This window comes from Pseudomonas paraversuta (genome assembly GCF_904063065.1).
Taxonomy (GTDB): domain Bacteria; phylum Pseudomonadota; class Gammaproteobacteria; order Pseudomonadales; family Pseudomonadaceae; genus Aquipseudomonas; species Aquipseudomonas paraversuta.
Window position 1 is genome coordinate 1 of the sequence record NZ_CAJFCL010000004.1, and the last position, 230,686, is coordinate 230,686.

A 230,686-nucleotide genomic window follows, 5' to 3' on the forward strand; every position below is an offset into this window, starting at 1 on the left:
GATGCTGATAATCTTGTTGACTATCAGTCTGACTCCACAAGCACCCACACGAATTGCTTGATTCAGTTGTTAAAGAGCGGTTGGTTAAGCTTTCGCTCAACCGAGGCGCGCATTCTACAGCAGCCTCTGTTGCTGTCAAGCGGTTATTTTCAGATGTTTTCAAAGTTTCCTTTGCAACATCAACCACTTGCGCTTTCGATCTCTCGTTAGCGGGAGGCGAATTTTACAGCGTTACACGCTGCTGTCAACACCTCATTTCCTGCTTCGATGACTTGAAGCTGACACTGCCGAAGAACCATCCAACTCATTGAAACTCAAGGAGTTTTCCGTTTCGACTGCGCCGGAAGTGGGCGCATTATAGGCCGTTGGAATTCTGGGTCAAGGACTAATTTCACATTAGTGTCATATTGCCTTTAATGCCCCCAAAAGCAGAGGCCAGCCTGGCGGCTGGCCTCTCTTCATCTATATAGCGCTTTCGCGAGTCTTACAGACTCGGAAATGCAAACTGCGATGCCTCATGGCTAGCGCGTTGCGGCCAGCGCTGGGTGATTGCCTTGCGGCGCGTGTAAAAGCGCACACCATCCGGCCCGTACGCATGCAGGTCGCCAAACAGCGAACGTTTCCATCCGCCAAAGCTGTGGTAAGCCACCGGCACCGGCAGCGGAACGTTAACGCCCACCATCCCCACTTCAATCTCGTCGCAAAACAGACGCGCCGCTTCACCATCACGGGTGAAGATACACGTACCGTTGCCATATTCATGATCGTTGATCAGTTGCATTGCCGCTTCCAGGCTATTAACCCGCACGATGCAAAGTACCGGACCAAAAATCTCTTCTTTATAGATGCGCATCTCGGGTGTCACGCGGTCAAACAGGCAACCACCCAGGAAGAAGCCATCTTCGTGATCCTTGACGCTTAACCCGCGCCCATCAACCACCAGCTCAGCACCTGCCGTCACACCGTCCTGGACATAGCCGCTGACCTTGTCACGGGCCTGACCGGAAACCAGTGGGCCCATATCCAGACCGCACGAAGTACCTGCGCCAATTTTCAACGCCTTGATTTGCGGAACCAACTTGGCCACCAGTGCATCGGCCACCTGATCGCCTACACACACTGCAACCGAAATCGCCATGCAACGCTCGCCGCACGAACCATAGGCAGCGCCCATCAAAGCATTGACCGCGTTATCCAGATCGGCATCCGGCATCAATACCGCATGGTTCTTGGCACCGCCCAAAGCCTGAACGCGCTTGCCGCGCTTAGTGCCTTCGGCATAGATGTATTCGGCAATCGGCGTCGACCCGACAAAACTCAAGGCCTTCACTTCTGGCGCTTCGATCAATGCATCCACAGCGGTCTTGTCACCATGGACCACGTTCATTACGCCTTTAGGCAAACCGGCTTCCTGCAACAACTGGGCAATCAACAGCGTCGAGCTCGGGTCACGTTCCGACGGCTTCAGAATGAAACAGTTACCGCACACAATGGCCAGCGGATACATCCACAGCGGCACCATGGCCGGGAAGTTGAAAGGCGTAATCCCCGCCACCACACCCAATGGCTGGAAGTCCGACCAGGCATCAATGTTCGGTCCTACGTTACGGCTGTATTCGCCCTTCAGGATTTCAGGAGCAGAACAGGCGTACTCGACGTTCTCGATTCCACGCTTCAACTCACCGGCTGCGTCTTCCAGCGTCTTGCCATGCTCTTCACTGATCAACTGCGAGATGCGTGCTTCGTTCTGTTCCAGAAGTTGCTTGAAACGGAACATCACTTGAGCGCGTTTGGCCGCAGGCGTATTACGCCACACCGGGAATGCTGCTTTGGCGGCATCGATAGCTTGTTGAATAGTCTCGCGACTGGCCAGTGGCACCTGATGAATCACTTTACCGGTCGACGGGTTGTACACATCGGCAGTGCGGCCAGAATCACTTACCATCTCGCCATTGATCAAATGTTGAATCGTGCTCATTGGAGCTCCAAAAAGTTGTCCACAGGCGCGAACAGTGCGCGCCTGTCAAAATTCAAAAAAGTCCCTTCTATATAGATAGAAGAAATCAGTCGATCTGATTCAGCGCTTCGCCGACCGCATCGAACAGGCGATCCAGTTCCTGCGGCTTGCTATTGAAAGTCGGCCCGAATTGCAGAGTGTCACCGCCGTAACGCACGTAGAAGCCGGCCTTCCACAACTTCATCGCGGCATCGAACGGGCGCACAATCGCATCGCCATCGCGCGGAGCAATCTGAATCGCACCGGCCAGGCCGTAGTTGCGAATATCGATGACGTTCTTCACGCCCTTCAGACCATGCAACGCATTCTCGAAATGCGGTGCAACTTGCGCCACGCTCTGCACCAGGTTTTCTTTTTGCAAAAGATCCAGGGCCGCCAGACCCGCAGCACACGCCACCGGATGAGCCGAATAGGTATACCCGTGCGGGAATTCAACCGCGTACTCAGGCGTCGGTTGATTCATGAAGGTGTGATAGATCTCGCTGGTAGCAATCACTGCGCCCATAGGGATCGCACCGTTAGTGACCTGCTTGGCAATACACATCAAGTCTGGCGTCACACCGAAGCTGTCGGCACCGAACATCGAGCCTGTGCGACCAAACCCGGTAATCACCTCATCAAAGACCAGCAGGATGTTGTGCTGATCACAGATTTCACGCAGACGTTTCAGATAACCCTGTGGCGGCACCAGCACACCGGCAGAGCCTGCCATCGGCTCCACAAACACGGCCGCGATGTTCGAAGCGTCATGCAGTTCGATCAACTTGAGCAGTTCATCGGCCAATGCAATCCCGCCCAACTCGGGCATACCGCGAGAGAACGCGTTGCTGGCCAGCAGTGTGTGCGGCAGATGATCAACATCCATCATCGCCTGACCAAACATCTTACGGTTGCCGTTCACACCGCCCAGACTGGTACCCGCGATGTTCACCCCGTGATATCCACGAGCACGACCAATCATCTTGGTTTTGCTCGACTGGCCTTTCAAGCGCCAGTAAGCGCGGACCATTTTCACTGCGGTATCCGCGCACTCCGAACCCGAGTCAGTGAAGAACACGTGATTCAGGTTGCCCGGCGTCAGCTCAGTGATCTTCTCGGCCAGCTGGAACGACAGTGGATGCCCGTACTGGAACGCCGGCGAGTAATCGAGGGTGCCCAACTGCTTTGAAACAGCTTCCTGAATTTCTTTGCGGGTATGCCCTGCGCCACAGGTCCATAGACCTGACAGTGAATCGTAAATTTGCCGACCCTTATCGTCCGTCAAATAGCTCCCTTTGGCCCCCACGATAAAACGCGGGTCACGATGGAAGTTACGGTTAGCGGTGTAAGGCATCCAGTGGGCATCCAGCTTGAGCTGGCTAGTCACTGTTATTTCGGCGTTTTCAGGCATGTTCATGGGCAAAACCTCGCAGAGCAGAAAGCGGCGTGGGATTGAAAGCGTTGTTGCAGCTAAATTGCCATGGCTATAAAGTCGGTGAAATCCAACTCTTCTAACCTTTAGTCAGGCCTCCACTAAACTATGAGCAGCCGTCGTCCCGATGCACTGGCCCAAGTCAGCGATTTTGATATTCGATTGCTGCGTATTTTCCGCAGCGTGGTGGAATGCGGCGGGTTCTCGGCGGCAGAAACGGTGCTCGGCATTGGCCGCTCGGCCATCAGTCAGCAGATGAGTGACCTGGAACAACGACTGGGTTTACGCCTGTGTCAGCGTGGGCGGGCGGGATTTTCTCTGACAGAAGAAGGCCGCGAGGTTTATCAGTCATCACTCCAGTTGCTGGGGGCACTCGAAAGTTTTCGTACCGAGGTCAACGGCCTGCATCACCACCTGCGCGGTGAACTGACGATTGGGCTAACCGACAACCTGGTCACCCTGCCCCACATGCGTATCACCCATGCCCTGTCCCAACTCAAAGAGCGCGGGCCCGATGTACAAATTCACATTCGAATGATCGCCCCCAATGAAGTAGAGCAAGGGGTTCTCGACGGCCGCTTGCATGTAGGCGTCGTACCCCAGGCAAGTGCGCTGTCGGGTCTTGAGTACCAACCGTTGTACAGCGAGCGCTCACTGCTCTATTGCGCTGTGGGCCACCCGTTGTTTTATGTCGATGATCGGCAACTGGCCGACCAGCGTCTCAACGAACAGGATGCCATTGCCCCTACTTTCCGCCTGCCTTCCGAGATCCAGGCGCACTACCAGGCACTTAATTGCACCGCCAGCGCGTCAGATCGCGAAGGCATGGCTTTTCTGATTCTGACCGGGCGCTACATCGGCTACCTGCCCGATCATTACGCCAGCCTGTGGGTGCAACAAGGCCGCCTGCGGGCCTTGAAAGCCAAAACCCGCTTTTATGACTTGAGTCTGGCCTCGGTCACACGTAAAGGTCGACGTCCGCATCTGGTGCTGGAAAGTTTCCTTGAGAGCCTGGAAGCGACGCGCTAACGTGAAACTGCAGCGAAAGCTCCCACAAAGATTGCTCTGGAAAACCTATGACCTTTGAAATCCCCGCCCACGATGGCAAGCCGGCTGGCCGTATTCGTCAAAAGAACGAAGAGGTCATTCTCAAGGCCGCAGAGGATGAATTTGCCCGTCATGGGTTCAAAGGCACCAGCATGAACACCATCGCGCTCAAGGCCGGCCTGCCAAAAGCCAACCTGCACTACTACTTCACCAACAAGCTGGGGCTCTATATTGCGGTATTGAGCAATATCATCGAATTGTGGGACCGCACCTTCAATACCCTGACCGCCGCAGACGATCCGGCCCAGGCACTCAGCCGTTACATCCGCGCCAAGATGGAGTTCTCACGCCAACAGCCACAGGCCTCCCGTGTATTTGCAATGGAAATCATCAGCGGTGGCGCCTGTCTGACCGAATACTTCACCCAGGACTACCGCATTTGGTTCCAGGGCCGGGCGGCCGTGTTTCAAGCCTGGATAGATGCCGGAAAAATGGACCCGGTCGACCCGGTACACCTGATTTTCCTGTTATGGGGCAGCACCCAGCATTACGCTGACTTCGCGACCCAAATCTGCCGCGTATCGGGGCGCTCGCGTTTGACCAGGCAAGACATGCAAGACGCCAGCGACAACCTGATCCGTATCATCCTCAAAGGCTGCGGCCTGACGCCTACCGTCTAAGTCTGGAACCGACATGCCTTCGACCCTCCTGGGTCTTTGCGAATACCGCGAAGAAATCCGAAAAAGCCGCTTTATCACCCTCGCCGCGCCGATCACCAATGCTCAACAGGCACAGGACTTTATCGAGCAACATAGCGACCTGAATGCCTCGCACAATTGCTGGGCCTGGAAACACGGTGATCAATATCGCAGCAGTGACGACGGCGAACCCGGCGGCACCGCTGGCCGGCCGATACTGTCAGCTATCGAGGCCCAGGACTGCGATCAGGTCGTGGTACTGGTCATTCGCTGGTATGGCGGCATCCAGCTGGGAACCGGCGGGCTGGCACGGGCTTACGGCGGCGGCGCCAACAAATGCCTGCAGGGCGCAGAAAAGCTGAGGTTGATTAGCCGTGTTGCGCTGGACTGCTCGTGCAACTTCAGCGAACTGGCACTGATTAAACTGCGGGTGGCCGAATCAGGAGGTTTGCTGATCAATGAAACCTTCACCGCCAATGGCGTTGACCTGCAACTGGCACTGGCCGAAGAACAGATCGCCCCTCTACAGCAACAACTGGCCAGTATCAGTCGCGGCAGGATTTTGCTGCACCGGCGCGAGCTCGGCACAGAGGAGTAAATACGCCATATCCTTCCCCCGGACTTGCCCACAGTCACTGTGCACCCAACTGTGGATAACCTGAGTACACAAGGCTGCAGCCCTTGTGTCACGGGCATTGCACAGGTTTGTACGTTTTTTGACCTGCTTTCTTCAAAACAAAGAAAATCTATTTAAAAACAGTCATTTAGACAAGGTTATCGCGGTTAGAACAAAGCAGCCCGGTGCTTATACCCCTCAACCGAAGTTGCACACAGTTACTGTGGAACAACCTGTGGATAACCCGTGCAAATACCCCGCGAATTCAATCTGCGTAACGCCTGCTTATCTTTGTACGTTTTTTAACCAAAACGACATTTAAACAACCATAGCCTGACGCGCCCTGAAACTCTCTCCTACCTGAACAAAGGAACAGGCCCACACCTCAAAGCTGGGCACTCGCACAGCGATGGAGTAAAAACCTTTACGGTGAATTCCCTTTAGCTCTAGAAGGACGCTACTCATGACAGCAAAACATGCACTGATTATCGGAGCTTCACGCGGATTGGGACTGGGCCTGGTCAAAGAGTTACTCAAGGACGGCTGGCAAGTCACCGCGACTGTCCGCGATCCCAATAAAGCCGACGCCTTGAAATCACTGGGCCAAGTGAGCATTGAGCAACTGGACATCGACAACCACCAGGCCATCAAGGCATTGAGCAACAGGTTGAACAACCAGGTCTTCGACCTGCTGTTCATCAATGCCGGCATCAAAGGCCCGGATGATCAATGGTCGGGCAACGCAACCCTGGCTGAGGTTGGCCAGTTGTTTTATACCAACAGCGTGGCGCCAATTAATCTGGCGAAAGCGTTTGTCAGTAAAGTCCGAAAAGACAGCGGCGTACTGGCCTTCATGAGTTCGGTGCTGGGCAGCATCACTGTGCCGGACGCGCCTGAAATGGCGCTCTATAAAGCCAGCAAGGCTGCACTCAACTCCATGACCACGACCTTTGTGCATCAGGAACTGGGGGACAACAATCCCACCGTTCTCTCCATGCATCCGGGCTGGGTAAAAACCGACATGGGCGGCGAAGGTGCCGAGATCGATGTCGAAACCAGCACCCGGGGCCTCGTTGAACAAGTCAAAGCCTACGCAGGCAAAGGCGGCCATCACTTTATCGACTACAAAGGCCAGACAATTCCCTGGTAAGCAACCGCTGAGCCCGCTCCCGACGGACCGGGCTCAGCGGTGGTTAAAGCCCCAGCAACGACAGCATGATAAAAGTCGCAAACAGCACGAAGTGGGTCATGCCCTCGATGGCATTGGTTTCACCGTCATTGAGGTTGATGGCACAGACCACCAGGGTAATCAGCACCATCACTGTCTGCACCGGGGTCATGGCCATCTGAAACGGCTGACCGGTATACAGTGCCATTGCCTCCATCACCGGCACCGTCAGAATCACCGTGGACAATGAAGCGCCCAACGCCACATTAACCACCGACTGCATGCGATTGGCCAATGCGGCACGCAGGGCCGTGAGGATTTCCGGCGCGGCCGAAATTGCGGCCACCACAATGGCCGTGATCACCGGCGGTGCGCCCGTGCCCTCAAGACCAAGGTCCAGGGTTTTGGACATCACCTCTGCCAGCGCACCAATCACGATAACCCCCAGTGCCAGCACGGTTACCGACAGTTTGAGGTTCGCCGGCTCTTCTTTGTGCTCACCCTTGCGGCGTTTCTTGTCCGGGTAGCTGTAACTGAAGAAGTAACTGTGCGGCCCGACCTGCATCCGCAAAAACAGGGTGTAGAGCAATACCATCGCGCCGATGGTGAAGGCCGAGTAAATTTTCCAGTCAGCCTCGGGGATAAACTCCGGCACCACCATGGACACCCCCATGGCAGTAAGAATCATCACCGTGTAGGTGCGGGCCGAATCATCGTTGTAGGACTGCTCGCCATGTTTGATCCCGCCCATCAGTGCCGCCAGGCCGAGAATGCCATTGATGTCGAGCATGACCGCAGAGTAAATCGTGTCCCGTACCAGGGTCGGTGATGCTTCGTTGCTCATCATGATGGCCAGGATCACCACCTCGACCAAAACGGCGGACAAGGTAAGGATCATAGTGCCATAGGGATCGCCGACTTTTTCTGCCAGTACCTCGGCGTGATGGGCCACGCGCATCGAGGCACACACAATCGCCGCCACAAGCACAACCCCTGCTGCCAGGGCGGTAATCTGGCCGTTGCTCAGTAGCCAATGCTCCAGCGGGTAAGCCAGCGCCACCATCACGATCGCCAGCAACAGCAGTTTTTCGTCTTTCAATAGAGTCAGCATTGCGGGCCTTTTGCCAGTAAACAAACACAGGTTGATGGGTTACAGACTTCCACAACTTGCTAACGTTTCGTTACATGTTAGTTCACAGGCCCGCCCGTCCAGGTCTCTGTCACACCTGGCAACCGTCCGCTGCGACAAATAGCTTGGTCGGGTTTTACCAAATGTGTAGCAGCACGCCTGTAGAATGCTGGGATCTGCACCTGATTTAATGAGAATTTTTTATGTACGACTGGCTCAACGCCCTGCCAAAAGCTGAACTGCACATGCATCTTGAGGGATCCCTGGAACCCGAACTGCTGTTCGCTCTGGCTGAGCGCAACAAGATTGCCCTGCCCTGGAACGACGTTGAAACCTTGCGCAAAGCGTATGCCTTCAACAACCTGCAAGAGTTCCTCGACCTGTATTACAAGGGTGCAGACGTATTGCGTACGTCCCAGGATTTCTACGACCTGACCTGGGCCTACCTGCTGCGTTGCAAGGCGCAGAATGTGATTCACACTGAACCCTTCTTCGACCCGCAAACCCACACTGACCGCGGGATTCCCTTCGAAGTGGTGCTCAACGGCATCGCCAGCGCACTCAAGGACGGCGAGCAGCAACTGGGTATCACCAGCGGTCTGATCCTGAGTTTTCTGCGTCACTTGAGTGAAGAAGAAGCGGAAAAAACCCTCGACCAGGCACTGCCATTTCGCGAAGCATTTGTCGCCGTTGGCCTCGACAGCTCAGAAATGGGCCACCCGCCGAGCAAGTTCCAGCGCGTCTTCGATCGCGCCCGTCACGAAGGCTTTCTCACCGTCGCCCACGCCGGCGAAGAGGGCCCGCCGGAGTACATCTGGGAGGCGCTCGATCTGCTCAAAATCCAGCGCATCGACCACGGTGTACGGGCGATTGAAGACGAGCGTCTGATGCAGCGCATTATCGACGAGCAAATCCCGCTGACCGTGTGCCCGCTCTCGAATACCAAACTCTGCGTGTTTGATCACATGTCGCAGCACAACATTCTCGACATGCTCGAGCGCGGCGTGAAGGTGACCGTCAATTCCGATGACCCGGCCTATTTCGGTGGTTACATGACCGAAAACTTCCACGCCCTGTACACCGACCTGGGCATGACCCAGGATCAGGCCAAGCGTCTGGCGCAAAACAGCCTGGATGCACGCTTGATCAAGCCGTAAACCTGTTGTGGGAGCTGGCTGCCGGCTCCCACAGTCAGCCTTGACGGCCTCGGTCGCGGGCCAACCCCGCGCACCGCTCAACCAGCATGTCGTGTAGTAACCTCACCGGCTTGCTCAGTTGCGCACGATGGCCGCACAGCAGGTTCAACGGCGCCCGCTCACAGGTCAGCTCGGGCAACAGCACCTTGAGCCGGCCCGAAGTCACATCCCCCGCTACATCCAGCCAGGATTTGTAGGCAATCCCGGCCCCGGCCAACGCCCACAAGCGCACCACATCGGCATCGTCACTGAACCGGTCGCCACTGACCGTCAGCCCAAGCTCACGCTTGCCATCATTGAATTGCCAATAGTCGTGGACTCGCGTGCCGAGCATGTACAGCAGGCAATTGTGTTGCAACAGCTGTTCGAGCTGACGCGGCTCGCCCTTGCGCACCAGGTAGTCAGGGGACGCACACAGCACCCGGCGATTGTCTGCCGCCACCGGCAAGGCCACCAGGCTGGAGTCTTCAGGCTCACCGTAGCGCAAGGCGATATCTACCGGCTGACGGAACAGGTCGGCAATTCGGTCCCCCAGCAACAAACGCACCGTGAGCTTCGGGTGCTCACGCTGAAACTGATCCAGCCAGGGCAGCAGTAAATTACGCCCGAAGTCCGAGGGGGCCGACAGCTGCAGCACCCCACTGACCTGATCTTGCCCACGAGCCAGCAAGCGCCGTCCTTCATCCAGACTGCTTAATGCCGTACGCGCATATTCGAGAAAACCTTCACCTTCTGCAGTCAGCCGCAAACTCCGGGTGGATCGGGCCAGCAGCCGGGTATTCAGCTGCGCCTCGATGCGCTTGAGCGCCGCACTGGCCACCGCTGGCGACATGTCCATTACCCGTGCTGCTGCCGACAAACTGCCCAGGTCTGCGGCGCGAACAAACAGTTGCAGGTCATCGAAACGCAGCATTGAAAACACACCCGGGAATTATCAATAAAATATTGAAAGAGACTGCTGTTTTAGCCGGTTTTATCATTCCACGAAATAGCTAATCATGGTTCTACTTTCTTAATCTCCTTCAGGACTTGTCCCATGAAAGCTATCGCCTATTACCAGTCGCTACCGATTCAAGACCCCCAAGCCCTGCAAGACATCGAACTGCCAGAGCCGATTGCCGGCCCTCGCGACCTGCTGGTTGAAGTAAAAGCCATTTCCGTGAACCCGGTGGACACCAAAGTCCGGCAGAACGTACAACCGCAAGACGGCGAAGCCAAAGTGCTGGGATGGGACGTCGCCGGTGTGGTCAAGGCGGTTGGCAGTGAGGCGAGCCTGTTCAAGGTTGGCGACAAGGTGTTCTATGCAGGCTCCATCGCCCGCGCCGGCGCCAACAGCGAACGTCATGTGGTGGATGAGCGGATCGTCGGTCACATGCCCAAGAGCCTCGGTTTCGCCGAAGCCGCGGCGCTGCCACTGACCGCAATCACCGCCTGGGAACTGTTGTTTGAACGGCTTGGCATTAATGAGGGCAAGGTCGACCAGCAACAGAGCCTGTTGATTGTCGGCGCGGCCGGAGGTGTCGGCTCGATCCTGACTCAACTGGCCAGCCAGCTCACGGCACTCAAGGTAATTGGCAGCGCATCGCGCCCCGAGACCCAAGCCTGGGTACGGGAGTTGGGCGCAGACCTCATTGTCGATCACCGTCAGCCCCTGAGCGAAGCGCTCAAACACCAGGGCATCAACAGCGTTACCCACGTCGCCAGCCTGACCCAGACCGATCAGCACCTGGATCAACTGGTCGAAGCACTGGCTCCCCAGGGCAAACTGGCCCTGATCGACGACCCCAAGGCCCTCGACATTACCAAGCTCAAGCGCAAGAGCCTGTCGCTGCACTGGGAGTTCATGTACACCCGTTCGCTGTTCGAAACGCCGGACATGATCGAGCAACATCATCTGCTCAACCGGGTGGCCGAACTGATCGATGCCGGCACTTTGCGCACCACCGTTGGCGAGCACTTCGGCACCATCAACGCGGCCAACCTGCGCCGCGCCCATACGCTGCTGGAAAGCGGCAAGTCCAAAGGCAAGATTGTGCTAGAAGGGTTCTGATCTGGCATGACGCGAGGCTGAAAGCGCCAGTTTCAACCGTCAGTCAGAGACTTGATCCCTGACATATTTCACCGGGGATTCGGTAATACACTGGCCTCCTTTGCGAACCAAGGGAGGCCAGTAATGAAAATCCTGATAAAAGCGTTAGCAAGATCCCGTGACTGCCAATGGCAGGTTCAACTCGACCAGCAAGCCGTCAATTTTCGCAGCGAGGCCGAGGCTCGCGCCTTTGTGGACAAGCTGCAGTCCCGCCTGCAAGCCCCCCATGTACTGCCCGCACCTTTGGCGGGCTGATTCAGACCGGCTCTTGAGCGGCGATCCGGGCGCTATAGACACGCCGGGTCGCCATCCCGATAGCCACCGCCAGTACCCCGCACAAGGTGATCACCATCGCCATTGGCAGCGCCGTGCCATCGTGCAACACGCCGACCAATGAAGCTGCGGCTGCGGCCACACTGAACTGCAAACAGCCGAGCATGGCCGAAGCACTGCCGGCCCGCGCGCCCTGCCCGCTCATGGCGCAGGCAGAAGCGTTGGGGATGATGCAGCCCAGGCTGGCAATACAGATAAACAACGGGATCAGCAACGGCCACAGCTGCTCTGTGTGCAAGGCACTAATGCCCAGCAACACCAGACCGGCCGCCAGATAAACCCACACCGTACGCGCCAGCAAAAAGGCCGGCCCGCGTCTGGCCAGCAACCGGGCATTGACCTGCGCCACCAAAATAAAGCCTGCGGCATTGCTGCCAAACAGCCAGCCGTAATGCTCTGCCGGTACGCCGTAGAGTTTGATAAATACGAAAGGTGAACCCGCAATGTAGGCAAACATCCCGGCCATCGCGATCCCGCCGGTGAGTGCATGCCCCAGGAATTCACGGTCCTTGAGCAGGCGGCCATATTGACGCAAGGCCCCCGACAAAGGCTGGCGCGGCACATTGGCGGGCAGGCTTTCCGGCAGACCCAGCGCCACGGCCACGGCCGCCAGAGCACTGAACACCGTCAACACGATAAAGATCGACTGCCAGCCATGCAGATTGACCAGCAGACCACCGAGCATCGGCGCCAGAATCGGTGCCAGCCCCATTACCAGCATCAGTTGCGAAAACACCTTGGCCGAACCTACCGCGTCGCATTTATCACTGACAATCGCCCGCGATAGCACCATGCCCGCGCAACCGCCCAGCGCCTGAACGAATCGGGCACCAATCAACCATTCCAGGGTGGGGGCAAATGCACAGGCCAGGGAGGCCGCAGTGAACAGGCCGACACCCACCAGCAGCGGAATGCGTCGACCAAAACGGTCTGCGATCGGCCCATAGGCCAACTGGCCGATGGACAAGCCCAGGAAGTAAACTGCCAGCGTTAGCTGGATATGTTGTTCATCTGTTGCAAAAGCCTGTGCCATCGCCGGGAAGCCCGGCAGATAGAAGTCGATTGCCAAAGGACCGAAGGCGCTCAGGGCGCCTAAAATCAGGATTGTTCTAAAGTTCATCAGGTATCCAAATCGAGCTGCGGTTGGCGCAGCCCGATAGTCTAGCTGTGGTTACAGAACTTGAACATAACGATAGCCAGCTAGCTAATAAACCAGACTGACCCAAGCGCTGCAGGCGCCACTGCGCGCCAGCAGAGAGCCTGCATTAATGGGCGGTACGCGCCTCGAATCCGGCATTGGTAATGGCGTCGATGATTTCCAGTGACGGCAGCACGCTCTCGACTTTTACGGTCTTGGTCTCCAGATCGACCTCAACTTTCGAATTCGGATCGATCCGCTGAATGGCGTTGGTTACCCCACGCACACAGCCACCACAGGTCATTCCGTCTACTTTGAATGTTTGCAAGATAATTGCTCCTTGGTTTGAGAGGCCTGCAGCTTTCACCTTCCCACCATGGCAAGGTCAAGCCCCGTGTTGCTATCGCGCGCTGGCAATCTGTCCCCCGCTCGGCCAAGCTGCAGCCATGGGATTTAACACAGGATACTTAGCCATGCGCTGGTCCGCTTTGAGCCTAGTCAGCCTTTTGGGTCTTGTCAGTGTGCCGCTATGGGCACATGCCGATCAGGACTACGGGGTTTTGATCATCTCCCGTGAGCGCCTTGAAGTACCGACCAGCTGCGAAGTCGGGGTGTATATAGATGACCAGTTGGCAGGGCGTTTGTTTCAGGAACAAACCCTGGCGTTCAATCTGCCGCCAGCCACTGTGGGTATCCGCCTCAAGCTTTTACCGGGCCAGGCGCCGGGCTGCTTGCCGGGCATGCTGGTACCGCCGGCCCAGCAATTCTCTTTAAAAGCCGGGGATGTGCGCAAATACCGCATCGCCCTGGGCAAGGACGGCATGTACCTCAAGCCCGCCAGGCTGGAATACTGATTGCGGTGCACACCCGGGAATCTTGAGTAATGAGGCGAGCGTCATGAATATCGGCCAGGCCGCAAGGCACAGTGGCTTGAGTGCCAAGATGATTCGTTATTACGAGTCCATCGGGCTGCTCAAACCCGCGAACCGCAGCGATAGCGGATACCGTCTTTACAGCGACGATGACCTGCACACACTGGCGTTTATCAAACGCTCCCGTGATCTGGGCTTTTCACTGGATGAGGTCGGCAAACTGCTGGCCCTCTGGCAAGACCGCCAGCGCGCCAGCGGCGATGTTAAAGCCCTGGCCCGTCAGCACATTGATGAGTTGAATCAAAAAATCCGCGAGCTGACCAGCCTGCGCGACACCTTGCATGAGCTGGTCGAAAGCTGCCAGGGCGACCATCGCCCAGACTGCCCGATCCTCAAGGATCTGGAGTCGGGCGCCTGTTGTACTCACTGAAAACACGCCGCTGTAGCTCCCATTGCCAGTAATCCGGGCACCCAGATAGTACGGCTCAAAACACCGTCATCAGCACTTTGCCTATCATCATGACGCTGACCAGCGCGCAGAGCACTGCAAACCCTTGCTGCATCAGGCGCTCGGAGACCTTCGGCGCAATCATCCGTCCGGCGATCATCCCGCCAAGGGTCGCACCGATAAACAGAGCCGCATCCCCCGAAAGACTGAAGCCCTGATACAACAGATGCCCCACAGTGCCCAGCGACACCAGCGCCACGACCATCAGCGACGTAGCAACAATGCCGTGCATAGGTACATCACTGAATTTCCGGAAGGCCGGGACAATCAAAAAACCGCCGCCTACCCCCAGCAATCCGGTGAGCCAGCCCGACACCGCACCAATGGCGGCCAGGGTGGTGGAGCACTTTACATCCCACTCCAGTCGCCCGGTGGAAGGGTTCACCCGACAGTTCTTGTGAGGCGCAGCCTCAGCCACGTGGGCGCAATCCGTTCTGGCCTGCATGAACATGCGCCCACTGACGAATACCATTACACAACCAAACATCGCCATCAGTGCGGTGCCCGGCAACAGCTTGGCCAGGTGCAGTCCGAACGGGGACGCCAGCCAGCCGGCACTTGCCATCAGCCCGGCCGCCTTGTAACGCACCAGCCCCTTGCGCAGACCGTCCAGCGCGCCCACTGCCGCCGCAATACCCACGGCCAGCAGCGCCACCGGAGTCGCCTCGAGCAGAGACCAGCCCAGGCCCAGCGTCAGCGCCGGGATGGCCAGAATCCCCCCGCCTGCTCCCGTCAGCCCGAGCAACAAGCCCACCAGCACACCCAACACGATGATCAACATAATCTGGCTCAGTCCGCCTTGCAGTCAGTGAACCACTCGCGCCCCTTGAGCATGCCGTTCCAGTAGAACCAGGGGAGCAAGGTTGCCTTCAGCAACCAGGCCGACTTGCGGGCCACCGTCGGGTCCAGCGGGAACGTCGGCAGCAGTTTGCCGCCATAACCGAACTCGGCCAGAATCACTTTGCCTTTCTCCACCGTCAGCGGGCAGGAACCGTAGCCATCGTAGCGCTTGGGCAAGACGGCCCCATTGCGCAAGGCGATCAGGTTGTCAGCCACTACCACCACCTGTTTGCGGGCTGCTGCGGCAGTCTTGGCATTGGATGTGCCGCATACATCACCCAGGGCGAATATGTCTGGATAACGCGGATGCTGCAGGGTCGCAGGGTCGGTCTCAAACCAGCCGGCTTTATCCGCCAGCTCACTGCGCCGGATAACATCGGGGGGCTGTTGCGGTGGCACCACATGCAGCATGTCGAACTTCTTCTCGACCCGCGTCACGTTGCCGTCTGCGCCCGTCACATCAAACCAGGCGGTCCTGTTCGGGCCATCGACCTTGACCAGATTGGACTGAAAGGCCAATTGGGCGTTGTAGGCTTCAACGTATATCATCAGCGCCGGGACAAACGCCGGGACGCCGAACAGCGCTGCTCCCGCCAGATTGAATTGCACCTCGATCGAATCCAGCACCCCCTGTTTACGCCAATGATCACAGGACAGGTACATGGCTTTTTGCGGAGCACCGGCACACTTGATCGGCATGCCCGGCTGGGTAAACAGCGCTTTGCCGCCACGCAGGGTGCGCACCAGTTCCCAGGTGTAAGGCGCCAGATCGTGGCGATAATTGGAGGTGACCGCGTTTTTGCCCAAAGTCTCTTCCAGGCCCTCGATGTTCTCCCAGGCCAACTGCAACCCGGGGCACACGATCAATTGCTGATAGCCAAGCTCGGAGCCATCACTGAGCAACACCACCTTGCGTTGCGGGGCAAAAGCGCTCAGTGACGCTTTAATCCATACAACCTGTTTGGGCATCACTGTCGCGGTGGGGCGAACCGTGTCCTTGACCTCGTAGGCACCGCCGCCGACCAGTGTCCACGCAGGCTGATAATAGTGCTCGGTATTGGGCTCGATCACCGCGATGCGCAGGGACGAGTCGCGCTTCAACAGGCTTGCCGACACCGAGATGCCCGCCGAGCCACCGCCGACCACAACCACGTCGTACTGCTTGATTTCCGGGGTACCCAGAGTGGCCGCTTGATAGAGCTTCGAAGAGCGGTTACCGGTGCGACAGTAGGCCAGAACAGGGGTTGCCAGTTCGCCAAGCAGATGCTGCAACTGCTGCGCTTGCTCCGGTGTTGCGCCAGTGGTCTGTACCGGCAGGTAAACAAAGCTCAGGCCCAGGGCTTCGGCGGCTTGCTGCATCGAAGTGTGCCCGGGTTGTTCTGGCCCGCCTTCATGATCCGGCCGGTTGCAGATCACACTGCGAAACCCCAGCGCGGCTAAAGTATGGAGATCAGACTGCTCGATCTGACCCGTCACAGAAAATGACTCGTCGATTCGCTTGATGCTTTGCTCCATTGAGCACTCCAGGCACAACAAAAATGAATGGAATAGGCAGGTGAGTAACCGTCACTTTTTAAGCGCTTGCCCACAGTACAAGCCTGACAGGGTTTGCATCACCGAGACCACTTCGAAGCTGGCGAGCGAGTAGAAAATATACTTCCCCATGCGACGGGTATTGACCATGCCTTCATCACGCAACACCCCGAGTTGTTGCGACAGCGTTGGCTGCCTGATGCCCGTCAGCGCCTCAAGCTCGCCGACATTGCGTTCGCCCTGGGTCAATTGGCAAAGCAGCAGCAGCCGGTCTTCGTTGGCCAGGGCTTTGAGTAGCGTGCAGGCTTTGGACGCAGAGTCGCGCAGAAGTCCGATTTCTTCGCTGGTTAGCTGAGCAGACATGGAAAGCTCCGGGACGTGATGATCGACAGTCTACGACCCGATAATATATGTTTCAATATATTGAGTATTTACTGATCCATGGGAGGACCTTCATGCACACCGAAATTCAAGGTTTCTTCGACGCCGTAACGTCGACCGTGAGCTACGTGGTCTATGAGGCTGACGGTGGCGAGTGCGCAATCATTGACCCGGTACTCGACTACGATGCCGCTGCCGGGCGTATCAGCACGACAGGCGCCGACACGATCGCCGCCTTCGTCCAGGCCCATGACCTGAAGGTGCAGTGGTTGCTGGAGACTCACGCCCATGCCGATCATCTGTCTGCCAGCGCCTACCTCAAGCGTACCCTGGGAGGCCGGATCGGCATCGGCGCGCCGATCACCCAGGTCCAGAGTGTGTTCCGTGACATCTACAACCTTGAGCCGGCATTCAAACTGGACGGTTCGCAGTTCGACCATTTGTTCCAGCCCGATGAGGAGTTCCGCATTGGCCGCCTGCACGTACGGGCACTGCACGTGCCGGGGCACACCCCGGCCGACATGGCCTATCAGGTAGAACACAGCAACCTGTTTGTGGGCGACACCCTGTTCATGCCCGATGTCGGCACCGCCCGCTGCGACTTCCCCGGGGGCGATGCGCAACAGTTGTATCAATCGATCAGGAGGTTGCTGGCCCTGGCGCCAGAGACCCGACTATTCATGTGTCATGACTACCCGCCGGCAGGACGCGAAGCCACATGGTCAACCACCGTCGGCGAACAGCGCGCCAGCAATATCCATGTCAACGACAGCGTTGATCTGGCGGGTTTCGTCGACATGCGTACCGCCCGCGACGCCACGCTCGGGGTTCCGGCACTCTTGATTCCGGCCATTCAGATCAACATTCGGGCCGGTAACCTGCCGCCCGCCGATGACAGCGGTTTGTGCAGTCTGAAGATTCCCCTGAACCGGTTCTAAACCAGCCCGCCCCCTCATCCGCTCCGGCGGGGTTTGGGCCGCGCCCATAAAAAATCCGGCCTGGGCCGGATTTTTTATTCATCGAATTACTGCATCCAGGGTGGAGGCGGCTCTTCGGCTTTGCTCGGTGGCGCATCGTCCGCAGCACGTACGGCCTGACGGAACGCTTCGTCCAGACGCGCAGCTTCAATCTCGCGCATCACACCGCCAACATCGGCCAGCTCGTCCGGCTCGTCAAACTCACCGGTCAGCACGCTGCCCGGGTGCAACGTAGCCGCTTCGTAAAGCGCCCACATTTCCTTGGCGTACTTGGTGGTCTTGAGCTCCGGGGCAAAACGTCCGAAGTAGGAAGCCATGTTGCCCACGTCACGCTCCAGCATGCTGAACGCGTGGTTGTTGCCCGCAGCATCGACCGCTTGCGGCAGGTCGATGATCACCGGCCCGGTAGGCGTCAGCAATACGTTGAATTCCGACAAGTCACCGTGGACCAGACCGGTGCACAACATCAGCACTATCTGTTGAATCAGAAACCCGTGGAACTCGCGGGCCTGATCCGGCTCCAGCACCACGTCATTCAGACGCGGCGCAGCATCACCGTACTCATCGGCCACCAGCTCCATCAACAGCACGCCTTCCAGGAAGTCGTACGGCTTGGGAACCCGGACTCCGGCACCCGCCAAACGGAACAGTGCTGCCACTTCGGCATTCTGCCAGGCATCTTCGGTTTCTTTACGACCGAACTTCGAGCCCTTGGCCATCGCTCGGGCCTGACGGCTGTTGCGAACCTTGCGACCCTCCTGATATTCGGCGGCCTGGCGAAAACTACGTTTGTTAGCCTCCTTATAAACCTTGGCGCATCGCAGCTCATTGCCGCAGCGGACTACGTACACAGCTGCTTCTTTGCCACTCATGAGTGGGCGCAGCACCTCGTCGATCAGACCGTCTTCGATCAGGGGTTCTAAGCGTTTTGGAGTCTTCATCAGCTTTTATTGTGGGTCCTTTATTACCAAACACGCGAATGTCACTCGTTATACGGCAATCCACTCACCACGGGGAGAGGGGGGCCGTGTTAAGAGTCGCTTGTGTGCACTCCATGTGCCAACAAATCCGGAAAGTCGCTTCCTGCGCCAGCCGTCCCGAATGATAGACGAGCGCAAACTTTAGAGCATCGTCTAATCCAACCAGCGGTCATGCCGCCCCCGCCGGGAGCGCTTTTGTCCTTTGCAGGAGCGTCCCGCATAACGGGCGAATCAATGCCTGAACAACTCGCCCGGGGTAAAGCCGAACATTTTTTTGAATGCAGCAATAAAGGCCGACGTCGAGTCATAGCCACAGGACAACGCGGCGCCCGTCACACTGCCACCCTCCTCCAGCACCCTGAGCGAGGACAGCAAACGCATGCGCTGACGCCAACGGCGAAAACTCATCCCGGTTTCACGGGCAAACAAACGCATCAGGGTTTTCTGCGAAGTTCCCAGGCGCTCAGCCCACAGGCTCAGGCTGACCTCGGCATCCGGGCATGCGATCAGCTCATTGCACAGGCCCAGCAACCGCACATGCCGGGGCAATGGCAGCGAGAAGCCGACCTGATTCAAGGCCGCCAGTTGATCAAGCAACACCTGCACCAGGCGCTGCTCGGGGCTGCCGCCTTCGGGGTACTCCACCGGCAACTCGCAGAAGTGCTTGATCAACTCCCGGGCCAGCGGCGTTACCTCCAGGACCCGGCAATGCTCAGGCGCCCACAGGCAATCCTGCCGGCGTATATACAGACTGCGCATTTCAGCCCGGGTCGAGGTGACTACCTCATGCTCCAGCCCTGCCGGTATCCAGATCCCCCACTGCGGCGGGGCAAAGAAACTGCCTTCATCCGTGTGCACCCCCAGCACGCCACTGATCGCGTACGAAAACTGCACCCAGTCATGCCGGTGACGCGGCGTCCACGAACCTGCCCCCAGACTTTCGGCACGGGCATACAGCGGCCGCGGCAAAACATCGAGCACCGGAATGGCACGCTGGGCGCTAGCTTGTCCGTTTGGCGGCATTGGTTGGCCTTATATCGCAAGACGTCAGATAAATCCGACGTTAGGCTAAGTCATCATTTCTTACAATATCGCGGTGCCCGGAATGCCTGTGCTCAAACATCTCAAACGAATGTTCACCGACTGGTTTCTGTGCGGGATGCTGCTAGCGACATTTCTGGCCTATGTATTCCCCCATTTCGGCAGCACCGGCGGCGCCATGCATGCCGAGTGGGTGATCAATATCGGCGTGTTCCTGGTGTTTTTCCTGCACGGGGTCAATCTGTCCAGTGAACAGATCAGCCACGGCCTGAAAAACATTCGCCTGCACTTCATGGTGCAAGGCTTCACCTTTATTGCCTTTCCGCTGATCTGGGTGGTGGCCAACAAACTGTTGGGCGCCCATATCCCGCCCTTGCTGATGCTGGGGTTCTTCTACCTGTGCGCGTTGCCCTCGACCATTTCATCCTCCGTGGCACTCACCGGGAGCGCGGGCGGCAACGTGCCGGCAGCGATTCTCAATGCCAGCCTGTCCAGCGTTCTGGGGATATTCCTGACCCCGTTACTGGTCAGCTTTGTGGTCGGCAGCGGCGCCGGCGGGATCGATCTGGGCTCAACCTTGCTCGATCTGTGCGCCATGCTGTTATTGCCACTGGTATTGGGCCAACTACTGCGCCCGCTGATTGGACGCTTCTTCGCCCGCCACAAGCGCTATACCAACATCGCCGACAAAGTGGTGATTCTGCTGCTGGTGTACGCCGCGTTCTGCAACTCGATGGTCTCCGGCATGTGGCAACAACAGGGTACTTCGGTGATATTCAGCGCCCTGGCCGGCAGTGCGCTATTGCTCGCAGTTATCCTGTGGCTGACCACCCGCACCGCTCGGGCCCTGAAATTCAGCACTGCAGATGAAATTGCCGCCGTGTTCTGCGCCAGCAAAAAATCCCTGGCCGCCGGCGCCCCCATGGCAGCGCTGATCTTTGGAGCCAACCCGGGGCTGGGCCTGATTCTGCTGCCGATCATGATCTACCACCCGCTGCAACTGATCGTCTGCTCGGTGATGGCTGAAAGCTACGCCACCCGTAACCGAGAACAAGCCGCCGCTCAAAACCAGGCCATCGCGCCCGCCCGCTAACCTGCACAATGCTCCGGGAGCTGGCTTGCCAGCTCCACTGGGTTCGGCTCAGCGCTCAATAATTGCCGTCACCCCCTGGCCGCCTGCGGCGCAAATCGAGATCAGGCCCCGGCCTTTGCCGGCGGTGGCGAGCAGCTTGGACATGTTGGTGAGGATCCGTCCGCCCGTCGCGGCAAACGGATGCCCCGCTGCCAGTGAACTGCCCTTGACGTTGAGCTTGCTGCGATCAATAGAACCCAGCGGGGCATCAAGGCCAAGCCGGGTTTTGCAATAGTCTGCGTCTTCCCAGGCCTTCAGGGTACAGAGCACCTGTGCCGCAAAGGCCTCATGAATTTCGTAGTAGTCAAAGTCCTGCAATGTCAGACCATTGCGCGCCAGCAGTCGTGGGACGGCATACACCGGGGCCATCAGCAAACCCTCCGCGCCATGCACAAAATCCACCGCTGCCGTTTCGCCGTCGCGAAAATACGCCAGAATCGGCAGACCACGTGCCCGGGCCCACTCTTCACTGGCCAATAACACCACAGAAGCGCCGTCGGTCAGCGGTGTTGAGTTGCCGGCCGTCAGCGTGCCCTTGGCGCTTCGCTCGAATACCGGTTTAAGGGCCGCCAGCTTCTCCAGGGTCAGGTCCGGACGCAGATTGTTATCGCGGCTCAAGCCCAGAAACGGCGTAATCAAATCGTCTTCCCAGCCCGCGTGATAGGCCGCCGTCAATGCCTGGTGACTGTGCAGGGCCAGCTCATCCTGCTCGATGCGGGGGATGTTCCAGGTTTGCGCCATCAGCTCGCAGTGCTGGCCCATCGACAGCCCGGTACGCGGTTCACCGTTACGCGGAAACTCGGGCTTCAAAAAGTGCGGCCGTAATTGCAGCAAGGTTTTGAACTTGTCCACAGGTGCCTTGGTGCGATTGAACTGCAGCAGCCATTTACGCAGCCCGTCATTCAGGCCGATCGGCGCATCAGATGTGGTGTCGACGCCACCGGCAATCGCGCATTCGATCTGCCCCAAGGCAATTTTATTGGCCACCAGCAATGCAGCTTCAAGGCCCGTGCCGCAGGCCTGCTGTACGTCATAGGCCGGGGTTTGCGGCGACAGCCGGGAGCCCAGCACGCACTCGCGGGTCAGGCTGAAGTCGCGGGAATCCTTGAGCACCGCCCCGGCCACCACCTCCCCCATCCGTAGCCCGTGCAAGCTGTACCGCTCGATCAGACCTTCCAGAGCGGCGGTCAGCATGTCCTGATTACTGGCATTCGCATAAGGCCCATTGGAACGGGCAAACGGGATTCGGTTACCGCCAATAATGGCTACACGACGCAGACTCATACGATTCACCCTATTCTCTTACGGTCAATGTTCGTAACAAGCGTAGGTCTTATCGCTGATAACGAACGACCCACCCGTGTTTGTGGTCAACCCTTTGAACCCAATCTGTCGGAGAGTGTTCCATGTCAGACCGTTATATCGACTTCGTCAACTCATCCCTCGGCCAGCGTCTGGTCGGCGCGTTGGGGCTGCCGTCACCGGTGCGACTGGAACGCTGGCAGGCTGGACGGCTACGCCCCATCGAGGGGCCGCTCTTGATTGGCGGCGGTAGCCTGGCCGCAGAGGTCAACAGCTTTGCCGCCAAACTGACCGACGCTGTATTCAGTTACGGGCCTGAACCCCTGGTCGCCACACCCTGGATTCCAGGTACCGGCCCCAAACTCAAGGCGGTGGTGTTCGACGCCAGCGAGCTCTTGCACACCGACCAACTCAAACAGTTGCGCGAGTTCTTTCAGCCCTTGCTGCGCAGCCTTGAGCACAGTGCCCATCTGCTTATTTTGGGCCGGGCGCCTGAAACATTGAGCGATCCATTCGCTGCCAGTGCCCAGCGCGCCCTTGAAGGCTTCAGTCGCTCACTGGCCAAGGAGTTGCGCAACGGCGGCACCTTGCAGCTGCTGTATGTCGGCCAGGGTGCCGAAGACCAGCTTGAAGGCGCCCTGCGGTTCTTCCTGTCACCCAAAAGTGCTTATGTCAGCGGTCAGGTCATACGCCTTGGCACCTGCGCCACCCGGGTTCAGGACTGGACCCGGCCGCTGGCAGGACGCAAGGCACTGGTCACCGGCGCCGCCCGTGGCATTGGCGCGTCCATTGCCGAAACCCTGGCCAGGGACGGCGCCGAAGTGATCCTGCTGGATGTACCACCGGCCAAGACTGACCTCGACGCCTTGGCTGCACGCCTGGACGGACGCAGTATCACTCTGGATATATGTGCCGCTGACGCCGCCGCCCAACTTATCCAGCAGTTGCCGGACGGCATCGACATCGTGGTGCATAACGCCGGCATCACCCGTGACAAAACCCTGGCCAACATGACCCCCGAATTCTGGGACGCAGTGCTCGCGGTCAACCTCAACGCACCGCAAGTGCTGACCAAAGCCCTGCTCGACAGCGGCACCCTGCGCGATAACGGCCGGGTCATTTTGCTCGCCTCCATCAGCGGCATTGCCGGCAATCGCGGCCAAACCAACTACGCCGCCAGCAAAGCCGGGCTGATTGGCCTGGCGCAGGCCTGGGCGCCGCTGCTGAGTGAGCGCGGCATCAGCATCAATGCCGTGGCGCCGGGGTTTATCGAAACCCAAATGACCGCCCACATTCCGTTTGCCCTGCGCGAAGCAGGCCGGCGCATGAGCTCGCTGGGCCAGGGTGGCCTGCCCCAGGACGTTGCCGAAGCCGTAGCCTGGCTCAGCCAGCCGGGTTCGGGGGCCGTCAGCGGGCAAGCGCTGCGGGTATGCGGTCAAAGTATTCTGGGGGCATAAACCATGAGCGTGAATTGGCAGGATCTCGGTAACCCGCCGCATTTACCCGCGCTGTACGCCCATGCGGCGGCCAAACGTAAAATCATCGGCAACACCCTGCCAGAACAGGGTTTGCGCTGCTGGGTAGAGGTCCAGGCCAAACCGCTGGCCGCGTTCCGTGACGTCTGCGCACTGGCGCCAGGGCCGCTGCTGCCGCCGACCTATCCCCATGTTCTGGCGTTCGGTCTGCAAATGCAGTTGCTGACCGACAAGAGCTTTCCCTTCCCCCTGCTGGGCTTGATTCACCTGACCAATCGCATTCGCGTGTTGCGCCCGATGGGCGGGGTAACGCAATTGCGCATCGGGGTATTTGTCCACAACCTGCAAAAACACGCCAAGGGCGCCACCTTCGATGTGGTCACCCAGGTTGACGACTTGATCGGGCCATTGTGGGAGGCCGACAGCACCTTGCTGTGCAAAGGCGTCGAGCTGCCGGGCGACGTAGCTCAACCCGGTGCACAGCAGCCGGTGGCGATGAACGAGCTGACCCGCTGGTTCGCCCCGGCCAATATCGGCCGCCGCTATGCCAGGGTCTCGGGCGACTACAACCCCATTCACCTGAGTGCCGCCAGCGCCAGACTGTTCGGCCTTCCCAGTGCCATCGCCCATGGCTTGTGGCTCGAGGCCCGGGCCCTGGCGGCCCTCGACTCGCACCTGCCCAAGGCCAACGTCGAGATCAGCGTGGCCTTCAAAAAACCGGTACGTCTGCCCAGTGAGGTGATCCTGCTCAGTAGCGCGGCGGGCTCCAGCGGCGACTTCCAGCTCAACGGCCACGGCGATCTGCTGCACATGTCCGGCAACTGGCGGCCGATCAGCTAGCGCCCACAGGGTATAGCCACCGGCTAGTAGCGCCTTTCACTTGCGCCAACTTCTGTTCGGCCGCAAGCTTTGCGCCTTCTGGAGAGCACACCCTCGATGAACCTCGACGAACTGACCAAACGCCTGCACCGCATCCGCGATAACAATCACTGGAAACAGTTTCACAGCCCGAAAAACCTGGCCATGGCGGCCAGTGTTGAAATGGCCGAGCTGGTGGAAATTTTTCAGTGGCTGAGCGAAGACCAATCGCGCCAGCTCCCCGCCGACCAACTGGCCCACGCCGGGCAGGAGGTGGGGGACATCGTGCTGTACTTGCTGTTGCTGTGCAGCGAACTCGGACTGGACATGAACGAAGTGGTGCGCAACAAACTGGCCGACAGCGAAAGGCGTTTCAGCAAATGAGTGACCGTCACTTCGATCAACTGGCGACCCGCTTCGCCGAAAAAATCTACGGTGGCGCCAAGGGTGCCATTCGTCTGGCCGTACTTCAGGCCGACCTTACAGAGTCACTGCCCGCCCGCCCCCTGCGCGTGCTGGATATCGGCGCCGGGCTGGGCCATATGTCGCTATGGCTGGCCCAGCAGGGGCACGACGTAACCCTGGCCGAGCCGGCAGCGCCCATGCTCGAAGGTGCGCGCCAGCGCTTTGCCGACGCGGGCCAGAACGGCACGTTCATTCAGGCGCCGTGGCAAGAGCTGCTGGGCCAGCTGACCGAGCCTTACGACCTGGTGTTGTGTCATGCGGTGCTGGAATGGCTGGCCGAACCCCACGCCATTCTGCCCGTACTGCACCAGCTCACGGCCAGGGACGGCTGGCTGTCGCTGGCGTTCTACAACCGCGACGCACTGATCTATCGCAACCTGCTCAAAGGCCACTTCCGCAAAATGCGCAAGAACGATATGGCCGGCGAAAAACAAAGCCTAACCCCGCAACAACCCCTGGACCCACGGGAACTGGCCACTGCGCTCGAAGGCTTGTGGCAGGTCGAAACCCAAAGCGGTGTGCGGGTATTTCACGACTACATGCCCGTGGAGTTCCAGGCCCGCGCCGAGCTGCAAGCGCTGGTAGAAATGGAGCTGGCCCACCGTCGCCACCCAGCCTTTGCCGGGTTGGGACGTTATCTGCATTGGGTGTGCCGCCCGGTTTGAACCGCCCGTTCGGGAGAACAACATGTATCGCCGTTTCGCCTTAGTTGTCTTGAGCCTCGGGCTGGTGGCTTGCCAGAGCCCGAACCCTTATACCCCGAGTGCACTGCCGATGCCGCCCGCTCCGGCCCAGACAGCCAACACCCTGGACTTGAGCGCCTACCCTGCGCCGCCACGGGATTACGGGCGCTATCAAAGCTGGGCCTGGCTCAATGGCCGCCTGCCGGCCGGCACGGCCTGGGCTGACCCGGCACAAATCGCCGAGGCGGTGAATAATGCCCTCGACCAGCGCGGCTTGCGCCCTGCCCAGCCGGGTCGCCCGGCAGACTTGTGGGTGAGCGCTGATTTACATACAGAAAAACGTCTGCGTCAGGTGCAGGACGACTATGGTTATGGAGCCGGTTACGGCAACAGTTATGGCCGTTACGGCAATCAGTACGGGATGTACAACTCGTTCCCCGTGGTACGCACCTACGAAGTTGAAGTCATGGTGGTGCGACTCAATTTCTACGACGGCAAAACCGGTCAACCCGTATGGAGTTCAAGTGCAGAAACCAGCAGCAAAGGCAGCCTGAGCGAACGTAGTGACGCCCTGCGCGAATCACTGAAAAAGGCAGTGCAGGCTTACCCACCTCAGTAAGTTTGAATGTTGAAGCGGAGATATCATCATGCTACGTCGCATTGCACTATTGGGCCTGGCCCTGCTGCTCAGCGCCTGCGAGTCCATGCAGGTCACCAGCGACTACAACCCTTCTGTCGATTTTGCCAGGTTTCAGACCTGGGCCTGGAAAGACCCGGCGCTGCAATACCAGCCCAATAGCCTGATGCTAAAAAGCGACCTGACCGAGCAACGGATCATGCAGGCCGTGAGCAGTGGCCTCGACCAGCGTGGCCTGCGCCCTGTGACGGCGGGCAACAAGCCGGACCTGCTGGTGCAAACCTATCTGATCGTGGCCAACCGCCAGGAACAAATTGTCACCAACTACGGCTATGGCGGCCCATGGGGCGGACCTTGGGGCTATGCCGGTGGCCCGTGGGAAGGTTACTGGGGCGCACCGATGTACAACGAAACCCGTAATGTGGTTTATCAGGTGGGCACCCTGCAAATCGACTTGATCGATGCCAAAGACGGCAGACTGGTATGGCGTGGCAGCGCAGAAAAAATCGTCGACAACAGCCCGACCCCTGCCGAGCGCAGCGCTGCCATCCATGAAGCGGTGAATAAAATTCTCGGCAACTATCCGCCCAAGTAAGGTTTGAGGCGTATCATTAATAACTTGCTCGCGATGTATACAAGTAAGAATGGATTAATACTTTCGCGAGCAAGTTAGCTGCTACACGTTTTATCTCTTCAGATATCAATGACTTTTGCACAGTTGTTCACATCACTCATATAAAACTGGCAACTGGCCAGCGCTTCGTCGACTTTTTGGCTACACTCGGTAAACTTTGGAGAGTTAGCGCTGGACCATGTTCCAGTATCAGGAGTGCTCGATGTCTCCCCGTCTAAGTGGTATCCGTTTTTCTGGCCCCCGACAGCAGCGTGGCGCAATCGGCTTGATGGCCGTAGTCGTCCTCGGCATGGTGCTGATTTTCATGTTGTTGGTGGTCGACAGCGGACGGCTTTACCTGGAGCAACGCAAATTGCAACGGGTGGCGGACATGGCGGTGCTGGAGACAATCAGCCGGGGAGGCTCGTGCGTGACCGGTACCGCACTGACCTACGCCAAGGACAGTGCAACCCGCAACAGCTTCATACCCGGGGCTGTTCAGCAAGTAAGCACCACCTGCGGCACCCTGGTGACGGGAAGCGACAACCTGCGCACTTTCAAGGCAGACAACAGCCAAACCGAGGCCATCCGCGTTATCGCCACCACCACCGTCCCCACCAGTGTCGCCGGCGGGTTGTGGAGCATGTTTTCCACGGGCAAGTTTAATTTCGATACCCATTTAACTGCGAGTGCAGTGGGGGCTGCACCAAAGGGGTTACTGGCTCAACTTACGATTCGCAGCACTGCCGTTAACATTGACTCTGCAAAATCCCAGGTACTTAACGCACTATGGGGCGGGCTGCTGGGAGGCTCGCTCAATCTAAGCGCTGCGGGCTGGCAAGGTCTGGTCGACAGCAAGATCAACTTGCTGAGTTATCTGGATCAGTTAGCCATTGATTTAAACATCAATGCCGGCAGTTATACCGATGTCTTGAACACTAAAATACAACTCACAAAACTTATCGACACGGCCATTAAAGTGCTGACGCTTAATGGCAATACCACCAGTGTGGCCGTTGACGGGCTCCTCGGACTTAAAGCTGCGGTGGGCAGTATTCAGGTCAAACTGGCCGATATATTGAAACTGCAAACGGGTACAAGTGGCGCGGGGCTGGACACCAACTTGAATGTCTTCCAGTTAGTAGAGGCTTTTGTCCAGCTCGCCAACATCAATAATGGCGTAGTGGCTACCGTCCCGCTGAACGTTCCGGGCGTGATCAATGGCGTGGTGAAATTAAAAGTCATCGAGCCACCTCAGCTTTCAGCCATTGGTGATCCGGCAAAGGCCAAGGCCAACCCTACCGATCCTGCGTCCCGGATCTACGTGCGTACTGCACAACTGCGGGCGGGGGTAAGCATCAGCCTGCCAGTGCTCGATACCCCGGCAGTCGCGTTCGTTCTCAATAACCTGGTCGGCCCCCTGACCAATACGCTGAACAGTTTACTAAGCCTCAATCTGGCTGCCACCCTTGAGTCGGTCCTGTGCCTGGTGATACTTCCTTGCAAGCAAACCGACCTCAAAGTACTTCCTGCCTCCAAGATCGACATTATCCTTGAGCTCGCCAGCGCCAACTCCTATGTCACTGATTACTCATGCCCCAGTACGACCACAAAAAGCCTGACTGTCGCGAACAATGCAGCCCTGGTAAAGGTCAAGTTCGGAAGTATTGACATGACCAATGCCTTCTCTTCAACCGGCGATGTCACCATCAAGCCATTGCCCATCGTTGATATTGGTTCCGTCACCTGCTCGGGGCTGGTTCTATTCAAAGTATGCGACCCTAAAACCCGGGTACCTTTTTATGGTGGCGGGATTGGTCTAATGGTAGACACCAGTATTGGCAGCCTTACCGCTCCCTACCAGACCCATACTTACAATCAACCACCCGAAGTAAAACAGGAGCCGCTTTTTTTCACCGTAGAAGCAAAAGATCTGGTGGGTACGCTTAAAACCACGCTGCAAGGTATAAAGCTGGCGGTCTATAAACCCACAGGCACCAGCGCCCTGGGCAATCTGCTCGTGGGTATCGGCAATATATTGAACGGTTTAATTACGGCCATCAGTAATATCATCGGTACTTTGCTTAGCCCGATTGTCGACCCGCTTTTAAACAACATCCTTAATGTGCTGGGGATAACCATCGACAAGGTCGACATTGGCGCCAACCTCTCCTGCGGCCAGGGCGGACGCGCCCAACTGGTGCTCTGACCCGCAACACCTGTAGCCGCTACGGGAAACAAAGCTGCGATGGGCAACCAAGCCCATCACATCTTCTGTCACACCTCGTCAGCGGCGGCTGGCCTCTAGCCTTCTGACACCGGCAACTCCACGCAAAACCGGGCCCCGGTTGCGCTGTTGCTCACGCTCAACCGCCCGCCCATGTTGTCGATAATGCCGTAGCTCACCGACAAGCCCAGGCCAGTGCCAATGCCGACGGGCTTGGTGGTAAAGAACGGTTCGAAGATGCGCTCCAGCAAACGCGGGTCGATACCGTCGCCGTTATCCTGGACCCAAAGGCGTACATGGCTGCTGTCTGCTTCGGCGCTCAGGGTTATCAGGGGCTGGAAGTCGTGGTCCGTCTCGCGTTTGCTCAACAAGGCGTCACGCCCATTGACCAGCAGGTTGATCAGCACTTGCTCCAGCTGATCAGCGTGGCCGCGCACCTGCACGCTACACACCAGCTCTTCAGTGCGAACTTCGACCCCTTTGCTACGCAGGCCTTCGCCCAGCAGGGCCAAAGTGCCTTCCAGTGCCTGCACCGGGTTGAATACTTGCTGCTCGATTTCGGAGCGCCGGCCGAACACCCGCATATGGTCCACCACCCGCGCAGCACGCTGGATTTGCGAATCGATGCGGGTGAGTTTTTCCGTCAGGTAATCAATCTGCACATCGCCGTTACCCAGGCGCTTGAGCACGTTGACGATCGCCATGCGCATCACATTCAGCGGCTGATTGATCTCATGGGCCAGGCCGGTGGCCATTTCGCCGAGGGTGGCCATCTTCGCGCCATGGGTCAGTTGCTGTTGCGAGCGCCGTACTTCGGTGTTGTCGCGACCTACCGCCTGGATTTCGAGCAACTGGCCCTGGGCATCGAACACCCCGCGATCCGACCAGACCCACCACGCGTGTTCACGCCCGGGCAGTTGCAGGCTGATTTCAGCCGTGCTGACCGGAAACTCCGGGCTCAAGCTGGCAATCCGCCGGGCAAACAACTGACGCTGCTCCGATGAGAGCCAATCCCCCAGGCTGATCCCCGGCAATTGCTCCGGGGTGCATTCCAGATAAGTGGCCAGTGGCCGGTTGCCGAAAGTCAGGGTCAGGTCCGGCAAGTAGCGGCAAATCATCGCCGGGGAATCTTCGACCAGTATCCGGTAACGCTCCTCGCTGTGCTTGACCCGATCGGCCGCTTCGGTGGTCTCGGTGATATCCAGCCATAAACCCACCGCCTCGACGGGCAGCCCCAGGTCATCGCGTAATAGTTTGGCCTCATCCAGCAACCAGTGATACTCGCCACTGCGGTCGCGCAGGCGATAGCGGCTGCGGCTGCTGCCTTGGCGCAGCAGCTGGCGGGTACGTTCAAAATACTGCTCGCGGTCGTCGGGGTGAATCTTCTCGATCAAGGCGCCGCCTGCGCAGTCGTCCAGACTCCAGCCCAGCAAAGGCTGCAAGCTGTCGCTGAAGAAAGCGGGGAGCAAGGCGCCTTCGTCGTAGCGCTGTACGTAAATCACCGCGGGCGAACTGGCAATCAGGTTGTCCAGTCGCGCATGGGCGGCAGCGGCTTGCAGTTGCTGGTTTTTAATGTCGCTGATATCGAGCATGTAACCCACTATGCGCCGACCTGCGCCAGCCCCCAGCACCTGGCCCTGTATCCGGTACCACCGCGCAGGCTGCCCGCCCTGGGGTTGATGCACCCGCGCGCACAACAGCAATGCTTTGCCGTGCTCCAGCAGCGCATTGAAACCGCTGCTGATTTCATCCCGGTCCGCTGGGTGAAACAGCGCCAGCCACGCCTCGCGGGTCAATGCCGCAGGCTCCAGCTCGGGCAACAGACTGGCGCTCAATTGTGCTGCCAGCTGAATCTGCCGGGAAGGCTGCAACCACTCCCACCAGCCCGTACCCAGCAGTTCTTGCAACGCGACCATGCGCTCCTGTTGCGCAGTGTGCTGCTGATCGCGCAGACGGTCCTGCAAAGGCCCGGCCATCGCCGCACACACCAGCAACCAGTCGCTGTCGCTCATCAACCGGCGCTGCTGCGCCTCCGGGTAAAAACCCAGCAGCAACCAAACAGACTGCCCGCGTTGATCACGGTATGGCACCAACAAACCGTCGGCATTGCCAAACAGGCTGTTGAGCAAAGGGCTACGACTCCTCTCAAGATCCGCATTTATGTGCCGGGGCGCTGTTGCGTCAAGATCATCGAGAACCTCGCCAACGGTCTGCCCGGACGTCCACAACAGCGGCGCATCAAAAGCGTGGTAAGCACTGTAAAGACGCCAGCCGAGGGCGGTATCACTGCGCACGGCCAGCGCCACGCAGGGCACACGCCACTGCTGGGCCACACACCGCAGGGCTTCATGGATCACTTCAGGCAGGCGGGCAGCGCTGCACTGGCGCAGCTGCTGAGTGATGCTGAGGGCCAGTTGCATGCATTGTTCGCGGTTGCCGGCTTGCTGACTGTGGCGCCGTAAATCGCTGATATCCAGCAACTGCAACAGCCAGTGATCGCCCTGGGGCTGCACCCAGCCCCGGGTGCTCAGCACGTTCAGGCCCGGCCCTTGAAAGTCCAGATCAAGGCTGTGCCCGGCCCAGTCCGCCGGCACACCTTCAAGGGCCTGGGTGCTGCCCGGCACCAGATAGTCCAGCAACAGACGCGGCGTTCCTTCACCTGTAGCCAGCCCCAGGCCAAAGCGCTGCAGACCATGGGCGTCAATCACCCGCCCCTGCGGATCGAGCACCAGTTGTATGCCCGCATCGGTTCGCCACTGCAGGCCTGGGGATTCGGGCGCCTGCTCGCCGAAGCCGCCGAGCAGGCGCCCGAAGAATCGTTCACCGTGAATCAAAATTTCATACTCGATGTCACCGTCAAGGAGCTCGGCAGATCAGGTACGGTAATAGTTCCAAATTTAAGTACCGGCATGATGCTGCGCAACGCAACGGACGGCAGACTGACAGTCGCAGTCAGTACCCCTTTGGTGGCGTCATAAGTTGCAGTTTTGACCAGGCTCGTAGCCACGGTTTTAGGGACCCAGCTCAGTTTGTCGTTCAGCACGCTGGTGGCCAATGCCTCAACCGTGGATTTATAAGTCGCCGCCGTCAGCGAAGGATCGACCGCCACACTGCGGCGCACCGCCTCGGCGGTGGCGTTATTGAATGACTGCATCAGCAACAACGGCAAGCTGTAACTTAGTACGCCATAAAGCACCGCAAAAAAAACAACAAATACCAGCGCGAACTCAATGGCAGCGGCGCCTTTTTGTTTTTTAGGAAGGCCTGTTTTCATGACTGCGTCCACCCTGTCAATCTAAAGTAATATCATCATAGAATCATTGGTAAAAAGGGATGTTAATTACGTGATCCATTTATCCGTTGTGTTTGTTTGGTTCTTAGCCTGCGCCACCCAAGACCTTATCCAGCGCCAGATTGCCAATATCCTGACCTTTGGGGGTGCGGCGCTGGCGTTGTTGTATCTGCTCTGGACGGGTAGCACCTGGCTTGGCGCCAGCGCCGGTGAAGGCGGCTGGGCGCTATTGATCGCTTTGTTACTGACACTTCCCGGCTATGCCCTGAACAAGCTGGGCGCCGGTGATGTAAAGCTGCTGATTGCCCTGGCACTGGCAACCGATCGTCTGACAATTTTAGGCACCGTGATCGGCGCCAGTTTATGTACTGCCCTGTGGTGGCTGGTAGCGTCAAAAATTCTGCCTGTTGTGAATCAACGATTTAAGTCAGACGCCAATAACGACAAAACCGCACTGTCAAAAAAACTTCCGTACGCACCCTTCTTGTTAGGTGGTTTCACCCTGACAGTGATGTTACTGCCATCGTCAGTTTGAGGGATTAACACCTTGTACATAGTCGTAAAGTAGGTCTACGTTTAAACCAGACACCTCAAGCGGGTGCCCAAGATGTCGATGCAAGATGTCCATGATTGGTTTACCAGGATGGAGAACCGTGTGAAAACACCAACGTTCAAAATAAAAATACTCGTCGTCGATGATGAACCATTAATTATCGAAGAGCTATGCGAGTTCCTGGAAAGCAGCGGCTATGGTTGCGTACCTTGCCAATCCAGTCGTGATGCCATAAGTGCTTTCACCGCCGACTCGAATATCAACCTGGTGCTGTGCGACTTGCACATGCCCGACATGGATGGAATCGAACTCACTCAACACTTGCAAAAAGTTGCCGGAAAACAGCGCGCCTTTGAAAGCATTTTATTGACTGGTCGTTCAGATAAAAAAGACGTGATCAAAGCGCTGCGTATTGGCATCGCCGATTACTATCAAAAGCCCGTCGATCTAAGTGAGTTACTTGAAGGTATTCAGCGTCAGGAAGAAATTCTTCGCGAACAGCACAAGAGTTACCAGTTGGGGCATCTGAACCAGAAGTTGCAATATCTGGCCGAGTCCATCGACGACCTCTATCAAGATATGGCGGCAGCTCGCCGCCCCTCCCAAATAACCTCTTCATCTTCGGGCGACAGTTCCGGGCTTCAGATCCCCTCCATTTTCAAACAGCTGTCGCCACGCCAACTGGACGTTGCCAAGCTGGTGAGCAAAGGCCAGACCAACTACCAGATCGCCTGTGATCTGGGCATTACCGAAAACACCGTAAAACTCTACGTGTCGCAAGTGCTGCGCCTGACCCACATGAACAACCGCACCCAACTGGCCCTTGCCCTGTCCCCCAACTCCTCCGGCCAACACCATCGGCAGATGGTTGACGGCTGATCAGTTATCCAGGCTATGCCCCCTGTCCCGCACTGGATGGAACAGGGGCCTGAACCACATTGATCAATCCGACTTCCCGCTACCGCCCTCATCCTGTTTGTAGTACTCAGGAATAGGGTGGGTGTAGCTGTCCAGCCAGCGCTGCAGGCTGAGCTCACGCTCTTGCGGGGTGGCTGTCTGGGGGATCGGTGACTGGGCCCGGCCACTGACCTGAAGCTGCAGCCAGTTTTCGGTGTCCTGCTGGGCTCTGGACACAGGTCCCGGCCCGATGGCAAAGGCGCCAAGCGGCAGCACGGCCAACAACACACCGACTCGAATATAAAGACTCATGGCACACCTCCAACGCATTATTTGATCGCAGCCACTTGATTGCTGGCTGTCTTGGCTTGGGTTTTCAGGGCTTGCGCCCTGGCCTGGGCATCACCCACTTGCGCAGGGGTCAATTCGGCACGGTTCGCAAGTTCTGCGGCCTGGTTCCACTGATCCTGATAAATCAGCAAGGTCACCAGGTTCAGCGCCGCCAGCGAATCCGTCTGCTTGAGCTCCAGAGCAGTCAAAAACTCAAAGCGCGCTTCGTCTAGGCGCAGTTGATTGAGATACACCACCCCCAGATCGTTACGCACCTTGTCATCGGTCGGTGCCATGCGTGCCGCACGCTCCAGATAAGTGGTCGCCAGCGCGTTATCACCCCGCCCTGCTGCCAGCTGACCCAGGCCATGCTCACCTTCGGCGGCCAGACAGGAGCCCAGCAACCCGCGATACAAAGGTTCGGCTTCACTGCGACCCAGTTGCCGGTAGATTCTGGCCTTGCGCAGTTGCACCTGGGCGTAACGTTCCGGCAGACCTTGCAGGTTGGCCAGGCTGGCGTGCAGCTTGCCCTCCTTGGCCATGTCGTCGGCCAGGCTCATCGACAGTTCCTGATCATCACTCAACTTGGCGCAACTGCTGCCGGTCAGACTCGACCACGGCGAATTACCCTGCCCCCCTGTCGCACAACCGCCCAACATCAGCAGCGCACACGCGGCAATGACAGCTTTCATACTCATACTCCTGATCAAGAGGTAAAGGCCCTTGCGATAGCCATCAAACTCGGCCCGGCCAATACAATCATCAGCGCCGGAAACAGAAACACCATCATGACCACCGACATCTTGGCCGACATTTTCGAGATGTATTCCTCCAGACTCGTCATGCGCCGGTCATCGAGCAGCTCTTTAAGCGCCTGCAACGATTTCATCGCCCCGCCGCCCTGTTGAATCAATTGCTGCAGGATCACGCAGGTGTCGTTGAATTCGTCCACATCCAGCAAGGCTGCGGTTTTGTTGAGCTCCTGGCTCAACTCCAGGCCCGAGTCCACCCTGGCCAGCATCACCCGCAACTCTGCAGTAAGCACCGGCAGCAATTGCCGCCCCTCCAGGCTCAACACCCGCAGCGCCTGCTCGAGTGCCATGCCGGATTCAAACAGGATGCGCAGTAACGGAATGAAGGTTGAAACCTCCACCGCTACTTCTTGCTGCCGCTTTTTCGCCACGTAGGCCAACATTCGCTTGGGAATCAGATACCCCAGGGCAAGCGCAAACAGCAGTACAAGCATCAGATTTCCCGAACCGGGAAAGAACAATTCATGCCCCAGAAAGATCAGCCCGGCAAAGGCAACCGGAGTACCGATCTGGAACGCGGCAAACAATGACCGCTGGCTGGCGGTGCGCCAGCCCACGCGGTTGAGCAGGACCTGGGTTTCGCTGTCCATCGAAACCGAGCGCTGGCCAAATTTGCTGCTGCCCACTGCCCGCATCCACAGGCTGAGTTTGCCGGGACCGGTCCTGTCACCCTCCAGACGCTGCATCACCCGCTGCTGGCTCAGCCGCTCCTGGATCACATGGTTAATTACCAGCCCCAGAGCGCCGATCAATAAAATCAAACAAATCAGCAAGGCCATGTCATACGCTCCGCACCATGCGCCACAGTCCCAGGCTACCGATAGCCTGCATTGCAAAGGCGGTGAGCAGCATGTGCTGACCGCTCGGATCCTGCCACACCTTGGTCAGGTAACTGGGATTGGTGATCATGAAGTAGCCCCCCACCAACAGTGGCAACACCGCCAGAACCACTGCCGTGATGCGGGTTTCCCCGGTCAGGGCCTTGAGTTTACGGGCACCTTGTTCACGCTCACGAATCAGCACAATCAGGTTTTCCAGCAACTCGCTGGCGCTGCCGCCGTAGCGATGGTTGACCTTCAATCCGAGGGCAAACATACGAAATTCATTGCGTTCATACAGCTCGGCAAAATCCTCCACCGCATCGGGCAGACTCACCCCCAGGTGCACGTTGCGCGCCACCCGGCTGATGGCGCTTTTAAGCGGATCATTCGACGCCTCAATCGCGTGCAGCACCGCATCGGACAAGGTGCGGCCCGCCTTCAGGCTGCGCACACAGTGATCAAGTAACTGCGGCAATTGTTCGACCATGCGCCGCACCCGACGGTGGTATCGCCAGCTGACATAGAGTTTTAAAAGCAACGGCGGCAACAGCAGCAACAGGAGGAAAAAAACCCAGCCGCCCATCAGCCCGGCCAACACTGCGACAGCGCCCCATATCGCCAACCACAACCCCAGACGTTCCGAAGGACGGCCCATACCGGCCTGCAAAAAGGCCCGGTCCAGCCATGCCACACTCAGAGGTGTTTCCAGCGGTCGCGGCTGGCCCTCACCCAAGCGGTCCAGCACCCTGTTGGTTGCCGGGTCTCGCAATGCGCGGTAGACCAGCGTCAATGACATCACGAACATCAAAAAGCTGATCAGAAAAAGTATCAAGGCCGGGATCATGGGCGCGCCTCAGCCGTTTGCATTCAAAATGGGGTCACGACGCAACTTGTCACCTGCCGGGTTCAAGGCTTCGCGCATAAAGCCAAAACCGGTGCGTTTATCCAGCCGGAACAGGGTGTTGGTGACATAAACATCGTCACGTACCCCGACCACTTCCAGTACCTCACTGACGCAGCGCCGGCCATCCGGCATGCGGGTCAGTTGAATGATCACGTCCAGCGCGGCACAGATCATCTGACGCAAGGTTTTTTCCGCCACCGTACGCCCTGTGAGACCCACCAGGGTTTCCAGGCGCAGCAACGCATCTTGTGCGGTGTTGGCGTGCACAGTACTCATGGAACCGTCGTGGCCGGTGTTCATCGCGGTCAGTACGTCGAGCACTTCAACACCCCGGATTTCGCCAAGGATGATGCGGTCCGGGCGCATCCGCAGGGCGTTGCGGATCAGGTCGCTGGATTTGACCTCACCGTGGCCTTCAGCATTTGGCGGCCGGGTTTCAAGACGCACCACATGGGGATGGCCGAGCTGCAGTTCCGCCACGTCTTCGATGGTGACCAGACGTTCGTGGGGGTTGATCAACTGGCTCAGAATATTGAGCAGCGTGGTTTTACCGGTGCCGGTACCGCCGCTGATCAAGATGTTGCAGCGCTTGCCTACCGCTTCCTGGAAAAACTCGTAGATCGGCTGATCAATGGTCTGCATCGCCACCAGGTCGCTGCTTTTGAGCATGTCCTTGCGAAATTTCCGGATCGACAGGCAAGGACCGTCCAAAGCAATGGGCGGAATGATGGCGTTGACCCGGCTGCCGTCAGGCATGCGCGCATCGACCATCGGCGAGGACTCGTCAAGGCGCCGGCCCAGCGGCGCCAGAATGCGCTGCATCACCCGCTCGACGTGATGATCGTCGATAAAGCGCAGATCACTTTGACTGAGCAACCCCTCGCGTTCGACAAACACCCGGTGCGGTCCGTTGACCAGAATCTCGGTCACCGCCGGGTCGCGCAGCAGCACTTCCAGGGGACCGAAACCGGTCAGTTCGTCGACGATTTCTTCAGCCAGGCGTTCCATCTCGTAACGGGAAATGGCCAGATGCAGGCGCAACACGTATTCAGCGACCCGCTCGGTGACAAACTGCGACAGGACCTGGCGTGAATCTTCCAGCAGGTTCTTCCCGGTCTCCTCGATGGCATCAATGATATAGCGATGCAGTACCAGCTTCAGACCGTCATGGTCCGCACGCCCGTCCTTGTACAGGCCCGAGCCGAACAACTGTTCCCCGGTCATTTCGGCCCCCACAGGCGGTTGAGCCAACTAGCGGATTTGGCCGGTGACTTCCCCGGCAGTTGCGAACGCCTGGCCAGCCGCTCACCGAGTTTTTGCAGACCCTGGCTCAGGGCTTCCCGCGGGCCCAGCTCAAACAGAGTGATGCCCTGGTTTTTCGCATTGATCCGTAATTCGGGACTCGCCGGTAATGTAGCCAGTACTGGCAAGCCAAAGCTTTTGGCCAGTGCATCGGCATCGGGAGCCACGCCACGCATATAGCGGTCGACCAGTAACCCCGCGTGTTCGAGCTTCATGCCCTTGGTGCGCCAGACACCCAGTACCTCCAGGTTACGCCGGCAATCGAGTACGTTTTGATCGGTGTAAAACAGCAACTTGTCGCAATGGCTGACAAAGGTGCGCAGTGCTTCGCTATCAGGCTGGCCCGTCAGATTGACCACGATATGCTGGAAGTGCTGCCGCAAGGCACTGAGCAACATATACAACTCGGCGGCGCTGGTCTGCTCCAGAGGCTCGTCGTTGTCGCTGTGTACCAGGATTCGCAAGCCTTCCGGCGTTTTGGTAAATGCACTGTCGATCAAGGTGCTGTCCAGGCGGCGTAGATGACGCAGGGCATCCCCAAAGAAAAACGAGCTCTCAAGGCTCAACTGCGTCAGGCCATCGCCACGGGGCACCCCCAGATCGAGGAACAGGGTTTTTTGATCATGCTTTTGCACCACCAGCCCCAGGTGGCAGGCGAGCAATGCACCGTCGGCATTGCATTGGGCACTGAACAGTACGGTCAGCCCCCCAAGCTCCGTGTTCGGAGTGACTGGCGGCAAGCGCTTGCTCAAGCGCCGTACCAGCCCGGCCACTTCACTGGAGCGCGAACCGTAGGCAACAAAGTCCCGCGCCCCGGCACGCATGGCATTGAGCACCAGCTGGTTATCCATGCCATCGCCCAGGGCAACCACGGCCAGCATCGGCTTGGCTTCCAGCAGGCCCTCGATCAAGGCGCACTGAGACACGACTTTCTCGCGGTCCAGTCCTACAAAAACCAGGCCGGCGAAAGTGACATCAATCAATGCCAGCAACTCATCGAGACTGCTGGTGCCTGCGCCCACGACCTGGCCAAGTGGCGCCAGGGCGCCCTGCAGCCATTCAAGATCGGTATTGCTGCGCGTCAGCGCGAGAAAGGTCTGGCTCAGGCTTTGGCTCATTGTGACAACCCGCTACGGGTATTGAATTTACCGTTCTCAAGGAAATACAGGCGGTACCAGTTAGGGTCGTAGTTACGCAGTTTTTCGCCGGGCATGGCTGGCAATTGCGCATTCACGGCAAGCGGCTGGACCAGATGCGGGGTCACAATCATCAACAGTTCCTTTTCTTCACTGCTGGTGTTGGAGTCGCGGAAAAATGCACCCAGGATGGGGATATCCCCCAGCCCCGGGAATTTGTTCACCTGGGCACTGTTACGCGAACTGATCAGGCCGCTGATCACAAAGCTCTCGCCATCGGCCAGGGAAATACTGGTGTCGGTACGGCGAACGTTAAGACCCGGTACTAATGTGCCGGCGATATTCACCGCATTGGTGTAGTCCAGCTCACTCACTTCGGGTGCGACTTTGAGCATGATGCGGTCACGTCCGACCACGGTCGGGGTCAGCGTCAGGCGGATACCGAATTCCTTGTACTCAATCGACACGTTGTCGCTGCCGCTGCTCGGGACCGGGATAGGCACTTCGCCACCCGCGAGGAAGGTTGCACTCTGGCCGCTTAACGCCACCAGGCTCGGACGCGCCAGGGTGTAGGCAAAACCGCTGCCCTCCAGCGCGTTAATCATCGCCTTGACCCGGCCACCGCCGAAGCCGATGTTGAAATACTTGCCGTTAGCCACCGGGCCGCCGGTAATGATGTTTTCCGCACTGGAGATAAACGAACCGGGCGAGCCAAACAAAAAGTCTTTACCCATGCCAAAGATCTGGGTGCTGGCTTCCTGCATTTTGGTGCGATTGACTTCGACAAAGCGAATATCGGTCTGTACCTGGCTGGGCAGGGTCGGATCTGCCGAAGGCGGCAACGAAGCGCTGGTATAGCCGGTGGCGGCTTTGCCCTTGACGAACACCATGCTCTGACGCGGCGCCTTGGAGCAGGCGGTCCAGACCATCAGGCTGGTGGTTCCCGGCGCAACACCGGTGAGCAAAAAGGCGTTGCTGCCATTGGCGAGCACATCAGCCACGGCCGGGTCACCTACCGCAATACGGGTAATACTGACCGGCGAGTCCAGCGCTTGCTGGGCCCCCTGGGCCACTTCCAGTACCGAGGGTAACTGGCCGAGTGCAGCGCAATTATTTGAAGCAGCCAGTGCCATTTCAAATGGCAGGCTGCTTAAGATCAGCGTCCAGAAAGCTCGTTTGTACAGCGGAACGCAACGGTATCTCATGCTGGGCTTCCCTTGCAGATCATATTTTTATTGAGCGGGCCGTTGGGTGTTCTGACTGCCGCGAATGATTTCAATACCGCGCTCGCGCTGGGCCACGGGGTTACCTGCAACAGGTGCTCGCACCGGGCTGGCCATGGCTAACTGGTTAAACCGGTACAGGCTGCGCTTGGCGTTCTCAATATTGCTGGGCGACTCCTGCTGCCCTGCCCAGTACTTGCTCAAGCGCTTTTCCTCGGCGCTGCGTACGGCCAGACGCAAGGTACCTGCCTGAGTGGCAAGCATCAGTTGATTGATCAAGGGTTCTGGAACCGCCAGCACCGCGGTGCGCGCAGTGGCACGGCGTTGCGCTTGCTTGAGGGCTTCTTCGGCATTCAGCGGTGGACTGGCCAGTTGGCCATCGTTGGTCAGGCCCAACTCATCGCCCACGCTCAACACCCGTACGGCTGGCAGGACGATTTGCGCGGACTGTTGCGGATTGGCGGTGTCCTCACGCAAAAAAAGCAGGATATCGACGTAATCACCCGGGGTTAACTGCCCTCCCGCGCCGGTCACTTCATCAATGGCCACGGCCAGTGCACGCTCATCAGGGCGAATCATGCGAGCCAGGGGCCCGCCCACTTCAAAACTCTGCTTGCTCAACCAGGTGCCCGCAGCAAGCGCTCGCCACGGGGTAAGGCCCACAGCCTGATCGATAGACGTCAGGCTGCCAACGGGCGCAGTCTGAAGTTTTTCCAGGGTCAGATCTTCGGCCGTCAAGGCCACATGAGGGGGAACATCACGGGCTAACACCACCACTGGCTGGCGGGTTGTATCCTCAACTGCGGCAACCTTCTGCTCGACCAGCTGGGTCACCGGCACTTCGGCAACCGGCTGCTGACGAGTCAATACCAGCCCCCAATAACCGGCCGCGATGGCACCGATAAACAAAATGGCCGCCAATACCAGACTGCGTCGATTGTTCATTAATAAACTCCCTTTACAACTGCACACCGCAGGTCAAAAATAAATCATTCGCAATCAGGCAGCCGAACCCAATAACGCTGTTTGAACCATTTCGCTATTTGAACGTAGCGCAGGCAAAGCAAAATGCCATTACCGGCTTTAAAAATCTCTATTTAATTGCGAATAGTTTGATTTACCACACATTTTCAGCGTTCTCATTTGGATTAATACTTTATGATTAGTGCTTTTTTACAGTTGCTTGAAAGTTATTTATTGCCAATGCTGTACTGGCAGATGGAAATCACGCAACTTTGAAGTTAAGCGGTGCCCGACCGGTGCACTAAGGAGATATCAGATGTTTTTAAATACTGTTCTGAAAGTGTACGTGCCGACCCAACTTTTCGTGGCGCGCCAGGTCAAATTATTTGCCCAACGCACCGAGGGCGCTTCAGGTATTGAATACGCACTTATCGCGGGCATGGTCGCCGTGGCAATCATCACCTTCGTCACGCCTATCAAAACGGCAGTGACATCGATCTTCCAGGCTATCTCTACTGAACTGACTTCTGTCGCCGGCTAAAGAGTGTGAGTCTTTCTTCTTCCCGCCAACAGCTTCTCCTAGTGGATGACGAAGAAGATGCACTGCTGGAGTTGACCGAACTGCTAGAGGGCGAGGGCTTTTGTTGCTATACCGCAACATCAGTCAAACTCGCCCTTTTGCAGTTGACCCGACATCCGGACATTGCGCTGGTCATCACCGACCTGCGCATGCCGGAAGAGAGCGGTATTGAACTGATCAAACGTCTGCGTGAACACACTTCGCGCCAGCACTTACCGGTGATTGTCATTTCCGGACATGCAGACATGGACGACGTAAGCGACCTGTTACGTTTGCAGGTACTGGATCTGTTCCGTAAACCCATCTACCACGTGCGCCTGCTCGACACCCTCGACAACCTCTTCCCGAAGCTCTAGCCGGCTGCGGCCTGCTGTGGCTCCTTGCCCAAAAATCTGTGGTTGTCTGATTGGCCACGGTTTGTGTATGTCACTCATACCCTTTGCAGCACAGACAATGCAGCTCACTCTAGTGAGCTGCATTGCCCACTGGTCAGCGGGCATTTAATGTCCATGCACCTGGAACGCCTGGATTCGAAAGCGCTCTGCTCTGATGTCAGAGATACATTTCATTGATCCAGACATCACAACCCCACAGGATTTCATAAACAGTCTGTCACTTGGTATTAACGCCTTATATAACAAACTCCACAAAACCAAACACAGGCATGAAAACAAACAAGATATATAAAATAAAAAGCCCCGCGAACAGGGTTTCTCACTAAAGTTATTACACTATTTAATATACTTTAGCTTCTTCCAGGCATTCTCCCGAATCTTGTAACCTCGGGCGTTTTGCATAAACAGCCCCGCCGCCCCTCGTATTTCCCCCATAGCCGCAGCCCTTGTTGCTCGCATCACTGCACCACGCTGAACTCAACGCGCGCGGTTTGTCCGCTTTGGTCAAGCACGCTCAGCTCATAACGGCCCACGTGTTCAAGTGTGGTGTTGAGCGCCGCCTGATGCTCGCTGTCCCCCAAGGGTGCGCCATTGAGGAACCACCAGCGCCGACCGTCGCCACCCAGGGCAGAAACGCTGAGCCGCAGCGCAGCCTGACTTGCTGCCGGACGTCGCAGCCGGTCGCCATCGCGAACCCCTGCAATCGACAGCTCTGTCACCGAGCTCAAGGGCGGCGGCGGGCATTGCGTCGAGGCCATCGGCAGCCGTGCTTCACGCCGCTCAATGCGGGGCAACCAAGGCTCAAGCGGTGCTGGCCAGAGCGCCACTTCGCGCATCTGCGCGGTGCTGCATTGCGGGCCGACCCGCAAGCCCCGGGCATCGACCCAGATTTTCTCCCGCAACCCCACGCCCAACGGCTGATCGGCGGCGAGCAACGTCGGCGGCGTGGTGTGATCCAGGGTCCAGGCAAAGCGCTGACGCCGGCAATCGGGGTCCCTTTTGCTCAATGGCTGGCCCAGCGGCCAGCAAATAGCGGCCACTGCGACTGTATCCGGCACCGGCTCCACGGGGGTAACAATGCCGCGCTGGCTGTCGCGATTGCTCAGCACATCGTGGACTTGCAACATCAACGGCGCCGCCGACGCCAGGCCAAACTGTCCGGGCACCGGCGTGCCATCCGGGCGCCCGACCCATACCCCGATCAAGTAACGCGGCCCGACCCCAATGGCCAGCGCATCACGAAAGCCATAGCTGGTGCCGGTCTTCCAGGCCAGCGACGGACGCTGTACCAGTTCGGCATGGGGGTCGCGATCCGGTCGCGCTTGCCCGCTGAGAATGCGCCGGATGATCCACGCCGAACCGGGGGACAGCATGCGCCGCTCGCGCAGTTCATCCTGGGGCTGCAACCGCAGACGGGCGCTTTTGCCGCCACGGGCCAGTGCGCTATAGCCGCTCACCAGGTCCTCCAGGCGGCTCCCGGCGCCACCCAGAATCAGCGCCAGACTGGGCTCGGCCAACGCCGGCAGGCTCAGCGGCACGCCGCCGTTGCGCATGTCTGCGGCAAAGCGTTTGGGCCCATAGGCCTCAAGCAACTGCACCGCCGGCAGGTTCAGCGACAGGGCTAACGCCGAGCTGGCCGATACCGGGCCACTGAACCCCATGGAAAAGTTGCCCGGCCGGTAATCGCCATAACGCCGGGGTACATCCTGCAACAGAGACTCGGAGTGAATCAGCCCGGCGTCCATCGCCATGCCGTACAGGAACGGCTTGAGCGTGGAGCCTGGCGAGCGCATGGCGCTGATCATGTCGACATGGCCAAAGCGTCGCGCATCGTTGATATCGACCGAGCCCAGATAGGCCCGCACGGCCATGTTGCCGGTTTCGACAACCACAATGGCGGCCGAGGTGTGCTCGGGCAAACGGGCGCGCCAGCCCAGGAGCAAGTCTTCAAGGCGACGCTGCAAACTGGCGTCAATGGTGGTACGAATCAGCGGCGGGCTATGGGGCCGGTTTAGCCGTCGCGCCAGCAGCGGGGCCAGACTCGGTTCCAGCCGCGGGGCCAACAACAGAGGTTCTTCAAGCGCCTCGTTGACCGCCGACTGTGGCCACACCTGATACTCGGCCAGACGCCGCAGTACCTTGTCCCGCGCCACTTGCGCCCGCCCCGGGTGACGGTCGGGACGCAGCCTGCTGGGCGCCTGGGGCAGCACCGCCAGCAGCGCCGCCTCGGAGCGCGTGAGCTGCTGCGGCGATTTGCCAAGGTAAGCCCAACTGGCCGCGGCCACCCCTTGCAGCGTGCCGCCGAAGGGCGCGCGGTTGAGGTACAGATTGAGGATCTGATCCTTGGACAGATGCCATTCCAGCTGTGCCGTGCGCCACAACTGCCGAGACTTGCCAAGCAAGGTGCGCTCATGGGGATCGAGCAGGCGTGCCACTTGCATCGACAGAGTGCTGCCCCCCGACAACACCCGGCCACCGCTGAGGTTCTGCCAGACGGCGCGGCCCAGCGCCAGCGGATTGACCCCCGGATGCTGATAAAACCAGCGGTCTTCGTAGGTCAGCAACGCCTCGAGGTAATACGCCGACACCTCCCCCGTCTGCACCGGGTAACGCCACACCCCATCGGCGTCGGCAAAACGCCACAGGGGCGTGCCGTCTTCGGCCAGCACCACACGGGCCAGGCCATCTTCAGGCAAGGGCAACGGCCAGATCCGGTCTGCCAGCCACAGCAACGCGCACACCAGCACCACACTGGCGATGCTCCAGCCCAGTATTTTTCCAGTTCTAGAACCCACTAACATTCACTCGCTACGCAACTTTGCATCATGACTGGTTGCCCAATGGGTATCTCTGGCACAGTTGCCATCTTATTGATCGGGACATACCCATGCACGTCGAAAGCTTTGTTGGAAACCTGGGCCTGTGGCTAGGTACTTTTGTCCGCTTTATCGTAGAGAGCCTGAACGGCCTGTTCACTGCCATCACCCAGGCTGGCAGTAACTTCATCGACGGCATGGCCCGCGCGCTGGGCATGGACACATCGATCGTGAGCATTGCCGTGCTGGTGATCGGCCTGCTGTTTTTGTACAGCGCCGTACGCGCGTTCATGCGTGCCTCGATCATTGCCGGGGTGATCTGGTTACTGCTGGGGTTGTGGGTGCTGAGCTGGATTATCAGCTAACTACCCAACCGTTGTAGGAGCGTCGACTGGCTGCTCCTACAGGTCAGGTCAGGGTCAGCGGCCCTTGATCACCATCTCCCCCGGGGTCTCGCCCACGGCTTGCCAGTTGGGGCGATACATCGACTCCACTTGCGGCGGCGGTACCCGGTAGGTCCCCGGGGTCACGGCGCGGGCCAGGTACAACAGGTGCGTGGTGCCGGCACCTTCCAGCTTCAGCGCAGCCACGTAGCGATCATCCCGATACTCCTGATGTTGCACATTGGCGTTCTGCATCGACTCGCGCCATTGCTTGACCTGGGTACTGGCATTTTCAAGACTCGCGGCACTTTGCCCAAGGTTCTGGTTTTCCAGCTCCAGACCCGCAGGCAGCAAATCCACCACCAGCGCGTCCGGTACCTGCTGCCTGGCCGTCACCGCCAGATGCACCAGCACCAGATCGCCACTTGCCAGGCTGTCGATATTCAACGGCTCGCCATTCATGCCCAGGTAGTCGCGACGAATGCTCATGTTCTCGCCACCCGCCAGCGGCGCCTGCTGTGGATAACCGGAAATCGTCAGCTGTTGATAAACCGCTTCGCTACCTTCATTGCGCAGGGTCAGCGGCGTGTCCAGCAACGCCCCGTCCAGCTTGAGCCCCGGCTGGCTGTTGTTCAGCTCTCGAGTCTGGCTACCGCTGGCCAGCGTGGCCGTCCAGCTGGCTTCAGGTTTGCCCAGCAAATTACGTCCCGCCAGGAACAGGGAATTACTCTCCTGAGTCGACAACCATTGGCTGGCCGCCAGTTGATCTGACAAATCAAACAAGCGCTGTTCACGCTGGCCGCCGAGCAGATTGTTCTCTTCCAGCAGCGCCAGTATCAGCGCCTGATCACGCAGCGGACTGCCATAATCCCCCAGCCACTGATCGCCCTTACGGGTGGCCGCCAGACCGGCCAGCAACGCCTGATCGGCCCGCGGCTGATCGCCCATCTTCTGCAGGGCAATGGACAGTTGCACCAGCGGCAACCCGGATCGGGCATCGCTGCGCCGTTCAAAGATGCCGCGTAACGCCCCCAATGGCGCCTGTTGGCTGCGGGCCAGAACCAGCGCGGCATAGGCTTGCACCGCAAAGCGGGTGTGATCGAGGTTGTCGCTGTAATCCGCCTCGATCAGGTTGCGCTCCTGCACGTAACGCAGCAGGCGCTCGCTGGCTTTTTTCAAGGCTTCAGCCGGCACCGCGTAGCCCTGGTCCCGGGCACGCAGCAGGAAGTCGGTGACGTAAGCGCTCAGCCAGTACTCTTCTTCACCGTCAGCCCCCCATAAACCAAAACTGCCGTTAAAACGCTGCATCCCCAGCAGGCGCTCGATACCGAGTTCGATCTTGCGCTTGCGATCGGCATCCGGTTCGCCTTCAAGGCCCAGCCGCTTGAGCAACGCCGCATCCGCATACAGCGCAGGGTACAGGCCGCTGGTGGTTTGCTCCGAGCAGCCATACGGGTACGCCTTGAGTGCGCGGATTTGCTCACCCAGGTTCAGCGGCGGCCGGCTCGACAAACTCAGCAAGGCTTCACGCCCCGCCGGTTCAAAGGCTTGCAGCGCATCTTCCGGCAGGCTCCAGGGCTGATCCTTGAGTACCGCGCGGTAATGCTTGAGCATCGCCGGGTACGCCGGGCGTATACCCAGGGTCCATTCGCGGGTGAACGGCGCCAGTGTTTCCCCTGGCAGTTCGAGGCCATTGACCGTGACCTTGACCGCTCCGGTGCCGAAACCGCCCAGGGCCTTGACCGGGATCTGCAAGGTGCTGCGCTGGCCGGGGCTCAAGGTGACAGGTTGCGCGGCAGTGCCCGACAGGCTCAATTGGCCCCGGGTCTCGAGTTTGACCTCAAGTGTCTGCGGCTTGTCGGTGAGGTTGGACAGGTCCAGCGCTAACCGGGTCTCATCCCCCGGGGCCAGAAAGCGTGGCGCCGCCAGCTCTGCCACCAGGGGTGCGGCGACCACGGTTTTACCTTCGGCCATGCCGTAGCTGTCATCGCTCCAGACTTGCGCCATCAGGCGCAGTTCGCCGTTAAAGTCGGGAATATTGACGCTGACTTCACCTTCACCCTGCTCATTCAGGGTCACGGGTACGCTTTGCAACGCCACGATGTTCACGCTGGTGGCTGGCCGCTTGCCGCCTTTGGCCAGCGCCGCATCACCGCCGAACGCCAGGCTGGCCAGACGGCCCTGCCCGGCCTCGATCAGCTGCCCGTAAATATCCAGCTGATCCGCGCCGTAGGCCTTGCGCCCGAACAGGCTGGTGTAGGGATCAGGGGTCGGGTAGCCGGTGATATTCAGCACCCCCACGTCCACCGCTGCCAGCAGTACATGGGCCCGTTCGGGAATGCTGCCATCGGCGTTTCTGGCGGTAAATTTCACGCTCAACGGCTGCTTGGGACGCATTTTTTCGGGCGCATCAAGGGTCAGCGCCAACTTGCGCGCCGTGCGGTCGAGCGGCAGATGCAGCACGCCCACGGCCCGCTTGGGAGTGATATTGGTCTTGCGCTCGCCCGGGCGGATAACCAGCGCGCTCACGTACAGATCGTGACGGGCCCACTTCGGATCGAGTTTGATATCGAAGGTTTTGCCTTCGGCCGGCACCTCGATTTCTTCCCACCACAACGGGCCATCACTGCCTTCAAGCAGCAGGTAACCCTTACCGGCTGCGGGCGGCGTAACCGTTACCCTGGCGGTGTCACCATCGGCATAGGCGGCCTTGTCCAGCGCCAGCTTGACCTGATCGGGGCGCACGGCGCCGCCTTCGGCATTGTCCTGGGCGCGATAACCGGCCCAGAAACGCAAGCTGCTGATCAGCCCGGTTTGCGGGTCTTCAACTTCAACCCGGTATGGGCCCCACTCCACCGGGAAACTGACCTTAGCCGTTTCTCCGGCTTTAACGCTGACGGTTTCCTCGTTGAGATTGAGAAATTTCTCGTTGTAGTGATAGCTCCAGCCGTCGTTGTCCGAGTAGTTCCAGTAGTAATCGCGGCGCTCACGCACCAGCCTTACCTTGAGGTTTTCAGCGGCCAGTTTGTGCCCTTCGCTGTCAGCCACCAGTAACTCGAACTCCGCCGGGCCATCGCCATCGGTTTCAGTGCCGGCAAACAGACCGCGCACCCCCGGCAAGCGCTCGGCGGGCCACACGGGTTGCACCAGACGCCGGGTAATCGGGCGCCCGCCCGACTCCTGCAAACTGGCTTGCACTATCAACTGCAGCGGCGATTTGGCATCGCTCCACTGGCTTTCCAGGCTGATGGTTTCCTGGCCTTCAGCGTTCAGCACGCTTTCGTCCAGCTCCAGATCCTGGGTCAGTTCCGGCTCTGTCACTGAGCCGAACTGATAACCCGGCAAGGCACTGACCGCATCACGCAATGGACGCACATAAACCTGGCCGCTGAGGCGATTGCCTGACGCCGGGGCGCCGTACAAATAACGACCGCTGACTTGAATTTCTGCGGTCTGATCAGGGCGCAGCGGTGCGTCACTGCCCTTGAGTTCCAGCGCCAGGCGCTCGGGCAGGAAGTCTTCAACCTGAAAGTCATACCACAGCGGCTGGCCGTCCCCCAGATCAAAGATCAGTAGCCAGCGCCCGGTCGGCGCCTCCTCGGCCAGTTGCAACGGGTACTGATATAAACCGGAAGCATCGGGCGACCAGACAAACTTGCGGCTGACCTCATTACCCGGACGACGCACCTCGACACTCACCGGCTGCGGCTTGACCGGTCTGCCGTCGCGGTCGCGCAACAAGGCATTGAGCAGCACGGTTTCGCCGGGGCGATACAGATCACGCGGGCCAAACACAAAAAATTGCAGCGGGTGAGCCTGCGGACCGCCAATGTCGAATTCGGCCAGATCCAGCGCCGCGCTGTTTAAACGCAGCAAACTGGTCTGGTCGCCCTGACGCGCCACCAGCACTTCAGCGTCGGACGGCAACGCCAGTTCCGCGTGCCCTTGTTTATCTGTCTTGCCCTGGGCCAGCATCTTGCCCTTGCGGTCAAGCAACTCCAGATCCACATTGGCCAGTGCGCTGCCACCTTCCAGCGCCTGGGTGAACACATCCAGACGCTTCTGATAACGATGTACGGAAAGGCCGATATCGCTGAGGGTGAACAACGTTGCAGGTGTCGAATAGTTGTAACTGCCGGACGCCTTCATCACCGCCAGGTAAACCCCCGGCTGCTGCAAAGGCTTGACCCCGGAAATCGGCAGGATCAACGTCTCACGGGTATTGCGTGCCGGGTTCAGGTCAAAGCGAGCGCTGTAAACCAGATCGGCCATGCTCAGCAGATCCTTGGCGTCGTAGCTTTGCAGGCTGCTGTTGCCGCCCCAGCGGCTAAGAAAGTTCGGTAACGATTCGGGTTTGACCCGGAAGAACTCGACATCCACCTTGTCGACGTTCAACGCGATCACCGGCAAGCCTTCAGCCAGGCGGGTGGGTAACAGGTTGCCACGGCTGGCGAAGCCGACAGTGGGCTGCAAGTCACGGGTTTCCAGGCGGCTGACGTACTCGGCGGCGAGCCTGGTGTCGTTGACACCGCGCAGGCCGGGATCGACGGTAAGGATCAACTTGCGCTGCGGCTCCAGGTGCCGCAAACGCAGTTCCATCAGGTTGTCCGACAGCTCCCAGGCGCCATCGACCTTGCCGGATTTAGCGTCAACCAGATGCAATTTTTCGGCGAAGTTCTGCTCCGGGTCCAGAGGCACCGAAAAACTCACGGACAAGGTGCTGGCGCCGTCCAGTTGTACTTCGGAAACATCCACCACACTCAACTCGCGTCCGGCATAGCGCTCGGCCAGTACCTTGACGTCCGGTTTGGCCGCCTGGACGCTGACAGCCGGTGGCGCCCCGGGCTTGTCGGTTGACGATGAATCACAGGCGCTCAGCAGTGCCAGCGCACAAGCCAGGAACAGTCCTTTGTTAAGCATGGTGTACTCGTTGACTAGGCATTGAAGGGAATGACTATATATCAGCGCGCCATGAACAACTTACGCACCGGTCAGATTGACCGGTAAACGGGCGATTGGTTGCGCTGCCTCATGAGCAACACAAAAACGCTGGGAGCTGGCTCGCCAGCGATGCAGGCGCCCCGGTTTGCCGGGTGTTGATGCCATCGCCGGCAGCCGGCTCCCACGGTGGAACTGCCCTGAACTGAAACCCGGCTCCCACACAAATTCTGCGGCCCCGCTACAATGCACTCCCCCAAGGAGCCTGCATGTCTTCCCTATTAGCTGACTGGCGTGACCGTCCTACCCATCGCCGGGTGTGGGCGCTGGCAGCACCGATGATTTTGTCGAACATCTCGGTGCCGCTGGTGGCGCTGGTCGACAGCACTGTAATCGGCCATTTGCCCCACGCCCATCAACTGGGTGCCGTGGCCGTAGGCGCCAGCCTGTATATCTTTCTGGCCTGGATGATGGGCTTTTTGCGCATGGGCACCACCGGCTTCGCCGCGCAGGCCGCCGGGCGTGACGATGGCACCGCGCTGCGGCAAATCCTGGTGCAAGGCTTGCTGCTCAGTGTGCTGTTGTCGATGCTGCTGGGGGCGATAGCTGTCCCCTTCAGCGGCCTGGCCTTGAGCGTGATGCAACCGTCCGCCGAGTTGCATGCCCTGACCCTGGATTTCTTCCATACCCGTCTATTTGGCCTGCCCGCAGCTTTGGCAAGCTATGCGCTGGTGGGCTGGTTTCTGGGCACGCAAAACGCACGGGCGCCGCTGGCCATTCTGCTGACCACCAACCTGGTCAACATAGCCCTTAACCTGTGGTTTGTCCTCGGTCTGGACTGGGGCGTAGTCGGGTCGGCCCGGGCCTCGGTGATTGCCGAGTGGAGCGGCGCGCTACTCGGCCTGTGGCTGACCCGCGGCGCCCTGGGCAAATTCCCGGGCACGGTCATGTGGGCCGCCTTGCGGGTATGGCACAACTGGAAGCCGCTGCTGGGGGTCAACCGCGACATTTTCATTCGCAGCCTGATGCTGCAACTGGTGTTTTTTTCCATCACCTTGCAGGGCGCCCGGCTGGGGGATGCCACCGTGGCGGCCAATGCGCTGTTGCTCAATGGCTTGCTGCTGGCCGCCCATGCGCTGGATGGCCTGGCCCATGCCGTGGAGGCACTGTGCGGGCATGCCATCGGCGCCCGTGATCGCCTCGCGCTGCGCCGTTCGATGGTGGTTGCATGCGGCTGGTCATTGATGGCCAGTACCGCGTTTGCGCTGCTGTTCCTGTTTGGCGGGCATCTGTTTGTCGAGATGCAAACCGACATTGCCAGCGTGCGGGAAACCGCCTTCCAGTACTTGCCGTATCTGGCGCTGTTGCCGCTGATTGCGGTGTGGAGCTACTTGCTCGACGGGCTGTTTATCGGCGCCACCCGCGCCCGGGAAATGCGCAATGCGATGCTGATCAGCGTCGTTATCGCCTTCCCCGCAGCCTGGGCGCTGCACGGTTATGGCAACCATGGCCTGTGGATAAGTTTTCTGCTGTTTATGGTGCTGCGCAGCCTGACCCTGGGGGTGTATGCGTGGAAGATGCAGCGCAAGGATGAGTGGTTTACTCCAAGAGCGTGATCCGGATCAGTGATCACTGACGAACTCGCCAATGTTATCCAGCACCGGGGCCAACCAACGTAACGGACGTGAAAGCGCCGCCACCAGGGTTACGTGGCTGGTGCGCGTGAAATAGAGTTCCTGGACCGGCACCCCGGCGCCCCGCAACGCAGTCGCCAGCCCCCCGGTATTGCGCGTCGGGTTGACCAGCGTGTCCGTCCTGGCGGCCATCAACAAGGTCGGCGGCGCCTGGCGGCTCACGTGCCGCACAGGCTGCGACTCGGGTGGGGAGTCCGGGTAGAAAAATACTGGTCGCACCGCTTCGTCCTTGATCGGCAAAAAGTCATAGGGCCCGGCCAGGCCAATCCATCCGCGCAAACTGGCAGGACTCATGCCTACAGCCCGTAACCATTGCGGATCAAGGGCAAGCATTGCTGCGTTGTACGCCCCGGCGCTGTGGCCCATCAAAAACAGACGCTGCGGGTTGCCGCCATATTGTGCGATGTGTTGATAAGTCCAGCCTGTGGCCTGGGCGCTATCTTGCAGAAACTGCGGATAACGCACCTGTGGATAAAGTCGGTAATCGGCGATAACCGTGGTTATCCCCCGCGAAGCCAATGCTTCACCGACAAACAGGTAATCGCTGCGCGAGCCGCTGTTCCAGCTGCCGCCATAGAAAAAAATCACCACGGGGGCTCCGGGGGCGGGCTGCCTGGGGCGATAGATATCGAGGGCCTGCCGCGGGTCTGCGCCGTAGGCAATATCACGGGTCATGTCGAAGTTGGAGGTGGGGGTCAGGCCGTTGATGATGCGTACCGGCGAGCAGGCGCTGAGCACCCAGCCCATCAGCCCGGCGCAAGCCAGTCCTGCTGCCCCCTTGAAGCTGATCGACATGGGGTACGACCTCCGGGCAAAAAAAAACGCTGACCTGCACACATGGCACAGATCAGCGTAGTTCAGTCACCGGAGACCTGGTCGGGCTATCAGTGGCTCGACAGGTACGACGAACGGGTCAGGCCAAGACGCAGTGCATCGAGGTACTGGGTACGCTCTTTGGCACTGATGTTGGCGCTGGCCACTTTGTCGCGGTAGTGGTTCATCAACTCTTCCGGCGACAAGTGCACGTAGCGCAGCATGTCCTCGATAGTGTCGTGGGTCTCGATCCCGGCGTGGTACACGCTGCCGTCGTCGTTCTGGTAGATGTTCACCGAGTCGGTATCACCGAACAGGTTGTGCATGTCACCCAGGATTTCCTGGTAAGCGCCCACCAGGAAGATACCCAGCAAGTAATCCTCGCCTTCATTCAGCCCGTGAACCGGCAGGCTGGTTTCGATGCTCTGCTCGTCCACGTACTGCTTGATCTTGCCGTCGGAGTCGCAGGTCAGGTCTTGCAGTACGGCGCGGCGCAGCGGCTCTTCATCAAGACGGTGCAACGGCAGAATCGGCAGTACCTGGCCAATCGCCCAGGTGTCCGGCAGGCTCTGGAAAACCGAGAAGTTGCAGATGTACTTGTCGGCCAGCTTGTCGTTGAGTTCGTCGAGCACCTGGCGATGGGAACGCTGACGCGCTTTCAACGAGTTGTGCAAACGACGGCACACGGCGAAGTAGCACTGCTCGGCCAGGGCTTTTTCAGCCAGGGTGATTTTGCCGTCGGCGTACTGGGCAGCGATGTCGCTCATGTAGTGCGTGGCGCGCCAGTAGGTTTCGGTGACCATTTCAATATCGGTCGGGCCCAGCAGGTCCACCAGCCATTGCACGGTCTCGGGCAGGATGTCCTTGTTCTCGATTACCGGTACGTCGTCGTTGTGCTTCTCGACGTCGGTCACCTGCACCACCAGCATGGCGTGGTGCGCGGTCAGGGAACGGCCGCTTTCCGAGAAAATGTTCGGGTGCGGCAGGTTTTGCGCATCGCAGAACTCTTTGAGCATGCCTACGACAACGCCGGCATAGTCGTCCATGTCGTAGTTGATCGAGCTGGCGTTGCGCGAGTGCGTGCCGTCGTAATCCACCCCCAGACCGCCGCCCACGTCGATGTGGTCAACCGGCAGGCCGAGGTTGCGCAGTTCGCCGTAGTAGCGGATCGCTTCCTTGAAACCATGCTGGTAGTCCGCCAGGTTGGCGATCTGCGAGCCCATATGGAAGTGCAACAGACGGATGCCCTGATCCAGACCGGCCACCCGGAAGCGCTCAACCACCGACAGCAACTGCGCGGCAGACAAACCGAACTTGGATTTCTCACCGCCGGTGTCAGCCCACTTGCTCGATGCCAGGGACGACAGGCGCACGCGCAGGCCAACCTGTGGCTTGACCTTGAGCGAGGCCGCTTCTTCGATCACCAGGTCTACTTCGGATTCTTTCTCGATCACGATAAACACGTTGTGACCGAGCTTCTGCCCCATAAGCGCCAGACGAATGAACTCGCGGTCCTTGTAACCGTTGCAAACGATGGTGCCACCCTTGGGGGCCAGCGCCAGCACGGCCAGCAGCTCAGGCTTGGAACCTGCTTCAAGGCCGATCGACACGTCTTTGGTGGCGATGATGTTTTCGATCACGGCTTCTTGCTGGTTAACCTTGATCGGGTACAGCGCGGTGTACTTGCTCTGGTATTCCAGACGCTCGATGTTGGCATCGAAAGCGCCGGTCAGCTGACGTACACGGTCTTGCAAAATATCGGGAAAACGCACCAGCAATGGCAAGGACAAGCCACTTTTGCGCAGTTCGTCGACTTGCTCGTACAGATCGATGGGCGAGCTGTTCGGGCCGTTCGGACGTACTTCTACGCGACCGGCTTCATTGATCGCGAAATACCCGGCCCCCCAATGGCGAATCCCGTAAACACTGCGGCTGTCCGCAACTGTCCATTGGCTGCCATCGTCTTTGCGTGTGCGTCGTACGGACATCGAAGTCCCCTATAAAGAAGTCAAATAGCCCAACCTGAAGGCAGGCTGGCGCAGTCTAAAGAGTAAATATGAAGATTAGTCTGCGCAGGGGTAGACCCTGACAACAGCGCGGAGTTTAGAAACCGGTCAGAACAGGCTCTGTGAAAACCATGGCGAGCGACAAAAAGCACTTGGCGGTGGTCTTCACAGAAGCTGCTAGCCGCCGGACTTCTTGGCTTTGAACCCGTGCTTGAGCAGTTCGGCCAACAGCAATTCGACGTGATCGCCCTGGATCTCGATGATGCCGTCTTTCAACGCACCACCGGTGCCACAGCGTTTTTTCAACGTCGTCGCCAAATCCTTGAGCGCGTCTTCCGCCAGCGGCACTCCGGTCACAGTGGTGACTGTCTTGCCGCCACGGCCCTTGCTTTCGCGACGTACGCGAGCAATGCCATCGCCATCGGGGATACGGGTTTGTTTGCAGGTACAGGCGTCCACCGGCTGACGACAGTCCGGACAGTGACGACCTGCGTCGGTGGAAAATACCAGGCCACCAAGGGCGGCGAAGGATGCGGCTTTTTTGGCCACCGGCAATCCTCATATGGAGGACAAAAAATTGGCCGGTGCCTGACACTGTTGCGCCAAGGAGTACCGACCGCGAAGCCCCACTCTGGCAGGGGCAGCGCAACTCAGGCGGGAAAACCGCTTGAGTCTGAAAAAGGTCGCGCAGTGTAACGACAAATGCGCTGCTGCCCAATAGCCAATCGGCGGCAATTTATAAACCAGTCAACCGTAACTTTGCAGGAGCGAGCTTGCTCGCAAGCTTTTAACCTCACCCGCTCGCCCCTACGGCTTGATCTGCGCCAGATAGCGCTTGAGGGCTGCCAGCGAATCCGGGCAAAAAGGCTGTTGCTGACTCAGGCGCAATGCCTCGGCCACCGACATGAAGCAGGCCTGCTGCACCTCTTCAGGCTGCACCTGCAACGGGCCATCCCACACGGCGGAAAAAACGGCGCACCACAGGTGATTTTGTTCGCCTTCGAAGTAAAAGCGTTCATGGGCAGTCAGCGATACGCCGCTCACCCCCAGCTCTTCTGCAAGTTCACGGGCTGCCGACTCGGCGTAGCTCTCATCAACCCCCACCATGCCACCCGCCGCCACATCCCAGAACCCGGGATACAGCGCTTTGCTCAGGGTGCGCTGATGCACGCACAATTCACCGGCAGAGTTGAACAGCAAAATGAAAGTGCCGCGCCCGATCAAGCCCTGCTCACGCAATTGTTGTCGGGGCAAGCCGCCCAGCAGCCGGTCTTGAGGATCAACCCAGGCCACCATTTCGAGATCAGAGGCCGCACGGTGTGCGGCCTCCAGCGCAGAAATCGGCATCACTCAGCCCTGGGACAGCAATTGTCGAAGGTCCATGACCGCCGCGTTGGCGCGGGAAATATAGTTGGCCATGACCAGCGAGTGGTTGGCCAGAACGCCGTAGCCGCTGCCATTGAGGATCATCGGGCTCCAGACCGGCTCCTGGGCCGCCTCCAGTTCACGAATGATCTGACGCACACTGACCGTGGCATTCTTTTTCGCCAGCACGTCAGCGAAGTCGACTTCAATGGCCCGCAGCAGGTGCGACAGGGCCCATGCCTGGCCACGCGCCTCGTAGAACACGTTGTCGATTTGCATCCATGGGGTTTCTTCTATTTCTTCATCAACCACGGGTACCTGGCCGGGTTTCAGGCTTTCGGTCTTCAGTGCGCCATTGAGCTTGACCCGGCCGACGCTGGCCGACAAACGCTGCGACAGCGATCCCAGACGAGTACCCACATCGCCCAGCCAGTTGTTCAGGTTATCGGCGCGCGCATAGAACAGGGCGTTCTTCTGGTTGGGATCAGACAAGCGCGCCTGGTAGCGGCTCAGGGAATTGATCCCCTCCTGGTACTCCGACTCGCTGGACGGCAGCATCCAGCTCTTGTTGTCGAAGTTGAAACGCGGTTCGGCCTTGGCCAGATCGGCGTCTTCGGCCGACTGCGATTGCGAACGGGCAAAGTCTTTACGCAAGCCGCGGGTCAGGTCACGCACCTGTACCAGCACGCCATATTCCCAGCTCGGGATATTGTCCAGAAACACGCCCGGCGGAAAACGGTCATTGGACAGATAGCCGCCCGGTTTATTGAGCAGGGTGCCGGCCACGGTTTTAAGGGTTTCAACAGTGGTGAACCCCGGAACCATTTGCTTGCCATCCCTCTCGGCAGCCAGCTGGGCGTTTTGCTGCACCGGGAACAAGTCCGGTTCCTGGCTCCAGTACCAGCCCAGACCCAGGCACACCACGACGAAGATCCCCACCAGCACGGCGATTGAGCGGCTAAACAGAATGCTTGTGAAATAGCCACGCGACGGGGCACGGGTCTCCCTGACCGACTCACGGGCACTGCTGCCCTCACGTTTTTTCCAGTCCAGCATGGCTATATCCTTTCAAATTCCAGGTTCAATCGTTCGACCACAACCCTACCTCATAGTGCCTAGGGTCTGTTGGCGTTTCATTGGCTACAGGCTTTTTAATCACGTCCGGGCCGTGCAACTCGCAGGCGGGCCGGTCCGCCCGGCACTATAGAACAAGCACGGACGAGCCATGGTAAATATGGCTGCGCGGCTGTCAATTTCAAGCGGGACAGCCTGATTGGAAACCGGGAGACCGCCTCGGGCCGTGAATCCAGCAATCAAGGCAAATAGCCACTATTTATGCGGAATACCCCCGCCCCGTCACATCGATGTCATACAAACGCCATAACTTCAGGCGCTTCTTACTGCGTAGTAGGCAAAACCCCGCATGCGCCTGAAGCTGCTAACCAACTTGAACACCCTGTTACTGGTCGCCGTATGCCTGGCGCTGGGCGCCACTTTATGGTGGTCGCAGCGGGCGCTGGAGCGTCCGTTCCTGTTGATGGAGCGCTACCTGAGCCTGTCGCAGCTGTTTCAGAATCAAGTTTCGCGCAACATTGAAGACTACCTGGCCAGTGGCGATGCCGTGCGCCTGAGCGAGGCCAACAGCGCGCTGGACAGGCTCCAGACAGCGCTCGACTCACTGCCCCCTGCTCTGGCCCAGGCCTGGCGCCCCAGCCTTGAAGAGCTGAGCCACTTCAGCAACAACCAATTGCTGGCTGCCGGCAAACTGGCCGCAGACCCGCAAGCCCTGCTGCTGCAGGCTGAGCGCGAGCTGGCCGGCAACCTGGAACAGCTCAGCCAGTATGCCCGGCAGGCCAGCACCCCCGAAGCCCGCCTTTATTCTGCGCCGTTGCTGACTGGCGCCCTGCATCTGGCCAGACTGTCCCTGAGCCGGGACAAACTGGTGAGCAGCGCCCGCAGCGAGCTGGCAGGCGAGGTGGAACGCGAACTCGCCAGCATCCGGGCCCAGGCACAGCAGATCGACGCTATGCCCTTACTGGGAGTAAGCGCGCAAAATACTTCCGGCAACGACGATTTCGCCGCGCTGATGGGGCTGCAAACCGAACGCACGACACAGGCCGAAGATGCGGGGATCGGCCTCAAGCGAGAGCTGAACAACCTGCTGAACCGCTACCCCGCCGAACTCAAACGCACCCAGACCCAAATAGAACAACGGGCCCTGCTCGGCAACAGCACCCACCTGAAACTCAACGCCGTGCAACAGGCAATTGCCGCGCTGGAACCGCAAGTGCGCGCCGAGCACGGGCAGATCCAGAGCGAGGTGAGGCTGATCCAGGGTCTGATGATTGGTCTGATTCTGCTGATCGCACTGCTGATCGACACTCTGCAACGTAGGCTGGCCAAGGTCCTGACCCATTTGACCGGGTCGCTGTCGACCTGGGCCGACGGCGACTTCAGCCGCGACATCCAGCTGGGCAAGACCAATCGCGAGCTGCATGACATTGAGGCTTCGCTCAATCGCCTGCGCCAGTACCTGGTGAATCTGGTGGGCACCCTGCGCCTGAATGCCCAACAGGTCGCCGGCAGCAGCCAGACCCTGGCCGAACTCAGCAACGGCCTGCACGGCGGCGCCGAACGCCAGGCTGTTGATACGGCCCAGATCCGTGACGCACTGGGCGAACTGGAGGCCACCATCACCCAGGTCGCAGGGGATGCCAGCCATGCTGCCGATGCCAGTCGCAGCGCCGGCCTGGCTGTTGCCCAGGGGCAGCGCGTAATAGACCAGAGCCTGACCGGGTTGCGCGCGCTGGTCGGGGAAGTACAAGGCAATGCACAGAGCATCGAACGCCTGGCAGAAGAGTCTGCGACCATTGGCGGGGTCTTGACCGTGATCCGCTCCATCGCCGACCAGACCAACCTGCTGGCACTCAATGCGGCCATTGAGGCCGCCCGTGCTGGAGAAATGGGCCGCGGCTTTGCCGTGGTTGCCGAAGAAGTCCGCTCCCTTGCGCAACGGACCGCAGGCGCCACCAGCGAGATCCAGACCCTCATTGGCGGGCTGCAACTGGCCGCCCGGCAATCGGTTGAGGGCATGCGCGCACAAGTGGAACATGCCCGGGCCACCGCCGAAAAAGCCCAGGACGCTGAAGGCGCGCTGGATGAGATTGTCGATGCGATTACCACTATCTCCGGCACCGCAATGCGCATCGCCGACGTCACCGCACAACAAGGCACGGCTGTGGGGGAGATTCGCAACCACAGTGAGCGCATTCACCAATTGGGCGACGACAACCTGCAACGCATCGCTGTTGCTCGGGACCAGAGCCAGCAGTTGCTGGAGCTGGGCGGCAAATTGAACTCAGCCGTGCACAGTTTTCGCCTGTAGAAGCGAGCTTGCTCGCGAGCAAGCTCGCTGCTGCAGGGCATCTCAGCATTCACTCCGCTATCATGCGCCCACGTTTGATTTGCGAGATTCCTATGCGCCGCCTGTTCCTTGTTCTGTGTTTGCTGCTCGCCGTACCGGCCATGGCCGCCGGCCTGCTGGATAACCGGCCCAGCTCTACCCTGGGTGCAATCAATAACAGCAACGACTTTTTACCGGTGCGTGACGCGTTCAGGCTCAACCTGATCGACAGCACGCCCGAGACCATCAAGCTGCGTTTTGTCCCCACCGAAGGCTATTACCTGTATCGCCACAAGTTCGCCTTTAGCACCGAACCCGCCGATATCGCCCTGGCCACGCCACAGTTACCGCCCGGCGAGCAAAAGCACGATGAGTATTTCGGCGACGTCGAGGTCTATCACGGCATTCTTGATGTCGACATCCCGCGCCCGACCGATGATCAGCGTCCGTTCACCCTGGTGGTCACTTACCAGGGCTGCGCCGACAAGGGTTTGTGTTATCCACCGGAAACCGAACGCCTGAGCATCGGCGGCACCCCGGTTTCGACCGCGACCGGCGACAGTGCCGCACCAGCCATCAATAGCTGGACCTGGCGCGAGCTGGCGCTGTTCTTCCTCGCCGGCCTGGGCCTGACCTTTACCCCCTGCGTGCTGCCGATGCTGCCGATTTTGTCGGGCGTGGTATTGCGTGGCCAGGTGGGCGGGCTGCGCGGCTTTAGCCTGTCACTGGCCTACGTGCTGCCAATGGCCGCCTGCTTTGCACTGCTCGGCGCGCTGATGGGGATGTTCGGCGCACAGCTCAACCTTCAGGCACGCCTGCAATCGGTGTGGGTACTGGCGCCCTTTGCCCTGTTCTTCGCGATTTTTGCCCTGGCCATGTTCGGAGTGTTCGAACTGAAGTTGCCGCAAGCCATCAGCAACCGCCTTGATCGCGTAGCCAACCGCACCCAGGGCGGCTCGCTGTGGGGTGCTGCCGTGCTCGGCGTGGTGTCCAGCCTGCTGGTATCGCCCTGCGTCTCGGCCCCGCTGGCGGGAGCATTGCTCTATATCAGTGCCAGTGGTGATGCCCTGGGCGGCGGTTTGAAACTCTTTGCCCTGGGGCTGGGCATGGGCGCGCCCCTGCTGCTGGTCGCAACCGGCGGTGCGGCCTGGTTACCAAAAAGCGGGCCATGGCTGGTCAGCGTCAAAAACGCCATTGGCGTGCTGTTGCTCGGTTTGGCCATCGCCCTGCTCAGCCGCGTGCTGCCGGGCCCCGTTACCCTGCTGTTGATTGGTCTGCTGGCGGCCGGGGTGAGTCTGTTTCTCGGCACTCTGGAGTTCGGCTACAAAGCCCCGCGCCAACGTCTGGCGCAGTTGCTTGGGCTATTTCTGCTGGTTTACGCCCTGGCCTGCTGGTACGGCGCCCTCAGCGGTCAAAGCGACCCGTTCAGGCCGCTTGGACACTGGCAGCCTGCGGCATCCGCCGCCGGCCCGGCCCAAAGCAGCAGTGAATGGCAAACCGTCAGCACCGCAGAGGAGCTGGACAAGGTGTTGGCACAAGCCAGTGCCGCCGGCCAGCCGCTGTTGCTGGACTGGTACGCCGACTGGTGTATCAGCTGCAAGGTGATCGAGCACGAGGTCCTGAACAACCCGCAGGTGCTGGACCGGCTCAAAGGCTACCGGCTGGTACGGTTTGACATGACTGCCAGCAATGCCGGGCAGCGCGCCCTGCTCGACCGCTACCAATTGTTCGGCCCTCCGGCACTGATGTTCTTTGGCAAAAACGGCAGTGAAAAAAGTGACTTGCGGGTCATCGGCGAGATCAATGCAGCAGACTTCGCCGAACGTGTCGACAACGCAAATGACCGGATCTAGAGAGCTGGTCACAAACTTTTCGCGAACATCGGTCATCGTGCTGGCTATTGCAGTTAACTGGACAGCGAATCCGCTTTTCGGCATAGTCGCCCGGCATTGATAACTGCACACACATAACAAGGAACAGCAGATGGCGACTTTTCTGGTTCTGCACGGCCCCAACCTGAATTTGCTCGGCACCCGCGAGCCGGGCGTCTACGGCGCTACTACCCTGGCGCAAATCAATCAGGACCTGGAGCAGCGGGCCCGCGATGCCGGTCACCATTTGCTCTATCTGCAAAGTAATGCCGAGTATGAGTTGATCGACCGGATCCACGCTGCCCGCGATGAAGGCGTGGACTTTATCCTGATCAACCCGGCTGCTTTTACCCACACCAGCGTGGCATTACGTGACGCGCTGCTGGCGGTGAGCATCCCATTCATCGAAGTGCATTTATCAAACGTGCACAAACGCGAACCTTTCCGCCATCACTCCTACTTCTCCGACGTTGCGGTAGGTGTGATCTGCGGCCTTGGCGCCAGCGGTTATCGACTGGCCTTGGAGGCCGCCCTGGAACAGCTTGAACTACAAGCTAAACGCCCCTGACCGACCCATTGGGAGTTGACGATTCATGGATATCCGTAAAGTTAAGAAACTGATCGAACTGCTGGAAGAGTCCGGCATCGACGAGCTGGAAATCAAAGAAGGCGAAGAGTCCGTACGCATCAGCCGTCACAGCAAGACTCCTGCTCAACAGTTCTACGCACCAGCGCCAATGCAAGCTCCGGCTGCTGCTCCGGTTGCTGTTGCTCCGGTTGCCACCGTGACCGAAGCACCTGCTGCACCAAAACTGAACGGTTTTGTGGTCAAGTCGCCAATGGTCGGTACTTTCTACCGTACCCCGGCACCTACCTCGCCAGCCTTCGTTGAAGTCGGCCAGACCGTTAAGGTCGGCGACACCATTTGCATCGTTGAAGCGATGAAAATGATGAACCACATCACGGCCGAAAAAGCCGGTGTTATCGAATCCATCCTGGTAGAAAACGGTCAACCGGTTGAGTTCGATCAACCGCTGTTCACCATCGTTTGAACCACGGGGAGCCAACGATGTTGAAGCCTCAGAAGCTGGAAAAAGTCCTGATCGCCAACCGCGGTGAGATCGCCTTGCGCATCCTGCGGGCCTGTAAGGAACTGGGCATCAAGACCGTTGCGGTGTACTCCACCGCCGACAAGGAGCTGATGCACCTGGGCTTGGCAGACGAAACCGTCTGCATCGGTCCGGCACCTGCCAACCTGTCCTACCTGCACATCCCGGCCATCATCGCGGCAGCCGAAGTCACTGGCGCCACGGCGATCCACCCGGGCTACGGCTTTCTGGCTGAAAACGCCGATTTCGCCGAGCAAGTCGAGAAATCCGGCTTCGCCTTTATCGGCCCGAAAGCCGACACCATTCGCCTCATGGGCGACAAGGTATCGGCCAAGCACGCCATGATCGCTGCCGGCGTTCCGACTGTTCCGGGTTCTGACGGCCCGTTGCCGGAAGACGAAGCAACAGCCCTGCGCATCGGCCGCGAAGTCGGCTACCCGGTGATCATCAAAGCCGCTGGCGGCGGCGGTGGTCGCGGCATGCGTGTGGTGCACCGCGAAGAAGACCTGATCGAAGCAGCCAAGCAGACCCGCGAAGAAGCAGGCGCCTGGTTCAGCAACCCGATGGTCTACCTCGAAAAATACCTGACCAACCCGCGTCACGTGGAAGTTCAGGTCCTTTCCGATGGCCAGGGTCACGCGATCCACCTGGGCGACCGCGATTGCTCGCTGCAACGCCGTCACCAGAAAGTTCTGGAAGAAGCACCGGCACCGGGTATCGATGAAACTGCTCGTGCAGAGGTTCTGGCGCGCTGCGTCAAGGCCTGCATCGATATCAACTACCGTGGCGCAGGCACCTTCGAGTTCCTGTACGAGAATGGTCGCTTCTACTTCATCGAGATGAACACTCGTGTGCAAGTGGAGCACCCGGTTTCCGAAATGGTCACCGGCATCGACATCCTGAAAGAGATGTTGAGCATCGCGGCAGGCAACAAGCTGTCCTTCACCCAGGATGACGTGAAAATTCACGGTCACTCCCTGGAGTGCCGGATCAACGCTGAGGACCCGGCGACATTCATGCCGAGCCCTGGTCTGGTCAAGCATTTCCACGCACCGGGCGGCAATGGCGTTCGCGTCGATTCGCACCTGTACAGCGGCTACAAGGTTCCGTCCAACTACGACTCCCTGATCGGCAAGCTGATCACCTGGGGCTCGACCCGTGACGAAGCCATGGCCCGCATGCGCAATGCGCTGGACGAAATCGTGGTCGACGGGATTAAAACCAACATCCCGCTGCACCGCGACCTGGTGAATGACGAAGGCTTCTGCAAAGGCGGCGTCAACATTCACTACCTGGAACACAAACTGGCCAAGCAGTAAGTTTGATTCCAGATCAACCAGGCCGCCTTCGGGCGGCCTGGTCGTTTCTGCAACCTACCCACGCTTTGCGGGAGCTGGCTTGCCAGCGATTGTCCCGTCGCCAGCATCGCCGGCAAGCCAGCTCCCAGTGGCGATGTACGACGAGGGCTTTTCATCGTTTTTTGATTACCCGCACCGCCCTCGCTCGCGTAAACTGGCGCGCTTCTCGCAGCCCACCGGTTGCACACTCCTATTTTTCAAAGGTGCCCGCCATGCCTTGGCTGCAAGTACGCCTCGCCATCAGCCCGGAACAAGCCGAAACCTACGAAGACGCGTTCCTCGAAGTCGGCGCCGTATCGGTAACGTTCATGGATGCCGAAGATCAGCCGATCTTCGAACCTGAACTCAACACCACCCCGTTGTGGTCCCACACCCATTTGCTGGCACTGTTCGAAGGCGGCACCGAAGCCGACCTCGTTCTGTCCCATCTGGAACTGCTGACCGGCTCGCCCCTGCCCGAGCACCATGCCGAAGTCATCGAAGACCAGGACTGGGAACGCAGCTGGATGGACAACTTCCATCCGATGCGCTTCGGTCAGCGCCTGTGGATCGTCCCGAGCTGGCACGCCGCGCCGGAACCGGACGCCGTGAACCTGCTGCTGGATCCGGGCCTGGCCTTTGGTACCGGCACCCACCCGACTACCGCACTGTGCCTGGAATGGCTCGACGGTCAGGACCTGAAGGACTGCAGCGTGCTGGACTTCGGTTGCGGCTCGGGGATTCTGGCAATCGCCGCCCTGTTGCTGGGGGCCAGACAGGCCATCGGCACCGACATCGACGTACAGGCGCTGGAAGCCTCGCGCGATAACGCCGGGCGCAACAATGTCGCCGCAGAGCTGTTCCCGCTGTACCTGCCCGAAGACCTGCCACAGGTTCAGGCCGACGTGGTGGTTGCCAACATCCTGGCCGGCCCCCTGGTCTCCCTGGCCCCGCAGCTGTCGAGCCTGGTCAAACCGGGCGGTCGCCTGGCGCTGTCGGGCATACTCGCCGAACAGGGCGAAGAAGTCGCCGCAGCCTACGCCGCAGACTTTGATCTTGACCCGATCGCCAATCGCGATGGCTGGGTGCGCATCAGTGGCCGTCGCCGCTAGAGCCTGTTGACCTTTGGTTGCGGCCGCGACGCGGCTCGCAATCAAACGGGTACAGCCCCTACAATGCACGCCTGCCCAATCCGGATGGCCACATGAGCGATAGCTTCGTTACCCAGTGTCCACACTGCCAGACCAATTTTCGCGTCAACCACGCCCAACTGAGCGCGGCTCGCGGCGTTGTGCGCTGTGGCGCCTGCCTGCAAGTGTTCAATGCTGCACAGCAACTGCTGAACAAACGCACTGAAAATGAACAACTGCCGACAGTAACGACCCCTGATGTTGCAGAACCCGAGGTCATCGAGCCGCCTGCCGGCCCCAAGCCCGTCAGCCCGGAACACTGGCAAGCAGCCGAACTCGATCTCGACCATCTGGATCTGGATGAAGAACTGGCCCGGCTCGAAGAGCGTGAGATCCAGCCCAGCAAAAGCTTTGGCCAGCCCCACAAGGTAAAAGACAGCTCACTGAGTGCCCGGCGCGACAGCCCGGACGCCGAAGAAAGCCAATGGGCAGACAGCCTGTTCAGCGATTCGGCGGCCGAACGCGCCGAAACCTCAGCGCTCGCCAGCAAAGCCGCAGAGAAGCTCAGCGAACCCGCCTCAACGGGGCGCACCGAGCCGTCATTATCACTGGACCTCGACGAGCCGGATGAAACGCCGCCGCTCAAGCTTTCACTGGACGATGAGCTGGAGCCGGGACTGACCGGCGAACACCTGAGCGCGAGCGATGATGACGACGACGAGCCCCCTGAGCCGTTGCCCCTGAGCAAGCGCAGGCGCAACGAACCAAGAGTGCGTGAAGACGCACTGCTGGATCTGGTCGACGACCCGCTGCAGCTGGACTGGCAAAAACGCCGTACACCATGGGGCAAACGCCTGCTTTGGGTCTTGCTGATACTGCTGGCCGGCGCGGCACTGGCCGGACAATATATTGCCAATCATTTCGATGAACTGGCCCGACAGGATCAATACCGCCCGATCTTCCAGCAACTGTGCCCGCATCTCGGCTGCACAGTGCCGTCCAGGGTCGATATAGACCGAATCAAAAGCAGCAATCTGGTGGTACGCAGCCATCCCGAGTTCGCCGGAGCGCTGGTGGTAGACGCAATCCTCTACAACCGCGCGCCGTTCTCCCAGCCTTTCCCGCTGCTGGAGCTGCGGTTCGCCGACCTGCACGGCAAAATGATCGCCAGTCGCCGTTTCAAGCCCGGCGAATACCTGATCGGTGATCTGGCCAAGGCCGAAATGCCGCCACAGACACCTATCCACATTGCCCTGGACATTCTCGATCCAGGCCCGAAAGCCGTGAACTACAGCCTGAGCTTTCATTCCCCGGAATGAGCGCGCGGCGCTTTTAGCTGCAAGAGGCAAGTTAGAAGTGAAATGCTGATTTGCTGTGTATTGCAGCTTGTCGCTTGAGGCTTGTGGGCAGCCTTCGGCTCCAATTGTTCAAAATTCATCCAATTGCGTCTTTATCCGGTCATCGAGAGCGGGTATCATGCCAACCCTTTTTCGAACTCCCAAGATCCGGCCCCACAACAGGGAAGTCCTATGTCGGCGGTACGCATCGGCCCATATACATTGCACAACGGTTTGATCCTCGCCCCTATGGCGGGCGTCACCGATCAACCTTTTCGTCAGCTTTGCCGACGGATGGGCGCGGGACTGGTTGTCTCGGAAATGGTCACCAGCGACATGAGTCTCTGGAATAGCCGCAAGTCACGCTTGCGCATGATTCACGACGGTGATCCCGAGCCCCGCTCGGTACAGATTGCCGGCGGTGACGCGCAAATGCTGGCAGATGCCGCCAGGGCCAATGTGGAACTGGGCGCGCAGATTATTGATATCAACATGGGATGCCCGGCAAAAAAGGTCTGCAACAAGGCCGCGGGCTCCGCGCTACTGAAAGACGAAGCATTGGTGACCGAGATCCTGCAGGCCGTCGTGGCTGCGGTTGATGTGCCGGTCACCCTGAAGATCCGCACCGGCTGGGACCGGGACAACAAAAACGGCCTGACCGTGGCGAAAATTGCCGAACAGGCCGGAATTGCTGCTCTGGCGGTGCACGGCAGAACCCGCGCCGACCTGTACACCGGTGAAGCCGAATACGACACCATCGCCGCGATCAAGCAGGCGGTGTCGATACCGGTATTTGCCAACGGCGACATAGATTCACCCCACAAGGCCCGGCACGTGCTGCAAGCGACCGGCGCTGACGGACTGTTGATTGGCAGGGCGGCCCAAGGGCGGCCCTGGATTTTCCGCGAAGTTGATCACTTTCTGCGTACCGGGCAACTCCTGCCGGCACCACAGATGAGCGAAGTGGAACGTATTCTGCTAGAGCATTTGGCTGCACTGCACACCTTCTATGGGGAGGTATTGGGGGTACGTATTGCCCGCAAGCATGTCGGCTGGTATCTCGCAACCTTGCCGGGCGCCAAGGAGTTTCGCGCCCACTTCAATCGTTTAGAAGATACGGAAGCACAATGCGCCAACGTTCAGGCGTTTTTCGCCGAACGACACAAGAGCCTGGGGACAGGGGACGAAGGATGGGTGGCCGCATGACGATGATGACCGAGACATTAGTGAGTGGAACAACGCCCGTGAGCGACAACGTCAACCTGAAACAGCACCTCAATACACCGAGCGAAGAAGGTCAGACCCTTCGTGGCAGTGTCGAAAAGGCGCTGCACAATTACTTCGCCCACCTGGAGGGCGCTGAAGTCACGGACGTGTACAACCTGGTACTTTCCGAAGTCGAGGCCCCGCTGCTCGAGTGCGTCATGAACTACGTCAAGGGCAACCAGACCAAGGCCTCAGAGCTGCTGGGACTTAATCGCGGCACCTTGCGCAAAAAACTCAAGCAGTACGATCTGCTGTAAGCATTCAATCAAACCTGAAAGGCGTCCCGGTAAAACGGGTCGCCTTTTTTGCTGACTCCTTTGCTTTTGATGGAAATCGAGATGACCGATCAGACTACCCGCCTGCCGATCCGCCGCGCTTTAATCAGCGTTTCCGATAAAACCGGAATCCTTGATTTCGCCCGTGAACTGGAAGCCCTCGGCGTCGAGATCCTCTCCACCGGCGGTACGTTCAAGCTGCTCCAAGACAACGGCGTAGCCGCTGTCGAAGTTGCGGACTACACCGGCTTTGCGGAAATGATGGACGGGCGGGTGAAAACCCTGCACCCGAAAATCCACGGCGGCATCCTGGGCCGTCGCGGCATCGATGACGACATCATGAACGAGCACGGCATCAAGCCGATCGATCTGGTAGCCGTAAACCTCTACCCCTTCGAAGCAACCATCAACAAGCCAGGCTGCGACCTGCCGACCGCCATCGAGAACATCGATATCGGCGGCCCGACCATGGTCCGTTCGGCAGCAAAAAACCACAAAGACGTAGCGATCGTGGTCAATGCCAGCGATTACGCCAACGTGCTGGAAAACCTCAAGGCCGGTGGCCTGACCTACGCCCAGCGTTTCGACCTGATGCTCAAGGCGTTCGAACACACCGCCGCCTACGACGGAATGATCGCCAACTACCTGGGCACCGTTAATCAGACAGCCGAAACCCTGAGCACCGAAGGCCGCAGCCTGTTCCCGCGCACCTTCAACAGCCAGTTCATCAAGGCCCAGGAAATGCGCTACGGCGAGAACCCGCATCAAAGCGCGGCGTTCTACGTAGAAGCCAAGCCGGCCGAAGTCAGCATCGCAACCGCCACCCAGCTGCAAGGCAAAGAGCTGTCGTTCAACAACGTGGCCGACACCGATGCCGCGCTGGAATGCGTAAAAAGCTTTGTCAAACCGGCCTGCGTGATCGTCAAGCACGCCAACCCGTGCGGCGTCGCAGTCAGCCCGGACGCCGAAGGCGGCATCCGTCAGGCCTATGAGCTGGCTTACGCCACTGATACCGAGTCGGCATTCGGCGGCATCATCGCCTTCAACCGCGAGCTGGACGCCGAAACGGCCAAAGCCATCGTCGAGCGTCAGTTCGTTGAAGTGATCATCGCCCCGTCCGTGAGCGAAGAAGCCCGCGCCATCGTGGCCGCCAAAGCCAACGTACGCCTGCTGGCCTGCGGCGAGTGGAGCGCAGACCGCGCACCGGCCTGGGACTTCAAGCGGGTGAATGGCGGCTTGCTGGTACAAAGCCGCGACATCCAGATGATCGGCAGCGAAGACCTGAAAGTCGTCACCAAGCGCGCACCGACCGAACAAGAGATCCACGACCTGATCTTTGCCTGGAAAGTCGCCAAGTACGTCAAATCCAACGCCATCGTCTACGCCAAGAACCGTCAGACCATCGGTGTCGGCGCTGGCCAGATGAGCCGCGTAAACTCGGCCCGCATTGCCGCGATCAAGGCCGAGCACGCCGGTTTGCAAGTGCAGGGTTCGGTCATGGCATCCGACGCGTTCTTCCCGTTCCGTGACGGTCTGGACAATGCAGCCAAGGCCGGTATCACTGCGGTGATCCAGCCGGGCGGCTCGATGCGTGACAACGAAGTGATTGCTGCAGCCGACGAAGCCGGGATTGCCATGGTGTTCACCGGTATGCGCCACTTCCGTCACTAACTAGACGTCCCTTTCTGTAGGAGCGAGCTTGCTCGCGATCTTTTGACTGCTCGCGAGCAAGCTCGCTCCTACAGAGAAACAAAGCGTTTCCCAGAATTCAGCGTCATCCGAGGTTTTTGAAATGAATGTTTTGATCATTGGCAGCGGTGGCCGCGAACACGCACTGGCCTGGAAAGTAGCTCAGGACCCGCGTGTCGCCAAAGTATTCGTTGCCCCGGGCAACGCCGGCACCGCCATTGAAGCCAAGTGCGAGAACGTCGCCATCGACGTGCTGGCCCTTGAGCAACTTGCAGATTTCGCCGAGAAAAATGTCTCGCTGACCATCGTTGGCCCTGAAGTTCCACTGGTAGCCGGAGTGGTCGATCTGTTCCGCGCCCGCGGCCTGGATTGCTTCGGCCCGACTGCCGGCGCTGCCCAGCTCGAAGGCTCCAAGGCTTTCACCAAGGATTTCCTGGCACGCCACAAGATCCCGACCGCCGACTATCAGAACTTCACTGAAATCGAGCCGGCGCTGGCGTACCTGCAAAAAGTCGGCGCCCCTATCGTGATCAAGGCTGACGGCCTGGCAGCAGGCAAAGGCGTAATCGTCGCCATGACCCTGACTGAAGCCGAAGATGCCGTGCGCGACATGCTCGCGGGCAACGCATTCGGCGAAGCCGGTTCGCGCGTCGTTATCGAGGAGTTCCTCGATGGCGAAGAAGCCAGCTTCATCGTGATGGTCGACGGCAAGAACGTGTTGCCGATGGCCACCAGCCAGGACCACAAACGCGTCGGCGATGCCGATACCGGCCCCAACACCGGCGGTATGGGCGCTTACTCCCCGGCGCCAGTGGTCACTGCGCAAGTGCACCAGCGCGTGATGGATCTGGTTATCTGGCCAACCGTGCGCGGCATGGCCGAAGAAGGCAACGTCTACACCGGGTTCCTGTACGCAGGCCTGATGATCGACAAAGCCGGCAACCCTAAAGTCATCGAGTTCAACTGCCGCTTCGGCGATCCGGAAACCCAACCGGTGATGCTGCGCCTGCAATCGAGCCTGGTGTTGCTGGTAGAGGCTGCTCTGGCCCAGGCGCTGGACAAGGTAGAAGCACAATGGGACCCGCGCCCGAGCCTGGGCATCGTCCTGGCTGCAGGCGGCTACCCTGGCGACTACGCCAAGGGTGCAGTGATCCATGGTCTGGATGCTGCAGCCAAACTGGAAGGCAAGGTGTTCCACGCCGGCACCGCCCTCAATGCCGCTGGCGAAGTGGTGACGGCCGGTGGCCGTGTACTGTGCGCGACCGCCATGGGTGACACCGTTGCAGCAGCTCAAGAACAGGCTTATGCACTGGCCAAAACCATCGAATGGGATGGTTGCTTCTACCGCAACGACATTGGCTACCGGGCCATTGCACGCGAGCGCGGCGAAACCCAGGAATAGGTAACCCATATGGACAGGCAAGGGATCAAACCCTTGCCTAACTATTCCAGCGCCGCGCATAGTTACCATCAGGCTTCAATATACGAAGGGATTTCAGCGTGCGCTGGCTTAGGATCGCCATAGGTATTACCGTCAGTCTACTGACTGCTTTGCTCTATTTAACGCCGGTGCAGGCGGCCCAAGGCAACCTTTGGTCTGTTCTTCTGGACCATAGTGGCGACCTGCAACTGAGCGATGTCAGTTCCCCCCGCTTAAGCAATCAATTCAGCCCAATCGAGCTCGAAGAGCTGACCGCAGCCAACCCCGATGAGGCGTTATGGTTGCGATTCCGGCTGCAGCCCAACAAGCATGAACAGATTTTGCGAGTCTTCGCCCCGGATCTTGCACGTCTTGACCTGTACGTTCTCGACGGCAAAAAACTGATCAGCGAAACCAGCGCCGGCAGTACTTTGCCGACGTCCGACAAACCGCTGTCCAGCAGCGACTACCTGCTGCCCTTGCCCCAAAGCTCTCAAGAGCTGGATGTGTATCTGCGCCTGGTTTCGGAGCATCAGCTGCGCCCGCACATTACCCTCGATTCCGCCGTCATACTCGCCGCCAACCAGGGCATGACCCTGCTCTACGGGCTGTTGCTCGGCTGCCTGGCAATGCTGGTGCTGCACAACCTGATCCGCTTTGCTTTCACCCGCTCAGTCAGCAGCCTGTGGCTCGCTGCCTGCGAAGCCTTGCTCCTGATCAGCTCGGCGCTGTTCTTGAATCTGCTGGGTCCCTGGTTTCCCGAGTGGCACAGCGCCCACCCACCCGGGGCCTATCTGGCGCTGATACTGACGGCGCCTTGCGGGTTGATGTTCACCTACAGTTTCTTTGGCGCCCGCAGCGCCCACAGGTTGCAGAAACTGTTGCTGCTCAACACCCTGATTATCTGTATCGGCGGCCTGCTGGTGCTGTTCTTCGACACCCTGCCGTTAAACGTGATGACCTATGGCCTGGTCGGGCTTGCAAGCCTGAGCATCCTGCTGGTCTCGGTTCACCACTTGCAGCAAGGCTACCGCCCTGCCCGCCTGTTCGTGGTGGCCATGATTGTGTTCAACATCGGCACCCTGGTGATTCTCCCGACGCTCCTGGGCCTGACCCTGATCGCACCCCAGGAGCTGATCCTGGCCTTGATGGCGGTGGTCTGTATCTGCGGCCTGCTGATGAGCATCGCCCTGAGCGAACGCGCTCGCAGCATCGCCGAGGACCAATTCAGCATCAGCCGTGACCTGGCCGCCAGTAACGCCGAAGTGAATGCCAAAGCCGAATTCCTGGCCAAGATCAGCCATGAAATTCGCACCCCGATGAACGGTGTACTGGGCATGACTGAACTGCTGCTGGGGACACCACTGTCGGTCAAACAACGTGACTACGTACAGACCATCCACAGCGCCGGCAATGAACTGCTGACGCTCATTAATGAAATTCTCGATATTTCCAGGCTCGAGTCGGGCCAGATCGAACTGGACGATGTGCAGTTCGACCTCAATGCCCTGATCGAAGACTGCCTGAATATCTTCCGCACCAAAGCCGAACAGCAAAACGTCGAACTCATCAGTTTCATTCAGCCACAGGTCCCGAGGGTCATCAGCGGTGACCCCACCCGCCTGCGCCAGACCCTGCTGAGCCTGCTCGAAAGCGCGCTGAAGAAAACCGTCGAAGGCGAGATATTGATTGTCGTGGCACTGGAAGAGCGCACTCAGCCGCCACGGTTGCGCATCGCCATCCAGGACTCCGGCCAGCCGATGGATGAACAGGAGCGCGAAGCCCTGCTCAGTGCCGAACTGCACAGCAAGAACTTCCTCGCCGCTACCCGCCTGGGCGGTCACCTGGGGCTGGTCATCGCCCGCCAGCTAATCAGCTTGATGGGCGGTGAGTTCGGCATAAAGCCGGGGCAAACCAGGGGCAGCAATCTATGGCTGACCCTGCCCCTGGACCCGCAACACCTCGAGCACCCGACCTCCGACCTGGACAGCCCGCTCAAGGGTGCACGGGTACTGGTGGTCGATGACAACGACACCTGCCGCAAAGTGCTGGTACAGCAATGCTCGGCCTGGGGTTTGAGTGTCAGCGCGGCGGCCTCGGGCAAAGAAGCCCTGGCCCTGTTACGCACCAAGGCGCATCTGCGCGACTACTTCGACATTGTGCTGCTGGACCAGAACATGCCGGGCATGACGGGCATGCAACTGGCGGCCAAGATCAAAGAAGACCCGAGCCTGAACCACGACATCCTGCTGGTGATGCTGACCGGCATCAGCAACGCCCCGAGCAAGATCATTGCCCGCAACTGCGGGATCAAGCGCATTCTGGCCAAACCGGTGGCGGGCTATACCCTGAAAACCACCCTGGCCGATGAACTGACCCAGCGCAACAAAGGCCAGGTCTCTGCGCAGCTCCCGGCCAATGGCCCGCCAACAGCGGTGACGGTGCCTGGCGACTTCCGCATCCTGGTTGCCGAAGACAACAGTATTTCCACCAAGGTCATTCGCGGCATGCTGGGCAAGCTCAATTTGCAGCCCGACACGGCCTGTAACGGCGAAGAGGCCTTGAAGGCCATGAAAGCGCAGCGTTATGACCTGGTATTGATGGATTGCGAAATGCCGGTAATGGACGGCTTCTCGGCCACTGAGCAATTACGCGCCTGGGAAGTCAGCCATCAACGTATCCGCACCCCGGTGGTGGCGTTGACCGCACACATCCTGGAGGAGCACAAAGAACGGGCGCGCCAGGCCGGCATGGACGGACACATGGCCAAGCCGGTCGAGTTGTCGCAACTGCGCGAGCTGGTGGAATATTGGGTGGCGCAACGGGAGTTGCGTGAATCCCAGGCGCAGCATTCCTAGGGCCCAACGCTGGCCGACAGACTGCCGGCGGCCTGATAGACTTTCGTCGCCTTTCTTCGGTGTGAGCTCAGACCATGCTCCATGTATTGTTCAGTGTGTATTTGAAGATGCTGGTGCTCTACAGCCCGTTCTTCGTGCTCTCATGCTTTATCAGCCTGACCCGTGGCTACTCCAACAAAGAGCGCCGTCGTCTCGCCTGGAAAGTGGCGCTGGCCACCTTGATATCCAGCGTCTTGCTCTACCTGTTCGGGCGGGCGATCTTCAGTGTTTTCGGGATTACCGTCGACGCCTTCCGCATCGGCGCCGGCAGCGTGCTGTTCATCTCGGCACTGGGCATGGCCCAGGGCAAATCGGCCGTGCAAACCGACAACGTGCAGCAGGATGTCACCATAGTGCCGCTGACCATTCCGTTGACGGTCGGACCGGGCACCATCGGTGCCCTGCTGGTCATGGGGGTCAGCCAGCCGCACTGGGATGACAAGCTGATGGCGATAGTCAGCATTACCCTGGCCAGCCTGACCGTCGGCGTGGTGTTGTACCTGTCCAACAGGATCGAGCGGATTCTGGGTGACCAGGGCCTGCAGATCGTCAGCCGCCTGATGGGCCTGTTCGTTTGTGCGCTAGCGGCGCAGATCATCTTCACCGGAATCCGCGGGTATCTAGTGCCCTGACCTCCCGCGCCCCGTCAGCGATTACAGAGCATGGCCCCATTGCGGGGCCATGCTGCCCGTCAGGGCTTTTCGCCGTACCAGCGTGGCGTGTACACCCACTCTGTGCCGTCGGCACGCGGGAAGGTGCAGGTGGTAGACGATCCAATCAGCACCATGGTGCGCATATCCACCTGATCCGCAGTCAACGCGCCCAAAGTGATAGTCCGCAATGTCTGGCCCGGGCGGCCAATGTCGCGCCCCAGCACCACCGGCGTCTGTGGGCTGCGGTGCCGGGCCACGATTTCCAGCGCAACCCCCAGCTGCCAGGGCCGTGAGCGGGAAATCGGGTTGTAGAACGCCAGCGCCAGATCCGCCTCGCAGGCAAGGTCCAGACGCTTTTCGATGATGCTCCACGGCTTGAGGTTGTCCGACAGCGACATCACGCAGAAGTCATGCCCCAATGGCGCACCGGCCTGCGCGGCGGTAGCCAGCGATGCCGAAACCCCGGGCAGGATTTCCAGGTCGACGTTGTGCCACTGCGCATCACCAGACTCATGCAAGGCTTCAAGCACGGCGGCGGCCATGGCAAAAACCCCCGGATCACCCGAAGACACCACCACCACCGAGCGACCACTGGCCGCCAGTTCAAAGGCATGCCGCGCGCGCTGCATTTCTTCACGATTATCGGTGCAGTGCAGCACTTGATCGTCGCGAAACGGTCCGGCCATCCGCACATAGGTTTCGTAACCCAGCACGTCATTGGCCCGCGCCAGTTCGGCCTTGACCGCAGGCACCATCAATTCCGCAGCGCCGGGGCCAAGGCCGATGACTGCCAACCGCCCCCGGGCCCTGCCGATCTGTTGCGGGTCCAGAGGAACCGAAGCGACCCCCAGGGCCAAACCACTGCCCGACTCGTGCCAGGCCACAGGTAGCGCCTGCTCCTCGGCACTCACGAAGCGTAGCGGCACAGCCAGCTCAGCCGCCGCCTCACGCAGTTGCGGGCTCGCCATCAAGGTGTCGTCGGCAACGATGCAGGCCAGCGATTGCCAGGCCAGCTTCACTGCATGCAACGCCTCACGGATCCCCTGCGCTGCAACAACGGAGCTGACCCGGGCTACAACATTGCGCGGGTAGATCAGCAGTTCATTGGCCGCGGGTTCTCGCTCGGCACTGCTGACGCAGATCGCCAGCCGCGCCTGCGGGTTTTCAGGCAGTTGTGCACCGGCCAGCCAGGGCGCATCGCCTTCGATACGCACAGACTCGCCCGCGAGCAAATCCGAGACAAAGCGTTTGCCCACCTCCAGGTCGCCCAGGGCATAGCCCCTCGGCGGGTTCAGCAGGCAGGTGCCAAAACGCAATTCGCCGCTGGTGGTGATGGCCGGGGCAACCTGCAGACCGGCAGCGATTTCCCGCGCCATGTCATTCACCCCTCCCAGACCACCCAGCAGCGGAACCACCGCGCTGGCGTCTTCGGCCACGGCCAGCACCGGCGGCTCGGCGCCTTTCTCCAGCAGCAGCGGAGCCAGGGTGCGAATCACAATCCCGGCGGCGCACAGCGCAATAATCGGCGTGTCTTGCTGATACAGCTGGCGCAGGGTCGCGCCAAAATCGCTGTAGCTGCGGTCTGGCGCGTCAACCCGCCCGGCCAGGCCGTAAATCAACGCCTGAGGGTAAAGCTGCTGGATGCGCCGGGCCGTTGCCAGGCTGCCATTGCCCAGAATCACAATGGCCGGGGCCGGGCGACTCAACCTTGCCACCGTTCGCCGGGCACGATGATCAACGAGAAATAAGGCGACGACATCGGCTCCACTTCATTGAGCGGGACGATTTTCTGGTTGCTCATGGTCGCGCGCTCGACGTACAGCGCACGCTCGGCCAGCCCCAGCTCCCCCAGAACCTCGCGCACTTTATGAAAGTTGCGCCCCAGCTTCATGATCACGGCAGCGTCGGCATCGGCCAGACGCCGCTTGAGCTCATCGTGGGGCAGCACCCCCGACAGCACCGACAGGCTCTGATTGCGATACACCAGCGGCACGCCGAGCACCGAAGCGCCGCCCAGCATCGAGCACACCCCCGGCACCACTTGCGCTTCAAAGCGCTCGGCCAGACGGTCATGCAAGTACATGTAGGAGCCATAGAAGAACGGATCGCCTTCGCAGATCACCGCCACATCTCGGCCGGCCTGCAAATGCACGGCAACCTCTACGGCCGCCTGATCGTAGAAGTCGCTGATGATTTGTTCATACGACAGCGGTTCGGGCAACACCTCGGTGGTCACCGGGTACACCAGTGGCATCAAGGTTTGCGCGTCTTGCAGGTGCGCTTCGATGATGCCGAACGCGTTGCCTTTTTTGCCTTTGGCCACGAAGTACGCCACCACCGGCGATTCGCGCAGCAGGCGCAAGGCTTTAACGGTAATCAGCTCCGGATCGCCGGGACCGACGCCCAGACCGAGCAAACGTCCAGGTTGAGTCATCATTCGATCTCCGTGGCCAGTGCGTTGACCGCTGCCGCAGCCATCGCGCTACCGCCGCGGCGGCCCTGCATGATCACAAACGGCACGCCACGGCTGTCTGCCGCCAGCATCGCCTTGGATTCTGCAGCCCCGACAAAACCTACCGGGAAGCCCAGAATCAGGGCCGGTTTCGGTGCCCCGGCGTCAATCATCTCCAGCAGGTAAAACAGCGCGGTCGGTGCATTGCCAATCACCACCACGCTGCCTTCCAGATACGGGCGCCACAGTTCAAGGGCCACCGCCGAGCGGGTGTTGCCCTGCTCCAGCGCCATCTCGGCCACGCCTTCTTCCTTGAGCGTGCAAATCACCTGGTTATTGGCAGGTAAACGCGTACGCGTCACACCTTCAAGCACCATGCGTGCATCGCACAGAATCGGCGCGCCGGCGGCCAGCGCATCGCGCCCGGCCTTGCCCGCACCGGGGGAAAAACGCAGGTCTTCGATGGCGTCGACCATGCCGCAGGCGTGAATCACCCGCACTGCGAGTTTTTCCAGGTCTGCCGGGATGCTCTGGAGGTTGGCTTCGGCCCGGATAATGGCGAAGGAGTTGCGATAGATCTCTTGACCATCGCGGATGTAATCAATCATCGGTGTTGCTCCGTTGGCGGGCCTCAAGCCAGGCGCCTGCCGCTTCAATAGTAAGATTGCGCCCATGCAGAACACCGAAACCCGGCTGTTCTGGAGCACGTAAATAGAGGTCGTAATGACCGGGCGCCACGGCCAGCAGAGTGACCGGCGCAATATGGGCTGCCGCACATGAACGCCGGCAACCGGTCAGATGCACATTCAGCGGTTGGCGCAGACCCGCAGCGAGCTGGCGGGCATCCTGTTTGGTGTCCGCCAGGCCTTTCGCGCACGCCTCGGAGCCAGTGCAGGCCACCAGATGGGCCAGCGGCTGCGCCGCCTCACACAACAAACCCAGCGCCTCTAACTGGAGGGTCACAGCTGGTGCATCGCTGGTCTTGATCCCAGGCAGCAACACACTTTGCCAGGGGCTGAACCGCAGGGTGCCGTCACCAGATTCGTCAGCCAGTTGCGCCAGCCCCCGGAGCATGGCGGCATCCAGACGCCCCAGGCCGGGAACCGCGCCGATATACACCCGGCCCTGCTGGCGCTGGGCAAAAGTACCGATATGCCTCACCCCGGGCGCGACACCCCGTGGCCCAATGGCCAGCGGGATCAACCCTACGCTGAGCCGTTGCTGTAACTGCTCGATGAAGTGCTCGACGGCAACTTCCTCAAGCAGATGCCGCATTCTGGTTTGCTCAGGCCGGGCCAGATCGAGAAACAGCAACAGTACCGCCATCACCAGTTCATGGGCCTGTGCCAGCGGCACCGCAGCCAATGCCGGGTTGTGCGCCGGGCAGCCGGCCAGACCGAAGGCCATCACCAACTGACCGTCCAGCTCAATCACCGATAGCCACAGATCGTGCGGGTGCTCCAGCATCACCAGGGCTTCGCCAGCGTCCAGTTGCAGCGCGAACTTGGCTGACAACTCGGCCAGCCGCGGGGTGTTTTGCAGACTGGCAAGCAGCTCTGCGGCCAGCGGCCGGGTATCGATGCGCATCTGCGGGTCGATACCCGCAGCCGGGCTCAGCATCAGGTTGCGCACATCGTCACCCGCTGCCGTCGCAGGCCCCAGACCTGCCGCCAGCAAGGGTTCAACCAGAGCCCGATGTTGCGCCCCGACCCCGCGAATCTGCAGGTTGCCACGGTTGGTCGCTTCAATGACGCCACTGGCATAGCGCTGCGCCACATCCGCCACGGCACGGGCCTGCATCGAGGTGATGCAGCCACCATCGAGCTTGACCCGGCAAATCCCGCCGTCCAGCGCCTGCACGATACGCAGCAACCCCGGGCAAGCCGTAGGGCGCACGGGCGTCATGACAGGGAGTTGAGGTGGCAAGGTCAAAGGTCGATCCAGGCAGGCAATGGGCTGTTGCAGGTGGCGCATTATGCCTGCTTTGGGCGACCGCATGAAAAGCTTGCCGGACGGAATACCCGCTGCGGGCAACCTTAAGCAGCATTACCTGCAACAGAGCCCGCCCGCCCGCTTTATGGGCGAGGCGCCGAGAGCCCAAGGCGCGCTATCATGGGCGCCCTGCCGGCGCGTCTTGCAACAGTGCTGGCGGATGGAAAAATCAGCGTTTACCAAGAGGATCGGCATGTCGCCCTGGCTAACAATTGTGGGAATCGGTGAAGACGGCTTCAGCGGCCTGGGCAAAAACGCCCGGCGCGCCCTGCTCAGTGCCGGCAACGTGTTTGGCGGTCCGCGCCAGCTGGACTTGCTGCCCGCCTGCATCCGCGCCGAACGCCAGGCGTGGCCGAGCCCGTTCTCACTGGCACCGGTCCTGGCCTTGCGCGGTACACCGGTGTGCGTGCTGGCCAGCGGCGACCCCATGTGGTTCGGTGTGGGGGCCAGTCTTGCCCGGGTGGTAGCCAGCGATGAAATGCAGGTGCTGTCTGCCCCGTCATCTTTCTCGCTGGCCGCCGCCCGACTGGGCTGGGCCTTGCAGGATGTACTGACGCTGTCGGTGGTGGCGCGGCCTGTCGCCGCGCTCAATGCTCATCTGCACAGCGGCGTGCGCCTGCTGGTGCTGAGCAACGACGCCAGCAGCCCGGCGGCCGTTGCTGCCCTGCTGCGTGAACGCGGCTTTGGCCCGAGCCGCCTGAGGGTACTTGAGCACCTGGGCGGCCCGGCCGAGCGGCGAGTCGAGGCCAGTGCCGATGACTGGAGCGACCCGCCCGTGGCGGCGCTCAACCTGATCGCCATCGACTGCCTGGCCGATACCGACACCCGGCCGCTGTCACGAAGCGGCGGGCTGCCCGACAGCGCGTTCCGCCATGACGGCCAACTGACCAAACGCGATGTACGGGCCATTACCCTGGCCCGCCTGGCGCCGTTGCCGGGGCAGTTGTTGTGGGACGTGGGCGCCGGCAGCGGCTCGATCGGAATCGAATGGATGCGCACTTACCCCAGCTGCCGCACCCTGGCCATCGAAGCCGATGCCGGGCGCCAGCAATTGATCGAACACAACCGCGATGCTCTGGGCGTACCCGGCCTGCAACTGATCCGCGGCGAGGCTCCGCAAGCCCTTGAAGGGCTGGAGCGCCCGGACGCGGTCTTTATCGGCGGCGGCGTGACCCGCGAAGGGGTGCTCGACACCTGCTGGCAACAGCTCAAACCCGGCGGGCGCCTGGTGGCCAATGCCGTCACCCTGCAAAGCGAAATGCTGCTGATGAGCTGGCGCGAGCGTCACGGTGGCGAACTGACCCGAATCCATATCGCCCAGGCGCAACCGCTGGGGGAATTCGATACCTGGCGTCAGGCCTTGCCGATAACCCTCTTAGACGTGACCAAACCTCTCGATGCGTGACGAAACCGCCGAACAACCCGCGCCGCTGCGCAGCGGCCTGACCACCGGCAGCTGCGCCACAGCCACCAGCCTGGCCGCCGCGCGCCTGCTGCTCAGCGGGGTCAGCCATGACGCCGTCGCCATCACCTTGCCCAAAGGCAAGATCGTCACCATGCGCCTGGAGTTTTGCCGCCTGTGCGATCAGGGGGCCGAAGCCGGCACCATCAAGGATGCCGGGGATGACCCGGATGTAACCCACGGCGCGCTGCTTTACTCCCAAGTGAGTCTCAGGCCGGAACCGGGTATCGGCTTTGTCGCCGGTCTCGGAGTAGGCACCGTGACCCGCCCGGGTCTGGTACTGGCCGTGGGGGAACCGGCGATCAACCCGGTGCCGCGCAAAATGATCACCGAACACCTGCTGCTGCTGGCAGCCGAGCTGGGCTACAGCGGCGGCTTTACCGTCACCGTGAACGTCCAGGACGGCGCGGCCCTGGCGTTGAAAACCATGAATCCGCGACTGGGGATCCTGGGTGGTCTGTCGATATTGGGCACCAGCGGCATCGTCCGCCCGTTCTCCTGCGCGGCTTACATCGCCTCGATCCATCAAGGCATCGATGTGGCCAAGACCAACGGCTATCTGCACATCGCCGCCTGCACCGGCAATGCCAGCGAAGACACCATGCGCCGGGTCTACAACCTGCCGGAAATTGCCCTGATCGAAATGGGCGACTTTGTCGGTGCCGTACTCAAGCATCTGCGCAAAGTACCTGTGGATAAGTTGAGCCTCTGCGGCGGCTTCGGAAAAATCAGCAAGCTGGCGGCCGGGCATATGGATTTGCACAGCCGCCACTCCAGTATCGACCTGCCGCAGCTGGCCGAATGGGCCGCCGCCAGCGGTGCCGACTGCGAGCTGCAAGAGGCGATCCGCCAGGCCAATACCAGCCAGCAAGCCCTGGCAATGGCCAGTGCTGCGGGCATCGCCCTGGGTGATGCGGTGTGCCAGCACGCCCTCGACTTCGCCCGTAGCGTGGTGCCGGCACAGGTGCAGGTCGAAGTGTTTGCCATCGACCGCCAGGGCGGGATAGTCGGTCACGCCGGAGCCTTTGCATGAAACGAATCCTGTTGCTGGGCGGCGTCACTGAAGCGCTGGCCATGGCCCGCCGCCTGGGGCCGCAACACATTTACAGCCTGGCCGGCGTCGGCCGCGTGCCCGCGGACTTGCCCTGTGAAGTGCGGGTTGGCGGTTATGGCGGCGCCGAAGGACTGGCACAGTACATACGCCAGCAGCGCATTGATTTGCTGCTCGACGCCACTCACCCCTACGCCGCACAAATCAGCCACAACGCAGTCAGCGCTGCCGCCCTCGCCGGTATCCCGTGCTGGGCCTTGCGCCGCCCGGCCTGGCAGCCCCAGGCCGGAGATAACTGGCGCGAAGTGGCGGACTGGGCCGAACTGGTCGAGGCGCTAAAACCGTTTCAGCGCCCGCTGTTCACCCTGGGCCGCGAGCCGCTTGAGCATTTGCATGAAATCCCCGAAGGACAGTTCTGGACTTTGCGCGCCCTGGACACTTACCCCGGCAATGCCCGTTGCGAAGTGATCGGCGCCCGGGGGCCATTTGTGATCGAAGATGAGCGCACCCTGTTCGCTCAACGCCGCATCGACGTACTGATCAGCAAAAACAGCGGCAGCAGCGCCACTGAGCCCAAGCTCGAAGTCGCCCGCGAACGCGGGACTCCGGTGTTGATTCTCAAACGCCCGCAGTTGCCAGAGGTTGACCGTGCATTTTTGACCGGCGATGAAGTGCTGCAGGCGCTGAAGCGGGAGAGTTATTTGTGAATATGGACCAATGCTGTGCTGTAAAAGCCGCATGCTTGCAGCGCTGAAAAAGCTCGCGAGCAAGCTCGCTCCTACAGGGTTTACTGCGCCATTGTGGGAGCCGGCTTGCCGGCGCGCGGCACCTGCATCGCTGGCAAGCCAGCTCCCACAGCGAACGGGTAAGTTTTCAACCCCAGAACCAAGACAGCGTGAACTACACTGACGCGACATTTCGCCACACAGCCTGTGTTTTTACTTACGTCGGTCATTCAGGCTAAATAGCCGCCTTGATGCCATCACTCATGGAATTGTTCATGTCCCGACAACGCTTTGCATTTGCCTGGATCGCCTGCTTCGCAGTGCTGTTCAACATGCTCGCCATGTCGACGGCCGGAGCCATGGGCGGGGCAAGGCAAGAAGCGGGCGAACAGTTCATGTGGAGCAGCTTTTGCACCTCCACCGGCACCAAGATGGTTGCCGTGTCACTGGGCAAGCTTGACGCCGGCGACAGCCGCAAAGACGATCACTCGAACATGCAGCATTGCTGGTGCTGCTCGGGCGCGGCACCGCTGGTGGCTTTGCCGGCGCATATCCCGACTCTGTATTTCGCCGCCATCGAACATGGCCACAGCCAAGTCCCCGACCACCTCAAACGCCCCACCCCGCGCCAGCAATGGCCGAGCCTCAACCCCCGCGCTTCCCCTCTGGCCTGATTCATCCTCGCAACCATTTTGCGTTTGAATCGTTCCGGAGAATTGCCATGTTGAACCTGTCACTGGTCAAAAATGCCCTGATCGCGGCGGCTTTGCTGCTGTCTGCCTGTTTCGCCAACGCCCATGAATACCAAAGCGGCACGCTGCAAATCGCTCATCCGTGGTCCCAGCAGTTACCGCCCAATGCGCCGACCGTGGCCGCGTATTTCGTGATTCACAACACCGGCACCAGCGCCGACCGCCTGGTCAGTGTCGACACCCCCATTGCCGATAAAGCCGAGCTGCATCAGCACGTGATGCAGGGCGACTTGATGAAGATGCAACCGGTGCCCAGCGTCGAGGTTGCCCCCGGCGGCACCGCCACGTTCGCGCCCATGGCGTACCACGTGATGCTGCTCGGCCTCAAAGACCGCAGTCTGCTGCAGGACGGCAAACACTTCCCCATGACCCTGCACTTTGAAAAGGCCGGTGCCATCACGGTTGATGTGAACGTGCAGAAACAGGCGCCGCCCGCCAGCACGGAAGCCATGCACACCCACTAACGGTCACTGATCCCCGTGGGCGCCCCTCGCGCCAGGCACGCCATGTCGCAGATTCGCGGCAGCTGGCTGAGCCTGTTTGCCATGCTGATGATTTTTATCGGCCCGCTGATTTCCCAAGCGGTACCGATGGATCATCACGCCTCCATGAACATGACGATGCCGATGTCGGCCGGCATGTCGATGCAAGACCACGGCGAGCACGGCAAACCGTCCGCCGATCACCACGCGATTTGGGAAAAGTGCGGCTATTGCACCCTGCTGTTCAGTTGCCCGGCACTGCCCAACGCCCCGACCCTGACCCTCCATACAGCCCCCCCTCCGGGCAACTATCTGGCGGCGACCACCCTGCTGGGCCATGCCCGGCAACCGGTCTTCCCCGGCGCCCGCTCCCGCGCCCCGCCAGCATTCCTTTAAGCACCGACCCCACAAATTCACAGGCCCGCCTGCCAGTGCTGCTTTAGACAGCCGCAGGCCGCTGGCCGTGTTGTATTCGCTTGAATATTGGAATGTTTATGTCCCGCTTTACTGTTGCCGCCCGTTTGCCCCACGCCCAAACGGTATTCCCTTTCGCCCTGAGCGCACTGTGCTGCGCATTGTTCGCGCCTGCGGTCATGGCCGACGAACACGCAGAGCACGCCAACGAAATCAGCCCGCTGGTGATCACGGCCATCGCCCCCAGCTCGCCACTGACCATAGTCACCAACCCCAAGGACCCGCGCCAGCCGGTGCCGGCCAGTGACGGTGGCGACTACCTCAAGACCATTCCCGGCTTCGCCCTGGTCCGCAACGGTGGCACCAACGGCGACCCGGTATTGCGCGGCATGTTCGGTTCACGCCTGAACATTCTCACCAACGGCGGCATGATGCTCGGCGCCTGCCCCGGCCGCATGGACGCCCCCACTTCCTACATCTCGCCGGAAACCTACGACCAGCTGACCGTGATCAAGGGCCCGCAAACCGTACTCTGGGGCCCGGGGGCATCGGCCGGCACCATCCTGTTCGAGCGCGAACCGGAGCATTTCGGCGAACTGGGCACCCGGGTCAATGCCAGTGTCCTGGCCGGTTCCAACGGCCGCTTCGACAAGACCGTCGACGCCGCCGCCGGCGGCCCGCTGGGCTACGTGCGGGTGATCGGCAACACCGCGCACGCTGATGACTACAAGGACGGCAACGGCGACACCGTGCCGTCGCGCTATGACAAGTGGAACGGCGATGTAGCACTGGGCTGGACCCCGGACCCGGACACCCTGCTGGAGCTCACTGCCGGCAAGGGCGATGGTCAAGCCCGCTCTGCCGGGCGCGGGATGGACGGCAGCCAGTACCAGCGCGAAAGCCTGGGCCTGCGCTTCGAAAAATCAAATATCGGCGATGTTCTCGACAAGATCGAAGCACAGGTCTACTACAACTATGCCGACCACGTCATGGACAACTACAGCCTGCGTACCCCGTCGGGCACCGGCATGATGAGCGGCCCCATGGCCTCCAACGTCGACCGCCGCACCCTCGGCGCACGGATCAAGGCCACCTGGCACTGGGCCGACTACCAGTTGATCAGCGGTATCGATGCGCAGACCAACGAACACCGCAAACGCTCCGGCATGGGCATCGATACCTATAAGGATCAGAACTGGAGCAAGGACGCCGACTTCCATAACTACGGTGCTTTTGGCGAACTGACCTGGTACGCCGCCGAGCGTGACCGGGTCATTACCGGAGCCCGCCTGGACCGCGCCGCGGCCAAGGATTACCGCGCCCGGATCGGCTCCGGGATGATGAGCAAAGCCAACCCGACCCTGGATAAAACCCGCGCCGATACACTGCCCAGCGGCTTTGTGCGTTACGAACATGATCTGGCCGACAGCCCGGCCACGGTCTATGCCGGCCTGGGTCACGCCGAACGTTTCCCGGATTACTGGGAGCTGTTCTCCCCGACCTCAGGCCCGGCCGGCTCGGTTAACGCTTTCGATGCAATCAAGCCGGAAAAAACCACTCAGCTCGATGTGGGCCTGCAATACAAAACCCGCGATCTCGAAGCCTGGGTCTCGGCCTATGCCGGGGTCGTTCACGATTACATCCTGTTCGACTACGACTCGGGTTCGTCCCGGGCGCAAAACATCAACGCCCGGATCATGGGCGGCGAACTGGGTGCTGCGTATCAGCTGACTGCACACTGGAAAGCCGACGCCACCCTGGCCTACGCCTGGGGCAAGAACACCACGGACGGCAAGGCACTGCCGCAAATGCCACCGCTGGACAGCCGCCTGGGCCTCACTTACAGCCAGGACGACTGGAGTGCCGGGGCCTTGTGGCGGCTGGTGGCACCGCAAGACCGCATCGACCGTAATGCCGGCAATGTGGTCGGCAAGGACTACGACAAGAGCGCCGGTTTTGGCGTGTTCTCGTTGAACGGCGCGTACCGCATCAACAAAAACCTCAAGGTCAGTGCCGGCGTCGACAACCTGCTGGATAAAAACTACAGCGAGCACCTGAACATGGCGGGCAACGCCGGCTACGGCTACCCGGCAAACGACCCGACCCCGATCAACGAGCCGGGGCGCACCTTGTGGACCAAGGTTGATGTGAGCTTCTGAAAACAACGGATTGCCCTGTGGGAGCTGGCTTGCCAGCTCCCACAGGGCTCAAGAGAATAATGACCTTGCGGAGCCGCTCCCGATGAGCCGACCAACCCCCTCTTTCTACAACCTGGCCTGGCGCTGGCATTTCTATGCCGGGCTGTTTGTCGCCCCCTTCATGATTCTGCTGGCGCTGACCGGGATCATTTACCTGTTCAAGCCCCAGCTCGATCCCTTGATGTATGACCACCTGCTCAATGTCACCCCCGGCCACCACCGCCTCAGTGCCGACGAGCAACTGCAGCGGGTGCGCCTCGATTATCCACAGGGCCGGATCAGCCAGTACCTGCCTGCGGTCAACCCCGAGCGCAGCGCCCAGTTCGTGGTCAGCAATGACGGGCGCCAGCTCAACGTGTTCATCAACCCGTACAGCGGTGAAGTGCTGGGCGAGCAGGATGCCAGGTTCAACCTGCAAGCCGTGGCCCGGGCGCTACACGGGGAGTTGATGATCGGCACTGTGGGTGACCGGCTGGTGGAACTCGCCGCCGGCTGGGGCGTGGTGCTGGTGGTTTCCGGCCTGTACCTGTGGTGGCCGCGCGGGCAATCGGCCGCCGGAATCTTATGGCCGCGCCTGAGCCGCCGCGGCCGCGTGTTGTGGCGCGACCTGCATGCTGTCACCGGTTTCTGGGGCGCAGCCCTGTTGTTGTTCATGCTGCTCAGCGGCATGACCTGGACCGGCTTGTGGGGCAAGCAATACGCCGACCTGTGGAACCGCTTCCCGGTGGCGATGTGGAATAACGTGCCGCAGTCGGATATCGAGGCCCGCAGCCTCAACACCCCTGCCCGCCAGACCGTACCCTGGGCGATGGAAAACACCCCGCTGCCGGTCTCCGGGGCCCACGCTGAACACATGGCCCATGCCGCCCACGCAAGCGGCCCGGCGGCCCCCGGCATCAGCCTGCAACAGGTGGTTGAAACGGCCACTGCACACAAGGTCGAACCCGGCTACAGCATCACCTTGCCCACCACCGCCACCGGCGTATTCACCATCGCCGTGTTCGCTGACGACCCGCGCAACGACGCCACCCTGCATATCGATCAATACACCGGCCAGGTACTGGCCGATGTGCGCTGGGAGCAATACGGCAACGTCGCCCGCGCCACCGAAATGAGCGTGATGCTGCATGAAGGCAAGCTGTTCGGCACCTTCAACCAGATCGTGATTTTGCTGGTGTGCCTGATGATCCTGCTGAGTTCGGTCAGCGCTCTGGTGATCTGGTGGAAACGCCGTCCCCAGGGCCGTCTGGGGGTCCCGCCGCTGCGCCACGATTTGCCGACCTGGAAAACCGGGGTGCTGATTATCCTGGCACTGGCCATTGCCTTTCCGTTGGTGGGCGCTTCGCTGATCGCGGTGTGGTTGCTGGATCGCCTGCTGATGATTTTTCGCAAAACGCCACCACTTGAGCTGCGCTCATAAACAACATGAAGCATCCGAGATGCGCGATCTAGAGCCCTGGCTATACTGGCAAGCCAGTATCAAGCAGAAAACTATTGTTACTGTATAACAAAAGCCTTTAAGCTCCATCACCCGCCGCCAGGAGGCAGCGGGGACACCTCTTGAAATAAGCGACTCACTGCCCCGATGAACAAGTACCTTTTTTCCAGCCTCTGTCTGCTGGCGATCAACAGCGCCCACGCGGATGACTCCGCCCCGTCCCTGATGCTGCCGGCCGCGAACATTACCGCGCCGCAAGTCGATGCCGAACACATCGACCTCAAGACTGCCACCAGCGCCGGCTCACGCCTGAACCTCAACAGCCTTGAAACCCCGGCCAGCGTCGAAAGCCTGAGCGGCGAACGGATTCGTGCCCGCGGCGACCGCAGTGTCCAGGACGCGGTGACTCGTACCACCGGTATCACCAACACGGCTACCCCGGGCAACGGCGGCTCGTCGTACTCGGCCCGGGGTTTTGTCGGCCAGGGCTCGGTGATGCAGTTGTATGACGGGATTCGCATGTACAGCGGCGCCGGCACCGTGACCTTCCCGGTGGACGACTGGTCGGTGGAGCGCATCGATGTGCTGCGCGGCCCGGCATCAGTGCTGTACGGCGAAGGCGCGACCGGCGCGGTGATCAACGTGATCCCGAAAAAACCGTTCAGCGGCGAAATCGAAAATCATCTGCGGGTTGGCTACGGCTCCTACGACAGCCAGCAGCAAGCCCTGGACAGCGGCGGCTCGCTGACCGATACCCTGAGCTACCGGTTGAACCTCAACCACATCCAAAGCAATGGCTGGATCGACCACGGTGACTCCGAAAGCACCTTTATCAGTGCCGCCCTGCGCTGGCAGGCCCGGGATGATCTGGCATTTACCCTGAGTCACGACTACGGCGACCAGGAGCCGCAGAACGACTTCGGCGTCCCCCTGATCAATGGCCGTTATCACAAGAGCCTGCGGGACAAGAACTACAACGTGCGCGACGCCAAGCTGCATTACAACGATCAGTGGACGCGCCTGAACAGCGAGTGGCAGATCAACGACGATCTGGTTGCCAGCAACGAACTGTATTACCTCAAGGCCCAGCGTCGCTGGCAAAACGCTGAAAACCATGCCTGGGACCAGGACCGACAAACCTTGATGCGCAGTGGCTACTACAGCATCAAGCACCAGCAGGAACAGGTCGGTGACCGTCAGACGTTCACCCTCGACCACGATCTGTTCGGCCTTGAAAGCAAAACCCTGGTGGGCGCGGACTACAACCGTATCCACTTCGACCTGCACAGCAATGCGCCTTACAAGGATGTAGTGACTGGCGGTACACCGATTGACATGAACCACCCGGATCGCGGCGAGTTCACAAGCAATTCGCCCTACCGCGACCAGTTCAAGACCACCACCCAGCAAGTGTCGCTGTTTGCCGAAAACCGCACGCAACTGAGCGAGCAGCTGTCGCTGGTCACTGGCGTGCGGCGCGACATCGTGCACCTGGACCGCGACGACTTGATCGAAGACACCCGCAGTGATCGCAGCCTCTCGGCCAACAGCTGGAAAGTCGGCCTGGTGTATGAACTGACGCCGGACATGTCGGTGTATGCGCAACAGGCCACCAGCGTCGATGGCGTAGCCGGGCTGATCAGCCTGTACCCCTCCGAGCAAGGCTTTGACATGGCCCGCGCCCGCCAGACCGAAGTCGGTTTCAAGCAAATGTTCTGGGACCAGCGCGGTGAGTGGACCCTGGCCGCGTATCACATCGTCAAAAAGGACTTGCTGACGCCTGATCCGAACAACCCGGGCAACTCGCTGCAAGTCGGTCAGCAATCATCCAACGGCCTTGAAGCCAGCCTCGATCTGCAACTGCCGGATCGCTGGCAGCTGCAGGCCAATGCCGCGTTCGTGCGGGCCGAATACGACAAGTTCGATGACGAAGGCGTGTCCCGCAAAGGCAACCGCCCCACCGACGTACCGCGGCGCACCGCCAACCTGTGGTTGAGCAAAACCATTAGCGATGACCTGAATGCCGGGGCCGGGGTGCGTTATGTGGACTCGCGTTACGCCGACCTTGCCAACACCGTCGTACTGCCGAGTTACACCGTGGTGGACGCCACTGTCAGCTGGAAAGTGCTGCCAAAAACCACCCTGGGCCTGCGCCTGAATAATTTGTTCAACCGCCAGTACGCTGTAAGCCAATACAATGGCGGCCAGCAATGGATCATGGGCGAACCGCGCTCGTTCTTCGTCACGGCGGATTACACCTTTTAAAGCCCCAACCCCTGCAGGAGCGGGCTTGCTCGCGAGCCGTGAAAAAGCTCGCGAGCAACTCGCTCCTGCAGAGATCAGATCAACACCGGAATTTTATGACCCGCCTCACCCTCACTCAACTTGCCTGGACCCCGCTGGGCCACGGCCACTGTCATCACCAGTTCCAGCTGCGTGATGCCAATCTGCACGTGGCCGCAGGCGAGTTCGTGGGGCTGATCGGGCCCAACGGCAGCGGTAAAACCAGCCTGCTGCGTTGCGCTTATCGCTTCAGCAAACCCGAGTCGGGCCAGGTTCACCTCGGTGCGCACAACCTCTGGCAGCAATCGCCACGCTGGTGCGCCCAACGCGTCGCCGTGGTGTTGCAGGAGTTTCCGGACGCCTTTGGCCTGACCGTCGATGAAGTGGTCGCCATGGGCCGTACCCCCCATAAAGGCCTGTTCGACGGCGATACCGAGGCCGACCGCGAGCTGGCGAAAAAAGCCCTCGAATCCGTTGGCCTGCAGGGCTTCGAAGACCACGCATTCGCCACCCTGTCCGGCGGTGAAAAACAGCGGGTGATTCTGGCCCGGGCCCTGGCCCAGCAACCCGAACTGCTGATCCTCGACGAGCCGACCAATCATCTCGATCCACGCTACCAGCTGGAGCTGCTGCAACTGGTCAAACGCCTGAACATCGGAACCCTGGCCAGCATCCACGACCTCAATCTGGCCGCGGCCTTTTGCGACCGGCTATACGTGATCGACCACGGCAGGATCATCGCCAGCGGCACCCCGCGCGAGGTGCTGACCGTCGACCTGTTGCGCGACGTGTTTGGCGTCGACGCGCTGATCGACGACCATCCGCTGTCCGGCTACCCGCGCATTACCTGGATAACCCAAGCATGAAACTGATCCGCCTCGCCCTCTGCCTGTGCGCATTGTCCGCTGCCCCATGGGCCCGGGCCGAAGCCAGCAAATACCCGCTGACCATTACCAGCTGCAACCGTGAGGTGACCTTCAACCAGGCACCCGAACACGCAGTCAGCCATGACATCAACATGACGCAAATGATGCTCGCCCTCGGCCTCAAGCCGCGCATGGTCGGCTACAGCGGCATCAGTGGCTGGAAAGCGGTGACGCCCGGGATGAAGGTGATTCTCGATGGCCTGCCGGAGCTGGCGAGCAAGTACCCCTCGGTGGAAACCCTGCTCAACGCCAACGTCGACTTCTTCTTTGCCGGCTGGGATTACGGCATGCGCGTCGGCGGCGACCTCACGCCGCAAACCCTGACCCCGCTGGGCATTAACGTGTACGAGCTGACCGAGTCCTGCGCCTTCGTGATGAAGCGCCCGCCCGCCAGCATGGAGGACACTTACAACGACCTGCGCAACCTGGGCAAAATTTTTGACGTGCAAGACCGCGCCAACACGCTGATCGCTCAGATGCAGGAAAAAGTCGCCACCGTGCAAAAGAACCTGCCCGGGGCAAAGCCACGGGTGTTCCTGTACGACAGCGGTGAAGACCGTGCCATGACCTCGGGCAAGCTGGGCATTCCCCACGCACTGATCGAAGCCGCAGGCGGCAACGACATCCTCAGTGATATCGACGCCAGCTGGACCCGTATCAACTGGGAGACCGTGGTCGAGCGCAACCCTGAAGTGATCGTCATCGTCGATTACAGCGAAGTCAGCGCCGAACAAAAACAGCGCTTCCTCGAAACCAGCCCGGCCCTGCAATCGGTCGACGCGATTCGCAACAAACGCTTCATCGTCATCCCTTACGTGCAAGCCACCCCCGGCATCGACAACGTGCTGGCCATCGAAACCCTGGCCAAAGGTTTCCACCCCCAATGATGACTCGCCGCTACGCCCTGCTGCTGGCCTGTCTCGGCGCCCTGCTGCTGGTGTCGTGCGTGATTTCCCTGGGCTTCGGCCCGGCGCGGGTGCCAGTGGACGTGGTGTGGCACATATTGCTCAACAAACTGTTCGGTATCGGTGAGGTCAGCTGGAGCGCCGGGCAGGAACATATCGTGTGGCTGATCCGCGTGCCGCGCATGCTGCTCGGGGCGCTGGTGGGGGCCGGGCTGGCATTGATCGGCGCGGTGCTGCAAGCCGTGACCCGTAACCCGCTGGCTGACCCGCACCTGCTGGGCGTGACCAGCGGTGCCACACTGGGGGCGGTGATTGTGGTGCTGCACGTGGGCCAGATCGTCGGCCTGCTGACCTTGCCCATCGCGGCCTTTATCGGTGCGTTGCTGAGCATGGTTCTGGTGCTGGCCATCGCCAGCCGCCAGGGCCGCCTGGACAGTGACCGGTTGCTGCTGTGCGGGGTGGCCGTGTCGTTCGTGATGATGGCCATCGCCAATACCCTGCTGTTTCTGGGCGACCATCGCGCCAGCTCTGCCGTACTGTTCTGGATGCTCGGCGGGCTGGGGCTGGCGCGCTGGGAACTGCTGCTGGTGCCCAGCACCGTGGTGCTGCTGGGGCTGGTACTGCTGCTGGGCATGGCCCGCCCGCTCAACGCCTTGATGGCGGGCGAGCAAACCGCCGTCACCCTGGGCCTGAACGCACGCAATGTGCGGCTCAAGGTGTTTTTGATCGCCTCCCTGATGACCGGAGTGCTGGTGGCTATCAGCGGCTCGATCGGCTTTGTCGGGCTGATGATTCCGCACATTGCCCGGCGTCTGGTAGGGGCCGAGCACCGGCGTTTGCTGCCGGTGTCAGCACTGCTGGGCAGCGTGTTCCTGGTTTGGGTGGACGTTGCCGCGCGCACCCTGATCGCCCCTGAAGACCTGCCCATCGGCGTGGCCACGGCGGCGATTGGCGGCCTGTTCTTTATAGGGCTGATGCGCAAGCGCTAACCCCCCTCCCCTAGCACCAACACGGCGCAGGCCGCGCACCAAAACCGTCTTCAGGCGCCGCACTGGTGCGCCGACACCTCAAAATTCGCCCTTGAGCCCCGTTCCAGAGCCTGCGCACCACTTCGGCACAGCCCTTGCTATAGACCTTCCCAGTGTCCCCGTCGACCCATTAGAAAAATCAGACATCTGGAGATCGCCCCATGAAGCGTCGCAGCTTGCTCAAAGCTTTCACCCTCACGGCATCCATTGCCGCCATGGGCATGACCTGGACGGTGCAAGCCGCCGAGACCATCAAGGTGGGGATTTTGCATTCGTTGTCCGGAACCATGGCGATTTCCGAAACGTCGCTCAAGGACATGGCGCTGATGACCATCGACGAGATCAACGCCAAAGGCGGCGTAAACGGCAAGCTGCTCGAAGCGGTGGTGGTCGACCCGGCGTCCAACTGGCCGCTGTTTGCAGAAAAGGGTCGCCAGTTGCTGACCCAGGACAAGGTCGCCGTGGTCTTCGGCTGCTGGACTTCGGTGTCGCGCAAATCGGTGTTACCGGTATTTGAAGAGCTCAACGGCCTGCTGTTTTACCCGGTGCAATACGAAGGCGAAGAGATGTCGCCCAACGTCTTCTACACCGGCGCCGCACCTAACCAGCAAGCCATTCCGGCGGTCGAGTATTTGATGAGCGAGGACGGCGGCAGCGCCAGGCGCTTCGTGTTGCTGGGCACCGACTACGTGTACCCGCGCACCACCAACAAGATCCTGCGGGCCTTCCTGCATTCCAAAGGTGTGGCCGACAAGGACATCGAAGAGGTCTACACCCCGTTTGGCCACAGTGATTACCAGACCATAGTGTCCAACATCAAAAAATTCTCCGCCGGGGGCAAGACGGCGGTGATCTCCACGGTCAACGGCGACTCCAACGTGCCGTTCTATAAAGAGCTGGCCAACCAGGGCCTGAAGGCCACCGACGTGCCGGTGATTGCATTCTCGGTGGGCGAAGAAGAACTGCGCGGCATCGACACCAAACCGCTGGTGGGCAACCTCGCGGCCTGGAACTACTTTGAGTCGGTGCACAACCCGGTGAACCAGAAGTTCGTCGCCGACTGGAAAGCCTACGCCAAAGCCCACAACCTGCCGGGTGCGGACAAGGCCGTGACCAACGACCCGATGGAAGCCACCTACGTCGGTATCCACATGTGGGCGCAGGCGGCAGAGCAAGCCAAGTCCACCGATGTCGATAAAGTCCGGGAAGCCATGGCCGGCCAGACATTCGCCGCGCCGTCGGGCTACACCCTGACCATGGACAAGACCAACCACCACCTGCACAAGCCGGTGATGATCGGCGAGATCGAAGATAACGGTCAGTTCAACGTGGTGTGGCAGACCAAGGAGCCGATCCGCGCCCAGCCCTGGAGCCCGTATATCCCGGGCAATGACAAAAAGCCGGATTACGCAGTGAAGAGCAACTAAAGCCAATAACACAACCTCTGCAGGAGCGAGCTTGCTCGCGAGCAAGCCCGCTCCTGCAGGAAAAAGGCCCTGTCTATGCCAACTGCCCTTTACCGTTTTATCTTCGCCTGCCTGCTGTTGCTGCCCCCGGGGGCATACGCCGACGATGCCGGCGACTTCGCAGCGGCCGACAATTCCCGCCAGGCCCAACTGCTGGAAAGCTGGGCGGCACAACCGACAGCTGAACGCGCAGCGCTGATCAACGACCTGCAACAAGGTCAGATCAGCGTCGACGGGCAAAGCAAAACCCTGCGCCTGAATAACCGTTTGCGCGGTTTGATTGAGACCGCCCAGGCCAGTCAGCAATTGCTCGCTCCAGACCCGAAACTGCGTCTGGCGGCCGCCCTGCAACTGCAAAAATCCGCCAAACCGGCACAACTGGCCTTCCTCGGCCGGCAACTGGCCGGCGAAACCGACAGTACTGCACATAGCGCCCTGAGCCTGGCACTGGCCAACCTGCAACTGGTGGACCCCGACCCGGCAGTGCGTCTGGCAGCCGTGCGCCTGCTGGGTGAAACCGGCGAACCCCTGGCCCGCACCCGCCTCGAAACCCTGCTGCAGGACGGGGTCGAAACCGACGCCAAGGTACGCATCGCCGCCGAAACCGGCCTGGCCCAGGTCAAACGCAAACTGCTGATCGGAGACTTGCTGGGCCAGGCCTTCAGCGGCTTGTCCCTGGGCTCGATTCTGTTGCTGGCAGCCCTGGGGCTGGCCATCACCTTCGGCCTGCTCGGGGTGATCAACATGGCCCATGGCGAGATGCTGATGCTCGGCGCCTACTCGACCTACTGCGTGCAGTTGCTGTTTCAGCGCTTCGCCCCCGGCGCCATCGAGTTCTACCCGCTGCTGGCGCTGCCCGTGGCGTTCTTTGTCACGGCCTGCGTGGGCATGCTTGTGGAGCGCACCATCATTCGCCACCTCTATGGCCGGCCACTGGAAACCCTGCTCGCCACCTGGGGCATCAGCCTGATCCTGATTCAATTGGTGCGGGTGCTGTTCGGCGCGCAAAACGTCGAAGTGGCCAACCCGGCCTGGCTCTCGGGCGGGCTGCAAGTGCTGCCCAACCTGGTGCTGCCGTACAACCGCCTGGTGATTATCGTCTTCGCCCTGGCCGTGGTGTTCCTGACCTGGTTGCTGCTGAACAAAACCCGGCTGGGCCTGAACGTGCGTGCGGTCACCCAGAACCGCAACATGGCGGCTTGCTGCGGCGTACCCACCGGCAGGGTCGACATGCTCGCCTTTGGCCTCGGCTCGGGGATTGCCGGGCTCGGCGGGGTGGCTTTGAGTCAGGTTGGCAACGTCGGCCCTGACCTGGGCCAGGGCTACATCATCGACTCGTTCCTGGTGGTGGTGCTGGGCGGTGTCGGCCAACTGGCGGGCACGGTGTACGCGGCCTTCGGCCTGGGCATCGCAAACAAGATTCTTGAACCGCAGATCGGCGCCGTGCTGGGCAAAATCCTGATCCTGGGGCTGATCATTCTGTTTATCCAGAAGCGTCCGCAAGGTCTCTTCGCGCTCAAAGGACGGGTGATCGACTGATGAATCAGCCTCTGCTGCTTACTGCCACGCAAAAGGCCGGGCCGGCCGTGACCGCCACTGTCGGCGGCCTGGTATTACTGGTGCTGCTGGCCCTGCCGCTGCTGTCGCTGCTGCCTGCCGACAGCCCGTTCCAGGTCTCGGCCTATACCCTGACGCTGACGGGCAAGATCCTCTGTTACGCCATCGTTGCCCTGGCGCTGGATCTGGTCTGGGGCTACGCCGGCCTGCTGTCGCTGGGCCACGGCCTGTTCTTCGCCCTGGGCGGCTACGCCATGGGCATGTACCTGATGCGCCAGGCTTCGGGCGATGAGTTACCGGCCTTTATGACCTTTCTGTCCTGGACCGAATTGCCCTGGTACTGGACCGGCACCGAGCATTTCTGGTGGGCCATGTGCCTGGTGGTGCTGGCCCCCGGTTTGCTGGCGCTGGTGTTCGGCTTTTTTGCCTTCCGTTCGCGGATCAAGGGCGTGTATTTCTCGATCATGACCCAGGCCCTGACCTTCGCCGGGATGCTGCTGTTTTTCCGCAACGAGACCGGTTTTGGCGGCAACAACGGCTTCACCAACTTCCGCAGCATTCTGGGGTTTGGCATCACCGAGCCCGGCACCCGCGCGGCACTGTTCTTCGCCACCGTGATGTTGCTGGTGGCCAGCCTGTTTCTCGGCTGGCGCCTGGCGCGCAGTAAATTCGGGCGGGTGCTGACCGCATTGCGCGACGCCGAAAACCGCCTGATGTTTTGCGGCTACGACCCCCGCGGTTTCAAGCTGTTCGTCTGGGTACTCAGTGCTGTTTTATGCGGCCTGGCCGGGGCGTTGTATGTACCGCAAGTGGGCATTATCAACCCCGGGGAAATGTCGCCCACCAACTCCATAGAAGCTGCCGTGTGGGTAGCCCTCGGCGGGCGTGGCACCCTGATCGGCCCGTTGCTGGGCGCGGGCGTGGTCAACGGCATGAAGAGCTGGTTCACCGTAGCCTTCCCCGAGTACTGGCTGTTCTTCCTCGGCGCGCTGTTTATCGTCGTGACCCTGTACCTGCCCAAAGGCGTGATCGGCCTGCTGAAGAAAAGGGGCGAACAATGAGAATCACTGCAACGGCGGAATTTATGCTCGAACCCGCATTCGATCCAAACAAGGATGCCGGCAGCAGCCGCGACGCCATAGGTCTGGGCCAGGCTGCGGGAACCGGCCTCAATACCCGCCACGGCACCATCCTGACGCTGGAAGACATCAGCGTCAGCTTTGACGGTTTCAAGGCCCTGAACAACCTCAACCTGTACATAGGCGTCGGCGAGTTGCGCTGCATCATCGGCCCCAATGGCGCAGGCAAGACCACCATGATGGACGTGATCACCGGCAAGACCCGCCCCAGCGAAGGTCAGGCCTGGTTCGGTGAAACCCTGGACCTGCAGCAGATGAGCGAAGTACAGATCGCCCAGTCCGGGATTGGCCGCAAGTTCCAGAAACCCACGGTGTTTGAAGCCCTGAGCGTGTTCGAAAACCTGGAGCTGGCGCAAAAAACCGATAAGTCGGTGTGGGCCAGCCTGCGCGCCAGACTCACGGGTGAGCAAAGGGATCGCATAGCTGAAGTACTGGAGACCATTCGCCTGAGCACCTCGGCCCGGCGCCCGGCGGGATTGCTGTCCCATGGCCAGAAACAGTTTCTGGAGATCGGCATGCTGCTGGTGCAAGACCCGCAACTGTTACTGCTGGATGAACCGGTGGCGGGCATGACCGATGCCGAAACCGAATTCACCGCCGAGCTGTTCAAAAGCCTGGCCGGCAAACACTCGCTGATGGTGGTGGAACACGACATGGGATTTGTCGGCTCGATTGCCGACCACGTCACCGTGTTGCACCAGGGTAGCGTTCTGGCGCAAGGCTCGCTGGCACAGGTGCAGGCGGATGAACGGGTGATCGAGGTTTATCTGGGCCGCTAACGCCCCGCTGCAATCGCTGGCAAGCCAGCTCCCACAGGGTATTAGGGGATTCACGATGCTACGAATACAAAATCTGCATCAGTTCTACGGTGGCAGCCACATTCTTCGCGGCCTGTCGTTTGAGGTCAAAGTCGGCGAAGTCACTTGCCTGCTGGGCCGTAACGGCGTGGGCAAGACCACATTGCTCAAGTGCCTGATGGGTTTGCTGGCCGTCAGGGAAGGCAGCGTGACCTGGGAGGACAAGCCCATTACCACGCTCAAGCCCCACCAGCGGGTTCACGCCGGGATCGCTTATGTGCCCCAGGGCCGGGAGATCTTCGGGCGCCTGACGGTGGAGGAAAACCTGTTGATGGGCCTGTCGCGCTTCCCCGGTTCCCAGGCCCGGGAAGTACCCGAATTTATCTATGAACTGTTCCCGGTGTTGCTGCAAATGAAGCATCGGCGCGGCGGCGATTTGTCCGGCGGCCAGCAGCAACAACTGGCGATCGGCCGCGCGCTTGCCAGCCGCCCGCGCCTGCTGATCCTCGATGAGCCGACCGAAGGGATTCAACCATCGGTGATCAAGGAGATCGGCGCGGTGATCAAGATGCTCGCTGCCCGGGGCGATATGGCCATCCTGCTGGTGGAGCAGTTCTACGACTTTGCCGAAGAACTGGCGGACCAGTATCTGGTGATGTCCAGAGGCGAAATCGTGCAACAGGGCCGTGGTGAAAATATGCAAACAGAGGGTGTGCGTGGACTGGTGACGATTTAGTCTGTAACTCTTTTTGATGAAAAAGCCGACCTATGAACCTGCCTGCCAACCCCGCATTGTTCACCCCCAGCTGGCACGCCGAGCTGGAGCTGGGCTATGGCCGTTTTGGCGACAGTACGCGCCCTACCCAGCGCCGCCATGTCGGTCCGTTGCGGGTGCAGAAGCACCTGTATGCCGAAGGCCCCGAGGTGTGCCAGCACATCATTGTTCACCCGCCCGGCGGCATTGCCGGCGGCGACCGGTTGAACATCTGCGCCAGTGTCGGCCCGGATGCCTGGGCGCAACTCACCAGCCCCGGTGCCGCCAAGTGGTATCGCGCGGCCGGCCCGGCGTACCAGAGCCTGACCCTGAACGTGGCCGCCGGTGCGACCCTGGAATGGCTGCCGCAAGAAACCATAGTGTTCAGCGACGCCCGGGCCGAACTGACGACGCGCATTGAACTTGAAGGCGACGGGCGCCTGTTTTACTGGGACATGGTGGCGCTGGGACGACTGGCCAGTGGTGAGCGTTTTGAGCAAGGGCATTTTCAATCACAGCTGGATATTCGCCGTGACGGCCAGTTGCTCTGGCATGAGCGCCAGCGGGTTATCGGCGGCGACGGCTTGCTGGATTCGCCAATCGGACTGGACGGCAACCCGGTGTTCGCGACATTGCTGGTGACCGGGGAAATCAGTGCCGAGCTGCTGCAAACCTGTCGCGACCTGCCCAACCCGGTACGCGGTGACCTGACCCAGCTGCCGGGGTTAGTGGTCGCACGCTGCCTGGCGGTAGAAGCCTTGCAGGCCCGCGCCTGGCTGATCGAGCTGTGGCGCCTGCTGCGCCCGGCATTGTTGGGCCGTGAGGCACTGGCCCCGAGGATCTGGAGTACCTGAGAACCGTCGCGATTTTTTTGAGGACCTCTGTGGGAGCTGGCTTGCCAGCTCCCACAGAGGTCCTCGACCCATAATCCTTAATTTAACAACGGACCCACCATGGACCTGACCTCACGCGAAAAAGACAAGATGCTGATCTTTACCGCCGGACTGCTGGCCGAGCGACGGCTGGCACGCGGGGTGATGCTTAACTACCCGGAAACCATCGCCTATATATCCGCCGCCCTGCTCGAAGGCGCCCGCGACGGCCGTACCGTCGCCGAGCTGATGCACTACGGCACCACCCTGCTGACCCGCGAACAAGTGATGCAAGGCATTCCGGAAATGATCCCCGACATCCAGATCGAAGCCACTTTCCCGGATGGCACCAAGCTGGTCACCGTCCACCAACCCATCGCCTGAGGCTGCTGCATGTCTTACCTAATTCGTGATGCCGTCGCGGCTGACCTGCCAGCGATTCTCGATATCTACAACGATGCGGTGCTCAACACCCTCGCAATCTGGAACGAGCAAACCGTCGACCTGGCCAATCGTCAGCAATGGCTCGCTGCCCGCCAGGCCCAGGGCTATCCGGTGCTGGTGATAGTCGATGAGCGCAATCTGACTCTGGGTTACGCCTCGTTTGGCGACTGGCGCCCCTTTGAAGGGTTCCGCCATACCGTCGAACATTCGGTGTACGTGCATCCCGAACAACGGGGCAAACGCCTCGGACCGCAATTGCTGGCAGCGCTGATTGAACGTGCCAGAGCGTGCGGCAAGCACGTGATGGTGGCAGCCATCGAGAGCGGCAATGCGGCCTCGATCCATGTGCATAAACAGCTGGGTTTTGTCACCGGCGGGCGCATGCCCCAAGTCGGGATCAAGTTTGGCCGCTGGCTGGACCTGACCTTTATGCAACTGATGCTCAACCCCGGCGCGCTGCCGCCACAGGAGTGCGGCAAATGAATAATGAACAAGTGCTGCAGCTAACCGCCCGCAGTTTTGCCGAATATCGCGACGGGCTGATTACCTTGCTGCTGGATGCAGTGCGCTACGGCGCGTCCGTGGGATTCATGGACGATCTGGACCTGCCCCAGGCCAGCCACTATTTCAACGAAGTACAGGCCCAGCTGGAGCAAGGCACTCTGCTCCTGTGGGTGTTGATTGAAGACGGCCGGGTGCTGGCCAGCGTGCAACTTGCCCTGTGCCAGAAGCGCAACGGGCTCAACCGTGCCGAGGTCCAGAAACTGCTGGTGCTCAACGAAGCCCGGCGCCGTGGTCTGGGCCAGATAATGATCCACGCCCTGGAGCAAGGGGCGCGGGCACAAAAGCGCGGCTTGCTGCACCTGGACACCGAGGCCGGCTCGCCCGCAGAAAACTTCTACAGTGCCCTGGGTTACACCCGGGTCGGCGAGCTACCCAACTATTGCCGCAGCCCCGACGGTCACTACAGCCCCACGGCCATCTACTACAAAACCTTGAGTGAACCGCAATGATTCCCGGCCAATACCGCATTGCAGCCGGTGACATCGAGCTGAATGTCGGCCGTCGGACCCTGAGCCTCAGCGTGTCCAATCGTGGCGACCGCCCGATCCAGGTGGGTTCGCACTATCACTTTTTCGAAACCAACGATGCCCTGATGTTTAACCGTGCTGACAGCCGTGGCATGCGCCTGAATATCCCGGCGGGCACTGCCGTGCGTTTCGAGCCGGGGCAGACCCGCGAAGTGGAACTGGTGGAACTGGCCGGGCTGCGCCGGGTGTTCGGCTTTGCCGGCCGGGTCATGGGCAATCTGGATTAACCCCAATCCCCTAATCCCTGTAGGAGCGAGCTTGCTCGCGAGCCCTTAAGCGCTCTTGAGAAAAAGCTCGCGAGCAAGCTCGCTCCTACAGGGATTGGGGGATGGTTTATATATTTAGGAACTCACTATGAAAATTTCCCGCCAGGCCTACGCCGACATGTTCGGCCCTACCGTTGGCGACAAGATCCGCTTGGCCGACACCGAGCTGTGGATCGAGGTCGAGCAGGACTTCACCATCTACGGCGAAGAAGTGAAGTTCGGCGGCGGCAAGGTGATCCGCGACGGCATGGGCCAAAGCCAGTTGCTCGCCAGCGAGGTGGTGGACACGCTGATTACCAACGCCCTGATCATCGATCACTGGGGCATCGTCAAAGCCGACGTGGGCCTGAAAAACGGCCGGATCCACGCCATCGGCAAAGCCGGCAACCCGGATATCCAGCCCGGCGTGACCATCGCCATCGGCGCCAGTACTGAAGTGATCGCCGGCGAAGGCATGATCCTCACGGCTGGCGGTATCGACACCCATATCCACTTCATCTGCCCACAACAGATCGAAGAGGCATTGAACAGCGGGGTCACCACCATGATCGGCGGTGGCACCGGCCCGGCCACCGGGACCAATGCCACCACCTGCACCTCGGGGCCGTGGCACATGGCGCGCATGCTGCAGGCCGCCGATGCATTCCCGATGAACATGGGCTTTACCGGCAAGGGCAACGCCAGCCTGCCGCAACCGCTGATCGAGCAAGTCGAAGCCGGGGCCATCGGTCTCAAGCTGCACGAGGACTGGGGCACTACGCCCGCGGCCATCGACAACTGCCTGAACGTGGCCGATCTGTATGACGTGCAAGTGGCAATTCACAGCGACACGCTGAACGAGTCGGGCTTTGTCGAAACCACCCTGGCCGCATTCAAGGGCCGCACCATCCACACCTATCACACCGAAGGCGCGGGTGGCGGCCATGCCCCGGATATCATCAAGGCCTGCGGCCTGAGCAATGTATTGCCCAGCTCGACCAATCCGACCCGGCCGTTTACCCGCAATACCATCGACGAGCACCTCGACATGCTGATGGTCTGCCATCACCTCGACCCGAGCATCGCCGAGGATGTGGCCTTCGCTGAAAGCCGTATCCGTCGTGAAACCATCGCCGCCGAGGACATCCTGCACGACCTCGGCGCGTTTTCGATGATCAGCTCCGACAGCCAGGCCATGGGCCGGGTCGGCGAGGTCATCACCCGTACCTGGCAAACCGCCGACAAGATGAAGAAACAGCGCGGCCCGCTGCCCGAAGACGCACCGGGCAATGACAATTTTCGCGCCAAACGCTACATCGCCAAATACACCATCAACCCGGCGATCACCCACGGTGTCAGCCATGAAGTGGGCTCGATCGAGGTGGGCAAGTGGGCCGACCTGGTGCTCTGGCGACCGGCGTTCTTCGGGGTCAAGCCGACCCTGATTCTCAAGGGCGGGGCGATTGCCTCGAGCCTGATGGGTGATCCGAATGCGTCGATCCCTACCCCGCAGCCGGTGCACTACCGCCCGATGTTTGCCAGCTACGGCGGCTCGCGGCATGCCACCTGCCTGACCTTTATCAGCCAGGCCGCGGCGGATGCCGGGGTACCCGCGGCACTGGGGCTGAAGAAGCAAATCGCGGTGGTCAAAGGCTGTCGCGAAGTGCAGAAAACCGACCTGATTCACAACGGTTACCTGCCCGAAATCGAAGTCGATCCGCAGACCTATCAAGTCAAGGCCGACGGGGTGCTGCTGTGGTGCGAACCCGCTGATGTATTGCCGATGGCACAGCGCTATTTTCTGTTTTGAGGGCTGCGGGCAGTTCCCCTGGCTGGCGGGGGACTGTACCGGCAAGCGGTTGTATAGAAAGCTGTCGTTAGGGGCTAAGATGCGACACCTTAATTACTATCGCTCTTGCAGCAGGGTCTGGCTATGCGCCTATCTGAATTCATCGTGCACAACGCTGATCGTATCGTCGATGAATGGGAGCAGTTCGCCGAAACCATCACCCCGGCTGCCGAATCAATGGACAGCGTGGCCCTGCGCGATCATGCCAAGGCCATTCTGCTGGCCGCTGCGCGGGACATGAACACCGCGCAAACCGCCAGCGAACAACAGGCCAAGGCCGAGGGCGAAGGGCCGGAAAAAACCCCGAGCCTGGACGTTGCCGCCGCCAGCCATGGCGAACTGCGCCATACCGTGGGCTTTGATCTGGTGCAGATGACCTCCGAGTTCCGGCACTTGCGCGCCTGCGTGATCCGCTTGTGGGTCGCCAGCCTCGAAACTCTGGAGCTGAGCTACTTGCAGGACATGATCCGGTTCAATGAGGCCATTGATGAGGCGCTGGCCGAATCCACCGAGGCCTACGCCGAGCAGGTCAACCGCTCGCGGGATATCTTCCTGGCGATTCTGGGCCATGACCTGCGCGCGCCGTTGCAAGCGGTGAGCATGTCCACCGAAATGCTGGAACGCAAAATTACCCTGGATGCCAACGCCCTGAATTACGTCAAGGCGATCAAGACCGGGGCGCGCCACATGCAGGCGATGGTCAGTGATCTGCTGGAGTTTGTGCGCAGCCGCCTGGGTACGCAGTTGCCTGTGGAACCCTGCGCCATGAACCTGGCCCAGGCTTGTCAGACCGCACTGGACCAGGCCGGCGCCGGACACCCCAAGTGTGAGCAGAGCTTGCAGGTTAACGGCAATGTTGAAGGCCACTGGGACCCTCGACGCCTCGACCAGCTGCTGCAGAACCTGATCGGCAATGCGTTGCAGCATGGCGCCAGCGAAGGCGCGGTGACCCTGATCCTGAACGGAACTGACGACCACGTGACCCTGCGGGTGCACAACAACGGCACCCCGATTGCAGAGGAGGCGCTGGCCACCCTGTTCGACCCGTTGGTACGCAGCCCGAGCGAAGACATTGGCCACCCGGGCGCATCCACCAGCCTTGGCCTGGGCTTGTTCATCGTCAAGGAAGTGGTAGACGCGCACCATGGCAGCATCGAAGTGTCCTCGACCGAAGCCGAGGGCACGACGTTTACCGTGGTGTTGCCCAAACAGATCTGACAGATAAAAAACCCGTAGGAGCGAGCTTGCCTCGCGAGCTGTATCTGGCGTGCTGCACGCTAATGTGAACAGCTATCTGAAAAGATCGCGAGGCTAGCTCGCTCCTACAGTACGGTCGCGGCTACAGGTCGCCGACAAAGCGGCCCAGTTGCTGCTTGAGCCGCTGGTTCTCGGCCCGCAATTGCTGCACTTCCTCGATCAGGTCCAGCGCCAGGGCGACGCCTTCCCACTCCATCTCCAGGTCGTGGTGCAGCTTGGTCGCACGCTGTGCGATGGCCAGCTCGTAGTCTTCAAAACGCCACACGTCCGGCGTGCGGCCCTGAGGTTCGATAATTCCGTGTTCGACAATCTCTATCACGTAAGTGGCCGGGATGCCGGCCTCTTCGCAGAACCTTTCCATGTCCAGCTGAACGATCAGGGTGCTGCTCATGATCAGTTACTCCATTGGGCTCTCGGATCGAATGCCGATTTGTCGGCCAGGTCTTGCCACAGGGCTTTTGTGGCCTCGTCGCTCTGTTTCGGCATGACCACTTTCAATTGGGCATACAAATCACCACGCTCGCCTTGCTTGTTCGCCAGGCCATGGCCTTTGATGCGCAAGCGTTGACCGCTCTGGCTGTCCGGACGGATGGTCAGGTTGATTTTGCTGGTCAGGGTCGGCACGGCCACTTTGGCCCCCAGAGCAGCTTCCCACGGCGCCACTGGCACCGTGATCACCAGATCATGACCTTCAACATCGAACTTCGGATGCGGAGCAAAGCGGATGATCAGGTACAGATCGCCATTGGCACCGCCACCCACGCCCGGACCGCCCTGCCCTTTAAGGCGGATGCGCTCACCGTCGGTGACACCGGCCGGGATTTTCACGTTAAGCGTTTTGTTGGCGCCGCCAATCTGGAAGCTGATCTGCTTCGATTCGCCGGACAGGGTTTCTTCAAGGAAAATCGGCAGTTCCATTTCTACATCCTGTCCACGACGTCCCGCACTGCGGCCGCTCTGGCCGCCGAAGCCATTACCGCGCGAACCGAAGATCGAGCTGAAAAAGTCTGAAAAATCGCCTTGATCCTCGAAACCACCGCTCGAGTGCCCTTGCCAGCCCGGCGGCCCCTGGAATGGCTGCCCATGTTGACCGTACTTGCGCATTTCATCGTATTCGGCGCGCTTGTCGGCACTTTTCAGGGCTTCATACGCTTCGTTGACGTCCTTGAATTTCTCCTCGGCGTCCTTTTCCTTGCTCACATCCGGGTGATACTTGCGCGCGAGCTTGCGATAAGCGGTCTTGATCGCCTTATCGTCAGCCGTGGGCTCGACACCCAGGATTTTGTAATAGTCTTTGAAGTCCATGTAAGGATCACCATCCGTTATCAATATCGCGCAGCTCGAAGCCACCCAGAATGCTCTGGTTGACCGGCCCGGGGGTTGACCGATCTCAATCCTGTGACTGACCAGCGCTGCAAAAGTTTATCGGCAGCCTTAAGACCGCCAAACCAATGTCTGGAAGTTTGGGGGTGAAGGATAGTCTTTCAAGGGGATTAAAACCTGCGATTTAAAGAATCGTCGCGCTTCGATTCTGCGAGCGTCTGGCATACACTGCGCGGCCGTTTTTTAACCGGAACTCGAAAGACATGAAAAGCGCCACTCCAGCACGTGCCTGCGGCATCGACTTTGGCACGTCCAACTCCACCGTCGGCTGGCTGCGCCCAGGCGTGGAAACCCTCATCGCGCTGGAGGACGACAAGATCACCCTGCCCTCCGTAGTGTTCTTCAACATTGAAGAGCGCCGCCCGGTGTATGGCCGTCTGGCGCTGCATGAGTATCTGGAAGGCTACGAAGGCCGCCTGATGCGCTCGCTCAAGAGCCTGTTGGGTTCCAAGCTGATCAAGCACGACACCAGCGTTTTGGGCACGGCCATGCCGTTCAAGGACCTGTTGGGGCTGTTTATCGCCCAGCTTAAAAAGCGCGCCGAAGCGACCGCGGGCCGTGAATTTGAAGAAGTGGTGCTGGGCCGCCCGGTGTATTTCGTCGATGACGATCCGCTGGCCGACCAGGAAGCCGAGAACACCCTGACCGACGTGGCCCGCGCCATCGGCTTCAAGGAAGTCTCGTTCCAGTACGAGCCCATTGCCGCAGCGTTCGACTATGAGTCGACCATCCAGCGCGAAGAGCTGGTGCTGATTGTCGATATCGGCGGTGGTACCTCCGACTTCTCGCTGGTGCGCCTGTCCCCTGAGCGCCGTGGCATGGACCATCGCCAGGACGACATCCTGGCCACGGGCGGCGTGCACGTGGGCGGTACCGACTTCGACAAGCAACTGAGCCTGCAAGGGGTCATGCCGCTGTTCGGCTACGGTAGCCGGATGAAAAGCGGGGCCTACATGCCCACCAGTCATCACATGAACCTGGCGACCTGGCACACCATCAACTCGGTGTATGCACAGAAAACCCAGATCGCGCTGAACAGCATGCGCTACGACATCGTCGATACCGGCGGGATTGACCGCTTGTTCAAGTTGATCGAACAGCGCGCCGGTCACTGGCTGGCGATGGAAATCGAAGAAACCAAAATCGAACTGACCCACGCCCAGAGCCGCCATGTGCCGCTGGACCGGGTAGAACCGGGGCTAAGTGTCGAACTGAGCCGGGCGCTGTTTGAAGCCTCCATCGACAACCAGCTGGAGCGCATCCGCAACAGCGTGACTGACTTGCTCAGCAGTGCGGGCGTGGGTGTCGAGCAGGTGGATACGGTGTTCTTCACCGGCGGCTCGAGCGGTATTCCGGCGCTGCGCCAGAGCGTCGCGGCCATGCTGCCCAACGCCCATCACGTCGAAGGCAACATCTTCGGCAGCATCGGCAGCGGTTTGGCGATTGAAGCCAAAAAGCGTTACGGCTAAAACCACACCCTTGTCGCTGCCGCAGCCTGCGGCAGCGACAAGGGATTGCGGGTTAGACCAGCTCCATCTGCTTGAGCTCACTCTTCAGATACGCATAGTAAATCGGCCCGGCCACCACCCCCGGCAGGCCGAAGGCTGCCTCGAATACCAGCATCGCCAGCAGTAGCTCCCAGGATTTGGCACTGATCTGGCCGCCAACGATCTTGGCATTGAGGAAGTATTCCAGCTTGTGGATAACGATCAGATAGCCCAGAGCCCCTACCGCGACCCAGATCGACAGGGACAAGCCGACGATGGTGATCAGGGTGTTGGAGATCAGGTTACCTATCACTGGCAGCAGCCCCAGCAGGAAGGTCAGCACAATCAGGGTTTTGGTCAGCGGCAAATGCACGCCGAACAGCGGCAGGATCACCGCCAGAAACACCCCGGTGAACACGGTATTGAGCAGCGCGATTTTGATCTGCGCAAACACGATGTTGCGAAACGCCTGCACCAGCAGGTGCAAACGGTCGAACAGCGCGGCTGACAGGGGCTTGCGACGGCTGACATCCGGGATGCGCTGCAACGCGATGATGGCGCCCAGCACCATGCCAATCAGCAACGTCACGAACATGTGCGCGGCGTCTTTGCCCACCAGTTGCAGATCGCTGAGGTGTTTGTTGCCCCATTCGCCGATCGCCACCCTGAACTCGGCCGCGCTGGCCGGCAGATAGCTGTCCAGAAACGGCGGCAATTGACCCCGCGCCCGGTCGACCACGACCATGAATTTATTCAGCGATGCCCCGGGGTTTTCTGCTTCGTGCAGCAAGAAGCTGATGGCGCCGGCAAAAATCAACGCCAGCACGCTGACCACCAGAGTGCCCAGCAATGCCACCGCCAGCCAGCGCGCCCGGCGCCCGGCGATCAGCCGCTGCAGTTGTGGCGTGAGCATGTTGACCAGTTCGTAAACCAGCAACCCGGCCAGCAGGCTGGGCAACAGGCGCAACGGAAAAACCAGCAACAAGCCGCCAGCGATGATGAGGTAACTGGCGAACAAAATGTGACGCTGAGAAAACGATGGCATACAGCCTCAAAACAAGCAGCGCGAAAGGACAGGCAGTCTGCCAGCCTTCAGCGGGCAGCACTAGAAGTTGTGACGTTGCCCTGCTACCTGCAGGCGCGGCTTGCCCGCGATTGCAGCGGATCTGCAGGCGTCGCGAGCAAGCCCGTTGCTGCCGGGGGCTTTATTTCTTCTTCAGGCAATCGCTCATAAAAGCTTTGCGTGCATCGCCTTTGAGGGCCTGGGTGCCGGCAGTGGCGTTACAGGTTTTCATTTTTTCCTGCTGAGTCGCAGGGGCCGCCGGGGCGGCTTTAAGGCAAGTGCTCATAAACGCTTTGCGCTCATCGCCCTTGAGGGCCTTGGCACTCGCATCGGCATTGCAGGTGGTCATTTTGTTTTGCTGGGCCGTGGCCGCAAAACCCTGGGAGCACAGCAACAAGCCCATCATCAGCAGAGGAATACGCAGCTTCGTCATGGAGTTTTCTCCTTATGGCCGCACCGAGTGGCAGCGGACTGCTCTGGAGTGTAGACAAACTCTGTTACATCACGCCCCGGGCCTGACGCCGATATTGCTCCGGCGTGCAGCCGGCCTGACGGGCGAACATGGCGATAAACGCCGATGAGGTGCTGTAGCCCAGATCAAAACCCACGTCCTGCACGCTGCGCGAAGACTCCAGCGCTTCAATCGCCGCCAGAAACCGCAGGCGTTGCCGCCACTCGCCGAAGCTCATGCCCAGTTCCCGGACAAACAGTCGCGCCAGGGTCCGCTCGCTGACATGCACCTGAGCGGCCCACTGCCCAAGCGGCCGATTGTCGCCGGGCTGGCTCTGCAGGGCCTCAAGGACCACCTGCAGGCCGGGATGACGGGCGTAAGGCAAATAGCACTGATGCACAGGTGCCTGGCGCAACTGATCGACCAGAACCTGGGCCAGTCTCTTGTCGGACTCGCTTTGGGGAATGTTGATGTCGCGCCGGGCAAAGTCGCTGAGGATGGCTTTGAGAATGTCGCTGATGGCCAGCGTCACCGGAGTCTTGGGCAGGTGCCGGCAATGGACGACATCCAGGTAGACCGAACGATAGACAATCGCCTGCGGGTTATAGGCGCTGTGCTCGGTATGGGGCGGGACCCAGACCGCGTACTGCGGCGGTGACATGAAGCGCTGGCCGTTGACCTCGTAGCGCATCACCCCGTGGGCCACATAGTCCAGCGAGCCCCAGGCATGGACATGGGGCGCAGCATGGCTGTCGGCATCAAATTCGGCATAACGGAAGTACACCGGGGCCGGCAAGCCGTCGAATTCGGGAACGTTGATCAGATTCTTGCGCATGCTGTCTGGATTCAGGGGGAGATTGGCCGGATCGAAGTATAGGCTTGCAGACAGACAGGCGGATAATCGCTGCTCATTAACCCTGTGGTTGTTCCTGATGCAATACGCTTACCCGCTACTGGCCATTTTTATCTGGGCCGGCAATACCGTAATCAACAAACTCGCGGTCGGCGCCATCTTCCCGTCCGAGATCGGCTTCTATCGCTGGCTGCTGGCCGGCCTGCTGTTCACCCCGTTCATGCTCAAACCGGTGATCGCCAACTGGTCGGTGATCCGCCCCAATCTGGGCAAGATCTTTGTCCTCGGCGTGCTGGGCATGGCGATTTATCAAAGCCTGGCCTACTACGCCGCAGCCCGGACTTCGGCCACCAACATGGGGATCATCCTGTCGTTGATGCCGTTGATGGTGCTGGCCATGTCGATCATCAGCCTGGGGCAGCGTCTTACCGCCGGAGCCCTGGTCGGCGCGATCGTATCCTTTGTCGGCGTGCTGGTGGTGGTATCGAGCGGCAGCTTCAGTGCCCTGCTTGACCACGGCCTCAACCTGGGCGACGCGATGATGCTGATTGCCACTCTGGCCTATGCGATCTACAGCACCTTGCTGAAAAAATGGCAGTTGCGCCTGCCTCCCCTGCAGATGCTGTACATGCAGATCCTGGTGGCGATTGTGGTGTTGCTGCCGTTGTACCTGATGTCACCCAAGACCGGCCTTACGGTGCACAACATCGGGCTGGTGCTGTATGCCTGTATTCTGGCCTCCATGCTGGCACCTTTGGCCTGGATGAAAGCCGTCACCGTGCTGGGCCCGAGCCGCACCACGCTGTTCTTCAACCTGTTGCCGCTGATCACGGCGCTGATTGCCGCGGTGGTGCTCAAAGAGCAACTGCATGCTTACCACCTGATTGGTGGCGCACTGACCCTGGCCGGGGTAATCCTCTCGGAACGCTGGACCACGCCCCTGAGAAAGACACCAAAAATCGGATAAAACTTTCTCCTCGCGCTGAACTCACAACTTGTGAACCGATCTTGCCAGCAGAGCAAGGCGGCAACCTGATGAGTAAGGAGATTGAAATGAGCGACATGCAATTAACCGATAAAAAGACCCTGCGCGAACGTGCCCGCAAGAACGTCGAAGAAGGTGCTGTCACTGAAGGCTACAGCGCCAACCGCGAAGAGATCCTTCGCCTGCTCAACGAATCCCTGGCCACCGAGTGGGTGTGCGTGCTGCGCTACAAGCGCCACTACTTCATGGCTACCGGGATCAAGGCCCACGTGGCCGCGCAAGAGTTCCTGGAGCACGCCACCCAGGAGATGGAGCACGCCGACAAACTGGCCGAGCGCATTGTGCAACTGGGTGGCGAACCTGAATTCAACCCCGACCTGCTGTCGAAAAATTCCCACGCCCAGTACGTCGCGGGCAAAAACCTGAAGGAAATGGTTTACGAAGATTTGGTGGCCGAGCGCATTGCGGTCGACAGCTATCGCGAAATCATTCAGTACATCGGCGACAAGGATCCGACCACACGCCGGATTTTCGAAGAAATCCTCGCCCAAGAGGAAGAGCATGCCGATGACATGGCGGATCTGCTCAAAGGGCTGTAAACAGACCCGCAAATGCAAATGCCCGCCCCCATGTGATGAGGGGCGGGCATTTTTTTGTCTGGATCAAGCCGCCAGCACTGGCCTGCAGGAGCGAGCTTGCTGGCGATCTTTTGATCTTAAAAGCTCGCTCCTGCAGGGTTTGTGGGGCTACTTCACCGTTTTCGGTACCTTGCCCTGCTGCATCTGTTGCAGCAGCGGTGCGCACTGGTTGGGTTCGCCGCCGCTGGGGGCGATCAACGCCAGCAGACCGGCCGCCGGGCCGGCAATCACGCCCAGCGCCACCATGCCGGCACCGCGCAGTAGCAGCGGTACCGCTTCCACACCCGCCGAAGGGTTGCCAAAGGTGCCTTTTACGTACAGCGGTGAGCGCAGCGAAAACAAACGCAGCCCCTTGGACTCGGGGGTGATTTTCAGGTCGAGCTGTTCGGTGGCAAAGTTGGCGGTGCCGTCGATGTAGATGATCGCGTTCTCGGTATCAAACACAAACAACTGCGAAGTGGCCAGACCATCCTTGATCCCGAAGTCCGCCGCCGCACAGTTGATCTTCACGTCTTCGTCGCCGAATATTTTGCCCACCACATAGTTACCGACGTTCAGGCCGGCAATTTCCATAAGGCTGCGGCTGATGGCGCCATCATTGATGATCATCTTCAAGCCGCCATTGGCCGTGCCCAGTAACTTGGCCACCGAGTTGCCGGTGCCCGACAGCGTGGCATCGCCATTGAGCTCACCAAAGCTGGTTTTCATCGGTTCAAAGGTCGGGAACAGCTGCTTGAGCTTGAAGTTGCGCGCGGTCAATTTGGCCCGCCCCAGCATCGGCGTACTGCGCCCGTTGAGGTTGATTTGCGCATCCAGCTTGCCGCCCGCCACGCCAAAACGCAGTGGTTCGAGTTTCAGCTCGCCATTGTCCAGCACCACATGGGTGTACAGGTCAGTGAACGGCAGCTCGGCACTCTGGACGATGCGCTTGCCGGTGAATTCCACATCGGCATCCATATCGCGCCAGCGTTCAGTGCGGAACTCTTCAACCGGCAATACTTTGCCCGCCGGTTGTTTGCTGTCGCCGCCACGGGCTTTTTGCTTGGCGTTGGAGTCCGCGCCAATCAACGGGGCCAGGTCAGCCATCAGCAATTGATTGGACACCAGTGCGCCGCTCAGCTTGGGCCGTGGCTGGCTGGCGACGTATTTCAGGTTGCCATGAATATCGCTGCTACCGATTTTGCCGTTGAAGTTTTCGTAAGTGAAAACTGCGCCGTCCGGCTCATGCAGTTTGGCAATCAGGTGGCCATCGGTTGAGTACGGCGGCGAGTCAGGCAGGGTTACGCCGGTCAGTGGATAAAGGTTGCCCAGGCTGCTGCCTGCCAATTTCAGGCGCAGGTCCAGCGCCCCCAGGTTGAGCGGGTCGGTCAGGGTCCCGGCCAGCGCGACTTTGGTGTCGGCAATGCTGACTTGCGCCTGCAACGGGAAGGGTTTGGCCGCGTCCTGCAAGGCCAGCAGGCCGCCAATTTTGCCGGTGCCGTCGAGGTTCTGGCCGTGGTACTGACCTTTGACCTTCAGCGCGAATGCGTAGTCTTGTGGCGCAGAACCTTTCTCCAGCGCTTTTTTCGCCGCGCTCTGGCCGACGATGTCGCTGAACGGGATGGGTTTGCCCAGCGGATCGATCACGACATCCAGACGGGTTTTGAGGGTCTGGTCATTGAGCGTCACATGGCCCTTGTCGAAACCTATGGCGCCAATGTCCACCTTCCAGTCCGAGGGTTTTTCGTTCGGGTCTTTGGGGTCTAACTTGAATGTCCAGTTCGCCCGGCCATCGGCCAGACGCTCCAGGCTGGCCGATGGCTCGGTCAGGTCGATACGCGGGATATCCACGGTCTGCGTCAGCAGCGCCAGCGGTGACAGACGCAACTCCACCTTCTTCAGGCCGACCATTTGCGGTTCTTTTGACCACTCGGGATTGCCCAGGCTCAGGTCTTCGGCAATCACATGGGGCCAAGGCACCCAGGCACGCCAGCCACCCTCGTCCGCTTCGCGCTGCCAGCGCACGGCCAGGTTGCCGTTAATGGCAAATGGGCGATGGAGGATGTCAGACACTTTGGTATTGATTGTGGGCTTGATCCGGTTCCAGTCGAAGGTAGCGAGGATCACCACCAGGACCACCACCAGCAGAAGCAAAATACCGCCAATCCAGGCAAGGACTTTACGGGTGCGTGTCATTTAACGGCTCCTTATTACGGCTGAACGTCCCAACTGCGGCGTTTTACAATGGCTGCGACGCTAATAAAAGTACGACTGTCAAAGACTGCCCAAGGTTTAACCGGAGGCCGACTTTCATGAAAAAAACACCCGAAAGCCGCAAGCCAGAGCACTCAAGCCTGAACAATCAATTGTGTTGATTATCACCATTGGCCGTATGAACTTTGATATCGAAGATCCAAGCGTAGCATTGCTTACCTGACTAACTAATTGCCCTGCTACGGAGCACCGATATCATGAAACGCCCATTACTGCTTGGTCTTGGCCTCTCACTGTTGGCCATCAACGCCTTTGCGATGCCCGCCGACGACGAGCAAACCCCCATGGTGCAGCCTGCTTCCAGCAGCTTGAGCCAACCGCTGAATCCTGTGGCTGAAGACGGTGCCCAACGCACCCTGAACCAGCAGAACCGCGTAGCTGAGGACGGTGCACAACGCACTCTCAACCAGCAGAACCCCGTGGCTGAGGACGGCGCACAACGCACTCTGAACCAGCAGAACCCCGTGGCTGAAGATGGCTACGACCGCACTCAACGCCAGAGCAACCTGGTGGCGGAAGGCGGCGCGGATCGTCTTGCTGAAAGGAATCAACGTGCCAGCTAATCAAGTGATTGCAGGAGCCCGACGGCAACTGATTGCTCGCGATCTGTTTACGCAGTAATAGAGCTCGCGAGCAAGCTCGCTCCTGCAGAGTCTCCATTGCAGTTCGACGTCATCAAAGCCGATTTGCTAGAGTGCGCCGCTGTACTTGTCTGGAATACCAGCTCCGATGCTGCCTCGCGCCGAACAGAAGCAACAAACCCGCCTTGCGCTGATGGATGCCGCCCGCCACTTGATGGAATCGGGTCGCGGCTTTGGCAGCCTGAGCCTGCGCGAAGTCGCAAAAACCGCAGGCATAGTGCCCACCGGCTTTTATCGGCACTTCAGCGACATGGACCAACTGGGCCTGGCGCTGGTCAGTGAAGTCGGTCAGACCTTTCGCGAAACCATTCGTCTGGTGCGACACAACGAACTGTTTATGGGCGGTGTGATCAACGCGTCGGTACGGATCTTTCTCGATGTGGTGCAGGCCAACCGCTCGCAGTTTCTGTTTCTGGCCCGCGAGCAATACGGCGGCTCACAGCCAGTGCGCCAGGCTATCGGGGCGCTGCGCGAAGACATCACCTCGGATCTGGCCGCCGACCTCGGGTCCAAGCCCAAGCTGCAGCACTTGAACCACGCAGGCCTTACGGTAATTGCCGATCTGGTGGTTAAAAGTGTGTTCGCGGCCTTGCCCGATGTCATCGATCCGCCCGCCGAGGCGCTCCCCGACTACCTGCAACCCCAGGCAAAAATCAGCCAGCAGCTGCGCTTTATCTTTATCGGACTCAAGCACTGGCAAGGCCTGGGCAGTACCGAGTAAAGGCGCGCACCTTGTTGGTGCGAAATAAAACTCATAGCGCACCATTATCGCTCGCCGCAGCCCCTTTCCCTTCCCCGGATCACTCGCCTTTGTTGTGCAACCCAAGGTTGGCAAGCCCCTTGCTCTGATCAAGGCATTGTCAATTGCAGGAAGCCTACCGATGTTGGTGATTCATCGCAGAGTTCAGCCCCACCCCGTGTGGAGCGCTGAGTTACACCTCAACTTCGAAGCCCGGAGCAAAAGCCGTTTGCGTTGCTTTAGCAGTGACGCCGAGGACGTCGGCCTGTTCCTTGAACGCGGACAACCGCCCCTGCATGACGGCGAATTTCTGCAAGCCCAGGACGGGCGCATCGTGCGGGTGTGTGCCAGCCCCGAAAAGTTGCTGCACGTGACCTGTCTCAATGCCTTTGAGTTGACCCGCGCGGCCTATCACCTGGGCAACCGCCATGTTGCCCTGCAAGTCGGCGATGGCTGGCTGCGCCTGCTCGATGACTACGTACTCAAAGCCATGCTGGAACAATTGGGCGCGCAGACCGAAGCCATTGAGGCGCCGTTCCAACCGGAGCATGGCGCCTACGGCGGCGGTCATCATCATTCCCGCGCAGGCGAAGAAGACTTCAACTACGCCCCGCGCCTGCATCAGTTTGGTGTGCGTTTGTGAGTCCGGCATGGGCGCTGTTGCGCCTGGCCAGCCCACAGCTGCCGATTGGCGGCTACAGCTATTCCCAGGGCCTGGAAATGGCCGTCGAGAATGGCCGGGTATCCAGCCCGGCAACTGCCAGCCGCTGGATCAGCGATCAATTGCTGCTCAATCTGGCGCGCTTCGAGGCTCCGTTGCTGCTCGCCCATTGCCGGGCGGCGGCCGACGAAGACTGGAGTGCCTTGCAGCAGTTTTGCGACGAACACCGCGCCAGTCGTGAAACCCGCGAATTGCATCAGGAAAGCCGGCAAATGGGCTACTCCCTGCAGCAACTTCTGATGGGGTTGCCCGAGCTGGATGAGCCTGCACGGCTATTTCTCACCCAACAAGCCGAGCCGCACCTGGCACTCGGCTGGGCACTGGCTGCCCGGGCCTGGGGCATCAGTGCGTCAGACGCGCTGGCAGCCTGGCTGTGGAGCTGGCTGGAAAACCAATTGGCGGTGCTGATGAAAACCCTGCCGCTGGGCCAGCAGGCCGCTCAACGCATGACCAGCGAGTTATCCCCGGCGCTGCAGCAGGCGCAACAACACGCCAGCAACCTCGACTTATCCCGTTTGGGCAGTGCCGCTTTCGGCCTGTCATTGGCGAGCATGGCCCACGAGCGCCAGTACAGCCGTCTGTTTCGTTCCTAGGAGAATGCAATGAACACACAACCTTTGCGGGTCGGCATCGGGGGCCCGGTGGGCTCCGGCAAAACTGCCCTGACCCTGGCCCTGTGCCTGGCACTGCGGGACAAATACAACCTGGCGGTGGTCACCAACGATATTTATACCCGCGAAGATGCCGATTTTCTGGTGCGTAACCAGGCGCTGGCACCGGAGCGGATCATCGGTGTAGAAACCGGCGGCTGCCCGCACACCGCCATTCGTGAAGATGCATCGATCAACCTCGAAGCCGTGGATCAGCTGAACCGGCGCTTCCCCGGGCTGGACCTGATTCTGGTGGAATCGGGTGGGGATAACTTGTCGGCCACCTTCAGCCCGGAACTGTCCGACCTGACGATCTACGTGATCGATGTATCCGCAGGGGACAAGTTGCCGCGCAAGGGTGGACCGGGGATTTGCAAATCCGACTTGCTGGTGATCAATAAAATCGACCTCGCACCGCTGGTGGGCGCATCGCTGGAGCTGATGGACAGTGACACCCGGCGCATGCGCGGCGCCAAGCCCTTTGTGTTCAGCAATCAAAAAACCGGCCACGGCCTGGATACCATCGTGAGGTTTATTGAACGGCAGGGGCTGTTGATCTCATAACCCGCGATCTTTTGTGGGCCTGAAGCTTTAAAAGCTCGCGCCTACAGAGTTGGACGTCACGGTGTATCATGTCGCGCAAACGCCCCAGCCGTGACGACGCCTGCCAATGCCCCATGTAGCCAGCTCCGCCTTCCCGCTCGAACTGACCGCCCTGTTTGCGGCGGTACAGCAGCATTTTCGCCAGGTCATTGTGCCGCTCTGGCAAGGCCCCGGCTGGAATGCCGAACTGGAACTGCCCTATGAGGCACTCAGCCCCGAGCACCGGCCACTGACGCCCCAGCGCTATCGCGCCATGGCCTGCGCCCGTCAGCTATATCTATTCGCCAGCTTGATCGATGACCCTGCCTTCCCCGGCGCTGCCGAGCGCGCAGGCAGGTTGTTCCGCTCGCTGCAAAGGCACTTTTACGACGCCGTACACGGCGGCTGGTTTTACAGCATCGACCCCGACGGCGCGCCGCTGGACCAGCGTAAAGACCTGTATACCCACGCCTTTATCATCTTTGCCTGCGCCCATTACTGGGGCAAGGTGCGCGAGCCGGCGGTGGAATCAGTGCTCAATGCCGCGCTGAAAGTCGTCGCCGAGCGCTTCAGCGATGGTAATGGCCTGTACGAAGCCAGCCTCGAGCGGGACTGGTCAACGCTGGACACCGGCCCGCTGCAGAACCCGTTGATGCATCTGGCCGAGGCGTTTCTGGCGACTTTGTCGGTGCGCGACGATGCGCCGGTACACAGCGCATTGCTGGCGCTGGCCGATGGCATGCAACAGCGCTTTATCGAGCCTGTGCATAACGCCTTGCTCGAAAAACCGCTGGGGGCTGTGGATAACTGGTTTGAACCCGGGCATCAGTTTGAGTGGTTCTACTTGCTGGAGTCCTCGCCACTGCTGCGTCAAACAGCCCTGCACAACTCGCTTGCGCTCGCCTTCGACTTTGCCGAACAGGTTGGGGTCGACCCGCAGACCGGGGCGGTCTGCGGCATGCTGGCCCCGGATGGCACCTTGCGCGATGGTACCCAGCGCATCTGGGCCCAGGCCGAGTACCTGCGCGCCCTGACCTTGCGTCCGGCGCCCCTGCCCCGCCTGCAACGCCAGTTGCTGGCGTTGCAGCAGAACTTTTTACATGCCGGTGGCTGGTATGAATGCCGGGATGCGGCAGGCAACGTCAGCCGCCTGGACATGCCGTCGACCACGCCGTATCACCTGGCCACCTGCTACAGCGGCCTGGCGCAACTCCTGTAGGAGCGAGCTTGCCTCGCGAATATGTAAAGAGCTCGCGAGGCGAGCTCGCTCCTACAGGGGCAAGGTCAGGCAATCCACTTGCGATCGCCGGTAAAGCTGATGGTCAGCCAGCGCGCACTGTCGGCCGCGCCCAACATGCCTGATATCTCTTCACGAAACCCGTCCAGGGTCTTGATGCTGGTCAGCGGATATCCCGCCGGCAACACGATATGGATCTCGATAAAACGCGCCCTTCCGTGCTTTTGCACATAGGTTTTGTAGCCCTCAAAGCCATGGCGCGCCGACATTTCCTCGAGCACATCCCGCACCTTGTCATCGAGCTTGTCCGGGGCAATACCCAGGACGTCGCGCAAAGCCGGGCGCAGGATTTTGAACGCCGGAGCCAGCATGCTGAAAGCCAGCAAAATCAGGATCGCCGGGTCTACATAGGCGGCCCAATGGGCATAACCCTGTTGTTTCAGAATCAGCGCCGTGACAAAACTTATCAACAGCCCCACCGACAGCATCGCGTCCACCAGCCAGCTGATGTTGTCGAACTGGATCAGGCTGGACTTGAGCTTGCGGTTTTTACGCCGGACCCAGAAGTAGTAGGCAAACTCGATTACGGTAAACACCGCCGCGTAGATGATCACCAGGCCCAGCTCAATTTCGCGCCCGCCATTGATAATGCCGAACACGCCATTGAGAAAGGCATAGATCGCAATCAAAAACAGGAAACTGCCTTCGATCAGCAGCACCATGGGCTCAAGGTGCCAGAAGCCGAACTGGAAACGTTCGTTGCTTTCCTTGGCGATCAACTGTGCCGTGATCAGCATCAGTACTTTGATAAAGGTCGCGATCAAAGAGAAGAACCCATCGAACAAGATGGATTGCGAACCCGAAATAACACCCGTCACGATGCCGGCGATGGCCACCGCGAACATCAGAACGGTCGATTGTTTGAGCAGTTTCTGCTCACCACTGTTACTCACAAAAACTCCTTTTCAGCCCTGTTGAATGCGACCCCCTCAGGAGGTCGCGGGCAGGCTGCCAGGCGTGAGTTTACTCTGTGGCGTGGCGTTCGATGGCAAAACCGCTCCAGGACTGCGTGACGGGCATCAGTTCAAGGCGATTGATGTTGATGTGGGCCGGCGTATTGAGCACCCAGAAAATCGTCTCGGCGATGTCTTGCGGCTGAATCGGCTCAGCACCCTGGTAGGTGGCGTCATAGCGGGCCTTGTCGCCGCCGAAGCGCACCATCGAGAATTCGCTTTCACACAGACCCGGTTCAACGTTGCTGACCCGCACGCCCGTGCCCTGCAAGTCGCAGCGCAGGTTCAGGGAGAACTGCTTGACGAAGGCTTTGGTGCCGCCATAGACATGGCTGCCGGGGTACGGGTAGCTGCCGGCGATAGAGCCCAGGTTAACGATACCGGCACCGCGGCCGTAGGCAATCAGCCGGGGCAGCAGCAGGCGCGTGGTGTAGAGCAGCCCCTTGATGTTGGTATCGACCATGGTTTCCCAATCGTCGAGGTCGCACTTGGGCGCCGGATCGGTGCCCAGCGCCAGCCCGGCATTGTTGATAAGTCCGCGCAGCTTGCTGAACGACGGTGGCAGATTGGCAATTGCCTCTTCCATCGCCTTGCGATCACGTACATCTACTACCAGGCCATGGACTTCGGTCTGGCTGGACAGTTCTTCGCACAGGGCATCCAGACGCTCTTTACGGCGGCCGGTCAGTACCAGTTTCCAGCCTGCTTGCGCAAACTTGCGAGCGCAGGCCTCACCAAATCCGGAAGTGGCGCCCGTAATAAACAGGGTGGAAGTCATAGCGTTCTCCTTGGCTGGCGGGCATCGGCCGCCGTTGAATAAGACGGGAAGCAGCATGCCCCGGCTGCGATTTGGCGGCAACCCGGCACATGATCCCGGACAAAACCTGTACGAAAAACAACCAACTCCCTGCAGGCCATGCCAGACAAGGGCTGGAGCCATATGCACTCACGTTATCCACAGGCCCGTCCACAGTCTTTGGGGGCAACTCCAAAATGGCCAAAGCCTCTGGCCACAAGGGGTTGAGCGCTAATTGAAGAGTTTTTAGCTTGACCTGGACGCAGGCAACATGCAGCCGCCCCAAAAAGGTGCAACCCGGTAAAACCTCTGAGATAGCCAGAGGCCAGTAATTCCGCCGCTCAGGGCATTCCTTCCAGAGTTTAACCACAGACTTATCCACAGGTTTGTTATCGACTAATGACTATGTTTATAACTGAACAAATCTGTTGACAAATCCTGCAGGAAGCCAGGTAAAAACCGCTGATCAAAAAACAACCACACCCATGAAAGCCACGTAAACAAAGGCCTGCAGCCAACTACTCCCACGTTACCCACAGCCACCTCCACAGCAAACGGGGACAAGTCAAAATGATGTTAAAACAGGTATTTAGAGCGGCTTTATGTCGCGCTTTCGCGGGTCTGGAATATTGTTTTCCACAATTTCAAAAGTGCGCTGTCGAAAAACAAAAAGCCCCTGGAAAGGGGCTGCGAAAATTGCAGGAGCGAGCTGGCTCGCGAGATTTGCAAAGCGCTCGCTCCTGCAGGGTGAACCCTTTAGTGCCCGCCTAAATACGCGTTGCGTACTTCTTCGTTGCTCAACAGTTCCTTGCCGGTTCCGGTCAGGCGGATTTCACCGTTGACCATCACGTAGGCCCGGTCCGACAGGCGCAGGGCGTGGTTGGCGTTTTGCTCGACCAGAAAGATGGTCATGCCGGTGGTAGCCAGTTCACGCAAGGTCGCAAAAATCTGCTTCACCACGATCGGCGCCAGCCCCAGGCTGGGTTCGTCCAGCAACAGCAACTTGGGACGGCTCATCAGGGCGCGGGCGATGGCGAGCATTTGCTGCTCACCGCCCGACATGGTCATTGCCCGCTGATTACGCCGCTCCTTGAGCCTGGGGAAGAGTTCGAACATGCGCTGCATGTCTTCGTCGACATGCTTGTCGCCGATGGGGATGGTGCCCATCAACAGGTTTTCTTCCACCGTCATGTCCGGAAATACGCGACGGCCTTCCGGTGACTGGGCGATGCCGTGGGAGGCAATGTAGTGCGAGGACTTCTGAGTGATGTCCACGCCCTGGTAGAAGATCTGCCCGCCACTGGCTCTGGGCTGGCCGAAGATCGACATCAGCAACGTGGACTTGCCCGCACCGTTGGAGCCGATCAGGCTCACGGTTTCGCCTTCCTCGATGTGCATCGAGACTTTTTTCAGGGCCTGGATCGGCCCGTAGTGAACGTCCAGTTCCTTGAGTTCGAGGATAGTGCCCGTCATATCAGCTCCTCTTCGTCGGCGCCAAGGTAGGCCGCGATCACTTTCGGGTCGTTGCGAATGGCTTCCGGCCCGCCCTGTGCGATCACGTTGCCGTGGTCGAGCACCACTATGTGATCGGAAATACTCATGACCATCCCCATGTCGTGTTCGATCAATACCACGGTCAAGTCGTGGTCGTCCCGCAGCAGGCGAATCATCGCACTGAGCGCTTCGGTTTCCTGCGGGTTAAGCCCGGCCGCCGGTTCGTCCAGACAGATGATTTGCGGCCGCGTGCACATGGCCCGGGCAATTTCCAGGCGCCGCTGCTGGCCGTAAGACAACTCCCCGGCCAGGCGGTTGGCACAGTTCACCAGGTCGACGACTTCCAGCCAGTAAAACGCATGGTCCAGCGCATCGCTTTCGGCCTTGCGGTAGCCCTTGGTGTTGAGGATGCCCGCCAGCATGTTGCGGTTGACCCACATGTGCTGCGCCACCAGCAGGTTTTCCAGCACCGACATTTCCTTGAACAGACGAATGTTCTGAAACGTGCGCGCCAGCCCTGCACGGTTAACCAGATGGGTGCCGCCGAACATTTTGTAGTACAGGCGGCTGGCAAAGGCTTTGGGCGAGACAAAGTCCGTCAGCCTGAATGGCTCCCCCAGCAGCTTGATGACATTGGTCCGCGCACCACGGGCATTGAGTTCGATTCTGCCGCCACTGGCTTTGTAAAACCCGGTCAGGCAGTTGAACACGGTGGTTTTCCCCGCCCCGTTAGGCCCGATCAGGGCAAAGATTGAATTGCGTTTGACCTTGAGACTGACATCGCTCAGAGCCTTGATCCCGCCAAAGTGCATCATCAGCTTGTCGACCGAGAGCACTACTTCGTCGTTGCTGGAGAGGTCTTTCATGGCGCGACTCCCTTACGTGGCGTGACCCCGACACGGCTGACCCGGATCAGGCCCCGTGGGCGCCAGATCATCATCAGCACCATCAATACGCCAAACAGCAGCACCCGGTACTCGGCAAAACTGCGTAACAGTTCCGGCGCCACGGTCAGGACAAATGCAGCAATCACCACCCCCACGGTCGAGCCCATACCACCGAGCACCACAATGGCGAGGATCAGCGCCGACTCGAAGAAGGTGAACGATGACGGGTTGACGAACCCTTGGTAGCTGGCAAAAAACACCCCGGCCAGACCTGCCGTAGAAGCGCCGAGGGTGAAGGCTGAAAGTTTGACCAGAACGTGATTCAGACCCATGGCGCGGCAGGCGATTTCGTCTTCACGCAACGCTTCCCAGGCCCGGCCAATCGGCATGCGAGTCAGGCGGTGCTTGATGTACAGCACCAGCAGCACCACCAGAAACAGCACGATGTAGATAAACAGGAATTTGATATTGGGGTTGTAGTCCAGACCGAAGAACTGATGGAACGGTACCCCGCCGTCCTTGGCCACGCGACCGAACTCCAGGCCGAAAAACGTCGGCGATGGTACCGGCATGCCGTTGGGGCCGCCGGTAAATGACAGCCAGTTGTTGAGCACCAGGCGAATGATTTCACCAAAGCCCAGGGTCACGATGGCCAGATAGTCACCGTGCATTCGCAACACCGGGAACCCGAGAATGCATCCGGCCATCGCTGCCGCAATCGCCGCCAGCGGCAGCACCGACCAGAAACCCAGCCCCAGATACTGATAACCCAGTGCCAGCCCATAAGCGCCGATGGCATAGAAGGCCACGTAGCCCAGGTCGAGCAGCCCCGCCAGGCCCACCACTATGTTCAGCCCCAGACCGAGCAACACGTAGATCAGGCCGAGAATGACCACCGTCAGAATGTATTTGTTGGCGAAAAACGGAAACACGATGGCGATCACGATCAGCAACGGCACGATCCAGCGCAGCCGCGATTTGTAATCCGGGGGCAGTACGTGCACGCCGGAGCCGGTGGACTCGAACCCCTGAAGGATTTTCAGGCCCCTGGCCGTTTGCAGGAACAGGCTCAGAACAAAGCGCCCCACCATCACAATCGCAACCAGCCAGCCGACGCGCGCCGGTTGCAGGTTAAAGCTGTAGCCGTCGAGCACCACCCCCACGATAGGTCCGAACACAATCAATGAAATCAACCCGGCAAGGATCGAATCAACGACGCTTTTTTTGATATCAATCGGTTTGTTAATGGCTGCAGACATACTTACACCTTCGCCACGAGAGGACGACCCAGCAGGCCCTGGGGACGGAAAATCAGGATCAGCACCAGCAATGAGAAACTGAACACGTCCTTGTAATCCGAGTTAACCAGGCCGGCAAATAGTGATTCGGAAATGCCCAGGATGATTCCGCCGAGCATGGCCCCGGGCAGGGATCCGATCCCGCCGAGTACCGCAGCCGTGAACGCCTTGATCCCGATAATGAAGCCGGCGTAAAAGTCGAACGTGCCGTAGTTCATGGTAATCAGCACCCCGGCCAACGCGGCCATGGCGGCACCTATTACAAACACGTAGGAGATCACCCGGTCGGTGTTGATGCCCAGGATCGACGCCATCTTGCGGTCTTGCTGGGTAGCACGGCACATGCGCCCCAGCTTGGTGTACTTGATGATGTAGGTCAGCAGGCCCATGCCTGCAAAGGCCGCGATCAGAATGAAGACTTTGGTGTAGGTCAGTTGTACAAAACCGGTGCCGATATCGACGCGCCAGGAACCACTGAGCAGTGTCGGGACGCCTTGTTGCCGCGAGCCCTGGGCAATTTGCACATAGTTTTGCAGGATCAGGGAAATACCAATGGCGCTGATCAGTGGCGCCAGCCGTGTGGAATTTCGCAGAGGTTTGTAAGCCACACGTTCAATCACCCAGCCATACACGCCAGTGACGATGACGGTGAAGACCAGGGTGCCCAACATCAGCAGCGGGAAGGATTCAACGCCGAAGTATGCCAACAGAGCCAGACTGATAGCCGCGAGGTAAGCGGAGATCATGTACACCTCGCCGTGGGCGAAGTTGATCATGCCGATGATGCCGTAGACCATTGTGTAGCCGATGGCAATCAGGCCGTAAACAGACCCGAGGGTCAGGCCGTTCAGCAGTTGCTGTAGGAATATACCGTCCATAACGCAATCTCACGCACTTGAGCCATTGCGCAAACCCGCCCGCAGGGCAAGGTTTGCGCCGCTCATGGAAAAGAAGACAGGTGATGCAGACATGCCTGATGCCCTTTCTCCGTAGGACCGAGCTTGCTCGCGATCTTTAACAGCTCGCGAGCAAGCTCGCTCCTACAGGAGAAGGCAGAGCGGCTTATCTCACTTCTGTTTTTCCAGCTGGTGATATTTGCCGTCCTTGTCCCACTGGTAAACCACGTAGTCAGAGACTTTGAGATCGCCTTTGGCGTCCCATTCCTTCTTGCCCATTACGGTTTCAACCGGGTTGGCCTTGAGCCACTTGGCAGCGTCTTCGCCCTTGTTGGACTTGGCGCCATTGAAAGCGTCAGCCAGGGCCTGAACCGAGGCGTAGGCATACAGGGTGTAGCCTTCCGGTTCGGTGCCGGCTTTACGGAACTGCTCAACCACCGCTTTGCTGTCCGGCAGCAGGCGCGGGTCGGCGCCGAAAGTCATGTACACGCCATCGACGTACTGCGGGCCGCCAGCAGTAGCGACCAGTTCGTCGGTTACAACACCATCATCGGACATGAACTTCACATCCTTGAGGCCAGCCTCACGCAGTTGACGCACCAGCGGGCCCGCCTCTGGGTGCAAGCCGCCGAAGTACACCACATCGGCGCCCAGCGAGCGGATTTTGGTGACCAGGGCACTGAAGTCCTTTTCACCACGGGTAAGGCCTTCTTCCAGGACCGGTTTGACTCCGCGCTTGGTCAGTTGCGCACTGGTGGCATCGGCAAGACCTTTACCGTAGGTGTCCTTGTCGTTGATAACCGCGACTTTCTTGCCTTTGAGCACGTCGACAATGTAGTCACCCGCCACGATGCCCTGCTGGTCATCACGCCCGCACATACGGAACACCGCGTCCAGCTTGCGCTCGGTAACCTGCGGATTAGTCGAGCCCGGCGTAATCATGATCACACCCGCATCGGCATACACATCCGACGCCGGAATGGTGTTCGAAGAGCAGAAGTGACCTACAACCCCGATTACTTTGTCCTGATCCACCAGGCGGTTGGCAACGGCTACAGCCTGCTTCGGCTCACAGGCATCGTCGCCCGCCACCAGCTTGATCTGCTCACCGTTAATTCCGCCCGCCTTGTTGATTGCATCCGCAGCCGCCTGCGCGCCCTTCATGTACTGCTCGCCAAATGCCGCGTTGGCACCGGTCATCGGGCCCGCCACACCGATTTTCACATCAGCCTGAACAAACGAAGAAACACCCAACGCTGTTGCTACCGCGAGGGCCAGAAAACCTTTCTTGTAGAACGTCTGCGACATGAGGTGGTGCTCCTGAGGTTTTGTTAGATGGCACTTCGACTTCAGGTGAAGCTCAGAGCAAGCCGCGTGCCATTGGTTTTTTATTCTTAAAAAAGCCGCTGTCTTGTTGTTATATCGGCTGTTTCGAGTCCATTTTCATTGGACGTGCAACCGTCTAGACCAAGGAAGGTAAAACTGTTTTTGATGGGTTGGTGTTACCTGAAACGACAAGGGTTGCAACCGGGTTGCCCGGCTCCGGGCAACCACTCTGTAACCACTTACGTCACCTAACTGCACACTCCCGGTGCGCGACTGCTACAGGCCGCACCATTTGAGGCTAGTCGATGCCGGGGCAGATGCGTCCGGGAGCCTGCAAAAGCTTTGTCAGATGACAATCCGCAAGCATTGACCGGCGTGGTACAGCGAAAAACCGGCTTCGTACAGACAGCTGCGCAGCCCCGTGCCAGACAGTGGCCGCATCGGCGCAAAGGGTATCGGCAGGGCTTTGGCATCGCCGTTACACAGGTAATCGGCGAATGCTTTGCCCACCACAGTGCCCGTGGTCACGCCCCGGCCGTTGTAACCGGTGACTGCCACCAAACCGGGCGCGGGCTCGAACAGACGCATCAAATGATCGGGGGTGAAGGCGATGCAGCCGGTCCAGGTGCATTCCCATTCCACCCCTTTGAGGTACGGGAAGTAGTGCTGCTGCACGCGATCGGCCCAGGCTTTGAGAAACCAGGCCGGTTTTTGATTGCCGTTGCCCAGGCTGCCCAACAGCAAACGGCCTTCGGCATCACGGCGAATACTGCTCAACACCTGGCGGGTGTCCCATGAGCCCTGCCCGCCGGGCAAGATGCGGCTGGCGCTGTCATCGGTCAGCGGCTTTGAGGCAACCTGGTAGTAATAACCGGGGAAAAAGTTACGTCGCAAGTCAGTCCATTCGCCTTCGGTGTAGGCATTGGACGCCAGCACCACTTGCTCTGCACTCACCGCGCCCTGAGCGGTTTGCACCGACCAGCGCTGGCCTTGACGCTCCAGGCCGGTCACTGCGCTGTGATCAAACAAACGCCCGCCCAAGTCACTGGCGGCTTTGGCCAGGCCCGAGGTATAGGCCATTGGATTGAGGGTTCCGGCACGCCTGTCGAGCAGGGCGGCGGCAATTTTCGGGGTTCCGGTCGCTTCGGTGCAGGCAGCGCCGGTGAGCAGTTCCACAGGGGCGCCCCGACGCTTCCATTGTTGCTCGCGACTGCGCAGGTCAGCTTCGCCCCGGGCGTTGTGAGCCATGTGCAAGGTGCCTTCGCGGCGCAGCTGGCAGTCGATGCGGTACTTGTCGACAAGGCTGAACACCAGTGCCGGGGCAGCACCCAGCATGCGATTGAGCTGGCTGCCCACTGCTTCGCCGAAACCGGCTTCGATCTCGTCCGGGGCAATCCACATCCCGGCATTGACCAGCCCCACATTGCGCCCCGAACCGCCGTGCCCGGTGCGATGGGCTTCGAGCACACAGACGCTTTTACCCTGTTCTAGCAAGTGAATGGCGGCAGACAAACCGGTGATGCCAGCACCAATCACACACACATCAACGCTCAGTTCGCCCTGTAAGGCAGACGATTGCGGACGTTGAGGCGTCAGGTTTTCCCATAAACATTGTTCGAGTAAAGGCATTGCCAAGCTCCAGAGATGAAACCTAACGGTGATGCGTTTTTATCCACAAACAGTGGGAGCCGGGTTGACCCGGCTTCCACAGTGGCCCTTCACATGAGCTCCGGGATTTGCCTCAATCGAACGTAATACCCTGCGCCAGCGGCAGTTCCAGCGAGTAGTTGACGGTATTGGTCTGGCGCCGCATGTAGCCGCGCCATGCATCGGAGCCCGACTCACGGCCGCCACCGGTTTCTTTTTCACCGCCAAAGGCGCCGCCAATTTCTGCACCGCTGGGCCCGATGTTGACGTTGGCGATACCGCAGTCACTGCCGGTGGCCGACATGAACTGCTCGGCCTCACGTACATCGGTGGTGAAGATGCACGACGACAGGCCCTGGGGTACGGCATTGTTCAGGCGCAGGGCCTCGCTGAAGTCGCTGTAACCCACCACGTACAGGATCGGGGCGAAGGTTTCGCTGCACACCACATCGCTCTGCTCGGGCATTTCAACGATGGCCGGGGCCACGTAGTACGCATTCGGGTACTGCCCGGCCAGCTGGCGTTCACCGCCAAACACCCGGCCGCCTTCGCTCAGGGCTTGCTCAAGGGCGTCCTGCATGTTTTCAAAACTGTGTTTGTCGATCAGCGGGCCAACCAGATTGCCTTCCAGCGGGTGACCGATGCGCACCCGGGAATAGGCCGCCTTGAGCCGGGTGACGATTTCTTCCTTGACCGAGTCATGGGCGATCAGGCGACGCAGGCTGGTACAGCGCTGGCCTGCGGTACCGACGGCGCTGAACAGGATGGCGCGCACGGCCATATCCAGATCGGCGCTCGGAGCCAGGATCATCGCGTTGTTGCCACCCAGTTCCAGAATGCTGCGGGCAAAGCGCGCGGCAATCTTTGGTGCCACTTCGCGCCCCATGCGGGTGCTGCCGGTGGCGCTGATCAGGGCGACGCGCGGGTCATCGACCAGGGCTTCGCCGGCGTCCCGGCCACCGATAATCACTTGGGCCAGGTACTTGGGGGCATCGCTGAACGTGCTCAGCACCCGATCGAACAGCGCCTGACAGGCCAGTGCCGTGAGCGGGGTTTTCTCCGAGGGCTTCCAGATCACCGCGTTGCCGCAGACCAGTGCCAGGGTGGTGTTCCAGGCCCAGACGGCCACCGGAAAGTTGAACGCGCTGATCACCCCCACCACGCCCAGCGGGTGCCAGGTTTCACGCATGTGGTGGCCCGGGCGCTCGGAAGCAATGGTCAGGCCGTAAAGCTGACGCGACAGGCCGACGGCGAAGTCGCAGATGTCGATCATTTCCTGGACTTCGCCCAGGCCTTCCTGGGTGATCTTGCCCGCTTCCCAGGACACCAGTTCGCCCAGATCCGCCTTGTACTCACGCAGCAGGTCGCCAAACTGACGCACCAGTTCGCCGCGGCGCGGCGCCGGAACCTTGCGCCAGGCTTCGAATGCATGTTCGGCGCGGGTCACGTGCTGCTCGACCTCGGCAGCCCCTTCCCAATGCACGGCACCGATCCGGCTGCCATCAATGGGCGTATGTACCGGTTGCCGGCCCTGCTGGTACAGCGCGGGGTCAACACCAAGACGATCCAGTAATGCAGCAAGCATGGGACACTCCTTCAGCTCAAAAAACGGGTTTTCAGGCCATTAGTTGTAGCTGGCCCGCATCGCGGCAACAAACGACCTTTAAGCGAGATATCATTCCGAAAATTCATGCTGCGCTGGTAACGTTGCCTGACAACAAGAATGAGGGGCTTTTTATGCTCAGCGCTGATGCTAAATAAACGCCATCTGCCATCGATCACTGCACTCCAGTGTTTTGAGGCTGTGACCCGCCACCTGAGCTTCACCCGCGCCGCCGAAGAGCTGAACCTGACCCAAAGCGCGGTCAGCAAGCAGGTCGCGCAGCTGGAGGAACTGTTACAGCACTTGCTGTTTCGCCGCGTGCGTCGGCGCCTGCAATTGACCCCGGCGGGTGATTTGTACCTGGTAGAAGTCCGAAAAATCCTGACCCAGGTCGAGATGTCGACCCACACCCTGCGCTCCTACGGCGGCGAAACAGAAGTGTTACGCGTATCTACGCCGTCGACCTTCGGTGCCCGCTGGCTGGTGCCGCGCCTCAAGGGCTGGCGCCTGCAGCACCCGCATATCCATCTGGACCTGTGCAATGAACAGCAGGCCGATGACTTGCTGCAAGGCCGCAGCGATCTGGCGTTCTATTTCGGCCAGGGCTCACGCCCCGGTACCGAATGCCTGAAGCTGTTTGGCGAAGAGTTGGTGGCGGTGTGTGCGCCAGCGAGCTTGCCTGACACGCCCTATACCGATCCTACGCAACTGACCGATTTGGTCCTGCTGCAAAACGCCTCCCGTCCACAAGCCTGGCATGACTGGTTTGAAAGCCAGGGGCATCGCACCGATCACAGTTATCACGGCCCGCGCTTCGATACGTTTTATATGTGCATCCGGGCGGCACAAGTGGGCTGTGGTGTGGCACTGCTGCCCAGGTTTCTGGTGGCAGAAGAATTGGCTGACGGCAAACTGGTCGTTGCCTGGCCGCACTCCATGCCCAGTCCCGACGCCTATTACCTGGCCTACCCTGAACATTCGGCGGGGGTGCCCAAGGTGCAGGCATTTGTGACGTGGATAATGGAACACATTGAGGACCTGTAGGCGCGAGCTTGCTCGCGATCTTTTGATCTTTAAAAAGGTCCCCAGGCTTGCTCGCCCCTGCAGACAAGAGAAAAACCGCTGGCAAAACCGCCCGCGGATATGCGCCACTAGCGCCATTCATTGAAAGAGCTGAACGTCGTGATTATCTGGCACGGCCAGCATGGAGATTGCCGCTATGAGCGAGAGTGTGTTTGCCGATCGCATCGTGCAGAACTTGCTCGACACCGACTTCTACAAATTGACCATGATGCAGGCGGTGCTGCACAACTATCCCAACGTTGAAGTCGAGTGGGAGTTCCGCTGCCGTAACAGCGAGGACTTGCGCCCGTACCTGAATGAAATTCGCCACCAGATCGAGCGTCTGGGCGAGCTGAGCATGACTCAGGATCAACTTGGGTTTCTGGAACGAATCACCTTTATGAAGCCTGATTTCATACGCTTCCTGGGGCTGTTTCGCTTCAACTTGCGCTATGTGCACACCGGCATCGAAAACGGCGAGCTGTTTATCCGCCTGCGCGGGCCGTGGCTGCACGTCATTCTGTTTGAAGTACCGTTACTGGCGATCGTCAGTGAAGTACGCAACCGCTCGCGCTATGCCGACACGGTGCTGTCCCAGGCCCGCGAGCAGCTGTACCGCAAGTTTGACTGGCTGCAGGCCAACGCCAGCGCAGATGAACTGGCCGATTTGCAGGTGGCCGATTTCGGTACACGCCGACGCTTTTCGTACCGGGTACAGGAAGAAGTGGTCAGTGTGCTCAAGCACGACTTCCCGGGGCGCTTCGTCGGTACCAGTAACGTCAACCTGTCCCGCGAACTGGACATGAAGCCTCTGGGCACCATGGCCCATGAATGGATCATGGCCCATCAGCAACTGGGCCCGCGATTGATCGACAGCCAGAGTGCCGCGCTCGATTGTTGGGTGCGCGAATACCGCGGGCTGCTGGGGATTGCCCTGACTGACTGCATCACCACCGATGCGTTTCTGGCCGATTTCGATCTGTACTTTGCCAAGCTGTTCGACGGTTTGCGCCACGATTCGGGGGATCCGGTGGTATGGGCCGAAAAATGCATCGCGCACTACCACAAGCTGGGCATTGACCCGATGAGCAAGACCCTGGTGTTCTCCGACAGCCTGACCCTGCCCCGCTCCCTGGAGATTTTCCGGGCACTGCGCGGGCGGATCAACGTCAGCTTCGGCATCGGCACCAACCTGACCTGCGACATTCCGGGTGTCGAGCCAATGAGCATCGTGCTTAAAATGACCGCCTGTAATGGCTCACCCGTGGCCAAGATTTCGGATGAGCCGGGCAAGACCCATTGCTCGGACCCGAACTTTGCCGCCTACTTGCGCCATGTTTTCCATGTTCCTGAACTACCTCCAAAGGAGTGAATCATGCAGGCCGTACAGCGTCAGATTGCTGAAGAGCTCAAGGTCCAACCGCCGTTTAGCGACACTGCAGCCCTTGAGGCCGAAGTGGCACGACGCATTACCTTTATCCAGTGCTGCCTGCACAACTCCGGGCTCAAGACCCTGGTGCTGGGCATCAGCGGCGGGGTCGATTCGCTGACTGCTGGCTTGATGGCCCAGCGCGCAGTCAAGCAACTGCGCGAGCAGAGCGGCGATCAGGACTACCGTTTTATTGCCGTGCGCCTGCCATACGGCGTGCAGCACGACGAAGTCGACGCCACTGCGGCCGTCGACTTTATTGACCCGGACCAACGTCAAACCGTGAATATCGGCCCGGCGGTCAAAGCGCTGGCCGCTGAGGTGTCGGCTTTTGAAGGCAAGCCCCACGCCACGGTGGATTTTGTCCTCGGCAATACCAAGGCGCGGATGCGCATGGTGGCGCAATACACTATCGCCGGGGCCACCGGTGGCCTGGTGATCGGCACTGACCACGCTGCCGAAGCGGTGATGGGCTTTTTCACCAAGTTCGGTGACGGTTCCTGCGACCTGGCCCCCCTCAGCGGCCTGGTGAAGAATCAGGTGCGGGCGATTGCACGACACTTTGGTGCGCCAGAATCCCTGGTGGAGAAAGTCCCGACTGCCGACCTTGAAGATCTGGAGCCCGGCAAACCTGATGAAGCCTCCCATGGCGTGACCTACGCCGAGATTGATGCGTTCTTGCATGGCGAGCCGGTGAGTCAGGAAGCGTTCGGGATCATCTGCCGCACCTATGAAAAGACCCAGCACAAGCGTGAAATGCCGCTGGCACCTTGAAGCAAGCCCGGCACCTGGGGGAGCTGGCTGCCAGCTCCCCCAGGCCTGGCAAAGACTGGGTATGTACGAAAAAACGGAATGAACCCCACGTTTTTTTTCGCTTGCCGCCTCTGCATTCAAAGGCTTTGATAGGCGTCTATTTGGTCGCCAGAGCCCTGCCCCATGTCTTCTTTCGATGGTTTGTTCTCTCTTGTCGAGTCTGTGCTCGGTCAATCTGCAGCCCATTGGCTGCGCGAGCATGTCGAGGTGCCCCGGGGGCTGCTGGCTTTCAGCTGGAATCAACAGGCCGTGCACCGGGCCTGGCTGGCCGAAGGGTTGAACCTGTGCCTGCTGCACAAGCTGGTAGACGCCGTGCCGGATGGCCGACGCTACGTTGAGGAGCAGGCGCAGCAAGGGCGCAAAGTGGTGTTTGACCACGGCGCGATCCGCACCGTCGACTGGCCCGCCAACGGCGAACTGCCCCGCGGCCGCCAGGCCTTTGCGCGGCTGCTGGAGCCACTGGGCTTTACCGATGTACGAACCTATCCGCTGACCAAGCTGAACATGACCGGCTGGGGCTATCGGCAGATGGACCTGCCTGAAGACATTGCGCAGTTTTTTGTCTCGGAATTACATCCGGGGCGTTTTAGCCAGACGTTTCAGCAGGCGGTTACCCGGGTTGTCAGCTCCAGTCTCGATCCGCTGCAAGCCGAACACACCAGCATTCTCGAGCGCCTGAGCCTCACCCGTCATTGCAGCCTCGGCGAGGCGCGCACCCTGCTGCCGGCGCTGTACCGGGCATTCGGCCGTCAACACGGCGTGGTGCTCGAGGCCGATTACCAATCTCTGCTCGATGAAAGTGCAGAGATGGCCTGGATTGCCACCGAGGGCAACAGCTTCAACCATCTGACCGATCGCGTGCAGGATCTCAACGCCTGCGTGGCCCAACAGCGAGACTTGCAGCGGCCGATGAAGGACAGCATCGAGGTCTCTGCCTCAGGCCGGGTGATGCAGACTGCCTATCGTGCCTGCACGGTGACCCGGGGGCTGATCGATGCCGCCGGTCATTATCGCGAGCATCAGGTGCCGGGCTCGTTTGTCGAATTTATTCAGCGCAAGGTCGACCCGGAAAACGGGCGGATCGATCTGAATTTCGACAGCAGCAATGCCCAGGGCATTTTCAAGATGACCGATTCAAAAGCCTGAATGCAAACAGCCCTGAGCGCACAAGGCGCGTCAGGGCTGTTGATTGGCAGGCCGGGGCTTATTTGAGGACCACGGCGCCTTTCATCATCGAGTTGTGGCCAGGGAATGTGCAGAAGAACTCGTACGATTCAGCCGGGTTCAATTTCGACGCGTCGAAGGTCACCGAGTCTTTCTCACCGGCACCAATGATCTTGGTGTGGGCAATGATGCGGGTGTCACCGTCTTTCAGGTAGTTTTTATCCAGCCCGGCGGCCATGCCGTCAGTCGCTACACCTGCCATGTCTGCAGTTTTGCTCAACACCCAGTTATGACCCATGACGTTTTTCGGCAAGCTGCCGGAGTGCGTCAGGTTAACGGTGAAGGTCTTGCAGGACTTGTCGATGACGATCTCTTTGGTGTTGTAAGACATTTGGTCAGTCGAATCGACAGTCACAGCGCATTCAGCCGCCAGCAAATGGCCGCTGGCCAGGGTCAAAAGGGATACCGCAAGAACTTTGGCAAACATGGTGTATCTCCAAGGCAGGGTATGAAAAAAATCTGTATACAGATTGCCCGAAAATTGTCTCGATTCCAATGATCTGAATCATGGTCCTGGCATTGTTCGAAACAATTCGCCCACCAGAGGAACGCCGGGCTTATCACCTTAGGTCATCAACAGGGTATTCGGAGGAATAAGTGACGGGACTTTCTGCGCTGATCAGCCGCTGCTATCAGCTTCGTTCAGAGATTTAATCCACAACCGGCTTTTTCGGCAGTGTAGAGTCGTGTTTTCAGCGCAAAATAGCGACTTGCTAAAACCCAGCTAACGGCTAAGCACTAATACAGGGCAGAATACGCGCCGCTCAACCCCTTCGACCCCCAGAGGATCGCCCATGGCCAAACCAAATTACAACTTCGCTAAGCGTCAAAGAGACTTGGCTAAAGAGCAGAAGAAAGAAGAAAAGCTTGCCCGCAAGAAAGCGGCTGCTGAGGAAGGTACTGTAGAGCTGGACCCGAATGCCGACGTTGACGTCGATGCAGAAGCTGAGGTTGTTGCTGAAAACACCGACGCAGTAGAACAAAAAGCACCCGACGCGTAATACCCTCGGCCCGGTTATCCACAACCCGGCCCACAGGATCTGTGATCAGGATCAGCAGCCCGGCTGTTGATCCTCGCAGTCCACCTGATTGCCTGTGCTGCATCCTCAGACGCTCCAGACCACCCTCCCTCGCATCCCTTGCACCAATCAATCGATTCACGCCTGACGGGCTTGTGCGCGCGCAGAATGCACAACGCCAGCCCGAAGGCTGGCGTTGTGTTTGGCCAAAGCGCTTTTGCAGGAGCCGGCTAACCGGCCCCGGCAGACGTTAGCGCGGTACCACCGGCTTACGGGTCGGCTTCTGGCTCTTGCCGCCCTTGGCCGCTTCATGGCGCTCTTTGGCAGCCTGCTTGTTACGGGCAAATGCAGCGGCCTTGGCCTGCTCGCGCTTGTCCCACGGGTTACCACCATCGCTGGCACGCGGCGGCAGGCCGGTGTGCTGGGTGAGGATCTTGGTGGTTTTTTCGCCGGCGACCTTGTGGCTGCCTGCAGGCGTCGAGTTTTTGCGACGGGCACTCTGGTAGCTGTCAGTGGCTGGCTGATGCAATGGAATCAGCTGGTCTTTACCCGAACCAATCAGGTCGGCACGGCCCATGCGGGTCAGGGCCTCACGCAGCATTGGCCAGCCCTTGGGATCGTGGTAGCGCAAGAACGCCTTGTGCAGCCGACGCTGTTCTTCGCTCTTGACGATAACCACCGAGTCGCTTTTGTATGTGACCTTGCGCAGCGGGTTCTTGCCCGAGTGGTACATCGCGGTGGCAGTGGCCATCGGCGACGGGTAGAACGCCTGCACCTGGTCAGCACGGAAGCCATTGCCCTTGAGCCACAGCGCAAGGTTCATCATGTCTTCATCTTTGGTGCCGGGGTGAGCGGCGATGAAGTACGGGATCAGGTACTGCTCTTTGCCTGCTTCCTTGGTGTACTTCTCGAACATGCGCTTGAACTTGTCATAGCTGCCAATGCCCGGCTTCATCATCTGGTTGAGCGGACCTTCCTCGGTGTGTTCCGGGGCGATCTTCAGGTAACCACCTACGTGGTGCGTCACCAGCTCTTTAACGTATTCCGGCGATTCGACCGCGAGGTCGTAGCGCAGACCGGAAGCAATCAGGATTTTCTTCACCCCCGGCAAGGCACGGGCGCTGCGATACAGCTGAATCAACGACGAGTGGTCGGTGTTCAGGTTCGGGCAAATACCCGGGAACACGCAGGATGGCTTGCGGCACGCGGATTCGATTTCCGGCGTTTTGCAGGCGATGCGGTACATGTTCGCGGTCGGGCCACCGAGGTCGGAAATGACGCCGGTAAAGCCTGGCACCTTGTCACGGATCTCTTCGATTTCGCGAATGATCGACTCTTCGGAACGGTTCTGGATGATCCGGCCTTCGTGCTCGGTAATGGAGCAGAAGGTGCAGCCGCCAAAGCAGCCACGCATGATGTTCACCGAGAAGCGGATCATGTCGTAGGCCGGGATTTTTTCCTTGCCGTACGCAGGATGCGGAACACGTGCGTAAGGCATGCCAAACACGTAGTCCATTTCTTCGGTGGTCATAGGGATCGGCGGCGGGTTGAACCACACATCCACTTCGCCATGCTTCTGCACCAGCGCACGGGCGTTACCCGGGTTGGTTTCAAGGTGCAGCACGCGGTTGGCGTGGGCGTACAGAATCGAGTCGCCACGCACTTTCTCTACCGATGGCAGACGGATTACCGTCTTGTCACGGGTCATGCGCGGGCTGGCCAGAAGTTGCACGACCTTGGCTTCGTTCGGGTCTTCAACCGGACCTTTTTCCTGCTCGATGGCGCAGGCCTGGGTGTCCTGGGTGTTCACGTACGGGTTGATGATCTTGTCGATCTTGCCCGGACGGTCGATACGCGTGGAGTCGACTTCGTACCAGTCTTTGGGCGTATCGCGACGAATGAACGCGGTGCCGCGAACATCGGTAATGTCTTCGATCTTGTGGCCATACGACAAACGCTGGGCAACTTCGACAATGGCACGTTCGGCGTTGCCGTACAGCAGGATGTCGGCGCAGGCGTCGATCAGGATCGAGTTGCGCACGCGGTCCTGCCAGTAGTCGTAATGGGCGATACGGCGCAGAGATGCCTCGATGCCACCGAGTACGATCGGTACATTTTTATAGGCTTCCTTGCAGCGCTGGCTATACACCAGGCTCGCGCGATCCGGACGTTTGCCAGCCATGCCACCGGGGGTGTAGGCGTCATCGGAACGGATTTTTTTGTCGGCGGTGTAGCGGTTGATCATCGAGTCCATGTTGCCGGCCGCGACGCCAAAGAACAGGTTCGGCTCGCCCAGCTTCATGAAGTCGTCTTTGGACTGCCAGTTCGGCTGCGCAATGATGCCCACACGGAAGCCCTGGGACTCCAGCAAGCGACCGATGATGGCCATGCCGAACGACGGGTGGTCGACATAGGCATCACCGGTGACGATGATGATGTCGCATGAATCCCAGCCAAGCTGATCCATCTCCTCCCTGCTCATTGGCAGGAATGGCGCTGGACCGAAACATTCGGCCCAGTACTTGGGATAGTCAAATAGAGGCTTGGCTGATTGCATGTCGATGACCGGTGTTGAGTACAGAAAATTGGGCGCGTCATTTACGAAGAAATTCGCGGGCGCGGAATATAGCACAAAAAATGATCAATTCCGACGGTAATGGTCGGAATTGATTGGAGCCTGTGATTGCGATCCCTCACATGCCCGCCTTGCCGGTAATAACCTCGGCGTGACCGCCTGGGCAACCACGCAGCGGGCGGTTAATCGTCGTCGAAGTTGTAGCTGCCCGGCGCCAGGTTTTCGAAGCGCGTGTATTTGCCGATAAACGCCAGGCGCGTGGTACCGATAGGGCCGTTACGCTGCTTGCCGATGATGATTTCGGCAATGCCCTTGTGCTCGGTTTCGGGGTGATAAACCTCGTCCCGGTACACGAACATGATGACGTCGGCATCCTGCTCGATGGCTCCGGATTCACGCAAGTCAGAGTTGATCGGGCGCTTGTTGGGCCGCTGCTCAAGAGAACGGTTGAGCTGTGACAGCGCCACCACCGGGCAATTGAATTCTTTGGCCAGGGCTTTCAGGGAGCGGGAAATCTCGGAGATTTCGTTGGTGCGGTTGTCACCGCCCGAACCGGGGATCTGCATCAGTTGCAGGTAGTCGATCATGATCAGACCGATCTCACCGTGTTCACGCACCAGGCGCCGGGTACGGGCGCGCATTTCCGACGGGCTGATACCGGCCGTATCATCGATGAACAGCTTGCGGTCGTTGAGCAGGTTGACCGCCGAGGTCAGGCGCGGCCAGTCATCGTCCTCCAGTCGACCGGCACGGACCTTGGTCTGGTCGATGCGCCCCAGAGACGACAGCATACGCATGATCAGCGATTCGCCTGGCATCTCGAGGGAGTACACCAGTACCGCTTTTTCGCTGCGCAATACCGCGTTTTCCACCAGGTTCATCGCAAAGGTGGTTTTACCCATCGATGGACGACCGGCCACGATGATCAGGTCAGACGGCTGCAAGCCACTGGTCATGCCATCGAGGTCGGTGTAGCCGGTGGACAGGCCGGTAATGGCGTTGTCGGTGTTGAACAGCGTATCGATCCGGTCGATGGCTTTGGTCAACAGATCATTGACGCTGACCGGGCCGCCGGTTTTTGGCCGGGCCTCGGCAATTGCAAAGATCTGCCGCTCGGCTTCGTCAAGAATCTCGGCGGCATTGCGCCCTTCAGGATTGAACGCGCTATCGGCGATTTCGGTGCTGATACCGATCAGCTGGCGCAGCGTGGCGCGCTCGCGAACGATCTGCGCATAGGCCTTGATGTTGGCGACCGACGGCGTGTTTTTTGCCAGTTCGCCCAGGTAGCCCAGGCCACCGACTTGCGACGTCTGACCTTCCTTGTCCAGTTGCTCGGCAAGGGTCACGACGTCAATCGGGGAGTTCTGGTCCGCCAGCTTGGCAATTGCGCGAAAGATCAGGCGATGGTCATGTCGATAGAAGTCGCCGTCCGAGACTTGATCCAGCACGCGTTCCCAGGCGTTGTTGTCCAGCATCAAACCACCGAGCACGGCCTGTTCGGCCTCGATGGAATGCGGCGGCACCTTCAGGGATGCGGTTTGCAGGTCGTATTGCTCAGGAGCGGAGATATCGTTCATGGCCACTTGGTTAATTTGTAAAAGCTGGGGGTTTTAAAATCAGGAACAGCAGAAAGACAAAGGGCACGACCTGTAAACAGGATCGTGCCCGATGTTAACCGCCTGACACACAAGGTGCCAGTCAGTTAAGACTGCTTAAGCAGCTACCACAACAACGCGTACGGTTGCTTCAACTTCGGCGTGCAAGTGCACAGCCACGTCGAATTCGCCAACGTTGCGGATAGTGCCGTTCGGCAGACGAACTTCGCTTTTAGCAACTTCAACGCCAGAGGCGGTCAGTGCATCAGCGATGTCGTGGGTGCCGATCGAACCGAACAGCTTGCCTTCGTCGCCAGCGGTGGCAGTGATAGTCACTTCCAGCTCAGCCAGTTGGGCAGCGCGTGTTTCAGCCGAAGCTTTCTTGTCTGCTGCTGCTTGTTCCAGCTCAGCACGACGCTCTTCAAACGCAGCCAGGTTGGCAGCGGTTGCAGCGGTAGCTTTGCCGTACGGCAGCAGGTAGTTACGACCGTAACCGGCCTTAACATTTACTTTGTCGCCCAGGTTGCCCAGGTTCGCGACTTTTTCCAGAAGGATCAGTTGCATGTGAAAATCCTCTTAACTTTTAACCTTCACCGTCCGCAGAGTCTTTATCAGCGTCTTTCGGCGCCAGACGTCCACGGAAATCAATCAGGCTGTCGACAATGGCCAAGACCACGAGCAACGGATAGATCAGCTGCATAAACAGCAACAGCGTGACGTACAACCCCACCAGCCAAAACTTGGCCAGTCGCTTTTGCGCCACCAGCCCATGGATCAGGGCCAGCCCGGCGAAGAACAACGCTACGCTGCACAACGGCGTAAGCATGGCCATTTGAGGGCCGAAGTTCGGTCCTACAAGCATGCACGCCAGCAACAGTAACGCTGGACCCAGCGGTAGGCGGATGCTGCGAAATTCGCTGGCAAAACCGCCCGGGTTGTACAACAACGCCTGCCAGTAACGCCCGATAATCAGGCTAAGCAAGCTGACGACCTGCATCAAAGCTGCAATCAAACCGGTAAGAACAGGGGCAATCAATGCTCCTAGGCGCGCTCGCTCTACGTCAGATAACTTGTCGTAGAGACCATTGAGGACCTGCGGCAGAAGTTTTTCCAACTCCTGCGCCATCGCACCAATGGGTTCGCGGAAAACCGTACCCAGGATCACGCCATACACTACACCCAACGCCACGCTGACCAGCAGCACGCGATGCCAGGGCTGACCGGCGCGTAACATCATCGCCAATCCCAGAGATCCCAGCAGCACCATCAAGGTGCGAGGTTCTCCGATAAACCACCAGACCAAGGCCGGCAGTAGAGCCCATGAGAGAATGCTCAAGGCATCTCTCGGACCGCGCCGCAGGAGCACAAGGCAACCCGCAGCAGCACTCAACCAGAACAAAAACGGCAATGCCGCACATCCGGCCACGATTAACGCGGCCTGCACACGGCCTCGCATGATGAACTCAGCTAAGGCGCGCATGCTTTCAATCCTTTACTACTTGTCGACTGCCCGGTCTCAGCGGCCGTGGCTGTCGGTGTAGGCCAGCAGGGCCAGGAAGCGGGCGCGCTTGATAGCGGTGGCCAGCTGACGCTGATAACGAGCTTTAGTACCGGTGATACGGCTTGGAACAATTTTGCCGGTTTCGGATACGTAAGCTTTCAGAGTGTTGAGATCCTTGTAATCGATCTCTTTCACTTCTTCTGCGGTGAAGCGGCAGAATTTACGACGACGGAAGAAACGTGCCATGTAATTGGCTCCTCAAAAGGTCCGTGGATTACTCGTCAGCGTTATCGCTGGCGTCGCTGTTATCGCTGTCATCGCCATCGGCGCTGTCAGAATGCTCAGGACGGTCACGACGCTCACGGCGCTCACTGCGGTTCTCTTCAGCCTTGAGCATCTCGGACTGGCCAGTTACGGCTTCGTCGCGACGGATGACCAGGTTACGGATCACAGCATCGTTGTAACGGAAGTTGTCTTCCAGCTCAGCCAGGGCTTTGCCAGTGCATTCAACGTTCAGCATCACGTAGTGAGCCTTGTGAACATTGTTGATTGCGTAGGCCAGTTGACGACGGCCCCAATCTTCCAGACGGTGGATTTTGCCGCCGTCTTCTTCGATCAGCTTGGTGTAACGCTCTACCATGCCGCCGACTTGTTCGCTTTGATCCGGGTGGACCAAAAAGATGATTTCGTAATGACGCATGAATGCTCCTTACGGGTTGTAGCCTGCCGCTAACTAAAAAGCGGTCAGACAAGGAGTGAATGACACTTGTGTGTCTTGCCTAGAGAGGCACATATGCGCCCGCCATGACGGCAAGGGGCGCAATTGTAGAGAAGGGACAAGAGAGGTGCAAGGCAATTGGTGATTATTTGAACAATCTAGCCCTTCACCCACCACAAGCGACTGTGGGAGCCTGCTTGCTGGCGATGATTACAACGCGATGGGTCTGACAGACCGCGCTGATGCCATCGCCGGCAAACCGGCTCCCACAGTGATGTAGCGTGTTGCTTACTTCTTCTTCGAAGAAGTCTTGGCCTTGACGCTGCGCTGGCGCAGGGCTTCGAACAGGCAAACCCCCGTCGCTACCGATACGTTCAGGCTGCTGACGCTACCGGCCATCGGCAGGCGCACCAGGTAATCGCAGTGCTCGCGAGTCAGGCGGCGCATGCCTTTGCCTTCCGCACCCATGATCAGGATGGTCGGGCCAGTCATGTCCTGGTCGTACAGTTCCTGCTCGGCTTCGCCGGCAGTACCCACGATCCACAGTCCGCGCTGTTGAAGCTTTTTCAGCGTGGCCGCAAGGTTGGTAACCGCAACCAACGGAATCACTTCCGCCGCGCCGCAGGCTACTTTTCGTACAGTCGGGGTCAAGGTTGCAGACTTGTCTTTAGGTACGATGACGGCCAGAGCACCCGCCGCATCCGCCGTGCGCAAACAGGCACCCAGGTTGTGCGGATCAGTCACGCCGTCCAGCACCAGAATCAGCGGAGCACCTTCGGTACGATCCAGCAATTCGTTGAGCATGGCCTCGCCCCACACCTGGCTCGGGCTTACATCAGCCACAACACCCTGGTGCACGCCTTCAACCCAAACGTCCATCTCGCGACGTTCAGCGTTGCCGACATCGATCCGGTTTTCAGCGGCCAGCGCGATCAGGGTCTGAACCCGCGGATCGTTGCGGCTTTCAGCCAGCCACACTTGCTTGACGCGTTTCGGGTGGTGACGAAGCAACGCTTCTACAGCGTGAATACCGTAGATTTTTTCCAACTGGCTCATGACTTGACCTTAGGTTTACGCGCTCCACCACTTTTGGCGGCAGGAGCGGTGCCCGATTTTGGCGGGCCTTTACGATGTTTGCTCGGCTTGGAAGGCTTGCCTGCGTCTTTAGCAGGTGCCCCCCTACCCGACTTTCCCGACTCAGCTGCACGACCGCCGTTTTTCGCGTCGGCCAGCAGCGCCTGTTTCAATTCACGACTTTTGCGCAGCTCGGCATTTTTGGCCGCAGCATCGCCAGGACGATAGGTCTCGTCGGATTTCTTGGCAGTTTTGGGCGCGCTACGACGAGCGGCCGGAGCCGGTTCGACGGGCTTCTCTGTGGCTTTGGTGCCGGATTTCCCAGCATTTTTGCCAGCAGGTGCGTCAGTACCACGATTTTTACGACCAATCGGCGCGCTGAGGGTTTTCTCAGCCATTTCGAAGTCGATTTTGCGTTCGTCGAGATCGACGCGCATTACTCGAACTTCAACGGTGTCGCCCAGACGGAAGCTGCGACCGGTGCGCTCGCCCGCCAGGCGGTGATGCACAGGATCGAAGTGGTAGTAGTCACCCGGCAAGGCGGTCACGTGGACCAGACCTTCTACATAAATGTCGGTCAGTTCGACAAACAGGCCAAAGCCCGTTACTGCCGTCACTACACCCGGGAACGACTCGCCAACACGATCCTTCATGAACTCGCACTTGAGCCAGTTGGTCACGTCACGCGTGGCTTCGTCGGCACGGCGCTCGCTCATCGAACATTGTTCGCCGAGCTGTTCTAGGATCGCTTCGTCGTACGGATAGATACGCGCTTTCGGAATCGTCATCGCGCCGGCACGACGAACGTGCGGGGTATCCATTTTGGAATGGATAACGCTGCGAATCGCCCGGTGCGTGAGCAAGTCCGGGTAGCGACGAATCGGCGAAGTGAAGTGGGTATAGGCTTCATAATTCAGGCCGAAGTGGCCCTGGTTATCAGCGCTGTACACCGCCTGGCTCAACGAACGCAGCATCACGGTCTGGATCAGGTGGAAATCCGGACGATCCTTGATGCTGGCCAGCAACGCCTGGTAATCCTTCGGCGACGGGCCGTCCTTGCCTTTGTGCAGGCTCAGACCCAGCTCACCGAGGAATGCACGGAGTTTTTCCAGACGCTCAGGTGGCGGACCATCGTGAACGCGATACAGAGCTGGAATTTCGTGCTTTTTGAGGAACTCGGCGGTGGCCACGTTGGCCGCCAGCATGCATTCTTCGATCAGCTTGTGCGCGTCATTACGGGTGGTCGGGCGAATCTCGGCAATTTTGCGCTCGGAGCCGAAGATAATCCGGGTTTCCTGGGTTTCAAAATCAATCGCACCACGCACATGACGAGCGGCCAGCAGCACTTTATACAGCGAGTAAAGCTGCTTGAGGTGCGGCACTACATCAGCGTATTCGCTGCGCAGTTGCTTGGCTTCGCTGGTTTTCGGCTGTTCCAGAATGGTGCTGACCTTGTTGTAGGTCAGGCGCGCCTGGGAGTGAATCACCGCCTCGTAGAACTTGTAGTCGGTCATTTCGCCGGATTTGGAGATGGTCATCTCGCAAACCATCGCCAAACGGTCAACTTTCGGGTTCAGGGAGCACAGACCGTTGGACAGCTGCTCAGGCAGCATCGGAATCACGCGCTCAGGGAAGTACACCGAGTTGCCACGAACCTGAGACTCGGCATCCAGTGCCGAACCGATTTTCACGTAGCTGGATACGTCGGCAATGGCCACGTACAAGGTCCAGCCACCCGAGAACAGGCGCAGCTTGCCAGGCCTGGCTTCGCAGTAAACAGCGTCATCGAAGTCACGGGCATCTTCGCCGTCAATGGTGACGAACGGCAGATGACGCAGATCGATGCGCTTCTCTTTGTCTTTCTCTTCGACTTCAGGCTTGAGCTTGGCGGCTTCTTTAAGCACCGCTTCCGGCCAGACGTGAGGAATGTCGTAGGTGCGCAGGGCAATGTCGATTTCCATGCCGGGCGCCATGTAGTTGCCCACCACTTCAAGCACATCACCTTGCGGCTGGAAGCGCGGCGTCGGCCAGTGGGTAATCTTCACTTCGACAAACTGACCCACCTTGGCGCCTGCATTGCGACCCGGGGTAACCAGCACTTCTTGCTGGATCTTCGGATTGTCGGCAACTACAAAGCCAATGCCGCCTTCTTCGAAGTAACGACCCACGATGGTTTCGTGAGCACGCGAAACCACTTCGACGATTACGCCTTCACGACGACCACGGCGATCCAGCCCCGAAACACGGGCCAGCGCACGGTCGCCATCGAACACCAGGCGCATTTGCGACGGGCTCATGAACAGGTCGTCACTGCCATCATCAGGGATCAGAAAGCCGAAGCCATCGCGATGGCCACTGATGCGGCCGAGAATCAGGTCGAGCTTGTCCACCGGCGCATAAGTGCCACGGCGGGTATAAATGAGCTGGGCATCACGCTCCATCGCACGCAGGCGACGACGCAAGGCCTCGATTTGGTCTTCTGTAGTCAGACCGAACTCTTCTACCAACTGCTCGCGAGCAGCCGGCGAACCACGCTCGGCCAGATGCTGAAGGATCAGCTCGCGGCTAGGGATAGGGTTTTCGTATTTTTCCGCTTCACGTGCGGCCTCGGGATCGAGGGTCTGCCAATCGGCCATTAGATAGTTTTCACCTTGTCTATATGCGGGTTAGTTTGGCATACGCGTATTGAAACGGGAAATTTCGGACTCATACAGAGCCGTAATAGCCCGTTCTGGCACACATTCATGTCGCGGACTAACCGTTCGCGAATTTTTTTCACTATTTTTATGCACAACGCTTTACAGGTCAAAGGGTCGTCCGTATAGTGCGCGCCATCGACAACGGCAACAGCGTTGAAGATGATGCCCAGATGGTGAAATTGGTAGACACGCCAGCTTCAGGTGCTGGTGACCGCAAGGTCGTGGAAGTTCGAGTCTTCTTCTGGGCACCAATTCAGAGATGCAGATTAGTACAATCTGCAGACTCACACAAAAACCCGCGAAAGCGGGTTTTTGCATTCTAAGCCGCTGATTTATTAAAACTAAATAAAACAGGGCTTTACAGAATTAAAAGTGCTCCGTATAGTGCGCCACATCAACAGCGGCAACGTTGCTGATAATGCCCAGATGGTGAAATTGGTAGACACGCCAGCTTCAGGTGCTGGTGACCGCAAGGTCGTGGAAGTTCGAGTCTTCTTCTGGGCACCAATTCAAGCTTCAAGTGTTTTCACTGAAAACATTCGAAGCCTCACAAAAACCCGCGAAAGCGGGTTTTTGCGTTTCTGTGGCTGGCAATCGCCTCCCACCCTGCACTTGCCCCCTCTCCTACGACCATCGCCCTATCCTTGTGGCGCACTTGAGAAGCAATATCGTTTATTATTGTTACAAGTTTTGTAGTTCCCAAGCGAGGAACCCAGCGAATGATGCTCCGAAATACCCAGCTTGCAACATTTCTACTGCGTAGTTTGTCCATCGCAACTCTTGGTCTGACTCTGATCACTCCCGCCGCTCACGCTGCCGATCCTGTAACCCTGACCCTGTATAACGGCCAGCACAAAGAAGTCGGCGACAACCTCGCCGCTGCCTTTGAAGCCAAGACCGGCATTCACGTCAATGTGCGCAAAGGTAGCAGCAACCAGCTGGCCAGCCAGATCGTCGAAGAAGGCGATCGCTCGCCTGCCGACGTGTTCTACGCCGAGGAGTCGCCGCCACTGAACAGTCTTGGCGAACAGGGCTTCCTGGCCAAGGTCGACGACAGCACCTTGCAAGTACTGCCCAAGGAATACGTGGCCGCCAACGATACCTGGATCGGCGTGACTGCACGCACCCGCGTCGTGGCGTTCAACCCGGACAAGGTCAAGGAAGAAGAACTGCCCAAGTCAGTTCTGGATTTCGCCGGCCCCGAATGGCAGGGCAAGATCGGTTTTGTACCCACCAGCGGCGCATTCCAGGAACAGGCTGTGGCCATCATCAAACTGCATGGCCGCGAAGCTGCAGAAGAATGGCTGACCGGTCTGCGCGCCTTCGGCAAGACCTACACCAACAACATGGTTGCCCTCAAAGCGGTCGAGAATGGTGAAGTGGCCGCCGTACTGGTCAACAATTACTACTGGTTCGCCTTGCAGCGCGAGAAAGGCAAGCTGAACTCCAAACTGCACTACTTCACCGATGGCGATGCGGGCGGCCTGATCACCGTATCCAGCGCCGGCGTTTTGAAGGCCAGCAAACACCCCAAAGAAGCCCAGCAACTCCTGGCTTACATGGCCAGCGAAGAAGGTCAGCGGGTGATCACCAACACCACCGCTGAATACCCGATGCGCAAAGGCATGGTGTCGGAACGCGGCCTCAAGCCGTTCGATGAACTGCAACCGCCAAAAATCACCCCGGCCGACCTTGGCAACGCTGATGAAGCGCTGGAGCTTGAACAAGATGTAGGCCTGCTCTGATGCTGTCTGCCGCCCAACCTGCACGCTTTAACGTGAAACGCAAAAAGCCCTCTGTCTGGCTGTTATTACCGGTGCTGTTACTGGTGGGCCTGAGCCTGTTGCCGCTGCTGTATGTCGGCACCAAGGCCTGGCAGGCCGGATGGGCACAAGCGGTGCACTTGTTGTGGCGGCCCTTCGTATTTGACCTGATGCGCAACACGCTGCTGTTGATGGTTGGTGTAACGGTAACCTGCGCCCTGATCGGTTTGTCGCTGGCCTGGTTACTGGAGCGCAGCAGCTTGCCGGGGCGGCGCCTCTGGGGCGTGATCCTGTGCCTGCCGTTTGCCGTACCTGCATTCGTCAGCAGCTTCACCTGGGTATCGCTCAGCTCCAGCTTCGAGGGCCTGGGCGGCGCCATCCTGGTGATGAGCCTGTCCAAATATCCGCTGATCTTCCTGCCGGTCGCGGCCACGCTGCGCAATCTCGATCCGGCACTTGAAGAGTCGGCCCGCACCCTGGGCCAGAATCGCTGGGGGGTGTTTTTCAAAATCACCCTGCCGCTGCTCTGGCCTTCGTTGCTGGCGGGCTCGCTGCTGATTGCCCTGCACATGCTGGTGGAATTCGGCGCGCTGTCGATCATCGGCCTGCAGACCTTCACCACCGCCATCTACCAACAATTCGAGCTGTCGTTCAGCAACGCCAATGCGGCCATGCTTTCGGCGGTACTGCTGGTGATGTGCTTGAGCCTGCTGTGGCTGGAACTGAAAGTGCGCGGCAAAGGCCGGCACATTCGGATCGGCCAGGGTGCGGCACGGCGCGCCGAGCAGGTGCAACTGGGCAAGTGGTCATTTTTTGGCCAGCTGTATTGCCTGGCACTGGCCATCATTGGCAGCGGGATTCCGCTGGGCATGCTGGTGTACTGGCTGGTCAAAGGCAGCTCGGCGGCATTCCCGATGGCAGCCATTGGCGAGGCGCTGTTCGCCTCCCTGTCACTGGCGCTGGGTGGTGCTGCACTGTGCCTGGTACTGGCAGTACCTGTCGGCCTGCTGGTGGTGCGCTACAAAGGCCAACTGGCGATCTGGGCCGAGCGCCTGCCGTATCTGCTGCATGCACTGCCCGGCCTGGTGATCGCCCTGGCGCTGGTGTACTTCTCGCTGCATTACGTGCCTGCGCTGTACCAGACCTCGGCCCTGCTGCTGATCGCCTATGCCTTGCTGTTTTTGCCTCTGGCGCAGGCGCCGATTCGCACGGCGCTGAACAAGGCAGCTCCGCAGCTCGAAGAAGCGGCACGCACCTTGGGCGCATCGTCGTTTTCGGCATTTTGCCGGGTGACATTGCCAATCATTTTCCCGGCACTGGGGGCGGCATTTGCCCTGGTGTTCCTGGACGCCATGAAAGAACTGACCGCCACGCTGCTGCTGAGCCCCACCGGACTCAATACATTGGCAACACAGGTCTGGGCTCACACCTCGAACATCGAGTTCGCGGCGGCGGCACCCTATGCGGCGCTGTTGATAGTGGTCTCGGGACTGCCGGTGTACCTGCTGACCACCAAGATGTACCTGAGCCGCTAACAACCCGCCGGGTAACTCGCTCCTGCAGGTTGCTCGCGGCCTATGCCCTGAACTGCCCCAGGCTCGCTTTCAGCTGCGCTGCCAGGCCATCCAGCACCTGCCCGCTGGCGGTCGTTTCGTTGACCGCCTGCGCCGCACGCTCGGCCTGGGCATGGATCACCTCAACCCGCCCACGTACCGCATGCGCGCCCCGGGCCTGATGCTCAGCAGCTTTGGTGGCGTCACCAATCGCGGCGTGCACCTGCTCAACAGAAGCCTGCACGGTTTTTTGCAACTGCACGCTGCCACGCAGTACTGCCAACCCCTCATTGGCTTGACGCCCTGCCAGCCCGATCGCCGCCACCGCCTCCTTGGCACCCTGCTGCAAGGCCACGATATGGGCCTGGATATCACCGGTGGAGCTTTGCGTCTTGCTGGCCAGCGCCCGCACTTCATCCGCCACCACGGCAAAGCCGCGGCCCGTCTCCCCTGCCCGCGCAGCCTCAATAGCCGCATTGAGGGCCAGAAGATTGGTCTGCTCGGCAATGCCGTGAATGACCGTCAGCACCACTTCGATTTGCTCACTTTGCTGTGCCAGGCGCTCGATGACCCTGGCTCCAGCGCCGACCTGCCCGGCCAGCGCCTCGATCAGGCCGCCCACTTGCGCCGAGGTGCGGGTATTTTCATCGGTCGCCTGACGAATATCCTGCACCTGCTTGAGCGCCGCCTGCATCGCCTGACTTTCAGACTGCGCCGCATCGGCCATGGTCGACAGTGCCTCCAGGCTCTGCGCCACCTCATCGCGCTGCAACTGGGCCGCAGCATTGGCCCCGGCATTGCGCTCCGTCATGGCCCCAATCTCGACCCCGGTACGCTGCGCCACATCCCCCGCCTCCCGCACAATGGGCTGCAACTTGTCGATAAAGCGGTTCACCGCCGCCGCCATATCGCCAATCTCATCCTTGCTGTCCAGGCCCACGCGCTTGGTCAGATCACCATCGCCTGCGGCCAGATCATTCAACGCGGCAATCATCAGCAGCAGCTTGTTGACCACCCGCCGCCCCAGCACCACCGCCAGCAACAGCAAGACACCCAGACCGACAATCGCCAATCCCATACCAATGCGCCAGCGCAAGGTGTCAGCCGCATCACGGACAGTCTGTGCGGTATTGGCCTGCATCTGTGCCGCCGCTGCCTGAGCCGACTCCAGACGCGCCCCCAGGGCTGCCGAGCTGTCGTTGGCGGCGCCCTGCAGGCTTTCATCCACCAGATGCTCACTGTTGACTATCAGTTGCGCAAAACGCTTATCGAGAGCCGCCAGGTCCTTCTCGACCGAGGCCGTGGAAACCCCCATCAACACCTTGCCAATCTCCACGCCATTGGGGCTGATGGGGGCTTCGAGGTAATACACCGCCGGATCGTGCCGCGCTGCGTCCAGCACTTTATCCAGCGCCCGCTCTCCCTTGCCCTTCTCCAAAAGGGCTTTGTTGATCGGGTTTTCACGATTGAGGTAGCGCGTCAGATGTTGCCCGGCAACGTCGTCATAGACCACGAACAGCACATTGGGATTGCGCTGGGCGCGCCGGGCGAACTCGGACAGCGTGGGCACGTCATTATCCCAGATGGCCCGCGGCGCCACAGCCGCTAACAGTTGCGCCATATCATTGGCCGAATCCATCAGATTCTTTTCCAGTGCATTGCGCAATTGCATCTGCTCTTCTTTCAAACGCGGCGCCAGCCCGGCCGTCAGACGCTCACGGGTGCTGGCAGACAGCCCTTCAAGGCTGCTCTTGACCTCTCGTCCGGCCTGCTCCAGCTCAGCCGAAAGCTTTTGACTGTCCGCCCCCAGCCCCGCATCCAGATCAGACTCCAGTGCCGTCACTGTGCTCCGGGTCAGTGCAACAGCCACCAGCACCTGCACCAAAAGTGCGATACCAAGGGTAACGAATACAGGTCGCAGCAGACGACTTCGTAACAGTGAGAGAACGGCAGACACAGGAAACCCCTCCACAGCGGTGCCATTATATTGATGGCACCTTAATGGCAACTCTCACAGCAAGGGTCGTGCCGCATGGCAGGCAGAAACAACAAAGGGCCCCGAAGGGCCCTTTGCTTTACATCAAAACGTCTTAAGCGAACGGGTGACGCAGAACGATAGTCTCGTTGCGATCCGGGCCAGTCGAAATGATGTCGATCGGAGCGCCGATCAGCTCTTCTACGCGCTTGATGTAAGCACGCGCAGCAGCAGGCAGCTCTTCCAGGGTTTTGGCACCCACGGTCGACTCGGTCCAGCCCGGTACAGCTTCGTAAACCGGCTGCAGACCTTCGTAGCTGTCAGCATCGGTCGGCGCATCAACCAGCACATTGCCGTTTGCATCTTTGTAGCCGACGCAAATGTTGATGGTTTCCAGACCGTCGAGTACGTCCAGCTTGGTCAGGCAGATGCCCGAGATGCTGTTCACATCGATAGCGCGACGCAGGATAACGGCGTCGAACCAGCCACAACGACGGGCACGGCCGGTGGTTGCACCGAACTCGTGACCCTGCTTGGCCAGGTGAGCGCCCACTTCGTCGAACAGCTCGGTCGGGAATGGCCCCGAACCAACGCGAGTGGTGTAAGCCTTGGTGATGCCCAGGATGTAATCCAGGAACATCGGGCCAACGCCCGAACCGGTGGCAACACCGCCAGCGGTAGTGTTGGAGCTGGTCACGTACGGGTAGGTACCGTGGTCGATGTCCAGCAACGAGCCCTGAGCGCCTTCGAACATGATGTCTTTGCCAGCGCGGCGCAGGCCGTGCAGCTCGGCAGTCACGTCCAGCATCAGCGGCTTGAGCAGCTCGGCGTATTCCTTGCACTCGGCCAGGGTCTTGTCGAAGTCGATGGCGGCTTCTTTGTAGTAACCCACCAGCATGAAGTTGTGGTATTCCACCAATTCACGCAGCTTGGCTTCAAAGCGCGGCATGTTGAGCAGATCGCCCACACGCAGGCCACGACGAGCAACCTTGTCTTCGTATGCCGGGCCAATGCCGCGACCGGTAGTACCGATCTTCAGCTCGCCACGGGCCTTTTCACGAGCCTGGTCCAGCGCTACGTGGAACGACAGGATCAGCGGGCAGGACGGGCTGATACGCAGGCGCTCGCGCACCGGTACGCCTTTCTCTTCCAGCTTGATGATTTCACGCAACAGGGCGTCGGGAGCAACCACCACACCGTTGCCGATCAGGCACTGCACGCCTTCGCGCAATACGCCCGACGGGATCAGGTGCAGAACGGTTTTTTCACCGTCGATTACCAAGGTGTGGCCAGCATTGTGGCCACCCTGGTAGCGCACTACAGCGGCAGCATGTTCGGTCAGCAGATCAACGATCTTGCCTTTGCCCTCATCACCCCATTGGGTGCCCAGGACTACGACATTCTTACCCATAACACTTGTCCTCTTCGCGCAAACTTGGTGCCGGCAGCCGCCGGCAGGAAAACTCAAGAAGCCAGCGGCACTACTTGCCACAAGCCGTTCTGCTGAATCAATTGGCGGTCGCAGTCCGCCTCACTGGCGGCAGCCTGTGACTGCCCAGGCAACGCCTGAACCACACGCTGACCTTCACTGCGAAGCTGGCAAACCTGCTGCCAGAGTGCCGCATCCGTACTGTCAGGCATCCAGATACCGCCAGACGGTAGCTCGACTTCAGCACGCCCCAGGGTGACCAGGGTTTTCAAATCAGTCGAAAAACCGGTCGCCGGACGGGCACGCCCGAAAACAGCACCGATATCGTCATAACGACCGCCCTGGGCGATGGAATCCCCAACGCCCGGAACAAATACCGCAAAGACCACACCTGTGTGGTAGTGATACCCACGCAACTCACCCAGGTCAAAATACAGCGGCAGCTGCGGGAAACGCACAGACAACCGCTCGGCAATCGCCAGCAAATCGTCCAGAGCAGCCAGAACCGGGGCCGGAGCCCGGGCCAGACGCTCGCGCGCAGCAACCAGCACCTCACGGCCGCCGCACAAACCAACCAATGCCTGCAGCATGCCTGCCAAATCAGCCGGCAAACCTTCGGTCAAGGCCGTTACTTCGTCGATCGCCTTGCGTTGCAGAGCGTCGAACAATTGTTGTTCCACTTCAACCGACAGGTTGGCCGCACGGGCCAGACCGCGGTAAATGCCAACGTGACCCAGGTCCATATGGACATCCGGCACATCGGCCAATTGCAACATGGCCAGCATCAAGCTGATGACTTCCACGTCGCTGCTCGGGCTGGCATCGCCATACAACTCGGCACCCAGCTGGATCGGGCTGCGCGAGGATGACAACCCGCGCGGCTGAGCATGCAGCACGCTGCCGGCGTAGCACAGACGGCTCGGGCCTTCACGACGCAAGGTATGCGCATCGATGCGCGCCACTTGCGGAGTGATGTCGGCACGAAAACCCATCTGGCGACCCGTCTGCGGGTCAATAACCTTAAAGGTCCGCAAATCGAGATCCTGGCCAGCCCCTGTCAGCAAGGACTCCAGGTATTCGATATGCGGGGTGACGACGAACTCATAGCCCCAGCCCTGGAACAGATCCAACACCTGACGGCGCGCCACTTCAATGCGGGCTGCCTCAGGTGGAAGTACTTCTTCGATGCCATCTGGCAGAAGCCAGCGGTCTACCGTTGCCATTACGCCATTCCCCTATGATCCGGGCGGCCAGCCAGCAGGCAAGCCTTGAGTAAAGCAGAACGTGGCTGCGTCTTGAACGCGCACAGCAAAAAAGCCCAAAGTGACAGGCTTGCACATCCCTCGAAAAATCTGCCGACGTTGTAACAGTCGGTCAATCAAACATGCAGACGCAAAAAAGCCGGGAATTTCCCGGCTGCCGCATCATACACACGTTTTCTAAAAGGATCACCCCGCCAGGCAATTTGCCCGCCAGGCGGAGTGAATGCATGCGCCAGTTGCTCATGTGCAGGAGCGCGTTTCCCCGCTCCTGCAGTGACCGGCGACGCTCCCTTTACTGCTGTGCCGGCTTGGATTTTTCCAGGTAGCGGAAGAAATCGCTGCTCGGGTCCAGAACCAGTACATCGCTCTTGTTCGCAAAGCTTTCGCGGTAAGCGCGCAGGCTGCGATAGAACTTGTAGAACTCCTGATCCTGGCCGTAAGCCTTGGAGTAGATTGCGGAAGCCTGGGCATCACCGTCACCACGAGCCTCTTCAGACTGGCGATACGCTTCAGCCAACAGCACGCGGGCTTGACGATCGGCGTCAGCACGAATGCCTTCTGCCAGCTCGTTACCCTTGGCGCGGTGCTCACGGGCTTCACGCTCACGCTCACTGCTCATACGTTCGAAAACGCTGCGGTTGACTTCTTTCGGCAGGTCGATGGCCTTGACCCGGACATCAACCACTTCGATGCCCAGCTCTTTTTCCGCCATTTTGTTCAGCGACGCCGTCAGGTCAGCCATCAGCGCATCGCGCTCACCGGACACAACCTCGTGCAGCGTGCGCTTGCCGAACTGGTCACGCAGACCCGATTCGAGACGACGCGACAAGCGCTCGTCAGCAACTTGCTTAAGACCCGAAGTCGCTGCGTAGAAGCGACCGGCATCTTTCACACGCCACTTGGCGAAGGCATCAACCATTACCGCTTTCTTTTCCAGCGTCAGAAAACGCTGAGTCGGAGCATCCAGCGTCATCAGGCGGCCGTCGAACTTGCGAACCTGGTTGACGTAAGGAATCTTCACATGCAGACCCGGCGGAACATCGTCCTGCACCACACGACCGAAGCGCAGCATCACGGCACGTTCGGTTTGCGAAACGATGTAGAAGCTGTTCCAGGCAACAATCGCCACGACAACGGCAACAATAAGGGCGATCAGCGATTTATTGCTCATCAGCGACTCTCCCTGGTACGCGGTGGTGTCGGCATATCCGATTTGGCATGGGATGCCGAATCGTTATTGCCCGCCGCAGCTGCCGAGCCCGTTGCCGGGTTGCTGCCATTACGGCCTTCGATCATTTTGTCCAATGGCAAGTACAGCAGATTGCTCTGGCCGTTTTTGTTGCCGGTCACGAGTACTTTGCTGGTGTTGCTGAAGACTTCCTGCATGGTGTCCAGGTACAGACGGTCACGCGTAACATCCGGAGCCTTGCGATATTCGCTCACCAGTTTGGTAAAGCGGTCTGCCTCACCCTTGGCGCGGGAAATCACTTCATCACGATAGCCATTGGCGTTTTCGATGATGCGCTGGGCCTGACCGCGCGCTTCCGGCACCACGCCATTGGCGTAGCTTTCTGCCTGGTTGCGGGCACGCTGCTCGTCTTCACGGGCGCGGATCACGTCATCAAAGGCTTCCTGCACTTCACGCGGTGCCGCTGCGTTCTGTACGTTGACCTGGGTCACAGTGATACCGGTCTTGTAGGTATCGAGGAAACGCTGCAAGCGTTCCTTGATGTCTACAGCCATCTGTTCACGGCCTTCGGTCAGCACCTGATCCATCGCAGTGGAGCCCACTACGTGACGCAAGGCACTGTCAGTGGCCTGTTGCAGGCTGACTTCCGGCTGATCGACGTTCAACACGAAGTCGCGCAGGTTGCTGATCTTGTACTGCACGGTCAGCGGCACTTCGACGATGTTTTCGTCTTCAGTGAGCATCTGACCCTGCTTGGTGTACGCACGCTCACGCGTCACGTTCTCCAGGTACTTTTTATCGAACGGCGGGAAGTAGATGTTCAGACCCGGCCCTACGGTGTCGTAGTACTTGCCCAGGCGCAGCACTACGGCTTGCTCCTGCTCGTCGACCACGTAAACCGCGCTATACAGCCAGGCTGCAGCCAGCACCACCAGACCGATACCCAGCAGGCCATAACCAGCACCTTTGCCGCCGTTCGATCCGCCGTCGCCGCTACCACGTTTTTTCCCACCACCGAACAACCCATTCAGGCTTTCCTGCAGCTTTCGGAAGGCCTCGTCGAGATCTGGTGGTCCCTTGCGGCCGCCGTTATTCGGGCGTTTGCCACCCCAAGGATCTTGATTATTCGAGTTGCCACCCGGCTCATTCCAAGCCATAGCGCTCTCCATCTGATAAAGCAAAGACGCGCCCACGGCGCGCCGACCAATGCTACAGAATGCCTACCATAGCGGCACAGCCGCTTTGCGAGGCTTTTATTGCAAAGTGTGTTGTTCGATAAATTCCAGCGGCTGCATCCCTTCGCGGCTGACCAAGCGGTTTAACTCGGATCGCGGTAGGCGCACATCCAGCAGACAGGCACCTTCTTCATCATGTTGTTCTTTTTGCACCACGCCCAATTCAAAGAACTGGGCACGCAGTCGAGCAAAACGCTGAGGCAAGCGCAAGGTGCCAACGAACAAATCATTACCCAGCAACTCGGCGATGGCCTGTTCAAGCAACTCCAGCCCGACCCCTTCACGCGCCGACAACCAGACCCGCTGCGGTTTGCCGTCGGCATCACGCTGGATCTGCGGCTCGACACCTTCAAGCAAATCGATTTTGTTGTAGACCTCGAGGATCGGCAAGTCCTGGGCACCAATTTCGCCCAGCACCACCATCACCTGCTCAATCTGCGCCATGCGCTCAGGTTCGTGCGCATCGATAACGTGCAGCAGCAAATCGGAATTGCTCGACTCTTCGAGCGTAGACCGGAAAGCCTCAACAAGCTTGTGCGGAAGGTGACGAATAAAGCCCACGGTGTCAGCCAGCACGATCGGCCCCAGATCGGCCAGATCAAGACGGCGCAAGGTAGGGTCAAGTGTGGCGAACAACTGGTCGGCGGCGAACACGTCAGAGCCGGTGACCGCATTGAACAGCGTGGATTTGCCGGCGTTGGTATAGCCCACCAGCGACACCGTAGGAATGTCGGCGCGTTGGCGCCCTCTACGGGACTGCTCGCGTTGACTGCGGACTTTTTTCAGACGGGCCTTGATCTGGCTGATGCGCACGCGCAACAGACGACGGTCGGTTTCGAGCTGGGTTTCACCCGGCCCGCGCATACCAATGCCACCGCCCTGACGCTCAAGGTGAGTCCAGCCGCGCACAAGACGCGTACTCATGTGATCAAGCTGGGCCAGTTCGACCTGCAACTTGCCTTCATGGGTACGGGCACGCTGAGCGAAGATATCGAGAATCAGCCCGGTACGGTCAAGCACGCGACACTCGAATACACGCTCGAGGTTACGCTCCTGACTGGGGGTGAGGACGTGATTGAAAATCACGATGTCGACCTTCTCGGCCTTGACCAGGTCGCGTAACTCCTCGACCTTGCCACTGCCAATCAGGTACTTGGCCGATGGCCGATGACGCGGCACGTTAAAAAACGCGACCGTCTCGGCGCCGGCCGATACAGCTAACTCCTGGAACTCCTGCGGATCTTCGCGCGCCTCAGGGTCCTGTCCTTCCAAGTGAACGAGGATCGCTCGCTCACCACCACCGTGGCGCTCAAAGAACAAAGCAGACTCCTATCAGGCGTTACCTGGTTCAGCGTCTGCCAGTTCCGATTCAGCTGCGCTTGGCAGACGAATAGGACGTACTGGTACGACTGTCGAGATAGCGTGTTTGTAAACCATTTGGCTCACGGTGTTTTTCAGCAGAATCACGAACTGGTCGAAAGACTCGATAGTCCCCTGCAGCTTGATCCCGTTGACCAGGTAGATGGAAACGCCAACCTTCTCTTTACGCAAAGTATTCAAGTAAGGGTCTTGTAGCGAATGCCCTTTTGACATATGCCGCACTCCTGTAAGGATAAAAAATAGAAACAAAAATTAGATGGCTGATGACGCCATACCCATAGGATAGACGGCATTTCCTGAGACTCAGCTCAATATGGAGACCGATTCCAGGTATTTCAAGGCTCGTGGCAGATTGTCGCAGTCCAGGCTGTCCAGCCAATGCAGATCATTCCAGCTGCGTAACCAGGTGAACTGACGCTTGGCCAACTGGCGCGTGGCAATAATGCCGCGCTCCTGCATCTCGGCTGCTGTCAGCTTGCCGTCCAGGTAATCCCAGACTTGGCGATAGCCCACTGCACGTATAGACGGCAACCCGGCATGCAGGTCACTTCTATTACGCAGGGCTAGGACCTCATCAATGAATCCCTGTTCCAGCATTTGCCCGAATCTTTGTGCAATTCGTTCATGCAGCACCTGACGATTCGCCGGAGCAATGCCCAGGTTCGCGACAGTATAGGGCAATTGACTGCAGCCAGAAGCCGCTGCTTGACTAGATTGTTCAGATTGTTTTTGGCGGTGGGCGGTCATGCTCAGGCCGCTGACCCGATAAACCTCTAATGCACGGGTCAGACGCTGCGGATCGTTGGGGTGAATACGTGCCGCCGACTCCGGGTCGATGGCTGCCAACTGATCGTGCAACGCTTGCCAGCCAAGGCGCTGAGCTTCGTCTTCGAGCTGCGCACGCACTTGCGGATCTGCCGCCGGCATGTCGGCCAGGCCTTCGCTCAGCGCTTTGTAATAGAGCATGGTGCCGCCCACCAGCAGCGGAATATTGCCCCGCGCGGTGATCTCTGCCATGGCCTTGAGCGCATCACGACGGAAATCGGCAGCCGAGTAGCTCTCAGCCGGGTCGAGAATATCGATCAACTGGTGCGGGTGTGCGGCCAGAATCTCTTTCGAGGGTTTGGCCGTGCCGATATCCATGCCGCGATAGACCAGCGCCGAGTCGACACTGACCAGCTCGCACGGCAGTACCTTGCTCAGCTCGATGGCCAGATCGGTTTTGCCTGCAGCGGTCGGCCCCATCAAAAAGATGGCCGGTGGTAAAGCGTTGGAACCTGTCATCAGCGACCGCGCAAAAAGAGTTTGTCCAAGTCGTCCAGGCCCATTTGGGTCCAGGTCGGACGACCATGATTGCACTGACCACTGCGCTCGGTATTTTCCATGTCGCGCAGCAGGCCGTTCATTTCCGGCAGGGCCAGGCGCCGGTTGGCGCGGATCGCGCCGTGACAGGCCATGGTGCCGAGCAATTCATTGAGGTGTGCCTGAATCCGGTCACTGGTGCCGTACTCCATCAAGTCGGCCAGTACATCGTGCACCAGGCGCTGCGCCTCGGCCTGCTTGAGCAGGGCCGGGATCTGGCGGATGGCCAGAGTTTCCGGCCCCAGACGTTGCAGCTCGAAGCCCAGACGCTGAAACCACTCGCCATGTTCTTCGGCACAATCGGCTTCACGCTGGCTGACGGCAATCGACTCCGGCACCAGCAGCGGCTGACCGCTCAGCCCTTCACTGGCCATGGCGATTTTCAGGCGCTCATACATGATCCGCTCGTGGGCCGCATGCATGTCCACCAGCACCAGGCCGTGAGCGTTTTCCGCGAGGATATAGATACCCTTGAGCTGAGCCAGCGCATAACCCAGAGGAGGAATATCGCCCTGCCCTTCAGGCATCGGCGCGGCCCCCGCTTCAGGCAATGGCGCGAAAAACTCCCGGTAGGCATTGCGGGCCTCGGCTGCCGGAACAGACGGCGTGGCAGAGGGTGGTCGATAGAACGACTGATAGCCCGCCCCGGCGCCGGAGCCCGGCACATGCGGTGCAGGCGCAGCCTGAGGTTGCTCAAGCAAATGCGCCGCCAGACGCATTTCGCCTTGCGGACCAAACTCACCGGCGTCGATCCCGGTAGGTCGCTCGGCGCCAGGCACCGGTGCAGGAGCCGCCAGTTGATCCTCGGGGCGCACATCGCCCAGGGCGCGGTGCAAGGTGCCATACAAGAAGTCATGCACCATGCGCCCGTCCCGGAAACGGACTTCGTGTTTGGTCGGGTGCACGTTAACGTCAACCACGGACGGGTCGACCTCAAAAAACAGCACGAAGGTCGGATGCCGGCCGTTGAACAGTACGTCGCGATAAGCCTGACGCACCGCGTGCGCCACCAGTTTGTCGCGCACCGCACGGCCGTTGACATAGAAGTACTGCAAGTCGGCCTGGCTGCGCGAAAAGGTCGGCAAGCCAACCCAGCCCCACAAATGCAGGCCATTGCGCTCGATCTCGATCGGCAGTGCCTGCTCCAGAAATGCAGCGCCGCACACTGCCGCCACACGGCGGGCGCGGGCGGTGTCGTCGTGGGCTTCATGCAAATTAAGGATGGTTTTACCGTTGTGCCGCAGATTGAACGCCACATCAAAACGCGCCAGCGCCAAACGCTTGATCACTTCTTGCAGGTGATCAAATTCGGTTTTTTCGGTCTTGAGAAACTTGCGCCGCGCAGGGGTGTTGAAAAACAGGTCCCGCACTTCAACCGAAGTACCGACCGGATGCGCGGCCGGCTGGACCCGGGGCGCCATGTCGCGGCCTTCGGTTTCTACCTGCCAGGCCTGATCGGCGCCACGGGTACGCGATGTCAGGGTCAGGCGGGCCACCGAACTGATGGATGCCAGCGCCTCACCGCGGAACCCCAGGCTCATCACCCGCTCAAGGTCTTCCAGGTCGCGGATTTTACTGGTGGCGTGCCGCGCCAGGGCCAGCGGCAAGTCGTCACTGGAGATCCCGCTGCCATCGTCACGCACCCGCAACAGCTTGATGCCGGCCTGCTCCACGTCCACATCGATACGCTTGGCGCCCGAGTCGAGACTGTTTTCCAGCAACTCCTTGATCACCGACGCCGGGCGCTCAACAACCTCGCCTGCGGCAATCTGGTTAGCCAGACGCGGGCTGAGCAGCTCGATACGCGCACTGCTGTTCAATACCCCGTCACTCATTGCTTGGATACCAGTTCGGTGGCGGGGATATTCAGGCTCTGGCCTATTTTCAACTCATCGGTTTTCAAGTTGTTGCTGGAGCGCAATGTCGCAACGCCCACTTGATAGCGCACGGCAATCATCGCCAGGGTTTCGCCAGGGCGAACCGTGTGTTCACGGGCTCCCTGGGCGATCTTCCCGGTATCCCGCAGCCAGGCAATGTAAGAACCCGGTGGCGGGTTTTGCTGGAAGAACTGACGCACACCGCTGCTGATAGAGCGCGCCAGCGCTTGCTGATGGCTGGCCGAAGACAGTTTATTGGCTTCATTGGCGTTGGAAATAAACCCGGTTTCTACGAGGATCGATGGAATATCCGGCGATTTGAGCACCATAAATCCGGCCTGCTCTACACGCTGCTTGTGCAGCGGCGTCACCCGGCCGATGTTGCTCAAGACTTTTTGCCCCACGTTCAGGCTGGAAGTCAGTGATGCCGTCATCGACAAATCAAGCAACACCCCCGCCAGCATCCGGTCCTTGTCATCGAGACTCACGCTGCCTGCACCGCCAATCAAGTCAGAACGGTTTTCACTGTCTGCCAGCCAACGCGCGGTTTCGGACGTTGCGCCGCGTTCAGACAACGCAAACACCGATGCACCAAAGGCCGCCCTGGAAGGTGCCGCGTCGGCGTGGATCGAGACAAACAGGTCGGCGCCCTTCTTGCGGGCAATTTCGGTGCGTCCCCGTAGCGGGATGAAATAGTCGCCGCTGCGGGTGAGCTCGGCCCTGAAGCCCTTCATGCCGTTGATCTGGCGCTGCAACTCTTTGGCGATCGCCAGCACCACGTGTTTTTCGCGCTGTCCGCCGGCACCCGAAGCACCCGGATCCTCGCCACCGTGGCCGGGGTCGATCATCACGATCACGTCACGTTTGCCAGTGGGCACAGGCGCCAGCTTGATCTCGGGCTGGGTCGGCGTCACCGGTACCACTGGCAGCTTGGCCACATTGGTCGGCGGCAAGCTTGGGGCAATATCAGCGCCCTGATCATAAAGATCGACCACCAGACGGTTGCCGTATTGCGCATTCGGCGCCAGTACGAAGCTCTTCGGGGTGACGGCTTTTTTCAGATCGATCACCACCCGCAAATCGGTGGGCGTGCGTTGCGCCGAGCGCATGCTGGTGATCGGCGTATTGGCAGTGGCCACGTTCAAACTTCCGCCGAGGGTCGCGCCATTGATATCGATCACCAGGCGATCTGGCGCTGTCAGCGTAAACACGCTGTGTTGCACCGGGCCCGTGAGGTCAAACACCAGCCGTGTGTTGTCCGGAGCACGCCATAAACGAACGCTTTTTACCTGAGTCGCAGCCACGGCATTCACCGCCATGACACTGAGCAACAGACCAACGACACTCACTAACGCGCGAAAGCGCATACCAGACCCCATCATTATTTGTTTTCCGGTGCCAAGGCGGCACACCAAGACTCGCCACGTGAACCTTGGGGCGTCAGCTTCAGCAAACGCCCGGTGTTATGCGGACTAATGGTAATGGTCAGGTCAGGCTTTGGCAAAAAGCCTGCACCTTTATCGGGCCACTCGATCAAGCATAGGGCGTCTTCGTCGAAGTAATCGCGAATCCCCATATATTCCAGCTCTTCAGGGTCGACCAGGCGATACAGGTCAAAGTGAAAGGCGCGTATATCGCCAATCTCGTAAGGCTCCACCAGAGTAAAGGTCGGACTTTTAACCGAACCGGTGTGCCCAAGGCCACGAATCAGGCCGCGGGACAGAGTGGTTTTGCCCATCCCCAGGTCGCCGTCGAGAAAGATCAGGCCGTGGCCCCCGGTGACGCTCGCCAGGCGTGCGCCAAACGCGGTCATGGCCTCTTCATCGGCCAATTGCAGTGTTATTTCGTGCACGGTGCGTGTTCCTCCAACAACTGACGAATGGCTGGAATCAAATCACTGGCCGCCAGCCCACGGCCCAATATTCCTTGTTGTTCACCGGCGCGGGCATGCAGCCACACCGCCAGACACGCCGCCTCATATGCAGTCATGCCTTGAGCCAGCAAAGCACCGATCACGCCTGCCAGCACATCACCCAGGCCTGCTGTCGCCATGGCCGGGTGGCCGTGATCGCACACGGCCAGTTCATCATTCAGGCCTGCGATCAAGGTGCCTGCACCTTTGAGAACGCACACTACTGAGTATTTTTTAACCAGCGCCCGGACTGCAGCAGGCCGGTCGGCCTGCACCTGCGCAGTACTGAGCCCCAGCAAACGCGCTGCCTCGCCGGGGTGCGGAGTAATAACCGAGCCTGACGCCAGTTTAAAGTCTGCGTTGGACAACAGATTCAGCGCATCGGCATCCCACACTTGAGGCATTTTTGCCTGGGCCGCCGCCGATAACAGACTGCGCCCCCATGGTGCCAGCCCCAACCCCGGCCCCACCACCAAAACCGAGGCCCGGGCCAGCACCCCCATCAACTGATTGGCCGATGACACGCCCAGGGTCATGACCTCGGGCAGGCGCACCAGAGCGGCGGCCACATGCTCGGGGCGGGTAGCCAGCGACACCAGCCCCGCGCCGCAGCGCAACGCAGCCTGTGCGCCAAGCGTAATGGAGCCGCCAAAACCGCGGTCTCCGCCAATCAGCAGTACATGCCCGAACAGGCCTTTATGGGCGTCCATAGCCCGTGCAGGCAGGCGCGACAGGCTATCGGCAACAAGGGCTTGCGGTCTGGCAATCAGGCGTTTGGTCTGTGGCATGGGTATCGGACTCCGATGTCTGGCAGAATTATACGCATCTCAGCCCCGGTTTCTCTTGCCTCATGCCTGCTATTACTGTCGACCTCCCCGCTCTCGCTCAATCCATCAAGGAATGGGGCCGCGAGCTGGGCTTTCAACAAGTCGCCATTGCCGGCCTCGACCTGGGAGAACACGAGCAACATCTGGAACGCTGGCTGGCCGCCGGGTATCACGGCGACATGGAATACATGGGCGCCCACGGCAGCAAACGCTCTCATCCTGAAGAACTGGTACCCGGCACCTTGCGCGTGGTGTCGCTGCGCATGGACTACCTGCCCGGCGATACCCACATGGCGCAATTGCTGGCCCAGCCCGAAAAAGCCTACATCTCGCGCTACGCACTGGGCCGCGACTACCACAAGCTGATCCGCAAACGCGTGCAGCAACTGGCTGACCGGATCCAGGCGGACATTGGCCCGTTCGGCTTCCGCGCCTTTGTCGACAGCGCCCCGGTGCTGGAAAAAGCCATCGCGCAAAAGGCCGGCCTGGGCTGGATCGGCAAAAACACCCTGGTGCTCAACCGCAAGGCTGGCAGCTACTTCTTCTTGAGCGAGCTGTTTGTCGACCTGCCTCTACCGGTGGATGCGCCCCACGAGACCGAGCACTGCGGACGCTGCACCGCATGCCTGGACATCTGCCCGACCAACGCCTTCATCGGACCTTATGTGCTGGATGCCCGGCGCTGTATTTCCTACCTGACCATCGAACTGAAAACCGCGATCCCCGAAGACTTGCGCCCGCTGATTGGTAACCGGGTGTTCGGATGTGACGACTGCCAGATCGTCTGCCCTTGGAACCGCTTTGCCCGCACCACGGCTGAAGGCGACTTCAAACCCCGGCACAACCTCGACAATGCCGAGCTGGCCGAACTGTTCATGTGGGACGAAGACAAGTTCCTCAGCAGCACCGAAGGCTCGCCGTTACGCCGGGCCGGCTACGAACGCTGGCTGCGCAACCTGGCGGTTGGACTGGGTAATGCACCATCGAGCATTCCGGTGCTGGAAGCGCTCAAGGCCAGGCTTGAGTACCCGTCCGAACTGGTACAGGAGCATGTGACGTGGGCGCTGGCCCAGCACGCACAGCGCGCCTGACCAGAGCCTGCGGCAACACTGACTCAGTGCTCGTCGTTGTACACGAACTTGGGCATTTCCCAGTTGAAGCGAATCGCCAGCAAGCGCAGCAACAGCCCACCGAACAAGGTGACGAAAATCGCCTGATCGTTGGGCATCTGCAGATAGGTACACAGCAAGAAACACCATGCCGCCGCAAACGACACGCTGGCATACAGCTCACGGCGGAAGATCAACGGAATATCGTTACAGAAGATATCCCGCAGGATCCCGCCGAACACCCCGGTAATCACACCGCTCACCGAAGCGACCAGCATGCCCTGGCCCATTTCCAGCGCAGTCATGCAGCCGATCAGGGTGAACGCCACCAGCCCCAGCGCGTCGAGCACCAAAAACAATGAGCGCAAATGACGCATCAACGGCGCGATAAAAATCGTCACCAGCGCGGCAAAGGTGGTGAGCACCAGGTATTCCGGATGCTTGACCCAGGTTAACGGGTAATGTCCCAGTAGCACGTCGCGTACCGATCCGCCGCCCAGGGCGGTGACGCAGGCAATCAGCACCACCCCGAACCAGTCCATGCCGCGGCGGCCGGCAGACAGCGCGCCGGTCATGGCCTCGGCAGTAATGGCAACTAAATAGAGCATCAGCAACATGGCAGCGATCCTTGCAATAAGGCGCGCAGTCTACTCATTTGCTTCAAGCACCAATAGAGGGCAGCAAACACCCCCTGCTGTAGCGGGCTTAGAACTTGATGAAGTGCTTGCGGTAGTGCTGCAGCTCGGCAATCGACTCGCGAATGTCGTCCAGTGCCAGGTGCGTGCCTTTTTTCACCAGGCTGTCGCGCACTTCCGGAGCCCAGCGGGCAACCAGCTCTTTAAGGGTCGAGACGTCGAGGTTGCGGTAGTGGAAGTAGCTTTCGAGGGTTTTCATATGGGTGTACAAAAAGCGCCGGTCCTGACAGATGCTGTTGCCACAGATCGGTGATTTGCCTTTAGGCACCCACTGTTCCAGAAAGGCGATGGTCTGCGCTTCGGCCTGGGCCATGGTGGTGGTACTGTCCTTGACCCGCTGGGTCAGGCCGCTGCCACCGTGGGTGCGAGTGTTCCATTCGTCCATGCGCGCCAGCACTGCATCGCTGTGATGGATCGCGATAACCGGACCTTCAGCCAGGGTGTTGAGATTGCTGTCGGTAACAATGGTGGCCATTTCAATAATGACGTCGTTATCAGGATCCAGACCGGTCATTTCCAGGTCGATCCAGATCAGGTTCTGCGCGTTGTTCATAAATGGCTCCTGGGCTTAGTCGCGCAGTTTAGCTTAGGCATGCAGCCCACGTGCTAAACTCGCCAGCGTTTTACCCTCCTTATCGTTTTATCAACACGGAACACCCATGGCCAAACGCCAGCTCAATCGTCGCCAAAACTGGCGCATCGAAAAGATCCAGGGCGAGCGCGCTGCACGCGCCGCAAAACGTGAATCCAGTGCCGTCGAAGCGCTTGAAGGCGGCGACCTTGGCGCCGAACAACTCGGCCTGGTGATCGCGCACTTTGGTGTGCAGGTCGAAGTCGAAGCCCAGGAAGGCGAGCTGAAAGGCCAGATGTTCCGTTGCCACTTGCGCGCCAACCTGCCCGCACTGGTCACCGGTGACACAGTCGTATGGCGTGCAGGCAACCAGGGCATCGGCGTTATCGTCGCCCAACTGCCGCGCAAAACCGAACTGTGCCGCCCTGACAGCCGTGGCCAGCTCAAGCCGGTGGCTGCCAACGTCGACATGATCGTCATCGTGTTCGCCCCGATGCCCGAGCCACACGCCAACCTGATCGACCGCTACCTGGTAGCCGCCGAGCACGCCGGCATTCGTCCGCTGTTGCTGCTCAACAAAGCCGACCTGATCGACGATCAAAATGCTCCGGCACTGAATGCCTTGCTGGCGGTGTATCGCCAGCTGGGCTACCCGGTACTGGAAGTATCGGCCCATCACGGCGACGGCATGGAGCAGTTGCAAGCGCAACTGGACGGCCATATCAGCGTGTTTGTGGGTCAGTCGGGCGTGGGCAAGTCGTCCTTGGTCAACAGCCTGCTGCCTGAGGTCAACCTGCGGGTCGGGCCATTGTCCGAAGTGTCGGGCCAGGGTACGCACACCACCACCACCGCGCGCCTGTTCCACTTTCCCGGCGGCGGCGATCTGATCGACTCCCCGGGCATTCGCGAATTCGGTCTGGGCCACGTGAGCCGGGCTGATGTTGAAGCGGGCTTTATCGAGTTCAACGACCTGATCGGCCGCTGCCGCTTCCGCGACTGCAAGCACGACCGCGAGCCGGGCTGTGCATTGCTGATGGCACTGGAAGATGGCCGCGTACAGCAGCAACGCATGAACAGCTATCGCTCGATCATTGCCAGCCTGCCCGAGTCAAGCTACTAACCCCGCCAACCCTGCAGGCGCGAGCTGCAAGCACGCTCCTGCAGGTCAGGGTCTGGCTGGATCCGGCACTTTATCGTCGAAGAGGTTGAGCTTCTGACGCGGTTCATGGGCCGGCATCGGCTGCTGATCCGCTGGCAAGGCCGTCGGATCTATCGGCGCCTTGGGCAGCTCTTGTGCCTTGACCGGCTCAATGCCCTGCTCACCCTCAATCGCTTGTTGCGCCTTCCTGGTCAGAACCACGATGTCGATACGGCGGTTGACCGGATTGGTCGGGTTGGCCTTGTCAAACAGCACCGATGAGGCATAGCCCACTACCCGCGCCACCTGGTTCTGCGGGTAGCTACCGACCACAAGTGCGCGCCGGGCCGCATTGGCACGGTTGGACGACAGCTCCCAATTGCCGAAATCACCACTGCCGGCATAAGGCGTGGCGTCCGTATGACCGCTGATACTGATCTTGTTGGGCACTGCTTTGATGGTGTCAGCCAGGGCCAGCAAGATATCTTCGAAGTACGGCTTGAGCCGCGCACTGCCAACATCGAACATCGGCCTGTTTTCGGCATCCATGATCTGGATCCGCAGGCCGTCCGGGGTGATTTCAAACAGCAGCTGGTCCTTGAACTTGCGCAATTGCGGGTTTTCTTCGACCTTGTTCTGCAACTCCTGAAGCAGCAGCTCAAGACGTTCTTTCTCTATTTGCTCCGCCACGCTTTCAGCCTGATCGGAATCGACCTCAACCTTGTCGGGCTGGGGCTGCATCTGTTCTTCGGGGTTGAGTGTTTTGTCCGGCGCCAGCGCAGGGGTGCCGCCCAGGTCGATGGTGTAGGGCGTGCCGCTGTCACTGAACCCGATCGGGTCCTTGAAGTAGCCGCCGATGGCAATTTTTTGTTCCGGCGTGGCGGCTGTCATCAGCCACATCACCAGAAAGAACGCCATCATTGCCGTAGCGAAGTCCGCGAAGGCAATTTTCCAGGCGCCGCCGTGATGACCCGAAGCGTAGCGCTTGACGCGCTTGATGATGATCGGCTGATTGTTTTCCATAAATCAGCGACCGCGAACCACTTGTTCCAGCTCGGCAAAGCTCGGCCGGTGTTTGGGATACAACACTTTGCGCCCGAACTCGACCGCCAGCGACGGCGGCATACCGGAGGCCGATGCCACCAGTGAGGCCTTGATCGACTCGTAAATGTTGAGCTCCTCTTTGGCATCGTGCGCCAGCGCTGTGGCCAGCGGGCCAAAGAAACCATAGGCCGCCAGAATACCGAAGAATGTGCCCACCAACGCCGCACCTACGTGCTGGCCAATGGCGGCCTGATCACCCTCCCCCAAGGAAGCCATGGTCACCACGATCCCCAGAACCGCCGCCACGATACCGAAACCCGGCATACCGTCGGCAATCCCGTTGACGGCGTGGGAGGGATGCTCCAGCTCTTCCTTGAGGTTGAACAACTCCATGTCGAACAGCCCTTCAAGCTCGTGGGGCGCCATGTTGCCCGACGACATGATGCGCAGGTAATCACAGACAAAGGCTGTCATGCGCTCGTCTTTGAGCACGGTGGGGTACTTGGCGAAGATAGGACTGGCCGCCGCATCCTCAATATCGGCCTCAATGGCCATCATGCCTTCGCGACGGCTTTTATTGAGAATCTCGTAAATCAGGCCCAGCACTTCCAGATAAAAAGTGTGGGTAAAACGCGAGCCGAACATACCCAGTGATTTTTTGATCACGTGCATGGTCATGTAACCGGGATTGGCCTGCAGGAATGCACCGAACGCCGCCCCGCCAATAATCAGGACCTCGAACGGCTGAATCAGCGCCCCGATCTTGCCGTGGGAAAGCACGTACCCGCCGAGTACGCTCGCGAATACAACGATGATGCCGATAATTTTAGCCATAGATATAAAAGTACTTATTGAGTCGGGTTCAAGGTCATATTCAAGCGCGGTGAAACTCTACTTCTCCTTATCGGCAAATCTGCGCCAGACTATAGCCGGTAAAGGCGAAAAGCCGTTCAGCCCTTTTGGCGCGAGTAACAAATTGATGATGACCAGCTCCCATCATGACCAGTGAAACCACCAGCCCGACCTCAACACCTGCAACCCTGGATGCCTGGGTCGAGCGGCTCAACGCCGCCCGCTTGCCAATCCCGCAGCATAGCCATGGGCTGGTGTGCAAAGCCCTCAACGACAATCGCCGCTCATTGCGCGAGATTGCCGAGCTGATACAAGACAGCCCGGCACTGGCCCTGACCCTGATTCGCGAAGCCAACCAGCACCTGCAAAGCAGTCTGAGCGAACCGGCCGAGAGCCTGGAAGTGGCCATCAACCGACTGGGCCTGCAACGTACCCAGAGATTGCTTGAGCACATGAACACTCTGAGCCAGGAAGAAATCCCCCCGGGGTTCCGGCAAATCCAGCTCATCAGCCAGCACGCGGCGCAACAGGCCGTCGGCCTGTTCGGCAATCGTCTGGCGCGGCTGTGGCCAGAAATCTACTGGGGCAGCCTGCTGTTTCTCTCACCCTTGTGGGCTTTGGCGCTGACCCATCCAGAACTGCTCGAAGAATGGGAACAGCGGGTCATCCACAAAGGCGAGCGCGCCAGTGACGTCGAGCAAGAGCTGTTCGGTGTACGGCTGTTCGATATCTGCCGGGCGCTGGCGCAATTGTGGCGCCTGCCGGCATGGGTGCTACAGGGTTATACGGTCATCATTGAAGAGCAGCGCACCCTGGTCAGCGTGCTGCACATCGCCCGCAACAACCATGACGGGTTACGCCAGCAACAACGACTGGACGCCGATCCGGCACTGCGGCGCTGGCTCAATCACCCCGCCAATAGCGTGCTGCTGGCCAATGCTCTGGCGCTGTCGGCGCAATCGGGCTGGGATACCCCGCACAATGTGCGCTGGCAGTTGCTCACCGCGCTGTACCTGCAGACAACCCTGGATGAAGTGCAGCAGCTGGTTCACCAAAACGCCGCAAGCAGCGCCCGCTATCACTCGGTGCCCGACCTCTGGCACCCGGCCCAAGCACTGCTATGGCCGTGGGACAGCCGCCGCAGCAATCCCGGCCAGCCTGCCGCGCCACCCTCTGCCGAGGCGCTGGCCACATGGCGCAAGCTGTGCGGGCAATTGCTGGCAGAGCCGAGCACCTTCGCCAACGCAATGCACCTGACCACCTGCGCTCGCGATGCCCTGCTGGCATGCGGCATGCGCCGGGTGATGCTGCTGATGGCCGACAAGAGCGCAACCACACTGCGAGTTTTCCAGATATCCGGACTGCCGAAAGCAGCCTTCGACATGAGCTTTACCGTCAGTGAAAGCACCGCCTTGCAACGCTTGATGACGCAACCGGCGCAAGTTCGCCTGACGCCGGAAAACAACGCGACAATTTCTGCGGTCATGCCCGCCAACCTGCGCCAGCTGTTCCCCGGCGAGCATCTGCTGCTACGCTCGCTGGGCAACAGTGGCCGCGTCGTGATGCTGATACTGGCGGACCAGGGTGGCGGCCCGTTTTCCGAGACCAGCGTGCAAGCATTTGGCAAAACCGCGCAATGCATCGAGAAAGCCCTGAATAGCTTTAGCACGCGCGGGCGCTAGCCCTTGCGCTACAATCCCTCCTTTTTTCGCTCTGGAGACCTCACATGCCTGACTTCTCTGGTTTGCCGTTGGTCATTGAGCCCGGCGACCTGCTCGCACGGCTCGATAACCCCGAACTGATTGTGGTCGACCTGACCAGCGTCGCACGCTACGAGTCCGGGCATATTCCGGGCGCCCGTTTCGTCGACCCCAAACGCACCCAACTGGGCCAGCCCCCGGCACCCGGCCTGCTGCCGGGCCAGGCTTCTCTGGAGGCGCTGTTCGGCGAACTGGGGCACAACCCCGACGCGGTCTACGTGGTGTATGACGACGAAGGCGGCGGTTGGGCCGGCCGTTTTATCTGGTTGCTCGACGTGATCGGACACAAGGCTTACCACTATCTGGATGGCGGCATTCACGCCTGGGTCGCGGAAGGTTGCCCGGTGTCGAGCACTGTGCCGCCTGCAGTCGGTGGCCCGTTGCCGCTGACGTTGCACGACGCCCCCACTGCCACCCGCGAGTACCTGCAAAGCCGCCTGGGCGCGGCTGACCTGGCAATTTGGGATGCGCGCAGCCCCGCCGAATACGCCGGTGAAAAAGTGCTGGCGGCCAAAGGCGGGCACATCCCGGGCGCGAAAAACTTCGAATGGACCGCCGGCATGGATAAAAGCCGCAGCCTGCGCATTCGTACCGACATGGCGCAGATCCTCAAGGACCTGGGCATCACCCCGGACAAAGAAGTGATTACCCACTGCCAGACCCACCACCGCTCTGGCTTTACCTATCTCGTCGCCAAATCGCTCGGTTATCCGCGCGTCAAAGGCTACGCCGGCTCCTGGGGCGAATGGGGCAACCACCCCGACACCCCCGTCGAGCTGCCTGTCAAAAACTAAGGACCTGCAATGAAAAAGCGTCTGTTTCTCCTGAGCCAGTATCTGTTGCCGCATCACCTGCTGTCGCGCCTGGCCGGCTGCATTGCCGAGTGCCGCGTGCGCTGGTTCAAGAATGCGTTCACCACCTGGTTCGCCAAGCGTTATCAAGTGGACATGTCCCAGGCTCTGGTTGAAGACGTTACTGCTTACGAGCACTTCAACGCCTTCTTCACCCGCGCCCTGAAAGACGGTGCCCGCCCGCTGGATCAAACGCCGGGCGCAGTGCTGAGCCCGGCCGATGGTGCAGTCAGCCAGCTGGGCCCCATCGAGCACGGCCGGGTGTTCCAGGCCAAAGGTCATAGCTACAGCGTGCTGGAACTGGTCGGCGGTGATGCTGCGGTTGCGGCTCAATTCATGGGCGGCGAGTTTGCCACCATTTACCTGTCGCCCAAGGACTACCACCGTGTGCACATGCCACTGGCCGGTACTCTGCGCGAAATGATCTACGTTCCGGGCCGCCTGTTTTCGGTTAACCAGACCACGGCCGAAAACGTGCCGGAGCTGTTTGCCCGCAACGAGCGCGCGGTGTGTATTTTTGATACCGAGCGCGGCCCGATGGCCGTGGTATTGGTGGGTGCCATGATCGTAGCATCGATTGAAACCGTGTTTGCCGGTCTGGTGACGCCGCCTAAACGCGAGCTGAAAACTTTCCGCTATGACGAAGCTGCCCGTGCGCCGATCCATCTGGAGAAAGGTGCCGAACTGGGGCGCTTCAAGCTGGGTTCTACTGCGATCGTGCTGTTCGGGCCAGAACAGATCAAATGGGCTGAAAGCCTGACGGCGGGTTCGCCGGTGATGATGGGGCAGGCCATTGGTGGCCCGGCCAACGCCGAATAACACCTGAGCCCCGCCCTTGCTCGCGATCTTGAAAGCTCGCGAGCAAGGGCGCTGCTGCAGGGTTTTGCTAGCCCTGGCTGTTACGGTCGCGCTGACCCAGCAGGTACAGCACGGCATCCAGACCCAGGGTCGAAATGGCATGTCTGGCTGACTGTTTAACCAGCGGCTTGGCACGGAATGCCACACCCAGCCCGGCAATTGCCAGCATTGGCAAGTCGTTGGCGCCATCACCGACCGCAATGGTCTGCTCCAGTACCAACCCTTCCTTTATTGTCAGCTCTCGCAGCAAATCGGCTTTGCGCTGTGCATCGACAATCGGCTCAACCGCCACCCCGGTGACTTTTCCATCCACTACTTGCAGCTCGTTGGCGAACACGTAGTCGATACCCAGCTTTTCCTGCAATTGCTTGGCGAAGTAGGTAAAGCCGCCGGACAGAATGGCGGTTTTGTAGCCCAGGCGCTTGAGCTCTGCGAACAGCACTTCGGTGCCCTCGGTCAACCGCAGCGAGGCGCCGATGGCGTCCAGCACGCTGACGTCCAGACCTTTAAGCAGCGCCATGCGCTCCTTGAAACTGGCCTTGAAATCCAGCTCACCGGCCATGGCCCGCTCGGTAATGGCCGATACCTGCTCGCCCACACCCGCAGCCTTTGCCAGCTCGTCGATGACTTCGGCCTGGATCAGGGTCGAGTCCATATCAAATACGGCAAGGCGGCGATGGCGACGGAACAGGGTGTCCTCCTGCAAGGCAATGTCGACATTGAGTTCTTGCGCCAGGTTAAAGAATGCTTCACGCAACGCCTGGAGGTCGGTCGGCTCACCGCAGACGCGCAACTCGATGCAGCTCTTGCTCAACTGCGTCGGCGCATCCAGCGGCACACGACCGGACAGACGATCCGTCTGCTCAATGTTCAGCCCGTGCTGGCTGATTACCGATGTCACCTGTTGCAGTTCATGGGCCGTGACCTGGCGGCTCATCAATGTCACCACATGACGCTGGCGGCTCTGCTCGTTGACCCAGCGCTGGTAGTGCTCCTCGGAGATCGGGTCGAAGCGCAGTTGCAGGCCTTCTTTGGCGATCAGGGGCTGCAGGTCTTTAAGTACCGCCGACACCTGCTCCGCTTGCGGAATTTCAACCAGAAAACCCAACGACAAAACGCCATGAATGACGGCCTGACCGATGTCGAGAATGTTCACCCCATTGCTGGCCAGTACGCCGGTAATGGCCGCAGTGAGACCCGGACGGTCCTCACCCGTGATGTTTATCAGGACGATTTCGCGCAAGGCACACCCCCATTCACTAAAAAAACCGCATTCTACCTACTTTCAGTGACCATCGGGCATCGCCAAGGCTTTGCCGCCTCGAGGCCGCTCGTTATACTGCGCTCCAACTTAACGGACTAAGAGCCGCGCTCAGTGAACCGGCCATTGCCTGTCAAAAACGATAATTTCTTCCTGCTGATCTTCCGGGCCTTGCGCGATCGTCGCGTGCCGATTGCTCTGCGTATCGCCACCCACAACGTGATTCTGGTCGCGCTGGCGCTGGTCATATATGCCGTGGTGATGGGCCTGCAATTCAAACAGGCCATGCACGAACAAGCCGATGCACTGGGTCAGAGCCTGACCACCCAAACAGCCACCTCGGCCACCGAGTTGCTGGTGTCCAACGACATTCTCAGCCTCAACGTGCTGCTCAATAACCTGACCAAAAACCCCCTGGTTGCGCACGCCGCTATTTATAGCGTCGATAACCGCATCCTCGCCGAAGCCGGGCAACGTCCAAAAAACAGCCTGCTGGGCGAAACCGAGGGCGTGTACCAGACCAAAATCACCTTTCAGGATGTAACGGCCGGGCATCTGCGCATTAGCCTGGACATGAACCAGTTCGAGCAGCCGATGACCATCAGCCTGCAGAGCATGGGCATCTTGAGTGCAATTCTGCTCGCACTGGCGCTGGCCTTGAGCCTGCGTCTGGGCCGCCATATCACCACCCCCCTGTTGCAGCTGCGGGTCTGGCTGCGCGAACCGGACCCTTACACCCCGGCAACTACCCGCCAGGATGAAATCGGTGATCTGGCGCGCCAGCTTCACAGCCGACTGGCCCCCCCGGCTCCAGAGCCGGAACCAGAGCCAGAACCGGAAGACGACTACGACGACAGCGATTACGAAGCCGCCGAAGACAACGAACCGACCTTCGAAGTACGCAACCTGAGCGATCCGGCTTTCGATGAAGCACCGGCTGCGCCTGCCCCTAAAGCGGCACCCCGGCAAGTGATCAGCACCGAAGAAGACGAGGGTGAAGAAGACCCGTTCGCGGACCTGCGCGACACCGGCACAACCGCGGTTGCTCCCAAAGCCGTGGCCAAAGCCGTGCCGACCTCACCGCAACCGAGCGCGGTACTGGCAGTCCAGCTGGGGGCGCAAGAACAACTGCGGCGCCTGCCCCGTGCCCGCCTGATGGAATTGCTTGAACGCTATCGCGACTGCCTGAACCAGGCGGCGTCGCTGTACCAGAGCGAGCTGCACACGTTGAACGATGGCAGCACCCTGATGCTGTTCCATAGCGAAGACAGCGGCGACGACTACCTGACCAACGCCATCTGCTGTGGCGAATTGCTACGGGCCCTGGGCCACGCTCTGCAGATCGAAGTTGCCGACAGCGGCATCACCCTGCAATTGCAGCTGGGTCTGGTGCTGGGCGAAGGGCTGAACGGCCTGAGCCAGATTGATCTACTGCTGACCGAAACCGCCCAGGACGCTCTGGCATTGTCGCAACACAGCCGCAACCTGCTGCTGGTGGAGCGCAAAATCAGCGATGACCCGCTGATTCGTCAACGCGCCCGCATCCGCCCTATCGCCAGCCCCGAAGGCGCCTGCTGCGTTGAGCGGCTGATGGAGCCCTACCCGTCCATGCTCGAACGCCAGCTGGCCCGGATGCATGAGAACCGCGGCTAAAGGCCATACCCTGCAGGAGCGAGCCGGGCGCTGAAACAGCTCGCTAGCATGCCGGCTCCTGCAAAGGCCGGGCAATAAAAAACGCCGCTTTCCCAGTGCTGGGCAAGCGGCGTTTTTTATTGTGTGAACTGACTCAGAAGCGGAACACTTCCATGTCCGTGCGTATCGGTGAAGCCATCGGAATTCTCGGCTTCTCCGTTTGCTTGGGGGCCGGCCTGGCTTCGGGCTTGCGCAATTCAACCAGCGGCGGCTGGTTGGCCAGCGGTTCCAGGGCCGCCGCCAATTGTTTGCTCAACTGTTGCAACAACTCGCCCTGAGCCTTGACCTGAGCGGCCGTGCTGCCGTCGTGCTGCTGTTCCAGATGAACCATGCGGTTGTCCCGTACCTGGCCGCGCCGGTCGATCAAGCGCCATTGCGCGTCGAGAATTGCCGGTTGGCTCTCTCCGGAGTCCAGACGGGTGATCGACAGCAGCACTTGCACGTCCGGACTGAAGCCCGAAGGGGCCGGTGCCAGCACTACTCGCTGACTGTCCAGACGCCAGGCCACCTGACGCAGCAACAACTGATCGATGTCTGACGACAGGCTGCCGGCCCAACGACCATCGGTGGCCGCACTCAGGCTGCCATCCGGCTGACGTTGCAGCAACGTTTCGCGTTGCAGGTAATCGGCCACAGTCACCGGGCCAAGTACCACAGCCATGCCCGCACTTTGCTTGGGCTGGCCGGGGGTGCCACTGTCCAGTTGGTACAAAGCCGCTGGCTGGTGCGTGCTGCACCCCGCCAGGCCGAGCACACCGGTCAGTAGCGCAATTAAAGGAAGACGTAGAACGTTCATCATTCCATCCAGGTGGCCGCCGTTTGGCGCGCCGCAGTGTGATTCTGAAGATTTCCAGGAAAAATCATACGCGCTATGTCGTAAGAGGCGCATATCATCCGCGAATATACGGCGTGACTCCAGCGCCGTTGCGCCGATCTACGCGATAAATCGCAGATCGGACGCACTAAACGGGCTTAATTGGGCACTTCTACCAGCAAAGCATCCACACGCTGGAAGCCTCGCGGCAATTTGTTCCCGCGCCGACCCCGTTCGCCTTTGTAATGTTCCAGGTCATCAGCCTTGAGTGACAGGGTGCGTTTGCCGGCCTGCAGCACCAATGTGGCGTTGTCCGGCAGCACAGCGATGTCCGTCACGTACTCTTCGCGATTGGCCACGCGATCACCGGGAATGCCGATAATCTTGTTGCCCTTGCCTTTACCCAGTTGCGGCAGGTCGCTGACTTTGAATATCAGCAGCCGGCCTTCGGTGGTAACGGCCGCCAGCCAATTGTGCTCGCGATCCGCCACAGGTCGCGGCAGCATCACTTGCGCGCCTTTGGGCAGGCTGAGCAACGCCTTGCCGGCCTTGTTCTTGGCCTGCAGGTCTTCACCCTTGACCACAAACCCGTAACCGGCATCGGAGGCAATCACGTACAGCGAGTCGTCTTCGGGCAACAACACGCACTCGAAAGTCGCACCCGGTGGCGGCGTGAGGCGGCCGGTCAACGGCTCGCCCTGGCCTCGTGCCGACGGCAACGTGTGGGCGGGCACCGAGTAACTGCGCCCGGTGGAGTCAATAAATACCGCGAACTGGTTGGAGCGTCCGGCAGCAGCGGTTTTATAGCCGTCCCCTGCTTTATAGGACAGCCCGGTCGCATCCAGGTCGTGACCTTTACCGCAACGTACCCAGCCTTTTTCGGACAGAACCACCGTGACCGCTTCAGTGGGCACCAGCTCGTTTTCCGACAAGGCTTTGGCTTCAGCGCGGGACACAATCGGCGAGCGACGGTCATCGCCATAGGTTTCGGCGTCAGCCAGCAATTCGCTGCGTACCAGTTTTTTCAGCTTGGCTTCGCTGCCCAGCAAGGTTTGCAGCTTGGCCTGCTCTTTGCGCAACGCATCTTGCTCGGTGCGCAGCTTCATCTCTTCGAGGCGGGCCAATTGGCGCAGGCGCGTGTCGAGGATGTAGTCGGCCTGGGTTTCGCTCAGGGCAAAGCGCGCAATCAGCTCGGCCTTGGGATGTTCCTCGGTACGAATGATATGAATCACTTCGTCGAGGTTCAGATAAGCAGTGAGCAAACCGTCCAACAGGTGCAGGCGGCGCTCGACTTTATCAAGGCGGAACTGCAAGCGGCGGCGCACCGTGTGAACCCGGAACTCCAGCCACTCCACCAGCAGGGCCCGCAGATTTTTCAGCTGCGGCTTGCCGTCCAGGCCGATGATGTTGATGTTGACGCGAAAAGTGGACTCAAGATCGGTCACAGCAAACAGATGCTGCATCAATTCGTCGAGATCGACCTTGTTGTTGCGCGGAATGATCACGATGCGGCACGGGTTTTCGTGGTCCGATTCGTCGCGCAAGTCAGTAACCATCGCCAGCTTGGTCGGCTTGGCCTGCATCAGCGCAGCGATCTGCTCCAGCACCTTGGCGCCCGATACCTGGTGCGGCAATGCCGTGACCACGATGTCGCCATCTTCGATGTGGTACACCGCCCGCATGCGCACCGAACCACGACCGGTCTGGTAGATCTTCAGCAGATCGGCACGGGGGGTGATGATTTCGGCTTCGGTCGGGTAGTCCGGGCCCTGTATGTGTTCGCACAGTTGCTCTATCGTGGCCTTGGGCTCGTCGAGCAGCCGCACGCAGGCGGTCGCGACTTCACGCAGGTTGTGCGGCGGCACGTCAGTGGCCATGCCCACGGCAATGCCGGTGGTGCCATTGAGCAGGATATTCGGCAAACGGGCCGGTAACACCGCAGGTTCGTCGAGGGTGCCGTCAAAGTTCGGGACCCAGTCCGCCGTGCCCTGGCCCAGTTCGCTGAGCAGCACTTCGGAGTAACGCGACAGGCGGGCTTCGGTGTAACGCATGGCGGCGAATGACTTGGGATCATCCGGCGCACCCCAGTTACCTTGCCCGTCGACCAGGGTGTAGCGATAGCTGAATGGCTGCGCCATCAGCACCATGGCTTCGTAGCACGCCGAATCACCGTGGGGGTGAAACTTGCCGAGTACGTCACCGACGGTACGCGCCGATTTCTTGTGCTTGGAATCTGCGTCCAGCCCCAACTCGCTCATGGCGTAGATAATGCGCCGCTGTACAGGCTTGAGGCCGTCGCCGATATGCGGCAGGGCCCGGTCCATGATTACGTACATGGAGTAGTTGAGGTAGGCCTGTTCTGTGAAGTCGGCCAGTGACCGGCGTTCTACGCCGTCCAGGCTGAGATCAAGGGAATCGCTCATGCGGACCTCATTCAGTTCGTTGTCTGGCGCAGCAGCATGGTGCCGCCGCGCTGGGTAAATTCAAGTTTTTTCAGCGCACTCATGCCCAATAGCACTTGTTCGCCTTCAAGCCCGGGAGCCGCCACCGCGCGTACGTCGCGCAGCACAATGGCGCCCAGTTGCAGGCGGTCGATGCGGGTCTGATAGCCCTGGGTACGGCCATTGGCGGTATTCAGGGTCACGGCCATGCCCTTGGGCAATGCCAACTGCCTGGCCAGCTCCAGCGGGACCGCGACATCGGTGGCCCCGGTATCCAGTAAAAATTCCACCGGCACGTTGTTGATACGGCCGCTGGCGACGAAGTGGCCCTGGGAATTGGCGAGCAGTTTGACTTCGATGTAGCCCGCGCCCTGCAGCGAGGCGACCTCAGTATTGGGGTTTTCCTGACGCTGTTCCCAGCGCCCGAAAAATTGCGTCGCCAGATACAGCCCCGCGCACCAGGCCACAATCATGAAGACCCGGCCCACACCCTTGCCCGGCGGTTGCTGGCTCATGATGCGGCACTCCAGCCACCTTGCGGTGCCGCGAAGCGCCAGACCACGGGACGCTTCTCGCCATCGGCGCGCACGTGATTGCCGTTGTCCACACCGATCCAGGCGCCTTCGGCATCCACACTCAGGGCCTCGGCATTGCCATAGGCGCTGTTGTAACGCCGGGGAGCGATCAACCCATCATCGGCAAATGACCAGCAGCGCTCAACGTCGCCCGTGCCCGGGGTGCGACGGCAAATGCGATAGGCCATGCGTTCGAGGGTGAACAGCTTGCCCTCGAACAGCGCCAGGTCGGCGAAGTCCTTTTGTTGTGCCTTGACCTTGAGTTGAGGTGGGGCCGACTCGAGGCCGCCCTCACTCATCAACACGCAACCGCCTTCGCAGTCCCACACGCTCTGTTTTTTGCCGATGGTCAGCAAACCGCGGCGCTCGCGCTCGGCCGCCAGCCAGATCTGGTTGCCCTGCGGGTTGACGGCGATACCTTCAAACAGCGCATTGAAATGCAGCAGCATGCCGCTGGCGCGCGCATGGCGGACCAGTGACGGATCGATTTTCAACCATGCCGGCGCGCCCGTCTGCGGAATTTGCAGCACCGCGGCGTGGGTCTCGCTGACCACGAAGCGGTTGCCCGCCTCGTCGCAACTGATGCCTTCGAAATCCAGTTCACCACCACGCAACGGGCTGACAGCCTTGCTCATCATGCGCACGCCCCACGGCAAGCCGCTTTCAGGGGGCGGCGGGACATCAATATGCAGTGCCTCGGCGTGCCATTCGGGAGAGTGCTGATCCAGGCGGTAAATCTGATCATCATCGCGATCAGACACCGCCCACAGCTCACCCAGACACAGCGCCAGCCCGGACAGGTTGGCGCCGCGCATGCCTTCTACGGGATGCTCGGACTGCAGCACCAGCTCCGGCCAGGTATCGGCCATTACCGGTGCTGCAGTCACACAAAGCAACGCCATCAAGGCACTGCGCATCAGGCCAGCACCTGCGCCAGGTTGCCTTTGGATTCGAGCCAGGACTTGCGGTCACCGGCGCGTTTTTTCGCCAGCAACATGTCCATCATTTCCGACGTGGCGGCGTAATCTTCAAGCGTCAGCTGCACCAGACGCCGGGTGTTCGGGTCCATGGTGGTTTCACGCAGCTGCGGCGGGTTCATTTCACCCAGACCTTTGAATCGCGTGACCTGTGGTTTGCCGCGCTTCTTCTCGGCCACCAGACGGTCGATGATGCCATCACGCTCGGCTTCGTCCAGGGCGTAGAAAATCTCTTTGCCCAGGTCGATCCGGTACAGCGGCGGCATGGCCACATACACGTGACCGGCATCCACCAGCGGGCGGAAGTGCTGCACGAACAATGCACAGAGCAAGGTGGCAATGTGCAGACCGTCCGAGTCGGCGTCGGCGAGGATGCAGATCTTGCCGTAGCGCAGCTGGCTGATGTCGGCCGCGCCCGGATCAACCCCGATGGCTACCGCGATGTTGTGCACTTCCTGGCTGGCCAGCACTTCGCTGCCGTCGACTTCCCAGGTGTTAAGGATCTTGCCGCGCAACGGCAGGATGGCCTGGAACTCTTTGTCCCGGGCCTGCTTGGCTGAACCGCCGGCGGAGTCACCCTCCACCAGAAACAGCTCGGAGCGCATCGGGTCCTGCCCGGCACAGTCCGCAAGCTTGCCCGGCAGGGCCGGCCCCTGGGTGATGCGTTTGCGTTCGACCTTTTTACTGGCCTTGAGCCTGCGCCCGGCGTTGTTGATTGCCAGTTCTGCCAGCTGCATGCCCAACTCGGGGTTGGCATTGAGCCACAGACTGAAGGAGTCCTTGATCACACCCGAGACGAAAGCGGCCGCCTCACGGGACGACAGACGCTCTTTGGTCTGGCCCGAGAATTGCGGTTCCTGCATTTTCATCGACAGCACGAACGCAATGCGTTCCCACACATCTTCGGGGGCCAGCTTGACGCCACGGGGCAGCAGGCTGCGGAATTCACAGAACTCGCGCATGGCATCGAGCAAGCCCTGGCGCAGTCCGTTGACGTGGGTCCCGCCCTGGGCCGTCGGGATCAGGTTGACGTAGCTTTCCTGAACACTGTCGCCGCCTTCGGGCAGCCACAACAGCGCCCAGTCGATGGCTTCTTTATTGCCCGCCAGGCTGCCACAGAACGGCTCGTCAGGCAGGCGCTCGAATTCGCTGACCGCATCCACCAGATAGGAGCGCAGGCCGTCTTCGTAGTGCCACTCGATCTTTTCGCCGGTGCCCTTGTCCTCGAAACTGACCAGCAGCCCCGGGCACAATACGGCCTTGGCCTTGAGCACGTGCTTGAGACGGCTGACCGAAAACTTGGGTGAATCGAAGTATTTAGGGTCCGGCGCAAAGAACACGCTGGTACCGGTATTGCGCTTGCCGACAGTGCCGACAACTTCCAGGTCGGTGGCTTTGTAGCCATCGGCAAAGGTCATCTGGTACTCGTTGCCGTCACGCTTGACCTTGACCCGCACCAGGGTCGACAGCGCGTTGACCACCGAAATCCCCACGCCGTGCAGGCCGCCGGAGAACTGGTAGTTCTTGTTGGAAAACTTGCCGCCGGCATGGAGCTTGGTGAGGATCAGTTCGACCCCTGACACACCTTCTTCGGGGTGAATGTCCACCGGCATGCCGCGCCCGTCATCACTGACTTCCAGCGAGTGATCGGCGTGCAGAATGACCTGCACCGATTTGGCGTGACCGGCCAGGGCTTCGTCGACACTGTTATCGATGACTTCCTGGGCCAGGTGGTTGGGCCGGCTGGTGTCGGTGTACATGCCGGGACGTTTGCGCACCGGGTCGAGGCCCGAGAGGACTTCGATGGCGTCGGCGTTATAAGAGCTAGCGCTGGGAGTGGCCATAGGGTCTCGTCGTTAGTCGTAAATGAAAAATAAGGGCCATTCGACGGGCGCCTTAAAGGGCCGCAAAATCGATGGTTTGATACTGTTGGGCGCCAATCCCGGCAAAATTCAGCAGCGCGGGCAGTTGCTGCGCGAACCCCTGGTAACTGTGATCGCCACCGGCCTGAATCCGCAAGACACACGCCTTGTAGTACTTTTCAGCATTACGGTAGTCCAGGGTTTCATCGCCTGTTTGCAGCCACACCTGATACCGCTGCGGGTCCTGGGGTGCCGCCACTTCAAGCTCGGCCAGGGCCTGCACATGATCCAGGGTCAGCTCCCAGGTTTCGCCACTGTAAAGATTGGTTTGGGTGCCCAGATAACCGTCGAACATCCGATGCGGGCTGACGGCCGGGTTGACCAGTAGTGCCTTGAGGCCATGCTGTTCGGCCAACCAGGTCGCATAGTAGCCGCCGAGTGAGCTGCCGACCAGCAACGGACGGTCCATCTCGCTGATTGCCGCAGTCAACTGCGCCATCGCTTCACGGGGGTGATGATGCAAGGCCGGCACCCGGAGCTGATCGCCAAGGCCCATGCCTTGCATTACCGAGATCAACTGCGTGGCCTTTTTGGACTCAGGGGCACTGTTGAAGCCATGGATATACAAGATGGAACCGGACATGCAATCACTCCCGAGTACAGATAAGGCTGAACACAACATCAATAAAGACGCGCAGTTTAGCCTGACTCAGGGGCAACTCAGTAATTGTTGGCGCTGTAATCGGGTTCAAAGACGAAGTCAGTGACGCGTGACACCCCGGTTTGCAAAGTGCCATCAGGCTGCAGGCGCAACCAGCGATAACCCGGCGCCTCACTGCTGACCTTGAAATCCGCGCTGCCGGGGGCGAACTGGATGCAGGTCGAGGGTGAGGCCAGCAACCTGACGCCGTTGCGCTGCTGATCGAACGCCTGATGCACGTGCCCCCAAAGTACGCCACGGACCTGTGGATAACGATCGATGACCTTCCAGAACTCACCGGCGTTGCACAGCCCGATCGGTTCAATCCATTCACAGCCCACCGGCACCGGATGGTGGTGCAGGCAGATCAGATGATGACGGTCCGGCGCTTCGCTCAAGGATTGCGCCAGCAACTGCAGCTGACTGTCTTGCAGATAACCCTGGCTCTTTTGCTCCACGTTCGAATGCAGCAATGTGATGCGCCAATTGCCCAGATCAACCACCGGGTCCAGCAAACGGCTTTGCACGGCCGCTTCGCGCATATGGGGCAGATTGTCATGATTGCCGGGAATCCAGCGCGCTTTGGCGCACAGCGACCCGGTCAATTGCCGAAAACGCTGGTAAGCCGCAATGCTGCCGTCCTGGGCCAGATCACCGGTGCCCAGCAGTAAATCGACCTGCGGCTGTTCGCCGCGAACCAGATCGATGACCTGCTGCAGGCTGTCTGCGGTCCTGAGCCCCAGCAGTGAACCCTCGGCATCGGCAAACAAATGGCTGTCGGTCAACTGCACCAGCAGCACCGGGTCTTCGGTGGTCAGCGTGGATACACTCGGCAAGGTGAATCTCCCGGGAGAAAGGGTTGTGTGGCAGGAGCGCGCTTGCTCGCCAGCTGTCGTGGGGCAAAGATCGCGAGCCAGCCCGCTTCTACAAATTAGTACGTCTAACGGACTTCCGCGTATTCATGCCCGCATGCCAGACAATGGCTCAGCCACTCACCCAAAAATATATTGAGCTGGGCTTTCTCGTCGGGCTGATGCATGGCCACGTTGGGGTACGGGTAAATACTGCGAAAACGCCGCGCATGCTCGGCCGCAATCACCTCAGCCATGCGCGCATCGTGGTACACCTGAACCTGCAGTTCGGGTACCGGCAGCCACGGCAGGCTGTGTTCCTGCCGTACCCGCAACGTGCTGGTGTAGGGGCAGTCCTGAATCACCTCAAGGGTCAGCACCCCGAGCATCTGGTCACCCTGGGTCACGGCGATCCGCCGTGCAACCGGTTGCTCACGCATATCGGGCAGCAACCGCATCAAACGTGCGTAGTTGGCTTCGCAGGCAGCCTGCAAGCCAATCAGGTCGACCCGGTATCGTTCACGACGCGCAATTACAACCATAACCCCCTCACTTCAGCGCGGTTAAGCGCCAGCCATTGCAGGGCAATAATGCTCGCTGCATTGGAAATACGGCCATCGCGTACGGCTTGCAAGGCATCTTCATAGGCCCAGACCGTTACCCGAATATCTTCAGCTTCTTCTTCCAGCCCGTGCAATCCGCCAACCCCTTCGGAGCTGCAACGGCCCAGATACAAATGCACAAACTCGGTACTGCCGCCCGGGGACGGAAAGTAACGGGTGATCGGCCACAAAGACGAGAACTTCAGCCCCGCTTCTTCTTCACCTTCGCGATGGGCGACTTCTTCAGGCACTTCGGCCTTGTCGATGAGCCCGGCGACCAGTTCGATCAGCCAGGGAGTCTCGGCCTTGCCCATGGCCCCGACCCGGAACTGCTCGATCAGCACCACTTCATCGCGCTGCGGATCATAGGGCAGCACACACACGGCATCGTGCCGGACAAATACTTCGCGACTGATCTCAGGGCTCATGCCGCCAGCAAACAATTCATGGCGCAGGTGTACGCGGTCAAGCTGGTAGAAACCCTTAAAACACTCTTCGCGTTTTATGATCTCTGTGGCGCTTGGCGTAGCCTTGGTGATATCAGTCATGGAAAACCTCTGCTGGCGAATTTCTCCGGGGTTGCCCCACGGCATCGGGCATCCTAACGCGCCTGCGGTCAAGGATGCAGCCCCTTTTATGACGCGGGGATAGACGGATCGCCTGCAAACCCTCTCTAATTGACACTGTTGAGCTTAGTGGCGAACCGACTCCCTTGTTGGCAGTCGAACCACCATAATTCCACCTTTCTTTCGTTGATGAAGGACGACCATGTCGCTTTTGAAATTTGCCTCCATGACTTGTATCGCCCTGACCCTGGGTGCCTGCCAGAGCGTATTCCAGCCGTCCGCGCCAAAACCGCTGGCCTTTACTGTGGACGCTTCCGAGCAAGTCAAGGCCGGATGCAGCGGCGATGAGTGCCCACTGGTAAACATCGAGACCGCGCACTTTGCAGACGCCCCGAAACTCGATGCCCTGATCGAAAACCGCTTGTTGAAAATGACTGTGGATTCGCCCGATGCAAAACTGGCGCCTTCGCTCAATGCCTACCGCGAGCAGTTCTTGCGCACCGCGGACAGCCGCAACAGCACCTACTTGCAGGCAAAAGTACGCGAGCAGCATGACGGTCTGGTGATAGTTGAACTGTCCAGTTATCTGGACACCGGCGGCGCCCATGGCATGCCGGGACGCGGCTTTATCAACTACTCCACCAAACAGCAGAAGGAAGTCACCCTGCAGGACATGCTGCTGCCGGGACAGGAGCAAGCCTTTTGGGGCGCCGCCAAAGTGGCGCACAACAACTGGCTGATCAGCAGCCATTTCGGCAACGACCCGGAATACGTGAAGAACTGGCCGTTCCAGACAACGCCGAACGTGGCACTGCTCAAGGACAACGTCGTCCTCAAGTACGACGTGTACAGCATTGCGCCGTACTCCGAAGGGCATGTCGAGTTGAAGATCCCCTACTCGCGCCTGAACGGCATTCTGAAGCCTGAGTGGTTCCCGGCTCGCGGCTAAACCCCGTCCACTGCAGGAGCTAGCTAGCTTGCTCGCAAGCTGCAAGCTTATGGCTTGCAGCTTGCTGCTTCAGACTCTGTTACGTCCCAGCACCCACTGCAGCAGCCCGGCCAGCAACAAGGCCGGCAAGGTCGCCCCCACATCCGCAAACAGATTCGCCAGCAGATGATAGGTCAGCACCCCGCCGCCCCAGGCCAGCAATGTCGACCAGCGGAATAATGAGACCGAAACCCGGGCACTGCGTTTGCGCAAAATGAAGTGATCCACCAGCACCACGCCAAACAGCGGCGCGAACACCGAGCCGATCAGCAGCAAGAAGTTCTGGTACTGCGCCAACGGCGCGAAACAGGCGATCAGGGTGCAGATCACACCAATGGTCAGCGCCAGATGCTCAACTTTGACCTGCGACAAAATCCCGCCGGAGACTGCCGCCGAATGAATGTCGGCAAAGGCGTTTTCGGACTCGTCGAGCAAGATCAGCAACAACGGAATCCCCAGCCCCGCACCCGCCAGCGCCAATAGCAACGCATTGACTTCGCCACTCGGGGCGAACGCCAGCGTGTAGGCCACCCCCAGACTCATCAACCAGAAGTTGCCAATAAAAAAGCCCAGCGCGGTGCCGCCGAACACATTTCTGGCGCGCTTGCCAAAGCGCGAATAGTCGGCGATCAACGGCAGCCACGACAGCGGCATGGCGATGGCAATGTCAAAGCCCAGTGCGAACGGCAGCGACCCGTCACCCTTTTGCGCCCACAGGGCAGGCAGATCAGCTTTGGCGAACAGGTTCCAGGTCAGCCACAGACACGCCGCCAGCAGCAGCCAGATGCCCCACTTACGCAGCACCTTGCGCACAAAAGTCAGCGGTCCGCTAACCGCGAGCAAGGTGGCCAGGGCACCAAATAACAGGGTCCACAGCATCGGGCTGGTCAACAGGCTGCCTTCGCCGAAAGCGCGGGCGCCCAGCAAGCTTGCGGCATCGCGCATCACGATGATTTCAAACGAGCCCCAGCCGATCAGTTGCAACACGTTGAGCATGGCCGGGAGCATGGCACCCCGGGTGCCGAGGCTGAGTTTGAGGGCAGCCATGGAGGACAGTCCGGTATCGCTGCCGATCACCCCGACCGAAGCCAGCAGGGCCACGCCCACCAGGGTGCCGAGGAAAATCGCCAGCAATGACCCTGAAAGACCCAGGCCCGGCGCCAGTAACGCGCCGGTCTGCAACACCATCAGGCCAATGCCGAGGGAGAACCACAGGGAGAACAGATCACGGGCGCCGAACACGCGCTTGTCACCGGGTACCGCAATGTCAGGGGAATAGGTGCTGGGTGTGTTCAAGGAATGAATCTCGAAGGGACGTTGGTTTTTTACGCTCGCAATCGCCGGCAAACCGGCTCGCACAATATCGGCGCAATCATTGTGGGAGCCGGCTTGCCGGCGACTCGGGGTTTAGATCAGACTTTTTTGTACAGCTGGCTGCCTTCCTGCTTGAAGCGCTCGGCCTGCTCCGCCAGGCCCTGGGCGACTTCTGCATCCACCGTTTCAATGCGCTGATTGGCGGCGTAGATGCGCACCTCCTGGGTGATTTTCATCGAGCAGAATTTTGGCCCGCACATGGAACAGAAGTGCGCGACCTTGGCCGAATCCTTGGGCAGGGTTTCGTCGTGGTAAGAACGGGCCGTGTCCGGGTCCAGACCAAGGTTGAACTGGTCCTCCCAACGGAATTCAAAGCGCGCCTTGCTCAATGCGTTGTCGCGGATTTGCGCCCCCGGATGACCCTTGGCCAGGTCGGCAGCGTGGGCCGCGATCTTATAAGTGATGATCCCGGTCTTCACGTCATCCTTGTTCGGCAACCCCAGGTGTTCCTTGGGTGTGACGTAACAAAGCATGGCGCAACCGAACCAGCCGATCATGGCTGCGCCGATGCCCGAAGTGATGTGGTCGTAACCCGGCGCAATATCGGTGGTCAGCGGGCCCAGAGTGTAGAACGGCGCCTCGTCACAGCACTCCAGCTGCTTGTCCATGTTCTCCTTGATCAGTTGCATCGGCACGTGGCCCGGCCCTTCGATCATGCACTGCACGTCGTGTTTCCAGGCGATTTTGGTCAGTTCACCGAGGGTTTCCAGCTCACCGAACTGTGCTGCATCGTTGGCGTCGGCGATCGAGCCCGGACGCAGGCCATCGCCCAGCGAGAAGCTGACGTCGTAGGCCTTCATGATTTCGCAGATTTCGTCGAAATGGGTATAGAGGAAGTTTTCTTTGTGGTGCGCCAGGCACCACTTGGCCATGATCGAACCACCGCGCGAGACAATCCCGGTCACGCGCTTGGCGGTCAACGGCACATAGCGCAACAACACGCCGGCGTGAATGGTGAAGTAGTCGACGCCCTGCTCGGCCTGTTCGATCAGGGTGTCGCGGAACAATTCCCAGGTCAGGTCTTCGGCCGCGCCGTTAACCTTCTCCAGCGCCTGATAAATCGGCACGGTACCGATCGGCACCGGCGAGTTGCGGATGATCCACTCGCGGGTTTCGTGAATATGTTTGCCGGTGGACAGGTCCATGACCGTGTCCGAACCCCAGCGAATGCCCCAGGTCAGCTTGGCCACTTCTTCTTCAATGGAGGAGCCCAGCGCACTGTTGCCGATGTTGCCGTTGATTTTCACCAGGAAATTACGCCCGATAATCATCGGTTCCAGCTCAACGTGGTTAATGTTGGCCGGGATGATGGCGCGCCCGCGGGCGATCTCTTCGCGCACGAATTCGGCAGTGATTTCTTTCGGGATGCTGGCGCCAAAACTGTGGCCCGGGTGCTGCTGATCCAGCAGACCGGCAGCCCGGGCTTCTTGCAACTTCATGTTTTCGCGGATGGCGACGTATTCCATCTCGGCGGTAATGATGCCCCGACGCGCATAGTGCATCTGGCTGACGTTGGCCCCGGCCCTGGCCCGACGCGGATTTTTCACGTGGGCGAAACGCAGCTTGGTCAGTTCTGCATCGTCGAGACGCATCTGCCCGAAATTGGAGCTCAGGCCCGCCAGGCGTTCAGTGTCGCCACGGTCATCGATCCACGCCGAGCGCACGTCGCCCAGGCCTTTGCGCACGTCGATCTGCACAGACGGATCGGTATACGGGCCCGAGGTGTCGTAGATCAATACCGGCGCGTTGATTTCGCCGCCAAAATCAGTGGGCGTGACATCCAGGCTGACTTCACGCATCGGCACCAGAATGTCCGGGCGCGAGCCCTGTACGTAGACTTTTTGTGATCGGGTAAACGGCTTGACCGATTGTTCATCGACCTTGGCCGAATCACTGAGATTGATCGCGTTTTTTGGTTTTGTACTCATCACGGCTCTCCAGACTGCATCCAGGCGGATTGTCGGAGGTAGAACCTGAAAAAAGCACGGATGCACCCAAGGACTGGATGCTGAGTGGCGACCTCGAACGATTGATCATTTATTGAACAATCGATCCCGGACGGCACTCAAGAGGACTCGCCGGGAGACGAGAAATCTTGTTCCCTACGCAGGCGTTAACCTGATCAGGTTCAACGGGATCCGAAATTATTCGATCTCAGCCTCATAGCAAGGCACCCCGACAAGAACCCGGCCAGTCTATTGAAGAGTGACGCAGAACGCCAACCCGATATGAACCGCGTGATGAAAGGCGCTATAACGGCATTGTTGCAAGATGCCACCACCACTACACTCGCTACGTCTTGAAACCACGAGCGTCGGAACACGGCCTCGGGCCTTTATTTTTCGCATTATTGAACTAGGGATCGCTCATGCTGCGCAAACTTTCACTGGCTATCGCCGTGTCCTGGGCGACCAACGCAATGGCGCTGGATACACAAGCCCCGCTATCCAGTCAGAACGGGCTGGTCAGCGTCTACCACGAAGCGGTCGACAACAACGCCGATCTGGCAGCTGCCCGCGCCGATTACGATGCCCGCAAGGAAGTCGTACCCCAGGCCCGTGCCGGCTTGCTGCCCAACCTGTCGGGGGGTGCCGAGTCGAGCAACGTGCGCACTTCCATTGACCAGCCATCGCTGACCACCACCCGCAGTGCCGTGGTGTATCAGGCCACACTGGCGCAGCCGATTTTTCGCGCTGACCGCTGGTTCCAGTTGAAAGCCGCCGAATCGGTCAACGAACAGGCTGCCCTGCAACTGTCGGCCACCGAGCAGAACCTGATCCTGCAAACCGCCGAGTCGTACTTCTCGGTACTGCGCGCCCAGGACACGCTGGCCTCGACCAAGGCTGAAGAAGCCGCGTTCAAGCGCCAGCTGGATCAATCGCGCGAGCGCTTTGACGTGGGCCTGTCGGACAAGACCGACGTGCTGCAATCCCAGGCCAGCTATGACACGGCACGGGCCAACCGGCTCCTGGCACAGCGCCAGGTGGCGGATGCGTTTGAAGCCTTGATCACCCTGACCAACCGCCAGTACAACTCGATTGAAGGCATGCGTCACACCCTGCCGATCCTGCCGCCGACGCCAAATGACGCCAAGGCCTGGGTCGATACCGCAGCCCAGCAAAACCTCAATCTGCTGGCCAGCAACTTTGCGGTGGCAGCTGCCGAAGAAACCCTCAAGCAGCGCAAGGCCGGTCACGCGCCGACCCTGGATGCGGTAGCGCAATACAAAACCGGCGACAACGACGGTTTTGGCCTGAGCAACCCGAATGCGCTGCAGCAGCGCTACAGCGGGGATGTGTCGCAACGCAGCATCGGCTTGCAGCTCAACATCCCGATCTACAGCGGCGGCCTGACCAGCTCGCAAGTGCGCGAATCCTATTCGCGCTTGAACCAGACCGAACAGCAGCGTGAATCGATGCGCCGCCAGGTGGTCGAAAACACCCGCAACCTGCACCGCGCGGTCAATACCGATGTCGAGCAGGTACAAGCGCGCAAACAGTCGATCATCTCCAACCAGAGTGCGCTGGAAGCCACAGAAATCGGTTATCAGGTAGGCACGCGCAACATCGTCGACGTGCTCGATGCCCAGCGCCAGCTCTATACCTCGGTGCGCGATTACAACAATTCGCGCTATGACTACATCCTCGACAACCTGCGGCTCAAACAGGCTGCGGGCACCTTGAACCCGGGGGATCTCGAAGCGCTGTCGCGCTATCTGAAGCCTGACTACAACCCGGACAAGGACTTCCTGCCACCGGACCTGGCCCAGGCCGCCGAAGCCAATATGCGCTCACCGGGCAATTGAACAACCGCCTGCAACCGCAAGGTTGCAGGCCAGCCCCGGATCAAATCTTGAGAAATCGTCCCAGGCCATCCAGCAGGCGCTGCAGCGCGCCCTGATTGGCCTGCATCACCTTCAATCCGGCTTCGCCCATGCGCTGCGCGTCCTGGGGCAGTTCAAACAGGCGCTGTAACGCAACCGCCAGTCCTTGCGCGTCATCCACCTCTTCAAGTGCCCCGGCCTCGCGCAACAGCACGGCGATTTCGAGGAAGTTGAACAGATGCGGACCGCTCAATACCGGTTTGGCCAGGGCCGCCGGCTCCAGCAGGTTGTGCCCGCCATTGGCGACCAGACTGCCGCCGACAAACGCACTGTCGGCCAGCGCATACAAAAACAGCAACTCGCCCATGGTGTCGCCCAACAGCACCTGCACCCCGGCACCGACGTGCTCGCCACTTGAGCGGCGCACGGTGGCGAAACCCTCGCGCCGGCACAGTTCGAACACCGAGTTGAAGCGCTCCGGGTGACGCGGTACCAGAATCAGCAGGGCATCGGGATGGCTGGACAGCAATTGACGATGGGCCGCGAGCACAATCGCGTCTTCGCCTTCATGGGTGCTGGCAGCAATCCACACCGGGCGGCTTTGTGCTTGCCAGTGTTCACGCAGTTCGCCGGCCTTGATCAGCAATTGCGGATCGATGCTCAGGTCAAACTTGATTGAACCTGTCACTTCCACACATTCAGGGCGGGCGCCCAATGCACGGAAACGCTCGGCTTCGGTCGCTGTCTGGACCGCGATCAGGCTCATTTCCTCGAGCATTGGCCGGGTCAGTTTGGCAAACCGTGCATAGCCCTTGGCCGAACGGGCTGAGAGCCGGGCATTGGCCAGCGCCACCGGAATGCCGCGCCGGGCGCACTGGTGTATGTGGTTGGGCCACAGTTCGGTTTCCATGATCACCGCCAGTACCGGCTGTACCCGATCCAGAAAGCGCGCCGCCGCCCAGGGCAAATCGTAAGGCAGGTAGCAATGCTGGATCCGCGGTTCGTCGGCGAACAAGGCTTTGATCCGCTCGGACCCGGTGGGCGTCATGCACGTCACGGTAATGGGCAACTGTGGATAACGCTTGAGCAACGCCCGGATCATCGGTGCGGCAGCGATACTCTCGCCCACAGACACGGCGTGCACCCAAATCCCGCCCGGCTGCAGCAGCGGAAAGTTCAGCGCGAAGCGCTCGCCCACACGCTTGGCATAGGCCGGCGCCTTGCGCGCCCGCAGCCACAAGCGAATCGCCACCAGAGGCAGCCCCAGATGAAACAGCAAGGTGTAGAGAGTTCTATTCATGGGCACAGAGTTTACTTGAAAAAGTATTACCCATGATGGCACCCGCGGACCCGGTCATGTCGAGATGTCTGGCGGATCTGTCGTAATCAAAACGCAATACACTTTTACACTCTCTAGAATGGCTTACTGTTAAATTGCCCCGCATTACTCCTCAGGACTCCACCATGAACGCCTACTACTACCTGGCCATCGCCATCTGCGCCGAAGTGATCGCCACCGTTTCCATGAAGGCGATCAAAGGTTTCAGCACGCCGTTGCCACTGATTCTGGTGATTGCCGGTTACGCCACCGCATTCTGGATGCTGACCCTGGTGGTGCGTACTATCCCGGTGGGTGTGGCCTATGCCGTATGGGCAGGCCTGGGAATCGTGCTGGTGAGCATCGCCGCGCTGTTTATCTATGGCCAGAAACTCGACGTGCCGGCCATGCTCGGCATGGGTCTGATCGTGCTCGGGGTGGTGGTGATCCAGCTGTTTTCGAAAACAGCGGGGCACTAATCCGCCCGTTACCCTGTAGTCGCTCGACAAGTCAGACCCAAGCCCCCATAAATCCTCAACGCCCACTAAAAGTCAGAGTGCGGATCAGCCTGTATACTCCCGGCCTTGTCTTTGAACGCTGAGGTCGACCATGCCATCCGTTATTTCCACCGACGTACTGATTGTCGGCGCTGGTGTTGCTGGCCTCTGGCTCAATGCCCGCCTGCGCCGCCAGGGCTTTTCTACGGTACTGGTCGAGAGCCGGACCCTGGGCGGCGCACAGACCGTAAAGTCCCAGGGCATCATCCACGGCGGTGCCAAGTACGCGTTACATGGCGCGCTGACCGGCGCCTCTGAAGCCATTGCCGATATGCCCCGCCGCTGGCGCGAAGCCCTTGCCGGTACCGGCGAGCTGGATTTGACCGGGGTACGCTTGCTCTCCGAAGCCCACTACCTGTGGTCACCCGGCACCCTGGCCGGCAATCTCACCAGCTTCTTTGCCAGCAAAGCCGTGCGCGGTCGTGTTGATCAAGTCAAAGGCGATCAACTGCCGCCGGCCCTGCAAGACCCGCGATTCAAGGGCAAGGTGTACCGGTTGGCCGAACTGGTGGTCGATGTCCCCAGCCTGATTGAACGCCTGGCCGAACTGGGCGGCGACGGTTTGCTGTCTGGCCAGAATATTGAGCCTGTGTTTGCCAACGAAGAACTGATCGGACTACGGATCGACGGGCGCGAGATCCATGCCCAACGCATCGTTTTCAGTGCCGGAGCCGGCAATGCCGAACTACTGGCCAGTGCCGGGATCAGCGTACCCGCGCAACAATTGCGGCCGCTGCACATGGTGCTGGTCAAAGGCCCGAGCCTCAAACCGCTGTACGCCCACTGTCTGGGCGGCGGCCCCAAGCCACGGATTACCGTGACCACCCATCCGGCAGCCAATGGCGAGTGGGTCTGGTACCTGGGCGGTGACATTGCCGAGGCCGATGGAGTGGCCCGCACACCGGCCGAACAAATCGCCGTGGCGCAAAAAGAACTGGGCAATTTGCTGCCGTGGGTCGATCTGAGCCAGGCGCAATGGGCCACGCTGCGGGTCAACCGGGCAGAGCCTGCACAGTCCGGACTGGTACGTCCGGACAACGCCTTCCTCGCCGACCAGGGTCGCTTGCTGGTTGGCTGGCCGACCAAGCTGGCACTGGCACCCGACTTCTCGGACCGGGTCATCACCGCACTGCACAACGACGGTATCCAGCCAGGCAATGCCCCTGTACTTCCCGAATTTGTACGCCCGCCATTGGCTCAAACCCCATGGGAGCAACTGTTGCCATGAGCCAGCCAACCCTGCACCCGTTCCACCGCCCGCTGGGCAGTACCGGCCTGATGGTTTCACCGCTGGGGCTCGGCACTGTCAAACTGGGACGTGACCAAGGGGTGAAATACCCCAGCGGTTTCAAGATCCCGGATGATGGCGAAGCGAAAATGCTGCTCAAGCTGAGTCAGGACCTGGGTATCAACCTGATCGACACCGCCCCCGCCTATGGCCACAGTGAAGAGCGTCTGGGCCCGTTGCTGCGGGGTCAGCGTCAAGACTGGGTGATTGTCAGCAAGGTCGGCGAAGAGTTCGATAACGGCGTATCACATCACGACTTCAGTGCCGCACATACCCGGCGCTCGGTTGAACGCAGCCTGCAACGTCTGGAAACGGATTTTATCGATCTGGTCCTCGTGCATTCGGATGGCAATGACCTTGCTATCCTCAACGAAGCCCAGGTCTACGAGACCCTGGCCGAGTTGAAGCGCGAAGGTAAGATCCGCGGTTTCGGCCTGTCGGGAAAAACCGTCGAGGGCGGGCTCAAAGCCCTGGAAACCGGCGACTGCGCGATGGTCACCTACAACCTCAACGAACAGGCCGAACGCCCGGTCATCGATTACGCGGCAGCCCACGGCAAAGCGATTCTGGTTAAAAAAGCCCTGGCCAGCGGTCATGTTTGCCTCAGTCCCGGGGTTGATCCGGTACGCGCCAGCTTCGAACTGGTATTTGGCCATCCCGGGGTTGCCAGTGCTATTGTCGGCACCATCAATCCGCTGCACTTGGCCCATAACGTGGCAACCGTTGCCCAGGTTCTGCGTAACCTCTAAAGCCGCCGACGCGGCCGACCCCGACGCAAGAAGGAGCCGACATGCCGCGTTCGCTGATTCGCAAAAACCCCAGCGACTTTAAGACCCTGCCGTTGTTTGTCGAAGCCACGCCCGAAGGCTTGAGCTACCAGACCATCGGCAGACCCCTGAACTTTGCGCAAACCTTGCAAAAACGCCGCCCGGTGAACGTCGCCGACAATCAGCGATTTTCCCTGGAACTGGCCAACCTCGGGGTCTCCGTCCGCCTGACGCTGAACTGGCAAGGCCGCGATTACTGGGTGCTGGTGCGCCAGCGTCGCCAGGATCGTGGCGACGTAGTGCTCAAACTGATCTCGGGCTACGTGCCTGCCCACGAGGTCAGCCTGCCCCTGCACACAGCCATCCAGGAGATTGCCGAAGAGTGCTTGCTGGAAACCCCGGAAGGCTGGCTCAGCGGGCGCTTCAACGAAACATGGCTGCCCGCGCCTTACGCCAGCGCCCTGCATTACCGAGAGGCCCTGCCCTTTCGTCTCACGCCCTTGTCCGGCGCGGCTCGCCCGGTTCGCTGTGGCAGTCAGCCATTGATCGAGCGCCCCAGGGCCTACGTGCACTTGCCGACGGCATCGCTGCAGCTGATTTACGACCTGCGCCTGGAAGTGCCCAAGGAAGCCAAGTCACTGAGCCTGTTCCACGTCGACGAACGGCTGGAGGGCGACCAGTTAGTGGCGCGACTCGACCGCAAACGTGCAGACCTGTACCTGATGCCGCTGACTGACGGCCAGCCCTGTGCCGAGCTCTACACCCTGCACAAGGATCGTCTGCACAGCGCCAGCACCCGCGGCCTGTATCTTGCCGAGAGTTTTGCCCGTCAAGAAGGCTGGGTGGTGAGTGATGAGCGCATTCGCTGGAAGGACTGGCTCGTGCAGCAAGGTTTGAGCGTGCCGGGCAAGGAGTCGAGACTAAAAAGCCTGACCGGCAAGGCACGGCAGATATTCAGGAAGGTGGTGAAGAGCAAGGCATGACACTGCAGGAGCAAGCTTTTTCAAGATCAAAAGATCGCGAGCAAGCTCACTCTTGCAGAGACGGGATCATTACTGGCCGCGGATTTTATCGACAATCGCCGTGGTCGAACTGTTTTCAACCAGCCCCAGCACTTTCACGGTGCCGCCATAAGACGTCACGATATCGGCACCCACGACCTGGTCGATCCCGTAGTCACCGCCTTTTACCAGCACGTCCGGCTTGACCTGAGCCAGCAGGTTTTCAGGGGTCGCTTCAGGAAAGCTGATCACCCAGTCCACCGCGCCCAGACCGGCCAGTACCGCCATGCGCCGGTCAACGCTGTTGATCGGACGCCCCGGGCCTTTCAGGCGGCTCACCGAAGCATCGTCGTTGACTGCAACGATCAGACGATCGCCCTGCGCCCGCGCCTGCTCCAGATAGGTCACGTGGCCGGCATGCAAAATGTCGAAGCAGCCGTTGGTGAACACTATTTTCTCGTTGTGGGCCCGGGCATCGTCGATGGCCAGCAGCAGCTGATCGAGTTTCAGCACACCGCGCTCGGAACCCTCTTCGCGCTGGATCGCGCGCCGCAACTCCGGAGCACTGATGGCAGCCGTCCCCAGCTTGCCAACCACAATCCCGGCAGCCAGATTGGCCAGCGCCACAGCGTGGGGCAGTTCTTCACCCGCGGCAATGGCCGCCGCCAGGGTAGAGATAACCGTGTCACCGGCTCCCGTCACGTCGAACACTTCGCGGGCGCGGGCCGGCAGGTGCATGGCCGCAAAGCCCGGACGCAACAGGGTCATGCCGTGTTCGCCGCGGGTTACCAGCAAGGCGCCGAGGTCCAGGTCAGCCATCAATTTGGCGCCTTTGGCCACCAGATCTGCCTCATCGGCGCAACCGCCAACGATGGTTTCAAACTCGCTGAGGTTGGGCGTGATCAGGCTCGCACCCCGGTAGATCGAGAAGTCCTTGCCCTTGGGATCGGCCAGCACCGGGATGCCCCGGGCACGCGCGGCCTGGATCAATACCTGGTGGTTTTTCAATGCGCCTTTGCCGTAGTCGGACAGCACCAGCACCTTGATGCCTTCAAGGAGATTTTCCACCTCGGCCCCCAACGCCTGCGCGTCGGTGGCGAACGGTTCTTCGAAGTCGATACGCAGCAGTTGCTGGTGGCGGCTCATGACCCGCAGCTTGACGATGGTCGGCTGGTGCGCGATGCGCTGGAACAGTGCGCGTACGCCTGCGCCCTTGAGGCTATTGGCCAGGCTGTCGGCAGCTTCGTCATCGCCGGTCACACCGACCAGAGATGCCGGCGCGCCCAGAGCGGCAATGTTCAAGGCAACGTTGGCAGCACCGCCCGGACGGTCTTCGATTTGCTCAACCTTGACCACCGGCACTGGCGCCTCAGGGGAAATCCGCGAGGTTCCGCCATGCCAATAACGGTCGAGCATGACATCGCCTACCACCAAGACAGGGGCTTGATCGAATCGCGGCATGGACAACTTCATGGAGAACCCACATACAAAATGAACAGAGGCGCGATATTAACACAGGGTGAACCCAGGTCAGTTCACGGTATTAATGCAGCGAATGAGAATCAGGCGAGGGCTACAAACCCTGATCGCCCTTAGGCATATTTATGGGCGCCGGCTGGCCGGCGCCCATAAATCAGGATGACCCTAGGCGATATCGCCGGAGGTCTGCGGGGCATCGAGCCCCATCGAGTGCAGTCGGGCGTAGTAACCGTTTTGCGCCAGCAACTGTGTATGGGTACCACGTTCGACGATCTCGCCCTGATCCATGACCAGGATCATGTCGGCTTTTTCAATCGTTGACAGACGATGGGCAATCACCAGCGTGGTGCGGCCCTTCATGACGTGATCCAGTGCCGCCTGAATATGGCGCTCGGACTCGGTATCGAGAGCCGAGGTCGCTTCATCGAGAATCAGCACCGGGGCGTTTTTGAGCAGTGCCCGGGCAATTGCCAGACGCTGACGCTGACCGCCGGAAAGCAGCACGCCGTTTTCACCGACCTGGGTGTCCAGGCCTTGCGGCAGCTGCTCGATGAAGTCCATCGCGTAAGCATCGCGCGCGGCCTTTTCGATATCGGCCCGGGGTGCACCGGCCAGGTCGCCATAGGCAATATTGTTGGCAACGGTGTCGCTGAACAGGGTCACGTGCTGGGTTACCTGGGCGATATGGCGGCGCAGGTTGAGCAAGCGATATTGTTCAATCTCTACCCCGTCGAGCAGAATTTCGCCCGAGGAGTGGTGATAGAAGCGCGGAATCAGGTTCGCCAGTGTCGACTTGCCGCTACCGGAACGCCCGACCAGAGCCACCATCTGCCCGGGTTCGGCGATGAACGATACATTCTTGAGCACTTGGCGGTCAGTGTCCGGGTAAGTGAAGTTGAGGTTACGCACCTCTACACGCCCCGTAATCTGGTCACGCTCAACGGTTCCGGTGTCCACTTCCGGTTTTTCATCCAGCTGCTCGAAAATGCTTTCAGCCCCGGCCACGCCTTTCTGGATGGTGGAGCTGACTTCCGACAACTGACGAATCGGCTTGGGCAACAAGCCGGCCAGGGTGATGTAGGCAATCATGTCGCCCGCGGAGGCATCGCCACGCAGGTAGAGCACCAGGAACATCAGGATGCCCATGGCGATATAAATGACCAGTTGCAGCATCGGCGTGTAAATCGCGCCGGTGCGGGTCATGCGCAGTTGCTTGTCCGTGTTGCTCTGGCTGGCTTGCAGAAAGCGCTTCTGCTCGTAGGTCTCGCCGCCGAAGCTGCGTACGACGCGATAACCCTGGATGGTCTCGGACGCTACGTGGGTTACATCACCCATTGCCACCTGGATTTTCTTGCTCTGTTTACGGAATTTTTTACTGGCGGTACTCACCATCACCGCAATCAGCGGCAAAATTGCGATCATCACCAGGGTCAGGCGCCAGTTCATCCACAGCAACGAGGCGAACAGGAACACCACCGTCATGCCTTCGCGGATAACCACCTTGATTGCATCAGTGGCGGCCCCGGTCACCATCGTCACGTTGAAGGTAATGCGCGAGATCAGATGGCCGGAGTTGTGCTTGTCGAAATAGCGGTTGGGCAGTACCAGCAGGTTGTTGAACAGCTGGACCCGCAAGTCATGCACCAGGCCGAGGGACACCTTGGCCAGAAAGTAGTTACCCAGAAACGAGCCCAGGCCTTGCCATGCTGCAATCAACACAATCAGTATCGGCACGGCCTGCAGCAGACGTAAATCACGCAGGTAAGGGACGCTGGGAAACAACACCGCATCCGGGTTCGACAGGCCGTCAACGAAATACTTGAGGATGTAACCAAGCATGGGTTGAGTCGAAGCGAAAATAAGGAACCCGACAATACTCAGCAGGAAAAGGCCGATGTAGGGTCGGACATAGCCTAAAAGACGCAGATAGATTCTTACGCTCGATTGGCTTTCGCTGGGGCTGGATTCAGTCATATCACGCGGCGGTTAGTAAAAAAGGATGCTGACTTTATCACAGCTTCTCTGGTGTACTGCGTGCCGGTTGGGGTGATGCCCCAAGGGGTAGCAAAAACGACATTAAATGGCCACTACGCTAGTATGGCTGTCCAAAATCTGGAATGAATTTTACCGCATGCAATTCAGCTACTTAAGTTATTCAAAACAACGGTTATTTGACTTTATTTGCCTATGGCTCCTGCCCATCGGCTTGTTATTGCTGTTATCCGACCTTTATTTTTTGCCTGGACGCAGCCTTCATCACAAACTTTATTACGCTTTTTTCAGTATCCCTACCCTGATCGCGATCGTTTTACGCCCCCGGGAACTGAAAGAAATCCTGCGCGAGCCCATCATTCTCGGTTTCATTGTGTTTTCAGCATGGGCACTGGTCAGCCTGATCTGGAGCGACACCAGCGACAGCTTCCTCGACGAGCTCAGGCCCCCCTTGCACCTGCTGATGCTGTTTCTGGGCTGCTCACTGCTGATCAAATACCGCAGTGAAAGCCTGCAGCCAGTGTTCTTCGGCGCCGCGCTGATTGCCTTGATCGCCACTGTTTATAACCTGTACATGTTTGCCCAGGCTTACGTCCCGCAAGCCCGGATGGTCGGCGCTGGTGCATTCGACAATCCACTGCTCAGCTCCCATGCCTTCGGGTTCTTTTGTATTTACTGGCTCTCGCTGGCCATGACCTGCAAACGCCCGCATGTCCTGTTAATCGCAATACCTGCCTTTGCCATCATGTTCGTGTCCCTGCTCGCTACGGGCTCAAGAACGCCTCTGGCAGCCATAGTCCTGGGCATGATCTGGCTGAGCTTCATTTGCTGGAACCGTCGCTCGCTGGCGCTGATCAGCATGCTGGCCGCGGGCGGCATTGTGGTTATGACACTGTTTTCCGAAATGATGCTAAGCCGCGGCAGCTCGTTTCGCTTTGATCTGTGGCAATTGACCCTGGAGCAAATCAAGTTGAGGCCCTGGACCGGGCATGGCTTTGACGCCTCCCTGGCCCTGCAACTGCCAGACATCGGCTACGCCTTTAGCGAGCCGCACAACTTCGCTCTGGGGGTGATTTACTACGTGGGCATTCTGGGCTTCGTGCCCTGGCTGCTCATCCAGGCATGGGCGCTGTACAGCAGCTGGCGTCATCGCGTGCAACCGCTGTTCATCCTGGCTTCCGCCTGGCTGGTGTACGGCATTGGTGCCGGCCTGACCGAGGGCGGCGGCATTCTTTCAAGACCTAAAGAGCACTGGTATCTGCTGTGGATCCCTCTGGCCCTGATCGCTGCCCTGAGCATCAATCGGCGCCTGAAAACCCTGCGTGACCGGCCTGTCCACCGGCTACCTGACGCAGCTTTCAACACCTTGAAAGCCCATGCACAGATCATTGAGGAAGACGGTCTGGGGCCTAAAGTTCTGCGTCTGGACAACGGCAACTTCCTCAAGCTGTTCCGCGAGCGTCGCTGCTACACCTCTGGCAGCTTCAATCCGTACTCGGAACGCTTTGCCGTAAACAGCGAGCGTTTGCAGACTATGGGCATTCCGGCGCCAACAATTCTCGACCTGTACCAACTCAACGACGGCAGCACAGCCGTGCTGTATCAGCCTTTGCCAGGCCAAACACTGCGCCAGGTCATGCAGTCCATGGGCTCACCCGCCGTGCGGCAAGCGCTGGTCGAACGTTTTGGCAAATTCCTGGCCCTGTTGCATGACAAGGGGGTGTACTTCCGGTCCTTGCACCTGGGCAATGTGTTGCTGATGGACGATGGCGAGTTCGCGCTGATCGATATCGCAGACATGCGTATTTTCCCCTCCCCCCTGAGAAATGCCTTGCGCCAAAGAAATCTGCGCCACATGCAACGTTACCCTGAAGACCGCCGCTGGCTGTTCGAAGAGCAACTCCCTGAGCTGCTGCAAGGCTACGCCACACTGGCATCCCCGAGCGCTGTGGAAGGTTTGCGCGTACAGGTTGCCGCGCTTTCCCGGGCGGTCAAAACTTGAGCCTGGCGAACGACAGCGTTCTCTGGGCGCTGATGGCGTATGCCCTGGCGATAGCCACCTCCGGGCTACTGCTGCGGTATTTCCCGGCACTCCAGCGCCTCCTCAGCCATCCAGGCCAAAGCCGCTATGCCAGCGTCGATGGCTTGCGCGGTTATCTGGCGTTCGGGGTGTTCGTTCACCACATGGCGATCATCTGGGTATTTCTGCATACCGGGGTGTTCGATGTGCCCAAGAGCAAGTTCTACGCCCAGATCGGACTGGCAAGTGTGGCCTTGTTCTTTATGATCACCGGCTTTCTGTTCTGGGGGCGCCTCATGGAAAAGAGGCGCGACTTCGACTGGCTGGCCTTCGCCGTGTCGCGGGTGTTTCGCCTCTACCCGCTGTACTTGCCATTGCTGGTGCTGGTGATTTTCAGCGTGTTTTATATCCAGGACTGGACGTTCAAGGACGCCCCGCTGCAAGTGGCCGGCCAGATCATGAGCTGGCTGATCTTCGACCGGCCCGACATCAACCAGTACCCGCAGACCGGCATTCTGATTTCGAACGTGACCTGGACCCTGAACTACGAAGTGTTCTTCTATATGTCACTGCCGCTGTTCGGGATGGTGTTTCTGTACCGCCGTAACTGGAGGCAGACCGTTTTATGCCTGCTGGGTATCTACGCCCTGTATCAGCTGGTCGGCTGGGAACACTCGCTGAAGAAGCACTTCCTCATGAGTTTCCTGGGAGGTGTGGCAGCAGCCTATTGGGTACGTCAGCCCAGGCTGGCGGCCTGGAGCAAGACGCCTCTTGCGGGGGGCATTGCGCTGATTGTGCTGCTGCTGGTGATTACCCAGTTTCAGAAAAGCTTCGCCTTCCTGCCTCTGGTGCTGCTGACACTGGTGTTCTCGATTATCGCCTCGGGCCACACGCTGTTCGGCGCACTGACCCTGCGCAGCATTCGCTGGATGGGCGAAATCAGCTACAGCACCTATCTGCTGCACGGTTTCCTGATTTGGCTGATGATCCAGCGTACGCCACTGATATTGCCGTTCGATACCACAGAACCACTGACCTTCGTGATGCTGGGGGCGCTGTGTTGTTGCCTGCTGATCATCGTCAGCAGCCTGACCTTCCTGTACATCGAGAAGCCCGGCATGAATGCCGGCAAAAAGGTCGTGGACTGGTTACGCCAGCGCGCGCAGGCCAGGGCCAAGGCCTGACCTGCTGAGCGAGCTTGTTCGCAAGATCCGGTCGTTGAAAAGGCTCGCGAGCCAGCTCATTCCTGCAGGCAGGTCCTAGTCTTTTTCCAGCGGCGAAAAATACAGCCGCCCCAGGCCCCGCCAGGTCTTGCCCGTCCAGTGCCGGAACGGGATTTGAGCCAGCAGCTCCCGGGCAAGGGCGCGGTTGCGGTTGGCGGTTTTCAGGAACATGGAATTGAGAAACTTGTACCGCACCTGGTCATACAGCGGGTGATCGCTGAATAACGCGTAGGTTTTCAGAATGCTGTCGATCATGAACCGGTGGTTTTTGTACGAGTTGGTGGCGTGCTTGCGATAGCGCGCCATCACCACGTTCAAGCCATCAATGAAGTACCCGGCATGGGTGACCTTCAGCTCGATATACAGGTCTTCCAGGCGGATCTGCGGATCGAACCCCCCCACTTTGTCCAGCGCCTCACGACGAATCATCAGGGTCGGGGCCGGCGGATAAGGCTTGCGCTCAAGAAACATGTCTTCGAAATCGAGACGGCGAAACGGTACGTCACGGCGCTGGCGCTTCTCCGGGAACAGATTGCCCTCGGCATCAATCAGCTCGATGTTACCCGCGCAAATACCGACTTCGGGCTTGCCGTCCATGTAGGCGACCTGAACTGCAATGCGGTCCGGCATCATGATGTCATCCGAACCGAACGGCACAATCAGGCTGCCTTTGGCGCGGGCAATCGCGCCGTTGAGGGTGTTGGTCAGGCCCTGATTCTGCTGTACCCGAAAGTCGAAACCATGGGCTTGCTGCAGGCGCTGAATGCGCTCGACGCTGTCATCCGGCGAACCATCATCGATAACCAGCAACTCGATATTGGGATAGGTCTGATCCAGAACGCTCTGGATGCTTTGCTCGATATACGGAGCATGGTTGTAGGAAGCGATGATCACCGTTACCAGTGGCTGCGAGTCTGTCATGGGTGATCCTTACGTGCCTGGCTCAAGCCAGAGTCAATCAAGTCCAGATACTCCTGACGGAACACCTCAATGTCATGGTGCTCCTGCAGGTAACGATACGCCTGCTCGCCCTTGGCCTGCAGTGCTGCATCCGGCAATGCCAGGTATTCATCCAGCGCAGCGGTCAGTGTCACCACGTCACTGGGTTTGACTGCCAGACCGCCTGCCCCCTCAATCAACGGCAGCATGGCCGGGACATTGGTAGCGATGACCGGCAAATGCCCGCTCATGCCTTCCAGCAGCGCCAGCCCCAGGCCTTCAGCGAGCGAAGGCATGGTCCAGATATCGAAGGCGCGAACGTACTGCAGTGCGTTCTCCTGAAAGCCCAGCAGGTGTGCCCGCCCCTCAAGCCCCAACTGCCCGATCTGCTCGCGCAAACGCGCCTCTTCGCGGCCAGCACCAATAATTGCCAGTTGCGCCTGGGGGTATTTGTCTTTCAGGGCGGCGAAAGCCTGCAGCAAAAAACGATGGCCCTTGATCGGCACCAGGCGACCCAGCGCGCCAATCATCCGCGCATCCTGATCCAGGCCGAGCTTTTCGCGCGCCTGCTGGCGTGGCAGCTGCAAAGCCTCGGCCTGCTCGATGTCGATGGCATTGGTAATGGCGTAGGTATTCTGCTCAGTGAAACCGCATTGGCAGTCGAGCAAGTACTGTTTGACCGCAGGCGATACGCCGACAAAACGCCAGGCTTTATCGATCAGGCGTTTGGCCTGACTGCGCCGGTAAAAGCGGTCGTACTCGCCAAAACCGTGGGAAATCCCCACACACAACGGGATTTTCAGCCAGCGGTTGAGTTGCAGCATCATGTTCACCGGCTTGAAGCGGTTGCAAATCACTACATCGAACTGTTCTTTACGACAGAACTTGTATAACGCCCACATGGCACGGATACGCATGCCCTTGAGCGACTTGTCGCTGAACTCGAAATACACCGAATGATCGGCCTTGCTCACTGGTTCGCCCGGCCCCGGACGACCACGCAAAAATGCCGCCGTGATTTCATAGCGCTCGCTGGGCAGCGCGCGCACGATCTGCTCGGCAAGGTCGGCAAAGTCATGGGATTTGACGTTGTAATCGGGCTGCAACTGCAAAACCTTTGAACGCTTCATAACTCTCCCCGGTGGAATCCGGTGGCATCAATAACCCAGGAGGGCTCTGCAGCCAGACACTGGATTGAAGCTGGATCGGGCGTTGGCAACTTCGCCCACTCATTACGCTTCCAGCACACGAAGTGAAAGTACGCAAAGGTATGATCGCCGTCACGATCATTCTTCAATATGCCATTCTTCCAGAACCACTTGGCCGGGAAGTTTTCAGTGCCGTCATGCCACTTTATGCAGCCACCCGGCGTGCTGAAGGCCTCGGTAAAGTCACTGGTACGACGAAGCGGATTGAACTTGCCCACCAGTTCAAATAGTGGTTTGGGGAAATTCTTGCGCCACAGGAAGATACGACTGAAAGCCCCTTCGTCCAGCGCATGATGCTGATCGTCGGTAAACCGCTGCTGCCAGCCCTCTATTTTCTTGAACAGTTCGAGCTTGCAGCGTGTATTGCGCATCAAGCACAGATGCCCCGCCACTCGTCGCTCGTGGGTCGAAAACAGATCAAACCTGGCCAGACGCTCCGCCGTGAAATAACTGCGCAAATCGCCGTAGATCAGATCGATATCGCCAAAAGCCCAGAAGTCATAGCCTTCCAGGCAGTCTTCATGGATATAGCCCAGAGCGGGCTTGATATCGCACAGTTTGTAGGCATTTTTGGGCGCGAAATTGATCTCCAGGCGCTGCGAGACCTTGCGGCAATAATCAGCAAAACTGATGGTCTGGACTGTCACGTTGGCAGGCAGGTTTTCAGGTACCCCACAGTCACTGAAAAACTGCCAGTCAATATCAGGGTTGTGCCGACAACTTTGCAAAAAAAACGGCATCCAGAACGGCCATTGGCCGAAGTACGGGATGATAAATAAAATACGTGGCGTTGGTTTTATCACTGGGAACTCAATGTAAAGGTCGAGATTAGAGCCAATGCTATGGCCCTGCTTACTGTGCTTTTATTATTGGAGCAGCCAGAAAAGCTCATGACGCCTGACTGCTTTGCGGAAAAACTCATTCTCACCATAAGGTGATGGCTTTCTGCCTGCAAGGAGCTGTTGTATAGAGCGACGCACCCGCCGCTTGAGCGCGGCACGGGGTTGCAGGTCGTGCATCATGCCCAGTGCCATGGCCTTGTCGTGCTGCTGCGCAAGGGTCAGCGACAAACTGCAAGGCTGCAATACCAGGGCCGGGTTGAATACAGGTGGCAATGCAATGCCATCACCGCTATCGCCCATTGGCCAGCGATCGTTATCGTGCAGATGGTTGGCATACCCCAGAATCGTCGTCGGTTGCCACTCCAGCCCTTGCAGCGCCTCAAGAACAGCGGCGTGGGCACAGATGTGGTCCGGGTGCGGGTCGATTGCAGGATGCGGCAGCACCATGACTTCGGGGCGCGCCCGCAGGATCAAGGCGCGCAAGTCCGCCAGCAGGTTGTTCCAGGTCGGGGCGCCATCCAGATCACCGGGCAGCGCAAACGGATTGAGCTGACGAAACAGGCGGATATCGCTCAGGTCAGCTTCGCGAGAGGCAACGGGCTGATCGGGGGCCGCCTGCATCGCAGGGAGCTGCAGGCAAAAATACCCCAGCTGCGCGCAATGGGCTTCGGGTACGCCCGCCCAACGCGGTACCACCAGGCTGTCCCAGGCCCGCAGACGGCCCTTGAGTCGCGCCGCTTCGGCGCGTCCAAGGCCCATCTGCTGATAATGCCCGGCTTCAATTTCGCCAGCGGTCAGGGTCACGATCCAGGCCTCTGCGGCCTGACTGTACAACCCGAAAGCGGCCAGCTCGGCATCGTCGGCATGGGGAGCGATCACCATGACCCGCTGATCCCGGTAGTCGGGCTGGCGGAACACCCACAGTTCGGGCTCGCCCGCCACTCGGCAAAAACGTCCTTGCAGGCGCAACGTGTCGCTGGCCAGCGATGACGCAAAGCCGCTCAGATTCAGATAGCGCAGGCCGTTAACCCCCCGCTCGAAGGTCTGTTTATCCGTCGCCTGGGCGGCGAACAGTTGCACGAACGGATCGACAAAACGTCCGAGTATCCCGGCCTTGATCCTGACCGCCAGAATCAGGGTTTCGTCGCCGGTCAGGCTCGGAGGCTGATCGACTACCAGCCTTTCGCCCTCAAGACGTATCGCCACACGCTCGGTGTCCGGCGCAAAGCTGTACTGATAATCATCTTTTGGTGAATAGAACAGGTGGTCGGCAAACCAGGCTTCATGGGCCACCCAGCCCAGAACCGCCAACACCGGCGGCAGCCACCAGGCCAGCAGCACACCGCTGGCAATCAACAGCAGCAGGCCAATCAGCAGACCCACGCGTTTGTTGCGCCGATGGCGCTTGAGGAGTTGTTGTTTGCGGCTCATGGCTTTTGCTCTAAGGCTTTTATTTCCTGTAGGAGCGAGCTTGCTCGCGATCTTTTCACGCAATAACGGAAAGCTCGCGAGCAAGCTCGCGCCTACAAGACCTTTACACTTTGAAGACCGGCACCGGGTTGCACCACCGCTCTTTGTACTCGCGGTCGGCGCGACCGAACGAAAAACGCAAAGGTTTGTTCAGGCTACGGGCCTGCTCCCAGGCCGACTGGGTGTTGAGGAAGCTCAACACACTGCCAGGACTGAAGGCCCGGGTTTCGGGATCGACACCGCCATTGACATACTCAACGCTGATCCACTGCGGCGATTCAACGCGATACACCAACTGAATAGCAATCGGCAAATTGTTAAGGAAAATCACCGAGCCGATCAACAGCTCGCGCAACAGCTCGATCACCTCTGCCATGCGCTCGGCACCGGTGGCGACAAAACCCCAGCGGCGCAAAAACAGATCGCAGTAAATCGAGGCCAGTTCAACACTGGAAAACTCCGCCACCGGACGTACCACACCGCCCGCCTCTTCCAGCAAGCGCAGTTCGCGGCGCTGGTTATAGCGGAACTTCTTCGAGAGTTCTTCAGGGGTACGGGCCATGGCCAACTGCTCGGGCTGCAGCACCAGGTTGCTGAAACGACCTTCGTTGAGCTGCGACAGATAACGTGCACGATGGCGCAACGGCGCATTGGCGTCGGCGGCCGCGGGCAGGATCAACTCGGCATTGCCCAGATCAAACAGACCTTTTTTGCCGTGCCGCTTGAGCACGTCCTTGGACAGGGCCACATCACGGCCCCAGGCAGGAATCGCCGCTTTGAGCTCGCCATTTTGCTCCCACGCCAGATAGCGCACCGGGATCCCGGCCAGTGCGGCCAGGCGCTCGACCACCAGCGGATGGGTCGCGACACTGCCGCCAAAACGCTGCCAGGCCTCAGCATAAGCGGGAGCATCGACAACGCTCCAGCCACGCTCGCGCCAGCCTTGAAATCGATTGAGCATCAGGACTCCGCAGTCAGGTCGGTAACTTGCGGCAAATGCCAGAAAGTGTCGCGCACGGCCTGATCACTAAAGCGCTCCTGCAAGCGCGCCAGCATCAGCTCGGCACAGGCCAGACGCTGTTCGTCATCCAGCACGGCCAGATGTTGCAGGCCCTGGGCCAAATGCTCGGCATCACCCAGCGGGAACAGGATCCCGACGCCTTCGACCACTTCCCTGGCGCCGCCACAGGCCGTGGCCAGCAGCGGGACTCCAGCAGCCATGGCTTCCAGCAGCACCATGCCGAACGGTTCATGATCGGAACTGAGGGCAAACACATCAAACCCGCGGAAATAGCGACGGGCATCAGGCACCTGACCCAAAAACTTCACGTGCTCGGCAATTCCCAGCTCTGTCGCCAGCTCTTTGAGGTCCTGCTCCAGGCGGCCCTTGCCCAGAATTGCCAGCTGACTGTCGGCAGGCAAGCCCGGCAACGCTCTGGCAAAACCCCGGATCAACGTGGCCTGGTCTTTGTCCGGATGCAGGCGCCCGACGTTACCGACAATAAAGCCATCAACCGACAACCCCAGCGCTTCACGCGCCTGGGTGCCCGGCAACTGCCCGGCTTGTACGCCCGCAACATCGATGCGGTTGTACAGCGTGCTGATGCGCCCGGTCGGCCACTTGGGCAGGCACTGGCGCATGTCATCACGCACCGCATCCGAAACACCGAGCAGGCTCAGGCGTTTACGGAACAGGTTGGCGAAAAGTTTACGACTGCGACGCTGATAATCGCCAAAGGCGTGATGCACGCCAATCACCGGCAAACCGGTGGCCAGCAAGGCCACATAAATCGGCTTGAAGCGATGGGCGATGCAAAAGCTGAAATTGCGCGACGCTGCGATTTTACGCAGCTCGCGGATGGCTCCCAGCTTCAGGCCACGTATGGCCTTTGAGCTGAATTCCATAAACAGCACTTCATCAGACGCACAACCTGCAGCCACCTCGGGATCGGCCGCCCCGGTCAAAAAGACCGTGGTAACGCGATAGCCAGTGCCGGCAAACAGGCTGGCGTACTGACGCGCGCAGTCCAGAAACGGCCCGTCATAGCCATGGCAGAACTGCAGTACATGGCGCTCAGTCGAGCGATTCATACGTTTGCGCACCTTCTTTAACAACCAGAATGTCTTCCATGATCAGGTACTGCAGGTCAGAGCCGAAGAACATGTTCAGCGCATCGGTCGGCGAGCAAACCATCGGTTCGCCACGACGGTTGAGCGAGGTGTTCAGCGACACACCGTTACCGGTCAGGACTTCGAGTGCTTTCATCATGTCGTAGTAGCGCGGGTTGTATTCGCGCTTGAGCACCTGGGCGCGGGAGGTGCCATCTTCATGGACAACCTCAGGCACACGGGACTTCCACTCATCCGACACTTCAAAGGTGAAGGTCATGAATGGCGCAGGGTGATCGACCTTGATCATCTGCGGGCCCACGGTATCGAGCATCGACGGGCAGAAAGGCCTCCAGCGCTCGCGGAACTTGATTTGTTCGTTGATGCGGTCAGCCACGCCTTCGCTGCTCGGGCAACCGATGATCGAACGACCGCCCAGGGCACGCGGGCCAAACTCCATGCGGCCCTGGAACCAGGCCACCGGGTTGCCGTCGACCATGATCTTGGCGATGCGCTCAGGGGTGTTGTCGATTTTGCGATACGCCGGCTTGCCCGGGTGACGGGCACAGGCCGCAATCACGTCTTCGTTGCTGTACGCAGGGCCGAGATAGACGTGTTCCATCTTCTCCACCGGCACGCCGCGAGCGTGGGACACATAGGCTGCTGCGCCCACCGCCGTACCGGCATCGCCGGACGCAGGTTGCACAAACAGCTCTTTGACTTCAGGGCGGGCAATGATCTTCTGGTTCAGCTTCACGTTCAACGCGCAGCCGCCCGCAAAGGCCATTTTGCCGGTCTCCTTGAGGATGTCGCCCAGGTAGTAATCGATCATTTGCAGCGACAGTTTTTCAAACAGCGCCTGCATGCTGGCCGCGTAGTGGATGTAAGGTTCGTCGGCGATATCGCCTTCACGCTTGGGCCCCAGCCACTCGATCAGTTTTGGCGAGAAGTAGAAACCCTTGCCGTTTTCTTTGTAGCGACGCAGACCGATGACGTTGGCGTATTCGGTGTTGATCACCAGTTCGCCGTTTTCAAACGAGGCCAGACGCGAGAAATCGTATTTGCTGGCGTCGCCATACGGCGCCATGCCCATTACCTTGAACTCGCCGTCGAGCATCTCGAAACCGAGGAACTCGGTAATCGCGCCGTACAGGCCGCCCAGGGAGTCCGGATCGAAGAATTCCTTGATCTTGGTGATCTTGCCGTTTTCGCCATAACCGAAGAAAGTCGTGGCGTACTCACCCTTGCCGTCGATGCCGAGGATCGCGGTTTTCTCTTTGAAACCCGAGCAGTGATAAGCGCTGGAGGCGTGGGCCAGGTGGTGCTCAACCGGTTCGATCTTGATTTTTTTCGGATCGAAGCCCAGTTGCTCAAGACAGAACACAATCTTGTTGCGATAGCGCTTGTAGCGACGGTTGCCCATCAGGATCGCGTCAAGGGCGCGGTCCGGGGCGTACCAGTAACGCTTGGCATAATGCCAGCGCGCCTTGCCGAACAGGCTGATCGGTGCGAAAGGGATCGCAACCACGTCAACGTCGCCAGGCTTGATACCGGCCTGTTCTAGACAGAATTTCGCCGATTCGTAGGGCATGCGGTTCTTGGCATGCTTATCACGTACAAATCGCTCTTCTTCCGCCGCTGCGACCAGCTTGCCGTCGATATACAGGGCTGCGGAGGGGTCATGGCTCAGGGCGCCGGACAGGCCAAGAATCGTCAATGCCACAGGTTGTGCCTCTTTGGAATGCAGGCAGGCGGCAGGCGCCTGAAAAAATGGTGTGCTGCGCCCAAGGCGCAGAAACAACTAAAGGGCGGGATTATAGCGTAAAGCGCGAGGGAATGACCCAGCGCGATTTGCCGCGCTCCCCGGCCCTGGAACAGGCCTCCCGAGTCGCCACCCATGCCCTGGCCAAGCAATCCGGCGCGGCACCCGCTAAACTGCGCGCCCTCTGCTAGCCTGATACCCGTCGCCCAGACAGGTCGCTTCACACGGAATCCCTGAACCGCCCATGAAATTTTTTGCACCTGCACGCCTTGCCATGCTGCTGCCCGGCCTGAGCCTGGCCTCCACCGGTTTCGCCGCCCAAACCCTGGAACTGGACCCGAGCGTCATCACCGGCTCGCGCAGCGCCAGCCCGAGTTTTGATCTGCCGTACTCGGTAGACAGCATCAGCCAACAGCAAATCAGCGACGGCCAACTGGGGATTAATGCCTCGGAGGTTTTATCCCGGGTGCCGGGGCTGGTGGTGCAAAACCGTCAGAACTACGCCCAGGACCTGCAAATTTCCTCCCGTGGCTTTGGCGCGCGCTCGGCATTCGGCGTGCGTGGCATCAAGTTGATTGCAGACGGTATCCCGGCCAGCACTCCCGACGGTCAGGGGCAAGCCGCCACCTTCAACCTCGATACCGCCGAGCGCATTGAAGTGTTGCGTGGCCCGGCGGCCACCTTGTACGGCAGCAACGCCGGCGGGGTTATTCAAATGTTCTCCCGTGATGGCGAAGGCCCGCCGCGCATTGGTGCCGAAACCCTGATCGGCAGCGACGGCATGAGCAAAAACCACCTCACTGCCGAAGGCGCCACCGATGATGTCGGCTTTGTACTCGATGCCTCGCGCATGGACACCGACGGCTACCGCGACCATAGTGCTGCACGTCGCGACCAGACCTTTGCCAAGCTCAACCTGCACCCCGATGACGACAGCAAGCTGGCGCTGATTTACAGCAGCCTTGAGCAAAACGGTACCCAGGACCCGCTGGGACAAAGCTGGGATGCCTACAAGGCCGACCCGCGCTCGGTGACCCCCGCAGCCCTGACCTACAACACCCGCAAGAGCATCGACCACCAGCAACTGGGGATGAACTACGAGCGTTATATCGGCGACGCCACCCTGCAGGTCAATGCCTACACCGGCACCCGCAGCGTTATTCAGTACCTGGCGATTCCCAAGGGAACCCCCAGCAACAACCAGGGGGGCGGTGTGGTTCAGTTCGACCGCAAGTTCTACGGTGGCAGCCTGCGCTGGCTGCAACCTGTGGCTGGCGTGCCGGGCGAACTGACCCTGATTGGTGGTCTGGACTTTGACCAGAGCCAGGACAGTCGCCACGGTTACAACAACTACATAGGCGACCAACTGGGGGTCAAAGGCGCGCTGGTACGCGACGAGGTCGATACCGCCCGCAGTCTCGATCCGTATGTACAGGCCAACTGGGCCATCGACGACTGGACCCTGCAGGCCGGCTTGCGCTACAGCACCATGGAAATGGACGTCGATGATCAATTTTTGAGCAATGGCGACGACAGCGGCACCAAGCGCTATGAAAAAGCCACGCCGTCGGTCAGCGTGATGTATGCCTTCACCCCTGAGCTGCATGGTTATGTCAGCGCAGGCAAAGGCTTTGAAACGCCGACCCAGGCCGAGCTGGCCTATTCACCCAGCGGCACTGGCTTTAACTTCGGCCTCAAGCCTTCCGAAAGCACGCAGTACGAAATGGGCCTCAAGGCGCAGATCGACAACACCCGGATCAACGCGGCCGTGTTCCAGATCACCACCGAAGATGAGCTGGTGGTTTTGGGCAATAGAGACGGGCGTACGACCTACCAGAACGCCGGCCGCACCCTGCGCCGCGGGTTTGAACTGGGGATCGAAAGCCAGCTCAGCGAGCACTGGACCACTACCCTGGCCTACACCCGCCTGCAAGCGACCTACGACAGCGACTTCGCCAGCACCAAAGGCACTGTCGACAAAGGCAACTACCTGCCTGGCGTACCGCAGACCACCTTGTTTGCCGAAGTGAACTGGAAGCCGGCCGACTGGGTCAGCACCGCCATCGAAGGCATGTACCGCAGCAAGGTCTACGTTGAAGACACCAATACCGAAAAAGCTGCGCCGGCTTATAGCGTATTCAACTGGCGGGCCAAGTTTGAACAGAAGGTCGAGCACTGGACCTTCCACCAGACCTTGCGCCTGGACAACCTGCTGGACCGTCAGTACGTGGGTTCGGTGATTGTGGCCGACGGCAATAGACGCTTCTACGAAGCCGCGCCGGGCCGTTCGTGGTATGCCGGCGCCGGAGCCGAATACCGCTTTTAAACGCCCCCCCGCCCCTGTAGGAGCGAGCTTGCTCGCGAGCTCTTCCAACGCCGCAATGAAAAGCTCGCGAGCAAGCTCGCTCCTACAGAGGGTTGGGGGATCAGGGCTACCGGGGGCCGCCGGGGCCAGATACAAACAGCGAATCCCCCCGTAGGAGCGAGCTTGTCTCGCGAGCTCTTCCAACGCCGCAACGAAACGCTCGCGAGCAAGCTCGCTCCTACAGAGGGTTGGGGGATCAGGGCTACCGGGGGCCGCCGGGGCCAGATACAAACAGCGAATCCCCCCGTAGGAGCGAGCTTGTCTCGCGAGCTCTTCCAACGCCGCAACGAAACGCTCGCGAGCAAGCTCGCTCCTACAGAGGGTTGGGGGGTCAGGGCTACCGGGGCCGCCGGGGCCAGATACAAACAGCGAATCCCCCCGTAGGAGCGAGCTTGTCTCGCGAGCTCTTCCAACGCCGCAACGAAACGCTCGCGAGCAAGCTCGCTCCTACAGAGGGTTGGGGGATCAGGGCTACCGGGGGCCGCCGGGGCCAGATACAAACAGCGCATCCCCCCCGTAGGAGCGAGCTTGTCTCGCGAGCTCTTCCAACGTCGCAATGAAAAGCTCGCTCCTACAGAGGGTTGGGGGATCAGGGCTACCGGGGGCCGCCGGGGCCAGATACAAACAGCGCATCCCCCCCGTAGGAGCGAGCTTGTCTCGCGAGCTCTTCCAACGTCGCAATGAAAAGCTCGCTCCTACAGAGGGTTGGGGGATCAGGGCTACCGGGGGCCGCCGGGGCCAGATACAAACAGCGCATCCCCCCCGTAGGAGCGAGCTTGTCTCGCGAGCTCTTCCAACGTCGCAATGAAAAGCTCGCTCCTACAGAGGGTTGGGGGATCAGGGCTACCGGGGGCCGCCGGGGCCAGATACAAACAGCGCATCCCCCCCGTAGGAGCGAGCTTGTCTCGCGAGCTCTTCCAACGTCGCAATGAAAAGCTCGCGAGCAAGCTCGCTCCTACAGAGGGTTGGGGTCAAGGCTGTCTGGGCAGGCGGCCGTCGATCACTTGATACAAGGCACTGTCCACCGGCCAGTTACGCATGAAGCGTGCACGGTCGCGGACATAGGCCGGGGCGAAACTACTCAGGGAGCGGTGCTGACACATTGAATCCAGATCAATCAGTGCCCAGCGCCCTTCGTCCCAGAACACGTTGTGACCCTTGAGGTCTCCATGGCTGATGCGCTCGCGGATCAAATCGGCAAACAGGCCATCCAGCGCCTGCAACTCGACTTCTGGCGCATCACCCTGCTCAACATAGGGCGCAAAGCGCTCGATGATGTCCGCACCCGGCAAGTACTCGGTCACCAGATACGCTTTACCGCGCAGCCAGCAAAAACGTGTTTCCAGCAGCGCCAGCGGCCTGGGCGTAGCAATGCCGAGAAACCCCAGGCGGTTGCCCTCGCGCCACGAATGCCAGGCCCGGCTCGGACGCCAGAAGCGCTTGAGCCAGTGGGCAAAGCCCTTGATGTTGTAGCGCTTGACCACCAGCGTGCGGCCCGCCACTTCGACCTTGCCAACACTCGCCGCGCCACCGGTCTTGTACAGGTGCCCCCGATCGAGCAAGGCATCGGCTTGAGCCAGTACCGGCAGCATCGCCGCCTCCTGGTCGCGGCGAATGGCGCGCAGGGCAAAAGCCCCGCGCTGCACGCTAAACAAGGTGCAGTCGCGCCCGACCTTGGTCAAAAAGTCGTTCAGCCGCCAGGCACGGACTTTCTCCACCTGCTTGAGCAGCGCTTCCAGCGGCAGTGCGTGTTCACCATTGCTGAGCAGGTAATGCACCAGCAATTCTTCGATAAAAGGCTCCAGGCTTTTCGGCAACTGGGCGAAGAACACGCCGAGATTCTCCAGTACTTTTTGTCGCGACAGCGGCTTGCCCGCCTCTTCGACGCAAATCCCCGCACCGTCGATCAAATACAGTTTGCCGTTGTGACGCAGCAGGTTGTCCAGGTGCAGGTCTTGCTGCCAGAGCCCCTTGAGGTGCATCTGCCCGATCGCCCCCAGGGCCTCTGCCAGAACAGCTTGCTGCTCATCGGACAGTACCGGCAGAGCCTGCACGGCTTTCCAGGCCATATCGAGGCTTTGGGCGTCTTCCAGAAATTCGAACAACAACCAGCCGCCCTCGCCTTCCTGCAAACCGTCGGCCAGCAGCAAAGGGGTGGTCAGGCCTTGATCGGCCAGCAGACGCACGCCATTGAGTTCACGCTGAAAATTGCGCGCGGCTTTAGGGCCGACCATCAACTTGGCCAGTACCGCACGCCCGCGCCAGACACCGGCGCCGACATAGCGCTGGCCCGGCAATACACGCAGCAAGGTCAATAGTTGCAACCGCGCCGGCCCGGCGGCGTCCGCCAGTTCAATGCTGAGCGGCAAACCCGGCGCACGCCCGGCTTTTTGCAATTCGGACAGGCGCATCAACGTTCCCCTTTGCGACTACGGCGCAGGTTAAGGCGCTGATACCACGCATCCACCAGGCCGCTGTCAGCCGGTTGCTCCAGATAGGCGGCGAGCAAGGCGCGCACCCCGGCTTCAGTCCAGGCATCTGCCCGGCGCAGCAACGGCTCGATGTCCTTGACCCGATCACGCTGCCCCAGCAGCAACGGGCGGGTTTTCTCCAGATCGATCAGTTGCGCGCGATAGGCCGCACCGTCAGGCTGCAGGAATATGTGTTTGGGATAAAAGCAGCCGTGAACCTGGCGCACCGCGTGCAGCCGGCGGGCCAATTGACCGCATGCCTGCAAGATCGCCTGCTGTTGCCCGGCTGTCAGCTGCGGCCACTGTTCGAGCAAAGAATCCAGGTCATTCCAGCCATCCAGAGCGCGGGTCATCAGGATCGCCCGACGTTCGCCCGGCACTTTGCGCTCGCCGAAGAACACGGCCTCCAGCGCCGGAATACCCAGCGTTTTGTAGCGCTCGATATTGCGAAACTCGCGGGCAAAACTCGGCTCGCCCAGGGGGCTATGCAGGGTGCGGGTCAGGTAATTACTCTGGCGCTTGAGGTAAAAGCCCTGGCCTTCCAGATCCATACGAAACACGCTGCTCCAGCCACCACCACTGGTGTTGGGTTCGTCCACCGCGTCCAGTTGCACGGCCCACAATGCATCAAAGTCGGCCAGCCCGTTACGCTCAAGCAAGGCGCGGTCAGTGCCTGCAATAAAATCAGTCATTCCCGGCCCTCAAAGAAACGCACGATATGACGAACCCGCTCTTTGTCCGCCGCATTGAGTGTATTACGCCCCGTGTACTGGAAATAAAAACGCAGGCGCTGGGTGGCAGTCAGGTGGTATTTGGCCACTTTGTCGAGGCAGGCCAGGTCTTTGGTGATGCGGTACTTGAGCCAGAAACCGCGCCAGAAGTCGCCATTGGGGCAGTCGATCAAATACAGTTTTGCCTGATCGTCGATCAGCAAGTTGCGCCACTTGAGGTCGTTATGGGTGAAGCGGTGGTCGTGCATGATCCGCGTATAGCGAGCCAGTTGACGACTCACACCGTCGACCCAGAGCCGATCCTTGAGCAACGGATCGTGGTTGTCGGCCAGTTCTGACAAGTCGCGGGTATTGGGCAGTTCGCGAGTAATCAGGGCGCCACGGGCATAAGCCGCACCGCTGCGCTCAAGGCCCCAGGCCACGACCTCTGCCGTGGGAATGCCCCACTTGGCGAAACGCTTGAGGTTTTGCCATTCGGATTTGACCCGCGGCCGCCCCAGATAACGGCGCAAGCCTTTACCGGCTCCGGTGTAGCGCTTGACGTAATAATTGACCCCGGCGCGCTCGACGCGAATCACTTCGGACAGCGGATCACGGGTCAGGTGCTCTCCCTGCAAGGCGAAGACCGCGTCCAGAGTGCCAAAATCCGCTGCCAGAGCGCTGTAAGCCGGTTCCAGATTCCAACCCGCCATTACAGTGCATCCCCATAACGCAGTTTGCGTTCATAGAGTTTGCTTGCCTTGCCTTCCAGCCACGCCAGCAGGCGGGCTTCTTCGCGCAGGATCTGGCGTAGCGGCAACTGGAAATAACCGCGCAGGAAGCGCAGTTTGTCGCGTTGGGTCAGGCCGATGTCCAGCGCCGAGAAGTACAGCGCCGCCAGGTCTTTATTGCGCCAGCGCTTGCTGATCACAGTGCGGGTCTGGGCACGGTGCAGGTCGATGATGGACAGGCGGAAATTGTCCGCCGTGACCGGCTTGTCGGTGTGCAGCAGGAAGTGGCAGATGTAGCAGTCGCGATGGTTGACCCCGGCGCGGTGCATCATGCCGGTCATGCGTGCCACTTCGGCGATCAGCGCGTGCTTGAGTTTGGGCTGCGGCGGCTGTTTGACCCAGTTGAGGCTGAAGTCTTCGAGGCTGACGGTGGGCGCCAGCTCTTCAGTGATGATGAACGAGTGCTGCGCGGCCGGGTTGCTGCCCTTTTCGCCATAGGCGACGGCCGTCATGGTCGGTACGCCGACTTCATGCAGGCGCTTGATCGCACGCCATTCCTGGCCCGCCCCGAGTACTGGCAGCTTGGCGGTCAGCAGGTTTTTGAAGACTTCACCCCAGCCAATGCCACGGTGAATTTTCACAAAGAAACCACGCCCGTCGACTTCAGTACGCAAGGTACGTCGACCCTCCAGCTCGCGGTATACCTCGCCTTCCAGACGCTCGACTTCGGTGAACGCATCGCGTCCGGCCCACAAGCTTTTGAACGGTTCGGCAAGAATCAGTTTCATCGGTGTTGCTCCGCCAGAATCACATCCGCAGCGTGCTGCGGCATGCTATAGAGGTCGGCCGTCTGCGCGTAGGCCAGGCCGTTTCGGCTCCAGGCCGCACGCGCAGCATCGTCGGACAACATGTGTGTCAGGTATTCATTGAGCTGGTTCTGCTCGAAAGGCTCGTCCAGCACCCGCCCGCAATCGGCGTCGCTGATGTAGTGGGCATAGCCGCACACTGCGCTGACCAGCACCGGCAGCCCGGCCACCAGTGCTTCCAGCAGTACCGTGCCGGTGTTTTCGTTATAGGCCGGGTGGATCAGCAAATCGGCGCCCAGCAGGAAACGCGGGATATCACTGCGCCCTTTAAGGAACTGCACATGGTCGCCCAGCCCCAGGGTGGCGCTTTGCAGCTGGAAGACCTTGGGGTCGTCCTGGCCGATCACGAACAGTCTGGTGCGCTTTTTAAGCTCAGGGGGCAAAGCGGCCAGAGCTTTCAAGCTGCGGTCCACACCCTTGGTCTTGAACCCGGAGCCAATCTGCACCAGCAACAGGTCGTCATCGGCCAGCTGGAATTCGCGGCGGAACTCGGCGCGGATCTCGGCCGCGTTGGCCGGTGCCCGGCGGTCCAGCGCGATACCCGGTGGCAGCAAATGGAAGCGCTGCAACGGGGTCTGGTAATGCTTGATAAACAGCGGTTGCTGGACCTCGGAAATCATCAGGATTTCGGTCGCAGCATCCTTGTCGAATACCGCACGCTCATATTCGGCAAAGTGCTTGTAGCGCTTGAAATGGCGATACATCGCGTGCCGCAGGTTCTGCGCCTTGTCTTCAAAACAGCCGTCCGCCGCGTAGTACACGTCCAGACCCGGCATTTTGTTGAAGCCAATCACCCGATCGACCGGGCGCTTGGCCAGATCGGCCTGCATCCAGGCGAGCATTTTTTCATTACGGGTGTGGTTGAAGAACGCCTTGACCGGCGCCACCAGCACTTCGAAGCCCGGCGGAATATCGCCTTCCCAAATCATGGTATAGACCCGGATCTGGTGCCCGCGCTTCTGGCACTCCAGGGCAATGCGCATGAAATCGCGTTGCAGGCCGCCAAACGGGAAGTATTTGTACAACACAAAAGCCAGTTGCATCAGCGCAGTTCCTCAGCCAGTAACAACGTGCTTAATCGACTTGCGACACGCTCGGGGTTCAGGCGAGTGAAGCACAAAGGCCACTCGCTCTTCAGATCAAACCGCTGCTGGTCCTGTGCAGTCGGCTGGTAAGTACATTTTTTCTGCAGGCACGGGGCACACGGAAAATCGCTGGCCAGGTGAATCTGCACCTTGCCATAGGCACCCGTGAGGCCGGGATTGGTCGGGCCGAACAGGGAGATGGTGGGCACATCCAGTGCCGCTGCCAGATGCCCAAGGCCGGTATCGACCGCCACACAGGCACTGGCGCTGGCCAGCACCCTGGCAACACCCGCCAGGTTCAGCCTGGGCAGTACCACGGCGTTGCCCAAGCCACTGGCAATGCGCTCTGCCCTGGCCTTTTCCGCCGGGTTGCCCCAGGGCAAGCGGACTTCAATGCCCTTGTGTCCCATGCGTAGCGCCAGATCGCGCCAGTACACTTCAGGCCAGTGTTTGGTATCCCAGGTGGTGCCATGCAAAAACAGTACGTATGGCTTGTTGCGCGGTAATTCAATCAGCCGCTCAACATCGAGCCCGTAATCGCCCAGCCCCTTGGGCAGGTCGTAGCCCAAGGCAACGGCAAACAACTGGCGCAGGCGCTCAACTGCATGCTGCCCCCTGGCTACGGCCAGGCGGCGTTGATAAAAGCGGCTGGCCAGCGGTTCGCGGGCAGAGTTCTGGTCCAGGCCGGCCACCGGAGCTTTGACATAGCGCGTCAGCCAGGCACTTTTGAGCAGGCCCTGGGCATCGAGCACCAGGTCGTATTTCTCGGCGCGCAGACTCTGCTTGAAGCGCCGCCATTCACCGCTCTTGATGGTTTGCCAGATATTCTTGCGCCAGCGGCGAATGGCCACCGGAATGACTTTTCCCACTGCCGGGTGCCAGGTCGGAATCTCGGCAAAACCTTCTTCCACCACCCAGTCGAAGGTGATCCCCGGAATGGCCCGCGCCGCATCGGTCAATGCCGGCAGGGCATGAATGATATCCCCCAGGGATGAGGTTTTTACCAACAGGACGCGCACCTATTTAACCTCGACCACAGAGCCGTGCAAACGCTGCAAGGCTTCAACCACCGGCTGCGGCATCAACTCACGCAGACAGTTGTAGTGGCCGAAACGGCAGGTACGATCAAAGCAGGGGCTGCAATCGAGACCCAGGCGCACGATCTCGACCTTGTCGGCCAGGGGCGGGGTGAAGCCCGGCGACGTGGAGCCATACACCGCCACCAACGGGCGATTAAGCGCCGCCGCCACGTGCATCAGCCCGGAATCGTTGGACACCACCGCATCGGCGCACGACAGCAGGTCAATGGCTTCCGCCAGGGAAGTCTCGCCGCTGAGGTTGACCGACTCTTCGCGCAGCCCCGGAATCAGCCGCGCGCGGATGTCTTCGCCCACCCCGTGATCGTTTTTGGAACCGAACAGCCAGACTTGCCAGCCTTCGCGAATTTTTTGCTCGGCCACCGCCGCGTAGTGCTCCGACGGCCAGCGCTTGGACTCGCCAAACTCGGCACCCGGGCACAGCGCCAGCACCGGGCGGTCCAGCGCCAGACCGAATTTGCCCAGTGCCGCAGCGCGACTCACCGGGTCGATTTGCAACGCAGGACGCGGGTACGGCCGGGGCAGGTCTGCCCCGGGCTCATAGGCCAGGGCCATAAAGCGCTCGATCATCAACGGATAGCGATCTTTATCGAGCTTGCGCACATCGTTGAGCAGGCCGTAGCGGAACTCGCCGCGCCAGCCGGTGCGTTTGGGGATACCGGCGAAAAACGGCACCAGTGCCGATTTCAGCGAGTTGGGCAGCAGGATTGCCTGATCGTATTGACCCTTGAGGGACTTGCCGATCTTGCGTCGCGTGGCCAGTTCGAGTGCGCCGTGGCCGAGCGGAAAGCTCAAGGCCTGACGAACTTCAGGCATGCGCTCAAGGATGGGCCGGCTCCACTCGGGGGCCAGCACATCGATTGCGCAATCCGGATGACGCTGTTTCAGGCACTGGAACAGTGTCTGTGCCATCACCATGTCACCGACCCAGCTGGGCCCAACGATCAAAATATTCATAAGTTTCCATAAACGAGCAAGGGAGGCATTCGCCTGATACCTGTCTGTTAAAAGCCCTGTTACCTCAACCGCAGGAGCGGGCTTGTCTCGCGATGATCTCGATAGCGCCGCGTTTATCCAGTAAACACGCGTTAGCGTTAACGACCATCGCGAGCAAGCTCGCTCCTACAGAAACAGCGTTCATTTAACTGACGGGAATCAGGCATTCGCCTCCCCGCTGTAGTGCCATATCGCTTTATTTGACCAGTGTACGCCACTCTGGGTGAGCAGTAGTCTTGCCGGTTACCAGATCAAAGTAGGCTTTTTGCAGTTTTTCGGTAATCGGACCGCGACGGCCAATACCGATCAGTCGCCCGTCAACTTCGCGAATCGGCGTCACTTCAGCGGCAGTGCCGGTAAAGAAGGCTTCGTCGGCGATGTAAACCTCGTCCCGGGTAATGCGTTTTTCTACAAATTTGTACCCAAGCTCGGTGGCCAGGGTCAGGATCGTGCTGCGGGTGATGCCGTTCAGGCAAGCCGTCACGTCCGGGGTGTAAATCACGCCGTCCTTGATCAGGAATACGTTTTCGCCCGAGCCTTCAGCCACGAAGCCTTCCGGGTCCAGCAGCAACGCTTCGTCAGCACCGCCGGAAATCGCTTCCTGCAGGGCCAGCATCGAGTTGATGTAGTGACCGTTGGCCTTGGCCCGGGTCATGGAGATGTTCACGTGGTGACGGGTGAAGGAGCTGGTACGCACCTTGATCCCGACTTCCAGGGCTTCGGCGCCCATATAGGCACCCCAGCTCCACGGGGCGATGATCACATGGACTTTAAGGCCGGTGGCACGCAGGCCCATGGCTTCAGATCCGTAGAACACCATCGGCCGGATGTAGGCGCTGTCGAGGTTGTTTTCACGCACCGCCAGGCGGGTCGCTTCGTTGATTTCGTCTTTGCTGAACGGGATCTTCATGCCCATGATGTGGGCCGAATCGAACAGGCGGTCAGTGTGCGCCTGCAGGCGGAAAATCGCCGGGCCTTGCGGGGTTTCATACGCGCGCACACCTTCAAACACGCCCATGCCGTAGTGCAGGGTATGGGTCAGCACGTGGGTTGTCGCATCGCGCCACGGCACCAGCTTGCCGTCATACCAGATCACACCATCACGATCAGCCATCGACATCATTACGCTCCTCAAAGAATCCAGCACCTGCGCATGACACGTCAGGCAAATTGGACGGGCCTTATGAACCCGCCGGATACGTTTTCTAGCTCAATCCTAGCTCAGACCAAATGCGCCGTACGTGTTGACGTTCGACCACAAATTGATCCCCCGTGACCACCCCGGCCTCCTTCTGCAAGGCTTGCCGGTGGGCTACGGCGCGAAAGGCCTTGTAAGCCTCGCGCAACAGGGCAGCATCAGCGGCGGGTATCAGCCCGTCCTGCTCCAGCCCTTCCAGAATGCGGATGTTATCGGTGTAGCGCAGTACCGCAGGGTGTTCCCTGGACCAGGCCAGAGCCGCGTATTGCACCATAAATTCAATATCGACGATACCACCGGCGTCCTGCTTGAGGTCGAACGGCACCGTGGCCTGGAAGGCATTTTCCGCGGTGCCTGCAGCAGTGATCCGGGTACCGAGGTTGCCACGCATTTTGGCCCGCATCTCGCTGACTTCCTGGCGCAGGGTCGGCAAATCGCGCTCCCGGCACAGAATGCTCGCACGCACTTGCTCGAATGCTGCGCCCACTTGCTTGCAACCGACCAGGACCCGGGCCCGCACCAGCGCCTGGTGTTCCCAGGTCCAGGCTTCGCTTTGCTGGTAGCGCTCGAAAGCGCCGAGCGAGCTGACCAACAGCCCTGAAGCGCCTGACGGGCGCAAGCGCATGTCAACTTCATACAGCTGCCCGGAGTTGGTCTGGGCCGTCAGCAAGTGGATGATGCGCTGGCCCAGACGGGTGAAAAACTGCGCGCTGTCGATGGGCTTGGGACCATCGGTGTCAGCGTTGGGGTCGCCATCGTGAATAAACACCAGATCCAGATCCGAGCCGTGCCCCAGCTCGATCCCGCCCACTTTGCCATAGCCCACGATAATGAAACCGGGATCGCACAGACTGCCGTCGACCCGCTGCGGCGTGCCGTACTTGGCCACTGTCTGGCGCCAGGCCAGCGCCAGCACTTGTTGCAGAATGGCTTCGGCCAGCCAGGTAAGGTAATCGCTGACCTTCATTAAAGGCAGGCTGCCGGCAATTTCCGAGGCCGCAACCCGCAGGCGGTGGGCCAGTTTGAAGTTACGCAAGGCCTCCATTTGCTGCTCAAGGTCGTCCTCCGGGATCCGCGTCAGGCGTTCGCGCAGTTCAGCGGCCAGCTCCGGGGCCAGGGGTGGTTTGAACAGACGACTTTCATTGAGCAACTCATCGAGCAACAGCGGGAAGCGGGTGATCTGTTCGGCAATCCATGGACTGGCCGCACACAGGGTCAGCAGGCGCCGCAGGGCGTCAGGGTTTTCGGTCAGCAACACTAGATACGCGGAACGCCGGGCCACCGCCTCCACCAGCGGCAACACCCGTTCCAGCACCAGATCGGGGTTGGCATGTTCGACCGCCTGAGCCAGCAAACGCGGAATAAAGGCATCCAGCCGCTCGCGTCCCAAACGCTGCATGGCACGCAGTTGCGGGCTGGAGCGCAGGCTGGCCAGTTGCTTCAAGGCATTGGGAGCATCGACAAACCCGGCTTCCTGCAGTTGCGCGCAGGCCGCGGCGTCATCCTGGACTTCTTCCCACAACGGCAACCACTCACCGCCGACGATCAGCTCACCTTCGTCGATGTCCTCTTCTTCGTCCGGGTCGGCAATCACCTGACGGAAATGCCAGTCGATACGGCCGCGCCACATCATCAACTGTTCATGGAACGCGGCCCAGTTGTCGAACCCCATCATGAATGCGATACGCGCCTGATCCTGCTCGGTGTCCGGCAGCATTTGGGTCTGGCGATCGGCAATGGCCTGAATGGCGTGTTCGGTGTAACGCAAAAATTCGTAACCTTCACGCAACTCGCTGACCACCTGCGCGGGCAGGTAGCCCTGGCCTTCGAGAATGCCCAGCACTGTCAGCAGCGGACGCTGCTGCAGGCTGAGGTCGCGGCCGCCGTGGATCAGCTGGAAGGCCTGGGCGATAAACTCGACTTCACGAATCCCGCCGGCACCCAGCTTGATGTTGTCGGCCATGCCCTTGCGCCGCACTTCCTGCTGGATCAGCTGTTTCATGGTGCGCAGGGCTTCTATCGCCGAAAAATCGAGGTAGCGCCGGTACACGAACGGGCGCAGCAAACTGAGCAACTGTGCCCCCATCGCCTGATCACCGGCCACGACCCGGGCCTTGATCATGGCGTAGCGCTCCCAGTCGCGCCCCTGGTCCTGGTAGTACTGCTCCAGAGCGTTGAAACTCAGCACCAGGGCCCCCGAGGAACCGTAAGGGCGCAGGCGCATGTCGACACGGAATACAAAACCGTCAACGGTCATCGGGTCCAGGGCCTTGATCAGGCGCTGGCCCAGACGGATAAAGAACTCCTGATTGTCCAGCGCACGCTTTGCCCCGACGGTTTCGCCGCCCTCGGGGTAGGCGAAAATCAGGTCGATGTCCGATGACAGGTTGAGCTCCACGGCGCCCAGCTTGCCCATCCCCAGAATCACCATTGGCTGCGGTTCGCCACTGCGATGCCCGGTAGGCGTACCGAATTGCTGGCAATGGCGCTGATACAACCAGCGATAGGCCTGATCGATGCTGGCATCGGCCATGTCCGACAGGTCGCGGCAGGTTTCAACCAGATCGGCCTGGCGGTTGAGGTCACGCCAGATAATCCGGATTTGCTGACGGGTGCGCTGACGCCGCAGCACGCGCCCCAATTCGTCATCGGTGGCGGCCGTCTCGACAGCTTCTGCGATTTGCCCGCACAACTCACCAGGTTTGAAACTGCGGTCCAGCTCCCCACTGCGCACCAGATCAAGCAACATCACAGGATCACGCAATGACTGTTCAATAAAGAAGTCGCTCGCCGCACTCACCCGCTCAAAGGCAGCCCAGCGCTCTGGCGACCAGTCATCAAGCCCGTGCTCGCCGGCAAGTTGCGCAACAGCAGCGCGCCATGACTGCTCGCTACGGCTGACAAGTGGCAATAAAAGGCTCGGAATTGCGGCAAGCGAGGGAAGGCTCATGGTCTATCCTTGATCGGCGAAGGTGTTGCCGAGTACGGTGACAGGAAGAAACAGCGGTTAAATCCGACTGTCGAACAAAGGTTACAAATAGCTGAAATTTCTATTTAATTGGCAGCCAACCTGCAATCTGAAGATCAAATTGCAAATCAAGCACTAACAATATCGATTTTTCACACAACGCAACAGGCAAGCACCCTATGCTTTCCTGTAGTTTTACTACTGAGCAACATACTCGAAAGGCTGAAATGGCCGACGATTTGTAGTAAAACTACACAACGCCGGAATCAACCCTCCGGTCATCCAAGAATTTATGTCGTCTGCCCACAAGGCCAGTCGCAAACTCAGGCAACCGATTCTGGAAGCCTTTCCGCCCTGGAGCAAGCCATGCAAGACCTCGATCCCGTCGAAACCCAGGAATGGCTGGACGCCCTGGAATCGGTTCTCGACAAAGAAGGCGAAGAACGCGCTCACTATCTGATGACCCGTATGGGTGAGCTCGCTACACGCACCGGTTCGCAACTGCCGTACGCCATCACCACGCCATACCGCAACACGATTCCCGTTACCCACGAAGCACGCATGCCTGGCGACCTGTTCATGGAACGCCGCATTCGCTCGCTGGTACGCTGGAACGCGATGGCGATGGTCATGCGCACGAACTTGAAAGATTCTGACCTGGGCGGTCACATCTCCAGTTTCGCTTCCAGCGCAACGCTGTATGACATCGGTTTCAACTACTTCTTCCAGGCTCCGACCGAAGAACATGGCGGCGACCTGATCTACTTCCAGGGTCACACCTCGCCAGGCGTTTACGCCCGCGCGTTCATGGAAGGCCGCATCACCGAAGATCAAATGAACAACTTCCGCCAGGAAGTCGACGGTCAGGGCCTGTCGTCCTACCCGCACCCTTGGCTGATGCCCGACTTCTGGCAGTTCCCGACTGTATCCATGGGCCTTGGCCCGATCCAGGCGATCTATCAGGCACGCTTCATGAAGTACCTGGAAGCCCGTGGCTACATTCCTGCCGGCAAGCAAAAAGTCTGGTGCTTCCTGGGTGACGGCGAGTGTGACGAGCCGGAATCCCTGGGCGCCATCTCCCTGGCAGGCCGCGAAAACCTCGACAACCTGATCTTCGTCATCAACTGCAACCTGCAGCGCCTTGATGGCCCGGTTCGCGGCAACGGCAAGATCATCCAGGAACTCGAAGGCGTGTTCCGCGGCGCTCACTGGAACGTGACCAAAGTCATCTGGGGCCGTTTCTGGGATCCGCTGCTGGCCAAGGACGTCGACGGTATCCTGCAACGTCGCATGGACGAAGTCATCGACGGCGAGTACCAGAACTACAAAGCCAAAGACGGCGCGTTCGTGCGCGAGCACTTCTTCAACACGCCAGAACTCAAGGCGATGGTTGCCGATCTGTCCGACGACGAGATCTGGAAGCTCAACCGTGGCGGCCACGACCCGTACAAGGTCTATGCGGCGTACCACGAAGCGGTCAACCACAAAAACCAGCCAACCGTCATCCTGGCCAAGACCATCAAGGGTTATGGCACCGGTGCCGGCGAAGCGAAGAACACTGCGCACAACACCAAGAAAGTTGATGTTGAAAGCCTGAAGCTGTTCCGCGACCGTTTCGACATTCCGGTCAAAGACGACGAAATCGAAAGCCTGCCATTCTTCAAACCCGAAGAAGGCAGCGCCGAAGCCCGCTACCTGAGCGAACGTCGCACTGCACTGGGCGGCTTCGTCCCTCAGCGCCGCGCCAAGAGCCTGAGCATCCCTACCCCGCCACTGGACACGCTCAAGGCCATCCTTGACGGTTCCGGCGACCGTGAAATTTCCACCACCATGGCGTTCGTGCGCATCCTGGCACAGCTGGTGAAGGACAAGGACATCGGTCAGCGCATCGTTCCGATCATCCCGGACGAAGCCCGTACCTTCGGTATGGAAGGCATGTTCCGCCAACTGGGCATCTACTCGTCCGTCGGCCAGCTCTACGAGCCGGTTGATAAAGACCAGGTGATGTTCTACCGCGAAGACAAGAAAGGTCAGATTCTCGAAGAAGGCATCAACGAAGCAGGCGCCATGAGCTCCTTCATCGCCGCCGGTACTTCGTACTCCAACCACAACCAGCCAATGCTGCCGTTCTACATCTTCTACTCGATGTTCGGTTTCCAGCGTATTGGCGACCTGGCCTGGGCCGCCGGCGACAGCCGCACCCGTGGCTTCCTGATCGGCGGCACCGCCGGGCGTACCACGCTCAACGGTGAAGGCCTGCAGCACGAAGACGGTCACAGCCACATCCTGGCCAGCACTATCCCGAACTGCCGCACCTTTGATCCGACCTACGGCTACGAGCTGGCGGTGATCATTCAGGACGGCATGAAGAAGATGACCGAAGAGCAACAGGACGTCTTCTACTACATCACCGTGATGAACGAGTCGTACCAGCAGCCAGCCATGCCGGCCGGTGTTGAGGAAGGCATCGTCAAGGGCATGTACCTGCTTGAAGAAGACACCAAGGAAGCAGCTCACCACGTTCAGCTGATGGGCTCCGGCACCATCCTGCGCGAAGTGCGTGAAGCGGCGAAAATCCTGCGTGAAGACTTCAACATCGGTGCTGACGTATGGAGCGTTACCAGCTTCAACGAACTGCGTCGCGACGGCCTGGCCGTTGAGCGCAGCAACCGTCTGCACCCGGGCCAGAAGCCTCAGCTGAGCTATGTCGAAGAGTGCCTGACTGGCCGTAAAGGTCCGGTCATTGCCTCCACCGACTACATGAAGCTGTTCGCCGAGCAGATTCGTCAGTGGGTACCGGTCAAGGAATTCAAAGTGCTGGGCACTGATGGTTTCGGCCGCAGCGACAGCCGCAAAAAACTGCGTCACTTCTTTGAAGTAGACCGTCACTTCGTGGTGTTGGCAGCCCTTGAAGCATTGGCTGACCGTGGCGATATCGAACCGAAAGTGGTGGCTGAAGCCATCGTCAAGTTCGGCATCAACCCGGAAAAACGCAACCCACTGGACTGCTGAGGAGAATTTTTGTGAGCGAACTCATTCGAGTACCTGACATCGGCAGCGGTGACGGCGAAGTCATCGAACTGTTTGTAAAGGTCGGCGACCGTATCGAAGCCGATCAAAGCATCCTGACGCTGGAGTCGGACAAGGCGAGCATGGAAATCCCTGCTCCCAAGGCCGGCGTCGTCAAGAGCCTGAAGGTCAAGCTGGGCGACCGCCTGAAAGAAGGCGACGAACTGCTGGAGCTGGAAGTTGAAGGTGGCGCTGCAGCCCCTGAAGCACCAGCCCCTGCAGCGGCACCTGCCGCTGCAGAAAAACCGGCTGCCGCCCCTGCTGCCGAGGCCCCTGCGGCCCCGGCTGCAGCACCTGCACAATCCACCGTCCAGGACATTCACGTCCCGGACATCGGCTCGTCGGGCAAAGCCAAGATCATCGAGATCCTGGTCAAGGCCGGCGATACCGTTGAGGCTGATCAATCGCTGATCACCCTCGAATCCGACAAAGCCAGCATGGAAATTCCATCGCCGGCCGCCGGTGTGGTTGAAAGCATTTCGGTCAAGCTGGATGACGAAGTCGGCACTGGCGACTTCATCCTCAAGCTCAAGGTCGCGGGCGCTGCTGCGCCAGCGGCACCGGCCCAGGCTGCAGCTCCTGCTGCGGCCAAAGCTGAAGCGCCTGCTGCTGCACCTGCTGCACCGGCTGCCAAAGCTGCGGCACCAGCCCCAGCCCCGGCCGCTGCACCAGCAGCAAGCGGTGCCAAAGTTCACGCCGGCCCCGCCGTGCGTCAACTGGCCCGCGAGTTCGGCGTCGAGCTGAGCGCGGTCAGCCCAAGCGGCCCCCATGGTCGTGTGATCAAAGAAGACGTGCAGGCTTACGTCAAAACCATGATGCAGAAGGCCAAGGAAGCTCCGGCAGCCGGTGCAACCGGCGGCGCGGGCATTCCTCCGATCCCGGTAGTGGACTTCAGCCGCTTCGGCGAAGTTGAAGAAGTGGCCATGACCCGCCTGATGCAAATCGGCGCGTCGAGCCTGCACCGCAGCTGGCTGAACATCCCGCACGTGACCCAGTTCGACCAGGCTGACATCACCGAGCTGGAAGCCTTCCGCGTCGCGCAAAAAGCCGTCGCAGAAAAAGCCGGCGTCAAGCTGACCGTACTGCCTCTGCTGCTCAAGTCCTGCGCCCACCTGCTCAAGGAAATGCCGGACTTCAACAGCTCGCTGGCGCCAAGCGGCAAAGCGATCATCCGCAAGAAGTACGTCAACATCGGCTTTGCCGTAGACACCCCGGATGGACTGCTGGTCCCTGTGATCAAAAACGTCGACCAGAAAAGCCTGTTGCAGCTTGCTGCCGAGGCCGCCGCACTGGCTGCCAAGGCCCGCGACAAGAAGCTCACCGCTGACGACATGCAGGGCGCCTGCTTCACCATTTCCAGCCTCGGGCACATTGGCGGCACCGGCTTCACGCCGATCGTCAACGCACCGGAAGTGGCGATCCTCGGCGTTTCCAAGGCAACCATCCAGCCAGTCTGGGACGGCAAAGCCTTCCAGCCGAAACTGATGCTGCCTCTGTCGCTGTCCTACGATCACCGTGTGATCAACGGCGCAGCGGCTGCACGCTTCACCAAGCGCCTGAGCGACTTGCTGGGCGACATCCGCACCATCCTGTTGTAAGCCACGCCCCGGCCTTCCCCAGGGAAGGCCGGAGTAGCGCACAGTTTTCCGAGCGCCACGCTCGTACCTCAACCCCGCCCGTTTGGCGGGGCTTTTTTTGCCCGCATTTTTTGCTGGCCAGCCGCTTCCCCCATAAACCTGCGGGAGCCGGCTTGCCAGGGATGATTACAGCCTGCCGGCCCCTGAAGCCGGCGAGTCATAAAAGCGTAACAGCCGACGGACAACCTGCAGCTATCGGCAAGCCTGCCGATAGCGACCTGAGCCTGCATGCTCACTTGTCAGCGTCGTGAGCTTGATGCAACCTTGCCCCAGACCACCGACCGCAGGAACAGGGCGCCAGCCCGTGTGCAATCAGCATTTGTAAAGCGAGTGTCTTAATGAAAAGCCAACCCGATGCTGCCCTGCGTATGGCAGCCGAGGTCGTGACCCAGTTACCCGTGCCCTCCCGGCTCGGCATGCTGCGTTTCGAACGGCTTAATGAAGCCAGCTGGGCACTGCTCTACCTGGACCCCCACTGCGAACGCCAGTTTGGCCTGCCAGCGGCAGAGCTGTGCGCGCTCACCGGCTCGCCCTATGCCAGCCTGATGGAGCCCAAGGCCCGCTACCAGCTGCATGACGCGATTGAACTGCAACTCAGGACCAGCCCCCACTACGTGGTGCATTACACCCTGCACACCCCCCAGGGCGCGCTGAACCTGATGGAGCTGGGCGAAGCTTACAAACAGCACAATCGGCACTTGCTGCGCGGCTACCTGCTGGTGGTCGAAAGCGCGGTCAACAGCGCACTGCCTGCTGCGCCGCCAGCCGGGCCCGAAACCCAGCACAGCCGCCTGCACATCGCCCTGGAGCTCAACCAGCGGGCCCAGCAAGAGCAACTCCAGCATCTGGAGCGGGTGCGGGCGCAACAGGATCTGATCCTGCTGCTGGCCCGCCACCGGTATAGCCAGCACAACTCGCTGCAAGAGGCAGCGGAACTGATTACCCGTAGCGCCTGCGAGATTTATCAAGTGGACGGCGCCAGCCTGTGGAACCTTGAAGGCAACCAGCTGCTGCCTATCTCTGCGTATCAGCGCGAAAGCCAGGCCTTTGTCGAGCAGGGAATTTTCGACGCCAGTGCGTTTCCGGACTATCTCGAAGCCCTGCACACCAGCCGCTCCATCGATGCCCAGAATGCCAACCATGACCCGCGCACCCGCGAGCTGATGGCGAGCCCGGGTCGACGCGATGCCAACGCCATGCTCGATGCCAGTATCCGCATCGACGGCCAGGTGGTCGGCGTGCTGTGCCTGGAGCAAACCGGCAAAACCCGGGTCTGGCAGGCGGATGAAATTGCCTTTGCCGGCGAACTGGCTGACCAGTTCGCCCAAGTCATCAACAACCACAACCGGCGTACCGCCACCAACGCCCTGCACCTGTTCCAGCGGGCGGTCGAACAAAGCGCCAACGCTTTCCTGCTGGTCAACTGCATGGGAGTGGTCGAAT

Annotated in this window: 198 protein-coding genes, 2 tRNA genes, 3 pseudogenes and 1 riboswitch (1 of these 204 cut by a window edge); of the genes and pseudogenes, 98 read left to right on the top strand and 105 right to left on the bottom strand. The window is 59.8% G+C overall.

Annotated elements, in window-relative coordinates:
* Positions 1 to 210: pseudogene (locus JQ845_RS22975) on the top strand (hypothetical protein); the annotation flags it as partial.
* A gap of 274 nt (positions 211 to 484) precedes the next feature.
* Here the strand turns inward: JQ845_RS22975 and JQ845_RS08935 are convergent.
* Positions 485 to 1,978, bottom strand: a complete 1,494-nt coding sequence (locus tag JQ845_RS08935) for a CoA-acylating methylmalonate-semialdehyde dehydrogenase (RefSeq protein WP_003439341.1) — start codon at positions 1,976 to 1,978, stop codon at positions 485 to 487.
* An 85-nt stretch (positions 1,979 to 2,063) separates the two neighbouring features.
* Positions 2,064 to 3,413 carry an omega-aminotransferase AptA gene (aptA, locus tag JQ845_RS08940; RefSeq protein ID WP_003439338.1) on the bottom strand — a complete coding sequence of 450 codons (1,350 nt, stop codon included), beginning with the start codon at positions 3,411 to 3,413 and terminating at the stop codon, positions 2,064 to 2,066.
* A gap of 123 nt (positions 3,414 to 3,536) precedes the next feature.
* Here aptA and JQ845_RS08945 point away from each other — a divergent pair, with 123 nt between their 5' ends.
* The 4 genes from JQ845_RS08945 (at position 3,537) to JQ845_RS08960 (ending at position 6,939) form a co-directional block, all read left to right on the top strand.
* Complete coding sequence (locus tag JQ845_RS08945; protein ID WP_003439335.1) at positions 3,537 to 4,457, top strand: LysR family transcriptional regulator; 921 nt, start codon at positions 3,537 to 3,539, stop codon at positions 4,455 to 4,457.
* 47 nt (positions 4,458 to 4,504) lie between these two features.
* Positions 4,505 to 5,155 carry a TetR/AcrR family transcriptional regulator gene (locus JQ845_RS08950; RefSeq protein ID WP_003439332.1) on the top strand — a complete coding sequence of 217 codons (651 nt, stop codon included), beginning with the start codon at positions 4,505 to 4,507 and terminating at the stop codon, positions 5,153 to 5,155.
* A 13-nt stretch (positions 5,156 to 5,168) separates the two neighbouring features.
* Entirely contained in the window at positions 5,169 to 5,771 is a 603-nt protein-coding gene (locus JQ845_RS08955) for an IMPACT family protein (RefSeq protein WP_203008912.1), read from the top strand.
* Positions 5,772 to 6,252: 481 nt separating this feature from the next.
* Complete coding sequence (locus JQ845_RS08960) at positions 6,253 to 6,939, top strand: SDR family oxidoreductase (protein ID WP_003439327.1); 687 nt, start codon at positions 6,253 to 6,255, stop codon at positions 6,937 to 6,939.
* A gap of 43 nt (positions 6,940 to 6,982) precedes the next feature.
* Here the strand turns inward: JQ845_RS08960 and JQ845_RS08965 are convergent, their stop codons facing one another.
* Positions 6,983 to 8,068, bottom strand: coding sequence for a calcium:cation antiporter (locus JQ845_RS08965; protein WP_003439324.1), 1,086 nt, complete (start codon positions 8,066 to 8,068; stop codon positions 6,983 to 6,985).
* Positions 8,069 to 8,289: 221 nt separating this feature from the next.
* Here JQ845_RS08965 and JQ845_RS08970 point away from each other — a divergent pair, with 221 nt between their 5' ends.
* Positions 8,290 to 9,243 (top strand): adenosine deaminase, encoded by a 954-nt coding sequence (locus JQ845_RS08970; protein ID WP_003439321.1) that lies wholly within the window; start codon positions 8,290 to 8,292, stop codon positions 9,241 to 9,243.
* A gap of 34 nt (positions 9,244 to 9,277) precedes the next feature.
* Here the strand turns inward: JQ845_RS08970 and JQ845_RS08975 are convergent, their stop codons facing one another.
* The gene (locus JQ845_RS08975; protein ID WP_003439319.1) at positions 9,278 to 10,195 is read right to left on the bottom strand and encodes a LysR family transcriptional regulator; all 918 of its coding nucleotides are present in this window, start codon (positions 10,193 to 10,195) and stop codon (positions 9,278 to 9,280) included.
* A 123-nt stretch (positions 10,196 to 10,318) separates the two neighbouring features.
* Here JQ845_RS08975 and JQ845_RS08980 point away from each other — a divergent pair, with 123 nt between their 5' ends.
* Both JQ845_RS08980 and JQ845_RS08985 read left to right on the top strand, forming a co-directional pair.
* Complete coding sequence (locus tag JQ845_RS08980) at positions 10,319 to 11,332, top strand: zinc-binding alcohol dehydrogenase family protein (RefSeq protein WP_003439317.1); 1,014 nt, start codon at positions 10,319 to 10,321, stop codon at positions 11,330 to 11,332.
* Positions 11,333 to 11,455: 123 nt separating this feature from the next.
* The gene (locus tag JQ845_RS08985) at positions 11,456 to 11,626 is read left to right on the top strand and encodes a hypothetical protein (RefSeq protein WP_003439315.1); all 171 of its coding nucleotides are present in this window, start codon (positions 11,456 to 11,458) and stop codon (positions 11,624 to 11,626) included.
* A gap of 1 nt (position 11,627) precedes the next feature.
* Here JQ845_RS08985 and JQ845_RS08990 read toward each other — a convergent pair whose 3' ends face one another.
* Both JQ845_RS08990 and JQ845_RS08995 read right to left on the bottom strand, forming a co-directional pair.
* Positions 11,628 to 12,824 (bottom strand): multidrug effflux MFS transporter, encoded by a 1,197-nt coding sequence (locus JQ845_RS08990; RefSeq protein ID WP_003439313.1) that lies wholly within the window; start codon positions 12,822 to 12,824, stop codon positions 11,628 to 11,630.
* A 145-nt stretch (positions 12,825 to 12,969) separates the two neighbouring features.
* Positions 12,970 to 13,170 carry a heavy-metal-associated domain-containing protein gene (locus JQ845_RS08995; RefSeq protein ID WP_003439311.1) on the bottom strand — a complete coding sequence of 67 codons (201 nt, stop codon included), beginning with the start codon at positions 13,168 to 13,170 and terminating at the stop codon, positions 12,970 to 12,972.
* 145 nt (positions 13,171 to 13,315) lie between these two features.
* Between JQ845_RS08995 and JQ845_RS09000 the strand changes: the two genes are divergently transcribed.
* Both JQ845_RS09000 and cueR read left to right on the top strand, forming a co-directional pair.
* Positions 13,316 to 13,696: a hypothetical protein gene (locus JQ845_RS09000; RefSeq protein WP_003439309.1), complete on the top strand. Its 381-nt coding sequence runs from the start codon at positions 13,316 to 13,318 to the stop codon at positions 13,694 to 13,696.
* A gap of 43 nt (positions 13,697 to 13,739) precedes the next feature.
* Entirely contained in the window at positions 13,740 to 14,144 is a 405-nt protein-coding gene (gene cueR / locus JQ845_RS09005) for a Cu(I)-responsive transcriptional regulator (protein WP_003439306.1), read from the top strand.
* Between the two features lie 55 nt (positions 14,145 to 14,199).
* Here cueR and JQ845_RS09010 read toward each other — a convergent pair whose 3' ends face one another.
* Genes JQ845_RS09010 through JQ845_RS09020 form a run of 3 tightly spaced genes read right to left on the bottom strand, consistent with a single transcriptional unit; the run spans position 14,200 to position 16,958 of the window.
* Positions 14,200 to 15,003, bottom strand: coding sequence for a sulfite exporter TauE/SafE family protein (locus JQ845_RS09010; protein WP_003439305.1), 804 nt, complete (start codon positions 15,001 to 15,003; stop codon positions 14,200 to 14,202).
* A gap of 8 nt (positions 15,004 to 15,011) precedes the next feature.
* Positions 15,012 to 16,577 carry a bifunctional protein tyrosine phosphatase family protein/NAD(P)/FAD-dependent oxidoreductase gene (locus JQ845_RS09015; RefSeq protein ID WP_203008913.1) on the bottom strand — a complete coding sequence of 522 codons (1,566 nt, stop codon included), beginning with the start codon at positions 16,575 to 16,577 and terminating at the stop codon, positions 15,012 to 15,014.
* A gap of 51 nt (positions 16,578 to 16,628) precedes the next feature.
* On the bottom strand, positions 16,629 to 16,958 hold the full coding sequence (locus JQ845_RS09020; protein ID WP_003439303.1) for an ArsR/SmtB family transcription factor: 330 nt from the start codon (positions 16,956 to 16,958) through the stop codon (positions 16,629 to 16,631).
* A gap of 92 nt (positions 16,959 to 17,050) precedes the next feature.
* Here JQ845_RS09020 and JQ845_RS09025 point away from each other — a divergent pair, with 92 nt between their 5' ends.
* Complete coding sequence (locus JQ845_RS09025; protein WP_003439302.1) at positions 17,051 to 17,914, top strand: MBL fold metallo-hydrolase; 864 nt, start codon at positions 17,051 to 17,053, stop codon at positions 17,912 to 17,914.
* An 86-nt stretch (positions 17,915 to 18,000) separates the two neighbouring features.
* On the opposite strand, the gene JQ845_RS09030 is transcribed toward JQ845_RS09025, so the two are convergent.
* Positions 18,001 to 18,894 carry a PA4780 family RIO1-like protein kinase gene (locus JQ845_RS09030; protein WP_003439301.1) on the bottom strand — a complete coding sequence of 298 codons (894 nt, stop codon included), beginning with the start codon at positions 18,892 to 18,894 and terminating at the stop codon, positions 18,001 to 18,003.
* Positions 18,895 to 19,164: 270 nt separating this feature from the next.
* Positions 19,165 to 19,956 carry an AraC family transcriptional regulator gene (locus JQ845_RS09035; RefSeq protein ID WP_003439300.1) on the bottom strand — a complete coding sequence of 264 codons (792 nt, stop codon included), beginning with the start codon at positions 19,954 to 19,956 and terminating at the stop codon, positions 19,165 to 19,167.
* Between the two features lie 82 nt (positions 19,957 to 20,038).
* Between JQ845_RS09035 and JQ845_RS09040 the strand changes: the two genes are divergently transcribed.
* Complete coding sequence (locus tag JQ845_RS09040; protein ID WP_010656215.1) at positions 20,039 to 21,067, top strand: bile acid:sodium symporter family protein; 1,029 nt, start codon at positions 20,039 to 20,041, stop codon at positions 21,065 to 21,067.
* Between the two features lie 48 nt (positions 21,068 to 21,115).
* Here the strand turns inward: JQ845_RS09040 and JQ845_RS09045 are convergent, their stop codons facing one another.
* Positions 21,116 to 22,390, bottom strand: a complete 1,275-nt coding sequence (locus JQ845_RS09045) for an acetyl-CoA C-acetyltransferase (RefSeq protein ID WP_003439295.1) — start codon at positions 22,388 to 22,390, stop codon at positions 21,116 to 21,118.
* 122 nt (positions 22,391 to 22,512) lie between these two features.
* On the opposite strand from JQ845_RS09045, the gene JQ845_RS09050 reads away from it, so the two are divergent.
* The 7 genes from JQ845_RS09050 to JQ845_RS09080 all read left to right on the top strand — a co-directional run bounded on the left by JQ845_RS09050 (position 22,513) and on the right by JQ845_RS09080 (position 29,348).
* Complete coding sequence (locus JQ845_RS09050) at positions 22,513 to 23,865, top strand: 3-oxoacyl-ACP reductase (RefSeq protein WP_203008914.1); 1,353 nt, start codon at positions 22,513 to 22,515, stop codon at positions 23,863 to 23,865.
* Positions 23,866 to 23,868: 3 nt separating this feature from the next.
* Positions 23,869 to 24,723, top strand: coding sequence for a MaoC family dehydratase (locus JQ845_RS09055; RefSeq protein ID WP_203008915.1), 855 nt, complete (start codon positions 23,869 to 23,871; stop codon positions 24,721 to 24,723).
* 96 nt (positions 24,724 to 24,819) lie between these two features.
* Complete coding sequence (locus tag JQ845_RS09060) at positions 24,820 to 25,125, top strand: MazG-like family protein (RefSeq protein ID WP_003439290.1); 306 nt, start codon at positions 24,820 to 24,822, stop codon at positions 25,123 to 25,125.
* A complete protein-coding gene (locus JQ845_RS09065; RefSeq protein WP_003439288.1) occupies positions 25,122 to 25,871 on the top strand; it encodes a methyltransferase in 750 nt (249 codons plus the stop codon). Before JQ845_RS09060 ends, JQ845_RS09065 begins: the two co-directional genes overlap by 4 nt.
* A gap of 22 nt (positions 25,872 to 25,893) precedes the next feature.
* Complete coding sequence (locus JQ845_RS09070) at positions 25,894 to 26,508, top strand: DUF4136 domain-containing protein (protein ID WP_003439287.1); 615 nt, start codon at positions 25,894 to 25,896, stop codon at positions 26,506 to 26,508.
* Between the two features lie 28 nt (positions 26,509 to 26,536).
* Positions 26,537 to 27,121 carry a DUF4136 domain-containing protein gene (locus JQ845_RS09075; RefSeq protein ID WP_003439285.1) on the top strand — a complete coding sequence of 195 codons (585 nt, stop codon included), beginning with the start codon at positions 26,537 to 26,539 and terminating at the stop codon, positions 27,119 to 27,121.
* 241 nt (positions 27,122 to 27,362) lie between these two features.
* The gene (locus JQ845_RS09080) at positions 27,363 to 29,348 is read left to right on the top strand and encodes a pilus assembly protein TadG-related protein (protein WP_203008996.1); all 1,986 of its coding nucleotides are present in this window, start codon (positions 27,363 to 27,365) and stop codon (positions 29,346 to 29,348) included.
* Between the two features lie 95 nt (positions 29,349 to 29,443).
* Here the strand turns inward: JQ845_RS09080 and JQ845_RS09085 are convergent, their stop codons facing one another.
* Positions 29,444 to 32,200 carry a PAS domain-containing sensor histidine kinase gene (locus JQ845_RS09085; protein WP_203008916.1) on the bottom strand — a complete coding sequence of 919 codons (2,757 nt, stop codon included), beginning with the start codon at positions 32,198 to 32,200 and terminating at the stop codon, positions 29,444 to 29,446.
* The gene (locus tag JQ845_RS09090) at positions 32,197 to 32,640 is read right to left on the bottom strand and encodes a TadE/TadG family type IV pilus assembly protein (protein WP_010656221.1); all 444 of its coding nucleotides are present in this window, start codon (positions 32,638 to 32,640) and stop codon (positions 32,197 to 32,199) included. The genes JQ845_RS09085 and JQ845_RS09090 overlap by 4 nt, the downstream gene beginning before the upstream one ends.
* A 70-nt stretch (positions 32,641 to 32,710) precedes the next feature.
* On the opposite strand from JQ845_RS09090, the gene JQ845_RS09095 reads away from it, so the two are divergent.
* Both JQ845_RS09095 and JQ845_RS09100 read left to right on the top strand, forming a co-directional pair.
* The gene (locus tag JQ845_RS09095; RefSeq protein ID WP_203008917.1) at positions 32,711 to 33,193 is read left to right on the top strand and encodes a prepilin peptidase; all 483 of its coding nucleotides are present in this window, start codon (positions 32,711 to 32,713) and stop codon (positions 33,191 to 33,193) included.
* A gap of 108 nt (positions 33,194 to 33,301) precedes the next feature.
* The gene (locus JQ845_RS09100; RefSeq protein ID WP_203008997.1) at positions 33,302 to 34,090 is read left to right on the top strand and encodes a response regulator transcription factor; all 789 of its coding nucleotides are present in this window, start codon (positions 33,302 to 33,304) and stop codon (positions 34,088 to 34,090) included.
* Positions 34,091 to 34,153: 63 nt separating this feature from the next.
* Here the strand turns inward: JQ845_RS09100 and JQ845_RS09105 are convergent, their stop codons facing one another.
* Genes JQ845_RS09105 through cpaB form a run of 8 tightly spaced genes read right to left on the bottom strand, consistent with a single transcriptional unit; the run spans position 34,154 to position 41,581 of the window.
* Complete coding sequence (locus JQ845_RS09105) at positions 34,154 to 34,420, bottom strand: DUF3613 domain-containing protein (RefSeq protein ID WP_003439272.1); 267 nt, start codon at positions 34,418 to 34,420, stop codon at positions 34,154 to 34,156.
* Positions 34,421 to 34,437: 17 nt separating this feature from the next.
* Positions 34,438 to 35,130, bottom strand: coding sequence for a tetratricopeptide repeat protein (locus JQ845_RS09110; RefSeq protein ID WP_127195757.1), 693 nt, complete (start codon positions 35,128 to 35,130; stop codon positions 34,438 to 34,440).
* 14 nt (positions 35,131 to 35,144) lie between these two features.
* A complete protein-coding gene (locus JQ845_RS09115) occupies positions 35,145 to 36,029 on the bottom strand; it encodes a type II secretion system F family protein (RefSeq protein ID WP_203008918.1) in 885 nt (294 codons plus the stop codon).
* Position 36,030: 1 nt separating this feature from the next.
* Positions 36,031 to 36,915: a type II secretion system F family protein gene (locus JQ845_RS09120; protein WP_003439260.1), complete on the bottom strand. Its 885-nt coding sequence runs from the start codon at positions 36,913 to 36,915 to the stop codon at positions 36,031 to 36,033.
* Between the two features lie 9 nt (positions 36,916 to 36,924).
* Positions 36,925 to 38,199 carry a CpaF family protein gene (locus JQ845_RS09125; protein WP_003439258.1) on the bottom strand — a complete coding sequence of 425 codons (1,275 nt, stop codon included), beginning with the start codon at positions 38,197 to 38,199 and terminating at the stop codon, positions 36,925 to 36,927.
* Positions 38,196 to 39,395, bottom strand: coding sequence for a pilus assembly protein CpaE (locus JQ845_RS09130; RefSeq protein ID WP_003439255.1), 1,200 nt, complete (start codon positions 39,393 to 39,395; stop codon positions 38,196 to 38,198). Before JQ845_RS09130 ends, JQ845_RS09125 begins: the two co-directional genes overlap by 4 nt.
* Positions 39,392 to 40,618 (bottom strand): type II and III secretion system protein family protein, encoded by a 1,227-nt coding sequence (locus tag JQ845_RS09135; RefSeq protein WP_003439253.1) that lies wholly within the window; start codon positions 40,616 to 40,618, stop codon positions 39,392 to 39,394. The genes JQ845_RS09130 and JQ845_RS09135 overlap by 4 nt, the downstream gene beginning before the upstream one ends.
* Before the next feature lie 27 nt (positions 40,619 to 40,645).
* Positions 40,646 to 41,581, bottom strand: coding sequence for a Flp pilus assembly protein CpaB (gene cpaB / locus JQ845_RS09140; protein WP_010656224.1), 936 nt, complete (start codon positions 41,579 to 41,581; stop codon positions 40,646 to 40,648).
* A 334-nt stretch (positions 41,582 to 41,915) separates the two neighbouring features.
* Between cpaB and JQ845_RS09145 the strand changes: the two genes are divergently transcribed.
* Positions 41,916 to 42,140 carry a Flp family type IVb pilin gene (locus tag JQ845_RS09145; protein ID WP_003439249.1) on the top strand — a complete coding sequence of 75 codons (225 nt, stop codon included), beginning with the start codon at positions 41,916 to 41,918 and terminating at the stop codon, positions 42,138 to 42,140.
* A 5-nt stretch (positions 42,141 to 42,145) separates the two neighbouring features.
* Entirely contained in the window at positions 42,146 to 42,535 is a 390-nt protein-coding gene (locus tag JQ845_RS09150; RefSeq protein WP_177412923.1) for a response regulator, read from the top strand.
* 497 nt (positions 42,536 to 43,032) lie between these two features.
* Here JQ845_RS09150 and pbpC read toward each other — a convergent pair whose 3' ends face one another.
* Entirely contained in the window at positions 43,033 to 45,348 is a 2,316-nt protein-coding gene (gene pbpC / locus JQ845_RS09155) for a peptidoglycan glycosyltransferase PbpC (protein ID WP_373683711.1), read from the bottom strand.
* Between the two features lie 113 nt (positions 45,349 to 45,461).
* On the opposite strand from pbpC, the gene JQ845_RS09160 reads away from it, so the two are divergent.
* Positions 45,462 to 45,755, top strand: coding sequence for a hypothetical protein (locus tag JQ845_RS09160; protein WP_003439243.1), 294 nt, complete (start codon positions 45,462 to 45,464; stop codon positions 45,753 to 45,755).
* Between the two features lie 54 nt (positions 45,756 to 45,809).
* Here the strand turns inward: JQ845_RS09160 and JQ845_RS09165 are convergent, their stop codons facing one another.
* Positions 45,810 to 50,693, bottom strand: a complete 4,884-nt coding sequence (locus JQ845_RS09165; RefSeq protein WP_203008919.1) for an alpha-2-macroglobulin family protein — start codon at positions 50,691 to 50,693, stop codon at positions 45,810 to 45,812.
* A gap of 287 nt (positions 50,694 to 50,980) precedes the next feature.
* Between JQ845_RS09165 and JQ845_RS09170 the strand changes: the two genes are divergently transcribed.
* Positions 50,981 to 52,327, top strand: a complete 1,347-nt coding sequence (locus JQ845_RS09170; protein ID WP_010656227.1) for an MATE family efflux transporter — start codon at positions 50,981 to 50,983, stop codon at positions 52,325 to 52,327.
* Between the two features lie 6 nt (positions 52,328 to 52,333).
* Here the strand turns inward: JQ845_RS09170 and JQ845_RS09175 are convergent, their stop codons facing one another.
* The 5 genes from JQ845_RS09175 to JQ845_RS09195 form a co-directional block, all read right to left on the bottom strand.
* Positions 52,334 to 53,200, bottom strand: coding sequence for an alpha/beta hydrolase (locus tag JQ845_RS09175; RefSeq protein WP_202211062.1), 867 nt, complete (start codon positions 53,198 to 53,200; stop codon positions 52,334 to 52,336).
* Between the two features lie 89 nt (positions 53,201 to 53,289).
* Complete coding sequence (speA, locus tag JQ845_RS09180; protein ID WP_003439236.1) at positions 53,290 to 55,206, bottom strand: arginine decarboxylase; 1,917 nt, start codon at positions 55,204 to 55,206, stop codon at positions 53,290 to 53,292.
* Positions 55,207 to 55,401: 195 nt separating this feature from the next.
* Positions 55,402 to 55,773 carry a translation initiation factor Sui1 gene (locus JQ845_RS09185; RefSeq protein ID WP_003439233.1) on the bottom strand — a complete coding sequence of 124 codons (372 nt, stop codon included), beginning with the start codon at positions 55,771 to 55,773 and terminating at the stop codon, positions 55,402 to 55,404.
* A gap of 258 nt (positions 55,774 to 56,031) precedes the next feature.
* Positions 56,032 to 56,571, bottom strand: a complete 540-nt coding sequence (locus tag JQ845_RS09190) for an NUDIX hydrolase (protein ID WP_003439230.1) — start codon at positions 56,569 to 56,571, stop codon at positions 56,032 to 56,034.
* 3 nt (positions 56,572 to 56,574) lie between these two features.
* The gene (locus JQ845_RS09195) at positions 56,575 to 57,645 is read right to left on the bottom strand and encodes a DUF2333 family protein (RefSeq protein ID WP_003439227.1); all 1,071 of its coding nucleotides are present in this window, start codon (positions 57,643 to 57,645) and stop codon (positions 56,575 to 56,577) included.
* A 367-nt stretch (positions 57,646 to 58,012) separates the two neighbouring features.
* Here JQ845_RS09195 and JQ845_RS09200 point away from each other — a divergent pair, with 367 nt between their 5' ends.
* From JQ845_RS09200 to JQ845_RS09260, 13 genes are all read left to right on the top strand, one after another.
* Positions 58,013 to 59,974: a methyl-accepting chemotaxis protein gene (locus tag JQ845_RS09200; RefSeq protein WP_203008920.1), complete on the top strand. Its 1,962-nt coding sequence runs from the start codon at positions 58,013 to 58,015 to the stop codon at positions 59,972 to 59,974.
* Positions 59,975 to 60,066: 92 nt separating this feature from the next.
* A complete protein-coding gene (locus JQ845_RS09205; RefSeq protein WP_203008921.1) occupies positions 60,067 to 61,845 on the top strand; it encodes a protein-disulfide reductase DsbD in 1,779 nt (592 codons plus the stop codon).
* A gap of 130 nt (positions 61,846 to 61,975) precedes the next feature.
* The gene (aroQ, locus tag JQ845_RS09210; RefSeq protein ID WP_003439222.1) at positions 61,976 to 62,431 is read left to right on the top strand and encodes a type II 3-dehydroquinate dehydratase; all 456 of its coding nucleotides are present in this window, start codon (positions 61,976 to 61,978) and stop codon (positions 62,429 to 62,431) included.
* Between the two features lie 25 nt (positions 62,432 to 62,456).
* Positions 62,457 to 62,915, top strand: a complete 459-nt coding sequence (accB, locus tag JQ845_RS09215; RefSeq protein ID WP_003439221.1) for an acetyl-CoA carboxylase biotin carboxyl carrier protein — start codon at positions 62,457 to 62,459, stop codon at positions 62,913 to 62,915.
* Positions 62,916 to 62,932: 17 nt separating this feature from the next.
* The gene (gene accC, locus JQ845_RS09220; protein ID WP_003439219.1) at positions 62,933 to 64,291 is read left to right on the top strand and encodes an acetyl-CoA carboxylase biotin carboxylase subunit; all 1,359 of its coding nucleotides are present in this window, start codon (positions 62,933 to 62,935) and stop codon (positions 64,289 to 64,291) included.
* A 251-nt stretch (positions 64,292 to 64,542) separates the two neighbouring features.
* Positions 64,543 to 65,421, top strand: coding sequence for a 50S ribosomal protein L11 methyltransferase (prmA, locus tag JQ845_RS09225; RefSeq protein WP_003439217.1), 879 nt, complete (start codon positions 64,543 to 64,545; stop codon positions 65,419 to 65,421).
* A 92-nt stretch (positions 65,422 to 65,513) separates the two neighbouring features.
* Positions 65,514 to 66,758: a DUF3426 domain-containing protein gene (locus JQ845_RS09230; RefSeq protein ID WP_003439214.1), complete on the top strand. Its 1,245-nt coding sequence runs from the start codon at positions 65,514 to 65,516 to the stop codon at positions 66,756 to 66,758.
* Positions 66,759 to 66,968: 210 nt separating this feature from the next.
* On the top strand, positions 66,969 to 67,982 hold the full coding sequence (dusB, locus tag JQ845_RS09235; protein WP_003439212.1) for a tRNA dihydrouridine synthase DusB: 1,014 nt from the start codon (positions 66,969 to 66,971) through the stop codon (positions 67,980 to 67,982).
* Positions 67,979 to 68,299, top strand: a complete 321-nt coding sequence (fis, locus tag JQ845_RS09240) for a DNA-binding transcriptional regulator Fis (RefSeq protein WP_003439210.1) — start codon at positions 67,979 to 67,981, stop codon at positions 68,297 to 68,299. The genes dusB and fis overlap by 4 nt, the downstream gene beginning before the upstream one ends.
* A gap of 81 nt (positions 68,300 to 68,380) precedes the next feature.
* Positions 68,381 to 69,988: a bifunctional phosphoribosylaminoimidazolecarboxamide formyltransferase/IMP cyclohydrolase gene (purH, locus tag JQ845_RS09245; RefSeq protein WP_003439208.1), complete on the top strand. Its 1,608-nt coding sequence runs from the start codon at positions 68,381 to 68,383 to the stop codon at positions 69,986 to 69,988.
* Positions 69,989 to 70,109: 121 nt separating this feature from the next.
* The gene (purD, locus tag JQ845_RS09250) at positions 70,110 to 71,408 is read left to right on the top strand and encodes a phosphoribosylamine--glycine ligase (protein ID WP_003439206.1); all 1,299 of its coding nucleotides are present in this window, start codon (positions 70,110 to 70,112) and stop codon (positions 71,406 to 71,408) included.
* A gap of 98 nt (positions 71,409 to 71,506) precedes the next feature.
* Positions 71,507 to 74,284, top strand: coding sequence for a hybrid sensor histidine kinase/response regulator (locus tag JQ845_RS09255; RefSeq protein ID WP_010656233.1), 2,778 nt, complete (start codon positions 71,507 to 71,509; stop codon positions 74,282 to 74,284).
* Positions 74,285 to 74,358: 74 nt separating this feature from the next.
* The gene (locus JQ845_RS09260; RefSeq protein WP_003439201.1) at positions 74,359 to 74,955 is read left to right on the top strand and encodes a MarC family protein; all 597 of its coding nucleotides are present in this window, start codon (positions 74,359 to 74,361) and stop codon (positions 74,953 to 74,955) included.
* 59 nt (positions 74,956 to 75,014) lie between these two features.
* On the opposite strand, the gene cobJ is transcribed toward JQ845_RS09260, so the two are convergent.
* The 4 genes from cobJ to cobG are packed head-to-tail and all read right to left on the bottom strand — an operon-like array spanning position 75,015 to position 79,333.
* Positions 75,015 to 76,682: a precorrin-3B C(17)-methyltransferase gene (gene cobJ / locus JQ845_RS09265; protein ID WP_160626271.1), complete on the bottom strand. Its 1,668-nt coding sequence runs from the start codon at positions 76,680 to 76,682 to the stop codon at positions 75,015 to 75,017.
* Entirely contained in the window at positions 76,679 to 77,413 is a 735-nt protein-coding gene (locus tag JQ845_RS09270; RefSeq protein ID WP_177412922.1) for a precorrin-2 C(20)-methyltransferase, read from the bottom strand. Before JQ845_RS09270 ends, cobJ begins: the two co-directional genes overlap by 4 nt.
* Positions 77,410 to 78,036 (bottom strand): precorrin-8X methylmutase, encoded by a 627-nt coding sequence (locus JQ845_RS09275; protein ID WP_160626272.1) that lies wholly within the window; start codon positions 78,034 to 78,036, stop codon positions 77,410 to 77,412. Before JQ845_RS09275 ends, JQ845_RS09270 begins: the two co-directional genes overlap by 4 nt.
* Positions 78,029 to 79,333 (bottom strand): precorrin-3B synthase, encoded by a 1,305-nt coding sequence (cobG, locus tag JQ845_RS09280; RefSeq protein WP_328821706.1) that lies wholly within the window; start codon positions 79,331 to 79,333, stop codon positions 78,029 to 78,031. The genes JQ845_RS09275 and cobG overlap by 8 nt, the downstream gene beginning before the upstream one ends.
* Before the next feature lie 280 nt (positions 79,334 to 79,613).
* Here cobG and cbiE point away from each other — a divergent pair, with 280 nt between their 5' ends.
* The 24 genes from cbiE to JQ845_RS09400 all read left to right on the top strand — a co-directional run bounded on the left by cbiE (position 79,614) and on the right by JQ845_RS09400 (position 104,516).
* Positions 79,614 to 80,825 (top strand): precorrin-6y C5,15-methyltransferase (decarboxylating) subunit CbiE, encoded by a 1,212-nt coding sequence (gene cbiE / locus JQ845_RS09285; RefSeq protein WP_203008922.1) that lies wholly within the window; start codon positions 79,614 to 79,616, stop codon positions 80,823 to 80,825.
* On the top strand, positions 80,818 to 81,915 hold the full coding sequence (locus JQ845_RS09290) for a cobalt-precorrin-5B (C(1))-methyltransferase (protein WP_161719777.1): 1,098 nt from the start codon (positions 80,818 to 80,820) through the stop codon (positions 81,913 to 81,915). Before cbiE ends, JQ845_RS09290 begins: the two co-directional genes overlap by 8 nt.
* Positions 81,912 to 82,640, top strand: a complete 729-nt coding sequence (locus JQ845_RS09295) for a cobalt-precorrin-6A reductase (RefSeq protein WP_010656236.1) — start codon at positions 81,912 to 81,914, stop codon at positions 82,638 to 82,640. The genes JQ845_RS09290 and JQ845_RS09295 overlap by 4 nt, the downstream gene beginning before the upstream one ends.
* Positions 82,641 to 82,933: 293 nt before the next feature.
* Positions 82,934 to 83,332: a DUF2946 domain-containing protein gene (locus JQ845_RS09300; protein WP_003439179.1), complete on the top strand. Its 399-nt coding sequence runs from the start codon at positions 82,934 to 82,936 to the stop codon at positions 83,330 to 83,332.
* 47 nt (positions 83,333 to 83,379) lie between these two features.
* Positions 83,380 to 83,874, top strand: coding sequence for a copper chaperone PCu(A)C (locus JQ845_RS09305; RefSeq protein WP_203008923.1), 495 nt, complete (start codon positions 83,380 to 83,382; stop codon positions 83,872 to 83,874).
* A 42-nt stretch (positions 83,875 to 83,916) separates the two neighbouring features.
* Positions 83,917 to 84,288, top strand: coding sequence for a DUF2946 domain-containing protein (locus JQ845_RS09310; protein WP_127195744.1), 372 nt, complete (start codon positions 83,917 to 83,919; stop codon positions 84,286 to 84,288).
* Positions 84,289 to 84,386: 98 nt separating this feature from the next.
* The gene (locus JQ845_RS09315; RefSeq protein ID WP_029612517.1) at positions 84,387 to 86,465 is read left to right on the top strand and encodes a TonB-dependent copper receptor; all 2,079 of its coding nucleotides are present in this window, start codon (positions 84,387 to 84,389) and stop codon (positions 86,463 to 86,465) included.
* 82 nt (positions 86,466 to 86,547) lie between these two features.
* On the top strand, positions 86,548 to 87,924 hold the full coding sequence (locus JQ845_RS09320) for a PepSY-associated TM helix domain-containing protein (protein WP_203008924.1): 1,377 nt from the start codon (positions 86,548 to 86,550) through the stop codon (positions 87,922 to 87,924).
* Between the two features lie 165 nt (positions 87,925 to 88,089).
* Positions 88,090 to 90,207 carry a TonB-dependent receptor gene (locus JQ845_RS09325; protein WP_203008925.1) on the top strand — a complete coding sequence of 706 codons (2,118 nt, stop codon included), beginning with the start codon at positions 88,090 to 88,092 and terminating at the stop codon, positions 90,205 to 90,207.
* A gap of 95 nt (positions 90,208 to 90,302) precedes the next feature.
* Positions 90,303 to 91,091: an ABC transporter ATP-binding protein gene (locus tag JQ845_RS09330; protein WP_003439163.1), complete on the top strand. Its 789-nt coding sequence runs from the start codon at positions 90,303 to 90,305 to the stop codon at positions 91,089 to 91,091.
* The gene (locus JQ845_RS09335; protein ID WP_003439161.1) at positions 91,088 to 92,038 is read left to right on the top strand and encodes an ABC transporter substrate-binding protein; all 951 of its coding nucleotides are present in this window, start codon (positions 91,088 to 91,090) and stop codon (positions 92,036 to 92,038) included. Before JQ845_RS09330 ends, JQ845_RS09335 begins: the two co-directional genes overlap by 4 nt.
* Positions 92,035 to 93,045, top strand: coding sequence for a FecCD family ABC transporter permease (locus tag JQ845_RS09340; protein ID WP_003439158.1), 1,011 nt, complete (start codon positions 92,035 to 92,037; stop codon positions 93,043 to 93,045). Before JQ845_RS09335 ends, JQ845_RS09340 begins: the two co-directional genes overlap by 4 nt.
* Before the next feature lie 200 nt (positions 93,046 to 93,245).
* On the top strand, positions 93,246 to 94,511 hold the full coding sequence (gene urtA, locus JQ845_RS09345; protein WP_003439155.1) for an urea ABC transporter substrate-binding protein: 1,266 nt from the start codon (positions 93,246 to 93,248) through the stop codon (positions 94,509 to 94,511).
* 75 nt (positions 94,512 to 94,586) lie between these two features.
* Positions 94,587 to 96,089: an urea ABC transporter permease subunit UrtB gene (gene urtB, locus JQ845_RS09350; RefSeq protein WP_161719788.1), complete on the top strand. Its 1,503-nt coding sequence runs from the start codon at positions 94,587 to 94,589 to the stop codon at positions 96,087 to 96,089.
* Complete coding sequence (urtC, locus tag JQ845_RS09355; RefSeq protein ID WP_003439149.1) at positions 96,089 to 97,168, top strand: urea ABC transporter permease subunit UrtC; 1,080 nt, start codon at positions 96,089 to 96,091, stop codon at positions 97,166 to 97,168. The genes urtB and urtC overlap by 1 nt, the downstream gene beginning before the upstream one ends.
* Positions 97,165 to 98,025: an urea ABC transporter ATP-binding protein UrtD gene (gene urtD / locus JQ845_RS09360; protein ID WP_010656242.1), complete on the top strand. Its 861-nt coding sequence runs from the start codon at positions 97,165 to 97,167 to the stop codon at positions 98,023 to 98,025. Before urtC ends, urtD begins: the two co-directional genes overlap by 4 nt.
* A gap of 55 nt (positions 98,026 to 98,080) precedes the next feature.
* Positions 98,081 to 98,779: an urea ABC transporter ATP-binding subunit UrtE gene (gene urtE, locus JQ845_RS09365; protein ID WP_003439143.1), complete on the top strand. Its 699-nt coding sequence runs from the start codon at positions 98,081 to 98,083 to the stop codon at positions 98,777 to 98,779.
* A gap of 32 nt (positions 98,780 to 98,811) precedes the next feature.
* A complete protein-coding gene (locus JQ845_RS09370) occupies positions 98,812 to 99,651 on the top strand; it encodes an urease accessory protein UreD (RefSeq protein WP_203008926.1) in 840 nt (279 codons plus the stop codon).
* A 99-nt stretch (positions 99,652 to 99,750) separates the two neighbouring features.
* Entirely contained in the window at positions 99,751 to 100,053 is a 303-nt protein-coding gene (ureA, locus tag JQ845_RS09375; protein ID WP_003439136.1) for an urease subunit gamma, read from the top strand.
* A 9-nt stretch (positions 100,054 to 100,062) separates the two neighbouring features.
* Positions 100,063 to 100,596: a GNAT family N-acetyltransferase gene (locus JQ845_RS09380; protein WP_003439134.1), complete on the top strand. Its 534-nt coding sequence runs from the start codon at positions 100,063 to 100,065 to the stop codon at positions 100,594 to 100,596.
* The gene (locus tag JQ845_RS09385) at positions 100,593 to 101,126 is read left to right on the top strand and encodes a GNAT family N-acetyltransferase (protein ID WP_003439132.1); all 534 of its coding nucleotides are present in this window, start codon (positions 100,593 to 100,595) and stop codon (positions 101,124 to 101,126) included. Before JQ845_RS09380 ends, JQ845_RS09385 begins: the two co-directional genes overlap by 4 nt.
* The gene (locus tag JQ845_RS09390; protein WP_003439131.1) at positions 101,123 to 101,431 is read left to right on the top strand and encodes an urease subunit beta; all 309 of its coding nucleotides are present in this window, start codon (positions 101,123 to 101,125) and stop codon (positions 101,429 to 101,431) included. The genes JQ845_RS09385 and JQ845_RS09390 overlap by 4 nt, the downstream gene beginning before the upstream one ends.
* 127 nt (positions 101,432 to 101,558) lie before the next feature.
* Positions 101,559 to 103,259 carry an urease subunit alpha gene (ureC, locus tag JQ845_RS09395; RefSeq protein ID WP_003439130.1) on the top strand — a complete coding sequence of 567 codons (1,701 nt, stop codon included), beginning with the start codon at positions 101,559 to 101,561 and terminating at the stop codon, positions 103,257 to 103,259.
* 123 nt (positions 103,260 to 103,382) lie between these two features.
* Entirely contained in the window at positions 103,383 to 104,516 is a 1,134-nt protein-coding gene (locus JQ845_RS09400) for a sensor histidine kinase (RefSeq protein WP_003439128.1), read from the top strand.
* 121 nt (positions 104,517 to 104,637) lie between these two features.
* Here the strand turns inward: JQ845_RS09400 and JQ845_RS09405 are convergent, their stop codons facing one another.
* Positions 104,638 to 104,946 (bottom strand): chaperone modulator CbpM, encoded by a 309-nt coding sequence (locus tag JQ845_RS09405; RefSeq protein WP_003439125.1) that lies wholly within the window; start codon positions 104,944 to 104,946, stop codon positions 104,638 to 104,640.
* Between the two features lie 2 nt (positions 104,947 to 104,948).
* Entirely contained in the window at positions 104,949 to 105,860 is a 912-nt protein-coding gene (cbpA, locus tag JQ845_RS09410) for a curved DNA-binding protein (RefSeq protein ID WP_003439123.1), read from the bottom strand.
* Positions 105,861 to 106,141: 281 nt separating this feature from the next.
* Between cbpA and JQ845_RS09415 the strand changes: the two genes are divergently transcribed.
* Positions 106,142 to 107,407, top strand: coding sequence for an Hsp70 family protein (locus tag JQ845_RS09415; RefSeq protein ID WP_003439118.1), 1,266 nt, complete (start codon positions 106,142 to 106,144; stop codon positions 107,405 to 107,407).
* 52 nt (positions 107,408 to 107,459) lie between these two features.
* On the opposite strand, the gene JQ845_RS09420 is transcribed toward JQ845_RS09415, so the two are convergent.
* From JQ845_RS09420 to JQ845_RS09430, 3 genes are all read right to left on the bottom strand, one after another.
* A complete protein-coding gene (locus JQ845_RS09420) occupies positions 107,460 to 108,470 on the bottom strand; it encodes an AI-2E family transporter (RefSeq protein ID WP_003439115.1) in 1,011 nt (336 codons plus the stop codon).
* A 160-nt stretch (positions 108,471 to 108,630) separates the two neighbouring features.
* Entirely contained in the window at positions 108,631 to 108,921 is a 291-nt protein-coding gene (locus JQ845_RS09425) for a PsiF family protein (protein ID WP_003439112.1), read from the bottom strand.
* Between the two features lie 64 nt (positions 108,922 to 108,985).
* Positions 108,986 to 109,774 carry an AraC family transcriptional regulator gene (locus JQ845_RS09430; RefSeq protein WP_010656246.1) on the bottom strand — a complete coding sequence of 263 codons (789 nt, stop codon included), beginning with the start codon at positions 109,772 to 109,774 and terminating at the stop codon, positions 108,986 to 108,988.
* Between the two features lie 97 nt (positions 109,775 to 109,871).
* On the opposite strand from JQ845_RS09430, the gene JQ845_RS09435 reads away from it, so the two are divergent.
* Together JQ845_RS09435 and JQ845_RS09440 are read left to right on the top strand one after the other, a co-directional pair.
* On the top strand, positions 109,872 to 110,759 hold the full coding sequence (locus tag JQ845_RS09435) for a DMT family transporter (protein WP_010656247.1): 888 nt from the start codon (positions 109,872 to 109,874) through the stop codon (positions 110,757 to 110,759).
* Positions 110,760 to 110,845: 86 nt separating this feature from the next.
* Entirely contained in the window at positions 110,846 to 111,376 is a 531-nt protein-coding gene (locus JQ845_RS09440; RefSeq protein ID WP_003439105.1) for a ferritin-like domain-containing protein, read from the top strand.
* Between the two features lie 147 nt (positions 111,377 to 111,523).
* On the opposite strand, the gene JQ845_RS09445 is transcribed toward JQ845_RS09440, so the two are convergent.
* On the bottom strand, positions 111,524 to 113,590 hold the full coding sequence (locus tag JQ845_RS09445) for an AsmA family protein (protein WP_203008927.1): 2,067 nt from the start codon (positions 113,588 to 113,590) through the stop codon (positions 111,524 to 111,526).
* A 275-nt stretch (positions 113,591 to 113,865) separates the two neighbouring features.
* Here JQ845_RS09445 and JQ845_RS09450 point away from each other — a divergent pair, with 275 nt between their 5' ends.
* The 6 genes from JQ845_RS09450 to JQ845_RS09475 all read left to right on the top strand — a co-directional run bounded on the left by JQ845_RS09450 (position 113,866) and on the right by JQ845_RS09475 (position 118,220).
* Positions 113,866 to 114,231, top strand: coding sequence for a hypothetical protein (locus JQ845_RS09450; protein WP_003439095.1), 366 nt, complete (start codon positions 113,866 to 113,868; stop codon positions 114,229 to 114,231).
* 166 nt (positions 114,232 to 114,397) lie between these two features.
* On the top strand, positions 114,398 to 115,030 hold the full coding sequence (locus JQ845_RS09455; protein ID WP_003439093.1) for a TetR family transcriptional regulator: 633 nt from the start codon (positions 114,398 to 114,400) through the stop codon (positions 115,028 to 115,030).
* A 160-nt stretch (positions 115,031 to 115,190) separates the two neighbouring features.
* The gene (ureE, locus tag JQ845_RS09460; RefSeq protein ID WP_003439091.1) at positions 115,191 to 115,691 is read left to right on the top strand and encodes an urease accessory protein UreE; all 501 of its coding nucleotides are present in this window, start codon (positions 115,191 to 115,193) and stop codon (positions 115,689 to 115,691) included.
* Positions 115,688 to 116,362 (top strand): urease accessory protein UreF, encoded by a 675-nt coding sequence (locus JQ845_RS09465; RefSeq protein WP_003439089.1) that lies wholly within the window; start codon positions 115,688 to 115,690, stop codon positions 116,360 to 116,362. The genes ureE and JQ845_RS09465 overlap by 4 nt, the downstream gene beginning before the upstream one ends.
* Before the next feature lie 9 nt (positions 116,363 to 116,371).
* On the top strand, positions 116,372 to 116,983 hold the full coding sequence (gene ureG, locus JQ845_RS09470) for an urease accessory protein UreG (RefSeq protein ID WP_003439087.1): 612 nt from the start codon (positions 116,372 to 116,374) through the stop codon (positions 116,981 to 116,983).
* Positions 116,984 to 117,089: 106 nt separating this feature from the next.
* On the top strand, positions 117,090 to 118,220 hold the full coding sequence (locus tag JQ845_RS09475) for an AGE family epimerase/isomerase (protein WP_203008928.1): 1,131 nt from the start codon (positions 117,090 to 117,092) through the stop codon (positions 118,218 to 118,220).
* Positions 118,221 to 118,285: 65 nt separating this feature from the next.
* Here JQ845_RS09475 and JQ845_RS09480 read toward each other — a convergent pair whose 3' ends face one another.
* The 9 genes from JQ845_RS09480 to amaB form a co-directional block, all read right to left on the bottom strand.
* Complete coding sequence (locus tag JQ845_RS09480; protein WP_003439083.1) at positions 118,286 to 119,191, bottom strand: cation diffusion facilitator family transporter; 906 nt, start codon at positions 119,189 to 119,191, stop codon at positions 118,286 to 118,288.
* A 70-nt stretch (positions 119,192 to 119,261) separates the two neighbouring features.
* Positions 119,262 to 120,029 (bottom strand): SDR family oxidoreductase, encoded by a 768-nt coding sequence (locus JQ845_RS09485; RefSeq protein ID WP_003439076.1) that lies wholly within the window; start codon positions 120,027 to 120,029, stop codon positions 119,262 to 119,264.
* A 774-nt stretch (positions 120,030 to 120,803) separates the two neighbouring features.
* Complete coding sequence (locus JQ845_RS09490; protein WP_003439073.1) at positions 120,804 to 121,520, bottom strand: ABC transporter ATP-binding protein; 717 nt, start codon at positions 121,518 to 121,520, stop codon at positions 120,804 to 120,806.
* Positions 121,517 to 122,407, bottom strand: coding sequence for an ABC transporter ATP-binding protein (locus tag JQ845_RS09495; protein WP_003439071.1), 891 nt, complete (start codon positions 122,405 to 122,407; stop codon positions 121,517 to 121,519). The genes JQ845_RS09490 and JQ845_RS09495 overlap by 4 nt, the downstream gene beginning before the upstream one ends.
* Positions 122,404 to 123,687 (bottom strand): high-affinity branched-chain amino acid ABC transporter permease LivM, encoded by a 1,284-nt coding sequence (gene livM, locus JQ845_RS09500; RefSeq protein WP_010656249.1) that lies wholly within the window; start codon positions 123,685 to 123,687, stop codon positions 122,404 to 122,406. Before livM ends, JQ845_RS09495 begins: the two co-directional genes overlap by 4 nt.
* A 2-nt stretch (positions 123,688 to 123,689) precedes the next feature.
* Positions 123,690 to 124,604, bottom strand: coding sequence for an ABC transporter permease subunit (locus JQ845_RS09505; RefSeq protein ID WP_003439067.1), 915 nt, complete (start codon positions 124,602 to 124,604; stop codon positions 123,690 to 123,692).
* A gap of 189 nt (positions 124,605 to 124,793) precedes the next feature.
* Positions 124,794 to 125,930, bottom strand: a complete 1,137-nt coding sequence (locus JQ845_RS09510; protein ID WP_003439065.1) for a branched-chain amino acid ABC transporter substrate-binding protein — start codon at positions 125,928 to 125,930, stop codon at positions 124,794 to 124,796.
* 363 nt (positions 125,931 to 126,293) lie between these two features.
* A complete protein-coding gene (gene amaA / locus JQ845_RS09515) occupies positions 126,294 to 127,577 on the bottom strand; it encodes an L-pipecolate oxidase (RefSeq protein WP_003439063.1) in 1,284 nt (427 codons plus the stop codon).
* Positions 127,578 to 127,689: 112 nt separating this feature from the next.
* Positions 127,690 to 129,180, bottom strand: a complete 1,491-nt coding sequence (gene amaB, locus JQ845_RS09520) for an L-piperidine-6-carboxylate dehydrogenase (RefSeq protein ID WP_010656251.1) — start codon at positions 129,178 to 129,180, stop codon at positions 127,690 to 127,692.
* 165 nt (positions 129,181 to 129,345) lie between these two features.
* Here amaB and JQ845_RS09525 point away from each other — a divergent pair, with 165 nt between their 5' ends.
* The 4 genes from JQ845_RS09525 to JQ845_RS09540 all read left to right on the top strand — a co-directional run bounded on the left by JQ845_RS09525 (position 129,346) and on the right by JQ845_RS09540 (position 133,648).
* Complete coding sequence (locus tag JQ845_RS09525) at positions 129,346 to 130,242, top strand: LysR family transcriptional regulator (RefSeq protein WP_003439059.1); 897 nt, start codon at positions 129,346 to 129,348, stop codon at positions 130,240 to 130,242.
* A gap of 175 nt (positions 130,243 to 130,417) precedes the next feature.
* Positions 130,418 to 131,632 carry a nicotinate phosphoribosyltransferase gene (pncB, locus tag JQ845_RS09530; RefSeq protein WP_003439057.1) on the top strand — a complete coding sequence of 405 codons (1,215 nt, stop codon included), beginning with the start codon at positions 130,418 to 130,420 and terminating at the stop codon, positions 131,630 to 131,632.
* A gap of 3 nt (positions 131,633 to 131,635) precedes the next feature.
* Positions 131,636 to 132,463, top strand: a complete 828-nt coding sequence (gene nadE / locus JQ845_RS09535; protein ID WP_010656252.1) for an ammonia-dependent NAD(+) synthetase — start codon at positions 131,636 to 131,638, stop codon at positions 132,461 to 132,463.
* A gap of 162 nt (positions 132,464 to 132,625) precedes the next feature.
* Positions 132,626 to 133,648 carry a DUF1338 domain-containing protein gene (locus tag JQ845_RS09540; protein WP_003439053.1) on the top strand — a complete coding sequence of 341 codons (1,023 nt, stop codon included), beginning with the start codon at positions 132,626 to 132,628 and terminating at the stop codon, positions 133,646 to 133,648.
* Between the two features lie 58 nt (positions 133,649 to 133,706).
* On the opposite strand, the gene azu is transcribed toward JQ845_RS09540, so the two are convergent.
* Positions 133,707 to 134,153 (bottom strand): azurin, encoded by a 447-nt coding sequence (gene azu / locus JQ845_RS09545; protein ID WP_203008929.1) that lies wholly within the window; start codon positions 134,151 to 134,153, stop codon positions 133,707 to 133,709.
* 367 nt (positions 134,154 to 134,520) lie between these two features.
* Between azu and JQ845_RS09550 the strand changes: the two genes are divergently transcribed.
* The gene (locus JQ845_RS09550) at positions 134,521 to 134,727 is read left to right on the top strand and encodes a hypothetical protein (protein ID WP_003439050.1); all 207 of its coding nucleotides are present in this window, start codon (positions 134,521 to 134,523) and stop codon (positions 134,725 to 134,727) included.
* 268 nt (positions 134,728 to 134,995) lie between these two features.
* Here JQ845_RS09550 and JQ845_RS09555 read toward each other — a convergent pair whose 3' ends face one another.
* The 8 genes from JQ845_RS09555 to rnr all read right to left on the bottom strand — a co-directional run bounded on the left by JQ845_RS09555 (position 134,996) and on the right by rnr (position 144,844).
* Complete coding sequence (locus tag JQ845_RS09555; RefSeq protein WP_003439049.1) at positions 134,996 to 137,302, bottom strand: YgiQ family radical SAM protein; 2,307 nt, start codon at positions 137,300 to 137,302, stop codon at positions 134,996 to 134,998.
* 200 nt (positions 137,303 to 137,502) lie between these two features.
* On the bottom strand, positions 137,503 to 138,897 hold the full coding sequence (dnaB, locus tag JQ845_RS09560; RefSeq protein ID WP_003439048.1) for a replicative DNA helicase: 1,395 nt from the start codon (positions 138,895 to 138,897) through the stop codon (positions 137,503 to 137,505).
* Positions 138,898 to 139,032: 135 nt separating this feature from the next.
* Complete coding sequence (gene rplI, locus JQ845_RS09565) at positions 139,033 to 139,479, bottom strand: 50S ribosomal protein L9 (RefSeq protein ID WP_003439047.1); 447 nt, start codon at positions 139,477 to 139,479, stop codon at positions 139,033 to 139,035.
* Positions 139,480 to 139,498: 19 nt separating this feature from the next.
* Positions 139,499 to 140,395 (bottom strand): YybS family protein, encoded by an 897-nt coding sequence (locus JQ845_RS09570; RefSeq protein WP_003439046.1) that lies wholly within the window; start codon positions 140,393 to 140,395, stop codon positions 139,499 to 139,501.
* Between the two features lie 36 nt (positions 140,396 to 140,431).
* On the bottom strand, positions 140,432 to 140,662 hold the full coding sequence (rpsR, locus tag JQ845_RS09575; RefSeq protein ID WP_003171373.1) for a 30S ribosomal protein S18: 231 nt from the start codon (positions 140,660 to 140,662) through the stop codon (positions 140,432 to 140,434).
* Positions 140,663 to 140,690: 28 nt separating this feature from the next.
* Positions 140,691 to 141,116 carry a 30S ribosomal protein S6 gene (gene rpsF, locus JQ845_RS09580; protein ID WP_003439045.1) on the bottom strand — a complete coding sequence of 142 codons (426 nt, stop codon included), beginning with the start codon at positions 141,114 to 141,116 and terminating at the stop codon, positions 140,691 to 140,693.
* A gap of 306 nt (positions 141,117 to 141,422) precedes the next feature.
* Positions 141,423 to 142,190 (bottom strand): 23S rRNA (guanosine(2251)-2'-O)-methyltransferase RlmB, encoded by a 768-nt coding sequence (gene rlmB, locus JQ845_RS09585; RefSeq protein ID WP_003439044.1) that lies wholly within the window; start codon positions 142,188 to 142,190, stop codon positions 141,423 to 141,425.
* Complete coding sequence (gene rnr, locus JQ845_RS09590) at positions 142,187 to 144,844, bottom strand: ribonuclease R (RefSeq protein WP_003439043.1); 2,658 nt, start codon at positions 144,842 to 144,844, stop codon at positions 142,187 to 142,189. The genes rlmB and rnr overlap by 4 nt, the downstream gene beginning before the upstream one ends.
* 227 nt (positions 144,845 to 145,071) lie before the next feature.
* Between rnr and JQ845_RS09595 the strand changes: the two genes are divergently transcribed.
* The 4 genes from JQ845_RS09595 to JQ845_RS09610 all read left to right on the top strand — a co-directional run bounded on the left by JQ845_RS09595 (position 145,072) and on the right by JQ845_RS09610 (position 148,205).
* Positions 145,072 to 145,158, top strand: a tRNA-Leu gene (locus tag JQ845_RS09595).
* 169 nt (positions 145,159 to 145,327) lie between these two features.
* Positions 145,328 to 145,414, top strand: a tRNA-Leu gene (locus JQ845_RS09600).
* A gap of 212 nt (positions 145,415 to 145,626) precedes the next feature.
* Positions 145,627 to 146,652, top strand: a complete 1,026-nt coding sequence (locus JQ845_RS09605; protein ID WP_003439042.1) for an iron ABC transporter substrate-binding protein — start codon at positions 145,627 to 145,629, stop codon at positions 146,650 to 146,652.
* A complete protein-coding gene (locus tag JQ845_RS09610) occupies positions 146,652 to 148,205 on the top strand; it encodes an ABC transporter permease (protein WP_003439041.1) in 1,554 nt (517 codons plus the stop codon). Before JQ845_RS09605 ends, JQ845_RS09610 begins: the two co-directional genes overlap by 1 nt.
* Positions 148,206 to 148,245: 40 nt before the next feature.
* On the opposite strand, the pseudogene JQ845_RS23255 reads toward JQ845_RS09610, so the two are convergent.
* The 13 genes and pseudogenes from JQ845_RS23255 to JQ845_RS09670 all read right to left on the bottom strand — a co-directional run.
* Positions 148,246 to 148,740: pseudogene (locus JQ845_RS23255) on the bottom strand (methyl-accepting chemotaxis protein); the annotation flags it as partial.
* A 411-nt stretch (positions 148,741 to 149,151) separates the two neighbouring features.
* Positions 149,152 to 149,895 (bottom strand): annotated as a pseudogene (locus tag JQ845_RS23260) (methyl-accepting chemotaxis protein); the annotation flags it as partial.
* Positions 149,896 to 150,313: 418 nt separating this feature from the next.
* Positions 150,314 to 151,609 (bottom strand): adenylosuccinate synthase, encoded by a 1,296-nt coding sequence (locus tag JQ845_RS09620; RefSeq protein WP_003439037.1) that lies wholly within the window; start codon positions 151,607 to 151,609, stop codon positions 150,314 to 150,316.
* 53 nt (positions 151,610 to 151,662) lie between these two features.
* A complete protein-coding gene (locus JQ845_RS09625; RefSeq protein WP_003439034.1) occupies positions 151,663 to 152,850 on the bottom strand; it encodes an ATP phosphoribosyltransferase regulatory subunit in 1,188 nt (395 codons plus the stop codon).
* A 331-nt stretch (positions 152,851 to 153,181) separates the two neighbouring features.
* Positions 153,182 to 154,060 (bottom strand): protease modulator HflC, encoded by an 879-nt coding sequence (gene hflC, locus JQ845_RS09630; protein ID WP_003439032.1) that lies wholly within the window; start codon positions 154,058 to 154,060, stop codon positions 153,182 to 153,184.
* Positions 154,060 to 155,235, bottom strand: a complete 1,176-nt coding sequence (hflK, locus tag JQ845_RS09635) for an FtsH protease activity modulator HflK (RefSeq protein ID WP_003439030.1) — start codon at positions 155,233 to 155,235, stop codon at positions 154,060 to 154,062. The genes hflC and hflK overlap by 1 nt, the downstream gene beginning before the upstream one ends.
* Before the next feature lie 96 nt (positions 155,236 to 155,331).
* Positions 155,332 to 156,633: a ribosome rescue GTPase HflX gene (gene hflX, locus JQ845_RS09640; RefSeq protein WP_003439028.1), complete on the bottom strand. Its 1,302-nt coding sequence runs from the start codon at positions 156,631 to 156,633 to the stop codon at positions 155,332 to 155,334.
* Between the two features lie 12 nt (positions 156,634 to 156,645).
* Positions 156,646 to 156,906 (bottom strand): RNA chaperone Hfq, encoded by a 261-nt coding sequence (hfq, locus tag JQ845_RS09645; RefSeq protein WP_003439025.1) that lies wholly within the window; start codon positions 156,904 to 156,906, stop codon positions 156,646 to 156,648.
* 90 nt (positions 156,907 to 156,996) lie between these two features.
* Positions 156,997 to 157,977, bottom strand: coding sequence for a tRNA (adenosine(37)-N6)-dimethylallyltransferase MiaA (gene miaA, locus JQ845_RS09650; protein WP_003439024.1), 981 nt, complete (start codon positions 157,975 to 157,977; stop codon positions 156,997 to 156,999).
* Positions 157,977 to 159,890, bottom strand: a complete 1,914-nt coding sequence (gene mutL / locus JQ845_RS09655; RefSeq protein WP_029612523.1) for a DNA mismatch repair endonuclease MutL — start codon at positions 159,888 to 159,890, stop codon at positions 157,977 to 157,979. The genes miaA and mutL overlap by 1 nt, the downstream gene beginning before the upstream one ends.
* On the bottom strand, positions 159,887 to 161,311 hold the full coding sequence (locus tag JQ845_RS09660) for an N-acetylmuramoyl-L-alanine amidase (protein ID WP_198285235.1): 1,425 nt from the start codon (positions 161,309 to 161,311) through the stop codon (positions 159,887 to 159,889). The genes mutL and JQ845_RS09660 overlap by 4 nt, the downstream gene beginning before the upstream one ends.
* A gap of 2 nt (positions 161,312 to 161,313) precedes the next feature.
* Positions 161,314 to 161,784: a tRNA (adenosine(37)-N6)-threonylcarbamoyltransferase complex ATPase subunit type 1 TsaE gene (gene tsaE / locus JQ845_RS09665; protein WP_003439021.1), complete on the bottom strand. Its 471-nt coding sequence runs from the start codon at positions 161,782 to 161,784 to the stop codon at positions 161,314 to 161,316.
* On the bottom strand, positions 161,772 to 162,632 hold the full coding sequence (locus tag JQ845_RS09670; RefSeq protein ID WP_003439020.1) for an NAD(P)H-hydrate dehydratase: 861 nt from the start codon (positions 162,630 to 162,632) through the stop codon (positions 161,772 to 161,774). Before JQ845_RS09670 ends, tsaE begins: the two co-directional genes overlap by 13 nt.
* Positions 162,633 to 162,694: 62 nt before the next feature.
* Between JQ845_RS09670 and queG the strand changes: the two genes are divergently transcribed.
* Complete coding sequence (queG, locus tag JQ845_RS09675; RefSeq protein WP_003439019.1) at positions 162,695 to 163,762, top strand: tRNA epoxyqueuosine(34) reductase QueG; 1,068 nt, start codon at positions 162,695 to 162,697, stop codon at positions 163,760 to 163,762.
* A gap of 23 nt (positions 163,763 to 163,785) precedes the next feature.
* Here queG and JQ845_RS09680 read toward each other — a convergent pair whose 3' ends face one another.
* Entirely contained in the window at positions 163,786 to 164,397 is a 612-nt protein-coding gene (locus JQ845_RS09680) for a trimeric intracellular cation channel family protein (protein ID WP_003439018.1), read from the bottom strand.
* An 88-nt stretch (positions 164,398 to 164,485) separates the two neighbouring features.
* Positions 164,486 to 165,028 (bottom strand): oligoribonuclease, encoded by a 543-nt coding sequence (gene orn / locus JQ845_RS09685; RefSeq protein ID WP_003439017.1) that lies wholly within the window; start codon positions 165,026 to 165,028, stop codon positions 164,486 to 164,488.
* A gap of 106 nt (positions 165,029 to 165,134) precedes the next feature.
* Between orn and rsgA the strand changes: the two genes are divergently transcribed.
* Complete coding sequence (gene rsgA, locus JQ845_RS09690; RefSeq protein ID WP_127195735.1) at positions 165,135 to 166,166, top strand: small ribosomal subunit biogenesis GTPase RsgA; 1,032 nt, start codon at positions 165,135 to 165,137, stop codon at positions 166,164 to 166,166.
* Positions 166,167 to 166,211: 45 nt separating this feature from the next.
* Here rsgA and motB read toward each other — a convergent pair whose 3' ends face one another.
* On the bottom strand, positions 166,212 to 167,207 hold the full coding sequence (gene motB / locus JQ845_RS09695; protein WP_003439010.1) for a flagellar motor protein MotB: 996 nt from the start codon (positions 167,205 to 167,207) through the stop codon (positions 166,212 to 166,214).
* Between the two features lie 3 nt (positions 167,208 to 167,210).
* Positions 167,211 to 168,062, bottom strand: coding sequence for a flagellar motor stator protein MotA (motA, locus tag JQ845_RS09700; protein WP_003438996.1), 852 nt, complete (start codon positions 168,060 to 168,062; stop codon positions 167,211 to 167,213).
* 164 nt (positions 168,063 to 168,226) lie between these two features.
* Between motA and JQ845_RS09705 the strand changes: the two genes are divergently transcribed.
* Genes JQ845_RS09705 through asd form a run of 3 tightly spaced genes read left to right on the top strand, consistent with a single transcriptional unit; the run spans position 168,227 to position 171,510 of the window.
* Complete coding sequence (locus tag JQ845_RS09705; RefSeq protein WP_203008931.1) at positions 168,227 to 169,762, top strand: HDOD domain-containing protein; 1,536 nt, start codon at positions 168,227 to 168,229, stop codon at positions 169,760 to 169,762.
* A 44-nt stretch (positions 169,763 to 169,806) separates the two neighbouring features.
* Positions 169,807 to 170,634, top strand: a complete 828-nt coding sequence (locus JQ845_RS09710; protein ID WP_003438986.1) for a rhodanese-like domain-containing protein — start codon at positions 169,807 to 169,809, stop codon at positions 170,632 to 170,634.
* A gap of 9 nt (positions 170,635 to 170,643) precedes the next feature.
* Positions 170,644 to 171,510: an archaetidylserine decarboxylase gene (gene asd, locus JQ845_RS09715; protein ID WP_003438984.1), complete on the top strand. Its 867-nt coding sequence runs from the start codon at positions 170,644 to 170,646 to the stop codon at positions 171,508 to 171,510.
* 67 nt (positions 171,511 to 171,577) lie between these two features.
* On the opposite strand, the gene serB is transcribed toward asd, so the two are convergent.
* A complete protein-coding gene (serB, locus tag JQ845_RS09720; protein WP_161719321.1) occupies positions 171,578 to 172,792 on the bottom strand; it encodes a phosphoserine phosphatase SerB in 1,215 nt (404 codons plus the stop codon).
* A 132-nt stretch (positions 172,793 to 172,924) separates the two neighbouring features.
* Here serB and JQ845_RS09725 point away from each other — a divergent pair, with 132 nt between their 5' ends.
* Complete coding sequence (locus JQ845_RS09725; protein WP_003438981.1) at positions 172,925 to 174,463, top strand: AhpA/YtjB family protein; 1,539 nt, start codon at positions 172,925 to 172,927, stop codon at positions 174,461 to 174,463.
* A 133-nt stretch (positions 174,464 to 174,596) separates the two neighbouring features.
* Here the strand turns inward: JQ845_RS09725 and JQ845_RS09730 are convergent, their stop codons facing one another.
* The 9 genes from JQ845_RS09730 to JQ845_RS09770 all read right to left on the bottom strand — a co-directional run bounded on the left by JQ845_RS09730 (position 174,597) and on the right by JQ845_RS09770 (position 183,872).
* On the bottom strand, positions 174,597 to 175,301 hold the full coding sequence (locus JQ845_RS09730) for a PqiC family protein (protein ID WP_003438979.1): 705 nt from the start codon (positions 175,299 to 175,301) through the stop codon (positions 174,597 to 174,599).
* Between the two features lie 173 nt (positions 175,302 to 175,474).
* A complete protein-coding gene (gene parC, locus JQ845_RS09735) occupies positions 175,475 to 177,739 on the bottom strand; it encodes a DNA topoisomerase IV subunit A (RefSeq protein WP_003438977.1) in 2,265 nt (754 codons plus the stop codon).
* Positions 177,740 to 177,750: 11 nt separating this feature from the next.
* A complete protein-coding gene (locus JQ845_RS09740; RefSeq protein ID WP_003438976.1) occupies positions 177,751 to 178,272 on the bottom strand; it encodes a retropepsin-like aspartic protease family protein in 522 nt (173 codons plus the stop codon).
* Entirely contained in the window at positions 178,269 to 179,249 is a 981-nt protein-coding gene (locus JQ845_RS09745; protein WP_203008932.1) for an esterase-like activity of phytase family protein, read from the bottom strand. The genes JQ845_RS09740 and JQ845_RS09745 overlap by 4 nt, the downstream gene beginning before the upstream one ends.
* Positions 179,249 to 181,153 carry a DNA topoisomerase IV subunit B gene (gene parE / locus JQ845_RS09750; protein WP_010656257.1) on the bottom strand — a complete coding sequence of 635 codons (1,905 nt, stop codon included), beginning with the start codon at positions 181,151 to 181,153 and terminating at the stop codon, positions 179,249 to 179,251. Before parE ends, JQ845_RS09745 begins: the two co-directional genes overlap by 1 nt.
* A gap of 52 nt (positions 181,154 to 181,205) precedes the next feature.
* Positions 181,206 to 181,814, bottom strand: coding sequence for a YqiA/YcfP family alpha/beta fold hydrolase (locus JQ845_RS09755; protein WP_003438973.1), 609 nt, complete (start codon positions 181,812 to 181,814; stop codon positions 181,206 to 181,208).
* Between the two features lie 77 nt (positions 181,815 to 181,891).
* Positions 181,892 to 182,707, bottom strand: coding sequence for a 3',5'-cyclic-AMP phosphodiesterase (cpdA, locus tag JQ845_RS09760; protein ID WP_003438971.1), 816 nt, complete (start codon positions 182,705 to 182,707; stop codon positions 181,892 to 181,894).
* Between the two features lie 104 nt (positions 182,708 to 182,811).
* On the bottom strand, positions 182,812 to 183,264 hold the full coding sequence (locus JQ845_RS09765) for a DUF1249 domain-containing protein (protein WP_003438969.1): 453 nt from the start codon (positions 183,262 to 183,264) through the stop codon (positions 182,812 to 182,814).
* Positions 183,255 to 183,872, bottom strand: coding sequence for an NUDIX domain-containing protein (locus JQ845_RS09770; protein WP_003438967.1), 618 nt, complete (start codon positions 183,870 to 183,872; stop codon positions 183,255 to 183,257). The genes JQ845_RS09765 and JQ845_RS09770 overlap by 10 nt, the downstream gene beginning before the upstream one ends.
* Positions 183,873 to 184,092: 220 nt before the next feature.
* Between JQ845_RS09770 and JQ845_RS09775 the strand changes: the two genes are divergently transcribed.
* Positions 184,093 to 184,839: an RsiV family protein gene (locus tag JQ845_RS09775; protein ID WP_003438965.1), complete on the top strand. Its 747-nt coding sequence runs from the start codon at positions 184,093 to 184,095 to the stop codon at positions 184,837 to 184,839.
* 69 nt (positions 184,840 to 184,908) lie between these two features.
* On the opposite strand, the gene cytX is transcribed toward JQ845_RS09775, so the two are convergent.
* Both cytX and thiC read right to left on the bottom strand, forming a co-directional pair.
* On the bottom strand, positions 184,909 to 186,174 hold the full coding sequence (cytX, locus tag JQ845_RS09780; RefSeq protein ID WP_037001306.1) for a putative hydroxymethylpyrimidine transporter CytX: 1,266 nt from the start codon (positions 186,172 to 186,174) through the stop codon (positions 184,909 to 184,911).
* 116 nt (positions 186,175 to 186,290) lie between these two features.
* On the bottom strand, positions 186,291 to 188,180 hold the full coding sequence (gene thiC, locus JQ845_RS09785; RefSeq protein ID WP_010656259.1) for a phosphomethylpyrimidine synthase ThiC: 1,890 nt from the start codon (positions 188,178 to 188,180) through the stop codon (positions 186,291 to 186,293).
* A gap of 154 nt (positions 188,181 to 188,334) precedes the next feature.
* Positions 188,335 to 188,440, bottom strand: a riboswitch (TPP riboswitch).
* A 180-nt stretch (positions 188,441 to 188,620) separates the two neighbouring features.
* On the opposite strand from thiC, the gene JQ845_RS09790 reads away from it, so the two are divergent.
* Complete coding sequence (locus JQ845_RS09790) at positions 188,621 to 190,057, top strand: TolC family outer membrane protein (protein ID WP_003438959.1); 1,437 nt, start codon at positions 188,621 to 188,623, stop codon at positions 190,055 to 190,057.
* A 40-nt stretch (positions 190,058 to 190,097) separates the two neighbouring features.
* Here JQ845_RS09790 and waaA read toward each other — a convergent pair whose 3' ends face one another.
* Positions 190,098 to 191,375, bottom strand: coding sequence for a lipid IV(A) 3-deoxy-D-manno-octulosonic acid transferase (waaA, locus tag JQ845_RS09795; RefSeq protein ID WP_203008933.1), 1,278 nt, complete (start codon positions 191,373 to 191,375; stop codon positions 190,098 to 190,100).
* 164 nt (positions 191,376 to 191,539) lie between these two features.
* Here waaA and JQ845_RS09800 point away from each other — a divergent pair, with 164 nt between their 5' ends.
* The 4 genes from JQ845_RS09800 to JQ845_RS09815 all read left to right on the top strand — a co-directional run bounded on the left by JQ845_RS09800 (position 191,540) and on the right by JQ845_RS09815 (position 194,988).
* Positions 191,540 to 191,872, top strand: coding sequence for a DMT family transporter (locus JQ845_RS09800; protein WP_003438955.1), 333 nt, complete (start codon positions 191,540 to 191,542; stop codon positions 191,870 to 191,872).
* 130 nt (positions 191,873 to 192,002) lie between these two features.
* Positions 192,003 to 193,178 carry an NAD(P)/FAD-dependent oxidoreductase gene (locus JQ845_RS09805; RefSeq protein ID WP_202211085.1) on the top strand — a complete coding sequence of 392 codons (1,176 nt, stop codon included), beginning with the start codon at positions 192,003 to 192,005 and terminating at the stop codon, positions 193,176 to 193,178.
* Entirely contained in the window at positions 193,175 to 193,987 is an 813-nt protein-coding gene (locus JQ845_RS09810; RefSeq protein ID WP_127195731.1) for an aldo/keto reductase, read from the top strand. The genes JQ845_RS09805 and JQ845_RS09810 overlap by 4 nt, the downstream gene beginning before the upstream one ends.
* Before the next feature lie 41 nt (positions 193,988 to 194,028).
* Complete coding sequence (locus JQ845_RS09815) at positions 194,029 to 194,988, top strand: hypothetical protein (protein ID WP_003438949.1); 960 nt, start codon at positions 194,029 to 194,031, stop codon at positions 194,986 to 194,988.
* A 69-nt stretch (positions 194,989 to 195,057) separates the two neighbouring features.
* Here JQ845_RS09815 and hldE read toward each other — a convergent pair whose 3' ends face one another.
* Together hldE and msbA are read right to left on the bottom strand one after the other, a co-directional pair.
* Positions 195,058 to 196,479 (bottom strand): bifunctional D-glycero-beta-D-manno-heptose-7-phosphate kinase/D-glycero-beta-D-manno-heptose 1-phosphate adenylyltransferase HldE, encoded by a 1,422-nt coding sequence (gene hldE, locus JQ845_RS09820; RefSeq protein WP_003438946.1) that lies wholly within the window; start codon positions 196,477 to 196,479, stop codon positions 195,058 to 195,060.
* A 171-nt stretch (positions 196,480 to 196,650) separates the two neighbouring features.
* Positions 196,651 to 198,459 (bottom strand): lipid A export permease/ATP-binding protein MsbA, encoded by a 1,809-nt coding sequence (gene msbA, locus JQ845_RS09825; protein WP_003438945.1) that lies wholly within the window; start codon positions 198,457 to 198,459, stop codon positions 196,651 to 196,653.
* 157 nt (positions 198,460 to 198,616) lie between these two features.
* On the opposite strand from msbA, the gene JQ845_RS09830 reads away from it, so the two are divergent.
* Complete coding sequence (locus JQ845_RS09830; protein WP_203008998.1) at positions 198,617 to 200,479, top strand: bifunctional O-antigen ligase/aminoglycoside phosphotransferase family protein; 1,863 nt, start codon at positions 198,617 to 198,619, stop codon at positions 200,477 to 200,479.
* Complete coding sequence (locus JQ845_RS09835; RefSeq protein WP_161719309.1) at positions 200,476 to 201,681, top strand: acyltransferase family protein; 1,206 nt, start codon at positions 200,476 to 200,478, stop codon at positions 201,679 to 201,681. The genes JQ845_RS09830 and JQ845_RS09835 overlap by 4 nt, the downstream gene beginning before the upstream one ends.
* 75 nt (positions 201,682 to 201,756) lie before the next feature.
* On the opposite strand, the gene JQ845_RS09840 is transcribed toward JQ845_RS09835, so the two are convergent.
* From JQ845_RS09840 to JQ845_RS09870, 7 genes are all read right to left on the bottom strand, one after another.
* Entirely contained in the window at positions 201,757 to 202,641 is an 885-nt protein-coding gene (locus tag JQ845_RS09840; RefSeq protein WP_127195728.1) for a glycosyltransferase, read from the bottom strand.
* Entirely contained in the window at positions 202,638 to 203,789 is a 1,152-nt protein-coding gene (locus JQ845_RS09845) for a glycosyltransferase (RefSeq protein WP_127195727.1), read from the bottom strand. The genes JQ845_RS09840 and JQ845_RS09845 overlap by 4 nt, the downstream gene beginning before the upstream one ends.
* Positions 203,786 to 204,670 carry a DUF6625 family protein gene (locus JQ845_RS09850; RefSeq protein WP_203008934.1) on the bottom strand — a complete coding sequence of 295 codons (885 nt, stop codon included), beginning with the start codon at positions 204,668 to 204,670 and terminating at the stop codon, positions 203,786 to 203,788. Before JQ845_RS09850 ends, JQ845_RS09845 begins: the two co-directional genes overlap by 4 nt.
* Before the next feature lie 63 nt (positions 204,671 to 204,733).
* Positions 204,734 to 206,140 carry a PIG-L deacetylase family protein gene (locus JQ845_RS09855; protein ID WP_203008935.1) on the bottom strand — a complete coding sequence of 469 codons (1,407 nt, stop codon included), beginning with the start codon at positions 206,138 to 206,140 and terminating at the stop codon, positions 204,734 to 204,736.
* A 103-nt stretch (positions 206,141 to 206,243) separates the two neighbouring features.
* Positions 206,244 to 207,140 carry an antimicrobial resistance protein Mig-14 gene (locus JQ845_RS09860; RefSeq protein ID WP_003438932.1) on the bottom strand — a complete coding sequence of 299 codons (897 nt, stop codon included), beginning with the start codon at positions 207,138 to 207,140 and terminating at the stop codon, positions 206,244 to 206,246.
* Positions 207,140 to 208,270, bottom strand: a complete 1,131-nt coding sequence (locus tag JQ845_RS09865; protein WP_003438931.1) for a glycosyltransferase — start codon at positions 208,268 to 208,270, stop codon at positions 207,140 to 207,142. The genes JQ845_RS09860 and JQ845_RS09865 overlap by 1 nt, the downstream gene beginning before the upstream one ends.
* A complete protein-coding gene (locus JQ845_RS09870; RefSeq protein WP_003438928.1) occupies positions 208,254 to 210,011 on the bottom strand; it encodes a carbamoyltransferase family protein in 1,758 nt (585 codons plus the stop codon). The genes JQ845_RS09865 and JQ845_RS09870 overlap by 17 nt, the downstream gene beginning before the upstream one ends.
* Positions 210,012 to 210,294: 283 nt before the next feature.
* Between JQ845_RS09870 and JQ845_RS09875 the strand changes: the two genes are divergently transcribed.
* Positions 210,295 to 212,376, top strand: a complete 2,082-nt coding sequence (locus JQ845_RS09875; protein ID WP_203008936.1) for a TonB-dependent receptor family protein — start codon at positions 210,295 to 210,297, stop codon at positions 212,374 to 212,376.
* Between the two features lie 1,010 nt (positions 212,377 to 213,386).
* Here JQ845_RS09875 and JQ845_RS09880 read toward each other — a convergent pair.
* The 9 genes from JQ845_RS09880 to glnE form a co-directional block, all read right to left on the bottom strand.
* Positions 213,387 to 214,826, bottom strand: coding sequence for a lipopolysaccharide kinase InaA family protein (locus tag JQ845_RS09880; RefSeq protein ID WP_203008937.1), 1,440 nt, complete (start codon positions 214,824 to 214,826; stop codon positions 213,387 to 213,389).
* On the bottom strand, positions 214,826 to 215,578 hold the full coding sequence (locus JQ845_RS09885) for a lipopolysaccharide kinase InaA family protein (RefSeq protein WP_003438921.1): 753 nt from the start codon (positions 215,576 to 215,578) through the stop codon (positions 214,826 to 214,828). Before JQ845_RS09885 ends, JQ845_RS09880 begins: the two co-directional genes overlap by 1 nt.
* A complete protein-coding gene (locus tag JQ845_RS09890; protein ID WP_003438919.1) occupies positions 215,575 to 216,309 on the bottom strand; it encodes a lipopolysaccharide kinase InaA family protein in 735 nt (244 codons plus the stop codon). The genes JQ845_RS09885 and JQ845_RS09890 overlap by 4 nt, the downstream gene beginning before the upstream one ends.
* Positions 216,309 to 217,115, bottom strand: coding sequence for a lipopolysaccharide core heptose(I) kinase RfaP (rfaP, locus tag JQ845_RS09895; RefSeq protein WP_010656268.1), 807 nt, complete (start codon positions 217,113 to 217,115; stop codon positions 216,309 to 216,311). The genes JQ845_RS09890 and rfaP overlap by 1 nt, the downstream gene beginning before the upstream one ends.
* The gene (locus JQ845_RS09900) at positions 217,112 to 218,236 is read right to left on the bottom strand and encodes a glycosyltransferase family 4 protein (RefSeq protein WP_003438913.1); all 1,125 of its coding nucleotides are present in this window, start codon (positions 218,234 to 218,236) and stop codon (positions 217,112 to 217,114) included. Before JQ845_RS09900 ends, rfaP begins: the two co-directional genes overlap by 4 nt.
* A complete protein-coding gene (waaC, locus tag JQ845_RS09905) occupies positions 218,236 to 219,297 on the bottom strand; it encodes a lipopolysaccharide heptosyltransferase I (RefSeq protein WP_003438909.1) in 1,062 nt (353 codons plus the stop codon). The genes JQ845_RS09900 and waaC overlap by 1 nt, the downstream gene beginning before the upstream one ends.
* Complete coding sequence (gene waaF / locus JQ845_RS09910) at positions 219,298 to 220,332, bottom strand: lipopolysaccharide heptosyltransferase II (RefSeq protein WP_003438906.1); 1,035 nt, start codon at positions 220,330 to 220,332, stop codon at positions 219,298 to 219,300.
* 235 nt (positions 220,333 to 220,567) lie between these two features.
* Complete coding sequence (locus JQ845_RS09915; protein ID WP_003438904.1) at positions 220,568 to 221,491, bottom strand: branched-chain amino acid transaminase; 924 nt, start codon at positions 221,489 to 221,491, stop codon at positions 220,568 to 220,570.
* Between the two features lie 85 nt (positions 221,492 to 221,576).
* Positions 221,577 to 224,519 carry a bifunctional [glutamate--ammonia ligase]-adenylyl-L-tyrosine phosphorylase/[glutamate--ammonia-ligase] adenylyltransferase gene (glnE, locus tag JQ845_RS09920; RefSeq protein WP_203008938.1) on the bottom strand — a complete coding sequence of 981 codons (2,943 nt, stop codon included), beginning with the start codon at positions 224,517 to 224,519 and terminating at the stop codon, positions 221,577 to 221,579.
* A gap of 384 nt (positions 224,520 to 224,903) precedes the next feature.
* Between glnE and aceE the strand changes: the two genes are divergently transcribed.
* From aceE to JQ845_RS09935, 3 genes are all read left to right on the top strand, one after another.
* Positions 224,904 to 227,549 carry a pyruvate dehydrogenase (acetyl-transferring), homodimeric type gene (gene aceE, locus JQ845_RS09925; RefSeq protein WP_003438900.1) on the top strand — a complete coding sequence of 882 codons (2,646 nt, stop codon included), beginning with the start codon at positions 224,904 to 224,906 and terminating at the stop codon, positions 227,547 to 227,549.
* A gap of 11 nt (positions 227,550 to 227,560) precedes the next feature.
* Positions 227,561 to 229,204 (top strand): dihydrolipoyllysine-residue acetyltransferase, encoded by a 1,644-nt coding sequence (gene aceF / locus JQ845_RS09930; protein WP_003438897.1) that lies wholly within the window; start codon positions 227,561 to 227,563, stop codon positions 229,202 to 229,204.
* Between the two features lie 377 nt (positions 229,205 to 229,581).
* On the top strand, positions 229,582 to 230,686 hold the beginning of the coding sequence (locus JQ845_RS09935) for a sensor domain-containing phosphodiesterase (protein ID WP_003438895.1). It continues 1,592 nt past the right edge of the window; only the first 1,105 of its 2,697 coding nucleotides appear in the window; the start codon lies at positions 229,582 to 229,584; its stop codon lies off the right edge, out of view.

Excerpts from the sequence above, each read along its gene's own strand:
- JQ845_RS08935 (WP_003439341.1), bottom strand. The coding sequence starts at position 1,978 with ATGAGCACGATTCAACATTTGATCAATGGCGAGATGGTAAGTGATTCT.
- aptA (WP_003439338.1), bottom strand. The coding sequence starts at position 3,413 with ATGAACATGCCTGAAAACGCCGAAATAACAGTGACTAGCCAGCTCAAG.
- JQ845_RS08945 (WP_003439335.1), top strand. The coding sequence starts at position 3,537 with ATGAGCAGCCGTCGTCCCGATGCACTGGCCCAAGTCAGCGATTTTGAT.
- JQ845_RS08950 (WP_003439332.1), top strand. The coding sequence starts at position 4,505 with ATGACCTTTGAAATCCCCGCCCACGATGGCAAGCCGGCTGGCCGTATT.
- JQ845_RS08955 (WP_203008912.1), top strand. The coding sequence starts at position 5,169 with ATGCCTTCGACCCTCCTGGGTCTTTGCGAATACCGCGAAGAAATCCGA.
- JQ845_RS08960 (WP_003439327.1), top strand. The coding sequence starts at position 6,253 with ATGACAGCAAAACATGCACTGATTATCGGAGCTTCACGCGGATTGGGA.
- JQ845_RS08965 (WP_003439324.1), bottom strand. The coding sequence starts at position 8,068 with ATGCTGACTCTATTGAAAGACGAAAAACTGCTGTTGCTGGCGATCGTG.
- JQ845_RS08970 (WP_003439321.1), top strand. The coding sequence starts at position 8,290 with ATGTACGACTGGCTCAACGCCCTGCCAAAAGCTGAACTGCACATGCAT.
- JQ845_RS08975 (WP_003439319.1), bottom strand. The coding sequence starts at position 10,195 with ATGCTGCGTTTCGATGACCTGCAACTGTTTGTTCGCGCCGCAGACCTG.
- JQ845_RS08980 (WP_003439317.1), top strand. The coding sequence starts at position 10,319 with ATGAAAGCTATCGCCTATTACCAGTCGCTACCGATTCAAGACCCCCAA.
- JQ845_RS08985 (WP_003439315.1), top strand. The coding sequence starts at position 11,456 with ATGAAAATCCTGATAAAAGCGTTAGCAAGATCCCGTGACTGCCAATGG.
- JQ845_RS08990 (WP_003439313.1), bottom strand. The coding sequence starts at position 12,824 with ATGAACTTTAGAACAATCCTGATTTTAGGCGCCCTGAGCGCCTTCGGT.
- JQ845_RS09000 (WP_003439309.1), top strand. The coding sequence starts at position 13,316 with ATGCGCTGGTCCGCTTTGAGCCTAGTCAGCCTTTTGGGTCTTGTCAGT.
- cueR (WP_003439306.1), top strand. The coding sequence starts at position 13,740 with ATGAATATCGGCCAGGCCGCAAGGCACAGTGGCTTGAGTGCCAAGATG.
- JQ845_RS09010 (WP_003439305.1), bottom strand. The coding sequence starts at position 15,003 with ATGTTGATCATCGTGTTGGGTGTGCTGGTGGGCTTGTTGCTCGGGCTG.
- JQ845_RS09015 (WP_203008913.1), bottom strand. The coding sequence starts at position 16,577 with ATGGAGCAAAGCATCAAGCGAATCGACGAGTCATTTTCTGTGACGGGT.
- JQ845_RS09020 (WP_003439303.1), bottom strand. The coding sequence starts at position 16,958 with ATGTCTGCTCAGCTAACCAGCGAAGAAATCGGACTTCTGCGCGACTCT.
- JQ845_RS09025 (WP_003439302.1), top strand. The coding sequence starts at position 17,051 with ATGCACACCGAAATTCAAGGTTTCTTCGACGCCGTAACGTCGACCGTG.
- JQ845_RS09030 (WP_003439301.1), bottom strand. The coding sequence starts at position 18,894 with ATGAAGACTCCAAAACGCTTAGAACCCCTGATCGAAGACGGTCTGATC.
- JQ845_RS09035 (WP_003439300.1), bottom strand. The coding sequence starts at position 19,956 with ATGCCGCCAAACGGACAAGCTAGCGCCCAGCGTGCCATTCCGGTGCTC.
- JQ845_RS09040 (WP_010656215.1), top strand. The coding sequence starts at position 20,039 with ATGCCTGTGCTCAAACATCTCAAACGAATGTTCACCGACTGGTTTCTG.
- JQ845_RS09045 (WP_003439295.1), bottom strand. The coding sequence starts at position 22,390 with ATGAGTCTGCGTCGTGTAGCCATTATTGGCGGTAACCGAATCCCGTTT.
- JQ845_RS09050 (WP_203008914.1), top strand. The coding sequence starts at position 22,513 with ATGTCAGACCGTTATATCGACTTCGTCAACTCATCCCTCGGCCAGCGT.
- JQ845_RS09055 (WP_203008915.1), top strand. The coding sequence starts at position 23,869 with ATGAGCGTGAATTGGCAGGATCTCGGTAACCCGCCGCATTTACCCGCG.
- JQ845_RS09060 (WP_003439290.1), top strand. The coding sequence starts at position 24,820 with ATGAACCTCGACGAACTGACCAAACGCCTGCACCGCATCCGCGATAAC.
- JQ845_RS09065 (WP_003439288.1), top strand. The coding sequence starts at position 25,122 with ATGAGTGACCGTCACTTCGATCAACTGGCGACCCGCTTCGCCGAAAAA.
- JQ845_RS09070 (WP_003439287.1), top strand. The coding sequence starts at position 25,894 with ATGTATCGCCGTTTCGCCTTAGTTGTCTTGAGCCTCGGGCTGGTGGCT.
- JQ845_RS09075 (WP_003439285.1), top strand. The coding sequence starts at position 26,537 with ATGCTACGTCGCATTGCACTATTGGGCCTGGCCCTGCTGCTCAGCGCC.
- JQ845_RS09080 (WP_203008996.1), top strand. The coding sequence starts at position 27,363 with ATGTCTCCCCGTCTAAGTGGTATCCGTTTTTCTGGCCCCCGACAGCAG.
- JQ845_RS09090 (WP_010656221.1), bottom strand. The coding sequence starts at position 32,640 with ATGAAAACAGGCCTTCCTAAAAAACAAAAAGGCGCCGCTGCCATTGAG.
- JQ845_RS09100 (WP_203008997.1), top strand. The coding sequence starts at position 33,302 with ATGGAGAACCGTGTGAAAACACCAACGTTCAAAATAAAAATACTCGTC.
- JQ845_RS09105 (WP_003439272.1), bottom strand. The coding sequence starts at position 34,420 with ATGAGTCTTTATATTCGAGTCGGTGTGTTGTTGGCCGTGCTGCCGCTT.
- JQ845_RS09110 (WP_127195757.1), bottom strand. The coding sequence starts at position 35,130 with ATGAAAGCTGTCATTGCCGCGTGTGCGCTGCTGATGTTGGGCGGTTGT.
- JQ845_RS09115 (WP_203008918.1), bottom strand. The coding sequence starts at position 36,029 with ATGGCCTTGCTGATTTGTTTGATTTTATTGATCGGCGCTCTGGGGCTG.
- JQ845_RS09120 (WP_003439260.1), bottom strand. The coding sequence starts at position 36,915 with ATGATCCCGGCCTTGATACTTTTTCTGATCAGCTTTTTGATGTTCGTG.
- JQ845_RS09125 (WP_003439258.1), bottom strand. The coding sequence starts at position 38,199 with ATGACCGGGGAACAGTTGTTCGGCTCGGGCCTGTACAAGGACGGGCGT.
- JQ845_RS09130 (WP_003439255.1), bottom strand. The coding sequence starts at position 39,395 with ATGAGCCAAAGCCTGAGCCAGACCTTTCTCGCGCTGACGCGCAGCAAT.
- JQ845_RS09135 (WP_003439253.1), bottom strand. The coding sequence starts at position 40,618 with ATGAGATACCGTTGCGTTCCGCTGTACAAACGAGCTTTCTGGACGCTG.
- cpaB (WP_010656224.1), bottom strand. The coding sequence starts at position 41,581 with ATGAACAATCGACGCAGTCTGGTATTGGCGGCCATTTTGTTTATCGGT.
- JQ845_RS09145 (WP_003439249.1), top strand. The coding sequence starts at position 41,916 with ATGTTTTTAAATACTGTTCTGAAAGTGTACGTGCCGACCCAACTTTTC.
- JQ845_RS09160 (WP_003439243.1), top strand. The coding sequence starts at position 45,462 with ATGCACGTCGAAAGCTTTGTTGGAAACCTGGGCCTGTGGCTAGGTACT.
- JQ845_RS09165 (WP_203008919.1), bottom strand. The coding sequence starts at position 50,693 with ATGCTTAACAAAGGACTGTTCCTGGCTTGTGCGCTGGCACTGCTGAGC.
- JQ845_RS09170 (WP_010656227.1), top strand. The coding sequence starts at position 50,981 with ATGTCTTCCCTATTAGCTGACTGGCGTGACCGTCCTACCCATCGCCGG.
- JQ845_RS09175 (WP_202211062.1), bottom strand. The coding sequence starts at position 53,200 with ATGTCGATCAGCTTCAAGGGGGCAGCAGGACTGGCTTGCGCCGGGCTG.
- speA (WP_003439236.1), bottom strand. The coding sequence starts at position 55,206 with ATGTCCGTACGACGCACACGCAAAGACGATGGCAGCCAATGGACAGTT.
- JQ845_RS09190 (WP_003439230.1), bottom strand. The coding sequence starts at position 56,571 with ATGCCGATTTCTGCGCTGGAGGCCGCACACCGTGCGGCCTCTGATCTC.
- JQ845_RS09195 (WP_003439227.1), bottom strand. The coding sequence starts at position 57,645 with ATGCTGGACTGGAAAAAACGTGAGGGCAGCAGTGCCCGTGAGTCGGTC.
- JQ845_RS09200 (WP_203008920.1), top strand. The coding sequence starts at position 58,013 with ATGCGCCTGAAGCTGCTAACCAACTTGAACACCCTGTTACTGGTCGCC.
- JQ845_RS09205 (WP_203008921.1), top strand. The coding sequence starts at position 60,067 with ATGCGCCGCCTGTTCCTTGTTCTGTGTTTGCTGCTCGCCGTACCGGCC.
- aroQ (WP_003439222.1), top strand. The coding sequence starts at position 61,976 with ATGGCGACTTTTCTGGTTCTGCACGGCCCCAACCTGAATTTGCTCGGC.
- accB (WP_003439221.1), top strand. The coding sequence starts at position 62,457 with ATGGATATCCGTAAAGTTAAGAAACTGATCGAACTGCTGGAAGAGTCC.
- accC (WP_003439219.1), top strand. The coding sequence starts at position 62,933 with ATGTTGAAGCCTCAGAAGCTGGAAAAAGTCCTGATCGCCAACCGCGGT.
- prmA (WP_003439217.1), top strand. The coding sequence starts at position 64,543 with ATGCCTTGGCTGCAAGTACGCCTCGCCATCAGCCCGGAACAAGCCGAA.
- JQ845_RS09230 (WP_003439214.1), top strand. The coding sequence starts at position 65,514 with ATGAGCGATAGCTTCGTTACCCAGTGTCCACACTGCCAGACCAATTTT.
- dusB (WP_003439212.1), top strand. The coding sequence starts at position 66,969 with ATGTCGGCGGTACGCATCGGCCCATATACATTGCACAACGGTTTGATC.
- fis (WP_003439210.1), top strand. The coding sequence starts at position 67,979 with ATGACGATGATGACCGAGACATTAGTGAGTGGAACAACGCCCGTGAGC.
- purH (WP_003439208.1), top strand. The coding sequence starts at position 68,381 with ATGACCGATCAGACTACCCGCCTGCCGATCCGCCGCGCTTTAATCAGC.
- purD (WP_003439206.1), top strand. The coding sequence starts at position 70,110 with ATGAATGTTTTGATCATTGGCAGCGGTGGCCGCGAACACGCACTGGCC.
- JQ845_RS09260 (WP_003439201.1), top strand. The coding sequence starts at position 74,359 with ATGCTCCATGTATTGTTCAGTGTGTATTTGAAGATGCTGGTGCTCTAC.
- JQ845_RS09270 (WP_177412922.1), bottom strand. The coding sequence starts at position 77,413 with ATGATGACTCAACCTGGACGTTTGCTCGGTCTGGGCGTCGGTCCCGGC.
- JQ845_RS09275 (WP_160626272.1), bottom strand. The coding sequence starts at position 78,036 with ATGATTGATTACATCCGCGATGGTCAAGAGATCTATCGCAACTCCTTC.
- cobG (WP_328821706.1), bottom strand. The coding sequence starts at position 79,333 with ATGACGCCCGTGCGCCCTACGGCTTGCCCGGGGTTGCTGCGTATCGTG.
- cbiE (WP_203008922.1), top strand. The coding sequence starts at position 79,614 with ATGTCGCCCTGGCTAACAATTGTGGGAATCGGTGAAGACGGCTTCAGC.
- JQ845_RS09290 (WP_161719777.1), top strand. The coding sequence starts at position 80,818 with ATGCGTGACGAAACCGCCGAACAACCCGCGCCGCTGCGCAGCGGCCTG.
- JQ845_RS09295 (WP_010656236.1), top strand. The coding sequence starts at position 81,912 with ATGAAACGAATCCTGTTGCTGGGCGGCGTCACTGAAGCGCTGGCCATG.
- JQ845_RS09300 (WP_003439179.1), top strand. The coding sequence starts at position 82,934 with ATGTCCCGACAACGCTTTGCATTTGCCTGGATCGCCTGCTTCGCAGTG.
- JQ845_RS09305 (WP_203008923.1), top strand. The coding sequence starts at position 83,380 with ATGTTGAACCTGTCACTGGTCAAAAATGCCCTGATCGCGGCGGCTTTG.
- JQ845_RS09310 (WP_127195744.1), top strand. The coding sequence starts at position 83,917 with ATGTCGCAGATTCGCGGCAGCTGGCTGAGCCTGTTTGCCATGCTGATG.
- JQ845_RS09315 (WP_029612517.1), top strand. The coding sequence starts at position 84,387 with ATGTCCCGCTTTACTGTTGCCGCCCGTTTGCCCCACGCCCAAACGGTA.
- JQ845_RS09320 (WP_203008924.1), top strand. The coding sequence starts at position 86,548 with ATGAGCCGACCAACCCCCTCTTTCTACAACCTGGCCTGGCGCTGGCAT.
- JQ845_RS09325 (WP_203008925.1), top strand. The coding sequence starts at position 88,090 with ATGAACAAGTACCTTTTTTCCAGCCTCTGTCTGCTGGCGATCAACAGC.
- JQ845_RS09330 (WP_003439163.1), top strand. The coding sequence starts at position 90,303 with ATGACCCGCCTCACCCTCACTCAACTTGCCTGGACCCCGCTGGGCCAC.
- JQ845_RS09335 (WP_003439161.1), top strand. The coding sequence starts at position 91,088 with ATGAAACTGATCCGCCTCGCCCTCTGCCTGTGCGCATTGTCCGCTGCC.
- JQ845_RS09340 (WP_003439158.1), top strand. The coding sequence starts at position 92,035 with ATGATGACTCGCCGCTACGCCCTGCTGCTGGCCTGTCTCGGCGCCCTG.
- urtA (WP_003439155.1), top strand. The coding sequence starts at position 93,246 with ATGAAGCGTCGCAGCTTGCTCAAAGCTTTCACCCTCACGGCATCCATT.
- urtB (WP_161719788.1), top strand. The coding sequence starts at position 94,587 with ATGCCAACTGCCCTTTACCGTTTTATCTTCGCCTGCCTGCTGTTGCTG.
- urtC (WP_003439149.1), top strand. The coding sequence starts at position 96,089 with ATGAATCAGCCTCTGCTGCTTACTGCCACGCAAAAGGCCGGGCCGGCC.
- urtD (WP_010656242.1), top strand. The coding sequence starts at position 97,165 with ATGAGAATCACTGCAACGGCGGAATTTATGCTCGAACCCGCATTCGAT.
- urtE (WP_003439143.1), top strand. The coding sequence starts at position 98,081 with ATGCTACGAATACAAAATCTGCATCAGTTCTACGGTGGCAGCCACATT.
- JQ845_RS09370 (WP_203008926.1), top strand. The coding sequence starts at position 98,812 with ATGAACCTGCCTGCCAACCCCGCATTGTTCACCCCCAGCTGGCACGCC.
- ureA (WP_003439136.1), top strand. The coding sequence starts at position 99,751 with ATGGACCTGACCTCACGCGAAAAAGACAAGATGCTGATCTTTACCGCC.
- JQ845_RS09380 (WP_003439134.1), top strand. The coding sequence starts at position 100,063 with ATGTCTTACCTAATTCGTGATGCCGTCGCGGCTGACCTGCCAGCGATT.
- JQ845_RS09385 (WP_003439132.1), top strand. The coding sequence starts at position 100,593 with ATGAATAATGAACAAGTGCTGCAGCTAACCGCCCGCAGTTTTGCCGAA.
- JQ845_RS09390 (WP_003439131.1), top strand. The coding sequence starts at position 101,123 with ATGATTCCCGGCCAATACCGCATTGCAGCCGGTGACATCGAGCTGAAT.
- ureC (WP_003439130.1), top strand. The coding sequence starts at position 101,559 with ATGAAAATTTCCCGCCAGGCCTACGCCGACATGTTCGGCCCTACCGTT.
- JQ845_RS09400 (WP_003439128.1), top strand. The coding sequence starts at position 103,383 with ATGCGCCTATCTGAATTCATCGTGCACAACGCTGATCGTATCGTCGAT.
- JQ845_RS09405 (WP_003439125.1), bottom strand. The coding sequence starts at position 104,946 with ATGAGCAGCACCCTGATCGTTCAGCTGGACATGGAAAGGTTCTGCGAA.
- cbpA (WP_003439123.1), bottom strand. The coding sequence starts at position 105,860 with ATGGACTTCAAAGACTATTACAAAATCCTGGGTGTCGAGCCCACGGCT.
- JQ845_RS09415 (WP_003439118.1), top strand. The coding sequence starts at position 106,142 with ATGAAAAGCGCCACTCCAGCACGTGCCTGCGGCATCGACTTTGGCACG.
- JQ845_RS09420 (WP_003439115.1), bottom strand. The coding sequence starts at position 108,470 with ATGCCATCGTTTTCTCAGCGTCACATTTTGTTCGCCAGTTACCTCATC.
- JQ845_RS09425 (WP_003439112.1), bottom strand. The coding sequence starts at position 108,921 with ATGACGAAGCTGCGTATTCCTCTGCTGATGATGGGCTTGTTGCTGTGC.
- JQ845_RS09430 (WP_010656246.1), bottom strand. The coding sequence starts at position 109,774 with ATGCGCAAGAATCTGATCAACGTTCCCGAATTCGACGGCTTGCCGGCC.
- JQ845_RS09435 (WP_010656247.1), top strand. The coding sequence starts at position 109,872 with ATGCAATACGCTTACCCGCTACTGGCCATTTTTATCTGGGCCGGCAAT.
- JQ845_RS09440 (WP_003439105.1), top strand. The coding sequence starts at position 110,846 with ATGAGCGACATGCAATTAACCGATAAAAAGACCCTGCGCGAACGTGCC.
- JQ845_RS09445 (WP_203008927.1), bottom strand. The coding sequence starts at position 113,590 with ATGACACGCACCCGTAAAGTCCTTGCCTGGATTGGCGGTATTTTGCTT.
- JQ845_RS09450 (WP_003439095.1), top strand. The coding sequence starts at position 113,866 with ATGAAACGCCCATTACTGCTTGGTCTTGGCCTCTCACTGTTGGCCATC.
- JQ845_RS09455 (WP_003439093.1), top strand. The coding sequence starts at position 114,398 with ATGCTGCCTCGCGCCGAACAGAAGCAACAAACCCGCCTTGCGCTGATG.
- ureE (WP_003439091.1), top strand. The coding sequence starts at position 115,191 with ATGTTGGTGATTCATCGCAGAGTTCAGCCCCACCCCGTGTGGAGCGCT.
- ureG (WP_003439087.1), top strand. The coding sequence starts at position 116,372 with ATGAACACACAACCTTTGCGGGTCGGCATCGGGGGCCCGGTGGGCTCC.
- JQ845_RS09475 (WP_203008928.1), top strand. The coding sequence starts at position 117,090 with ATGCCCCATGTAGCCAGCTCCGCCTTCCCGCTCGAACTGACCGCCCTG.
- JQ845_RS09485 (WP_003439076.1), bottom strand. The coding sequence starts at position 120,029 with ATGACTTCCACCCTGTTTATTACGGGCGCCACTTCCGGATTTGGTGAG.
- JQ845_RS09490 (WP_003439073.1), bottom strand. The coding sequence starts at position 121,520 with ATGACGGGCACTATCCTCGAACTCAAGGAACTGGACGTTCACTACGGG.
- JQ845_RS09495 (WP_003439071.1), bottom strand. The coding sequence starts at position 122,407 with ATGAAAGACCTCTCCAGCAACGACGAAGTAGTGCTCTCGGTCGACAAG.
- livM (WP_010656249.1), bottom strand. The coding sequence starts at position 123,687 with ATGTCTGCAGCCATTAACAAACCGATTGATATCAAAAAAAGCGTCGTT.
- JQ845_RS09505 (WP_003439067.1), bottom strand. The coding sequence starts at position 124,604 with ATGGACGGTATATTCCTACAGCAACTGCTGAACGGCCTGACCCTCGGG.
- JQ845_RS09510 (WP_003439065.1), bottom strand. The coding sequence starts at position 125,930 with ATGTCGCAGACGTTCTACAAGAAAGGTTTTCTGGCCCTCGCGGTAGCA.
- amaA (WP_003439063.1), bottom strand. The coding sequence starts at position 127,577 with ATGCCTTTACTCGAACAATGTTTATGGGAAAACCTGACGCCTCAACGT.
- amaB (WP_010656251.1), bottom strand. The coding sequence starts at position 129,180 with ATGCTTGCTGCATTACTGGATCGTCTTGGTGTTGACCCCGCGCTGTAC.
- JQ845_RS09525 (WP_003439059.1), top strand. The coding sequence starts at position 129,346 with ATGCTAAATAAACGCCATCTGCCATCGATCACTGCACTCCAGTGTTTT.
- pncB (WP_003439057.1), top strand. The coding sequence starts at position 130,418 with ATGAGCGAGAGTGTGTTTGCCGATCGCATCGTGCAGAACTTGCTCGAC.
- nadE (WP_010656252.1), top strand. The coding sequence starts at position 131,636 with ATGCAGGCCGTACAGCGTCAGATTGCTGAAGAGCTCAAGGTCCAACCG.
- JQ845_RS09540 (WP_003439053.1), top strand. The coding sequence starts at position 132,626 with ATGTCTTCTTTCGATGGTTTGTTCTCTCTTGTCGAGTCTGTGCTCGGT.
- azu (WP_203008929.1), bottom strand. The coding sequence starts at position 134,153 with ATGTTTGCCAAAGTTCTTGCGGTATCCCTTTTGACCCTGGCCAGCGGC.
- JQ845_RS09550 (WP_003439050.1), top strand. The coding sequence starts at position 134,521 with ATGGCCAAACCAAATTACAACTTCGCTAAGCGTCAAAGAGACTTGGCT.
- JQ845_RS09555 (WP_003439049.1), bottom strand. The coding sequence starts at position 137,302 with ATGCAATCAGCCAAGCCTCTATTTGACTATCCCAAGTACTGGGCCGAA.
- dnaB (WP_003439048.1), bottom strand. The coding sequence starts at position 138,897 with ATGAACGATATCTCCGCTCCTGAGCAATACGACCTGCAAACCGCATCC.
- rplI (WP_003439047.1), bottom strand. The coding sequence starts at position 139,479 with ATGCAACTGATCCTTCTGGAAAAAGTCGCGAACCTGGGCAACCTGGGC.
- JQ845_RS09570 (WP_003439046.1), bottom strand. The coding sequence starts at position 140,395 with ATGCGCGCCTTAGCTGAGTTCATCATGCGAGGCCGTGTGCAGGCCGCG.
- rpsR (WP_003171373.1), bottom strand. The coding sequence starts at position 140,662 with ATGGCACGTTTCTTCCGTCGTCGTAAATTCTGCCGCTTCACCGCAGAA.
- rpsF (WP_003439045.1), bottom strand. The coding sequence starts at position 141,116 with ATGCGTCATTACGAAATCATCTTTTTGGTCCACCCGGATCAAAGCGAA.
- rlmB (WP_003439044.1), bottom strand. The coding sequence starts at position 142,190 with ATGAGCCAGTTGGAAAAAATCTACGGTATTCACGCTGTAGAAGCGTTG.
- rnr (WP_003439043.1), bottom strand. The coding sequence starts at position 144,844 with ATGGCCGATTGGCAGACCCTCGATCCCGAGGCCGCACGTGAAGCGGAA.
- JQ845_RS09605 (WP_003439042.1), top strand. The coding sequence starts at position 145,627 with ATGATGCTCCGAAATACCCAGCTTGCAACATTTCTACTGCGTAGTTTG.
- JQ845_RS09610 (WP_003439041.1), top strand. The coding sequence starts at position 146,652 with ATGCTGTCTGCCGCCCAACCTGCACGCTTTAACGTGAAACGCAAAAAG.
- JQ845_RS09620 (WP_003439037.1), bottom strand. The coding sequence starts at position 151,609 with ATGGGTAAGAATGTCGTAGTCCTGGGCACCCAATGGGGTGATGAGGGC.
- JQ845_RS09625 (WP_003439034.1), bottom strand. The coding sequence starts at position 152,850 with ATGGCAACGGTAGACCGCTGGCTTCTGCCAGATGGCATCGAAGAAGTA.
- hflC (WP_003439032.1), bottom strand. The coding sequence starts at position 154,060 with ATGAGCAATAAATCGCTGATCGCCCTTATTGTTGCCGTTGTCGTGGCG.
- hflK (WP_003439030.1), bottom strand. The coding sequence starts at position 155,235 with ATGGCTTGGAATGAGCCGGGTGGCAACTCGAATAATCAAGATCCTTGG.
- hfq (WP_003439025.1), bottom strand. The coding sequence starts at position 156,906 with ATGTCAAAAGGGCATTCGCTACAAGACCCTTACTTGAATACTTTGCGT.
- miaA (WP_003439024.1), bottom strand. The coding sequence starts at position 157,977 with ATGACAGGTTCCAACGCTTTACCACCGGCCATCTTTTTGATGGGGCCG.
- mutL (WP_029612523.1), bottom strand. The coding sequence starts at position 159,890 with ATGAGTGACGGGGTATTGAACAGCAGTGCGCGTATCGAGCTGCTCAGC.
- JQ845_RS09660 (WP_198285235.1), bottom strand. The coding sequence starts at position 161,311 with ATGGGGTCTGGTATGCGCTTTCGCGCGTTAGTGAGTGTCGTTGGTCTG.
- JQ845_RS09670 (WP_003439020.1), bottom strand. The coding sequence starts at position 162,632 with ATGCCACAGACCAAACGCCTGATTGCCAGACCGCAAGCCCTTGTTGCC.
- queG (WP_003439019.1), top strand. The coding sequence starts at position 162,695 with ATGCCTGCTATTACTGTCGACCTCCCCGCTCTCGCTCAATCCATCAAG.
- JQ845_RS09680 (WP_003439018.1), bottom strand. The coding sequence starts at position 164,397 with ATGTTGCTGATGCTCTATTTAGTTGCCATTACTGCCGAGGCCATGACC.
- orn (WP_003439017.1), bottom strand. The coding sequence starts at position 165,028 with ATGAACAACGCGCAGAACCTGATCTGGATCGACCTGGAAATGACCGGT.
- rsgA (WP_127195735.1), top strand. The coding sequence starts at position 165,135 with ATGGCCAAACGCCAGCTCAATCGTCGCCAAAACTGGCGCATCGAAAAG.
- motB (WP_003439010.1), bottom strand. The coding sequence starts at position 167,207 with ATGGAAAACAATCAGCCGATCATCATCAAGCGCGTCAAGCGCTACGCT.
- motA (WP_003438996.1), bottom strand. The coding sequence starts at position 168,062 with ATGGCTAAAATTATCGGCATCATCGTTGTATTCGCGAGCGTACTCGGC.
- JQ845_RS09705 (WP_203008931.1), top strand. The coding sequence starts at position 168,227 with ATGACCAGTGAAACCACCAGCCCGACCTCAACACCTGCAACCCTGGAT.
- JQ845_RS09710 (WP_003438986.1), top strand. The coding sequence starts at position 169,807 with ATGCCTGACTTCTCTGGTTTGCCGTTGGTCATTGAGCCCGGCGACCTG.
- asd (WP_003438984.1), top strand. The coding sequence starts at position 170,644 with ATGAAAAAGCGTCTGTTTCTCCTGAGCCAGTATCTGTTGCCGCATCAC.
- JQ845_RS09730 (WP_003438979.1), bottom strand. The coding sequence starts at position 175,301 with ATGATGAACGTTCTACGTCTTCCTTTAATTGCGCTACTGACCGGTGTG.
- parC (WP_003438977.1), bottom strand. The coding sequence starts at position 177,739 with ATGAGCGATTCCCTTGATCTCAGCCTGGACGGCGTAGAACGCCGGTCA.
- JQ845_RS09740 (WP_003438976.1), bottom strand. The coding sequence starts at position 178,272 with ATGAGCCAGCAACCGCCGGGCAAGGGTGTGGGCCGGGTCTTCATGATT.
- JQ845_RS09745 (WP_203008932.1), bottom strand. The coding sequence starts at position 179,249 with ATGCGCAGTGCCTTGATGGCGTTGCTTTGTGTGACTGCAGCACCGGTA.
- parE (WP_010656257.1), bottom strand. The coding sequence starts at position 181,153 with ATGGCCACTCCCAGCGCTAGCTCTTATAACGCCGACGCCATCGAAGTC.
- JQ845_RS09755 (WP_003438973.1), bottom strand. The coding sequence starts at position 181,814 with ATGTCCGGTTCCATCTTGTATATCCATGGCTTCAACAGTGCCCCTGAG.
- JQ845_RS09765 (WP_003438969.1), bottom strand. The coding sequence starts at position 183,264 with ATGGTTGTAATTGCGCGTCGTGAACGATACCGGGTCGACCTGATTGGC.
- JQ845_RS09770 (WP_003438967.1), bottom strand. The coding sequence starts at position 183,872 with ATGACTGATATCACCAAGGCTACGCCAAGCGCCACAGAGATCATAAAA.
- JQ845_RS09775 (WP_003438965.1), top strand. The coding sequence starts at position 184,093 with ATGTCGCTTTTGAAATTTGCCTCCATGACTTGTATCGCCCTGACCCTG.
- thiC (WP_010656259.1), bottom strand. The coding sequence starts at position 188,180 with ATGAGTACAAAACCAAAAAACGCGATCAATCTCAGTGATTCGGCCAAG.
- JQ845_RS09790 (WP_003438959.1), top strand. The coding sequence starts at position 188,621 with ATGCTGCGCAAACTTTCACTGGCTATCGCCGTGTCCTGGGCGACCAAC.
- waaA (WP_203008933.1), bottom strand. The coding sequence starts at position 191,375 with ATGAATAGAACTCTCTACACCTTGCTGTTTCATCTGGGGCTGCCTCTG.
- JQ845_RS09800 (WP_003438955.1), top strand. The coding sequence starts at position 191,540 with ATGAACGCCTACTACTACCTGGCCATCGCCATCTGCGCCGAAGTGATC.
- JQ845_RS09805 (WP_202211085.1), top strand. The coding sequence starts at position 192,003 with ATGCCATCCGTTATTTCCACCGACGTACTGATTGTCGGCGCTGGTGTT.
- JQ845_RS09810 (WP_127195731.1), top strand. The coding sequence starts at position 193,175 with ATGAGCCAGCCAACCCTGCACCCGTTCCACCGCCCGCTGGGCAGTACC.
- JQ845_RS09815 (WP_003438949.1), top strand. The coding sequence starts at position 194,029 with ATGCCGCGTTCGCTGATTCGCAAAAACCCCAGCGACTTTAAGACCCTG.
- hldE (WP_003438946.1), bottom strand. The coding sequence starts at position 196,479 with ATGAAGTTGTCCATGCCGCGATTCGATCAAGCCCCTGTCTTGGTGGTA.
- msbA (WP_003438945.1), bottom strand. The coding sequence starts at position 198,459 with ATGACTGAATCCAGCCCCAGCGAAAGCCAATCGAGCGTAAGAATCTAT.
- JQ845_RS09830 (WP_203008998.1), top strand. The coding sequence starts at position 198,617 with ATGCAATTCAGCTACTTAAGTTATTCAAAACAACGGTTATTTGACTTT.
- JQ845_RS09840 (WP_127195728.1), bottom strand. The coding sequence starts at position 202,641 with ATGACAGACTCGCAGCCACTGGTAACGGTGATCATCGCTTCCTACAAC.
- JQ845_RS09845 (WP_127195727.1), bottom strand. The coding sequence starts at position 203,789 with ATGAAGCGTTCAAAGGTTTTGCAGTTGCAGCCCGATTACAACGTCAAA.
- JQ845_RS09855 (WP_203008935.1), bottom strand. The coding sequence starts at position 206,140 with ATGAGCCGCAAACAACAACTCCTCAAGCGCCATCGGCGCAACAAACGC.
- JQ845_RS09860 (WP_003438932.1), bottom strand. The coding sequence starts at position 207,140 with ATGCTCAATCGATTTCAAGGCTGGCGCGAGCGTGGCTGGAGCGTTGTC.
- JQ845_RS09865 (WP_003438931.1), bottom strand. The coding sequence starts at position 208,270 with ATGAATCGCTCGACTGAGCGCCATGTACTGCAGTTCTGCCATGGCTAT.
- JQ845_RS09875 (WP_203008936.1), top strand. The coding sequence starts at position 210,295 with ATGAAATTTTTTGCACCTGCACGCCTTGCCATGCTGCTGCCCGGCCTG.
- JQ845_RS09880 (WP_203008937.1), bottom strand. The coding sequence starts at position 214,826 with ATGCGCCTGTCCGAATTGCAAAAAGCCGGGCGTGCGCCGGGTTTGCCG.
- JQ845_RS09885 (WP_003438921.1), bottom strand. The coding sequence starts at position 215,578 with ATGACTGATTTTATTGCAGGCACTGACCGCGCCTTGCTTGAGCGTAAC.
- JQ845_RS09890 (WP_003438919.1), bottom strand. The coding sequence starts at position 216,309 with ATGGCGGGTTGGAATCTGGAACCGGCTTACAGCGCTCTGGCAGCGGAT.
- rfaP (WP_010656268.1), bottom strand. The coding sequence starts at position 217,115 with ATGAAACTGATTCTTGCCGAACCGTTCAAAAGCTTGTGGGCCGGACGC.
- JQ845_RS09900 (WP_003438913.1), bottom strand. The coding sequence starts at position 218,236 with ATGCAACTGGCTTTTGTGTTGTACAAATACTTCCCGTTTGGCGGCCTG.
- waaF (WP_003438906.1), bottom strand. The coding sequence starts at position 220,332 with ATGAATATTTTGATCGTTGGGCCCAGCTGGGTCGGTGACATGGTGATG.
- JQ845_RS09915 (WP_003438904.1), bottom strand. The coding sequence starts at position 221,491 with ATGTCGATGGCTGATCGTGATGGTGTGATCTGGTATGACGGCAAGCTG.
- glnE (WP_203008938.1), bottom strand. The coding sequence starts at position 224,519 with ATGAGCCTTCCCTCGCTTGCCGCAATTCCGAGCCTTTTATTGCCACTT.
- aceE (WP_003438900.1), top strand. The coding sequence starts at position 224,904 with ATGCAAGACCTCGATCCCGTCGAAACCCAGGAATGGCTGGACGCCCTG.